Below are 230,686 nucleotides of genomic sequence, written 5' to 3'. Positions count from 1 at the left end.
ACCCTGGGCATCCGTCCGGATCTCGTCGGCCGCGAGATCACCACCTGGGCCGACATCATGGATCCGAAGTTCAAGGGCAAGACCTCGATTCTGAACATTCCCTCGATCGGCATCATGGATGCCGCGATGATCATGGAAGCCATGGGCAACATCAAATATGCCGACAAGGGCAACATGACCAAGGAAGAGATCGACAAGACGATAGAATTCCTGATCAAGGCAAAGAGCGAAGGCCAGTTCCGCGCCTTCTGGAAGAGCTTCGATGAGTCGGTCAACCTGATGGCGTCGGGCGAGGTCGTCATCCAGTCGATGTGGTCGCCGGCCGTTGCCGCTGTCCGTTCCAAGGGTATTGCCTGCAAATACCAGCCGCTCAAGGAAGGCTACCGCGCGTGGGGCGGCGGTCTCGGCCTTGCCTCGCACCTCAAGGGTGCTCAGCTCGACGCCGCCTACGAGTACATCAACTGGTACACATCCGGCTGGGTCGGCGGCTACCTCAACCGCCAGGGCTACTACTCTGCCTGCATGGAAACCGCCAAGGGCTTCATGTCGGCCGATGAATGGGGCTACTGGATCGAGGGCAAGCCGGCGCAGGGCGACATTCTCTCGCCGGAAGGCAAGGTCATGGAGAAGGCCGGCGCCGTGCGCGATGGCGGCTCCTTCGAGGCCCGCATGGGCGCTGTTGCCTGCTGGAACTCGGTCATGGATGAAGATCGCTACATGGTCCGCCGCTGGAACGAGTTCATCGCCGCATAAGGTGCTCGCCGCGTTCGTCTCCTCAATCCCCCGACAGGAGGAGGGACCGGAGAGGCCGCGGCAGACACTCCCTCCTTCTGCGGGAGGGCTGGGGAGGGGTCTTTCGGATCCCTTCCAGTTTGGTTTCCGCGAATGTCTAAGAGGATGGCAGATGGCAACGATCGCTTCCGCACAACCCGGTGAGAAGGCTGAGCGCGTTAAAAGTGGCGGTTTTCGCCTTCCGCTGGCTGCGATTTCCTATTTCCAGGCTCTGCCGCTCTTTCTGATCCTCGGTTTCTTCTTCCTGCTGCCGATCGCGATGATCGCTGTCGTGAGCTTCTGGGATTATGACTTTGCGGGGCTCTATCCCGCCTTCCTCACCATGAATTATACCGAGACGCTCGGTTCGTGGGTCACCTGGAAGATCTACCTCAACACGCTCAAGTTCACCGTCATCGTCTGGGCACTCACGCTCCTCATCGGTTTTTGGGTCGCCTATTTTCTGGCTTTCCATATCCGCAAGACCTCGACGCAGATGATCCTCTTCCTTGTCTGCACCGTGCCCTTCATGACGTCGAACATCATCCGCATGATCTCGTGGATCCCCGTGCTCGGCCGCAATGGGCTCGTCAATACGACGCTGATCGAGATGGGCCTCATCCCACAGCCGATCGAGTGGTTGCTCTACTCCGATTTCGCCGTCGTACTCGCCATGGTGCACCTTTATACGCTCTTCATGGTGACGCCGATCTTCAACACGCTGATGCGCATCGACCGCTCGCTCTTCGAGGCGGCGCGCGATGCCGGTGCCAGCGGCTGGCAGATCCTCTGGAACGTCGTCATCCCGCTTGCAAAACCGGGCATGGCGATCGGTACGATCTTCGTCGTGACCCTGGTGATGGCGGATTTTTCCACCGTGCAGGTCATGTCCGGCGGCCAGAGCGCTTCGGTGGCGCTGATGATGAAAAACCAGATGTCGCTGCTGCAGTATCCGGCCGCTGCCGCCAATGCTGTCGTGCTTCTGGTCGTCGTGCTCTTGATGGTCGCCGCCATTCTGCGCGTCGTCGACATCCGCAAGGAGCTTTGAGATGAACCATGAAAAGCGAACCGTCGAATTCTACGTGCTCGCGGTCTTTTTCGCCGTCTTCGTGGTCTTTCTCTACGGCCCGCTCTCGGCGATTGTGATCCTGTCGTTCCAGGGGCCGGACGGTGGCCTGACCTTCCCGCTGAACGGGGTTTCGGTTCACTGGTTCTTCAACCTTTTCGAAAAACAGGCCGTCGGCGATTTCGGCGCCTCCTTCAAACGATCCTTTTTGCTCGGCCTGATGGTGATGATCGTCACCGTCGCCGTCTCGCTGCTCGCAGGTCTGGCCTTCCGCCGGAAGTTCCGGGGCTCGACGGCACTGTTTTATGCGACCGTTGCGAGCCTCGTTGTTCCCTCGATCATCATTTCGCTCGGCATCGGCGTCGTCTTCCAGCAAGGCGGTCTGAAGCCTGCCTGGTATTCCTCGGCTTTCGGCGCCCACCTCACCTGGACGCTGCCGTTCGGCGTTCTGATCATGTTTGCCGTCTTCAACCGGTTCTCTCCGGCCTATGAGGAAGCGGCGCGCGATCTCGGCGCAAACTCATGGCAGACCTTCCGGCACGTCGTTTTGCCGATGATCCTGCCGAGCCTGATCGGCGTCGGCCTTTTCGGCTTCACGCTCTCCTATGACGAATTCGCCCGCACGCTGATGACGTCGGGTACCTACAACACGCTGCCGCTCGAAATCTACGGCATGACGACGAACGTCACGACGCCCGTGCTCTATGCGCTCGGAACCGTGACGACGCTCTTCTCCTTCACCATTATCCTCGTCGCGCTCGCCATCATGATGATGCTCAGCCGGCGGCAGGCAAAGTTCAAATGACATGCGCATATTGCTGGTAAACCCCAACACGACGGCCTCGATGACGGAAAAGGCTGCTATCGCCGCACGCGCCGTCGCCGCAACAGGAACGGACATCATCGCGGCCACGTCCCGTATGGGACCGGTTTCGATCGAGGGCCACTATGACGGGGCGCTGGCAATCCCGGGACTGCTGATGGAGCTGAAGGAGCGCCAGGGGGCCGGCTATGACGCGGCGGTCGTCGCCTGTTTCGACGACACCGGCCTTGATGCCGCGCGCGCCTTTGCCGATGTGCCGGTTCTCGGCCTTTGCGAATCTGCGGTGGCGACGGCCGGCTTTTTGGCGCAACGTTTCACGGTCGTTACCACGCTGGAACGCTCCCGCGTGCTCATCGACAATCTTGTCCGCCGCTACGGCATGGGCGGCCGGGCGAAGGTAAGGGCATCCGACATCCCAGTGCTCGAACTCGAAAACGGGGCCTCCGGTGCTATCGGGAAGCTTCGGGCTGAAATCGAAAGGGCACTTTCAGAAGATGGTGCAGAAGCAATCGTGCTCGGCTGTGCGGGCATGACAGATCTCGCGCGCGATTTGCAGGAGATCTATGGTGTTCCGGTCGTCGATGGCGTTGCCGCGGCGGTGAAGCAGGCCGAGGCGCTGGTGTCGCTCGGACTTTCGACCAGCAAGCGTGGCTCCTATGCCCCGCCGCTTCCCAAGGCCTTCACCGGCGCCATGAGCAGATTTGCCCCGATAGGGACAGCAAGCTGATTTGAGCATCTCCTTCGACTTTACGGCACTGAGCGAGCGCGAGCGCTACAAGCTATCCTCGGTGAAATCGTCTTTGCGCACTATCGTGACGGTGTTGTCGATCCGGAGCGCTTCCACGTTGATCCAGCAGCAGTCGATGCGATCGCCCGCCTTGGCGGCGATCTCTGCTCCACCGTCCGCGACCGGTTTGAGATGCTGACGCCGAAGCTTTAGAGCGACAGTCAATTTGCCGGAAGCAAGCCGTGCTCTTACCTGAAGTCTCCAGCGGCAACTTTCTGGAAGCGACCCGTTGGAAGATCGAAGCCGAGGACCGGCCCGGCCATTGCCGCTGACGGCGGGTTCGACGATGCCTCGAAGCGCGGCTCCTCTTTCGCCTTCGTCACGATCACCAGGCAAGCTCTTCGCTCATGAGCGCAACGCAGGCGCTGCGCCGATGAGGGCGCCAGTCAGATCGTCACCTGGATACCGAGTTCGACGACACGCCCGGTCGGGAGCCGGAAATACTCAGTCGCGTTGCTGGCATTGTGCGCGAGTGCGATGAACACCCGATCCTGCCACAACGGCATGCCGCCTTTATCGGACGGCAAGATCGTCCTGCGCGACAGGAAAAAGGTGGTCGACATGATGTCGAATTTCAGGCCGAGCTTGCGCGCCAGGATAAGGGCGCGGGGAATGTTGGGGGTCTCCATATAGCCAAAGGTGATGACGATGCGGCTGAACAGGGGATGCAGGCGCTCAAGGAGGATTTTCTCGTCATCGGCAACATAAGGTGACGGGGACGTCAGAACGCTGAGGATGATATTGTGCTCGTGCAGCACCTTGTAGTGCTTCATGCTATGCAAGAGAGCAGTAGGCGCACCTTCGACGTCGCTCGTCAGAAACACCGCAGTTCCCGGTACCGTCGACGGCTTTTTCCTTGTCAGATTATCGATGATCATCGTGAGCGGGACCTCGTCTGCCCTCGTTCGAATTGTCAGCAAGCGGCGCCCGGAAATCCAGGTTTGCATCAAGAACGCAAGGGTTAGGGCCACGGCGACGGGAACCCAGCCGCCTTGTGCGAATTTTGCGACGTTGGCGACGAAGAAGCTGGTGTCTATCAAGATCAGCGGTGCGATTACGAGCAGCGCAAGTGTCAGTCGCCATCTCCAGACGCGTCGCACGACGACGAAAAGCAAGATGGCGGTAATAAGCATCTCGCCGGTGACGGCGATCCCGTAGGCGGCCGACAGACCGCTCGAATTGCGAAAGGTGATCACCAATACGATGACGGCGACGAACAACAGGCCATTGATCTGGGGCATGTAGATCTGCCCGGCCTGAGTTTCCGACGTATGACGGATGCTGAAGCGCGGCAGAAGATTGAGATGCATCGCTTGGCGGATAAGGGAATATGCTCCGGATATGACTGCCTGGCTGGCAATGACGGTTGCAGCGGTGGCGAGGGCGACCACAGGAAATTGTGCCCATTCGGGCTGCATTGCAAAAAACGGATGTTCGATGTCCTCAGGATGGCTGAGGACATATGCGCCCTGTCCGAAATAGTTCAAAAGCAGGCTTGGAAACACCAGCGCGAACCAGGCAAAGACGATCGGCTTTCGCCCGAAATGCCCAAGATCGACATAAAGCGCCTCAGCGCCGGTTACCGCCAAAAACACTGCACCCAGAACCGGCACCGAAATTCCAGTATGGGTGCCGAGAAATTCAATGGCGTGGAGCGGATTGATGGCCGAGAGGATCAGGGGCTGTTGGAGGATATGAGCAAGGCCGGAGACGCCAAGTGTCAGGAACCATAATGCGGTGACCGGCCCGAATACCGATGCGACACCGCCTGTCCCGAAACGTTGCACGAGAAACAGGACCGTTATGATGACAACCGTGGTCGGAACGACCCAATGCGAAAGCTGCGGAGCGACGACCTCGAGGCCTTCGACGGCCGATAATACCGATATCGCAGGAGTGATGATGGCATCGCCCAGAAACAGCGAGGCGCCGGCAATGCCAAGAACAAGAACCCAGACCGGTCTGCCTTCAAGGCTCTCGCGGGCGAGCGACATCAGTGAAAGCGTGCCGCCTTCTCCTTTGTTGTCGGCTCTCAGAACGAAGCCTACGTATTTGACGGCGACGATGGAGGTCAATGCCCAGACGATCAGGGAAAGCAAACCCAGAATCTGCTTGCCGTCAACCATCCCTGACACCTGACCGGAGACCTTCAGGGCTTCGCGGAATGCATAAATCGGGCTCGTGCCGATATCGCCGTAGACGACGCCGAGAGCTGCGAGCACGAGGAGTGGAAAATTCGCCGTTCCCCGGTGATCGTCTTCGGCAGGGAGTCCGTTTCCGGGTGGCTTCGTCGAGGTCAAGGTCATTTCCTGTTGACGATCGTTGTTAAACGGAAGCCGGCAACGGCCGCCCCGCCGCCGAAGAAGTGACGAGGAAACGACCAGAACATGCAGGGCGTTCCCTGGCCTTGGATTGTCGTTGGTGACCGTTCTCGATCGGGTGCTCATAATCGCAGTTTCTGAGGCCAATGTCACGCCACAGCAGCATCCTCAATAGGGATTGGGGCGGTCGACGGCGAGCGGATGCAAAGCTGAAACGCGCAGACGTCCAGGAAACGCGAGGCAAAAATTCACAGCCTGAAACAGTGTTAAGACTCACGCATCCAACCGTGCCCCATCAACCCAGGCCGGTTATATGAAACTGATTTTTTGATATAAAACAAAATCCTTGAAATAAAAAATTTCCGAGTCTAGCTTGCGGAAAAATCAGATTCAATAACGAGGAACATCCATGCGGGCAAAAGCCACCCTAAACCGGGAATTCACGATTTCGGCCGTCGACAAGCGGGTCTATGGCTCCTTCCTCGAGCACATGGGCCGCGCAGTTTACACCGGCATCTACGAACCGGGCCATGCCAAGGCGGACAAGGACGGCTTTCGAACCGATGTTCTTGATATGGTACGCGACCTGGATATGCCGATCGTGCGTTATCCGGGCGGCAATTTCGTCTCGGCCTATCATTGGGAAGACGGTATCGGCCCGCGGGACCAGCGTCCGACCCGGCTTGATCTTGCGTGGCGCACACGTGAAACCAACCAGATGGGCATCAATGAATTCGCCGACTGGTCGAAGCTTGCCAACACCGAGATGATGCTTGCCATGAATCTCGGCTCGCGCGGGCTGAACGATGCCCGCAACTTCCTCGAATACTGCAATCATCCGGGCGGAACCTACTGGAGCGACCTTCGCGCCAGCCACGGCTACAAGGATCCGCACAATGTCCGCATCTGGTGCCTCGGAAACGAGATGGACGGCCCCTGGCAGGTCGGCCACAAGAGCGCTGCCGAATATGGCCACCTCGCCAACGAAGTCAGCAAGGCCTTCAAATACTTCGACAAGACCTTGGAAACGGTTGTCTGCGGCTCGTCCAACGACAAGATGAAGAGTTATCCCGAATGGGAGGCGACGGTTCTCGAAGCCAGCTATGACAGCGTCGACTACATCTCGTTGCACAAGTACTTCGGCAACGAAGAAAACGACACGCTGAACTATTATGCCAAGGCGATCGAGCTCGATCGCTATATCGTCACCATCGGCGGCGTCATCGACTACATCAAGGCGAAGAAGCGGTCGAAGCGCGACGTGAAGATCTGCTTCGATGAATGGAACGTCTGGTACCACGACCGCAAGGAAGACGGCGAGCGTATCGCGAGCTGGGACTGGCCGGAAGCGCCGCCGCTCCTCGAAGAGCTCTATAATCTCGAGGATGCGATCTTCGTCGCTTCGCTGATCAATGTCTTCATCCGCCGCTCCGACCGGGTCAAGATCGCCTGCATGGCGCAGCTCGTCAATGTGATTGCGCCCATCCTCACCAAGGCCGGCGGTCCGGCATGGCGCCAGTCGATCTATTATCCGCTGCAATTTGCCTCGAAATACGGTCGCGGCACGGCGCTGACGGTGTCGTCATTCGGCCCGACTTACGACTGCGAGGTCGCCCAGGACGTGCCCTATCTCGATCTGTCGGCGGTGCTGCACGACGACGGCAGGACGATAGCGCTCTTTGCAATCAACCGCAGCCTTGACGAGGCGTTGGACTTCAGCGTCGACCTGCAGGGCTTCAAGGGTCTCAAGATCATGCAGCATCACGTCATGACCGGCGAGGATCTGAAAGCCAGGAACTCGGTCGAGAACCAGGAGCGCATCGTCCCAAAGCCGGGCGCGGGTCTTTCCATCACCGACGAGGGTGCGCTCATCGGGGCCCTGCCGGCAAAATCCTATCATTTCATACTGCTGTCTGTCGCCTCGGCGTGAACTGATTGCCATTGGGGCGGCGGAGGAGCCGCCCCGTTGAAAACGACAATCGGGAGGGTGCATGTCTGGTATCAAGCTGACGAATGTCAGCAAGTCGTTCGGTTCGTTCAAGGTCATTCATGGCGTCGATATCGAGATCGAACAGGGCGAGTTCGCCGTCTTTGTCGGTCCCTCGGGCTGCGGAAAGTCGACGCTGCTCAGAATGATTGCGGGGCTGGAGGAGACGAGCGGCGGGCAAATCCGCATCGAGAACGACGACGTGACGCACAGGGAAGCCTCCAAGCGCGGCGTGGCGATGGTCTTCCAGTCCTATGCGCTTTATCCACATCTGTCCGTTTTCGAAAACATGGCGTTCAGCCTGTCGATCGCCCGTCGGCCGAAAGCGGAGATCCAGCAGAAGGTCAAGGCGGCCGCCGACATTCTGCGTCTGGGAGACTATCTGGACCACAAGCCAAGCCAGCTTTCCGGCGGCCAGCGCCAGCGCGTGGCGATCGGCCGGGCAATCGTGCGCGAGCCGCGCGTCTTCCTGTTTGATGAGCCGCTGTCGAACCTCGACGCCGAACTGCGCGTAAAGATGCGCATGGAGATCGCCCGGCTGCACCGGCAGATCGGCGCGACCATGGTTTATGTCACGCATGATCAGGTGGAGGCGATGACGCTTGCCGACAAGATCGTCGTGCTCAAAGGAGGCGTCGTCCAGCAGGTCGGTGCGCCGCTCAAGCTCTATCGCGATCCGCAAAACATGTTTGTCGCAGGCTTCATCGGCTCGCCGGGAATGAACTTTCTGAAGGCAAAAGTCGTAAATGCGGGGTCAGGTTCTTTGCGGGTCGAGCTTGAAGACGCGCCCGGCCAGCCATTCGATCTGCCGGTGCGAAGGGGTGCTGCTGCCGGCGCATCCGTCCATGTCGGTGTCCGTCCGGAGCATATCGGGCTTGGGGCAAGTGAAGGCACTGTGACGCTTCCGGCCGTGGCCGAGTTCACCGAGGAGCTCGGAGGCACCGGCTATCTGCACATTCTGACTGTAAGTGGCGCGGAAATGACGGTCGAGTGCCGCGACAGCCGCCCGCAGCCCAAGGAAAAGATCAATCTTTCTCTGAGGGTGCCTGAAATGCTGGCCTTCGACAGCGAAGGCAGGAGGCTCAGCTGATGCCTGGAGTTTGGGCGTCTAGCCCGGATTTCGGAAGTGAATGCAGGATGAGGATGCCGGCCCAGGAGGGGGCTTGCAGCCAGGACCGTTCCCGAGGGGATTGTCACAACCCATGAATTTATCGAGGAGGAACCGACGTGAAAAAGCTATTGAAACTGGCCGTTTCGGCGGCAATCGCATTGCTGCCCCCGGCCGCGGCATTCGCACAGACCGATATTACCTGGTGGGATTTCTTAAGCGGTGGTGACGGTATCCGCATGAAGGCGCTCATCAAGGAGTTCAACGATACCCACCCGGACATCAAGATCAACGCGACGACGCTCGAATGGGGCGTTCCCTTCTATACCAAGGTTCAGACATCGGCTGCCGTCGGCCAGCAGCCCGACATCATGACCTATCATATGTCGCGTTATCCGCTCGCCGTTCCGACCGGAATCTTGCGGCCGTTTTCCGATGAAGAGCTCGCTTCCGCCGGAATCAAGAAGGAAAATTACGTCGATGCGGCCTGGAAGCAGGCGACTTTTGACAACAAGGTCTATGGCATTCCCTTCGACGTTCATTCGATCGTCCTTTACTACAACAAGACGATTTTGAAAGAGGCCGGGCTTCTGGGCGACGACGGTCTGCCCAAGGGTCTCGACGGGCTCGACAATTTCAACGCCGCGCTCGAGAAGATCAAGGCGACCGGCAAGGTCGAGTATCCGTTGTCGCTGCACACTGACGAAGGCGGCTCGATGTGGCGCGTTTTTTATACTCTGCTTTCACAGCAGGGCGCCAAGTTCATCGATGCAGACGAGATCCTGCCCGGCGATGCCGGCGCCAAGGCGCTGCAGACCATGGCAAACTGGGTCACGACCGGCTATTCGCCCAAGCTGATTTCGTATGAAGCCTCGATTGCGCTTTTCACCTCCGGCAAGGCCGCCATGCATATCAACGGCGTCTGGGAAGTGCCGACCATGGTCGACCTGCAGAAGAACGGCAATCTCGGTTTCGAATGGGGTGCCATCGAAATCCCGAACCTGATGGGCAAACAGGCGACGTGGGCGGACTCGCACTCCTTCGCGATCCCCAATAGCGATGCCAAACCGATCGCTCCGGAGAAGGTGAAGATCGTCCTCGAGATCATCAACTGGATGAACGAGCACAGCATCTCCTGGGCGAGCGCCGGTCACATTCCGGCCTACAAGCCCGTGACCGACAGCAAGGAATTCACGGAAATGCAGCCGAATGCGACCTATGCGAAGCTCGCAGATACGGCAGTCTTCGATCCGGTCTCCAAACTCGCAGGCGTTGCAGGTCCCATCTACGAAGCGACGCAGAACTTCGTGGTTCCGGCCTTGAACGGGCAGCTCGAGCCGGAAGACGCGATCGAGCAGATGCGCGAAGAGCTGAAGAGCCAGATGTGAGAATTCGCCGGCCGGAGCGACCTTCGGCCGGCACCTCGCTTGAAGGAGATGCTTAGTGTTCAGCAGTGAAAGACGAGGCAAGACGCTGACGGCGATCATCATGATTGCGCCGTTTGTGACCGCCTATCTGGTCGTGTTTGCCTACCCGGTCTACAAGATGTTTGCCCTGAGCTTCACCGACGCGCCGCTGATCGGCGTGGGGCAATGGGTGGGTTTCGGCAACTATGTAAAGCTCTTCGGCCAGAAGCTCTTCTATACCTCGGTATGGAACACCGGCTATTTCGTCTTGTTGACCGTCATCCCGAACACGCTGATCGGCCTTGGTCTGGCGCTGATGGTCGTGCGGCTGAAGGGTTGGCTGCAGAGCCTGATACTCGTGCTTTTCTTCATCCCCTATATCCTGCCGGTGTCTGTCGTGACCCAGATATGGCAATGGGTACTCGACCAGCAGTTCGGCATTGCGCAATACATGATCGAATTCTTCACCGGCAAGCGCATCAGTGTTTTCCGTGATCCCGTCTGGGCCATGCCGATGGTGGCCCTCGTTACGGTCTGGTGGACGAACGGCTTCAACCTTTTGCTCTTCATCGCCGGGCTGCGCAATATTCCGCAGGATTATTATGAGGCTGCGATGCTCGACGGCGCGACGCGCCTCCAGTGCTTCCGCCGCATCACCTGGCCGCTGATCTGGCCGGTCACGGCGCTCGTTCTCACGCTCCAGCTCATCCTGCAGCTGAAGATTTTCGACCAGGTCTACCTGATGACCGAAGGCGGACCGTTCAACTCGACCTATGTGCTGCTGCAGCTCGTTTACCGCGAGGCCTTCCGCCTCAATCATGGTGGTGTCGGCTCGGCGGTCGCCGTCATGCTCTTCCTGATTATCGTCGTCGTTTCCGTGCTGCAATACCAGCTTCTGCGCGTAAGGGAGCGCTGACACATGCCCGGCAAGTCTATCGGCAACGTGCTTTTCCTCATCCTGACCCTCCTGATCGCCTGCATGTGGGCATTCCCGATTTATTGGGCGGTCGTCACATCGGTCAAACCGGAGCAGGAGGTGGTATCGAAAACGACCTTCATCCCGGACGTCTTCAACTTCTCGGCCTATTACTTTGCACTTTTCAATACCAATCTCGCCACCTGGTACATGAATTCGATCGTGACCTCGGTCACCGTGACGATCGTCGTGATCGTGATCAGCGTGATGTGCGCCTATGCGCTGTCGCAGATCATCTTTCCAGGCCGCAAACTGCTCTATGGCATCATCCTAGCGAGCTTCATGGTGCCGTCGCAGGCTCTTGTGGTATCGCAGTTCGTCCTCATGCACCGACTCGGCCTGATCAATACCTGGGGCGGCATCATCCTGCCGCAATTGATCGTTCCGGTGGTCGTCATAGTCTACAAGCAGTTCTTCGATTCCGTTCCAAAGGAACTGCGCGAAGCGGCAAAGCTCGACGGTTGCGGGGAATTCCAGATCCTCTTCAGGCTCTATCTGCCGCTGAACTGGGGAATTACCACGGCACTTGCGATCATCACCTACATCATGGCCTGGAATGCCTTCCTATGGCCCTTCCTTGTCACTAGTTCGGAGGACATGATGACGGTCACCGTCGGTATTACCCAGATCAGTGATGCCTTCGGGGTCAAATACGCACGTGACATGGCCGTCGCGATTCTCGCCGCCATGCCCGTCGCAGTTGCCTATCTGCTCTTCCAGAAACGCGTAACGCAGGCGCTGATGCTGTCTTCCGGCATCAAGGGGTAGGCAATGAAGAACACCTTTCGGGCCGAGGTGAGAAGGCCCAGCCGGTCCGCGACAGCTCCTCCCGACGCGCGGGCCGGCACTTATAGAAAAGGCGGCGACACCGGCAACGCCCGCATGTTATCAGCGAAGTAGAGCCGAGAAAGACTGGAGAACCGGTAGTAGAGCATGGAGACTAAGCTTCTAACCGTCGATCCGATGAAGGATGCCGAAGTCGTCCACGCCCTCGGTTCAGCGACGCGTATCGAGATCCTCAACCTGCTGCGCCAGAAGGGCCCCTTGAATGTGAACGACATCGCCGCACACATGGGCTTGCCGCAATCGACGGCGGCGACCAACTTGAAGGCGCTGGAACAGGCGGGGCTGATCCAGACGCAGACGATGAAGGCGACGAAGGGTAATCAGAAGGTCTGCTCCTGCATCTACGATGAAATTCTGATCCGCTTCGACGCCAGCGGCACAAAGTCTTCTGAAGATGTCGTTACCGTCAGCATGCCGATCGGGCTTTTCACAGAGTTCGAAGTGGAGGCGCCCTGCGGGCTCTGCTCGGTCAACAATGTCATCGGAATGCTCGACGTGCAGGAAGTCTTCCTTGACCCGCAACGCATGCAGGCCGCGCTTTTGTGGTTCACCCGCGGCTATGTGGAGTACAAATTTCCGAACAATGCCAAGGTCACGGGCCGAAAGATCCGCAAGGTCGAGTTTTCGGCGGAGCTCAGCTCCGAGACGCCGGCGACCAACGCCAACTGGCCATCCGACATCTCGATCTGGGTGAATGGCATCAAGGCCGGCCACTGGACGTCCCCGGGCGATTTCGGCGACCGGCGCGGCATGTACTCGCCCGCCTGGTGGAAACTCAGCGGCTCGCAGTACGGCAAGCTCAAGACGTGGACGATCGACGACAAGGGAACCTGGATTGATGGCGCGATGGTCTCGACACAGACGATCGGCTCGCTCGGCATTGCCGATCATCATTCCATTCGCTTTCGCATCGGCATTGACGAAAAGGCCGACAATCCGGGCGGCATGAACATTTTTGGCAAGGGCTTCGGGGATTTCGACCAGGACCTGGTGATGTCGATCTATTTCTAAGCAAACCGCGGAAACGGAAGGAGCTCGCCTCCTGTCATGTCGGCGAGCCCCATGAATGTCATCGACTTGGTCGAGTTCGGTGACAGTAAGAAAACGCTGCTTTCGACCAAAAGTTCCCGCCCGGCTCTGGAACCTGAGACAATCCAGCCGACGCTTATACTTTCGCTCCCGCCCGTGCGTGCGAGAAGTTGAAATACGGTGTCCCCAGTTTTCCTTGGGGCATAACTCAGGCGGTGGGGACAATGCGGATGAAGATTTCAACACGAAGTGATATTCAGCGAAAGCTGCGGCCTACCTGAAGTCGGCAATTGTTGGAGAACGGCCGGAATGGTTGGTTCCTTCTCTTTCTCTGTTGCGACGACAGCCTGTCCTGGTGTGAAGAGAATGGGCAAGGCGTAGAGACTGCATGAGCAGATGTCTGAGAAGATCGGCGATCGTACACGCACACCTCAAGCGACTGGAAAATCACGAGCCGGTCAGATTAATGCCATTTCCCTTCAGAAATTGCAGTGGCGCGCAGGTCAGTCGATGCGCTAAGGAAGTGATTCAACGGGAGTTTTTGCCCTTGATGAAATCGAGCCTCGATCATCTGCCGGAGAAGAAGCAGCGCGAACTGGCGCGTGTTGTCGAGATCATTCACGAAGAATTCGAGAACGCGTTGAAGGGTGCGGAGGCGGAGTTCAAGAAGAAGGGCCGTATCTGGAAGATCATCCTCTTTGGATCTTACGCCCGCGGAACCTGGGTTGATGAACCACACACTGCCAAGGGCTACCGCTCGGACTACGACATTCTGATCATCGTCAGCACGAAGAAGCTGGCCGATCCCGAATATTGGTATGCCGCCAAGGACCGGCTGATACGCGACCGCGGCATCAAGACACCCGTTACGCCGATCATCCATTCGCGACGTGAGGTAGGGGACGCTTTGCATCAGGGCCGTTACTTCTTCTCCGATATAAGGCGCGACGGCATTGTTCTTTATGAAGCAGATGGTAAAGACCTTCCCGCAGCCAAAGTCCCAAGCCGAGAATTGATTTACGAGGCTGCAAAGTCGTATTACGACCATCGGCTGGCCGACGCACGAGTTTTTCTGAAGACGTCCAAGTTTTGCCGTGCCGAAGGCGATTTTAGGCAGGCGGCATTTCTCCTTCACCAATCACTTGAGCAGGCATACTCCGGGCTTCTCTTGGTCTTTTCGAATTACAGTCCAGCCTCCCACAGTCTTGGTCTCCTTCGAAATCTTGCGGAACAGCAACGGCAGGATCTCGCCGAGGTGTGGCCACGAGACCGGCATCGCTATGTGGCTTGGTTCAATACCCTCAATGAGGCCTACGTGAAGGCGCGCTACTCGCCGTACTACATAATAAGCGAGGAGGCGCTGTCCTGGCTTATTGCTCGTTCTGAGAGGCTCATTGATGCTGTTGACGCCGCATGTACCGACTACATCTCCCAGCTGGCAATACCAATTGAGAGATCGAGCCGATCTTAGGTGCTGCGGCGAACCTCACCTTCCGATAGCGATACTTATCGCAGGTGAGGGAACCGCGCAAAAATCCGCAGTCGTGACAGAAGCAATGGGCGATATCGCTTTAGTTAATGCCGTGCTTACCATAATTTCAATATGTTACGATCTTGCGAAATTGCTCACCGAGAGCCTGTTGTGGGTAACCGGGGCAGATTTCGTGGCACTGCCGCTTGTAGACGAGACGGTCGAGCAGCGCATTCGTGAAAGCTTCAATCGACAGGGGTTGATGCGGCATCTTGGAGCAGAGTTGCACCAGATCCATCGGGGGGTTGTGGTCATCCGTATGCCGTTCGCTTCGCAACTGACCCAGCAGCACGGCTATTTTCATGCGGGTGGCCTGTCGGCGATCGCCGATTCCGCCGGAGGTTATGCTCGGTTCACCCTGTTCCCTGAAGATACGGAGGTTCTAACCGTCGAGTTCAAGCTGAACCTTCTGAATCCCGCTGAGGGCGAATTCGTCGATGCGGTCGGTCGTGTCGTCAAGAGTGGCCGGACACTGACGATCTGCCAGCTTGAGGTGTTCTCTTCATCGGGCGGAGAGCGCCTTCAGGTCGCCCTCGGGCAGCAGACATTCATCTGCCTGCGGGCAACAGTCGAAAATCTTGATCTGAATGCGCTCCAGACCGGGAGACGGCCCGAAGCTCGCCATTCGGCTGCCACAGCCATGCTTGCGTGCTTGCGCACTAAGCTGAACTTTTGCACCGCGGTTGTTCGGGCTTCAATCTCGGTTTGAAGTTGCCCCAACGTGACCACGTGTCGCCTATGAAGCTCGTGCAAAATGCTAACGCATGACCAGGGCAACTTATGTCCACAAACTTTCGGGCGTAAGGATATCAAACGGAACGATACGTTGTTCGATAGAATGCGCGTCGCGACGATCGATTAGGCGAAGCATGACGTCGACAAGCTCGGTCGGCATCTTGTCGAGAGGATGGCATAGCGACGCTGTAATTAACCCCTCACTCAGCCCCTTGCGAGTTTCAGGTCCAACGTCACTGCAGACAATGCGAATCTTTTTCTGCCGTTCCGGTGCCAGTTCACGCATGGCTCGCAGGACGCCCGATATACCTCCCCCGTTGACGAAAATTCCCTTTATATCTGGTTCCTGTTGGATCAGGCGTCGTACGATTTCATAGGCGTTTTCCGGCACCTCGTATGTGAGAAGCGTTTCGCTGATCTGAAAATCTGGGGCGTTTTCACGCATGTAAGACCGAAAGCTGGCATCGGCGATATCCTGGCATTGATAACGGTTGCTACCAACCAAAGGAAATACTCTTCCGGGCTCATCAGCCGTTTGGCTGATAAACCAGGCGGCGGTTCTTCCTCGCTTCCAGTTGTCAGTACCAACAAATCCGGCACGACTAGCGGCGGACAAGTCGGTTACGTACGCTACTACCGGAACGCCATTCCCACGCAATTCATCAATCGCTTGGCTGACCAATGGGTGATCTGCCGTAATCACTGCCACGGCATCTGCTGTTTTGCCTATTTCCAGCAGGTTCATAGAGACAGCTTCCGGCGACAAATCGTCTTCGAATATCACCTCCGGTTCGATCACCGCGTCGGTCCGCCTATGGGCCGCTGCCTTAAGCCCCTCAGCCCATAACTGGTAAAGTGGTCTGTGCGACTGCTGCATGAGGAAGCTGAACCGTCGTTGCGGCAGATTGTCTTGCTTGCGCTGGCGCAAGGCACCGAGCCCGTAAAATCCAATCTTATCCGCAGCCTGCAGGATTCGGTCGACCGTATCTGCCCGGACTGTGCCTGTCCCGTGCAGAAGCCGGTTGACCGTGGACAAGCTGACCCCAGCCGTATTCGCCAGATCAGATATCGTGGGCCTATTCATCAAACGTCCTCCCTATATCATTTGTGAATGAAACGTTTTGAAACGAAATATGCTTCAATGCGCCAGACCAATTTCATTTTGGCATTCTACGCGCTACAGATCAACACGCATTCAGTCCTTGTGGACGATGAAACGGGAGGAGAAGTTATGAAGGGAATTAAGCGTCTTTGCGCAGCTTTGCTTGCGACCACTATCGTTGCGTTCACTGTGCCTTCGGCGATGGCTGCCAATATCGCTGTGGTGGGTGGCAAGAATGACGACGCATTTTGGAATCTCATCAAAAAGGGCATCGATGATGCGCGGCTGGTCGTTGAGGCTAACGGCGGCAAGGTGAACTACCTACGCCTCCAGACCTATGACAATTTCGCGCCCGACGTCGTCCAACTCATACAGACGGCCATCAGCCAGAAGGTCGATGGCCTGGTCATTCCGAACTGGGTTCCCGAAGGTGAGGACCCTGCAATCAAGGAAGCAGTCGCTGCCGGCATCAAGGTCATCCTGATGAACGCCGGCGGAATTGATAAGGCCAGGGAGCTCGGTGCTATCAACTATGTCGGTTCCGACGAATATCTCGCGGGCGTCGCAGGTGGCGAGTACTTCTTCAAGAACGGCAAGAAGAATGTGCTTTGCGTGAATACCGTCCCGGGCGCCGCCAATCTGGAGGCGCGCTGCAAGGGCGTCATCGACGGAATTACAAAGGCAGGTGGTACGGCGAAGCAGTTGCCCTTGCCCGCAACCAGCTTCGGCGATGCCACCGCCGTTGCCGAGGCCATCAAAGCGACGCTCCTCCAGGACGCGACGATTGACGGCCTCATCACGATCTCTGCGGGGGATGCGGACTCGGCTGCAATTGGCATTCAGCAAGCCGGAAAGACCGAGACCACACTTCTCGGCACATTCGACCTCAACCAATCCGGCCTTGATCGCATCAACGCCGGAACGCAGGGTTTCGCTATCGACCAACAGCCATACCTGCAATCGCTGCTGGCGGTGACACTTCTCGCTTCCGCAATTGACTTCGGAACGGATCTTCCAACGTCTCCGGTGCTCACTGGCCCCGACATCGTCGACAAGTTAAATATCGAGGCAACCTTGACAGGTGTCTCGAAGGGCGCGCGCTGACCGCAAATCAATGTCTCGAGTCGATCTGCTGCGGTGGCGGCGGATCGACGGTGCATTAGCCTTGCGAACGCTGATTGGCGACAGACCAACTCGCCTGCGGCCAACTTTGGGAGGAACTACATGAAAAACCTGTCCCTGGGCGATCTTATCAGACGCCCTGAATCCGGCGCCATTCTTGGCCTCGCTTTCGTGCTCATCTTCTTCGTCGTGTTCGGAAGCATCGAGTTCCTCAAACCGGCAGGTGCGGCTAGCTGGCTCAACGTTGCTGCAAATCTTGGTATCATAGCAATTCCTGTCGGGTTGCTGATGATTTCCGGCGAACTCGACATTTCCATCGGCGCGATGATCCCGGCGGGCGCACTCACGGTCGCAATCATCACCGGTCACTATCACATGCCCATCTGGGTGGGCATTCTAGGCGCCCTGAGCCTGGGTCTGGTGGTCGGCTTGATCAACGGTTTTCTGGTCATCCGGACCGCAGTGCCGTCGCTCATAGTGACGTTGGGAACCTTATTCGCGGTGCAGGGGGTGATCCTGGGCTTTTCTGTTCTGCTCACCGGGACGACAAGCGTGGCGCTTAGTCCGGCTGAGTCCGGCGTTATCGCAAAGTCGCTGTTCGGTTCCTTTGTAGGCGGCAGCTTCCAGGTAACGATTTTCTGGTGGCTCGCGCTGACAGCGCTCTACATCTTCTATGTCCACTTTTCGCCTTTTGGAAACTGGATCTTCGCCATGGGCGGCGACCGTGTCAGCGCAAGAAACGCCGGTATTCCGACCGACAGGCTCACCGTGACACTGTTTGTGCTGTCGTCGGTAAGCGCAGCCTTCGTCGGCATGTGTCAGGCCATCCTCTTCAACGTCGCGCAGGTCTCCGCCGGAATGACCTTTATTTTCAACTCCATCATCGCGGTTGTGGTCGGCGGAGTTCTGCTGACGGGAGGCTTTGGCTCAATCGTCGGTATTTTTCTCGGGACGGTCACCTTCGCGATCGTCAACCAGGGGATCTACTTCACGACGTTTGATCGCAACTGGTCGAGTTTGATCATCGGCGCCATGCTGTTGCTGGCCGTGTTGATGAATAACACGTTCCGCATCATGGCCCTGACCTACTCGCCGAAGAAGAAGTGAGGCCAGCTATGATCACTCCAATTCTCGAACTTAGAAACGTCAACAAGTCTTTCGGACCGATCGACGTTCTCAATGACATCTCGCTCAAGGTTGATGCAGGCGAAGTCCTTTGCCTCCTTGGCGATAACGGCGCTGGAAAATCCACCCTCATCAAGACGCTGGCGGGCGTCTACAAGCCCAATACCGGCGAGGTGCTGATGGATGGAAAGCCTGTAGACTTCCAGGGACCGCGCGATGCACAACAGATGGGTATCTCGACTGTGCACCAGTTCGGCGGGACCTTTCCCTTGATGAGCATCGGTCGCTCGTTCTTCATCGGAGTAGAGCCGACGAAGGGTTTCTGGCCCTTCAAGGTCTATGATCGAAAGAAAGCCAATGAAATCGCGGTAAAGGCTGTTCAGGAATTCGGCATTACCCGGATCGATGACGGCGACCGGTTGATCGGTGGCCTTTCTGGAGGCGAACGTCAATCGCTGGCAATCGCTCGCGCGGTCCATTTCGGCGCCCGTGTGCTCATCCTTGACGAACCGACTGCGGCGCTCGGTGTCAAGCAGGCATCCCACGTCCTTCGCATCGTCCTTGAAGCAAAGAAGCGCGGCATAGCTGTCATCTTCATCACGCACCAGGTGACGCATGCAATGGCTGTTGGCGACCATTTCGCTGTCCTCATCCGCGGGGCAGTCGCTGCCAATTTCCGAAAGGGTGAAAAGACCCGCGAAGAAATCACCGATCTCATGGCAGGTGGCGAGGCGTTGGCGAACCTGGGCGCTGAAGTCGAAAGCTACATGGCGGCGCATGAGGGGCACCCGCCCCCAGTGACGCCCAACTGATTGAACAGGAAAATAGATTCATGAAAATCGCCATCGACCCGTTTATGCATCGCCATCTCAGCCTTGAGGCTCTTCCGGCCAAGATGAAGGAGCTAGGCTTTGACTGGATCGAGCTCTCGCCCCGCGCGGACTTCCTTGAATGGTTCAAAGCGCCACGCGTTTTTCCGGAGCGTATCAAGACCTTCAAGAAGGCGCTGAAGGACGCTGATGTCGGCATCGCCTCCATCCTGCCCATGTATCGTTGGGCCTCAAACGACGAGACCGAGCGCAAGGCGGCGGTCAAGCACTGGAAGCGCGCCATCGAAGTTGCGGTCGAGATGGAAGTCGACACGATGAACTCGGAATTCGGCCGAGGCCCGCATCCCGATAAGGGCTCGTGCTACTGCTGCCATACCGGTTCGATGATCGAGGCATGCGAAGATTCCTGGTGGCGCTCGATGGAAGAGCTGGTGCCGATCTTCGAACGGGAAGGTATTCAGCTCAATATCGAGCCGCATCCGGAAGACTGGTGCGAGACGCTGCAGCCAGCCCTCGACATCATCCGCACGGTCAATTCGAAGAACGTCAAGTTCCTCTACTGCGCCCCGCACACCTTCTATTTCGGGGACGACACCAAGGCTATGCTGCGCGAAGCCAAGGATGTTCTCGCGCATGTTCATGTTGGTGATACCTTCAATCACAAGGCAAGTTCGGGACTTCGCTATATTCTCAATCCGCCCGGTACCCAGGCGCGTGTGCACCAGCACCTCAATATCGGGCAGGGCGAGGTTCCGTGGGAGGATTTCTTCGGCACGCTGGCCGAAATCGGCTTCGACGGCATCGTGACTTCCTGCGTCTTCGCGTGGGAGGACAAGGCCGATGAATCCGGGCGGTTCATGTGCTCCGAAATCAGCAGATACATCGACAAGTATCAGAAGTGAGGCCCGTGATGCGGCCTCAATAGGCCGCCAAAGGGCGGGCTTCTCGAAATGAATGTTTGCGCAGCCGGCGGGCGTTGTCCGCCGATCGGCGGAGCTATGCCAAACACCAAAGCCGGCGCCATGCCGGGGGAGCAACTGAAATGATCAATGGTGAAAGACTTATCTCGCGCCCGCTTCGTTGGGGCATGGTCGGCGGCGGCCGGACCGGGCAAGTGGGCTACAAGCACCGCAGCGGCGCACTGCGTGACGGCACCTATCGTTTGGTGGCCGGCGCATTCGACCTCGACGCCGCTCGAGGCCGTGACTTTGGCGTCAATCTCGGCGTCGAGGCGGACCGTTGCTACGATGACTACAAGGAGCTGATTGCCAAGGAGACGGCGCGCGAAGACGGCGTCGAGGTCGTTTCGATCGCAACGCCGAATTTCACCCATTTCGAAATCACCAAGGCCTGCCTGGAAGCCGGTCTGCACGTGATCTGCGAAAAGCCTTTGTTCTTCACGGTTGCGGAATGCGACGAAGTGGCGAGGCTGGCCGATGAAAAGGGCCTCATCGTCGGGGTCACCTATGGTTTCACGGGTCATCCGCTAGTCCATCAGATGGCGGCGATGGTCAAGAAGGGCATGCTGGGCGACATTCGCATTGTCGATATGCAGTACACCCACGGCTTCAATTCCGGTGACGACGTGGGCGCCGGCGAAGCGCTGAAATGGCGCACCAATCCGAAGACAGCAGGCCCGACCTTCGTCCTCGGTGATATCGGCACGCACCTCTACTACCTCTCCGAAGTGGTGTTGCCCGATCTGAAAATCGAAAAATTGCTGTGCGACCGCAAGGCTTTCATTCCGACCCGCGCACCGCTCGAAGACCACGCGACCGTCCTCATGCATTATGACAATGGCGCTCGTGGCCGTCTGTGGGTGTCTTCCGTCAACGCCGGCAACATGGGCTCGCAGCGTTATCGCTTCGTCGGCTCGAAGGCGTCTATCGAATGGTCGGACGCCCATCCTGACCAGCTGGTCTATGAAGTCCAGGGCGAGCCGAACCGTATCCTCCATCATGGCATGCCCTATCTCGAAGACGAGAGCCTGGCCGTCGACCGGATGGGCGCATTGCATACTGAAGGGCTCGGCGACAGCTGGGCGAACATCTATCTTTGGATCGCCCAGGCCATCGACGCGAAGAGGCGGGGAGACGAAGCTTTCCTGAAAACCCATCACTATCCGGGCATCAAGGCGGGCACGGAAGGTGTGCGCTGGTTGGAGAACTGCGTCCGTTCCGCGGACGCTGGCTCCTCCTGGGTTGATTTCAAGTAGCCAACACAGGGGACGCGCTGGAAATCCTCTCTCCATCTCCCAAGCGCGCGTCCCCGAAACCTCTAACAGGAACGATTGACATGAAACTATCGATCTGCACCGACGTGATGGGCGACCTGTCCTTTACCGATATGCTCGACAAATGCGTCAAGCTCGGCGTCGAAGGCATTGAAATGACCGGTGGCGGCTGGTCGCGCGCGCCGCATTTCCGCGCTGACGAGCTTCTTGCCAACAAGGGGATCCTGAAAACCAAACTCAAGGAAATCGAAGCGCGCGGTCTGGAGATCGCGGCCCTCAATTGCTCGGCAAATCCGCTCGATCCGGGTGACATGGGCAAGCGCCATCGCAAGGAGATGGAACAAACGATTTGCCTCGCCGGTGAGATCGGCATCAAGACGATCGTCACGATGTCGGGGCTGCCGGAGGCGGCACCCGGCGATATGGTGCCGAACTGGCTCGTCTACACCAAGAGCTGGCCGGACGAGATGCCGGAGCGCGATCGCTACCAGTGGGAGGACCGCGTGTTTCCGCTTTGGTACGACCTCGTGAAGCTGGCCAAGGAAGTGGGCGTCGAAAAATACGCGCTTGAAAATTTCTCGGCGATGCTCGTCTGGAATCCCGAAACGCTGTTCCGTCTGCGAAACGAGGTCGGCCCGAGCGTCGGCATGAATCTTGACCCCAGCCATTTGTTCTGGAAGGGCGCCGATCCGATCGCCTCGGCGCGCGCACTTGGAAGCGCCATCCATCATTGCCATGGCAAGGACACCCGTATCGAGCGCGGGCTCGCGGACGTCAACGGCCTCCTGGAACTCAAAGATGTGACCGACGTCTCCAACCGCACGTGGAACTACGTCGCCGTCGGCGCTGGACATGACCTGCAATGGTGGAAGGAGTTCTTCTCCGTTGTCCGCATGGTCGGCTACAACGGCTGGGTCAGCCTCGAAATGGAAGACTTCACCATGTCGACCGACGCCGGCATCCAGTCATCCATCGATGCACTGCAGGCGACGATCAGCCGATGACCGAGCCGTACAAGTTCATCGTGACGATTGAGCTTGTACCCGGGACGCGGGACGAAATTCTCGCCCGCGCCCCGTAGGTGCCGTCAGCGACGAGGGCCGAGGATGGTTGCTTTTCGTTTGACTGCTTCACCTGCACAGACGATCCGAACCGGTTGGTTTTTATCGAGTGCTGGAGAGATGAGCAGGCCTATGCGGAACACCTCCTGCGAGACCATACGCAACGCTTTCTCGAGTTTTACGAACCACTCCACCGGTCCTTTACCTTAGAAACAATCACGGCAGACACCTGATGCGCAGTCCCATCACCATAACAACCGCGCCCTGCTGCTGGGGCGTCGATGATGTGAATAATCCGCACCTTCCTGCCTGGGAAAAAGTGCTCGATGAAGCACAGGCGGCCGGTTTCGGCGGGTTGGAACTTGGGCCTTATGGTTACCTCCCGCTGGATCTGGGGCTGGTTTCCAGAGCGCTCGACCAGCGTGATCTGAAGATCGTCGCCGGTACGATCTTCGACGACCTCGTTTCCCCAGCGAAGCGCGAGAGCCTTCTGCGTCAGACCGATGAAATCTGCGCGCTGATCACCCAACTACCGAAGCCCGAAACCCATCCCGGCCAACGCTATGCGGCGCCTTACCTGACCGTGATGGATTGGGGCCATGACGTGCGCGACTATGCAGCCGGCCATTCTGATCGTGCACCCCGTCTCGATGAAGGCGCGTGGCAAGGCATGATCGACAATATCCGCGCCATCGCGGCGCTGGCGCGCGACAAATATGGCGTGCGTGCAACCATCCATCCCCATGCGGGTGGATATATTGAATTCGCCGATGAGTTGCGGCGAGTCGTAGACGATATTCCTGCCGATCTCGCAGGGCTGTGCCTTGACACCGGCCATATGGCCTATTCCGGCATGGATCCTGTTGCCACGCTCAGGCAATACTGGGATCGCGTTGACTATATTCATTTCAAGGATATCGACGCCAAGGTCTACGGGCAGGTTATGGAAGCGCGCATTCGCTTCTTCGACGCTTGCGCCAAGGGCGTCATGTGCCCGATCGGTCGCGGGTCGATCGACTATCAGTCCGTCCGCGCGCTTCTGACCGAACTCGGCTACGGCGGCTACATCACCATCGAACAAGAGCGGGATCCGCGCAACACAGGCAGCATTCTCGAAGATCTGGCGGCCAGCCGGGCCTTCCTGGCGCGCGTCGGATTCTGAGTAAGGAGATCTGAAATGAAACCACTCGACGTCATTACCATCGGTCGGGCATCAGTCGACCTCTACGGTCTGCAGGTAGGTGGACGCCGGGTGCGTTGCAGATCCTCTGGCAGTCCGCCAAGGGTGGGTACCATATGGAGTATGGTTACTCCTGCATGGGCTACGAAGTGGCCGGTGCCATGGGTATAATATTGGCTGCTCCACACAAGGAGGTCGTCTGCTTCGTCGGTGATGGCTCGTACATGATGGCGAATTCGGAACTGGCGACGGCGGTCATGCGCCGGATCCCGTTTACAGTCGTTTTGACGGACAATCGCGGCTATGGCTGCATCAATCGCTTGCAAATCGAGTGCGGCGGCGCCGAGTTCAACAACATGTACAAGGACAGCAATATCGAGGAAATGCCCGAGCTGGACTTCGTCGGTCATGCCCGCTCGATGGGTGCCTATGCGGAAAAGGCAGCCCACATTGCTGAACTTGAGCGGAAGATCGTCGAAGGGCGTTCCCGTACTAAGCCGACGGTCATCGTGATCGACACCGATGCCGTTCCAGGCACAGGGGCGGGCGGTCACTGGTGGGATGTTGCCGTGCCCCAAGCCGGCGGCCCGGAACGGCTGGAACAGGCGCGTGAGCATTATAACCAGAATGCGCGCGACCAGCGCACTTTCAACTGAGGAGAATCGACATGGTTGATCTTCTCCGCAAACCGTTCGGAAGTCATGGCAAGGTCCATGAGATCACTCCCCAATCCGCCGGTTGGCGCTTTGTCGGCTTCTCACTCTATCGGCTGCGGCAAGGCGAGAAAGCCGGAGAGGCAACTGGCGACCGCGAAGTCATACTCGTAGTGGTCGAGGGCAAGGCCAAGGTTCAGGCCGCCGGGCAGGACTGGGGTCTTCTCGGCGACCGGATGAACGTTTTCGAGAAGACCGCGCCTCATCGCCTCTATGTGCCGAATGGCAGCAACTGGGAAATAATGGCGGAAACCGACTGCCTGGTTGCTGTTTGCTCGGCGCCTGGAAAGGGTGGACATGCGGCGCGGCGCATCGGCCCCGACGGCATCTCGCTGACATCGCGCGGCAAAGGCACGAATACGCGGCACATCAACAACATCGCAATGGAGAATGAGGACTATTGCGACAGTCTTCTTGTAACCGAGGTCTTCACCCCCGATCGTTAGGCGAGTGACGAAATTCGCCTGGGGAATCGCGCGCCCGATCTGGTCCGACACTTCCGCCGCAGCTTCGGCCGCTTCGCCAGCGGCTTTTATTTCGTCCTGGTTTGGCTGGATCGGCGTTTGGGGTCATTTCGGCGCTCGAATGGCCGAGCACGATTGCTTCTGCACCGACGTCGTTGACTTTGCCGCCCTGACGGACATCTCGTCAAATTGACGTATGTGCTACTGAGTAGCAAATTAGGTTCAAAGGAGTTAAACCGATGAGTGTCAAATCGTCGATCTCGCTGACCGACCAGCAGGATGCGTTTGCCCGTTCGCTGGTGGAGAGCGGCCGGTATTCCAGCATGAGTTCCGTTCTTCAGCAGGGCCTAGAACTGCTTCGCCAAAAGACGGAAACCGAGACCGTCGAAACGGCAGCGCTTCGCGAATTGGTTCAGCGGCGATTGAATGGACCTATGATTACTGCGACGGAAATGGAAAGCCGCGTCTCGGCAATGATTGAGCGGAAGCGACGGGTTGTTCGTGTGGACTGTTGAATATTCTGAGGATGCCGAACGCGATTTCGAGTTGATCTTCGATCATCTGTTCGACGCCTATGTCGAACTCGGGGACTCGTCTGACGAGGCGGTGGAGCGTACCGCTGAACGGATCCACAAACTGCGTGTCGAAATCGATCGTCTCGTCGATACGCCTTATATCGGGACTCTGCGGCCCGATATTCATCCCGGGATCCGGTTTCTTCGGCGGGACAAGGCAGCTATTTGGTTTCTACCGGTAGAGATAGCCGCAAAATCATTGTCGCGGCAATTTTCTACGGCGCGCAGGACCACATCAGAAATATGCTCGCACGTATGCTGGCGGGATAAGGTCCCTACAGCCCTGTAGCTTTTACTCCCCGATTTCAATTGAAGCGCTAAGCTGAACACCCAGCCCGCAATTTTGACCGCTTGGGGAGTAGGCCCTTAAAGCCCAGACACTTGGTGAGATTGCTGCGGAAGCGGCCGCGCCGCCGCTGACGTTTGCGCGTCAACTCAGCCGAAGCGTGCCCCTGCTGTGTTTGAACGTAGCGCTCCTCGACATCGGCCGACGAGGGCAAGGCCAGCGCGCCGCAAATGGCCGGTCAAGTTGCGTTTCCGTTCAGTCGGGCTTGAAGCCGATCACCATCGAGTCCGGCCCCAGCAACGGCTCAACGCGTGTGGAAACGAAACCGGCATCGCGCATCCAGGCCTGGCAATCGGCGCCGGTGTAGTCGAAACCTCCGCGAGTCTCGATCAGCATGTTCAGGCTCATCAGCAGGCCGAAGGCGTTGCTGCGGCGCTCGTCGTCGATGACGGCGTCGTAGACGATCAGCGCCCCGTCTTTCGGCAACGCGGCGAATGCTTTTTCCAGCAGCATCCTCTTCTCGGCAAGATCCCAGTCGTGCAGGATATGCCCATCACGATCACATCCGCATTCGGCATCGGGCCGTCGAAGAAGTTGCCGCTTTGGAAGCGGATGCGGTGAGCGAGGCCCTGCAGGGCGACGAACTCGTCGAATATCGGCTGCACGGCGGGCAGGTCGAAGCCGATGGCCTGGAGATGCGAATGGGCTCGCGCGATCACCACCGGCACCATGCCCTGCGCCGCGCCCACATCGGCGAAGGTCGTGTATTTCGACCAGTCGAACCTGGCGGCGATCGCCTGCGCCGCACCGGCGCTGATCCCGCTCATCGCCTCGAGGAACCCGCGCAGCCGTGCCGGCTCCGCATAGATCGCGGTGAAGAAGTCATCGCTGTGGTTGGCTTCGTTCTGGGGCTCTCCCGTGTGCAGGGCTTCGGTAAGCGAGCCCCAGAAACCGTAGAGCCGGGCATTGGCCATTTCGAGGATACCACCGATATAGGACGGCTTCGCCTTGTCGAGGAAGAGGTCCGTATCAGGGGCATTGCGATAGCGGCCGTCCTCGCGTTCGAGCAGCTTCAGGGCCACAAGGGTGTCAAGGAAGTCGCGGGCCGAGCGGGGATGCAGTTTCAGCCTGGCCTGCAGGTCAGGCAGGTCGGCCGGGCCGGCTGCGAGCTCGGTGAAGACGCCGAGCTCGACCGCGCTGAGCATGGCCTTGGAGGCCCAGAACCCCATGCCGAGCCGCATGATGTTGTCCGGCGTCGTTGCACCCATCGCTCGTCTCCTCATGGATCGTGTCGTCGAACGGCATCTGGGATTGGTGCGGAAACCGAAGCGGTCCGGCGGCGCTGCGAAGCTGAGGACGTCCCGTCTCGTCGAGGCACCCTGCAAGGGAAAATAGAGGGTTTTGCGATGGGTGCAATTAATCATGAATCACTAGGTAAGAGCCCAACCGAAAATTGAGTTGAAAGATTTCAGGTGACAGTTGGAATTGCCCGAGCAGTGTCGTGCTGACCTCGGTCCCCGCCTGGAAGCGGCTTGCGCCGGGTTTCGGTGGTGCGGGGCAGTAACGTCGTGATCGTCACCTCGACGCGATACCGGCTGAGCAGATTGTAAGCCTGGCGGGTGGACAGGCGCGCACCTCGGCCGCCGCTCGAGCAGCCGTTGAGGTCTGATTGTGCAATCGCTTTGGCAAAGTAGAAGTTTCACTGAAACCGTTAGCGGAAAATAAGACCGCATCTACCGGCTAAAGCTAACGGTCATATGACATTTCGCGGTTGAAACGGCAAACTAAAACTCACATCGAGCGATTCTGGGCGCGCACAGCGGACGCACAACGTCCAGACCTTTCATGCACGCATCAGACCAATCCGTTCTACGGTCTGGGCTCGTCTCTGCACTTTGATGATGAGCGGTTGAGATGTCACCCAAAACTGGTTATCTGCCGATCGGTCCAGTTCGCAACCAGTAAGGTCATGGCCGTATGGCTCCAAATTTCCTTGTTACGCATTCCGGCGGCTTTCATGCCGACGAAGTGTTGTCCAGCGTCATTCTCACGCGGCTTTTCCCTGACGCGCGGCTGGTTCGCAGCAGAGCGACGGAGTGGATTACACCCGGCGCCGATCGCATCGTCTACGATGTCGGCGGCGCCTATGATGCGGCCGCCGGGATTTTCGATCATCACCAGCGCGGCGCACCGCAGCGCGACGATAGTCAGCCCTTCAGCTCGTTCGGTTTGATCTGGAAACATTTCGGGCGCGACTACCTGACGGCCCTCTCTGTCCCGATGCCATTCACTGAGGCCGTGTATGCTGCTTTCGATGCCAGCTTCGTCTTGCCCATCGACCTGATCGACAATGGCGCGCTCAGCCCCGATAGGGCCGGCTCGCTCGCCGAATTAACGCTGCCGTCTTTGCTCGAAACATTGAAACCCGTCTTCGACGATGCGGATCCCGAGGCGACCGATCGGTCATTCCATGCTGCGATCGCAATCGCCCGCAATCTCGTCGAGGCCAAGATTGCTGGGATCCATGCGAAACTGCGCGCCGAAGGCTTGGTGCTGCAGGCGATCGCGTCAGCAGGGGAGGGCCAGGTTCTCGAACTGCCGATGGGCATGCCGTTTCGCCCGGCGATCGTCAAGGCGGGCGCCGATCATCTCCTGTTCGTGGTCCATCCGCGCGAGGCCGATTGGTGTGTGACCGGGATTCGCCGAGCGGAGGCGGGGTTCGAACTGCGTGCCGACCTTCCGGCCGCCTGGGCTGGGTTGAGCGGTCGCGAGCTGGAAGTGGCCGCTGGAATTGAGGGCGCGATTTTCTGTCACAACGGCCGCTTTATTGCGGCTGCGAGAACGCGAAAGGCCGCGCTCACTCTGGCCAGGTTGGCGGTGGAGGACGCGGAGAAAAGAGCCGGTTGAGTATCGGATCGAGGTCGAGCTTGTCCGCCGAAGCGGCGGGCAAGCTCGGCTGAAACACTGGAGACACCGGTAGGTGGGCGCGCAGCTCGGCCAATCGCCCGTTCCGGCCTATGCCGCGTCCCAGACCTGGTTCAGCATTTCAGCGGCCAGCGCCGCCTTGTCCTGTGGCAGGAACCGGCCATACCCGAAAGGAAGTGATCTGATGAATGCTCTAGGGCTCGGAGAATAGTGGCCGCGGCACCCTTGCGGCGACCCGCATGTGGACGACCGCAAGCTGCCATGACCGGAGCAACTGCTCGAATGGGCAGGTCGCCGGGACGGCATCATCCATGGCACCGGCCCCGAGCCGCGCCTCGGCACGAGGTCCATCCCCCAGGCCACGTGGGTCGAGCCTAAACTACCGCGATCACCGATGACCGAGGGTCGACCGGCCCGGTCCTGTAGGCCGAGTTCGTCGCCGGCCGCTCCGAGATGCTTCGGAACCATCGAGCGACGTTTGGGAACCGTGCGAGATCCTGACCTTGCTTCGCGTAGCGGTTCACCCACGGGAAGACCGCCATGTCGGCTATGGAGTAGCCGTCCGCCAGGAAACCCCTGCCATCCAGCCGGCGGTCCAGCACTCCGTAGAGCCGCGTGACTTCCGTCGTATACCGATCGACAGCGTATGGAATGAGTTCCGGGGCATAGTGCCGGAAATGGTGGGCTTGACCGGCCATAGGCCCGAGGCCGCCAACCTGCCAGAACAGCCACTGCATCACAACCGTTCTTTCGGATGTCTCTTCTGGCAGGAATCGACCGATTTTCTCGGCCAGGTAGACCAATATAGCCCCGCTTTCAAAGATGGGTATCGCGGTTACATCTTCCTCTAGATGATCGACGATGGCAGGTATGCGGCTGTTCGGGGAGATGGCCGAGAACTCGGATCGAAACTGCGCACCCTGGCCGATGTCTACGGCTATGATCCGATACGGGATCCCGGCCTCCTCCAGGAACAGCGTAACCTTGTAGCAGTTCGGGGTGGGCCAGAAGTACACGTCGATCATGTCCCCTCCCTCGGAAAATAGGTCAGGTCGAGGGACGGCGGGGCAACGTCCGTTTGCGAGAGAAGACAATGGACTTGACCGCGGTGATGAGCATGGTGCAGGAACAGGTGGGACAGCACGAGATCTACCCGCATGGTCTGGGGCCGGCCATCCATGCTGATGTAGTCGAGCATGGCGCTTGGCCGCCCCTCCTCGACGAGCCTCTGCACGACCCCTGTCAGTCGATCGTCCTCCTTCCCGCGTGCTAGGCGCAGGCTCGGAAAATCCGGGCAGACCTCGTAATCCAAGGAGGGGATGCTGTGCCCATCGCCGGACAGGCGGCCCAGCCAGATCCGATCTGTCGCGAGAAGATGGTTGAGGGTCAAATGTATCGAGGGAAAGGCGGACGATCTCCGCTTGTAGTACTCCTCCTGCGCCAGCCCGGCACAAGCGTCGTAGAGGCAACGATTGGCCCAGACCGTCCAACGAGCTAACACCAGAAACTTTGGTTCCATGAGACCTCCTTGAAGACGAGGTCAGTTTGTACCAAGATGCCGTTCGTCTGGATAACCAATTTCCTTTCTACCCCGATAAGGATAGCTGATGCCCGTCAGGCAAGACCCCCCGGGAACGCGTACGCTTGAGGCCTTCGTCCGGGCCGCAGAAGCGTCGAGCCTGAGCGTTGCCGCGAAGACATTGGGCCTGACGCAGAGCGCCGTCAGCCAGCGGATCGCCTCCCTTGAACGTCAATTGGGAGCCCGGCTCTTCCTACGCACACCAGCCGGCGTCATCCTGACCAGCGTCGGGGAAGCGTATCTCCCAGCCGTCAGGACAGCACTCGACGGCCTACGCCACGCGCAGGAGCGGATCGTGTCGCGCAAGACCGCGGTTCGCCTCAGCGTTGTTCCCTCGTTCGCACGCTGCTGGCTTCTGCCGCGCCTCGGGAAGCTCGCGACCGCGCATCCCGACGTGGACATCGTCCTGCACGTGTCCGACGAGAGGGTCGAGGTCGACGATGGCGGCTATGACCTCGCGGTCCGCCTCAGTCGGTCGGCGGCGGACAGCATTCGTCTTTTCGATGATGGGGAAGACGAACGAGTGGTCGTTGTGGCGCGCTCCACACGGATCGTCTCGGATGCCGACGATCCCTTCGCTGGCCTCACGCTCTACCATGACGATTGCTCCCGGCTGGGAGTGCCGGCGGAGCAAGGATGGACGCAATGGTACGAGGCGACCGAGCGCTCGCGTCCGGCGTGGGCCCCCGGGATCGTGGTCAACGATGCGAGCATGGCGGCCGGTGCCGCGATCGCCGGCCAGGGGGTGGCGCTCGTCCGACGTTTACTCGTTCGGGATCATCTGCTCGACGGCACCCTCGCGACCCTCGGACCGCCCCTCCCTCACGCTGGCCGCACGACCCTCATCACACGCCGGCGGACAACAAGGACCGCAAGTGCGGACCGCGTCGCCGACTGGTTGGTCGACGAGGCCAGTCGCGGTTGCGCCGAGAAGGCGGACCCCGCCCCCGACCACGCTCATCCGAATCCATAGCCCGAACGGCGTCCATGCTGATGTCGACGCAAGCTCGAAGGATCGCGCCTGGCCAACGCCATCGCGTCCGATCCATCCCTTTGCCCTGTCCCGCAGGTTCCGGTCGTTGAGGCGCTAACCGAGGATGAGGCTCTTGCGGCCTTCCGTAGGCACAGGCCGCGTCGCCTTTGGTATGGGATCGCAACAATATGCCTGAAATCTCGCTATCTCTCGGTCAATGCGACAAGAACGGCGCGGATTCTGTCCCATCTGGTCAATGCCGGCCCCTTTTCGGGAGTAGGTTCGCCTCCCATATCTAAAAATGAGATTAGGAAATCTTTCAAAGGGTTGATAAACATTCGCGGAGGTTCGTCGGTTCGAATCCGATCAACGCCTTTAGGAAAAATCCGCGTTTATGGATCATCTTGGAGTCTGCCCTAAGGAATACCGTCCTCAGTCCGCGGACAGAGGACAACGTGAAATTTATCGAATGTGCCCGTTTCTGCGGCGCGACGTTGACAGACCGATCATCGATATGAAAGTGTCCTTTGTCCGAGGACAAAGGACATAGGTAATTTCAATGATGAAGAGCCAGGATGTGGTCGTCCTGCTCAAGCTGGCAAGCTTGGAGGACGGCGAGCAAGAGAACGGTCAACAACCTGCACACCATGGAGTCGCAATGGGCGAGGATCCCTATTCTGTGCGGGGCCTCGAAACAGCCCTCGGGATCAGCAAGACCGAGGTCAGCGCCTCGATCAAACGCAGCCTCAGCTCCGGCATTGCAGTCAAGGACAGGAAGACCGGCCGGCCGAGGGTGAACCGGCGTCAGTTTCTCGAGTTCATCGTCCACGGACTAAGGTTTGTCTTCCCGGTAAAGCCGGGCGCCATGCAGCGTGGGCTGCCGACGGCATTTGCTGCGCCTATTCTTCGAGAATCCTTGCACAGTGCCGGCAGCCTCATCAGCGTCTGGCCCTATGCACGTGGCCGGGAGATGGGCCAAGCTATTGAGCCGCTCTTCAAAACCGTGCCGGAAGCTGCGGAAAAGGACGAGCGTCTCTATGCCTACCTCGCACTGGTAGATGCCATTCGCCTCGGCAATCCGCGCGAGGCCAATCTGGCTACCAGTCTGCTGACCGAGAGGCTGGCATGACCATTCAGGGCCAGTTGAAGGAAATGTTGAAAGCCGTCGCCTTGGCTCTCGGTGACGAGCTTCGAGCACGCCTCGTCTTTGTCGGCGGCTGCACGACCGCGCTCTACATCACCGACCCGATCACACTGGAAGGCGTCAGGGCGACCGACGATGTCGACCTGATTGTCGATCTCGCCGGTTTCGCCGAATGGGCGAACCTGATGGCTCGGCTGCGTGAGCGTGGCTTCGCCGAAGCGGCCGACGACAACGTCATCTGCCGCATGAAGCTCGGTGAGCTAAAGGTCGACTTCATGCCGGACGACAAAACGATCCTCGGCTTCAGCAATCGCTGGTACGCCAAAGGCATCGAGACGGCCGTCCCGGCGGCACTGGAGGAGGGGCTGGAGATCCGGTGCCTTACACCTCCTCTTTTTGTCGCGACCAAGCTCGAAGCGTACCTTGGACGTGGTAGGGACGACCTCATCGGTAGTCGTGATGCCGAGGACATTCTTCTGCTCGTCGATGGTCGGGAGGAGCTTGTGGAGGAGATCGCGGCGGCTGAGCCCGACATCCAGGCCTATATTGCCGAGCAGATAACCGCGGTACTGGAAGATCCGAACTTTGACCATTTCCTTGAAGGAAATGTTCGCGGCCCGGCAGGCCGCACCGACATTGTCTATGAGCGCCTGATTGCGATAAGCCAATTGAGCGGCCGCTGACATGGCCTTTGCGATTCAATGGTATTGTCAGCATGGAACGAGAACAGCCGACAATCGTGATCATGCCGGCGTCGGCATTCGCGGTGATTCAATCCTGGCAATCGTTCTCGACGGATCGACCTCAGGACCGGCGAGCGGGCTGTTTGCGCGAGAGATCGCGCAGCGCGTGGTCGATTGGTTCGTGACGACAACCGCCAACATCACGGCCGCGACCATCACGGAGAAGCTTCGCGACATTCATGCGGCCCTCGCTGGGGACTTTCGAAACGACTCAGCAAGCTACGCCCTGTTTTGTGCAGACGCTACACGGCAGGCCATCGCATTGCACGCAGGTGATTGCCTTCTCGCCCATCGCGACGGTAATGGGCAGATATCGTGGCTTATGCAGCCACATACGCTTGCAAACGCGCTATACGCCATCCCGCATGCCATTCTCGCCAAACTAGACGCAAGACATGCTCTCACGCGTAGCCTCCGATCGAGAAACTTCGTGGCTCCCGATCTGACATTGATCGACCTGCACGACCAGGAGCTGCTTATCGGGACGGACGGCTTCTGGGCGGATCTGGACCCTGCCGCGCAGAGTGCTTTTGCTGACGGGCGGTTTCCTGCCAACGAGGCCGAGCGCGATGATCGCGGCCTTCTTTCGCTCTCGCGAGCCGCGGGGGCGTCGACGGAAATTTCCGGCACCCACGCAACGGCGAGCATCTACGTCAGAAGGGCGTGACAGGCATCAGCTCACCTCCTTTCAACCGCGGCAGACGGCGAATGACGGGGGTCGTAGGTTCTGATCCCATCAAGGCGATCAATGTGCCAGTGTCCGAGATACCCGCGACGAAACCGCGCGACGGTTCCGACTCCAAACCTATCAATGAATCTTCAGCTTCACGTATTTCGGATCATGGTCGCTGGTCTGTTTCGATTCAGGCATAACGGAATTCACGTGTGCAGTGGTCAAAACGGCCGACTGGTTTGATCCAAGCAACACTAGGACCTGGTCGAGAGACTGGGAGTTGCCGTCGAAGACATAACTGATCCGCTCTTCTGGCGGCTCGACTAAAGCGAGATTTGACATCGCGGGATCGCCGCCTGTCAGGAGAAGCATCGGCTCCTCGTACCAAAGAGTGTTGAAGTCGCCCACAACAAGCACCGAGCGGTTCGCGTCAGCCGGTAGTGTTCGTATGAAAGCTCTCACTGCTCGAGCTTGTTCGGTTCTCGCAGCGAGCGTCGCATCCTTAGCAGGTTGGTTCTTGCCGTAGAGGGGATCGCTTCCGCTTTTCGATGAGAAGTGGACATTGATCACCATTACCTGCCTGCCAGTGAAAATGAATGGCACAGCGAGTGGGAGCCGCGTCCGTTCGAACGAAGCGTCTTCGATCCGACGCGCGTTGGCGAGGTCAGCTGCCACCCTTTCGGGGTTGTAGAGGAATGCGACGCGGATGTTGGCGCCGGGTTGGCCTCCTTCGGCATCGTCGATGGGGTCGAATGAGATGGTCTTGTAAATGGGCCCGCCTTCCACGACGATTGCATCTAAGAGCGCTTGGAGAGTTTTGCCCCCACCGACAGCGTCGCTGTACTCGCCTCCATCGTCGTCCTGGACCTCTTGCAACGCCACGACGTCCGGGGAGCCGAGAAGTCCGACGATATGCTTTGCTATAGCTGCGAACTTGCCGTCGCCCACATCGTCGTCGATATCATCCTTGGACGGGACCATCGTCACATCCTCCAAACGGGTATCGAGGTTCTCCACGTTGTAGCTGGCGATCGTGAGAACATCTGCTTCCGGCGGCGAGGCTACGGATGTCGACGTCCAGGCTTTAGCTGAGTAGCCCGATGGCTCGGAAAGCTGAATTCCGTAAGCGCCGCCGTCAGTCGTGACGGCTCCCTTGAGCGACGTGAAGGTATCGCCAAGGCTGACTTGAAAGTTCTCAGGCAGCAGCGGCTTATCGATTTTGACGCGGATACGCTCAGGGTTCGCGTCGCCCGGCGTCGCGGTGATGCCACCAAGGGAATTCATACCAGTTGCGTTCTTGCCCTGATCGGCGACCACGTAAAAGATATCCCCTTTCATAGGGCCGACGACGATCGGCGACTTGACCTCGATCATCATGCCTTCCAGTGTCTCGAAGAAGTCCGCTCCCGATCGGCTGGGATCGAATCCTCTGGCCGTCGAGACGACGGTTTCTGTCGGAGGCAAGTGCCCGCCACCGACAATCACCGGATTGGGTAGAACCCCTTGTCCGATCTTCTTGTAGACCAGGTCCTTGATGGTTGTCTGGGTGAATTCGATGAATTTGCCTTGCTGTTCTTCGACAACTCCCTCGATCCTCACCATGTCGCCGGTTGATAGCCCGGCAGGTTTGCGCCTGACGAGGATGCCGTCTGAGGTCATATCGTCGCCGTCGCCAACCGGATCCTGTACATAGAAGCTGCCGTCCCGTAGTTGCGTGACGACGCCCTCAAAGCGAACCATTCTGCCGTCAAGCGCCGATGAATGGCCCGCACTCTGGATTTCAGGAATCGTGGTCGATTGAGATGCCAATGCCGCAGATGGCAGGACAGCCAGCGCCCCTACCAGTAGCTCACGAATTCTCATGATGCCGCCCCTCCCTTAAACGATCGAAGGTTATCATGCTCACGCAATTCTCGCGAGTGTGATTAGTTATTGCACGTCGCCGGCACGTCTGAACCATGCCTCACGCGATAAAGGTGCAGACGCAGGATTTTCGACGACGCTGACAATCATGGGCACGCTCTCGCACGCGAGCATTAGTTCGATGATAAGGTTTTGTCCCGCTCGCGTGGTTAGACGGTTCGATAACGTGAGGATTTCTTTGATTCACGAAGCTGGGTTCATTTCCAAAACCGCTTTGCATCAATGACCTCGTCCAGTGCGATCTGGGCGGCATCGATCAGTCTCGACTTGTCCGCATGCGAAACCACCCCGTCCCGAGCCGGATGCTCGGAAAGACCGAGCTTTTCCAGAACGTCGGGGCCGGTCACCAGATCGTTCAGCGCACCGAGCTCATCCTGAAGGCTTGCCATCAGGGCGATAAACTTCTCATGGCGACGTTCACCGCGCTTGTCGTCGAACAAAGTGGCGAAGAATTCGGCGGCGTAGCGAAATTTCTTTGCATCCTTGCGTGCCTCATGACGATGCTCATCGTCGGTTTCGGCAAGCGCCTGCCCATGCTTCTTCAACTTCTTGCGCATTCGCTGTAATGCCGAGCGGGCAAAGTCTGCCGCCGGCTGTTCTCGGATCTTGGCGGTTTGATCGTGTGATAGGTACCCGCCGCACCGGAGCCACTCGTTGAAGTCGAGCATGAGAGCCCGCGCGCGGCTCGACGTGAGAGCTGCAATAGCGTCGTCGTAAGCCTTTTCCCTTGCGTCATCTAGGCGGGAGCGCACATCGGCATCGTTAGCCTTCGGCAGCAGGACATCGACGTTTCGGGCTTCACCAAGCACCTGCGCCAGCCATCGGAACTCATCCTTCAGCCGCTGTGGCTCGTCCCCGGGCAGCATCGGCTTGTAAATCGAGAAGGCGGAGCGAAGGCGCCGGATAGCGACACGAGCCTGGTGGAGGGCCTCCGGGTTGCGCTGTCGCAGCAGAATATCTTCGTTGAGGCGGAAATGCCGGAAACACGATTCGGCAATCGTTTGGAAGGAGGTGCTGGCACGCATACTCTTTTCGAGGTGAAGGCGTTCGGCTTTGTAAACCAATCGCTCGGCGTCGATCAGTGCAAATCCGCGTTCCGCCTTCGACCGCACGCCGAACCGGAAAGGCGCGGTGGCGTCAAGTTTTCGGGCAAAGATGAACAGGTCCGCGGGATCGCCGTCTTTGAGTTCGAGTTCGACCTCTCGGACGGACATTCGCCGCTCCCCGGAGACCACCTCGCCCTGATCGACTGCAACCTCGATCTTCGAATGCTGTTCGTCGAAATTCCAGATGCGACGCTCGATCTCAACGTCGAACTTCGGCACGAGAACGATGTCTATCCCGAACTCGTTTTCAATCGGGCTGGAATGATCGAGGACAGGCTGGCCTTGCTCCACCGGAGTCTCCCATTCCGACCGGGCAAACAACGACGCGCTTTCCCCGATGGCCTTTACTGTCTGGACGAGACTATTTCCGGTCTTCCGGATGCGGAGTGTGAAGCCGCGGTCGAATAGTTTTCGATCTGTCGTATCGAAATATGTCGAGGTTTGCTGAAGGATGCTCGTCGGTTCGCCAAGCAGCCCGGACCCAAGAGCGTCCTCGACAGCGCCGGGAGCGAGTTCCAGCTTAAGTTCGACCTCTTCAGCCAATATTCCCTCCTGCTCGTTCGCTTGATAATGCACCAGACATCTGGATGGTTCGTCTTTGTGTTGTTCCACTGAACCTAAGCTACAAGGACATTTTATCACATGAAAGGATCTGCATGACCACGGTGGCCCGTAACCAGCACGATACGGCTCTCGAAGTTCAGCAGGTGGGCGCAATCTGTTGTCGGCGCGACAAGAGGAAACGGCTAGAGGTCCTACTTGTCGGAAGCAAGCGCAACGGCCGATGGGGGGTCACGTCGATCCTGGCGAGACCACGGACGCAGCTGCAGCTCGTGAAGCGTTCGAGGAAGCCGGCGTATCCGGTTCGATAGAGCGAACTGTGTTCGGCTCGTTGGAATATAGGAAGGAGGGCGGTCCGAACACCTACCGTGTCACGGTGTACTTGCTTGAGGTCATCGAGCTTGCCGACACCTATCCCGAGAAGGCCGTTCAGCTTTCCAAGACCGACAAGATCGACGCCTTCGTTCTGACCGACTATGGACGGCGCATGGAAACACGCCTGCTTTGTCAGCCCAGCGTCGAGCAAGCCGAGCTGACCTATCTGTTGTCACGCTACAAGCAATTGTCGCACATGATCGTCCAGGAGAAGAAACCGCCGGGACCACCGACGGCAGCATGCCGCCCTTGCTAAAGCATTCACAAAGATGTTCGACTGACCGTCGGCCGTCACTTGAGGGTGAAGAGGCTGGCGGCCGGCGAGTGGCCTATCATATCGGTCTGCAGCTGCCCGTGGGCGGCGTTCACCGGATCGATGCCGTCAATGTAGGGGCCGACGGTCAGCCGGTTCGGCCGCGTGCCGAACCCCATCGCCGCCAGCCTGAGAACAGCGTCGGCCACCTCCTGCGGATCAAGGCTGGTGTCAGGCTCGAGCCCGGCGAGCATCGCCTTAATGTGCGGCGCATAGAGGTCGAGCATGGGCCGTTCTTCCGGGCCAAGGCTTGCGAGCAGTTCCTCCCAGTAGCGGAGGCCGTTGCTCTGAAACCGCGTCGGATAGGCGCCCGCCGGCTGAACCACGGCCACCTCAATATTGGAGGCGGCCAGTTTGTAGCCGAGGGCATCGCACGCGGCCTCGAGGACGAGCTTGGAGGCGCAGTAGCCACCGAGCATCGGGTCGATCGCCCGGCCGAGCGCACTCGACATCTGGATGATCGTGCCCTGGCCCGCCTGCCGCATATGCGGGACGACCGCCTTGATGACCCGCATGGCGCCGAAGGCATTGGTCTCGATATTGGATTGGAAATATGCGGGCGGCTGCAGCTCGACCGGACCCGGCACAACGATGCCGGCGTTGCTGACGAGGAGGTCGATGCGGCCGGCACGGGTGATGGCGCGCTCGACGGCCGCGGCGATAGATACATCGCTCAGTACGTCGAGTTCGAGTACCTCGATGGCAAGCTTCTCCTGCGCCGCCAGAGTGCGCAGCTCCTTGGCCGCAGGGGCGTTGCGACGTTCCATGTCGCGCATGGTGGCAAAAACCCGTGAGCCTCGGCGGGCGAAGCCCTCTGCCATCTTCCGACCGAAGCCGGAGCTAGTGCCGGTGATGAGGACGATCGGCGGCGGCGTCTCCTGGGCGCGCAGCGGACCCGCGGCAACGAGGAGGACGGCGGCGCCGGCTTGCAGAACCGTGCGCCGCCGGATGCGCATTCCGGCTGGAGTGTCGGTGATTTGGCTCATTTTGCTCTCCTTGGCTGATTGACTGCGGGAAGGTCCCCATCCTCGCCGAAGGGTCGCATGGTGGCGTATCGTGCCGCTAGAGCTAACAATCGAAACAGACTGCTACATATGAAACAACAAAAACTCGACCTCAATGGCATCGCCGTGTTTAACAAGGTCGCCGGGGCCGGCAGCTTTAGCGCCGCGGCGCGCGAGCTCGGCATGCCGCGCGCGACCGTCAGCCGGATCGTTGCGCGGCTCGAAGCAGCGCTGGGGGCGCAGCTGTTCTATCGCAACACACGCCGGGTGGAGTTGACCGAGCTCGGCCGCGCCTACCACGAGGCGGCGGCAGAGGGCCTGGGGCTCATCGGAGCGGCCGGCGAAGCGGTCATGGCGGCGCGCGCCGAGCCGTCGGGACTGCTGCGTGTTTCGGCGCCCATCAATTTTGGCACCATGTCGCTCATTCCTTGGATTTCAGAATTTCTCGACGCGCACAAACAAGTGCGCATCTCGTTGCGCCTGGTCGACGACAAGATTGATCCGCTGGCCGAAAGGCTGGACCTTGCCATCCTCACCGGCCCGCAGCCCGACTCCAGTTACCGCAGCCGCCGTCTCGCGGCTTCATCCCTGATCCTCGTTGCCAGCCCCGCCTATGTCGCACGACGGGGTGCGCCGGAGAGGCTGGACTCTCTTGTCGCTCACGATTTCGTGCTGTTCTCGTCCGATCTGGGGAAAGAGGCGTGGAGCCTCGATGGACCGGAGGGGCGGGTTGAAATCACTGTTTCAGGCCGCGTCAACGTCAAGGGGCCGCATGCCGAGCTCAGTGCCGCGCTCTGCGGACTCGGTATTGCGCTGCTGCCGGCGGTGGTAACCGCCCCATACATCGAGACAGGTGAGTTGGTGCAGGTGCTGCCGGGCTATGGCCGGCAGAGCGGGACGATAACGGCGGTCTTTCCCGCCAACCGGCACCAGCCGGCAGCGCTGCGCGCTCTCCTCGATTTTCTCGTCGCCAGGGTGGCCGAGCGCGAGCCGGCACGACCCTTTCTTGCAGGCCAGCTGCAGACCAGCCGCTCAGAATCGTGCTGCTGGCCCGGGCGTGCTAGTCGAGGGGAAACTTCAAAAATCTGCTTTCGAGATGAGCACGGAGATGGCTGAACGACCGAAATGAGGCTGAGCGGCCACCATAACTCCGTCCTTGGGACTCTGCATTGGGTCGAAGGGAGCGTCTTCACGCGTTCTTGTCTAACAAGATCGCCTAATGGATCGACGGGAACTCACGATCTACTCGTGGTGATCAGGTGCAAGGCAGAATTGCCCCTTGTAACCGCTGCTGCTGACAGCTTGCGATCGAATGTCGCCAGCTGGCCACCACGCGCCTTGGCTAGCGCAAGCAGGTAGGTGTCAGTGACCTGTCCCGACGTTAGAATTTTCGTGGGAGCGATATCATCCGACCCGACAAGGCTCACATCGTCCGGCCAAAAACTGTGACCGGGGAGCGACCGCAATTTGCGGACGATCTCCATCACGAGTGACGGTGAACCGGGAGAGTTGGGATATTTGGGGTTGCCGACAATCCGGATGACACCATTTTCGGTAATGGGGCAGGTAGCCCACGCGGTCTGACCCATCGCCACGAACCATTCGTGCGCATCATCATGGGCTACATGGCCCGGATCGATTAAGGCAATCATCACATTGACGTCGAGCAGGAAAGTCACGGCAGTTCGTCACGCAAGGCGTTCACGATTTCGAGCGTCACTGGCGGCGCATCCGGCCGAGCTGACAGGAGAGGAATACCGTTGCGCTCACCGCTGCTGGGCGGTCGGCGCAGAGAACGTCTCGCCAGCTCAGAAATGACCTCGCCGACGCTCCGGCGCTGCTGGGTTGCCATCGCTTTTGCGGCGATCAGGACATCGTCGTCAATTGCCAAGGTCGTTCTCATATCCGCCTCTTCGCGCATCAATCATCACGCATCATATAAAGCAAGTGGTCGGCCTTCTCAAGGTGGACACCGCTTACGGTTCACCGCCGGAATTTGCCACCCGAGTCATCGTGACGCACCTATTCGATTGCTGTCGGCGCTCTTGCCTCAACGGCACGAACCCGACGCCAGTCGAGCCCCGCAAACAGCGCCTCGAATTGGGCATGGCCCAAGGTCATCAAGCCGTCCCGAATATCCGGCCAGGATGCTCCTCCAGGCGCTTGTAGGCCATCACCAGACCGCTGCCATCCCAGTAGTGGAATACAAAGACCGCCCCGGTGAACGGGTTCTTGTGCAGCTCATTTTTGACCAGCGCCGCCAGTCCATCATGACCCTTGCGGAAGTGGACTGGCTTGGTCGCCACCATGATCCGAACGCGGTTCGATGGAAGGATCATGCCGAAACCGCGCAGGCACGTGCTACAGCGGCGATGCGGGCGGCAGATGCGCCTTCTTCCATCGGATAGTGACAGCACCGAACATGATCTCGGGGCGACTAGCTTTCTTGATCGGCGGCTCCAAAACAGGTGGATCGACGATCACCGCTGCGAACTCCACCGCATCCTCGGGTGCTGGCAGAACCAATTTGCCCTGACGCGCCATCGTCCGCCAGGTGGAAAGGTGGTTCGGCTTCAAGCCATGGCGCTCTGCGACCTCATTCACCATCGCGCCGGGCCGAGGCTCTCCGAAACGATCTGAGCCTTGACCTCGTCCGGCCACTGCCGGTGAACCTCACGTCCAGACTTCCTGGTCGTGAGAACCTCCAATGTATTCTCCATGGAGAAACTCCCGTTGCTCGTCCATGGAAAGGCGATCACAGATCAGGGCGGCGAGGACAATGTGGGATCGGAACACCGGTTACGAAAGGGCGCACCATTGCGCCGATCTGTTCACCGGCGAAAACTCTCCGGTTCGAACCTGCTCAAGGCGGGCAGTTCCGGTACGGGACGATCATGGTCGATCTCGAGCGCCATTCGGTCGTCGATGTTCTGGACGACCGTAGCGTCGAGAGCGCGAAATCATGGTTGCAAGAGCGTCCGGCGATGGAGGTCATTAGCCGAGATCGCTGTGGTATGTATGCTCAGGCAGCCCGAGAGGGCGCACCGCAGGCCCGCCAAGTAGCCGACCGTTTCCATCTGGTCCGAAATCTCAGGGAGGCAATCAAGGAACAGATGAGCGTTTACGGTCACGCCAATGTTAGACTCATTCTCTCCGAAGATGCTATCGCCAGCACCATGTCACAACAGCGCCGTGCCCGCTTGGGCACAGGCGATCTCGTCAAGAAATATTCGACACGCTTCAAGCGTTGCGGCGGCAGGGCCTCAACTACCTTGGAGCAACGGTCAAGCCGAAGGGCAGATCAACCGCCTCAAGATGCTGAAGCGAGCGGGAAGATCCGGGCGACGGGATAGGCTGCTGACGCACAGTGCGGTTCCTGCGGGTCGAGTTACGTCGCCTGCTTCAAAGCATCGCCCAAGATGGAAACGATTGTTCCGATTTGTATCTCATCGATGATTAACGGAGGAGAAAGCGCAATGATATCCCCGGTCACTCGGATTAGAAGACCTTTATGAAAGCAGTTGGTAAACACGTCATAGGCGCGCGCACCAGGAGCACCATCGCGTGCTGAAAGCTCGATTGCCCCAACGAGGCCGAGGTTTCGGATGTCGATGACGTTTGGTATCCCATTCAAGGAATGCAATGCATCTTCCCAAGTTTTGGCAAGATCGGAAGCGCGACTGAAAAGACCCTCCTCTTTATAGATTTCAAGCGCTGCAAGGCCTGCAGCACACGCGACCGGGTGTCCAGAATATGTATAGCCGTGGAATAGCTCGATGGCGTTTTCTGGTCCCGTCATCAATCCATCGTAGACTTTGCGACTGGCAAACACGGCACCCATAGGGATGGCACCGTTTGTCAATCCCTTTGCCGTTGTCACAAGGTCGGGAACGAGGATGGGAGACATGCCGAGGCCATACTCGTCCATCAGGCCCTCAAGCTTCAGCTTGCCGCCAGCCGGAAGTCGCCCTCCGATAATGTCTTCGCGAGTTCGAGTATGAATGGCGTCCGACATGGTAAAGCGGAAGTAGCAGCGACATCCGTAGGCTTCTGCACAATGACAAGCCGCCGGGTGTCAATGGGGGCGGCTCGGCACGACAAGCACATCACTAGGAACTTCATTCACAACCCGCGAGGCGACGCTGCCCAGAAGAATCTGCATCAAGCCCGTACGCCCGTGCGTTCCTGCCACTACGAGATTGAAATCAGCTTCGTTCGACAGGACCCGCAGCCAGGTAACAGGATCTCCGCACCGCACAATGATATCGAAATTCGCGTCCAGGTTCTCGCCGGCCACATCTTGGACAAAGCTCCGGCACTGCGCGATCGCTGACGCCTCGAACTGTCTGTCGAAGGGCGCCCTGTCATCGACCCAGCCGCGATAGGGAGGGTCGAACGCGTGAAAAAGCGTAAGATAACGCAGTGAAAACCATTGCAGGGCGAGCCTCAGGGCGGGCTTGGATGAATCCGAGAGATCGGTCGCCACCGCTATCCTAGCGTCAGTGTGAAGCACCTTCTTCTTGACGACCAGAAGGGGGACCGGAGACGTCCGCGCCAGCGCGGTGGCGTTGCTTCCGATCAGCACTTGAGCTAGGGGGCCTGTCCTTCCAATGCCAGCAACGATCAATTCGGCCCGCTCCTTGGCCACAGCAGCCAGGATCACGGCCTCCACCGGCCCCTCCTCCACTACCACCGAGGAGCGAAGCCCTTCGGTAGAGGCGAGTTCCTGGCGCAGGAGACCCGCGTTGCGCATCGCGGCTGTGCGGTATGCTTCACGTAACGACGGGGGGGTTGTGAGGCCAATATCGCTGAGGGCGTGAACGGCAGTCAGGGTGGCGTTCCACTCGATCGCTAGCTGGACCGCCCGGTCCTGTGCCCGGTCGCATCTTGCGCTGAAGTCGGTCGCGAGGATGATATGGTTGGGATTCAGTCGGTCCAGTGCAGGTTCTGCATTTCCGGATATCAACATGGTTCAATCGGCCTCCCTTATACTTCGGCGACACCCTGACTGCGATCCCAACGGATCCTTGGTGATAGCGTCGAGGTGGTCACCATTGGGGCGCCTGGAAGCGCAAGAGCCTGGAAATCAATTTTAATCACGTTGATCTTCTGTAAACCGCCCCCTTCTGTTTCGACGGCAATTGCCCGACCCGCTCTCAGGCCGAGCAGCCCCCAACCCCAAAAGCGACTCTACTGAGACAGTATAATTAGGAAAGTCCCGGCTCCCGTTGCGGACCAGATTGGCTGTTCTCGGCACGCCGGCATGAACGCAGAAGGTCACGCGAGTATTTATGGTCACGACGTCCTCGGGAACATTCCTGGAGGAGCAAATTTCAGCCTGCACCAGCTTTGTTCTGAGAAATCGGCGGTAGGCGCTGTCCCTCGTGGTTTGATCAAGAATCTCTCTAAGCACCGCATGGTCGTTTGGCGTTAGACTACACTGAAGCCGATTGCTCATGTCATAACTCCTCGCCGCAATTATGATTCGGCAAAACTAACTGTACTCGGTTCGATTTTCGTGGCCGCTGGTCTGATGGCGCCAACACTCACGGTCCTGAACGAAGCTACGCCTTCAGCCAGAAAACGACAGCCGTTGAGGTGCCAGGGCGAAATCAGTCGCCTTCAGCTAGCAGCGATAGACACCCTATGCACCGTCAGCGTTGTGTCCACTTCCCTCGGCTACGGATTGCCATCCGCAATGCAGGCTTTCTGAAGTGGCATCTTTACTCGACCAGGATTATTTCACGCGAAACAACTTGCTTGATTTTGCGTCATCACCTGTCCTCTCCGGTTCGCTCAAAGATAAGCCACGCCGTGCCCATTTGCGCGATCCGCGTCCTGCGGGCATCCTGAACCTGCTCCGCCTTGCGTTTGGTGAAAGGCCCCATCGGCCGGGACTTCTGTTCGCCGCAACGGACCTGGCAGTACCAATTGATGCCATCGCGAGAAATAATATCAACCGAGGTCGACGTGCCGCGCGGTTCGTGCTTGGCAATCTCATCGACGAAAATGATCGACCTCGAGTAGTGCTTGGCGGGCGTAGTCCTCTGCAAGCCAGGAGCCGGATTGCGGTCGGGCGACGTTGACATGGTAGGACCTCCTTTCTTCGCTGCGGCGGTGCAAGCCTGCATCTGCCTCGTCAGCAGACGACCATTTCATCCTCCATTGCCACCTCGATCATCAGATTTTCAATGTCACGGGATATCGAAGCGGCAGCCAGTACGCGTCCGTCGCGCTTGAAGCGCAGCAGACAGTCCGTGCCGGAAATGTCGCCTTCGACCATGATCTCGTCCCACTCCTCCGCGTGGCCGACATAATTGATTCTGACGTCGTAGTGCTGGCTCCAGAAGAACGGTACGGCATTAAACTTCTCGCTCCGGCCGATCATATTGAGCGCCGCGATTTGCCCTTGCCGTTCGGCCACCACCCAATGTTCGACGCGAATGTTCTCTCCGCTATGGGGGCCGGGCCAGCGCGCGATGTCACCCGCCGCGAAGATCCCATGTTCGCTGGTTTCCAGAAAACTATTCACGACGACGCCGCGGTCAGTTGCCAACCCTGCCGTTTCAGCGAGTTCCGTCCGTGGCCGCACACCGATGCCCACGATCAGGAAGTCAGCGACCAGCGTGCCGCCGCCGCGAAGTTTCACTTCGTTTCCATTGATGCTGCTAGCAGTCTCCTCGAGGTGAAAAACGACCCCGTTCTTCTCGTGCAGGGTTCGGATGAAGTCGCCCATTTGCGGACCCAGGACCCGCCCCATCGGGTGCTTGTCGGGAGCAACGACATGGACTTCGATGCCGCGAGCGCGCAGGGCCGCGGCGACTTCGAGGCCGATAAAGCTCGCTCCAAGCACGACCACCCGATGAGCCGTCGCGCTCCGCTCGATTATGGCCCGGCAGTCGGCGAGAGAGCGTAACTTGAGCACATGGGGCTGGTCGGCGCCTGGAATGGTCAAGCGAACGGGCTCTGCACCGGTCGCAAGCAGCAATTTTTCATAAGAGACGGAGCCTCCGTCCGCGAGGATGACCTCGCGGGTGCGCGGTTCGATGCTCATAGCTTGCGTCCCAAGACGGAGATCGATTTGGTTTCTTGAATAGTAGCTCTCCCCCCGTAGCGGGATCCAGCTCTCCGGCGCCTTGCCGGCAAGGTAGTCCTTTGAAAGGTTCGGCCGGTCGACAGGCGCCGCCTCGTCGTCGCTGAGCATGACGATGCTGCCGGCATATTGCTCTCGCCGCAGCTTCTCAGCGGCGGCAAAGCCTGCCGCCCCGCCACCAATGATGACGATCTTCTTCGGCATTGCCTCTACGGGAAACTCGCGCGTTGCCGCTTCCGTACGCTTGCGCTTGCCAACCACGAAGAGATGGCCGTCGCGCTGTTCCACCCACCAGCATGCCAGCGGCCTGAACGCGGGTGCGCGCAGAGCCTCCCCGGTCTTCAAGCTGAAACATGCGTGATGCCACGGGCAGCGGACGGTGTCGCCGGCCACCAGTCCGTCTGCGAGCGGACCGTTGTAGTGCGTACAATGCGCGTCGACGGCGAAAACCTCCTCCCCGCGGCGCACAAGCAGCACCTGCGCATCGCCGCAATGGCCGACCAGCTTGCTGCCGTCAGGAAGATCGGCAAGTCTGATGCCCCGCGCCAGGTCAGGCCCATTCATGCTTCTGTGCTCAGCAGCCATTCGTTTCTCCTTCGCTATCGAGATGGCGCCCGTTGCGGGGGCTGAAAGCGACTCTGCGGGTCGCGGCCTTTGATCTCGCCAGCCAGTTTGTGGCCGCTTCGTCTGTTAAGCAAACGAATATAATCGTCCATTGCGTGCAGTTTTTCTGCTGGATCGCTCAAGACAAGCGGCAACAGGACATCTAAAGAATAGCTTGCCCCGTCCTGCCCCAGTCGGCAAGGAAGGATACCAGTCCTTTCTCGGTGAGCGGGTGTTTGGCCAGGTTCCTAAGCACTGCTGGTGGCACCGTCGCGATATCGGCGCCCGCCATTGCAGCCTTCGTGACAGCCCGCGGCGTGCGAATTGAGGACGCCAGAATTTGCGTATTGAAGGATTTGTCGTTGTCGTAGATCGCCCGAATTTCCCGGACGACTTCCATGCCATCGAGGCCGATGTCGTCCAGCCTGCCGACGAAAGGGGAGATATAGGCGGCACCGGCTTTCGCCGCGAACAATGCCTGGTTGGCTGAAAAGCAGAGGGTAACATTGACCTCCAGCCCGCGTTCGCTGAGTGCCCGGCAAGCCCTGAACCCATCCCAGGTGGAGGGGACCTTGACGGCCACATTCGCAGCTATGCTGGCCAACTGCTCCCCCTCGGCGATCATGCCATCGAATTCAGTCGCGGTGACCTCCGCTGAGACCGGGCCCTCGATCGCTTCGCAGATCTCCTTGACAACCTCCCGGATCGGTCGGCCGGTCTTTGCGATCAAGGACGGGTTGGTGGTTACCCCGTCGACAACGCCTGCGGTGGCGAGCTCGCGGATTTCGGCAATATCGGCTGTGTCGACAAAGAACTTCATCGCTTTTTCTCCTGGCATAGTCGCGTGATGCGTTGGCGACCCGCTGTTCGAGGTGATTTGGTCGTGGCAGATGTGGACGCGCGCCCTATCTGCGTGAAGGCAGGCGTGGGAGCGACGTGCATGGCCACCAAAATCTCTGGGGAGGACGTCAAACTGAAGCGTGCTTATGAGAGTCCGACGGACAGTGACGGCAAGCGTGTCTTGGTTGACCGGCTGTGGCCGCGCGGAGTCAGGAAGACCGATGCGGCAATTGATTATTGGGCTAAGGAGCTGGCGCCAAGCACCGAGCTGCGGAAATGGTTCGCTCACGATCCCTCCCGTTGGGAGGAGTTCCGCCGGCGATATACCGCTGAGATCGAGGCGCATCGCGAGGAATTTGATCGATTGCGCGACCTGGCGCTTAAAGGTCCGATCACGCTCGTCTATGCGGCGCGTGACGAGACGCACAACGATGCCGTCGTTCTCAGGGAGCTCTTGCTGGCACATCGATAAAATGCCCCATCTTGATGTCGGGAACGACGACGCCGTAGGAGCGCGTCGCTGCGCGCATGCCGAGTGGGCCAAGCGCGCCGCGCCGAACAAGGATGGCACTCGCGTTCGATCCGCCTGTCTACGCAGCATGCAGCGCTAGCTGGATTCAACCCGAGCTTACGGCTCGGCTAGTAATTAGCAAACGAATTTGATTGACATTTAAGCGCAACTTTTATGCTATACTGAGATGGACATTGAACTCGCCCGTACTTTCTTGGAAATAGTTTCAACGGGAAGTTTTATTCGAGCCTCCGAGCGCTTGAATGTTGCTCAGACGACCGTTAGCGCGCGGATTCGTCACCTCGAACAACTGCTTGGCCGGCCACTGTTCATTCGGAACAAGGGCGGCGCGTCACTGACGCCGGCAGGCGAGCAGTTCCTGCGCCACGCGCCAACGTTCGTCCAGTTATGGCAGCGCACTCGTCAACAGGTCAAAGTACCGGCAGGGCGCCGAGCTGTGCTGACGGTCGGCAGCGAAGTCACTCTTGCGCAACCACTGCTGCTCAGCTGGGTGATATGGATTCGCCAGTTTCTTCCCGACATCGCGCTGCGCGTACATGTCGACGTGCCCCAGGATCTGATCAATCAGGTCGCCTCGGGAATGGTCGATGTGGCGATCATGTATGCTCCCCAGCATCGACCCGGCCTTAGAATCGACCTGCTGATGGAAGAAAAGCTCGTGCTCGTGACAACCGATCCGGAAGCGAAGCGCCTTGAGGAGACGAGTTACATCTACATGGATTGGGGGCCCGATTTCGGGCGGCAACATGACATGAATTTCCCAGATATCGCACCGGACCTCTCTTTCGATCTCGGTCCCCTGGCTCTCGGCTACGTTCTCGAAAGCGGCGGCTCGGGCTATTTCAGGATGAGCGCAGTGGAGCCGCATCTAGCTGCGGGTGAGATCTACCTCGTACCCGATATGCCGCAATATTCCTATCCGGTTTACTCGGTGAGGTCGGCAAATGCCGATGAGAGTGTCGTGGGACCTGCCCTTGCGGGTTTGCGCGCGATCTCCGAAGGCAACATTGAGGCCTAAGCGGCCGCGTCGGGCAATGGAAACAGCAGGTCGACTGTGGTTCCGGTGCCTCGTTCACTGGCAATGCTCAGATGGCCGCCGACCATCTGCATGAAAGTGCGCACCTGCGCTAACCCCATTCCGGTGCCGTTCTCGCCCTTGGTCGTGAAGAACGGGTCCAGCACCTTTTGCAGAACGTCCTGTGGCATGCCGCAGCCGTGGTCCTTAACGCGAAGCCGGGCGTAGGTTCCCGGCGCCGGCCCGCCTTTCGCACAATTCGTCGCGACGAGCCGCTCCGTTCCGATCCAAATCTCACCGCCGCCTGGCATGGCATCGCGAGCGTTAAGGACAAGATTGAGAACGGCGGCGTCGAACAACGCCGGATCGATCAGACAGCTTGGAATGTCGGAACCCAATGCGAGCCTGACGCGGATGCCAGGTCCCGCGCCATACCGGAGGAATGGCCCGGTAGAGCTGACGAGCTCATTCAGGTTGCGCACTTGCAGGTCGGGTTCTCTATGGTCTGCAAAAGCGAGCAACTGCGATATCAGTTCGACGCCCCGATCGACGCCTTCCCGCGCCGCCGCGATAAAGGCGCGCACGCTCTCCGGCTGGTCAGCTTTTCTTTCGGCGAGCCTCAGGCCCGATTCGACAATCGCCAGGATGTTCCTGAGATCATGGGCAATACCGCCGGTCATCTCGCCCAAGGAGGCAAGCCGGCGCATTGCGCGTTCGTGCTGTTCTACTGCCAGTGTCCCGCCGCTGCTCTCCGTCTGCGATTGCAGCAATGGGTCTGCCCGAATCGCCATATCTGTCATGATAGCCTCTCATGGTTTCCGATGCCGCTCGGAAACTACGGTCCCCGCGCCATCGCCTTCATCTATTCGCTCGTCGGCTCGACACCCGCCGAAACGCGCCACGCGATATCTAAACTCAGCGGATTGTCCGATTTGCCCTTATTTCTTCGACCGTCGGAAACGCCTTGAGGGCCTCATCCGGTAGGCCCCGGCTTGCGGCGACCGCCTCCATCCAGCCGCCATGCGCTTCCGGTTCGCCGACTATGATGCGGCCGACCATTCCAGCCTGCTCGTGGGGAACGCAATAATAGTCATAAACCCCTTGCTCGGTGAAGGTTACCGAAAAGCTCTCGCCAGGCAGGAGATAGTCTGAATCCCAGGATTTAGCCGATTCAGGCATGCGCAGCGGCCTCCCGAAGTTTGCTGGATGATAGGCGGTCGTCGTATGCGAATTGCCGGGGTTGAAGTTGGTCCAGCGGACCATCTGACCCGGCTTGATCAGAACACCGATCGGGTCGAACCAGACATGCGAGCCATCGGCGCGCCCCTGCATCCTAATCTCCACGACCTCTTCGGCCCACACGTCCCGCTGGGACAGGGAAAGGACGGCGACCAGCCCACCGCCCAAGCCCAGCACTTCACGCCGCGCGATCGTCATTTGGCGACGCTCGCTTCGCCCGCCGCTGCAACATGCCACAGCACCACATGGACATGCGGCTCTTCCACGCCTGGATGGCCGGCATTGTAGTAGACGTCGACATGGTCGACGTTGCCGCCCGGCGCTGCAAGGTTATCGAAAGACTTGTCCGGATTGAGATCCTTGGTCGGCAGCATATAGATCGTGCTGGCAAGCTTTCCGTCATGATCATAGGCGAGGAACGGACCGGCCGGCAATGTCGCCGGATCGACGAAGAGCTGGCCCATGCCGGGGAGGAAATCGGGTAACTTCACGAGCTTGCTGACCTGCTGATAAGGCGCGGCTGGCGGCGCTTTTGCGACTTCATCCGCCGCGATAGCACAAACCGAGCTGTCCAGTATCAGAACAGGTACGAGGAAGAGTTTTTTCATCGGGGAGATCCTTTTTTCCGTTCAAAGCCGAGATCGCGGAAATTCCGGCGGCCAATGGCTGTTCGTACGACCTGTCGCGTGCAGCCATTCAAGAACCAGGCGGCAATATTAGTCCAATGAAATAAACTGGCATTTCAGTGCAGTATTTCTGCATTCCTCCTAATTTTCGGCCTCACCGCCCTCTGATTGCCGGAAGTCTACTGGCCGCGAGATATCCACGAATTCAGAGCGATCCACGTTCCTAGCCGCGCGCTTGATTTCAAGAGTTCCGTCCCCATGTTTAAGTTACTATGAATACTTTCGCACCACAGAGAGAGCCACAGCGCCTCAAAGCAGGCCTCTAGCCCGGACGTGACCTCTACCGGCTTCGCGTCCGGGTCAGCCACATCTTCGATTCAATCAGAAAGCGCAGCAGACGGCGTGCCAAACGCACTTCGTTTGCGCTCGCGCGTATCGGCTTAGAGGCAATGATGATGACGTTCAGCAACCTGTCAGAAGATAATATTACTCTTGACCTTGCGACAAAGGGAAAGCACTCGGCGCTGTCCAGGATCGCTGTCAAACTTGCGCGAGGAACCGGGCTTGATGATCGAGCAATTCTTCGGGGCATTTGGAGGCGGGAGCGGGTCGGGTCAACCGCCATCGGTCGTGGCATCGCCGTCCCGCACGTATTGCTGCGCTCGATTTCGTCGCCTGTAGCGTCATTTACGCGACTGGCTCCTCCGATAGATTTCAACAGCCCCGACAGCGATCCCGTCGATCTCGTCTTTACCTTGCTTTGGCCGCGCTCTGAGGCTCGCACCTTCTTGCCTGCGCTGTCGCGACTATTCCGTACGGTGCGCGCGCCGCTGATCAGGGAGGGACTTCGGCTGGCCCAATCCCCCGAGGAGGTGATGGCGATTTTGATGAGCGAGGCAAGGCAGGTCGACGGTATCCCATGGCGGACCAATGCCACGCACTCGGTGGCACTAAGGTGAACACTGAGGAACGCGAAAATGAAGAAGCACATCCAGAACTCACAAAAGTCTTCGATCGTGATTGGCGAGACGGATCACCAGCGATTGAATAAACTTGCGCTTGCTGCGGCTGATCGCCTTCCCGAGGTTTCCGATGGTCTTTTGATTGAGCTCGAACGCGCACTCGTAGTTGCGGACACCTCGGTGCCTGGGAATGTCGTGCGAATGGGATCGATGGTAGAGTATGAAACTGACACCGGAGACGGGCGAACAGTGACGCTCGTGTTCCCGAAAGACGCAAATATTTCCGAAGGCAAGATATCCGTCCTAACCCCCATCGGAACTGCCCTTCTCGGCTTGTCCGCCGGTCAGACAATGGATTGGAGCGGACGGGATGATAGGCGGCACAAGCTGACGGTGTTGGCGGTTACTCAACATCAGGCGGAAAGCGAAGGCCTCCGTTCCTCTGAGACGTCAAGCCTTCTTGCATAAAGTAGAGAACGATTATCGCTGGCGTCCGGACCCTTTCCACCGATCAGCTCGAGCGTGGCAAATTCGACACCTTGCTGGCCGAATGGCCACGGTTGATCGCCCCGATGATGGGGCGGTCCTGTTTATAAAAAAGGACAATAACCATGATTACTGGCTCCCAATGTCGTGCGGCACGTGCACTTACCGACCTCTCGCCCGAGCGTCTCGCAATATCTGCCGGCGTGGGCGTGGAAACCGTGCTGCGATTTGAGCGCAAGCTCGACAAACCGGCTGATGATGAAGTGTTTGCCTTGCAATCAGCTCTGGAAAGAGCCGGCGCCGTCTTCATTCCTGACAATGGCGCCGGCATTGGTGTGCGCCTGAAATTTACTGGATCGGAAGCTAAACGCATCGACATTCTTGAGAATGAAGGCGGTATAGTTGCACCTGACCGGGTGCCTTAAGTGGAGTCTGGCAGTGGCAATTTGCCTGCCGGTTTCTTGAGCAACCAGGTATCGACATCGCGTTCCAAGTGGTGCGTCCGGGCTTGGAAAAACTTTGGTTTAGCGCCCGCTCGCTTCCCTCTGCGGTCATAGGGTCCCAGAGCTCCATCACTTGGCAAAATCTCTGATCTTTGCGGTCGCCCCAAGGTTCCTCGCAGATTCGAAATGAAGCAGGTCACGCTGAACGGCGGCTTTGTCCCGCGTCGCGTCCCTTCATGCTAGTCGCTGCGAGCGACTGCTCGTTCATTGTGCGCCGGTAGCGGATGGCTTGTAATCGCCAGCTCTTCCTTTCAGCGGATTGGCCAACAGTCATCCAGCTGTTCAAGTGTAAGGTTGACGGGACAACGCGTGGATCGTTTGCGACATGAATGTTTCCTTCCATACCGCTTGCGATTTTTCGATAAGGCGCTTCAGCGCCGACAGAAAAACGTACGGATTCGACACGCTTCAAGCGTTGCGGCGGCAGGGCCTCAACTACCTTGGAGCAACGGTCAAGCCGAAGGGCAGATCAACCGCCTCAAGATGCTGAAGCGAGCGGGAAGATCCGGGCGACGGGATAGGCTGCTGACGCACAGTGCGGTTCCTGCGGGTCGAGTTACGTCGCCTGCTTCAAAGCATCGCCCAAGATGGAAACGATTGTTCCGATTTGTATCTCATCGATGATTAACGGAGGAGAAAGCGCAATGATATCCCCGGTCACTCGGATTAGAAGACCTTTATGAAAGCAGTTGGTAAACACGTCATAGGCGCGCGCACCAGGAGCACCATCGCGTGCTGAAAGCTCGATTGCCCCAACGAGGCCGAGGTTTCGGATGTCGATGACGTTTGGTATCCCATTCAAGGAATGCAATGCATCTTCCCAAGTTTTGGCAAGATCGGAAGCGCGACTGAAAAGACCCTCCTCTTTATAGATTTCAAGCGCTGCAAGGCCTGCAGCACACGCGACCGGGTGTCCAGAATATGTATAGCCGTGGAATAGCTCGATGGCGTTTTCTGGTCCCGTCATCAATCCATCGTAGACTTTGCGACTGGCAAACACGGCACCCATAGGGATGGCACCGTTTGTCAATCCCTTTGCCGTTGTCACAAGGTCGGGAACGACGCCGAAATAGTCTGTTGCAAACGGCGTCCCGAGGCGGCCGAAACCGGTAATGACCTCGTCGAACATGAGAAGAATGCCATGCTTGTTGGCGATGTCTCGCAGCCTGTCAAGGTAACCTTTTGGAGGCAAGATGACGCCGGCAGAGCCGGACATAGGCTCAACAATAACCGCGGCTATGGTTTCGGCACCGTGGAGCTGGATGAGACGCTCAAGATCTTCGGCCAAGTCAATTCCATGTGCAGGAAGACCCCTCGAGAAACCGTTTCTATCGATATCCAGCGTGTGTCGCATATGGTCGGCCGGGATCTGCGGAAAAACTCGCCGATTGTTCACCAGACCACCGACCGAGATGCCGCCGAAGCCGACACCGTGATAGCCTTTTTCGCGTCCGATGATGCGAGTTCGGGTGCCTTGACCGATCGCGCGCTGATAAGCGATGGCGATCTTCAGAGCCGTGTCGACGGATTCCGATCCGGAGCCAGTAAAGAAGACCCGATCAAGCCCGGCGGACGGACCGCCTGGAGCAACGGCCGCAAGTTGCGCTGCGAAATTATGTAATGCTGCCAATCATAAATGGCTCCGATGTCTGTCAGACGCTGCGTGCCGGTGGGATATCCGCGCCTATCCTGATGCTGACCGCGCTTGGATCGGTGAACGACCGTATTTCGGGATTGCGAATGGGGGCCGACGATTATCTGGTCAAGCCGTTCTCGTTTGAGGAGTTGCTGGCACGAATAGAAGCGCTGATGCGCCGTCCGGTCAACCTACGCCCACTCGGGGCAAAAGCGCTGCTCGTGGGAATACTGAAACTTGACAGAGATTCAATGCGCGTAACGGTCGACGGCGTCGAGATATCGCTGACTGCCAAGGAGCTGGCTCTTTTGGAACTTTTCATGTCCGCCCCCGGGCGAGTACTCAGCCGGGAGCGGATTTTGGCGAACATCTGGGGAGCAGGCGAAGACCCACTGACCAATGTTGTCGACGTCTATGTCCGTCGTTTGCGCGCAAAGATCGATCGCCCCACGGGTGATCGCTCGTGCATCACGACTGTTCGGGGCATCGGCTATCGTCTCGAACAAGGTCAATGATCGCTGGCCGCTTCGGACAGACGTTTACTTGGCGGCGTAAGGCAGCGAAGAATGGTGTTGGACGATGCGGATCGTCCCGAAATCGTCCTTCTTGAAAGTCCATGATTTGTCGACCGTCGTAACTTTGCCGTCCTTGTTAATGAAGGACACCTTACCCAGAGTAGTGGCGTACTCGCCATAAAGAAGAATGGCTGCGTTCTCGACGTGGACCTCGCGCCAGCCCTTCAGCGCAAAGCCAGTATCGCTGGGATATTTCGGGTTATGGCCGACAAAATAGGATAGTGCACCCTCGCGGTCGGTCCGGAAGGTCTGGGGCTCCTGCGTCAGTGTCGGCTTGAAGAGAACCGGACCCAACTGGTAGCCATAGGCCGCATCTATCACCTTCTCAGCCATATCACGGGCTGGCTTCACACCTTTGTCCTCATATTCACGCGAGATGGCAATGAGAGCCTCGCCCCAGGCTTTCTGAGTCTTGAGGACTTCAGCTTCGCTGATCGACCCATTGTGAATTTCGACTGCGTTCACCCCGCCTGCGGTCATGAGCAGGATGGTTGCTGTTACGGCAGTTGCCTTCGCTAAAAAGCGCATGAGTTTCTCCTGTTAGATTGCTCGTTGAGAGCGACAACAGGAATATGGATTTCATCTCTGACGCAGACGTGGAGGCTTCATGAACAGTTGATGGACGCGAGATTACAGTAATAATTCCTCTTGGAGTCGCGATCGACGGCGACCCGGCCGTGCTTGCTATACGGGTCCGAGAACGGCAACGACTGGAAATTCATGTTGGTTCTCTGTCGAACCCCCGAACACTTCCGTGAGCATGGCGCTCGCTGCATCGAGTGCCCGGATTTTTTTCGAACTCGACGACCGGTTCGTGATGGTGATGGGTTTCGTCGGCTACACGAGCCGGCAACCGGACGCCAGAATTTCCTTAGGTCGGCAATTTCGAAGACGACCGCTTCACGCCGCTGTCAGCAGAGTTGCAGGAATTGGACTTCGGCACCGACTTCTATGCGATGCAGAGTTTCCGGGCGCGAGAGTGACAAATTATTTTTGCCAAGCCCGCTGGTTCTCACGATGATGCCGGAGGCGGGTTATCAGCGACTGCGGGCAGGTGCACTCCCGCAAAGCTCGCCCTTCCAGTTTGATCGCCAACCGAGTCAGGTTATCGAATTGTCGATGGGAGGCGATCTGGATGGAATCAGATCGTCGGGCAAGGACAGGGCCAATTTCCCAACTTTTTTGGCTGCTGCGATACAACATGATTTCCCTTATGGTGTCATTTCGCCCCTACCGGAACCCACCCCTGGCTCCATACCACGACCGGCAGATCGACATCCTCGATCGGAAGGCTTGAGCTGACTGGCTCGATCTAACGATTAGGCGAAACCGCTGATCAAGCCTCCTTCTAGCGGGAACGCGGACCGAGAGCACGGCGTTAACTGATCCCGTCTGCAAAATAGCTTGAAAGTGGCCAGCGGTCATGGCCGACCTTTTTGGCGGTTAGCGACATGGCTATATCCGATAGAACCGCGCAGCATTGTCGTGGAACAGCGCAATGCGTTCGTCTGGAGAATAGTTGGCGGTGATGATTTTGAACGCGTCCATGATCTCGTCGTAGCTGCCGAAGAGTTTGTCCACCGGGAAGTTCGAAGCGAACATACACCTCTCGACGCCAAATGCTGCAATCGCCTCCTCCACATACGGCCTGATGCTTGCGACGGACCAGGTCCAGTCTCCCATGCCCAGACCGGAGATCTTACATGCAACATTTGGCGCCTGCGCAAGCATGCGCATTCCATTTCGCCACCCCTCGAAATGGCTCGGGCCATCGACCTGCATGCCCGTATGGTTCAGTATGATCTGTACCCCGGGAAAATCGCGGGCAAGATCGAGAAATTCTTCCATCTGCCAATAGTAGAGCTGGAGGTCGAAGCTGAGACCCCTGCGAGCGAGTTCCTTGAACCCTCGCCGCCATTCCAGCGTCCGGCTAACTCCAGGCTCCGTCAGGTAGGTCTTGGCGGGATCGTCGTGGAAGTTCATCGATTGCCGGATGCCGCGGAAGTTCGCGTAGGACATGTGCTCATCGAGGAGGTCGCCGACGTCGGGCCTGCGGAAGTCAGCATATCCGACGATGCCGTGGGGGAACCCGTGCTTGTCGGCAACGCCCTGCAGCCATCGCGTCTCGCCGGTCGGATCCTTGGGGTCGTATCCGACATCGAGATGGACCGCCTTTACGAGGTTCTGATTCTTCGCGTCCGCCAGAAAGTCTTCGATGAGGTAAGTCTTGTTGATCGCGGTGTAGTCACCGAAGGCGGACGGTTTCACGCCGTCCGACAGCCACGGATAGTAGTTGTTGTCGAGATCCCACAGATGAAAATGAGGATCGATGATCGGGAGGTCTTTCATGCCTGCTGCCCTTCAAGAAATCGCCGAAAAGGACGCCGACCTGAACGGCCGGCGTCCCGCACCACTTAGTTGGCGGGTGGGAACACCCGGGCGATGACGGCTTTTGCTTCCGGCGAGTCGACCTTATCGGCCGTCACCAGTGGCATGATCAGAGCAAGGTCCTTCTTGACAGGGGCGCCGGAGAGCGCATTGAAGACCTGCTGCGTCCCGTCGATCCCCTGTCCAACCGCTTCCTGGAAGAAGATGCCCTGGATCGCGTTCGACTTCAGGAGAGCGATCGTGGTCGGGCTGCCGTCTGCAACCGCGATGCCGACCTTGCCCGTAACCCCGCGGGTCTGAAGCACTTTTGCGGCGCCCGTCCCGGCCTCGTCGTACATCCCGTAAATGGCCTTGATGTCAGGATGGGCGGTGAGCATGTCATTGGCCTGCGTGACCGCTTCATTGACCGTGAGCCCCCTGGTCTCCAGCATCTGCGCCAGGTCGCACCCGCTCGCCTTGAACGCCTCTTCAGCACCCTTCAGATACTTCTGGGCATTCTCGCGGTCCTGCGGCAATGAGAGCATGCCGACCTGGTTGCCGCCACGGTCCTTGGCAAGCTTGCAGACGAATTCGCCCTGCGCCTTGCCGGTCTCGTAGTTGTTTGCCGTTACCGACGACGTGTAGTCGGTCTGGCCGGGCTGCGGGCCGATGCCGGCGAAAGCGATCGGGATGTTCTGCGATTTCAAGTAGGCGAGAAGCGGCGGTGTGCTCGTCGAGCTGACAGGGCCGATCACGATGGCATCGACGCCCTTGGTCACTGCGGTCCGCGCGTTGTCCATCTGTTTTGCCGGCGAGTTTTCCGAAGTGTACTCGACGTAGTCCATGCCGAGTTCCTTGGCCTTTTGCTTCACGCCGTAGCCGACCCACTGCCAGTAGGATATGTCGAGCGACGGCGCGATATATGCCACCGTCTTCTTCTCCTCGGCCTGCGCGGCGGCCGCAAGTGAAAGGACCGCCAGTGCGACGCCGGCAACAAACCCAACTGCGCGTTTCGTTTTTGTCATTTCCATTCCTCCTCCAAAGACCGGCTTTGCCGGGTTGATGTCAAACGGCCCCCCGCCGCGACTTGCTGAAACGGTCGATAAGGACCGCGATGAGAATGGCGACGCCCGTGACCGACCCCTGCCAGAAGCTGTTGATGCCTATGAGATTGACGCCGTTCTGGATGACCGTGATCATCAAGGCTCCCAGCACCGCGCCGATCGCGGTTCCTGTGCCGCCGAGCAGACTTGCGCCGCCAATCACGACTGCCGCGATGGCCTGGAGCATCAGGCTCGACCCCGCCGTGGATTCCGCGTTCAGAATATAGGAGATAGTCAGAAGGCCGGAAAATGATGCGAGCAGCGACGACGCGACATAGGCCATGAATTTCGTGCGTTTGACAGGAACGCCGAGCAGATAGGCCGCCGTCGAACTGCTGCCGACAGCATAGAACCAGCGTCCGGCAATCAGCTTCTTCAGGAAGAACTCGATCGCGATCATGAGAACAACGCAGAAAAGGATGTAGTTGGGAATGCCAGGAATCAGGTTGCCGCTGTTGAGCAGCCAGAAGTCCGGATCGCCGATCGGCATCGAGCGTCCGTTCGTGACGATGAACGCCAGCGATCCTGCGACGGCGAAGGTAATCAAGGTTACGACGAACGGAGCAAGACCAGCTATCGTGACAAGGAAGCCATTGATCGATCCGAAGAGCAATCCGACGCAGAGGCCGATCAGGCTCGCAGACACGCCGCCAAGCCCGTGCGCCATCGCCTGCGCCGTGACCATGCCCGTCAGCGAGAAGACCGAGCCGATCGACAGGTCGATACCGCCAGTGACGACGACAAGAAGGACGCCCAGCGACATGATGATAAGAGGAGCGCCTGCCTGCGTGATATTGGCGAAGTTGCCCCAGGTGAGCGCCTGTGGAACCTGCGAGCCGACCGCCAGCACCAGCAGCACGATGGCCAGAGCGATCGCGATCTCGGTCCTGTAGGCGCTAAAGAGGCTTTCCCTCTGCCTGATTTGTGCGGTCGGCGCCTCTGTCGGCGCGATTTGTGCCTGGGTCATGCGGCCATTCCAGTCAGGGTAACGAGTTTCTCTTCATTGAAGTCGTCTCGCTCAAGGACGCCCGCACATCGACCTTCGGTGTCAAACGCAATGACCCGGTCGCAGACTTCCAGCAATTCGACGTTTTCTGTGGACCACCAGACGATCACTGTGCCGGATGCGGCCATCTGCCTGATGAGCTGATAGATTTCTCGCTTGGTTCCGATATCGACACCCCGTGTCGGCTCCTCCAGAACCAGCAGGCGGGATGGCACGCCAAGCCAGCGGGCAAGTAGGAGCTTTTGCTGCGTGCCACCGCTCAGCGTGCTCGGCAGATCCCAGACGGAAGCGGTCTTGACCTTCAGGGCCTTCAGCAAATCGAGGCATTCGGCCCCTTCAGAGCGGCCAGCGAGGAGCGAGCCCCTGGTCACGCGACGGGACGCCATGACGTTGTCGATGATCGGAAGGCTGTGAAGGAGTCCCTTGTGTGCCCGATCGCCGGTTACGAATCCTGCTCCCAGGCGGGCGGCTTTGCGTGGCGATCGCAGCTGGTCCGGCCATCCGGCACGCGCAACCGTCCACTGCTTCTTTCGGGCGGCGCCTGTCAGCGCTTCAATCAGTGCCGCCGGTCCAGCGGGTGCGCCTGCCACGCCGAGTACGGTGCCCGGCAGCAGTTCCAGCCTGAAACCTGCCTCCTTGATGGTGATGGTGTCCGTCGCAGCAGAAGCGTCGAGCTGATTCTCGGGTCGCGGCGCCCGTTCCGTTGGATGAGAGGCTGCCACATGCCCCATCTTTTCGATAATGCCGGCGTCCGTCAGCTCTTCCATCGGCTGGCGATCAACCACCGTCCGGCCGTCGCGGATGATCGTACAGACGTTGGCGATCTGCCTGATTTCCTTCATCCGGTGGGAGACGAACACGACCGACAGTCCGTTCTCCCGGGTGAGCCGCCGCAGGACCGCAAACAGCCTCTCCGTCTCCAGAGCGGTGAGATTGGCGGTCGGCTCGTCGAGAAGGATCAATTCGGCGCCAGACGAGAGCGCCCTGGCGATTTCGACCAACTGACCTTCGTGGAGGCTCAGGCTCCCCACGAGCCTATGCAATGATTTGGCAGCGAAGTCTTGATCGATCATCCGCAAGGCATCGAATGCCTGTTTTGCCGCGGCTGCACGCCGGAACAGCGCCGCGCCCTTCCTGTGATGCGGTAGGGCGATGTTCTCGGCAACGGTCAGATGCGGCAGGAGCGCCAGTTCCTGGTGCACGACGGCGACCTTCACCCTCCCTTCCGTTTCGCTCCGTTCCCTTCCTTCGCTGTCGAAAAAGCGGACATCTCCATCGTTCTTGGAAGCCGCGCCCGTGATGATCCTGATCATCGTCGACTTCCCGGCGCCGTTTCCGCCGAGCAGCGCATGAACCTCCCCACGCGCAACCGAGAAGTCGACGCCCTTGAGGACGGACGTCGCGCCGTAAGACTTCGTAAGTCCTCGGACGGTAATGACGTTTTTAGAAGTTTCGCTCATCGGTCACTCCTCAGTAGATCGTCAGAGCGGGCACGAAGCTGACCGCGAGCAGGAGAAACATGGCCATCCCGAAGTAGGGCCAAAGCTCGTTTGTAGTCGCCCCGAGCGGAGCTTTTGCGATGGACGATGAAATGAAGAGCGTCGTGCCGATCGGCGGCGTATAGAGCCCGATCCCGAGGTTGATCACCATCATGAGGCCAAGCTGTACACGGTCGAGGCCGATGGAGTCGGCCAGAGGAACGAAGATCGGCCCGAGCAGGAGGATCGCCGGTGGCATGTCGAGCGGCATGCCGACGACGAGCATGATCAGGTTCATCATGAGAATGATGACGATCGGGCTGGATATGTGTGCGGAAACCCATTCGGCCATGTGCTGGGGGGCCTGGTCGAACGTAAGGACCCAGCCGACCGCCGCGCTGCCCATGATCACCAGCATCACGACGCCTGTCGCCACGCCGGCCTCGACCATGTTCTCGCAGAAGCGCTTCCAGGTGAGATCGCGGTAGAACAGGATGCTGAGGAGCAGCGAATAGACGACGGACAGGACCGAAACTTCGGTCGGCGTCGCGAAACCGAACCGCAGGAGCACGATGATGAGGACCGGAAGCAGGATCGCGGGGAGGCTCTGGAGTGCCAGTCTGCCAAGCTCCCGCGTGCCTACCTTCACAGCCTGTGCCTCGTAACCGCGTCTGACCGAGATGAACCAGCAGACGAACACGAAGCTCGCAGCCATGATCAGACCCGGAACGATCCCCGATATGAACAGGTCGCCGACGCTGACGCCGCTGATCAGGGCATAGAGGATCATTGGTATCGAGGGCGGAATGAGGACGTCGATGACGGCCGACGTCGCGTTGTTGGCAGCGCAGAGCGCCGGGGGAAAGCCGTGCTTTTTCTGCCATGGGATGAGAACGGAGCCGAGCGCACTCGCATTCGCCACGGCCGAGCCGGACACGCCGCCGAAGACGACCGAGGATACGACCGTGGTCGAGAGCGGTCCGCCCCTCCACCTCTGCATCGCGCGAGATGCGAGTTCCAGGAGCTGACGCCCCAGTTCGCCGCCAAGCATCAGAGTACCTGCAAGCATGAAGAACGGAAGCGCCAGCATCGGGAAGGACTGGGTCTGGTCGTAGACCTGCTGGGCCACGACCGAGAGCGGGGCGTAACCGTTGAACAACACTCCAAGGCCCGCTGCGATGATGAGACCATACCCCACAGGAACGGCGAGTATCATGAGGATGCAGAAGGAAACGATCATGACGATTGTCATAGCGCGATCTCCTCGGGCCTGATTTCGAGGCGGTGATCCCAGCCCAGGCGGAGAACGCGCGTAGTCGCGGCGACGGTGACGATGGACACGAGAACCGCGCCAATCGAAAGCGAATAGTATCCGATGCTGTTCGGAAGCTGCAGGACGGGGCTGTGTTCGGCCCCCGCGATCTCGGCAACCACGGTCGCCTGATATGCCAGCACCAGAAACGCGGCGATACTGATAGCGTTTGCCACGATGAGGGCCGTCGTTCGCGCACGACCGTCGAGCTTGTCGTAGAGCCACTCGACCGCCATATGTCCGCCAGCATGCGCGGCAATCACGATCCCTGCGATGATGAACCATGGGAAGATCAGCATCGGCAGTTCCTGGGCGAATGACAGGCCTCCGCTGGCGGATGCATATCGGGCGACGACGTTGGCCGTGGTGACCACCGTCAGCGCGATACCACTGACGATGATGACAATGCGTGCGAATGCGACGATGATGCCGGCGACCTGATCGACGGCTGAGTAGAACCTGCTCATGAGGCCTCCGGATCGTAAGAGCGGCGTCAGCCCCTTGCTGCGGCTTCCACCTTGGCGACGAAATCGCCAAACGGCTTCTTCTTCCAGGTGTCGGCCACCGATGCCGTCACCTTGACGAAGGCCTCGTGGTCGACCTCGACAACCTCGACCGCAGAGTTCTGCTTGAACTTGCCTAGCACCTCGGCGGCCTTGTCATTCGAAAGCTTCCGCTGCAGTTCCCCGGCTTCCTTGGCAGCCGCTCGTACAGCCTCTAAATCCTTGCCCAGGCGAGCCTGAGCAATTTTCGACATCAGGAAAGGAGTGGATTCCCACTTATGGGCAGTGAGGCTGATGAATTTGTTCACCTCGTAAAGCTTGGAGCTTTCGATATTGGCGAGCGGATTCTCCTGACCGTCCACCACGCCCTGCTGCAGGGCAATGTACAGCTCACCAAACGCAATCTGCTCGGTACCCGCTCCCAGGGCCTTGAAGATGTCGATCGTCATCGGGTCGGCCGGCGTGCGGATCTTCATGCCGGCCAAATCTGCTGGCGACGTGACCTTTCGCTTGGAATTCGTGAGGTGCCGAATGCCGTTGTCCCACCAGTCCAGCGGCACGACCCCCACCGCCTCGAAGCGCTTGTTGAGCTCAGTTCCCACGGGGCCGTTCAGCACGGCCATTGCCTTATCCGTATTCTCGAACAGGAAAGGCAGTCCAAGCGCATTCAGTTCGGGAACGATGGCCGAGGTGGCGCCCTGGCTGTTGGCGGTAAAGTCCAGAGCGCCCGTCCGCAGGCTGGTCAGCATCGCGGAATCGCTTCCAAGCGTCTCGGCCCCTGCGACGTTGATCTGGATCCGGCCTTCCGTTTTCTGCTTGACGAGTTCCGCAAACTTGGCGGCGGCTATGGTTCTTGGATTGCCGGGCGCCGCTCCATGACCGAGCGTCAACGTCATAGTCGCAGCGCTGGCGGATCGGCTTGAGAGCACGATTGCCGGGGCCGCGAGCGCAGCAGTCGCGGTCGCCATGAAAAATCTTCTATTCATCTGCAAGCTCATATCATCCTCCATCACAAGCTCTTTTTTGGTCGGCCGGCATCTCCTCAACCGGCCAGTGTCGTCATGTCGAAAGCCAGGCCTTGACTGCCTCCGCTACCTTGATGGTCGAGAGACCATACTGGTCGTGGAGGGTCGGCAACGCGCCGGCCTCAAGGAACTCGTCCGGCAAGCCGATCTGCCGGAAGGCCGGAGGTGCGACCCCCGCACGCATTAGGGTTCCGGCGACCGCCTCTCCAAGGCCGCCGATGACCGTGTGGTTCTCCGCCACGACCACAAGCCGTCCGCCCTTGCGGCACTCGGCGACAATGGTCACCTCATCCAGCGGCTTGATCGTCGGTACGTGCAGCACTGCCACGTCGACACCGTCCTTCTGAAGCAGCTTTGCGGCCTCGAGCGCACGCATCGTCATCAATCCCGACGAGATGATCAGGGTATCCCGTCCGTCGCGGATCAGCTTGGCTTTGCCGAGCTCGAATTTATAGCCGTACTCATCGAGGACGACCGACACGTTGCCCCGCAGTAATCGCATGTAGACCGGGCCTTTGTGGGCTGCGATCGCAGGAACTGCCTGCTCGATTTCGCTTGCATCGCAGGGATCGATGATGGTGAGATTTGGCATACCGCGGAACATCGCCAAATCTTCCGTAGCCTGGTGGCTCGGCCCATATCCGGTCGTCAGGCCCGGAAGGGCGCAGACGATCTTCACGTCCAGCATTTCCTCTGCGATCGCCAGGCAGACAAAGTCATAGGCGCGCCGGGAAGCGAAGACCGCGTAGGTCGTGACCCACGGCTGGAAGCCTTCACGCGCCATTCCTGCGGCCGACATCATCAGAAGCTGTTCGGCCATCCCCATCTGGTAGAAACGGTCGGGATGGGCAGCGCGGAACAGATGAAGGTCGGTGTACTTCGCAAGGTCGGCGGACATGCCGACAATCCGGTCGTCCTTATGCGCCAAGGCGGCAAGTGCGTTGCCGAAAGGTGCGGATCTCGTCGGTTGATCGGGACCGGCGATCGATGCAATCATCGCCGACGTCGTCAGGCGGGGCTTGTCGCTGCCGCTTTCAAGATGCGTCGGCCGGATATACTTCGAACGCCTCATGCTTCCACTCCCGCATCGATTATCCTGAGGGCCTCCGCCCATTCGTGAGGTTCCACGCGAAGGAAATGGTTTCGATCGCGCGCCTCAAGGAAGGGCACGCCCTTTGCCATCTTGGTGTCGCAAATGATGATGCGGGGTTTCGCCTCAGTGTGGTGGCGAGCAGCGTCGAACGCCTTAACGAGAGCATCGATGTCGTTGCCCTCGACCCGCTGGACGAACCAGCCAAAGGCTTCGAACTTAGGTGCCAGCGGTTCAAAGTCGAGTACGCCAATCGACGGGCCGTCGGCCTGCATCTGGTTGACGTCGACAATACCGATCAGATTGTCGAGTTTGTAGGAGCCTGCCGACATAGCCGCTTCCCAGGTCGAACCTTCATCAAGTTCGCCGTCAGAAAACAGATTGTAGACGAAGGAAGAGGAGTTCTTCCGCTTGAGCGCCAAGGCCATGCCGACCGCGATGCCTAGTCCGTGTCCGAGCGACCCGCCGGTGATTTCCATTCCGGGCGTATAGGCGGCCATGCCGGACATGGGCAGCCTGCTATCATCCGTGCCGTAGGTCGCCAATTCATCCTCGGGAATAATCTTGGCCTCGATCAGAGCCGCGTAGAGAGCGATCGCATAGTGGCCGATCGACAATAGGAACCTGTCGCGGCCTTCCCATTCCGGATCGTCCGGCCGGTAGTTCGTGGCGTGAAAGTAGGACACGGCAAGGACGTCGGCGACGCCAAGCGCCTGCGCGATGTAACCCTGCCCCTGCACTTCGCCCATTCGCAGCGCGTGGCGCCGGATGCGGCGGGCGCGTTCCGTGAGACTGATGTTGTGGCCAATCTGGGTCATGTCGATGTTTCTCCTGATTGACCTCAGTGGATCAGCATGCCGCCGTTGACGTCTATTACAGCGCCCGTGACGTAGGCCGACAGGTCCGATGCGAGGAACAGGTAGATATTCGCGACGTCGGCCGCCTCGCCGAGCCGGCTCAGGGGGATGCCCTTGATGATGTCGTCACGCATCTGATCGGTCAGCTTACCGCCGGTGATGTCCGTCTGGATAAGACCAGGTGTGACGGAGTTGACCCGGATGCCGGCTGGACCGAATTCTCGCGCCATTGCCTTGGCGAGGCCGAGAACGCCGGCCTTGGCCGCGGAGTAGTGCGGGCCACCGAAGATGCCGCCGCCGCGCTGAGCCGACACTGAGGACATGCAGGCGATCGAGCCGCCGCCACTATCGCGCATGTATGGGATGAAGGCCTGGCTGAGGAAAAGCACCCCGGTCATGTTGACGGCAACGACCCGTTCCCAGTTGGCTTCCGTAATGTCGAGCGTTTTGACAGGCTGGGTGATGCCCGCATTGTTGATCAGCGTGTTCACGGAGCCGAAGGAGGCGATCACCTTGGATGCGGCGTCTTCACAGGAGCCTTTGTCCGCGACATCACAACGCAATCCTAAGTGAGCGCCGGCGGCCACGCGAGGCAGACTCGCCGCTGCTTCCACTGCTGCGTCTGCATCAATATCAAGAATGGCGACGCGCGCGCCATGTTCGGCAAAAAGCTGTGCGGTCGCACGGCCAATGCCGCGCTTGCTCGCCGCGCCCGAAATGGCCGCAGTCTTCCCATTCAATAGCATGTAATCTCCTCCCGATGCGTCCCGAGCATCTGGCAATTCGTCAACAAGTCAGTCGTCTTGTGGCCTTGAACCTGACCTACTTGATGAGCTCGGACAAACGCGAAGTTTACAACGGTAGGTGAATCTGCTTCACTAATCGGATGTTACAAATGGCTTCCCTTTCCGCTGTCCGCATCTTCGAAGCCGCTGCGCGACTGGCGTCCTTCCGGGCTGCCGCAGAAGAACTCCATCTTTCTCCGAGCGCGGTAAGCCACGCGATTTCAAAGCTCGAACGAGACCTTGGGACTTCGTTGTTCGAGCGGAGCACCCGAAAGGTGACATTGACACTGGCCGGGCAGACGTTGCTGGGCCACGCCTCGAACGCATTCGAAGAGCTACGTCGTGGTGTTGAGACAATCACATCCAACAAGGCTCATCTGCTTCGAGTCCACTGCGCTCCGAGCTACGCAGCCCAAGTTCTGTCAGCACGCCTCCCAGATTTTCTTGGGCAGAACGCAGGCGTGGAGGTCAGGGTTGCTGCTAGCACGACCTACGCTCGTTTCGTCGACGGCCTCTTTGACGTTGACATTGTGTATGGCGAGCCTTCGAACCGCGAAGACCTGATTGTTGTGCCGCTTGGGGAGGAGATCGTCTCTCCGCTCTGTTGCCCCGAAATGGCGGAACGCCTGAGATCTCCACGCGATCTGGCTCGGGTGCCATTGATCCGGAGCGACTTGAAACGAATTCAATGGATCGACTGGTTCGAATTGAACAACCTCGGTCCTGCCCCTCTTCCCGCCATGAGCTTTGACAGAAGTTTCCTCGCGGTCGACGCTGCGGCAAATGGCCTGGGGGTTGCGCTGGAATCCAACACTCTCGCGCATCGAGAATTGGGCAGTGGCCGGCTTGTACGCCCGTTCAGCAACAGCCGGGATAATCGTTACATTGGGCATTACTTGGCCTACCCGAAAGCTGGTAGCCAGCGCCGGCTCTCGAAGGTGTTCGCCGATTGGATCACATCGCAGGCGAACCTAATGCCCCCGCGCTCGTGATGTTTTGCCCAAAGGCTGGTTCGAAATCTGTATGCCGATCAGCCACTGCTGCTAATTCGCAAAGAAGCTCGGCCCGATCGCGGTAATTCACTACATCCCACTGCTTCCCTATTCGAGGCAATGGCGAACCATGGTGTAAGCGTCGGATTGGACAACATTGATGGGTTCGCTGCGGCTGCCCTGAGGTAGCGAGCATCCGATGGTGGTGCCACGATAGTCACGCTCGTAATAGAGAATTTTCCGCACGGCGACGTGCCGCGATCTAGCGAGCCTGATGAGCCCATGGCCGCGGTGCGACATGGGAAAGTAAGTCGTCCGGAATATAGGGCTATATTGCACCACCGCGGATCTGTTGGCGTAGGGCTCCGCTAACGGAACCCGTTGCCAAGATCGGTTTCGCGCACCCCCAAAACGTGCGATCTTGTCGAGGTCCTGACGTCGGCTGGGCGAGTGATCCGCTACTCGGCCCATGCTGCGATCCGTTCCGCGATCGCTTGGAGGCCCCGATGTGCAGGATGTTCATCGTCGTCAGATCGGCAACCCGTACTGCTTTCGCAGGCTCTTGTCGAACGCGGATTCGGGGACGAAACGGCGCAGGAGACTGACGCGTCGCGCCATTTTTCCCGCAGCGTAGCGTCTCTTTGGAACGACGGCGCTCGCCGCTTCGACAATCGTCCTCGCAACGACTTCCGGGGCCTCCCCGGTTTCTATCGCTTTCTTGTTGATCACATTCATGGTGGCGCGCGCGGCGTCATAGACGTCAAGCAATTGGTCTGGCTTGACGAGTTTTTCTTCAAATGCCGTCCTTGTATAGGCGGGCTCGACCAACACGACGCGAATGCCAAAGGTACGAAGCTCGTGGTCAAGCGATTCGGAATAGCCTTCGATGGCATGCTTGGTCGACGCATAAACGGTGGAATAGGGAGCCGGGATCAAGCCCAGCACCGAACTCACATTGATGATTCTGCCTTCTCTCTGCTGGCGCATGGCCGGCAGCACCGCCCTGGTCATGCGTAGAACGCCGAAGACATTAACGTCGAACAGCGCCTGCGCCTGGACCGTCGAGGACTCCTCTGCGGCGCCAAGCAGACCAATGCCGGCATTGTTGACAAGGAGATCGATGCGGCCGGCCGCGGCCAGGACCCGCTCGACCAGTTTCGCCACGGACATGTCGTCGGTAACGTCACAGACCAGCATAGTAATACCGTCAGATCTCTCAGCCACGTGGCGGCGGCTGGTTCCAAACACCCGAAAGCCGGCATTTTGCAAGGCCTTGGCAGTAGCAAGTCCGATGCCGGAGGATGCGCCGGTCACCACGGCGACGCCAGGATTAGTCGTATTCATAAGGGTCACTTCCTTTTTTAATCTTCAGAGGCATAGACGTTCCTTTAGTGCCGCCGTGCATCAGCCCGGTCACTTCCCGTCGTCGAGGAGCTTCGTTCAAGGATTTTCGTTAGGCGGAAAGGCCGTCACTTGGCCCATGCCGCAATCCGTTCCGCAATCGCCTCCGGGGCCTCGAGGTGCAAGAAGTGACCGACGTGGGGGACGACCTCCAACGCGCGCCGGGCGGCGAACCGATGTCGGTCATCGACCTGTTGGGGGAGGATGCAGCCGTCGTTGGCACCGTGAAGCTGCAACATGGGCACCGTGATCGGCCGAGACATGCGGCGCGTCGCCCCAAGCATGCCGGGTCGCAGCATCGCCCGGTAGTACTTTAGAGGCGCGGGCATGCTCGCCCGCAGGCGCTCGTGTAGCTCCGCCTTGAGAGCAGGATCGAGCGAGAAGCCGGGCGACCACTGACGCCAGAGGCGGTTGATGAAGGCGAGATCGCGGGCGGTGGCGATCCAGCCGCTTCCCGGCATTTGAAAGAGCCCCATGTACCAGCTCTTGCGCATTTGAGCGGGGTGCGTCAGCCGGCTTATGAACGTGAGCGGGTGGGGGAATGCGAGCGTGACCGCGCGTTCGATCCGCTCCGGCGCGGTGACGCAGGCATCGTATGTGATCGCGCCGCCCCAGTCGTGGCCAACCAACTCCACGGCTCGCCCGGGAGACCAGCGGTCGATCAGCGCGAGCACGTCGCTGGTGAGGGCTGCCATGTCGAACGGCCCTGCGGTCGGGGACGGCGCGTAACCGCGAAGCCAGGGTGCGACGACGTTACGTCCGCGGCGGCCGAGCTCGGCAAGGAAGGGCCTCGCGGTCGGCGGATGGTCCGGGAAGCCGTGCAGGACGAGCGTCGGTTGGCCATCGGGATCACCACCCTGCAACGCGTGAAACGTGCCGTGTGGCAGGTCGAAGGTGACGTGTTCGAACTCCATGTGTGTCAGCCTTTTCCAAGAACGGTCGGACGGGAAATGCTGACGCTGGCTTCGGTGTCTCTGGTTTTGGTCACGTGTGTCTCCTCAGGGGCCGGGCGAACTGCGGGGTTAGCCGGCCAGAAGCGCGCGCTGGTATATCGGAAGGCTTCGCCGGAGGGCCGCGGCGGAATAGTCAGAGCCAGCGGCGAACCCTGGCCTTGTAGCGGCGGTAGTCGTCGCCGAACTTCGCATCGAGATAGCGCTCCTCGCGGGCGATCACCTGCGTCTGGATCGCGATCAGCACCAACGGGAGCAAGGCGAAGGCGATCGGCCCGTCGAAGCCGATCGCAAGGCCAGCATAGATAAGCGTCATACCGAGATACATGGGATTGCGAGTCCACCGATAAGGACCGGTCGTTGCGATGAGGGTCGTTGGCCGCGACGGCGGAACGTTGGTGCCCAGTCGCCGGAACAGCCCTGCCGCCGCAAGCATCATCGCCGCGCCGGCAACGAACAGCAGCGCGCCCGTCGCGACCAGCAACCGCCAATCGATGCCGAAAGAGCGCAGGGTGACGAACCGCTCCGCCGCCAGCCCCAACAGCAGCGCTCCCAGATAGACGAAGGGCGGAGGGAAGCGCACACCCGCGCTGTCTGGTTCGACGGCCATTCTCATCCTCCAATCTGTGCTCTTAAACCAGCATCGACTGCTGGGCGAATATGCCCGCCATTCGCATTGCCATATTTCCGGGGTCAGGCCGTGCAGAATCCGGGGACGGCGACCTTCTGGAACAGGTGGGGACTGGCCACGACGGATGAAGGATATGCTGGAAGTTTCGCGAGGAACTCGTGATCAGTGAAGGCGGCGCGGACCGCCTCGGTGGATTCCCACACCACATAGTTCAGGTAAGTCGGGCTATCGCCGATCGCTCGATGTAGTTGCATGGAAATGAAGCCCGGTTGCTTCGTTATGATCTCGGCAGCCGCCTTGAAAGCGTCCAGGAAGCCCGCTTCGTCGGTGGGATCGACGACCATGAAGAGGTTAATGAGCACGAGAGGCGCGGCCGCGATACCGAGTTGGCGGTCAAACGGAAATTTCTCGTCTAGAGGTTTGAATGGTTTTATAGCGGCCATGGTGGCGCTCCTGTCTATTGTGAAATTGAAACTGGGTGGCCGATGCTGCCTGCTCTCAAGCCAGCATCGACTGCTGAGCCGAGATACCCGCCGTCGCGCCCTGCCATGATGCCGTAGTGACCGAGGGCATTCCGGGGGTGGCAAGATCGCCGGCGGCATAGATGCCAGGTATGTTGGTTTCGCGGCGCTCGTCGACCTTGAGGACGATGCCGAGAGGCGTATCGACCGTGGCGAGGCCTAGTGATTCATGCAGGCTTGCGGACGGCTTGGTGGGCGGATGCGCGAACAGAATGTCGACTGCGACATCGGGGCCGGTATCGAGCTTGACGGTGGCATTGTGGTGCCCGTGACGGGCGATCCCGGTGATCCGGCCATCAACGACAGGTATGTTGCGGCGGGCCAGATCGGCCCGGATATCGGGTGCAATGTCGTGACCATCGGCGAAGACCGTCAACCTGTCGGTCCAATGCTGATACAGCTTGACCTGAATGTGCGACTGCGGGCGGAACCAGACGAGGCCCCAATGCTGGCCGGCGACCTCAAAGCCATCGCAATAGGGGCAGGGCACGATGGATGTGCCCCAGCTTTCGGCAAAGCCCGGAACATCAGGCATCTGGTCGGCGACGCCATAGCTCAGGATCAGGCGTCGCGCCCCAAGGCTTTCACCATCGCCAGTGAGGACGGAGAAATCGTCGATGGTGCCGGAGATGCTGTCGGCCCGGGCATTGACCAGCCTGATCGTGGGATAGCGCGCCAGCTGCTGCCGCGCCTCGGCCAGGATTTCCAGCGGCGGCTTGTGATCGTGGCCGAGCAGACCATGCGAGTGGCCGGCGAAGCGATTGCGCGGCAGGCCGGTATCGAGAACGGTGACCTTGCGGCGGGCACGGCCGAGCTGCAGGGCGCCGGCGAGACCGGCAAAGCTGCCGCCGATGATGATGACGTCATCCATGGTGATAAGCTCCGTGTTGTGGATGGAGGGGGTTGGGCTGGGCCTGGCGTGGAATATCGTCCATCGATACGCGCTCGAGACGGTCAGCGAGCAGGGCTTCGGCATCGACGAGAATGTCGCCCATGACTGTGTTGACCGGCCGGACAATGCCGCATTCGATATCGCCGGGCGGCCCGGGGAACCTTGATTTGGAGGACAGGTCGAAATCCATCCGTTGGCTTGCACATTTCGGACACTACATGGTATCGTAATTCAAGAATTAGGATACTGTCAAGGACTATAATTGTCGTGAGCAAAAATAGCCAGAGCCGGCGCGGCCGGCCCGCCAACGAGGCGCTTGGCCAAACCATAGTCGACGCCGCGAGCGAACTCTTTGCGGAACTGGGTTTCCACGCGACGACATTGGACAAGGTCGCCCAGCGAGCGAAGATATCCAAGCTCAGCATCTACAAGCACTTCGAGAACAAGGAGGCGCTATTCGGGGCGGCCTTTACGGCCCGCTGCCATCAGTTTTTACCGCAGGCCCTTTTTGAAGGCGTCGACGGTTCGGTCGAAGATCAGCTCATGGCGGTGGGATCATCCCTGCTTCGCACGCTGTTGCGCCCAGACGTCAGCGGTGTCGAGGCCATGGTCATGGCCGACAAGACCAATCAAACGTCGTTAAGCAAGCTCCATTATGAAGCCGGCCCCGCCCATATCATCGCCCAAATCGAGGCCCTGTTGCGTCAGTTGCACGCGAAGGCGGTTCTGAACGTGCCAGATCCCCTCCAGTCCGCCCGCTTGTTTGCTGCGCTTTTCAAAGGATGCGATCTCCTGATTATCGCACGCTTCGATGAGGCGAGAGCAGAGGACGACAACGAAATCGAATCCTATTGCCGGTCGGCCGTCGCCATGTTCATCGCCGCGCACGGTGGCAACGACCACGCGGGCGGATAGCCTGGTTAAGAACGGATCAGAACAAGGATATGGCATGGCAGAGAAAGATGTTTATCAGGTAGCCGACTGGAAAGGCCAAAGCGGGGAGCGCTGGGTCGCCTACCAGGCCCGGCTCGATGCCATGATGGCGGTGTTCGGCCAGGCCGCGATCGAAGCCGCCGCGCCCGCCCCGGGCGAACGCGTGCTGGACGTCGGCTGCGGCGCGGGGGCGTCTAGTCTGGATCTGGCCGCCCGCGTCGGCGCGGGGGGCCATGTGCTAGGCGTGGACATATCCGAACCGCTGATCGGCAGAGCGCGCGCGCTAGCGCCGCAGGATACGCCGGCCCTGTTCCAGGTGGCCGACGCCAGCAGCATCGAATTGCCCGAGGGCGCGTTCGACATCCTGTTCTCGCGCTTCGGAGTGATGTTCTTTGACGATCCTACGGCGGCGTTCGCGCATATGCGCCGTGCGCTCAAGCCGGGCGCGCGGGTCGCTTTCGTCTGCTGGCGCGGCATGGCCGAGAACGATTGGGTGCGCTTGCCGATGGGCGCGATCAAGGGCATCCTCCCGCCGATGACGCCGCCCGATTCCGAAGCGCCCGGCCCGTTCTCGTTTGGCGACCAGGGGCGGGTGGCGCGTATTCTAACGGCGGCTGGCTTCACCGATGTCGCAATCGCGCCATTCGATGCCTCTATCCCGTTCGGCAAGGGGGACACGCGGGATGCAGCGCTCGACGACGCGGTGAAGATGACACTCGAGGTCGGCCCTCTGGCGCGCTCTCTCGCTGATCAGCCCGACGATATCCGCGCCCGCGCCTCGGCTGCGGTCCGTGCCGCCTTCGCGGGCTGCCCCGGTGAGCGGTCGGTGATGATCGACGGCGCGGCGTGGATCGTCACGGCGCGCAACCCGGCAAGCTGACACGGATTAACAGCGGTAGACGCCTAAATGACCCGGAAGCGTCTGGCGTCGGCCTGCTCTAGAATAGGATGACCTGTTTCGCTATCGAGCTTGCCCAGCGCGAAGTCGAGGAGGATCCGGAACGCCTGTCGTTCCCCGCCGGCGAGTGTTCACGAACTCGGCAATCAGTAGGTTAAGCCAAAAGGCGTAATAAAGGGAACAGAATGGCAAGAAAGGATGAACAGCTGTTTAGTCTACGCTACCTGACCTAATGTCTCACAACTGACCCGGCGGCAGATTGAGGCGAGTGAGGGGCATGCGTGGGACCATACTTTTCAAGCCATGGGAGGGATACGAGCAAACGGGGCAGTCATGGCAGATAGTCAATCTACTAGCATGGATGACGTCACTGTGCGGACGAGCTGGCTATCGGCGATAGCGTGGGCATGTTGGCAAAATTTTAGCAGCCAGAATGAGACCGTTGTGGGTAGCGTGTGTCTAGGTACCTCCAAGTCCGGACTGACAGCACCGATCTCAAACCATTGCGGATCGAAGGTCATGCTGATCACCATATGTCCTCAAAAGTCGGACCCATTCATCGCTTTCGTAACATGACTCATCGCGTGATCGCGGGACGGCCATTACCGACCTTTGCAGCCGTGACCTGTTCAGCAAAAGGTTGTAGCTTAATCTGATTGCGGCCATGTCCTTTCGCCTGGTACAAAGCCGCATCCGCTGCTGCCAAGAGCCTCTGCGCGTGGGAATGCAAGGCGTCTCCTCTGGCCGACGAAATCCCGATGCTGGCCGTCACCTTGCCGAATTCGCTGGTTGCATGGGGAAGGTTTTCATCGCTGAGCAGACGCCTGAAGTCTTCCGCGACGACCACGGCCCCACTTTCATCAGTGTTCGGAAGCAAGACTACGAACTCCTCACCACCGTAACGGGCGACAATATCGGTCGACCGTTTCACCGATTTGCCCAGACAGTTTCCTACTGCACGCAGGCATTCGTCGCCGGCAAGATGACCGTAGGTATCGTTGTACAGTTTGAACCTGTCGACATCGATCATCAGAACGCTCAAGGGGACCTGGGTATCGCGACACTTCTCCACCTCGCGCGCGAAGGCGGTGTCAAAGGCCCTACGATTCGCCAGGCTCGTTAACCCGTCCGTGTCGGCCAGCGATCTCAGTTGCTGTGCCGAAAGCTGGAGCGCCGCTTCAGCCTGCTTCATCACGGTAATGTCCGACACCACCACCATCGCTGTGCCGTCATGCGCAAGGCGTGTCTTGAGGCACGCCATTCACCGTTCTTGAGTTGGACCTCCTCGTCCTTGTTTACATGCAAATTTGCGGCCGTGGTCTCAATCCAATTTTCAGGCAGATCCTCGGGCAAGCCGGCTCGTTCGCCAGTTTCGATCACGCGCTCAAGTATTTTAGTGATGTGCGCACCGACCACCCGCGCGTCACGCGACAACGGGAAGGCATCCCGATACTGCTCATTGCAAAAGATAAGGAAGCCCTTCTTGTCGTACATCGCGAAGCCTTCGGACATGCCATTCATCGCAAGCGTCAGCAGGTTCCGTTTTTCGCGGAGTTCACGCTCGAGATCGACGCGTTCGGTAATGTCCCGTGTCACGCCCGCAAGGCCGATAATCTGCCCTTCGCTGTCCCGCAGCGGAACTTTGGAAGCCAGGAGGTGACGGTCTCCCATACGTTCGAGGAAGTCGACAAGCGGCGCGCCGGTACGAATGATCTCCTGCTCTCGATGGTACAAGTCTTCCGCATCCGGAGCAGTACGCAAACTGAAATCAGTAAGACCGAACATTTCTGCCGGCGAGGAATAGTGAAAAAGTTGCGCCATGTTGTTGTTGACGGCAATGAACCGGCTGTCCCGGTCCTTCACGTAGAGATAGTCGGGCGATTGCGAGAAGGCGGTTTCCAGCACCCGCCGTTCCAGCTTTACTCTTGCGGTCTTCAGCATGATGAGACCGCAGACGATCGTGGCCACGCAGTTCATGAGGACAAGCGGGACGCCAAACGCCGACGCCGCCCCCGATTTGGTGAGGCTGGGCAGGGTCACCAAGATGAGGGACAATCCGAACGCAAGCCCAGTGGTCAGAGCCGCGAGTTTGTGGAAGTCAGGCGTTCTCCGTCGAAAGGAGAAATGAGTTGCCACGCCTATGGCGGTGACGACAAGTATGGCAACGACACCATCGAAGGCACCGGCACCACCGACGACGCCACGGAACACGATTGCCGGAATCGCCGCAATCGCGGCCGATATCGCCCCGCCAAAGAGCCCCGCTAGTGCCAGGGGAGCGAAACGCAAATCGATGTAGATGCCTGACTCAAACTGGATCGCGAGCATCATGGAGCCGACGGACGTCGCGCCAGCGATCATCCCCCAAAGAGGTTTTCCAAGCCCGATCAGCGATTTCTGATACCAGACCGAAAAATGCGCCCACATGGCCACGGCAAGCGTCACAAACGCAAGATTGCCGGCGAACTGCTCCCAACTGCCTGACGTCATCTTTCTTCCTAAAACCTGGCTGAATTCAAGTTTGTATCACCAGACTGGTTTGCGATGAATTAACCGCTGCTTCAGAGGTGTGGCGCAAACACCCGATACCCGTGGGTAGGCAAGTCGCTGAAGGCGAAAACATCCTCAGCCGTTGGCGCGGCCGAGGATGGTTAAAGATGTCCGAGCATGAGAAACAGGCCGGCCCAGAGCATTGCCGACAATTCAGCCGCCACCAAGAAACCAATCGTCCGATCGCGCCGTCGTTTCTCCTCCAGTGGATTGACGGGCCGCCGCGTTATCCTTGGAAGAGCCTTCATCCCCTTTCCTGGGGGCGCGTATTTACTGGTGTTGCCAAGGGCGCGAAATCGTAAGGTCTCGCGGGGCCGGTCGGTAAGAAAAGAAGCCCGATGGGCCGTTCCAAGCCTTTTGGGGCGATATGTAAGACACCTGAGAAATCGACGGGCCGCGAGAATCCAGGCAGCGCTTGTAATTGGCGGCGGCGTTCTCTTGGCGGTCAGGCCGCGTCTGTTTGAGTCCCAGGCCATTCAGCCGGAACGGAGAGTGGCGGGGATTGGTTTCACTCCTATTCCGAATTATCCTATCGATTCAAGGCGTCTTCGGATTGTGGAATCACCGATCTCCACCCGACGCCGAACAGTGACCAGCATAATCTGGCAACGTTGTGCGAATACCGGCACTTTGCGATGGTGTTCTAAGATGTTTTCCCGATCCTGAAAGTTCTAAACTTACATTTGTTGTTCACAAAGCTTTAGCATTTTCCGCAACTACATGCCGTTAGCCAATGAAATTACTTTGCGATTTTCGAGTTCACTCTATCTTGTGACTATGGCGAGAGGCCGTAGCCACTCTGGATATTGCCTTTCATCAACAGGAGACGCGCGCTTCCAATTGTTTCGCTGCCGGACATCGGGTTCGGCACGAGATCAACTTTGGAGGTTGAAATGAGCTACTATACGTCGACCATCGCCGTCCTGGCCATCGGCTGCACGGCTCTGATCGCGCCGCTCGACGCAAACGCGTTGGACATCGGCGGCAAGAATGGCGTCAGCGTCAGCGGCAGCAGGGGTGGTGTGAACGCCTCTGTCGGCGGCGCCAAAGGAGTTAACGCCAGTGTCAGCCGCAGCTCGAGCGGCGGCGTCGGCGCGGACGCATCGCTTGGAGGCTCCGGCGGGATCAACAGCAGCACATCCCTGAGCGGCCGGAACTCCGCCCTCGACGTCAGCACTGCTGCCAGCATCGGCGGATCGAATGGTGTCAATGCTGATGTCGATGCGAGCCTCGGCGGATCGCGCCTGGCAACCGCCTCGGCAACACTTGGCGTTGCGGAAGATGCTCTTGTCGAATCCACTATCGGGCCGCCTTCGGAGGACGCCGTGGGCTCCAGTGGCGTGAGGGCGGCCGGCAGCATTCCTCGCAGCACTTTCATGGCCTTGAACGAAATGTCTGCGATCGACAAAGCCAAGGCAAAATTGCGCTGCAAGGACGTCTTGCGTTCGGGTGGGTTCGACGCGAGCCTTGTCAAGCTCTGCAAAATGGTCGTTGCGATGCGTTAGCCGATTGCGCGACGGTTCAAGATCGGGATACCAACCCTCCGGTGTTCCTGACTGCCCGGGAATTCCGCCGCTTGTCGGATGCGGCAAGCTGCGCCTTTCACATCAATAGGTGAGCGTGACAACCACGGTATCGGTGTAGGTGCCGGGGTTCGGCGTGTCCTGCGGGGGCACGCGGCCATAGACGGTCAAGACTTGATCCGCCCCTTTTCCGGTTCCCGGGACGGTGCTGCCTGGTGTGGTCGCATCCCCCCACGGCTGCGAGCGATCCACGTCCTTGTAAAGACCATAAGTGACGGTTTCTGATCCTCTCGACATCTTGCGCGCCGTCGGCGCTGAGTTCGTGGCGCCGCCGTTCAACGAGATTGTATAGGTCGTTCCAGGCGTGCAGGTCGCCGTCACCGAACCGGTGGAGTCGACATTGGCGTTCAGGACGCCCCTGGTGCCGAAGTCGATGTTCTGCACGGAGACGAGACAATTGGCAGCAACGCTTGCGTTGACGCTGAACGACGTCGTGGCCGAAGTTCCCGAGGCTGCATTGCAGTTGCTGTTGGTGGTGTAGCGATATCGAAAGGGGGCGTGGGTTCCGGAAAAGCTCGAGAGGTACGTTCCAGTTGCAGCCGCTGGCTGGCTGCCCAGCACCGCGCCATAGACGGTAATCGTGCCAGAGGCTGCTCCCAGGGCGCTCAGCGTCAGCGCATACGCGGGTGAGCGGGCGGCGTAGGCCCAGCTATAGGATCCCCAGATCACACTCCGGGCTGAATCCGCATAAAGCTGATAATTCAGGGAGTTGCCTCCATTCAGCATCTGCCGGGCAGTCGCCGAGGATGCGCCGCCGCTGCCGGCGGCGAGGTTGGGACAGAGCAGGATGCGTTGCAGCGGCGTTCCGGTACAATTGACGCTGATCGTCGCGGTCGAATTGACCTGATTGCCGGACAAGGTGTCGACCGCACTGAAGTTCATGTTGGAGGTGCTGAAGCTGCAACTTTGCGCAAAGGACAAAGAAGGCAACAGTAAGAAAAGCATGAGACCGATCGTGCGTAGCATCTACCGTTCCTTGGCTATAGGCATTTGACATCGTTGATCACCACCTGTTTTCCTGGCTGAGGCTTATAGGAAAACTCGGCATGACATTTGCTGCCGTCATCGAGAGTGACGTCGATCGCGTTCCGGGCGCCGAGGCCGCGGATGTAGGCTTGACCGTCATAACCGATGACAAACTCGTCGCTTGAACCTTGCAGATTGCCGCTGAGACCCGCTTGAAGGAGCGTTCCGTTCTGGTCCTTGATCGTGACGAGTGCGGCTTGCGGTGCGTCGGATACGCCGAACTTGACGACGACGCCGCTGCGATCTGCGGGAACGACAACTTCCTTGGTTGCCGGCACGTCGGCATCGACGGGCAGATTTTTCGGATCGATCGATACGGTGTTTGGCTCATACGAATTGAGATTCGGCACGAGGATCCGACCGCTGCGGTTGGTCTTGCCGACGGGCCTGTTTTGCTGCTGGACCTCGACCTCCGGCGTTCCGACATCGACGACAGCGAAAGCGTCGTCGATCCGATTGGTGGCAAAGACGTCGCCGCCGGCGATAGCGACGGCGCCGTCCATCTGAGCGGTGGCACGGAAATCGCTGTCGTACTGCTGTACGCCGCCTTCAAATCTCCCAAAGGGCGTGCGGTAACTGATCGCGGCTTCCCGGTTGGAGACTTTTCCTTCGGATGTGCGCGCCCGCCACCCGATGCTGCCGTTTTCCTGCTGCTCCGACTTGGAAATGTCGGCAACGACATTGAACCCGTCAGGCCCGCTTTCGACACCTGTGTTGGCGGAGACATTGTCTCCGAGCGGGATCGAAACTCCGGCAAAGATCCCGAAGCTGTCGCGGTCCTCGAGATCGGTGAAGGCCGAGGCGTAGAATGTCGCGCGTTTGAAGGTCTGGCTGTAGGAGAGGCCGGCAATCTGGCTCTTTTCCCCATCGGCGTTTTCCAGGCGGGTATAGGAAAAGTTGAGGCTCGAGAGGTCGAGCGGTGCCGGAACGCTTAACGTCACCTGATCGAGGGCGCGGGGAACGCCTGCACTGAACATCGGCAGATCCCCCGAATTGGTAGACGCCGGCTCCGCGGTGACCGAGGCGATATCGTCGTAATTGTCAAAGGCGCGCTGCATGCGAGCATAGATCGACCAGTCGCCGTTGCTCACTTCCAGTGATGCGTTAAAAAGCGCGCCCGAGCCGCGGTCGCTCGTGCTTCCGGCAGCGGCGACCGACGCCACACCCCAGGGGCCTAGTGGAAAGGCGGCGCCGATGCCACCGTTGAGGAGATCCTCGCCGCCCTCGAAATGGCTCTCCAGCGTCAGCCAATCGGTGAGCCCGTAGCGCGCCGTTGCAACCCCCATGATGCGATCGTCGTAGTCGTCCGATTCAATTCCGAAGTTGCGGCGCGGAACGCCGGCCTCCACCGAAAAGTCGATCAAGCCCTCGCGCAGCAGCAAGTTCGATGAGTAGAATGGCAGCGTCTGGGTCGTTTCGCGGCCGAGGCTGTCGCGCAGAACAACGCGGGCTTCGCCGGAGCCCGCAAAAGCGGGGAGGTTGGTAACCTGAAACGGTCCGGCCGGGACGTCGCCGGAATAGGTCCGGACGTTCTGGCTGTAGATCTCGAGCGTCGAGGGAACCGCAGCCGTTCCCTCGAATGCCGGAAGCGGCTCGGTCACCAGGTCGGAACGGAGGGAAAAGTTTCGCTGCGCCTGAATGCCGCCGAAATAAACCGGCCGGGTCCATGAGAGCCCTCCGGTCGTGAAGTCGCCCATCCGATACGTCATCAGGCTCTTCGGATCCGAATAGCTCCAGGTCGTATTGAGTCGGGTTATGCCGTCCAGCTCGCCATTGGAGTAGCCAGCGAGGAACGACTGGCTCAGCGTTCCATAGGGGCTGAAGAACCGTGCGTCGAACGATCCCGATACGCCTTGAAATACATTCACATGGTCATCGAACAGCGTGTTGGAGCTGGCAAACAGCGAGTAGTTGAGCACGCCGCCGTAGCTGGACTGTGCTTCCGGGACTTCGTTCTTTTGCTTTTGCTTGACGTCGATCATCCGCGGCGCGCGGCCCTCATTCGTCGTTGTCACGTAAAGCCGCTGGGCTTCCTCGTCCACCCTGTACGACAGATCAGCCAGATCGTTCAGGTCGACCAATGCGTCGTCGGAAGCGTCCGCCGACGGCTTGATCCCCACTTGGCGGAGTTCGTCGGCGGTCGCAGCGAGCGACCCGTCCGGCTGCTGCTTGAAACTGCCGATCATCTTCATCGACGCGTCGTTGATGAACACCTCAAGCAGGACATCGCGCGCGCCGGCAGGCGTTTCACCGATCTCGGTCGCCGCCGGCTCGTTTGGAACTTCTTGCGCGTTCAGCGCCGAGACAGAAAGAATGGTGCCCGCAACGACGATCCCGACGCTAGCGCTTCTTAACTGCGACGTTGGCATCGAACGGTCCCAGATCGCTCTGGCCCTGCAACGTCACGCTGCCGCTGGAGAGGGACTTTGCGCTGCCGACCGGCCACTGCATCGTTGCACCGCCAAGAACGTAGCCGACCAGGCCGTTGCGTCCGCCGACCTTCGTGGCCCCCTGCTTGAGGGTTACGTTCGAAAGACGGAAGCGACTGTCGCCGCTGTTCTTGCCGGTCAGGAACAGGCTGCCGCCGCGTCGGCTGAGATTCCACGAGACATCGGGAGCCTTGGCTTCGGGGTTCCGGAAAAAGACAGGAACCGAGTGACGCATGATCAGCGTGACGGTCCCGGCTTTCGCCCGGGAGGGATCCGGCAGCTCGTCGACGATGACGCGATAGGTCTCTTCCTTGCGGACAGGCGCTTTGCTCGTGCGCACCACCCGAACTACATATTCGGCGTTTGGACCCATTTTGGTCGCTGGCGGACTGGCAACCACGTCCGTGGTCGGTTCGAGCTGCTCGGCGCCGTCAGTCTGGCTCCATTTGAAGACGCGGACCTGGACATTGATCGGATGATCGCCATCGTTGGTCAGGTTGAGCACGGCCGCGCTGTCGGGCGCGACGAGATCGAGATTCGTGGGAGCCACCCTCAACGAGGCGGCGTTTGCAACAGGCACATTCAAAATCAAGAGCGCAGTCACGGCAATGCATGAAAGCATCCGTAGCATGGCGGGCCTCCAGAGCTGACGAGTTCTAGTAGGTGACGGTGATTGCTACCGTGTCGGTATAGACCCCCGATTCCGGTGTGACTTGTGGCGGAACCCGGCCATAGACGGTGACGTTCTGCACGTCGCCGTTGCCCGTTCCCGTAACGGTATCCGTACCGACTGTAACGCCCCAGACTTGGGTCCGCGCCGCATCGCGGTAGAGGGAATAATTGATGGTCGCTGCGCCCGGTCCTGTCATCTTGCGAACGGCTGTCGTTGCATCGGCGCCCGATCCGGCGCTCAAACCCACATTGTACGTTTGCCCCGACGTGCATTGAACGCCGATCGAGCTGGTCTGGTCGATGTTGGCGTCGATCACGCCCGCAGTGCCGAAGTCGAGATCGCTCACCGTTTGGATCTTGCACTCGGACTGGATTGTAATTCGGACGGTCATATTGCCAGTTGCGGTTGCAGCTATGGCGGGTCCCAGGGGTATTAATAATGCGAGGCCGGCCAGCGCGGCGCCGCGAAACGCTTTCAGCATCCGTGTTTCCTTTCTTCAAGTACGCAACGAAATTGCTCCAAACGCTACGAAATCAAGCATATAAGGGCGGTTGTGGCAAATAAGGAGACATTATGATCGAATGGAGGCGATATCGGGGCAATTCTACCAATGCGAGCATAAATATATGATCTGATGTTAGAAATATAACGCCAGTACAAGGCTGCAGAGAACCGAATGGTTACTTGAGAATCCGACTATCTCCTGGGCGGTAGGCAGGTTACTGAAAAATCGTGCATTGTTCGATTTTGTCCGCATGGAGCGCATTTTGTTTAAAGATCGAGCATGACTTTCGAGATGTGCAAGGCCATGGCCGACGGGAATAGTATTATTTAATAGTTGCTCAAGCCGCGCATGCTTTGAAATCCCGATCTCTTCAATCGTGGCGCCAGGGTGTCTTTCGCAATCTTTTGGACGTTGGCTTGCGACCACCCTGGTATTGTTTCGTGCCAGACAACACTGCGAGTGCGAGATAGAACTTAGGTTTCACGGGCGCTGACGACACTTCGTTCTGGTCCAATGCGGAAAATGGAAGCGCAGTCTGATCGAATCGCAGACGCATCGCCGTGCTGCGACTGCGCCAACACGACCGTTAGCGGACCCGTTTCGCCCATTACGCGTTGCCGAACCAGCCTTTTGTTTTCCGGTGGCGATGCCAGATGACGCCGGTCACATTATTGCTCGTGGTTGATGAGGCATCAGTGCAGCTGGTTTTCCAGCACGCGCTCACCGACGCGGGATTCGAGGTGGGACAGTACCGAACGGCGACTTTGCGAGGAGGTCCATCTCAATCTCGCATACCGATGGTTTTGCCGCCTTGGCCTGGACGGAAAGGTACCGGATCATTCCAGCTTCTCGAAGAACCGTCATGGCCGGTTCCGGCAAAGCGGCATCCTGCGGCACATGTTCGAGACGGTGGTGGAGCGCTGCCTTGCTCAAGGGCTTGTGGGCGCGGAAGGATTTGCCGTTGATGTCAGCTTGATCGCGGCGGACGCCAACAAGCAGCGCTCAGTGCCCGGCGCGGAATGGGAAGTCAAAGACGATGCGGGTCGCTCGGTGCAGGAACTGGCGGTCCTTCGATGACGCGGCCTTTGGTGCGGCGTCGCCGGTGACACCGAAGTTCATCTCACGGCCCGATCCGGCAGCTCAATGGACTGGTGCCCACAAAGGACATGCCTTCTTCGCCTACGCCACCAACTATCTGATCGATACTGATCACGGCGTCATTCTTGATGTGGAGGCGACGCTTGCCATCCGCCAGGCGGAGGTCGGAGCATCCCGCACGATGATCGACAGGACCGAGAACCGCTTCGGCTTAAAGCCAGACTATCTCGCCGCCGACAGCGCTTACGGTTCTGCTGACAATCTTGCCTGGCTGGTGACAAGAAGATCGCGCCGCGCATTCCTGTCTTCGACAAGTCGAACCGGACCGACGGGGCCTTCTCGCGTTCGGACTTCACTTGGGAGGCTGAGAATGATCGCTACATTTGCCCGGCAGGTAAGGAGCTGAAGCAGTTCCACCGAACCTATGCAACGCCCAGATCAGGGATCACGAGCGAAGGCACGCGGCTTTATCGCGCTCCGAAAGGGCGACTGTGATGCCTGTGAGCTGCGGCAACGGTGCTGCCCAAATACACCCGCTCGGAAGGTGCCGCGCGACCTGAACAAAGATGCCCGCAATGTGGCGAGAGCAATTGCCACCATACCCGACTACGAGCGTTCCCGGCATCGCCGCAAGAAGGTGGAAATGCTCTTTGCTCATCTCAAACGTATTCTCCGAATGGCGCGTTTGAGGCTGCGAGGTTCATGCGGTACGAGTGACGAATTCCTGCTTGCGGCAACCGCCCAAAACCTGAGGAGATTGGCAAAACTCAGACCGCCAAGGCCGTCGCTCGGCATCATCGCCGCGTCAGCCGCCGGCAGCGTCCAACAGCCAACTTAATCGATCTGCGCGCCTCCTGTCGCATTTGCCATGGTGGCTGTCATGCCCGCTGCCAAGTCGCTGGCCAAGAGTACTGCCGCGTCAGCTATTTGCGCGAGCGGCGTCACGCGCCGCAAGGGGGTGTCCTTGGCGAACTCTTTATGAATTTCATCGAGCGTCATGCCACGGTCACGCGCTGCCAAAGACCAAACCTCGTGAACGCCGGGAGAATCTGGAGAGCCCGGTGAACGAACCCAGTTGACCCTTACCCCAAAGGGCCCATTTTCTACTGCCAACTGTCGCAAAAAAATGCTCAACGGCAGCACAAGCAATGCCAAATCCGCCCACATTCGGGAACGCTTGGCGTCCCGCGTTCGCACTGATACCCACGATCGAACCACCTCCGTGGCGTACCATATGGTCCGCAACCACAGTTCCGGTGTAGAACCATGTCGTGAGACCAGTTTGGACAGGTCGAAGTACCTTCTCGAGTGACATGGTCCCGAGTGGTTCGCCCTGCGTGTCACCCCAATCGATCGCATTGAACATTATCTTTACCGGGCCCGCCTTCCCGGAAATCAGCGCGAGTTGCGCCTCAATGGCATGCTTGTCGGTCGCGTCGACGGGCAGCGGCTCTGCCATTCCACCCTGCAAGCGAATGTCGTCAGCAACGACATCGAGACGATCTCGTTGACGTGCCGCCAGGAAGACGCGAGCGCCTTCTCGGGCAAACGCTCTTGCCACGGCCGCTCCAACTGCGCCGCTCGCACCATAAACAACTGCATTTCGGTCTTTAAGCAACATGCACTTCTCCCTCTGCGCCGTTCACATAGGCTGGCCTTCTAAGACGATTAACAGTCTTCCCGTCCGACAAGCTTGGGGGAAAAATTAATTATTCAGAGATCTAATTGAGCGGTGCGCTCCGCGGCGATCGTCGGAGCCACGGCTGCTTCGCGCCTGCATGTTGGCCACAGAGGAGGTCTTTGCCTTCGCCCGGAAGTCGGCATTGCGGTGACCACCTAGAGTTCATAGTCGTGCCACAACCGGCCATTTCCGCAAGTTCTGTGTGCGTCACGCCCGACTCGCCCGAACGCTCAGCCACCGATCATGGGGCTTTCCGACGCACCGACGTACCTCGCTGACGATCCAGCCGGCGTCTGTGAGTGCGGACCGCAGGGCAGACTCGCGCCAGTACGTCTCGACGTAGCGCCGAGGCGCTGCAGCACTGCCGTGTGTGGACACATCCTCGCCTTCGCCCTCTCTTACGGAGGCGTGCAATCGGCCACCGGCCCGTGTCGCCTCGGCAAGCCGTCCAAGCACCGTGCCGAAATCCTCGCGCACGACATGAATCAGGCAGGCACAGGCCCAGACCCCGTCGTACGGCGTGCCGGGACGCTGCGGGTCGGCCAAGTCTTCGGTCAGCGGGTCCAATAGGTCGGCCTCGAACCCACTTTCGCGAAGCAGTTCGACGAAACCCTTTGAAATGTCGGTGCGCCGGACGCTAATTCCCCGCTTCTCAAGCTCAAGTGCATCTCGCCCGCCACCGCTTCCGATCTCCAGCACCCTGCCCGAGCCGCCCAGCTCGGTCACGAACGCATCGATCTCTGTCGCGACCCATTCGGGCATCGCCGCGGCCTCGGCAGCGTACTCCGCAGCGACCGTATCATAGGACCGCACGGTATCCAGGTCGGTGCTCATCCTAGCGCTCCTCCTTCAAGACAAGAGGCCTGGTGAGCGAGAGGCCCATCAGCCCGTTGCGCCCTTCACACTTCGGCAGTTGGTGCATCGCGGGCGATTTGCTTCCCAGCTTTAGCAGAAATGCGGTCAGAGACACCACCGACCGATTGCCAATGCTGCCGGGCGACAAAGCGCCTGCATTTCTGTCGTTCGCGCGGCCTTGCGAATACCGAAAGCAGCCCTTCTGCTTTGGTCGGTGCTACGACTGGGGTGGACAGCAGAAGTTCAAAGCGAAACCGCTGAAGAGCCGCTTTGCGCGCCCATAGGGGCCATATTTCACTGGTTGTGCGCTGTCAGGAACCTAGAGTACTCGTCAAAGAACTGTTCGAAGGCAGCCGTGTCCTCCATGAGCACATGATTGTTTCCAGGAAGCTCAACGAAGGTCGCGTTAGGAATAAGCGTAGCCATGAGACGCCCTTCCTCTATCGGCGCGACGCGATCGCCGATGCAATGCAGGACCAACGTCGGAACATTGACCTGCTTCGCCATCTCCGTCACATCGACCGTGCTGTTCATTTTCCAGATCCGCATCGCCGCTTCCGGACTCGTAGCAATGCGCTGAAGTTCGTCGAAATTCGCAGCCATCTCGGGCTGAGCGTCGGGCATGAAGGTTGTTGTAAAAAAGTGCCTGAAGACTGGATTGGTCGAGCCCCAGCCGTCGCGGATCATCATCGTCCCAACTTTATAAAGGTGCTTTTGGTCCGGTTGCGTCCGCTTGAGCCGACCCCGAAGAAATCCGCCCAAGAGGACGAGGCAGGTCACCTGCTCGGGATTCTCCACGGCGTAGCGGACACTGAATGAGCATCCTTGCGAAATGCCGAGAAGCGCGAACCGGCTCAGTCCAGCAGCGGCTGCGACGGTCGACATGTCGCCAGTCATTGCCCCCTCGGATACAGCTTCGACGCCCCAGTCCGATAGGCCATTTCCTCGCTGGTCGAATCGTACCAGCCGGCACATGCTCGCCAACCTGACCAGCCATGGGTGCCAGATTGGACTGCGCCATTCATACTCCAGATGGTTCAGCCAATTCGGTGCCTTCAGCACCGGCATCCCTTGGCCAATACTGGCCCACGCGATCTGCACTCCGTCTGGGGCAGTGGCGAACTGTACCTGTTGTTGCTGCGCAGCTTTGGGAAGCTCCGGGCTAGGAAGCGAAGCGTCGAGTGTCCACTGCCAAACCCGGATGGGGCGGGAGATATTCTTCACCCGCTGGTTGCCCATGTCGCGAAAAGGCACTTTCATCTTATCCGCGACCGCTTGATGTACAATGTCGGAGATGCAAATGCCGCCTGGCTTCGCCAGCCCCTCAAGGCGGGAAGCCACGTTGACGCCATCGCCGAAGATATCTCCATCCTCGAAGAGGACATCCCCGAGATTGATCCCGAGGCGGTAGAGAATGCGGCGTTCTTCCGGTGACGCTCCCTCGCGGTTCGCCATAGCCACCTGGATGTTGATGGCGCAGCGGACGGCATCCTGTGCCGAAGCGAATTCGACCAACATCCCGTCGCCCGTGGTCTTGACGATGCGGCCTCCACGACTTGCGATCTGCGGATCGAACAACTCCGTGCGGTGCACCTTCTGACGCGTAAGGATATCTTCCTCATTTTGCTCCATGAGGCGGCTATAGCCTGCCATGTCGACGGCCAGAATCGCGGTCAAGCGGCGTTCCACAGAGCGCGTCCCCAGAGTTTCAGCCAAATTTCACACTACCACATGTGGGCGATCGGAATAAGCCTTTGAGAAAATGCACATCGTAATGCGACGACCGGCTGAACGGCCGCATCGGGGTCGGAACTTACCGGTCAGCTTAGGGAAGGTCTTAAAAGGTGTCGGTACCGGCCGATCCGCAAAGCGCCTGCTTGTCGGTCATTCGGAAGCAGCCAACACGGGTACACAGCGGACCGTTAGCTTGCCCTTCGAGAACGAAGCATCGGAGTGGCAGTCAAGTAGCATCTCGATGGCGCTCATCTCCCCGCATCGCCTGCTGAGAGCCCGCCCCTTACATCGTATCGTCGCTGAGCCTCCTCGATATCGTCGAGGTGGTAGATTGCCCAGTCGTAGACTGCGCCAAAGGGAGTTTGGAGCGTGCGCCCTAGGTCGGTGATAGAATACTCGACGGCGTGCCGAGAAATTTCGCGCCTGGAGCGATTGCGGCGGCGAGATGGAGTGCGCGATCCCATCGACATCTTACTTGCCGACATTTCGATTTACTGGTTCTCCGGAAACATCGCGGCGTATTGCGCCTGTACAAGGAAATGCGCCTTCAGCCGCTGACCTTCGAGGCAGTGGCCGTCTTCCGCGTGAGCTGCCCATGCCGCCACGTTCCTGGTCGAGCGCGCGCTCAACGTTGTACGCTGGACCTATTTGCCCGCGGGCGGTCATTTCGCGGCAGTCGAGCAACCCGAGGCGCTGGCCGAGGAACTCCGACTTTTCTGGAGGCCTCTTCGGGCAAGGGGCGATCCTCAAGACTGAACGTTGATGCGCCGACGTTATAAGCTGAACTCAAGCGACCACTGCCAAATTGGGTGAAGCGCGCAATCGGGCTATGTCGCGCGCCGGCGGCTCTCCGAAATGGCGGCGGTATTCGCGGCTGAACTGCGTTGGGCTTTCGTAACCCACGTAGATGGCCGCAGTCGTTGCATCGATGTCCTGGACCAGCATCAGGCTCCGTGCCTCCTGCAGCCTGAGTTGCTTCTGAAACTGTAGCGGCGTCATCGCCGTCACAGACCGAAAATGCTCGTGCAGGCTCGACGGACTCATGCCCACTTCCGCGGCAAGCCGCTCGATGCTGAACCGTTCCCGGAAGTTCTGCTGAATCCAGGCGATGGCGCGGCCAACTTGGGCTACCCGACCTTGGCTGGAGGTGATGTGGCGCATCCTGGCGCCGGCCGGGCCGGCGAGCAGGCGATAGAGAATTTCCTGTTCGGCAAGCGGCCCGAGCACGGGCATTGCTGCCGGATCGTCGAGCAGGCGCAGCAACCGTATCGCCGCGTCGAGCAGGCCGGCATCGGCGTCAGACACGGTCTTGCCTATAGGCGCGAAGGGCGTTCCCGGTGGCGGCGGCACACGCAACGTCAACTCCCCCAGCATGACCGGATCGAAATCGAGGTACAGACAGAGATAGGGCTTGTCAGGCGTTGCCTCCACCACCTGACCTGTCGCCGGCAGGTCGTAGGTCACGATCCCATAGCGCCCTGGTTGATATCTGAAAACGCGGTCACCGAGTGTGACCTGCTTTTGCCCCTGCACGACAAGGCACAGCTGCGGTCGGTAGACATTCGGCATTGGCATCGTCACCGTGGAGGATCGAACAAGCCAAACGCGTTCAAGGGGGGTGGCTTGGAAGCCGTCCTTCGAAACGTTCCGAGCAATCACGGCAGCCATTTCGGTCAATATTTGCATGAACCGGACCATCGCATGCGCGTGGAAGGGCGGCAAGGCGAATCCGCGCGGCTTCTGGAGGATCGGACAGTAATCCCGGTGCATCAGGCTAACGGTCCGGCGCCGCTGCGCATCACAGTGTTGGCGGCGCCTGGGTCATAGCCGGGCCGCAAAACAAGTATGGAGCAAACATGACAATCGAAAATCTGCAGATCCCAACGGTCGCCCTGGGCACCTGGGCTTGGGGCGACAGCGGCGAGACTGGCGACGGCTATTTCGGCAGCACTCTGACCAAAGCGAGCCTGGAAGACGTCGCGGACAAGGCGCTTGCGGCCGGCTTCACATTGTGGGACACCGCCGTGGTGTATGGCATGGGGCGTTCCGAAACTGTTCTGGGGCAGGTATTGAAGCGCTTCGCCCGCAGCGACTACCAGCTCTCCACGAAGTTCACCCCGCAGGCTGCGGGGGCGAGCGAAAATCCGGCGGCGGACATGCTGGAGCAGAGCCTGGCCCGCCTTGGTACGGGCTATATCGACCTCTACTGGATTCACAATCCAGCCGATGTCACGCGGTGGACTCCGCACCTGATCCCGTTGCTGAAGAGCGGGAAGGTCAAACATGTCGGCGTCTCGAATCACAATCTGAGCGAAATCGCGTTGGCCAATCAGATCCTTGGCGAAGCCGGGTTTCGGGTCGAGGCCGTTCAGAACCACTATAGCCTCCTTTATCGCAGCTCCGAGGATGCCGGCATCCTCGACCACTGCCGCAACCATGGCATCCCTTTCTTCGCCTACATGGTGCTTGAACAGGGTGCGCTGAGCGGCAAGTACGGTCCAGAGAACCCGCTGCCGGAGGGCAGCCGCCGGGCGGAGACTTACAATGCAATGCTGCCTCAGCTGAAAACACTGACGGATAAGCTCGCATCGATCGGCGAGAAGCAGGGCGCAGCAGCTCCCGACGTCGCAACTGCTTGGGCCATCGCCAAGGGCACGACGCCGATTATCGGCATGACCAGGCCCGACTACATCAACGGTCTCGTCCGCGCGACCAGTATGACGCTCTCCAGCGACGAGGTTGCAGAGCTCGAAGCTCTCGCCGATGCCGCTAACGTGAATACCCGCGGCTGGTGGGAAAAGGAGATGCGGGCTTAAAGCTTCGCTGTCCTAGAGCCTCGGATCGCATTCCGAGCAATACGGCAGGCGATCATCTCGTTTTGCGGGGTGATCGCCTCCGGTCCGCCTGCAAATCCATGGTCCTGAGACTCATTGGCTCAGGCTGTCCCATTCCCTCTGCACCATCCGGAAGTGGTTGTTTACGGCCCGCAGTTTCTGTGGCTGCCGATGCCGCCTGGGATCGTCATAGCCGGATCGACCGCGATGGCGAGGTCACGGCTATTTTCGGAGAACTCCCAACGATAGGGGGGCCGTAGGCCCGCGGATTTGGGATGAATTTCGGTCATGACCGATAGCGCTGTTGCGAGCCCGAAGTGCCCACTCTCGCATCGCCGTGCTTATGCGCCTCGGCCGCTATGCCACGGGCCAAGAGCCGCCGCGACACCGCTGACCCAGGAACAGCGGAACGGCTGCTTTCCCGCCTGCGAAGCCCAATAACCGGCGTTCCGCTTGCGGCCCCTTGCGGTCATTCGCAGGATCGGGTCTAAGTTTGCACCAGGGCGATCGCGAAATCTGAAAACAGGCCCAATTCCACCTCCCAGCCCGAGGCAGCGTCATGCTGCGAGTCCGCCGTAAGCGGACAAATTGGCATGATAGCAAAGGCTTGCCCAGTCCATTGAATTTCCGATCCCACGGCCCGCTACGCGATTTCGATGCAGACCTCAGTAGCTGCCGTCGACCGGCACTAGCCAAACAGGCTGAGGAGGGCTTGCGGCGCGCTGTTGACGATCGACAGTGACTGGAGCGCGAGTTGCTGCTGGGTCTGAAGGGCGCCCAGCCGGGTCGACTCTTCTTCCATGTCCGCGTCGACCAGTCGTCCTACTCCGGAACTGATCGCGTCGATCATCGTCTCCGTGTGGGAAGCCTGGAGGTCGATTCGCTTCTTCAACGCGCCAAGCGCGGCGGTTCCGCTGGTGACCCGCGCAAGCATGATGTCGACGCTGTTCAGATACGAGTTCACGGCGCCGGGATATTTCTCGATGTCGATGTCCAGCACGCCCATTTCCGGAATTGGCTCGACGTTGACGGACATGTTGGTAAACCCGATGTCGGTTTTTCCGCCATTCAGTCGATCGTCGAGTGGATCAGACCTGACAAGAATGCTCGAACCGTTTGCCTCGATGATCGTGTTCGGACGGGTGATGAGCGCCTCCAAGATCGTGACCATGTCGTCCGCCGTGTTCACCCATCCGTCCGTCGTTCCCAGGATCGCATTGACCGTGTTTCGATCGATCGCGTGCGTTTCGGTGGGCTCGCCACTGACCCCGAATGTGAAATCGATAACGACGTCCTTGAACACCTTGAATGGCTCGAAAGTCAGAGGGATAAGCGATCCGAGAATCCCATAGCTATTTGCGTCGCCGAGACTTCCGACATTGATGGTCGAGGAGAAGTTCGAAATCTGGACCTGTGATCCGTCGAGGCCGGAGTTTTCGAGCGTCATGATCTCATAGTGAGCTGGATCGGGGTAGGGCGGGGCACCCGACGGATGAATCATCGGACGGGATGCACTCACCAGAGTATCAATCCCTTTTGCCTGGAAGGCGGCATTCAGTACCGCGACCATTTCCGTCGCATTGTCGATCGACGCACCTGCGACCGAATTGACGAGAGCATAGTCGATCGTAATGCCAGTCGTCGTGATGCCGGGATTGAGCGGGCCGGCCAAACCTTGCGACGGGTCGTCGCCATCGATCGTGATGTCGAAGGTTATTGTGTCGGTGTTCGAAAATACAATCGGCGTGGGAACATCGTCGTCGCCAACCACGGTGTAGGGGATGTATTGCAGGAGGGTCGCAGGCATACCCGCGATGGGATAGTTGGGCTGATAATCATTGCCGATATCCGGGGTCAACCAGTTCTCGTACGGCCGGATGCCACCTATCGTCCCGGGACTGCGCGGATCGCCCTGGAGGATCCCGTCTCCCTCGCTGTTGAACAGTGACGTGTTGATCAAGTCAAACATCGTCGCGCCCACGGAGACCGTGCCGTCAGCGCCGCGCACGAACGATGACGTTAATTTCGCCGATCTGTCGCTGGGGATAGCCTCATAGAGATCATGGACATTCGTTGTGAGCCAATTCACTCCGTTGAACGACGCGGCAGCGGCAATGCTGACGGTCGATTGGGCAAGCTGTGAAATTTCCTCCTGTATCTTCGACTTGTCGACGCTGGCATCGTTTGCAGTGACCAGCTTGGCCCGCATCTCGCTGAGGACATCTTTGACATGGTCCATTGCCTCATATGACATGTCGACGACGCTCGCGCCGATATCGAGCGCATTCCGGACTGCCGAAACTGCCGCCCTGTCCGAGCGCATGGTGGTTGCGATCGACCAGTAGGCAGCATTATCCGAAGCCGTTTCAACGCGCATGCCGGAGGAAACTACACCCTCTGTCGTCTGCAAACTCGAGTTGAGGAGACGCAGTGTCTGAAGCGCGGCAATCGATGCCACATTTGTCGTGATGGAAGACATCGACGATCCTGGAAATAAAACTGCAGGCTGATGTTCGGGATAGAATCAACGCGTCATGTATCTTGTGGGTGACCCAAACTGCTAGGACATGGTTAACAAAATCTAACCGGCAGCCACCAAGAAATGGCGAAGCCGATCCGGCAGCGACTTCGTCGCCATCGGCCGGCAGTAATGCGCTGGCGGAAAAGCGATCCGCGCCATGCTGCCTCGGTGATGCCTGGAAATTCCAGCGCCAGCAGCATGGCCTTTTGGCCCGCTCGATAGGTCGCGGCGTACCGAATTCTTGTCGTCGCCCTTGAACGCCAGCGCGCCCAAAATTGAACCCCTAATTTCTCTGAATTACTAGAATTAGAAATATACGTCAGGCTTTAGAAAGCGAAGTGCCGCCCTTGAAGACGAGGTGCTCGCCGAGTTTGGACGAAAAGAGGGCCTGCAGCGTCCAGACGACGCAGACATCCTTTTCGAGCAGATGAATGGCGACCATTTCGATTTCGTCCGCATGCCAGCCCGTAACCGCGTCATTGCTACGGGCTGTTAACCACAAAAATTGAGGAAGACCCAATTAACTGCAAAACGACAGCCAGGGGCTATAGGGCTTTTCATAAGTCCCATTCGGAAATAGGATTGCGCCTTTCCGGAAGGCAGTGGGAAGAAAGACCGGAGCGGCTTTGCGACTTCGGATTCGCTCGCGGCGGCTGCACCGAACACATGGGAGGGGAAACCGATGGAGGCCTCGATGTCTGTGGCAGTGCCCCTCACGGGCGGTTGCCAGTGCGGCAGGGTGCGCTATGAACTCGCAGGCCCGCCTCTCGTCCTGTATGTGTGCCACTGCCGCGAATGCCGGAAACAATCGGCCTCGGCGTTCGGGATATCGGCGTTCTTCCGAAGCGTCGACCTGCGCCTCCTGGACGGCGAGATCCGCAGCTGGTCTCGGTCGACGAAATCGGGATGGACCATCGTCTCCTTCTTCTGCCCGAACTGCGGAACGCGCCTCTGGGATGGCGACAAGGACCGGGAGGACGATGTCTGCATCAAGGGCGGCTCTCTTGACGAGCCGCTGGATCTGACCGACGCCGTCCACATCTGGGCTAGCCAGACGCTGCCCGGCGTGATCATCCCCGAGCACGCCCGGCGACACCCGAAGGATCCGGAATAGGCCCGGGCCGCCACATACATTGATTTCTCAATGGCAAGCGATCTGGCAGAGCTTCCTCTTGCCGTGGCTATGACGCGCCTAGATCACCACAAGATGGAGTTGCATTCGTTTTGCGCTAGCCTCACATGAGTATCTTGCGGTTGATAAATTTTCGGAAGTGCCAATGATTTGGAACCACCGCATCACCCGTATTCTGGTCGGCCTATCACTGCTGGCGCTTGTCATCGTTCTTATGCTGCCCAGCCTGACTGGCTTTACAAGCCTCCACGGTACAGTGAATGCACGATTTGCGATCGTGAACGCTCCCATCGACGGCGAGCTTCAAGAAGCACCCCCAAAAGTTGGTGCGCACGTGTTGGCAGGCGAACCGCTCGCCTTGATACACAATGCCCGCGTGAACCGCGCAATACTGACGTCGCTGCAGGCCGACCATATGACCGCCGTCGAACATGTTACGGCGCTAAAGCGGGAACGCGACGAGCTCGTCCGGCTTCGTGATCAGTTGGGTGCACGCATGGAAGTCTTTACGCGTACAACCATTGCCGACCTGGAGCGACAAGTCGAAATCCTGAACAAGCGGGTCAAGGTCTCAGAAGCGCAGGACAATGTCGCGCAGGTCGACTTTGACCGGCGGCTGGCGCTCGAGGCCAAGGGTATCCTCTCGAGGGCGCAGAGTTAGTTTCCGCTAAACAACGCCAAGGGAGATCGAATCGCGAACAGGAAGCCGCTAAACTTCGCAATTGGGGTGGAAAGCGGCCAACCGGAAAGTTTTTACTGACGTGTTGCAATCGCCGTTGCGGTCCCGCCCATACAGACCGCCGCGCCGCGGTTCATCAACTTCACCGCGCGCGGAGAGCTCAGCGCGTGCCGGGCCCGCGCACCGGCCAGCGCGAAGGGGTATTGCGCAATCGACAAGATTATTCCGGTGACAGCTGCAAGCAGCAAGGCGTCCGCCATGCTCACCCTCGAAACATCGATCACCGTAGGCAAAATGGACACATAAAATAGGACGGACTTGGGATTACCGAGCGTAATGAGAATGCCGGACATGAACGCGCTCCGACCGCTTTCGTGGGCAGCAGGGATGGAGCCGGCGGTGGGATCGGCGCGCCAGAACTGCACGGCAAGCCAGCTTAGGTAGGCGACACCGGCCCACTTGATAACGATCAATAGGGTCGTGAACGTTTCGGCGATGTAAGCGAGGCCAGCGAGCGCTGCTGCCAGATAGATGATGTCGCCTAGCACCATGCCGGCCGTCATCCACCCGGCCAGGCGATACCCGGATCGCAATGACTGTGCCACGATTGCCACGATCTGGGGACCGGGAATGATGGCGGCGATAGCCAGCGCGCTGCAATATGCAATGAGGCCTGAGAGGTCCATTGTTCCTCGGCACGTCAGACAGTCTTCGATTATGCACTTATTATAGACGGACACCGGCAGTGGCAAGGTCTGCAAGGGGCTCGAAAAGCGAAGTTGCAACTAATCGGGCGGATAATGCCTAACCGGCGCATTTCGCGGCAGACCGTGGAACGGTCGAGGCCAAGTTGCTGGCAGCTTCCGCCGGAGGTGTTTGCGCCTCGATTAGCTTCATAGCAGCCTCGACCTTCTTCAGGTCAAATCGGCCCATCCGTTGTGAGTATGTCGAACGTGACCGCTACGATCGTCGAGAAGTCAATCGCTGGCTCGTTGAAAGCGGCAATGGTTTAGATTGGGAGCGATACATTGCGCGCTCCCGGGGGAGTCGGCCTCTGGCACGGCGTGGGTCGCCTAAAACTTCTGCCGCGGCTCTCGCGAGCCGTTTCCCGCTCGATATCGAAATATTCCTCCAAGTCATCGCCTACCGCGGATGAAAATCACCGGCCGTCAACCTGAAGGATGCTCGCTTGCTCTCGGTCTCGAATACCAGGAGCTGTTCCCGCGCAAGCGGCAGCAACCGCTCGATCAGCCGGCGGACGCTGTTGCGGACGGATTGGTTCCCAGCGCGCCGCAATGATTCCTTCTTCCACCCAGGCCTGCGTCCGGCCTGGATGAGCAGGAAGAATTCTGGGGGATGTGGCTCGGCACGCGTCGCATCAGCAGAAGGCGCGCGATTTCGGTCTGCGAAGTCCAGGTTCAGACCCCGCGCTCGGCCTCAACGTCGAGGAACCGTTCTCCTATGAGCGCAGTCCCAAGCGGCCGAAAAAAGGCGGCCGGTCATGCCTGCCTGGGTGCCGGAGCAGGCCACTACACGAGGCCGATGCTTCAGGAATTCTCGAACCGTTTCTGCGCGTCGGCACTCATCCCAAAGCGCTTCATCGACCTCGTCAGGACATGGGTGGTCATTCATTGCAGAAACACCCTTGCGAAAGGTTTGAAACTTCCGAAACATCTGGAATGCGCGCTCGTTCGCGCTGATGAACAGCAAAGCGCCATCCATTCCCGCTGAGAGCAGAAGTCCTGAACGGGCAGGCGCCCCGCGTGCCAAAGGAAGCCGGAAATTCAAGCAAGGCCCAGAAAGACAGGATCGGCAAACAGGGGGACACGAAGGTCAATAAGAATCGTCAAGGGCACCAGCAAGATCGCTGAAGGAGTTACTGCCAGAGATCGCAGCATTTGATGCAGCAACTTTTGTGGCAGCGGACCAGAATCGCTATTGCTGCGATGTCACGAAACTGAGCAGCACCGGGCCAGCCACAATCGTTACAGAAGGCCGGAGAACACTTTCCGGAACATTCGCGGCGAGATGATGTTTGGGAGGGAAGCCAATCAACGCGACCGGCGTGACCGGCTGCGTTCGACGGTCGAACTTCCAATGTTCATCAGGAGGCTAAGATGGCTGGAAAACGGACACACGAGCAGGAGTTGCGAATTATCGAAAAGCGAGAAAACACGACCAATGCCGGCGACGACTTCGACCCCTCGGTGGATCTGAAGAAATCCCGCGCGGTGCGTGCCCGCGAGCGGGGGAGCCCGACACCGCAGAAGCCAGCCGAAATACAAGGCGAAGATCGCGCGATCCTGCGAGGTGTCAATCAGGAAAGCAAGCATCATAAACCTAAGGGCGGCCACTAGTGGAGTCGGCAGTTGAAAAAGTCGTACGCGGGCAAAGTTCAGCCGACACCGAAATCATAGGCAGAGATTGCATGGGGCCGAGAACCTCAGATTGCTCGAAATCGTACGCTAAAGGTCGAACGACCGCCCCCCATGCACGTTGATAGCCCCACAGGACGACGCCGATTCCAACCGCGAGCAAGCCCGTCGCGAAGGCGAGCACGATAGGACAGGCAGGCAGCGCTCGCGGCCGCCGCAACGCGTGCGGGCTACAATGACACGCCCACTATCGCAGCTTTTCGGATTGGGCGAAGGATAGAAGCTTCACGATCGTTCAGTGAATGTCCCCCGCCGCTTCTTGGTCTGTTTCGCGAAGGCTTTTTAATAAGTAGAGGCGCCGAAACCGACGCCTCTAAGTTGTTGTCGAAAGTGATCGGTTAGCCGATCAATGCGTTGTCGTCGCGCTTGATCGCGACGATGGTCGAGCGCGGCAACTTGCCTTCGCCGTCCGGAAAGGGGGCGTCGGGGTGCTGGATGCCGACGAACACCGTCCTCTTGTCTGCCGACCACGTCATACCGGTGACTTCTGCCCCCTTCGGGGCGGTCAGGAAGCGTTCGATCCGGCCGGTTACGGGGTCACCGGCGAGCATCTGGTTGTTGCCTTGACCAAGAAAGTCGCCTTCGTTGGTGTCTTCGCCGTCCGTTTGGATCCACAGCAGGCCAGTCGAGTCGAACATCATGCCGTCCGGGGAGTTGAACATGTTGCCCGAATTAATGTTGGACGAGCCGGCATAGGTGTCCTTGTGCACGTCCGGATTGCCGGCCATGACGAACAGGTCCCACGTGAACTTGCCGTCGGCATGGTCGTCATTTTCCGGATACCAGCGCACGATCTGGCCGTAGGCGTTTTTCTCGCGCGGGTTCGCCCCGCCGACCGGCATTTCGTCGCCTCCGGCATTGGTCTTCACGCCGCGATTGGTGTTGTTGGTGAGCGCGCAATAGGCTTCGATAGCGACCGGGTTGATTGCAACCCATTCCGGACGGTCCATGGTCGTGGCACCGACCTTGGACGCGGCTTGGCGGGTGAAAACGCAGATCTCGTCCATCTTCATGCTGGTGGTGTCTGGGGTGAGAGCCAGCCACTCACCTTTGCCGTCGTCGGAGAACTTGGCCACATAGAGTGTCCCCTCGTCGAGCAGACGGGAAGTGTCGCCGCCCGGAACATAGATGCCGCTCGAGACGAACTTGTAGAGGAACTCGCCACGTTCGTCATCGCCCATATAGACGACCACGCGACCGTCTCGTGCGATGACCACAGCGGCGTTTTCATGCTTGATGCGGCCGAGCGCGGTGCGCTTGACCGGGGTGGACGACGCGTCCGACGGATCGACTTCGACGACATACCCAGCGCGGCGCGGCTCGTTCGGGTTCTTTGAGACGTCGAAGCGCGGATCGAAAGCCTCGTAGCCATAGCGGGTCTCGGCCACGATGCCGTAGCGCTTGAAGTCTTCGGGCATGGCGAAGTTCGGGTCAGTGGAACCGAAATAGCCGTTAAAGTTCTCCTCGCATGTCAGGTAGGTGCCCCACGGCGTCTTGCCGGCGCCGCAATTGTTGAAGGTCCCGAGACAGTCGGTGCCGTTCGGATCGGCCTCGGTCTTGATGAGATCGGAGCCAGCGGCCGGACCGGAGAGCTTCATCGGCGTGTTGTGGTGGATACGACGGTTGAACGGGCTGTCGAGCACGATTTCCCAGCCCTTTTCGCCTTCGGCGACTTCCATGACGGTGACGCCCTGCAGGTTCTGCAGAATCTTCACGTCGTCGGCGCTCTTCGGCATGCCCTTTTCATTGTGCGGAAGATTGGTCTCGTTGTTCACATATTCATGGTTGAGGGCGATCACCTGATGATCGCCGATCACGAACAGTTCCATGCCGTCGGTGTTTTCACCGAAGACCTTATTCGAGTTTTCGACGCTGACGCCATTGATAGGATCGATATCCGGAACATTGGGGAATAGGGGCTGGCCCCACTTGGCGAGCGGTTTCCAGCTATAGCCGTCCGGAACATGGACAGTGTTGTCGGAGAATGCTTGGATCGGCTTGAAGGCAAAGCGGTTGGCGGCGTCCTGAGCCTGGACAGAAGTTGAGGACATTAGATTGCCGAGCGTGCCCATGGCAGCGGCGGCCGAACCGATGGCCAGAACACCGCCGAGGAAGCTGCGGCGCGAGATGGCCGATTCGACGACGCGATCAAAATCGGTTACAGCGGGAGGAGGGTTCTGTAGTTCATCCCATTCGTCCCAGGACAGCTTGTTTTTATCGATCTCGGTCATGACGCTTCTCCATCGTTGCTTTTGGAATAACCCGATGAGGGCGTATCGTTGGAAAATTACATCCTGATGACGATTGGTTGAGCTTTGAACTAAGGGCGAAACAGCCAGCGTGCAGTATTCCTAGCTCCCCTCGATAAGCTGGAGATCTTGAATTTTGCGCCAGCGCCACTCATGCATTGCTGTATTCGCCGGAGCGACATCGGATCGCCCCGTTTAAGGCTAGATGCCACTATTGTTGCCACGCGCCGTCACCAAAAGATATCACCGGTGCTGTAGTGCCCTTCGTGAAGCGAGGGCATGGCTGTTCTTTCGTTGAAACCGAAGTTGCTGATCCAACTGAATGCAGATCGGCCGGCGTCCACGCCGCCGACCATTTCATCGACCCGGTATCCCGTTGCGGGACGCGACAGCGGGAAGCCCCTCCAATTCCCCCGCGTGCGACGATGATGCCCGCCATTTGGAGCTCGGTGAAGATCTTCGCAGCGAAATCAGCAGAAAAAGTACGTCACCTTTCTCGATTTGGCGCCCCAAGCGCGGTTTATACCAAAGGGTGGGACCGCCAGTTAATCTAGTGGACAACGGCAGCGTCTGCCGGCAGGTCTCGTAGACAGCGTCACGGCCTCGATGGCCGCAGACCTTTCATGCTCTCGGGAACTTGGATAATACAGTCGCGATCGTCGACCACTTGCCGCCGTGATGATAGTTCGGTCAAAGCCAAGGAAATGCGATCCATGGACATCAATCAGGTCAGGTATTTTCTCAATCTGGCAGAAACTTTGAACTTCACGGAAGCTGCACGCCGCAGCGGTGTCTCGCAGCCCAGCCTCACCCGAGCGATTCAGCGTCTTGAGGAAGAACTGGGCAGTCCGCTTATCTATCGCGATGGCAAGGACAGCCGCCTGACCGCGCTCGGCCGCGACATCCAGGCCGAGTTCATGCGGATCGAACTCGCGCTTCGAAACGTGCGCGAGCATTCCGAGAGCACAACGCTCGGTCGGCGCCGTATTCTCGATATAGCTGTTGCCCCGACGATCGGGCCTGGTGCTTTCACCGCATTCTTTGACGACGTGCTGGGCCAGCTTCCTTCGTTGAAGATCAACATGCATCAGCTGGCGGCCGGCGAGGGTGTGAACGAGGTGCTTTCGGGCAAGTACCACGCCTGTATCCTGCCACGGGCGCCGCGGCCCAACCACAAGCTCAAGGTCGTGCCGCTTTTTCGCGAACGATTCCTCCTCGCCTGCGCGGAGAGCCATCCGCTGGCCCGCCACGATGTCGTCAGCACCGAGGTGCTTTCCGCCTATCCCTATGTCGACCGGCTGGCCTGCGAGTTCCACACCGAGATCACCGAGCACCTGATGGACCATGATGCGGTCATGCAGCCGCGCTTCAGTACCGAGCGCGAGGACTGGGTCCAGCGGATCGTCGCCGAAGGCCGCGCGATCTGCATCATCCCGGAGCGGTCCGCCGTCGCGCAGGGCATAGCCCTGCGGGAAGTCGAAGGGATATCCCTGGAGCGCGAAGTGGTGTTCGTAATGATCTCCGGGTCCGGCACACCGCTCGAGATCCGTAAGATCGCGCAGCTAGCTGATCGGCACGACTGGGGGCGAGGCAAAGTGCCGTGATTGCGGCTATTGAATCTATGCACAGGCTGTATTGGGAATCCTGACGGCCGTTCGCCATATTCGGGCAGCAAAATCCAACAACGGAGATAGGGCAATGACCTATACAAAGACCGACGAAGCGGTCAGCAGGCTCACACCCGAACAGTATCGGGTGACCCAGCAGAACGGCACCGAACGCCCCTTCACCGGGGAATATAATGACAACAAAAGGCCAGGCATCTATGTCGACATCGTCTCCGGCGAACCGCTGTTTGCCTCGGCCGACAAGTTCGATTCCGGCTGCGGCTGGCCGAGCTTCACCAAGCCGATCGTGGCGGCAAATGTCAACGAGTTGCGGGATGACTCGCATGGTATGATCCGCACCGAGGTGCGTTCGATACATGGCGACAGTCACCTCGGCCATGTGTTTCCCGACGGCCCTGAGGATCGCGGTGGCCTGCGTTACTGCATCAATTCCGCCGCCCTGCGCTTCATTGCGCGCGACGAAATGGAGGCGGCGGGCTATGGTGCATATCTCAACCAGGTGGAGGATATCTAAATGACCGAGAGAGCTGTTTTGGCTGGTGGTTGCTTCTGGGGCATGCAGGACTTGATCCGCAAGCTTCCCGGGGTCATTCAGACCCGCGTGGGCTATACCGGCGGCGATGTGGCGAACGCGACCTACCGAAATCACGGTACCCACGCCGAAGGCATCGAGATCATCTTCGATCCCGAGGCGATCAGCTACAGGCGGATTCTGGAGTTTTTCTTTCAGATCCATGATCCGACGACAAGAAACCGGCAGGGCAACGATGTCGGCGCCTCGTATCGGTCGGCGATCTACTACGCTGACGACGAGCAGAAGCGGATAGCCGAGGACACCATCGCAGACGTCGAGGCTTCCGGCCTGTGGCCGGGCAAGGTTGTCACCGAAGTGGAGCCTGTCGGAGACTTCTGGCAGGCGGAGCCGGAGCACCAGGATTACCTGCAGCACTATCCAAACGGCTACACCTGCCATTTCCCGCGTCCTAACTGGGTGCTGCCGGTGCGCGCGGCGGCCGAATAGGCGGCCAGCGCTAATCTCTGGTCAGCGTGCAGCCAGGGAAGCGCGTTCAGACTGAACGCATTTCTCTCCGCAGAGGGCAGCATATCAATCACCCTTATGCTGGATTGCCGCGGCGGCGACGCCGCGGCGTGCGCGCCGCCAGCCATTCTTTTACCCGGCCCGCATGATCCTTGGGTGCCTTCGCCGCTGCGCGTCCGGCGATGCTTGCCAGCGTGTGACCGGCCAGCACTTCTCTTGTCCGCTTCTCAGCCTCGATCATGACTGCGTGAATGGAGCAGACGCCGTCCACCGCCCAGGCGGGCGTGCGGCCTCCGAAAAGTGCACACTGAGCACGGATCTCCTTGCATTCGAACAGCGCTTTACGCCCATCGACGGCTTCGATGACGTCGAGTGCGGTGATGTCCGTCGCAGGACGCGCGAGCGCAAAGCCACCGCCGATTCCCTCACGGGCGACCACGATGCCCGCTTTCTGGAGTTTGGTGAAAAGCTTTGCAACAAATTCGACAGGGACCCTTTGTAACTCGGCAAGATCGCGCGCGCTTGCCGGCTGGCCCAAATCCTCCGCGTCGATGAGGTAAAGGAGACAGTGAAGGGCGTATTCAACGCCTGCGCTTACATGCGCCATGGAACCACCGCTAAAACGACGACAAATATAGTCGTAGATACTACTGGTGATCCCTTACTGCAATGCCTCTCCCGTCTCTCTCGTATTGACAATGCGTCTCCAGAATCGGCCGCAATCATCGTTGCGCATTAACTACGATTAGATTAGTCGTAGTTAACCCGGCGCCATGAAGATCGGCGCGGAACAAGCGAAGCCTTGTCTGAGAGGAAACAGAAATGAGCGAACGAATTCTGATCATTGGCGGGGCCGGAAGCCAAGAAGCTCAAAACAACGATCAACACCGTGTGGATCTGTCCGCCGAGTGCTGATCGCGCAGCGGCTCTCGAGGCTGAAGACCCTCTCCGGATCGTCGTCGCTTGATCGAATACGGAAAGGGCCGCCATTCGCAAGTGCCCATACGGCAGCATTGCGGCGGAAGGTCCCTACCGGAACGAAAAACGCCATAAAGGAGAAATGCCATCATGAATTCACGATCCATCATCCACACGGCCTGTGCCGCCCTCGCAATTGCTATCGCGATGCCGGCCGCTGCGCATGGCCCCATCGAAACGGTCACGCCCCACTTCCAGCAGGCCATACCCAACATTCCGGGCAAGACGCTGACGGCCGTGATTGTTGACTATCCGCCAAATGGAACCTCGGCCCCCCACCGGCATGCAAGGTCAGGCTTCATCTTCGCCTACGTCCTCTCCGGAGAAATCGAGTCAAAGGTGAATGACGGCCCAACACATACTTATGGCGCCGGCGAGAGCTGGCACGAACCGCCGGCGTCCAAGCATCTCGTAAGCCGTAATGCGAGCAAGACCGAGCCTGCAAGGCTGCTCGCGGTGTTCGTCGTCGATAGCGACGAACAGACTCTGACCACCCCCATCGAGTAAACCGACCTTCAAGGAACAGAACACATGAGCAAGCGTCTCGACTACAACCAGATCGCGCCGGCCGGCGTCAAAGCCTTGGGCGGCGTCTACGGCTACATTATGCAGAGCGACCTTCCTTCTGAGCTGGTCGAACTGGTCTATCTTCGTATCTCGCAGATCAACAACTGCGCCTACTGCCTCGACATGCACACCCGCGACCTGCTGAAGAAAGGGCAACAGATCGAGAAGCTCGCGCTGGTGCAGGCGTGGAGGGAAGCCGGCAATCTCTTCGACGAGCGCGAGCGGGCCGCTCTTGCCTGGGCCGAAACCGTGACGCGCGTGGCTGAGACCGGCGTTCCCGATGGAGCCTATGAGGCAGCGCGCGCCGTCTTCGACGAGCGCGAACTCGTCGATCTGACGATCGCGATCGGCCTAATGAACGCCTACAACCGCATGGCAATCAGTTTCCGAAATACGCCACAGGCTGCACTTGAAAAATAAAATGGCAGCGACCCTTTGCGGACGCGCGGTCGTCGCGCGTCCGCAGCCTCGCCAGCAGCCGCCGAAATCGCAGCCACGGCCATCAGTGATGAATGCTTGAATGTGTCTGAAACTGGATCGGTGCGCGAGGCCGTTTTGCCGAATGAGCGAATTTCTCATTGACATAGCCGGCATGGGACCTGTCGCCGTCAGCCTGGGGATCTGGGCGAGTGTGGCTTTGGCCGCAGCGCTGGGATTTTCTCGGTTTCGCGATGAACCGGGGATTGATCTGCACCGTCATCGCCACGAGGGAGCTGGTATCGGAGAGGAGGCCTGCACGTTTCATCGCTTTGATCGAGTGCGCTGTCTGGGCGGCCCTCGTCTACGCAATCCTCGAAACGGAACCGATGATGCAGGAGGGTTGGTCGCCCTCGGCTACCTGGTTCCTGCGGCCGTTTTGCTTGGGGTCGGCACCTATGTGAACGGCGCTTGTATGTTTGGGTCTGTTTGGGCATATCGGAAATGGCGAAATCGGATTTCGCATTCACGTTTCTCGGCATCTATGCGGTCCAATACATCGAACCCCTGTTTGATCTGCTTTCACATCAGCCACCGACAAGTGCTCCCGTCGCTAGAGGCGGCGCTGATCGCACTTGCATTGTTGGCCATCGTAGCTCTGAGACTCGGGGTCTCACGCAGGCCGAGTCAAATTTCCGGCAGTTGACGCTGGTGATAGCCAGTTGGCCCGAATCTGCGATTTTGGCCAACTCGAAGAACGTTGTGGCAACATCGCTTGTGGGATTGACCAGGTAAACGCCGGTTCGTGACATTGCGCTCCAAATTGAGGAGCGTTTAGTTCGCATCTAGCCGGAGCTTTGCCTCTTCGGGCCTTTCTAACAGAGGTCGAAAACCGTCTATTCGGGCCGAGCGACTCACTGATTGAGCTTTCGCGAACAGCCTCTGGAAGGGGCGTATTATGGTCGCGTTCGGTGCCCTGATGCGTGACAGAAACCCGGACGAGCTGCTCGCCGCCCGTGCGATTCTTGCAGGTGGCCTCAATCAGCCACCGCTGAAAGCAATTGTCGCGGAACGGTTTCGCGGTTACGGATATTTGTAAGCGATTCTACTTTTGATCCGAGCAATGGTCCCATCCTCCGCTCGTTCCCAAGTTATCTTGGCATTCATCGGATATGGGCAACCTTCTTGATGAAACTGAGCTTGACGCACTTCTGGAGCACGCTCACCGCAAGGCGAAGAAATCTGGAATCCCTCCGCCAGCAAATATCGCTCCATAGCCGTCGCATCACTCCCTGGCGGAAACCGCGCTCGCATTCGTCCAGAAAGCTCCGGCGAATCCGCTTCCTTCGAGGGTTCCCGGGGGAAGTCTTCGGAAGGGGGGCACCCCTGGCTCCACCAGCCTCCCGTAGCGTGTAGATCGCGCAGCAGCGCAGGCATCGGAGGATCACACTCCAGTTGCCAGCATCCCGGAAGGAAACCGCAGACGACGATCAACACCGAGCGCATGGTCAGTTGGATGACATTCATGGCATCAAATTATCCGCAAAGGTTGTCCAATTTCCATTCCGCCATCTGGCGTAGGTTTTCACCTTGCGGCCGTAGGGGGCGGGTGAGAGGTGCTGCACGGCCACGACTCCATCGACCCACGCGGCGCTCATCCGCAGAATTTTTCTCCGACCCAAAATCGTCGAGATAGAGGTTTTCCCGCCGGTTTATGAAAAAACAGAAACGCACCCATAGGCGACCGCCACATTACACTACGGGTATGACCGACGTGGCGCAGCTTCACGTCCACAGGCAAGAGCAGGGCAGGTGCCACGCCAATAAATATGCCGAGCAATGGCATCGAGGACGCGATCGCGATCGATTCTCATCTTGAGGGTGCCGAACACATCAATGGCGATGGCCTGCGACGAATGAGTTTTGTGCTCCTGAATTCTGTTGGATCGGTCACGATGCCATGGGAATGCAACCAGTTGCTGATCGCGCCATGACTGGCCGGAAGGAGGTTCTCCATAACTGCAGCGACATCCAAGGTCATGTCATAGGCAACCGGCCATTCAGACATCAATCAAGCTATCAATGCGGATTTATAGCCTGGCTTAATCGGAGAGGAGGTGGCGCGCGAATTGAACGTCTCGATCTCGTACGCCAGACTTGCATCCGCTTCTTTGACTCGGGTTTCGGCAATTCATGTGTGACGACGGTGACGCCGATAGAGCGGGGCCTTGGCTATCAGCAGCGAATCCGCACTGTCGAGGACTCTTACTACGCCGGTTCGGTGAAGTGGGCTGTCGCCACATGCTGGACGATCTCCGCAAAATTGCCTTGTGTATCGACGTCGTCGACGCCAGGTACCAAGCAGCATCCTTCCGGTCCGTCGCCGAATTCGCCAGTTCGTCCTTGCCGCGCGTCATCTCCTCGCGAACGTTGACGATTGATCCCACGTCCTTCTCCCAGACCGTGTCCGTACATTCCCAGAACCCTGAGCAGAAATCGAAGGCCTAATATCGGTTCTTCGCCGCTTCCTCTGTAAACCGGCCCTTAACTATTCTGTAGTCGCGTGAAACATGGAGCAAAGTCATGTATAGTGTTTCCCGCACAAATTCATGTTGGGAGCCAAGGTCATGGAGCGCCGATTGTCTGCAATCCTGGCCGCCGACGTGGTCGGCTACTCCAGACTGATGGAACGAGACGAAGCCGGTACCTTTGATCGTCTTCGAACGCGGCGCACTGAGCTTTTTGAGCCCGAGATTGCGAGCCATCATGGGCGGGTCTTCAAGTTGATGGGTGACGGCCTGCTTGCGGAGTTCGGCAGCGTGGTCGACGCTGTAGAATGTGCGGTGTCTCTCCAGCGCGGAATGGCAGAGCGCAACGCTGCTGTAGCGGAGGAAGAGAGGTTCAACGTCCGAATCGGTATCAACATCGGCGAAGTGATCGTGGATGGCGACGACCGTTATGGAGAAGGCGTGAACGTCGCGGCCAGGCTGGAGCAACTCGCGCTTCCTGGCGGAATCTGTATTTCAGGTAAGGTGGCGAAGGAGGTCGAAAAAAAGCTCGCGTTTCGTTTCGATTCCGCGGGGCGGCAGAAGGTTAAGAACATCGAGGAGCCTATCGACGTCTACCACGTGCGCATCGACGCCTCGTCCCCCCGACGCATTCTGCACAAGCGCGGGATCAGCCGACTGTGGTGGGCACTTGGAGTCCCGGCAGCCATCGTAGCCTTACTGGCCGCCTGGATGGCGCTATACTATCCGGGGGCGGAGACATCTCCTGTAGTCTCCAATACGATCCCATCTGTCGCCGTGCTTCCCTTCAAGGATCTGAGTGTCGACAAGAGCTTGGGGTACTTGGGAGAAGGGGTGGCGAACGACGTCATCGCCATTCTCTCTCGCTTTTCTGACATCGCCGTGGTCTCGCGAACCTCGTCGTTTGCGTATCAGGACAAGGAAGGCGACATCCGCCAGATCGGCAAGGAGCTGGGCGTTGGCTATGTCGTCGAGGGCAGTGTGCGCAAGGAAGGTGACAGGGTGCGTATCGTTGCGCAGCTTGTCAATGCTAAGACGGGGGACCATGTCTGGGCGGACCGGTTCGACAAGTCCGGAACCGACCCCTGGGCGCTCCAGGATGAATTGACCGGCAAGATCGTGGGGGCGATGACGGGTGAATTCGGAGCCATTCGCAAAGCGGATTACAGTCAGGCTTGGGGGAAGGACAGCACCAACCTCGCGGAGTACGACTACTACCTGCGCGCCGAAAGCCAGTTGAACCTTTACACGAAGGAAGGTCTCGAGCGATCAGGTGAAATTTCACGACAGGGGCTCCAGGTGTTCCCACGCTCTCCCTTGCTGACCGTGGAACTGGGGTGGTCTCACTGGTTGAAAGTTGCGTTGCTGCACAGTTCTGACCCGCAGGTAGACCTCCAGGAGGCGGAGCGGCTAGTCAACCAAGTCCTCGCAGACAAGAACCTGAGCCCGCAGGTAACACGACTGGCAAACTGGCTCAACGCTTGGCTGCTGACGCTCAAGCGGGATCATGATGGGGCTGTTGTGGCAATGAATAAGGCCATCGCGGCGGCACCATATAACGCTTTCACGCTCACGGATGCCGCAAGTATTTTCTTGCAGGCCGGTCAGACGGAAAAGGCGCTGGAGCTGACCGACGTGGCCGGCGCACGGGACCCGGCATTATCCTGGTTCGTCAACTACGTGCGAGGTTTCATCTTTATCGTGCTCGGCAAAAACGAAGACGCTGTTGAGGTGCTGAAGACCACGGAATTTGCCGACGCTCCATTGCAACTAGCCATCGCTTATATGCGTATCGGACGCCAAGCGGACGCCCGAGCTGCCGTCGAGAAGATGCTCAAGTTAGCGCCGGGGGCGACGATCCAGTCGTGGCGCCAGACCTGGAACTTCCGCGACCCTTCCATTCTCGATCAAGCCGCCGTAGACCTTGCGCACGCCGGCCTTCCAGGCAGTCCAACTCAATAGCCTTGACAGAGTGATGTTTAGACGCGTTATACGCGACGAGTTTGTCGATCCGCTCCCGGCTTCTGTCGACCGCGCGTACCCGACGCCCCTGCGTGCCTGTAAAAGCTAAGCATCCGCAAAGGTTCTGCGCGCGCAATGGCGACGCCCTGAGGAGGCTTGAAATGGATTACAACGATTACCCACGGCATTCCAGCCTTGGCTGGCTGACACTTCCGAGTTCGCTCAGACCATCAACCCGCGACGCGGTGCGGTGCTGCGCAGCCAAAATGGCTCCGCACAAGTCGCCGCTACCGCCGCAAATGCAGCAACCAGAAACCGTCGGAGCCAACTCAAAACTGGATAAAACCTAGGGGCAAGGTCACCCTCAGCAGGAAGAACGCTCTCGCAGAGAATTGGGCGACCATCGCCTCTCTCATCGAGACTTGCAAGCTCGATGCCGTCGATCCGTTTGCGTGTCTTACCGGCGCGCTCACCGCCATCGTGAACGGTCACAAGCAGAGCAGTATCGACGAGTTGCTGCCGTGGAACCCGCGGAAACGCTAAGGATTTTAGCACTCATTAGTGCATGCCCTGTGAGCTTCCTTGCGCTGGTCGTGGTTTCGGAATTTGCTTCCGGGCCCGCGATTCTTCCCGCTATCTCTCAAGCCAGTTCTCCAGATTGAGGCCGCGAATGCGCTGGAACTCGCGCGTATTGTCCGTGACAAGTGTCAGGTCTAGCACACAGGCATGCGCGGCGATCAGTAGATCGTTAAGGCCAATGGTCTGCCCCACCGCTTCCAACTCCGCTCGGATGCCGCCGTACTTGATATCGGCGGGGATATCCATGGGCAGTATGGGAAGCGTTTCGAGCACGCTTTCGACCTTGGCCAGTAGCCTGGCTGATCCCTTTTTTGCGCAACCGTATCGCAACTCAGCTGCGACGATGATACTGGTGCAAATCTCTTTGGGATCGATCTCCTCGATGCGGCGAGCCGCCGGTCCGAAGGGATTGCGTATGATGTCGCTGATGATGTTCGTATCAAGCAAGTACCCGTTCAAAAGATGTTCTCCGGCTTTGCAATCATATCCTCAATATCCGGGAACTGGTCTTCAGGCCCGAGCGGAGGCTCCCTCTTCCACTCGGCAATAAGCTCCGCGAAATTGGACGGCCCGGTTACAGGCTCGATGATGAGCTTATCCCCCTCGCGGTGGATCATCACGCGATCCCCTGGCAATTCAAATTCCGCAGGGATGCGCACCGCCTGGCTGCGGTTGTTGCGGAACAGCTTCACTTCTTTCGGTCTTGATGACGGCAATGAAATAGGCATACGGCAGCCTCCTTTGTATATGCCATAATGTATATGCCGTGTTGTGCCGATTCAAGTCCCACGGCTTGTTCATTCCGGCGCAGGGTCGGGGCATGATGTCGCTCGGCCCAGCCCCTAATCCTGGCAGCTCTTATGACTTGGACCGATAATATCGCAGATGCAGGATACGTCTAAAAAGCCGGTCACAGCGGTAGCTGGAACGGCAGAGGGGTTGGATCGAGCGGATCTGGCATGTCCTCCATTTCGAGGGAGTATTTACCGAAGCGGCGGATTCTCTTTGGCGCGTAGGGCTCAGAGATCCAGCCAGGTTAGCCGCGCCGTCGCCCGCCTGCGTCAAAGCGCTCGGAATCTCCCGACGACGTGCTGAAGCACGTGTCGCCGCTGAGTTGGGAATATACTAATCTCACAAGCATTTATGGGACACTGCGCCGGCTCTACTGGAAGACTTCCGACCGTCCCAAGAGCGTCAATCTGGCCGAAGATTTGGCGTCCTCCGAAGGAATGGTCACCTGCTTGCCGTCGAAAATCATTTCGATATCAGCAAACCCGCCAATGCGGGTCGCGTGCACTTTATTCGGACGACTCACGACAACCTGACCTGAGCTCGCGAATTGAATCTTTTGCAGATGGGGTGTCAGAGACTGTCCGATAGACTCGCCTAGTGAAGTCGCGGGTCAATGGGATCGGCGAGCCGTATGAGACGACCAACATCCACCCCGAGCAGGCGTTCGGTTGCGACCTAGTGGGAGGCTTGAGTAAGCGCATTCCCGGGAATGCAGCGTAAATCGGCTGCGGCTTGGGCTTTTGCGTTAGTTGTCGTGGTTGACAAAGTTGCATAGATCCCCATATTAAGGGCAAAGGAGATGAGCCATGACCGACAAGGCACATTCGAGGACATCGAGGAGTTCCGCGAAAGCCCGCAGCAAGACCCCGTTGGGCATCGTGACGATGTTCACCATGAAGGGCGATCCGATTAAGGCACTTTCAGGCTTCAAGCTGCCTGCGGGCGCTGAGGTTGCGATCGTGTCGTCGAGGCCGGAGTCCGTCCGAGAAATCAGGAAAACTGTCCGCGGTCGTGTCGCCCGTGTCACGGAAGTGATCGAAAAAGAGCCCGGTCAAGTTCACGTCGATGCGAAGCCGCTTTTGGATAGGTCGGCTTTTGAACCCGATGCACGCAGCCGGGCCATGCTCGAAGGCATCCGCATTGCACAGGAGGATCTGCGAGACGCTGGCGGAGCCTATGATCTTGATCAGGTCCGCACCTTGATGCGCGGCGTGTCCAGACAGGCGGTCGACAAGCGCGTGCAGGAAGGGTCCTTGCTGGCCGTTCCCGGTCCGAGCAATCGTCGTAGCTATCCGACGCTCCAGTTCAACCGCGACGGTACGGTCGTACCCGGTCTAAAAGCTGTGCGTGAAGCCTTGCAAACCCGCAATCCATGGTCAGTGCTCAACTTCCTTTCCCATGCGGATGTGAGATTGAACAACCGCAAACCCATCGATCTGCTCAAGTCCGGTAAGCTTGACGTCGTGCTTGAAGCTGCTCGGCGGCATGGTGAGCAGGGGGCGTGAGCGGCCCGCTCCCTCCCGCGGACGTCAGGCGGCGTCAGCCGGAAGTGGTGGAGCTTTCGGCAGGGGAGATCCTTCATCGCTTCTACACCGCCAAGCGAGAACCGATCTTCTTCGACACCTCTACGATGGGGCGCTTCAATGCTCCTGATGGTTCCTACGGCGTCCTCTATGCTGCCAAGGAGATCGCCGGCGCTTTCGCGGAAACATTTCTGCGGACGCCGGGGCGCACGCTGATCGATGCCGATCTGCTCCAACGGAAAGCATATCTCCGCTTCAGCACCAACAGAAACTTGAAGCTGATCCGCTTCGCCGGTCCGGGCCTCGCGCGAATCGGCGCCACAGCCGAAGTCTCGCATAGCGGCTTGCCCTACGATGTTCCGCAGGTTTGGTCGGAAGCACTGTATAAACATCCCGTCGAGTCCGACGGCATTGCCTACCATTCCCGTCATGACGATGCGGAGCTCTGCTACGCACTTTTCGATCGGGCGGCCGACGCAGTTGTCGAAACAGAACGCCGGACCGACCTTGACCAGGATTGGTTCTGGCAGATCGCCGAATCCTATGGAGTGGGATTTGCGCCGTGAGCCGGTGATCCCACGGCAGGCGCATTGACGTGCCTCTCTGGGAAATGGATGAGACGAAGATTTTACGAGAGATCGTGTTTTCGGTTTGCAATTTAAATTCGAGAATTGTGTAGCCCTGTAGGAAATCGTCGACACGCGTTCATATAAGGCAGGGACACCCGTCCTTCAAAAGACGGCTAGACACCCCGTCGTTCGGGCCAGGCCGCTCCTGCACATGTCGACGACGCCGTCACAGATTTCCTGCCGTTGCTCCCCTCGGCGCCAGCAGTTTGACAGAAGCTGTTTATGACAGTTCCATGACGGAGCAGAGGAGATTGAGAAAGAAGGAATGATGAGCAGCGAGAAGCTGGCGTTTATCTGTGCGGTGGCCGCCTGTGCGATCCTGCTTTTCACCATCGGCCTTTCCAGGCCGGATTGATTGGTCGAAGACGGCCTCCTGGAAAAGCCTGGGGCGCTGCGGGTTTTGCGGCGGCCTCGCTGCTCGCGTTTGGTGCGGCTTTTCGAAATGGTGCCTTCGTGACCTCACTAGAGAGGAGCGTCCTCGTCGGCACGAGCGGGCTATCTTTGATACTCCTTCTCGGTGAAATCAGCTTCCGAGCCCGCATCTTTGATCTTCAAATGCCGCAGATGAGCGGCGGCGGAGAATTTGACGGCGGCCATGACATCGTCATTCTCCTCGTTCGCCTACTAAGCGACGCAGGACGTACCGGCCTGCTCGTGGCGGTGACAGGGGTAGCGCTTCTCGTGGCCGCCGCGATACCTGTTTGGACAAAGGGCTCAGGCGAGCGTCAGGTCTATACTTTCAAGGGCTTTCGAATTCCGTCTGGCTGTGGCTGTGTGCATGCTCACAAGCGCCGTGACCCTCGATCTCATAACGTCGTATAAAGCAGCGATCCTTGAGGAAGTCCTGGAATTCTCCGCAAGCGGCGTGTTGGTCCTGGCCGTGTCTGCGCTGCTTCGGCAAAAGGGCGCCTTTCGACGAGATCATGACCCATACAGGCCGTTCGGTGGCGTCTTCGCAGTTGCAGTTAATCTGAGAATCCCGCCCCTCGGATTCTCATCTTCCATACGATGATCGGCGGCTTCCATCTGGCCCCATATAAGCCGGACTATTTGCGCCAGGCCGTCGTCGCCCTGAGGGAGATCGATCCGACCTACGTCGTTCCTCTCCACTGCTCCGGCGAACATTCACCGATCTCGCGAAGGCCGAGCTTCCGATGAAGCTGCTGCGGGCTTACACGGGGACGCGTTTGGTTTTCAACAGTTAAAGTTCCAAAAGCTAAGCAGCGAGGTCAATCGCCGCTCATGAGGCGATACGCGCTGGTCGCGGTCGACGGGACCTAACGGCTCGGCCTGAATCTGGACCAAATCTCACGAATTTGTATGACAGGGCTGTTACGGCGGCGTATCGTGCCCTAGCGCCAGCGCCCCAGCGTCAGCATCAATGGCCGTTTCGGCAGCGCGACAGCCGAGACGCCTTCGTAATGAGCTTGCAGTGCCATCAGTGACGAGGGAACGCAACACCGGGGTATGACAGGGATGCTCCCTGGCCCGACGCGACCCCATTGTTGGTGCGACGTCCTCACCCTCGCCACGGTGTCGCCGATGCCGCCATGTGCTATCGGATCAAGGAAGGCTCGCAGCTGCCGTGGGTTGGGCGAGGGCAGCCGCACATCCGCCGGTTCTCAAAGCCGAGTGAGCTGGGCACCAAACGAGAGGATCGGACGGCACTCCCAGGCCCGTCAGCAGGACTATCGGCAAAGGAAGCGACCTATGGACAGCCTCAATCTTAAGACCTTGGAGTCCGGTATCAAGATCGTCGATGCCGCTGCGGTCGACGCGTTGGCTAGCGGGTTGCGCGGCAGGGTGCTCGAGCAAGGCACATCCGCTTACGAGGAAGCGAGAACCATCTGGAACGCGATGGTTGATCGGCATCCGGGCCTTATCGTGCGTTGTGCCGGAGCGGCGGACGTAATCAGCGCCGTTCGATTTGCTCGTACTCATGAATTGCTGGTAGCCGTGCGCGGCGGCGGACACAATATTGCCGGCAACGCAGTCTGCGACGGTGGCCTTTTGATCGACCTCTCGCAGATGAAGTCGGTGCGGGTCGATCTGGCAACGCAGCGTGCCTGGGTCGACCCCGGCGTGACCTTGGCGGAGCTGGACAAAGAGACGCAGGCTTTTGGGCTCGCTGTTCCGACCGGCATCAATTCGACTACCGGCGTTGCCGGAATGACGCTGGGCGGCGGCTTCGGCTGGATCACCCGCAAATTCGGCCTGACCGTCGACAATCTCACCGCGGCCGACGTGGTGACCGCTGATGGCAATCTGATGCGGGCGAGTGCCGCGGAGAACCAGGACCTGTTTTGGGCACTGCGCGGTGGCGGAGGCAATTTCGGGGTCGTTACTGCGTTTGAGTTCCAGCTTCACGCGCTCGGGCCGCAGGTGCTGGCCGGACTGGTCATACATCCCTTCGATGATGCCGCCAAGCTCCTCAAAGATTATCGCCGTATCGTTGAAACGACGGCGGATGAACTGACATGCTGGGTGGTCATGCGCCAGGCGCCACCACTGCCATTCCTACCGAGCGAATGGCACGGCCGCGAAATTCTCGTCCTTGCGATGTGCTACAGCGGTAACATCGAGGCGGGCGAGCGTGCCACGGCCGAGTTGCGCTCACTCGGTAGTCCTATCGTCGATGTTGTGGAGCCTCGCGCGTTCGCGAGCTGGCAGGCGATGTTTGATCCCCTGCTCACGCCCGGCGCGCGTAATTACTGGAAGACGCATGACTTCACCGAGCTATCCGATGGCGCAATCAGCGTCCTGACCCAGGCAATCCGGGAACTCCCTGGGCCCGAATGCGAGATCTTCATCGGTCATGTCGGCGGCGTCGCTGGGCGCGTCCCGGTCGAGGCGACCGCATTTCCGCAGCGTAACGCGCATTTTGTCATGAATGTGCATGCCCGGTGGCGTGAGCCCTCGATGGACCAGGCTTGCATAACCTGGCCAGGAGACTCTTCGACGCTGCCGCGCCGCACGCCGCCGGCACTGCCTACGTCAACTTCATGCCCGCCGATGAGACTGACCGCGTCGCGACGGCCTATGGCGCAAACTATCGTCGATTGGCGGAGATCAAGCGCCGCTATGATCCGACCAACTTGTTCCGCATGAACCAGAACGTCCGACCAGCGTGAGCTTGCCGTGGATGCCAGGCTTGGATCAGGGCCGCGACTTGCCGCCGGAGTGCCGCGTTCAGACCGTGAGCGGGACCGTTAGGGTTAGGGCCAGACAAGCGCTCTTGCCTATTGCGACCCTCGCTCCGGCAATTGGTGGAGGAAGGATTTGGACATTGGGACTTGGCTGCGCAACTTGCAGCTCTCGCGCTACGAGCAGATGTTCCGCGACAACGATATAAGCGCCGACGTTCTGCCCGAGCTGACGGCGGAAGACCTGATCGGCCTCGGCGTCACCTCGATCGGTCACCGCCGCAAGCTGTTGTCGGCAATCACGGCCTTGCGCGGCGAAGGGATGGCAGGTGGCGTCACAGCAGGGCCGCAGCCGGCGACCCTGCTGTCTGCGGAACCGGCGCGAGCCGGGGCCGAGCGGCGGCAGCTTACGGTCGTGTTCGTCGACCTAGTCGACTCGACGGCACTGTCGGTCCGGCTCGATCCCGAGGACATGAGCAAGCTTCTCCGCGCCTACCAGAATGCGGTGACAGGTGGATTCGCTCGCTTCGAAGGTCATGTCGCCAAGTTAATGGGCGACGGAGTGCTCGCCTATTTCGGGTGGCCGAGGGCGCACGAGGACGAGGCCGAGCGCGCCGTGCGGGCCAGTCTCGCGGCCGTCGAGGCGGTCGGGCGCCTGGCGAGCCCGACCGGCGAGCCGCTCGCAGCCCGGGTCGGCATCGCCACAGGCGTGGTCGTCGTGGGCGACCTTATCGGCGAGGGGGCGGCCCAAGAGGAGGCGGTCGTCGGCGAAACGCCGAATCTAGCCGCCCGCCTGCAGACGCTCGCGCGGCCCAATGAGGTGGTGATCGGTGAGGGTACACGAGAGCTTCTAGGCGCGTTGTTCGAGGTCGAGGATCTCGGAGTCCAGCCGCTCAAGGGACTAACGGTGCCGGCCCGAGCGTTCCGTGTGCTCGGACCCGGTCGCGCAGCGAGCCGCTTCGAGGCACTCCATCTGAGGGAGCTGGCGCCGATCGTCGGGCGTGACGCGGAGCTGGCGCTGCTTCTCGAGCGCTGGCGACGGGCCAAGGCCGGGGAGGGCCAAGTGGTGCTGCTTTCCGGCGAGCCCGGAATCGGTAAATCGCGGATTGTTCTGGCGCTGCGCGAGGCGCTCGCCAAGGAACCGGTTACCGTACTGAACCATTTCTGCTCGCCCTACCACATGGACAGCGCGCTCTTTCCAGTGATCGGGCAGCTCGAGAGAGCAGCCGGGTTTGCTCGCGACGATGGGCCTGAGGAGAAGCTCTGCAAGCTCGAAACACTCCTCAGTTCGAATTCGGCGTGCTTCGATGAAGACGCGACGGCGCTCATGGCCGCCATGTTATCACTGCCGGTCGAGAGCCGCCACGCGGCCCTGGATCTGACGCCCGAGCGCCAGAAGCAGCTCACCTTCGAGGTCCTGCTCCGGCAGTTCGAAGCCGTGTGCGGCCAGCAGCCGGTCTTGGCCGTCTATGAGGATGTGCACTGGATCGACCCTTCGACGATGGAGCTCCTGGATCTTCTGGTCGAACGCGTGCAGGGCCTGAGAGTGCTCACGGTGATCACCTTCCGGCCCGAGTTCACCCCTCCCTGGACGGGCCACGCTCACGTCACCTCCTTTTCGCTCTCCCGGCTCGTTCGTGGCGACGTGGCGATGATCGTCGGCCGCGTCGTCGGCGGGAAGGCGTTGCCGCCGGATGTTCTGGCCCAGATCACTAGCAAGACGGACGGTATCCCGTTGTTTGTCGAGGAACTGACCCGGACGGTTCTCGAATCCGGCCTGTTGCGAGACCGGGGTGACCACCTTGAGCTTATCGGCGTGGCGGCGGCGCTCGCCATTCCCTCGACCTTGCAGGACTCGCTTATGGCCCGGCTGGATCGGCTGGCGCCGGCCAAGGAGTTGGCGCAGATCGGCGCCTGCATCGGCCGCGAGTTCGATCACGATCTCCTGGCCGCGGTGTCGCCGCTTCAAGAGCCGACGCTCAGTGAAGCGCTCAGTAGGCTCGTCGGCTCCGATTTGGTCTTCCGGCGCGGCCAGCCGCCCAACGCGACCTACACCTTCAAGCACGCGCTGATCCAGGATGTCGCCTACGCGACCCTCCTCAGAAGCCGGCGAGTCGAGCTTCATGCGCGTATCGCCGCCGCGCTTGAAGCGCAGTTCCCCGCCGTCGTCGAGCGCCAGCCCGAACTCCTGGCCCGCCATCTCACGGAGGCCGGGATTCACGACCGGGCCGCAGATTGGTGGCTGCGCGCCGGCCAATTGGCACGGCAGCGCTCGGCCAACAAGGAAGCGATCGGTCACCTGACGAAAGCGCTCGCCATACTCAGGGACGCACCGCCGAGCGAGGCGCGCGAGCGCCAGGAGCTTGAGATCCAGGTGGCTCTGGGACCGCCGTTGATCGCAACCGAGGGCTTCGGTGCACCCCAGGTCGAGACGGCCTACGCCAGAGCCGAGGAGCTCGCCCGCCAGCAAGGGCACGAGAGCCATCGCGCGCGAGCGCTACGAGGATTGTGCCACGTCCATCACGTACGCGGTCACTTGACCCGAACAGGCGAGCTCGGCGTCGAACTGCTCGAGCTGGTTGAACGGGGCGACGACCTCGTGCGCCAGGCTGACGCCCATCATGCACTGGGCTTCAACCTGTTCCATCTGGGCAATCATTCCCTGGCCATGACCCACTTGGAGGCGGCGCGCAGCAAGATCGAACGTGCCGGTGATCCCGCCCACGCGTTCGCGGCTGGCGTCAATATCCACGTCCACGGCCGCGCCTATGCTTCTCATGTCGACTGGCATCTCGGATTCGCGGATCGTGCACTCCTGACCATCGGCGAAGCGATTGAGGTGGCCCGACGCCTCGATCACCCGTTCAGCCTCGTCGTCGCGTTCGCCTATGCCGCGATGCTGCACCAGTTCCGCCGTGAACCGGCGATGGTGCGCGTGCATGCTGATGCCGCTTACGCGGTCTGTGCCGAGTATGGTTTCAGCTATTATCTTGCCTGGGCCACGATAATGGACGGCTGGGCATCCGCCGAGGAGGGCGACCTCGATGGGGGTATCGTACGCCTGCGCGATGGTCTGCGAGATCTGCGCGCGACAGGCGCCGGACTTAGGCTGCCGCATTATCTTGCGATCCTCGCCGAGCTCTACATCAAAACGCAGCGGCTGGAGGAGGCGGGCGCCACCCTCGCTGAGGCCGACGCCGTCGCTGAGCGCCACGGAGAATCGTGGGCCAACGCGCGGCTCCGTCTCCTCGAGGGCGAGCTATCGCTCGCCCCATTCCGGCCGGCGGCGGACTGCTTTCGGCGTGCCGTGGAGATAGCAACGGCACAAGGGGCTTTATCCCTCACGCTCAGGGCAGCCATCCGGCTCGCGCGGCATCTGCGTGCAGACGGTAAAACCGCGGAGGCGTACGACACCCTCGCATCTCCTTACGCCTCGATCAGCGAGGGCTTCGATACACCCGATCTTCTGGAGGGGCGAGCACTGCTCGACGAACTGCGATCAGAATGCCCATCTGGCCATCAATGATGCCGGGGAAGGCCGATCGAACAGCCGGTTGGCGTAGTGTAGGTCAGGCTGGATCAAGTGATCCCGGTTCGCGGACCGTCCGCACCCGAGATGCCAATTCGGGCAGGACCTGAATGATCCGTATGTCGGTGCCGTCTTATAGGTGGATGGCGAAGCTGTGGCGCAGCGTGTGCGGCCCGACCCGCTTGGCGATGTCGGCGGCGTGGGCGCTTTCGACGACGATGCGATAGAGCTGTCGCAGCAAACCTGAGGTCAAGTTTGGAGTTTCTCGGATTTATAAACCGAAGGGTTACACTTTTAGAACTCGTTAAACCAGATATTGTGGCATGTGGAGCATGGGCCTGCTTTGGTGGTGGGCTCAGCCCTCCTCTTTGCGCAGGGATCGTCACCCGCATTCGCTGAGACGCTTCGCGGCTAACGGGCGGCGGGATGTCTCCGGCAGGAGTTCCAAGCGTTGTTCGAAAGCAGCGCGCCCCGTAGGATTCGAACTTTCTCTGACTATTAAGCTAACGGAATGACGTGCGTCTGCTTTCCGCAACTCTTGGTTCGAACTTGAACGACTGAAATATGGGCGCAAAGCGGCCGGTATCCGCGGCCAGCGTTTTGCACCGGGATATTGATGCCGTCAAAAATGCAATCGAACTCCCCTTGAGCAACGTCAAGCCAAAGGGCGGATCAACCGCCTCAAGATGGTGAAGCGAGCAATGTACGGCCGCGCCGGCCCAGAACTGAAGAGGGCGAGAATGCTGCCGCTGAATCACAGAAATTGCGGATGAACCTAATAAACTCCACAGCGACACTTGCGACCCTGGCAATGTTCGTTCCTTAGCTCCAATGGGGCCGTTTTTCCCATGCCGCCTGTTGGCTCTCGAATAGCGAGATTAACGAGAGGAACCCTTCGAGCACGAAGACGTTCCTTTCGTTAGTTAAGTGAGTCTATCGCACAGTCTCTTGGAGGAAAACATGTCCATGCGTCTAGCAGCAACCACAGCGTTTGCGCTTCTGCTGTCCGGGCCGGCATTCGCGGATTGCAAGGAGGAACTCAAGAATCTGGACCAAGCGGCGGTATCTGCGCAAACCGGAGCAGGCAGCGATCCCGGCGCTCCTATGACCCAGCACCAGAAAGAGGTATTGGGTGGCAAGCAGCAGGCTAGCGACCCCGAAACGACGGGATCGACATCAGGTAGTGTGAAGTCCATCACCCCGCACCAGGAAGAGGTGACGAAGCAAAGCGCCGGCGCTGAGGCCGACCAGGTTAGCCGGATGATGATGGACGCCCGTAAAATGGCCGATGCCGGAGACGAAAAAGGCTGCATGAATAAAGTCACGGACCTCAAAAAGATGATGGGAAGCAAGTAGGCGGAGAGCCGGTCATTTCTGATGCCTATCTTTGCCGAACATTGGCCCGCCGATCTTTGGGAATGAACTCGGACGCGCTATAAACGCCTGCAGAGCGAGCTCGGGGCAGTCGCGACAAGGCGGAATCAAGTGCAATCTCGCGGGCGGCCGTCGTCGGGTCGCCCCATGACGAGCTGCGGCCGTCCCAGTCGATCCCGATCGCGATCAGCACCGCTTGGCTCCTGGCCACGCCAGCCTCGCGCACCTTCTGAGGATGCGGTAAGGGAAAGGCTCGGGAAGCCGTCGCTTGCCTAAAGCCTTGACGCTCTCATTGAACGCCGAAAGCGGAGAAGGCATGCCTACACAGTTCTTCCGTGATCGCCTTCACCTTCCGTGTCGGCAACCTGGACGTATATCTCCGCCAAGGTCGAAAACGAGGGCCTGTTCAGAACGCTGATAGTGCTCGAACAGCTCGGTGGAAAGCGGCCCGAAGGATCCTGCGGCACGCGCAGTTCCAGCTTGCCGACGCGGGTGATCAGCGTGCGGCCATAGTAGCCCGAACGGTAGCCCAGCCGCTCCGAGGTGCGTTCGCTCTTCGAAGCGCCCAAAGCCTGCTCCATCTGGGTTAGACCACCCGCCCTCTTGACACGACGAATGGAACCTGATAGATGAGTTATGACTCACTCAATTATGATTGTTGTATAGATGGCGCGCCCCCTTAGCGAAGAAAAACGGCAAGCCTTGCTCGAGGCGGCATGCGATTTTGTAGCCCGTTTGGGAACAGAGGCGTCGACAGCAAAGATTGCGAAGGCTGCGGGTGTGTCCGAGGGAACGCTATTCACTTATTTTCCAAGCAAGGACGATCTTCTCAATCAACTCTTTATGACGATTGAGATCGACCTGATGGAGCGAATGCTTGCACCATATCCGGATGGGGACGCACCTCGTGAAAGACTAAGACGCGTGTGGGACCGTCTGGTGGATTGGGGATTGACCAATTCGACAGCTCGAAAGGCTGTCAGACAACTCAAGGTTTCGGATCGAGTAACCGCGCAGAGCAGACAGAAAAGCAAAGCCATGGTCCACGACGCACGGGCGATCGTCGCAGCGTGTCTTGCCGGCCATGCCGATCCTGAAAGGATTGACTTCTATATCGATACGATCGTGTTCGGCCTCGCCGAAATCACGATCAATGCCATAGCCGCCAACCCGAAACAGGACAAGAACATCCGCCAAGCTGGTTTCGACCTGTTGTGGAAAGGCACTGCTGCATAATATTTGGCTCATCATTGAGTGCCTAAATACTCATTTAAAGGAAAGCAGCATGTCTCATTCTACTGGTTTCACTGAAGCGAATGTCCCCGACCAGTCGGGAAAGACCTTCATCGTCACAGGTGCCAATGCAGGTATTGGCTTTGAAATCTCACGGGTATTAGCCGCACGAGGCGCTCGTGTCCTGCTGGCATGCCGGGAGCGCACCAGGGCCGATCAGGCAATAGCGCGAATCAGGCTTATCACGCCAAGGGCTGATCTGGCCTGGTTGCCGCTTGATCTGGGCGATCTCGCCAACGTTCGCGTTCCCGCTGAAATTGCCGCGAGAGAGCCGCGCATTGACGCGTTGATCAACAATGCAGGCATCATGAACCCACCCTTGACACGCACCATGCAAGGCTTCGAGTCTCAGTTCGGCGTCAATCATCTCGGCGTTTTTGCGCTGACAACATTGCTCTTGCCAAAGCTGGCTGAAACGCCGGGATCGCGTGTCGTCGTGACTTCCAGCATCGCGCACCTGAAGGGGAAGATCGACTGGGACGACCTCGACGCCGAGAAATCTTACAACAAGAGCAAGCGCTACGGCGGCAGCAAGCTGGCAAACGCCCTGTTTTTTTTCGAGTTGGATCGGCGCCTGCGGGCTGCAGATTCTCCAGTCATGGCTGCCGGGTGCCATCCAGGCGTGGCGAGCACCAGACTTGGACGGCACATGGGGATCGCACAGCTCGCCGGTCCGATCGTCGGCCTGCTCCTCAACAGCGCGGACAAGGGCGCCTGGCCTGCGCTGCAGGCGGCGACAGGCAAGGTGGAGCCTGGTGGCTACTACGGGCCGACCGGGTTTGGTGGAATCCGGGGTCCGTCCGGTGAGGCGAAACGTGCCCCCGACGCCCAGGACCCAGCTCTGGCAAAGCGTCTCTGGGACGTCTCGATCGCGATGACCGGGATCGATCCGGGCTTGTGCCCCGCCTGATAGAACACAAAGCCCGAAGCCGAGGCTTCAAGCAGAAGCAAAGGGATAGATCATGTCTTCACTTTACGGAGTGACATCGACGACCAACGAAGTTTTCGCCGGCTGGACCGCTGGCCCTGGTGAAGGTGGAACAAGAGAGGGTGGAACAAGAGCAGTTCGAAATCGTCTGACCCATCGGCTGGGGCCTTATTGAGCCGGCTCACAAGCGCTTCTCAATGACGACCCAACGATACGTTCCCTTGACGATCTTCGATAGGGCCGCTCAAGCGAACTTCGCCGCAGGTTTCGCGAGGAGACGGCGGGCGGCCGCATTGTGCCGTGGCGGATCGGTCCGGATACCATCCCTGTGGAGCGCCGACCAGCTCAACGACTGTGCAGGGCAGGCTTGCTGCATGGTGGGCCGAAGTGAACCGTGTTTTGTGGTTTGCGGCACCAGTGGCTCTACGCTGTTCGTCTGATTATCACGCCAGCATGTATTAATCAGTCGGCATTTTGTTGATATACCAAGGAAAAGAGCAGCACTAGCTCGGCGGCGTCGGTTCTGTAAGTAATCTTGCGCTTCAGCCCAGAGTTTACAGTTGCTTGTTTCTTGAATGGCCAAAAGGCGCGTTGGTTCGAATCTGTTCGAGGCGAAGCTGTCACAATCCAGGGTTCTAGCCAAAAGAGAACTCGAGAGCGGGCTTCTCCGAACTACTGGCGCAAGGCCTCCGCCACGTGCTCCCAAGTGTGTTGTCTAGCCTGCGACAGTCGTGATGGCGCGCTCTGCCGCTGCAATAAAGAGATCAACGTGCTCGGCTCCGCAGACCAGCGGAGGTCGCACCTTAAGTGCGTCCTCGTTGGCTCCTGTCGTGCTGACGAGCACACCGTCATCCCGCATTGCGTTGACGATATCCAAAGCCATTGCACGTCGGGCTGCCGCAGACGTATCCTCGGACCCAATGTCGACGCCAAAAAATAGACCGGCGTTTCGGATTGCACGAACTTCCCTATGCTTCATTGCCATTTCTTCTAGACCAGCGCGGAGCCGCTGGCCCATGGCAAGCGCATTTTGACGAATTTGGTCACGTTCCAGGATCGTCAGCACGGCATCCGCAGTCGCAATTCCTACCGTGTTTCCGGCAAAAGTATTCGAGTAGCGCGCGGTAGCACCAAACCGCTCCATTGGCGCTTGACGACCAACGACCGCGCCAATCGGAAACCCGTTACCCATGGGCTTGCCCAGAGTTACAAGATCCGGCACGATTCCGTGCCGCTCAAAGCCCCACATGTGAGTGCCAGTTCGTCCGAAGCCCGGTTGAACCTCGTCGGCGATGACGAGGCCGCCTGCCTCGCGCACCGCTGCCACTCCACCAGCAATGAAGCCGGGAGGATCTACCCAAACGCCATCGCTGGAAAAGATACTGTCAATGAGCAGGGCCGCAACGCCCATGCCACGACGGTTGAGGTCAAGAATGGCCGAACGAATCTGCGCCTCGAAAAAGTCGCCGGCTTGCGATTCTGGTATGCCTGCCGGGCCGGGCAAAGAAACCATGCGAACGAATGGACTGAGCTTGACCGCGTCGCCCAAATTCGGCGAAACCGCTGCCACAGCCCCGCTCGTGCCGTGATAAGCGTATGAGGAGACAATCACACCCTCGCCGCCGCTCGCAAACCGGGCGATACGCAGGGCCAGATCGTTGGATTCACTGCCCGTGCAAGTGAAGACCACGCGGTCAAGCTCCTCTGGGAATGTACCAACCAATCGTTCGGCATAGTCTACAAGTCTAGGTTCGAGATAGCGCGTGTTGGCGCTAATTCGGGCGGCCTGTTTGGCCATTGCCGCGTTCACCTCGGGGTGGCAATGACCGAGGGAAGGAACGTTATTGTAGAAGTCGAGATAGGCCCGACCGTCGGGATCATAGAGCCACATGCCTTCGCCGCGAACGAAATGCACCGGACGTCGATACTGCAGTCGATAAGATGCTCCAAGAACTGCATCACGGCGGGCAATCAGCGCCGCTTCGCGCTCTGGGAGGTCAGACTCACCTGGTCTGTAGCGGTTGGGCATAAGATCTGTGGACATGTTTGCTGCCTGTCTATGAGTTACGGCTAAGGCTGTGACACTGCCGCGAGGACTGCCGCCTCGCCTGATGCAGCTGAAAGAGGCGCCAAGATTGTCAGCCCGCGCTCAGCACGAGCAACATTCTTTTTGATGTATTGCGCGTCGGCCGGAAAGAGGTGGGAGCGCCAGTAGTTGACCAGTATCAGTGCACTTTGCCGTGCGCGCATGAGTATGACCAGCAGCCTTGCCTCCAAGGCGGATAGTGGGACGATTGCGGCATAGCCGGCAATGAGATGTTCGGCTCCGCCCAAAGGAAGCGTCGGATCTGCCACGACATGACTGGCCGCAATGGCCAAATCCTGAATCCTTGGACTCCAGCAGCCATCGCCGAAATCGATGAAACCCAAGCCCTGGCCGGTAACGATTGTGTTGAACGGGCTAGGATCGTTATGCGTGACCTGCCACTCCAAGTTCTGGATCTGCGGCTCGACGAAGCGCATATACTCCGCCATTGCGGTCCGAACGCTTTCGGCGACGCTGCCAGACGGTAGGTGTTCCTCCAGTTCCATCAACCGCGACCAGCAGCCGATATGCCAGAGAATGGGCCGGTGTGCTGCGGGTGCGTTGATCTGCGCAAGGGCTAGGTCCAGCCGGCCGAGGGCGCTACCAGTACGAAAGAGGAGATCAGGCGCCGGCGTCACCTTGTGCAGAGACACGCCTTCCACTCGGGTCTGTAGGTAACCACTTATGCCCTCTTCCTCAAACATCAACGCGCCGCCGCTAGTGCGGATCACTGTAGGTGCAGCAAATCCCGCGCTGTCTTGCAGTGCCGCCAAAGCTGCGCTTTGGAAACGGAAGCTGTCGATCGCCTCTCTCCGCGCCGACGTCTTCAGGATCAATTGTCGGCCGTCCGACAGGGAGACCTCAGCAGTGCGCTCGACCTCGGAAGATAAGACCGCGATCGATCCCTCCAGCCCGTAGTACCGCTTAAGTAGTGTCGCCGACATGTCCGGTTGCAAGCCATCTGGCGGCGTGGAGAGAATCGCGGCTGCAGCGCGAAAATAGGCTTCAGTCGACGATGCAGCCCACGGCAAGTGACGTGAGCTCGCAGCCGCAGAGCTGTTGTGCCGGCCCCGTTGTTGATCGGCAACAAGATCATCATGATCGCTCAATTTGAAGATCCTCGCCCGTTCATGTTGCTTTCGTGCTGCGAAGTCGGATGCTCTGATCTAGTTCTGACTAGATCAGAGCAGGCACTCCACACTGCTTACCAAGTCACGCAGTTTATCGATTCCTGAACCGCTGTTGCCTTGATCATGTCAGAGTCCGAAAACGCTGGGCAACTGCGAAATATCGCGGATCTCGGTGTATTCATAATAGGGGTTGGCCGGCTCATGGCCACGATTGACCCACACCTTACTCTTGATACCCAGATCATAGGCGGACATCAGGTCATGACGGAAAGACGACGAAACGTGCGTTATGTCCTCTGGTCCACATCCTAGCATGTCGAACATATATTCAAACGCCTTGAGATGCGGCTTGTAGGCCCGCGCCTCTTCAGCAGTGTAGACGGCATGAAAAGGCGCGCCGAGCTTTGCCACGTTCGACGGGATCTGCGCCACCATGGAATTTGTCAAGATGACAAGGGGGATTTCCTTGGCGAGCTTGGCGAGGCCCTCGGGAACGTCTGGATGCGGTCCCCATGTCGGCACGCGGTTGTAGATGGTTTCGGCGTCTTCGGGCCGGAATGCAACCTTGTTGCGGCGGCACGTGCGCTCCAATGCGTTGTGGACAACGTCGGCATACGGCTTCCAGTCCTGCATTACCTCATCGATGCGGTAAGCCTGAAAGTTCTTGATGAACTCGTTCATGCGCGGTCCATCCAGAAGATGACCGAACAGATCCCGAGCGGCGTCCGCCATCTGAAAGTTGATCAACGTACCATGGCAGTCGAATGTTACGTACTTTGGCTTGAATCGATCCATGTTCCTGACCCCTTTGATCTCAAGTTCGACTAAGCATAGTCACATCTTCCTGGCAGAATGTGCTGCAATGCGTGGTCATTCAGCAAAGCAGCGTCTTGTCTGCGATGAATTCAGCACAAGGTTGCGCAACAAGCCACGTGCCGCCGCGTTGAGGCGATTGGTACGCAGCGTGCCGTCGCTCATTCAAAGCCGAGCCCTAAGCAAGCGACGCATATTCGGCCATGTGTCCATAGACGTAGGGGGCACGTCGCACGGCATGGGTGACCTCCCGGGCAGTGGCGGACTAGGCTGCGTCAGGACGAGGACAGGCTCTGGTGGGTCCGGAGAGGAAGCATTGGAGATGGTGATTGCTGCGCGTCTACCGGTGGCACGACACCCTCAATGCTGCTTGGCGGGTATCCGTCGGACCTGACAGGTTCTCAGGGGAGCGTTGATCAGCGTTGATCTAGCAATTTGATCTGGAGATCTTCCCAGTGCTCCTTAAACGCTTCCCGTGCCGTATCGTAGTGGCGGCTCCTCAAGCTGTTGATGAGCCGCTCGTGTTCTTCCGCCATTTCTTCGGCAGTGCCGTAGAAATCCTGCCGCTGTGCGAGGAGAAGCTCGATCTCGCCCTCGAGGTCTGAATAGGTTCGCTTTAGCCGAGCGCTGCCGCTAGCGGCGACGATCGCTCGGTGGAAGTCACGGTCGGCAGCTACCAACAGGGATCTGTCGGAGGATAACGTCGACCTGTGCATAACCTCGACTGCCTCTAATGCCTGAGATGGGATGACACCCGTCAGCACGATCAGACGAATGGCCTCGCCCTCGATGGTCCCGCGCACGCGTGTGATATCGACAATATCGTCGGGCCCGAATTCGGGTACTACAAAGCCTCGGTTCGGTATCTGACGAAGCAAGCCCTGCGTGACGAGCACCTGGGCTGCAGTACGGAATGTGTGCCGCGAGGTCGAATGCTCCTCGCACATTTTCACATCGCGGAGGAACTCGCCGGGTCGAAAATCACCTGACAGTATGCGCCTTCGCAAAGCGTGGGTCAGGATTTCCACCGCGCTGGCGGGCGAGGGCTCGACATTCATCCTACTATCTTCGGTTTGGTTCTTGGTGTGCAGCGGCGGCATGGCTCTGGCATTGCTCGTTGAATTCGTCCTTGTACCTACGCCACATGCGGCGGCGCAGGGCAAGAGAGATGATATTTGCGTCGCGCAGCTGGCATAGCGGCGGATCCTAGATCTGCACTGACCGAAGCGCCTCGTCGACGCCCTCGATCAGACGCGCCGCGTTTGAGGATGTGAAGATGAGCGGAGGCCTGATCTTCAGGATATGCGCGTCCGCCCCGGTCGCTGAAATGAGGATGCGCCGATCGCGCAAGGCGTTGACGACCCCTAGCGCACGATCCATGTCCGGCGTTTTGCGGTCTCTATCCTTGACGAGTTCGACAGCGAAATAAAGGCCGGCCCCGCGAACATCTCCGACGAATTCATATTTCGTTTGTAGGTCCCGGAGCCCTGCGAGGATTTCGCCCCCGATCTTGGTGGCGTTGTCCAATAGGCCCTCTTCGAGGATTGTGTCGAGCACGGCGCTTGCAGCCGCGATAGCGACGGAGTTGCCGCCAAACGTGTTGAAATAGCGCATGCTGGATCCGAATTCTGCGACGAGTTCGGGCCGCAGGACGATGCCGGCAACGGGATAGCCGTTACCCATGGGCTTGCCCATGGTGACGATGTCCGGATCGACTTTGTGACGCTGGTGGCCCCAAAAATGGGTGCCGGTCCGTCCGAATCCCGATTGCACCTCGTCGGCGATGAACAGGCCGCCCGCCTTGCGCACCACTTCCGCGACGGGCGCCAATACGTCCGTCGGATCGACGTAGAGACCATCGGAGGAGAAGACTGAGTCCGCTATGAAGGCGGCCAGGCCGCTTCCATGCCGCTCCAGATCAGCGATCTGCCGCGAGACATCCTCCGCCATCCGCCGGCCAATTTCCTCGACGGGGAGGCGGTAGGAATCAGGCGCTGCAACTGTGCGAAGATAGGGATCGAGGGCCGACTTCTTCCCGAGCGACGGCGAGATTGCCGCCACCGCTCCGCTGTTGCCGTGATAGGCTTCGGCCGTGACGATGACGCTGGTCTTGCGTGTGTGGTAACGCGCGATCCGCAAGGCGAGATCGTTGGCTTCCGACCCGGTGCAGGTGAACATCGCGCATCCGCTTCGGCCGAGCTCGCCACCGAACGTACTGATCAGAGCTTCGGCATAATCCAGCAGGGGTTCCTGCATGTATCGCGTGTGAGTACAGAGTAACTCGAGCTGCTTCTGGATCGCCTCGACGACACGCGGGTGAGAGTGACCCAGCGAAACCACGTTGTTGTAAGCGTCGAGATATTCGTTGCCGTGCTTGTCATAGAGGAAGACACCCTTTCCACGGGAGATCTCAACGGGCGACTTGTAGAAGAGGCGGTAAGCGGGCCCGAGCAGCCTTTGCCGCCGGGTGACATGGTCCAGTTCTTCTCTTGTGAGATGAGACGTATCCATAGGGTTGAAGCCATTTGGCATATCGCCGCGGAAGCCCTTGGGCAGGGTAGTCGCTTGCTTGGACATTCGGGTTCCTATCGTTTCAGAAGATCGGATATTTGGGCTGTCGAAATCGAGTGGAACCATTCGAGGTGGGCCCAGCCGGCTTCGGTATTGCGCATGATATAGCGGCTATTCTCGGGGAAGATTTGGGCGCGCCAGCACGTCAGCAGCGCCCGAACCGCAAGACGGCCCATCGACAAGAAAGGGATGAGGCGGAGCTCCTCGTCCGTCAATTCGGCGTTGCGGAGATAGCCGCGCAGAACGTCGCGCGGTTCGTCAAACAGGTCACGCCGGTTTGCATGGTCGAAAGTTTTTGGCATCTGGTTCATCAATGCCGTGGAGACATCAACGGCAATGGCGGTACGGACGGCGTCGCCAAAATCGATGACGCCGGTCAGAAACTGCGGGCGGGCCTGATCGACAACCAGGTTAGACGTATTGAAGTCGTTGTGGAGCACCTGCCGCCGGCATAAGTCGAGGCTCGGTTTGATATCGGCAAACCGCTCGAGCGCGCGGAGGGTCCAGGCTCGTTTGCCGCCCACCGGGATGAAGCTTAAGAGATCGGTGAGATCAAGAAGATGGGTGACGTCCCATGCCACAGTCCGGCCGTCTGCGGGATGCGAGAAGTCGGCCATCGCATAACGCAGCTTCGCCAGGATTTCGCCGATCCGTTCGCGCTGTGGGGCCGTGGCAGATGTCCGGTCGAGCGGAGTACCGGGGAGGAAGGTGATGAGCCGCACCACGCGCCGCTCGCCGGCCCTAGTGGTGACGATAGGCAATTCCGAGCCGGCAAGGTCGCGAATTGCACGGGGGACGGGAAGGTCAGGTGCCCGTTGCTCAAGATGACGCATCAGTGCGACCTGGAAACCGAGCTCATCCACCCGCTCGGAAGGATGAGCGATCTTTAGCACAAACTTCCCCCGGTCCGCGCAGTCGAGGAGGAACGTGTCGTCTTTCTCGGTTTCAAAGCGCTTGGCCGATCCACGCGCGCCGTAGAGCCGCTCGGCGATATCTTCGGCTTCCGCAGCCCCCACGGGATGGCAGGCCTCGGAAAACTCCGGGCCACGGGCTGGCATAGGCTGATGCTTGTGATCCATCTTCAACTCATTCAGATCCCGCCCCGAGAATGGGCAGCTCGATGGCGTCAGTATCCCACATTCTATTTTTTGTACAACAATTTCTTCTATTACTGGAAATGTTTTGCTGCTTTGGACACTTTTTCCTGCTGGGCGATGCGTGGGCGTCGTGAAGAATGGCTTGATGCCGTGACCAATAAAACTGAAGAAATACAATCATATAATAAGGTACTCATCGTTTGTTTGACCGCGACGTGTGCAAGCCGTCGGAAAATGCCAAGGCGATGGACTTCTCAATAATTGTTGGACAATATGTTGCCAGCGCCTCAAAATTATGCCAGTGTGTTTCCACTGGGCGGAATGCAGCAAGCGATTTGGCGTGCTCCACCTGGTTGGGCTGGCCCGATATCGAAAGAGGCAGAGGAAATGAAACTGATCAGAGACCGACTCGCACAGGTATTTGTGTCGATGCCGCATTGCGGTCTATCGGCACCACGACCTCTTTAGGCAGGCGGCATGCTCACTACGATGACCCTCGATCGGCACGCTGTGCCCTCAAATTGGAAGGAATACACGCCATGACTCAATTTCGACCGAAATACGTCACCTTCGACTGTTACGGCACGCTCACCAATTTCGACATGGCCGGTGCTGCGCGACGCGTCTACGGCGAGCGCCTCTCTCCAGAAGCGATGGCCGCGTTCATCGAGGCTTTTAGAGGGTATCGCCTTGATGAGGTGCTAGGGCCATGGAAACCTTTCCTCGAAGTGGTGCACAATTCCATCGAACGCAGCTGCAAACGCATCGGTATCGCGTTCAAACCGGAAGATGCGCAACGCATCTATAACGAAGTGCCAACCTGGGGTCCGCACCCGGACGTCCCGGCCGGCCTGTCCAGGGTGGCCAAAGAAATTCCGCTGGTCATCCTGTCGAACTCCATGAACAGCCTGATTATGTCGAACGTCGAAAAGCTGGGCGCGCCGATCCATATGGTGATCACGGCTGAAGAAGTGGGGGCATACAAACCTCTGATGAAGGGCTTCGAATACATGCTCGACAAGCTCGGCTGCGGGCCCGAAGACATCACTCATGTGTCCTCATCCTTCCGCTACGACCTGATGACCGCGTATGATCTGGGTATCAAGAGCAAGGTCTGGGTCAACCGCGGCCATGAGCCGGCCAATCCCTTCTACGAATACACTGAGATCAAGGATATCAGCGGGCTATCTGCCGCTGTTGGACTGTAGCCAGCTCTCAAGCGCGCTTAATCTAGCGCTCAGGTGCTGTTGCGACTTACGAAACCGGGGCGATTTATTCGCCCCGCTTTTTGCCGTTCGAAGGGAAGCACGCATGTCCTTCAGGACCCCCTCCGCACGAGTGCTCTACCGGCGTTCGAGGAATGCCGGGTCATTCAGCAAAGGAGTTCCGTGTCTACACTGAATTCAGCACAAGCTGGCGCATTTCCCGCTTCTTTGCCGGTGGCACCGGCGTATGCCGGTGAGCATCGCTGAGCCCGAGGGCGCCTCGGCCGCAAAAGCCGGCGCGGCAACCTTCGTCCCCCATCTAACGACTGGACATGTGGCTCGCCGTCTATGACGGCCACCGCAATCAACTCGCAATGGACATTATCAGCGGACAGGTATCCGTGTCTCTTTCCGCGATTGGGAACCACCTGCCAGCGGTCATATGCATCCAGCCTGAACTATTCAATGTTCGACACGCGAGATGCCTATGCGGCCGGCCTCATGCAACACTGATCGTTGTTAAGCGGCATGAACGAATTATATTCCTACCACGCCAGCCGCTTACATCATTTCGGGACGTCGGATCGCCGAACCATCTGTGAAGCGGCTTAGCCGGTAGGGCGAGATATCTGTGATCGGCGTTTCGTTCATCACGATCTCGCTGACCAGGCGGCCAGCGCCTGGCCCGATTGCGAACCCGTGACCACTGAATCCCGCGGCTATCACGTAACCGGGCAGCTGCTCCACTGTCGAAATGACCGGGACGAGATCCGGTGAGGTATCGATGAGTCCTCCCCATGCGCGATCGACCCTAATACCTTTCAAGGCAGGGTACTCGCTTTCAAGGTTCTTTACGGCGCGTTCGACGAGTTCGGCGTCAGGCGTTGGGTCAAGAATGCGGTTCCTTTCAAATGGCGAGATCTCATCGTTCTCCCATCCTCCGAACGCGTCGGGTCCGCTCCAGAAGCTGCTGTTTAGGCGGTATTTGAGCTTCTTGCCGATCTTGCTGCGATACATCTGGTAGAATTTGAATGCGTATCGCATCCCGCGCGGCGTGATGTCGAGCGTACCGTGCCCCGGGACGGCCAGCGCATAGCAGCCATCAATCCGACGCCGCAACACGAAGTTCGAAGCCGAAAGGCATCCGGCTTTGATCACTTCTGGGGCCGGAGTAGTCTTAACTGCGGTTCCAGCAATGTTGGCGACTGGAAGTTCGATCCCATAGCGGTTGGAAAAGCGGGATGCCCACGCCCCACCGGCGCAAACAACAGTGCTCGCTTTCACAAGTCCCCGTTCTGTCCACACCCCAGCTACCCGGCCGTTAGAAATTTCGAGCCCGCGAATGGCGCAGTTCTGATGAAGCGACACGCCATTTTCTTTCGCCGCCTCCGCGATGGCGGGTACGGCGAGGCTGGGCTCAGCCCGCCCATCGCTCGGAGACCAGACTCCGCCGAGCCAAGAGGACGTGCCGCCTGAAGCCCGCTCGTTTGCCTCGGATGCGCTGAGTATCTGACTGTGGAAGCCCTGAAGGCGTGCGGTCTCGCCCCACTTTGCCCATCGAGCGACGTCTGCTTCATTCTTCGTGCAGTAAAGAATCCCGCTCCGACGAAACCCGAGATCGCGGCCGATCTCGGAACCTAGTTCCTCCCAGCGCCGTAAACTGTACATTGCAAGAGCCAGTTCATGGATGTCGCGGTTTTGCTGGCGGACCCATCCCCAGTTACGACTTGATTGCTCGCCAGCGACGATGCCCTTTTCGAGAAGGGCGACCGACACTCCCTTACGGGCGAGTTCATAGGCGGTGCAGGTGCCGACGATCCCAGCCCCAATCACGACGACATCGACCTGAGAGGGGAAAGAGGCGCTGTCAGCTACTTTCTGAACGTCGACGGGCATGGTTATTCCTTTGCATTTTCGAGCTTTCGCGCGTCTCCGGAGCGCCGTGTACCGAGCTGGACTTTTCGCTCATAGGCGCAGCCCGGGCGCAATTCCAGATCGCGTCTCGAGACAGGGTAGATCAGCTCGAACTCAAGTGAGAACGTCTTAAACGGGTCAGGCTATGAGAACGTCTTGTGTGTCTTGAGGATCTTCGGCGACCTATCCAAGTGCATGACCAGCCAAACCATAGATCCAAGGCTGGCCGGAGATCCGGTTAAGCAGGACCCGCCCCTTCGACATTGTCGTAACTCTTTCCGCCACTCGCAGGTCGCATGTCTGAAGAAAGTCGGCGACCGGCCCTGTCTCCCGCGTGTCGACACGCGCGAACTGTCCCTTTAGATCTTCAAGGTGGATGGCGGTGAGATGGAGCGCATCCTCGTCATTGCTGGCAACCACGGGGCCAATTACGTGGCCGCGCCCGAATTCCCTGCACATCGAGTACCCAACGATCCGCCCGCCGCGATTCAGAGCGCGGATCGTCGAAATTGGTTCGAGCGCCTTGATCAACTCCTCACGTCTGGATCCAAATGCTTGCGTGTCCAGCTCGATAAGCTCCTCGAGAGTTTCCGCCGGAGGTTCGATCAGTTCACCTTTAAGCGCTGGCAAATTGGGAAGCGAGTCCGCGACCAGCCCCTGATACATGCAGACAGTGGCTTCGTTCCTGAAGCCGAGGGAGACATAGAGGTTATGGGAAGCTCGGGTAGAGTTGAGACCCAGATCGCGGCCGCGGCATTGCTCGAAGACCTGCTCCATGAGCCAGCGGCCGTTGCCTTGAGCCTGCGCGCGCGGTGTGGTTATTACCAACCCTATCGTGGCAAAGTCTTCGCCATAAGGAAACCACATAGCGCTTCCGAAAACACGGCCGATGCCATCCACTACCGCGTAGCCGCGACCCAACTTCCTCAACCAATCCCAGTCTTTGGGCCGATGAGGCCAGCCAACCGCAACTGTCAAAGCATGGAGCGATTCGACATCTACGTCAGCGATGTCTCGGGCAACCAATTCGAATGACTTGAGCCGCACTGACTTTGGCATTGGATCTCTTTTGCTCCGTTCGCCGGACCAGCAAAGGCGCGGCCAACATATTGGTCGCCCGCTTCGCATCACGGGTTCATACTGGCATACGAAGATCGGCATCTTTGACTGATTAGCGGTGCCAATTCGAAATCTTCCGCCGAAATTGAAGGTACGGCAGCACGGAACCCTCGGTTACACCGTTCCGATAGCACCCTAAGGGGAACGACACAACGTTGCAGGGGACAAAGGCAGCCGGTGGGACGCTCAGGAGGCACGTTTGAGATGAAAAATTGGCCCTCCCACCATTGCGTTAGGGAAGGGAGAAGCCCAAAGCTGCCTTGCGAGCGTGTCTGTTGGGGTGCGTTTTCCGCCCCTTCATTCCAGAGCAGCAATCCGACAATCTTCGAAAACCGCGGAATCGCCGAATTATCACGTGTTTGCAGTTGGACACCCGCACGCCACAGGGCACGCGTGGAACTCCGTGCTGCACAGAAAGCTGGCGAATTTGGCCCCAGAATGTGCTGAAGGCGCCGACCATTTTGGAATTTCATGCTGTTGCGGCCGCGTAATTCGGTGACTCCTTCGGCAGCAGAAGTTGATACTACTCTCATCAGTCCGTGGCATGCCATGTGATCGCAGAGCAGCTCGCCAAGCGGCGACAACTTTGCAAGACACGGCAACACGGCAATCAAAGATGTCGATCAAAAGATGTCGATCAACGGCTTCACGCCTGGAGGAGACACGGAACTGCCGCTCCACCTGAAGCATCCCGGATGCTTCGGTAAGAAAATCGACAGTCTGAGTCAGTGCGTGGATAATTAGAGCTTATGCTGTTCCCCACAAGGGGCGCTGCCGCAGCGTCTGCGGTGAATTGGAGGATAACTCGATGACCGCCAGCATCCAGACTTTGGGCGCGAACGAGGTGGCGCTCTCCGTGCGCGGCCTGAGTATCAGCCTTCCGAAAGGGATGGAGCGGGCATTCGCTGTCGAGAATATCTCGTTCAATCTAAAGCGCGGAGAGATCTTGTGCATCATCGGCGAGTCCGGTTCGGGCAAATCGGTGACCGCCAACACGATCATGGGCTTGCTGCCGAAGGTGATACCGGTGTCGGCAGGCGCGATTCATCTCGACGGCACGGCCATCGTGGGGGCTTCTCCCGAACAGCTCAGGGATTTACGCGGTCGTGTCGTTTCGATGATCTTCCAGGATCCGCTATCGGCTTTGAACCCGCTGATGACGGTCGGTGAGCAGGTCACCGAAGTCATGGCAGCGCACAATGTTGGAACGTCGGCATCGCGCCGGAGCCGTGCTCTTGAACTGTTGACTGAAGTGGGATTGCCGGACCCGGAATTGATGTACCACCAGTATCCGTTCCGGCTATCGGGTGGGCAGCGCCAGCGCGTTATGATCGCGATGGCCTTGGCACTCGAGCCTAAGATCCTGATTGCGGACGAGCCGACGACGGCCCTGGATGTAACCACTCAAGCCCAGATCCTGAAACTGATCCGCGACATCCAGCGACGCAAGGGCATGAGTGTGATGTTCATCACCCACGATTTCGGGGTTGTCGCAGAGATCGCCGACAGCGTGGTCGTAATGGAAAAGGGCCATATCGTCGAACAAGGAAGTGCGGAGCAGGTGCTGAAGGCGCCCCGTCATCCCTATACACAGCGCCTCGTTGCAGCTGTCCCCCATCTCAGCGGCAGGGATCGCGCACATGAGGACGCCGCTCCCGCCAAGCCGGTCATTAGGGTCGAAGGTCTGGTCAAGACCTATCGAAGCAGCGGTGTGTTTTTCGGCAAGAAGCGGATCGTTACCGCCGTGAACGATGTTTCCTTCGACCTGGCGCCCGGCCGCACATTGGGGATCGTCGGTGAGAGCGGCTCGGGCAAGTCTTCGCTCGGGCGGCTGTTGATCAAGCTGATGGACGGTGACGGTGGGCGGATACTGTTTGACGGCCACGATATCGCCAAGCTTTCCGAAGGGGCTTTCCGCCCCTTGCGGCCGCGGATCCAGATGATCTTCCAGGATCCGTTTGCGTCCTTGAATCCGCGTTCGACGATCGGGCAGATTCTCACTGTCGGCCCCGTCGCCCACGGGACGCCGTATGCCCAGGCTCGGGAGGAGGCGAGGGCGCTGCTGTCCCATGTGGGACTCGATGCAGGTGCCTTCGGTCGATATCCCCACGAATTTTCCGGTGGGCAGCGCCAGCGCATCGGTATAGCGCGGGCCTTGATGTTCAAGCCGAAGCTTCTCATCGCCGACGAGGCCGTATCCGCCCTCGATGTGTCAATCCAGGCCCAGATCCTGAAACTTCTGGACCAAATCCAGCGAGAAACCGGCGTGGCCATGATCTTCATCACTCACGATCTGCGGGTGGCAAGTCAGATTTCTGATGAGATCGCAGTAATGCAGAAGGGACGGATCGTCGAGCGCGGCCCGCCCTCGCAGATATTTCTGGATCCGCAGTCCGCCTACACGCGCGAGTTGGTCGCAGCCATTCCCGGAGAGCGGGTGAATACCGCCCCGGCTACCGCGTCCAATTCTTGAATCTCAACGTCCACTAGGGAGGAGACATCATGACCAAGGTTGAAACGACTAAACAGACCTATTCTCGACGCGAGACCCTGCGCCTGATGGCAGCTGGGGGGCTCGCGGGCCTCGTCGCACCAAACCTTTTGGGGTCACCGGCCTTTGGCCAGACCGCCCCTGCCAAGCCGACCGGGCGCGTGGTCGTCGGGCTTTCGCAAGAGCCTACTGTCTTCAATCCGCTGATGGCGCATACCGAGGTTGACGACGCCGTGCATTTCTCGGTGTTTGATGCGCTGTTTCGAATGGACCCCCAAGGCGTCCTCCAGCCCAATCTCGCGGCCGAAGTACCAAGCCAGAAGAATGGCGGCATCTCGCAGGACGGCCTGCTGTGGCACATTCGTCTGCGCGACGACGTCCGCTGGCACGATGGTGCGCCCTTTACGGCGGAAGATGTGAAGTTCACTCTCGAACTCATCACCAACCCCAAATTCCGAGCATGGCGCACGAGCGGCCATTCATTAGTGCGTGATATCAAGGTGATCTCACCCACGGAGATCACCTGGCGGATGGAGTCCGTTTTCGCGCCCTACTTGTCGTTTCTCGCCGAGACCTTCATGGTGCCGAAGCACCTTCTCGAGAAGGAGGCAGATCCGAACGCCGCCGGCTTCAATCAAGCGCCTATTGGCACTGGAGCATTCAAGTGGGCGCAACGCATCGCTGGCGATCATATCGAACTCGTCGCGAACGCGGAATATTTCGGGGAAGGTCCTTATCTCGAGCGGCTCGTCTTCAAATACATTCCGGACATGACGGTGCTCTACACCCAGTTCAAGAGCGGCGATATCGACCTTGTCGACCAAGCTTACATTACCGCCGACCACTACGCGGAAGCCAGTAAATTGTCGGATCGCGTAGTGACCCTGGAACCGGGGGCGTCGGTCGAGTCGATTTATCTCAACCTTGAGAAACCGCAATTCAAGGATCCGGCGGTTCGCCAGGCTCTCTATGCCGCTATGGACAGAAAAGCGATTATCGATGCGATCTATTATGGCGTAGGTAACCTCACCGAGACCTTCATGCCGCAGCAATCCTACTACTACAATCCGAACCTCCCGGCACAGGAGTACAACCTGGACCGGGCGCGCCAAATCCTCGATGAGGCGGGCTGGGTGCCCGGATCGGATGGAGTGCGCGCCAAGGATGGCGTTCGCTTGTCGTTTTCCAATGCAACAACGGCAGGCAACAATCTGCGTGAACAAGTGCAGCAATTCCTGCAGCAGACCTTTGCCGAAATCGGGGTGGAGATGACCATATCAAACCTGCCTGGAGCAGTGATGTGGGGCGATTTCTGGCTCAAATCGCAGTTCGACTCGGCAATCTCAGGTGTGACCTATGTCATCGCGGCGGACCCCGACGTGACGAACCGCCTGCACACCCGCGCGATTGTCGCGAAAGGCGGAAAAGGATCAAATACCGGCCAATACTCCAACCCGGAGGTAGACGCGCTGCTCGAAAAGGGTGCCCGTACGTTTGACCCCGAAGAGCGAAGGGCAATTTACTTCCGCGTGCAGGAAATCGTCCGTCAGGACCTGCCGTTCCTGCCGCTGTTTGCGTACACCAACGTGTTCGGCCGTAAGGAAGGACTAGAGGGCTTCAAGGCGAACGCCAACACCCGCGTGGCATCCTGGCATGCCGCCGGATGGCATTGGAAGAGCTGATCTCCGGAGCCGCCGTCGCGAGTTGCGGCGGCGGCCCATCCATTGGCGATGTCATGAGGAGAGTTGAATGCGCGGCTTCCTACTTAACCGGCTTTACCAGAGCCTCATCCTACTGGTGATAGTTTCGATCATCGGATTCACCATCCTGAATCTGATACCGGGCGGCCCGTTGGCGCAGTACGGCCTCGACCCCGGAATGACCCAGGAAGATCTCGACCGCCTCAAGGAACAGCTTGGGCTGAACCGCCCTCTTTGGATGCAGTACCTGGACTGGGCTTGGCGCCTGCTGCAGGGCGATTGGGGGCACTCGTTCCGGGATGGGGCAACGGTGTTGAGTGTCATCGGCCGTCACCTTTCCGCGACCCTGCTGTTGATGGGTTCTTCCACGGTGATAGCGATCGCAATCGGCACCTGGATTGGCATCCGTGGCGCCACGCACCGCTATTCGGCGTTTGACTATCTGGCCACTGTGGGGGCCATGGTGGCACTATCGATTCCGACCTTCTGGTTCGGATTGGTCGGTATCTATGTTTTTTCTCTGCAACTGGGTTGGCTGCCTGCCGGCAACATGTACACGGTTGGCGATGGCTCCCTTCTGAACTATCTGCACCATTTGATCCTGCCGAGCGTCGTGCTCGCTCTGGTCCATGTGGCGATTTGGAGCCGTTATATGCGGACGGCGACGCTTGATGTCATCAGCCAGGAATTTGTGAAGACTGCCCGTGCCAAGGGCTTGAGTGAACGCAGGATCCTGATGAAGCACGTCGTCGGCAATGCCCTGCTGCCCATGATCACGCTCGCGGGCATGCAACTTCCCAGCATCCTTACGGGGGCGCTTGTTACCGAAACGGTATTTACTTGGCCGGGAATGGGCCGGCTGTTTCTCGATAGTCTCGGATATAGCGATTATCCGGTGGTGATGGGATTGCTGATGTTCTCCGCAATACTTGTCATCCTGGGCAATCTGATCGCGGACATCGCCGTGGCGATCGTCGATCCCCGCATTCGGATGAGTTAAGCGCATTTCGCCCAACAGGAGACACTCGTCATGACCGCTATTGCTGCAAATCCCGGGTCGGACCGTTGGTGGAACAGCCGCGCTGCACACCGCTTCATGAGCCATCATCTCGCACTGCTGGGGATGGCGATGATTTTGGCTCTGACGCTTGCATGCGTCCTTGGACCGTACATTCTTCCCTATGACTCTCTTTATATTGACCTGCGTGCGCGCTTCGCTGGTCCGTTCACCGGTCATCATTATCTCGGTACTGACCCTCTCGGGCGGGATATCGCGGCGCGGCTATTCATGGCCGGCCGGATCTCGCTGCTCGTCGGCTTTTCCGCAATGCTCCTGTCCACTCTCGTCGGGACGATCGTCGGTGTGATCGCGGGATATCGCGGCGGCTGGATCGGGGCGGCGCTGATGCGCACAGTGGACGGTTTCCTCGCCTTCCCTTCGATCTTCCTCGTGCTTGCGCTTGCCGCCGCACTCAAACCAAGCGCGATCATGATCACCGTTGTTATCGCCGCCAGCAGCTGGATGGAGGTGGCGCGCATCGTCGAGACAGAGGTTCGCTCGCTCCGTGAAAGGGAATTCGTTCAGGCTGGGCGGATGCTGGGTCTGAGCCGAACGCATATCATGTTCCGCGAGATCCTGCCCAACGCAATCGGTCCGATCATTGTTGCTTCGACGTTGACTATCGCGCGAGCCATCCTGATGGAGGCGTATATCAGCTTCCTCGGTTATGGTATTCAGCCGCCTCTTCCAAGCTGGGGCAACATGTTGAATGGAGCACAGCAGTATCTCGGGACCGCCCCCTGGCTCGCGATCATTCCGGGTGCGGCAATCACGATTGCCGTCACCAGCTTCAATTTTATCGGAGATGGGCTGCGTGACGCGCTTGATGTGCGGGGCGACCACGGCTGACAACGTTGTTCTTCCCGGACTGGGTCGAAACTAGTAAGAGAGCAGAGCTCATGAAAGAATATAAGATCGCCGAAAACGACACTCCATATTGGTGGGAGGCGGCGCCTGTAAGACCTTTGCCGAAGCAGCCTCTAACAAAGAACCTGGATATCGTGATCGTCGGTGCCGGTTATGCCGGCTTGTCGGCGGGCCTGGTTCTCGCGCGCGAAGGTCGGTCAGTAGCTGCGTTTGACGCGATGAATCCGGGCGAGGGAGCGTCGTCCCGCAACGGCGGGATTACGAGCGGAAGCATTCGTCCGGATTACGCGACCATCACGCGGCGGTTCGGCGAGGAAAAGGCGATCGCGATCGAGGCCGAGGGCAAGATCGCACGTGAATTCGTCTACAACCTGATCAAAACTGAAGGGCTAGATTGCGATTTCCGGCTTACGGGTCAATTCAAAGGCGTTGTGGGATTCGAAGATTATGAGAAGACTGCGCGCAGCGCTGGACTTTTGGCAAAAAAGCTCGGCATTGAAGCATATGGTGTACCTTACCGCGAACAAGGGAAGTATATCGGCACCGACTTCTATCGCGGCGGCATGGTGCGAATGGATATTGGGGGACTGCACCCGGCAAAATTCCATGCCGAATTGTTGCGCGTAGCACTTGCCTCCGGATTGGTGATCCATTCTGGAACTCGTGTGAATTCGATCGAAAAGGAGGGGTCAGCCTTCGTGGTGTCGACCTCCGCGGGGGCTGTACGGGCCCGTCAAGTTCTCGTGTGCACAGATGGGTACACAGACGGCGCAGTACCTTATCTGCGTCGCCGGCTGGTGCCGGTCCGAAGCCGTATCATCGTTACGGAAGAGCTTGCACCAGATGTCATGGCGCGCTTGATGCCGAAGCAGATGATGATGACGGAAGGCCGTCAGCTTGGATTCTATTACCGGCCCACGCCGGACGGAAAGCGCATTCTGCTCGGCGGCCGCGACAGCTCACGAAGGGGCGATCCCATTGAGCCCAAGCTCTATCTGCGCAACGGGCTTGTCAACCTGTTTCCGGAGCTGGAAAACGTCAAACTGTCCCACACTTGGTTTGGCAACGTTGCCATGCATCGCGACATGCTGCCCAGGATCTTCGAGCGGGAAGGAGTGGTCTATGCAACTGGCTTCTGCGGTTCAGGCGTGGTCTGGGCGCCGTGGGTGGGAACGCGCGCTGCTCACAAACTTCTGGGCCACACAGAGCAGGCCCGTTCGGCGTTTGATTTTCGGCCGCCCGCGTCAATTCCTCTCTACAGTGGCAATCCTTGGTTCATGCCTGCAATTATCCGAGGTTACCGGATCCAGGATCAGATAGCGTTCTATCGAGCACGCCGTTGACGCCCTCGGTGCTCTTCAGATTGCGCGTCCGCTCCCGTTAGAGTGCTCTCCGAATAAAAGACTGTTAAGCAGTCAACCACATCATTTTGTTTCGTCAAGGTAGCCGACTGCGACGCATTCTGCTTCCCGTTCATCGCTAGGATCATGTCGAAACAGGACGATGGCTCTATCAAATCGCGACCTCCGACCGCTGCAGCTGCCGTCAGTTCATCTCGGCGGTCGGCCGGGCTGACGTCCCTCGGGTTGGGACGGTAAAGCATGGCATTTAAAGTAATGACCGAACGCCACGGAGAAACAACATGCATCAGTTGAAAGACAAGGATCTATTTCGGCAAGTCGGCCTGATCGACGGCACCTGGGTGAAAGCCAGCTCCTCAAAGACGATTGACGTCATCGACCCCGCCAGCCAGACGACTATAGGTACCGTCCCAGATATGGGACAGGCTGAGACACGTGCTGCGATCGACGCGGCGGCAAAGGCATTCAAGAGTTGGAAGAAGAAGACCCACGCCGAACGCGCCGCCTTGCTTGAGCGCTGGCATGCGCTGATGATCGAGAATCTCGAGGATCTTGCCCTGCTCCTCACCCTCGAGCAAGGCAAGCCGCTCGATGAAGCACGCGTCGAGATCCGTTACGGTGCTTCTTTCGTCAAATGGTTTGCTGAAGAAGCCCGTCGCATCGGTGGTCACACTATTCCGTCGCCTACAGCAGATCGCCGGATCGTCGTACTAAAGGAGGCGGTCGGCGTTTGCGCGATCGTCACACCTTGGAACTTCCCCAACGCGATGATTACCCGCAAGGTGGCTCCCGCCTTGGCCGCGGGATGCACCGTTGTCATTAAGCCATCGGAGTTCACTCCGCTCTCGGCGCTCGCCCTCGGTGTCCTTGCGGAGCGGGCCGGCATTCCCCGTGGTGTCATCAACATCGTCACCGGCATGCCGGCCGAAATCGGCAATGAAATGATGGCGAATGAAACGGTGCGGAAAATCTCCTTCACCGGCTCCACACGCGTCGGTTCGCTCCTGATGCGCGGCGCCGCAGACAGCGTGAAGCGGTTGAGTCTCGAGCTCGGCGGAAACGCACCCTTCATCGTCTTCGATGATGCCGATCTCGATCTTGCCGTCGAAGGCGCCATCGCCTCGAAGTTCCGCAATGGCGGTCAGACCTGCGTCTGCGCCAACCGCATACTGGTACAGGCCGGCGTCTACGACGCCTTTGCCGAGAAGCTGGGCGCCCGGGTCAATGCAATGAGAGTCGGTCCAGGCGTCGAGGCCGGCATCGACATCGGTCCGATGATCAACGCGGCGGCCATAGAAAAAATCGATCGTCACGTGGAAGATGCGGTTGCAAAGGGCGCCACTATTTCGGCCCGCGGTCGCTCGTTGGATGGTAAGCAATATGCAACGCCGATCGTTCTCACCGGCGCAACCACCGACATGCTGCTGGCCACCGAAGAGACCTTCGGCCCTGTTGCCCCGTTGTTCCGGTTCGAAACGGAAGAGGAGGCGATCGAGATCGCCAACGGGACACCATTTGGACTCGCGGCCTATTTCTACACTGAGAGCCTGAAACGCTCCTGGCGCGTGGGCGAGGCGCTGGAATTCGGCATGGTCGGCCTCAACACTGGTGCGATTTCGACCGAAGTGGCTCCCTTCGGCGGCGTCAAGCAATCTGGTCTTGGACGCGAAGGCGCTCAGGCAGGCATTGAGGAATACCTGGAAATGAAGAGCTTCCACATCGGCGGACTGGTTTAAGGTTTCAGGCTCCGATTAAAGATTTAGGCTTCGGACCAATAATGGGAGAAAGTATGTGAAAACCCTGCTTCTCAAGAAAGAAGAAGTCAGCACACTGATCGCTATGAAGGACGTTATCGCTGCCGTCGAGGAGGCGTACAAAGCCTTCAATAGCGAGCAGGTCGAGCAGCCCGATTATATAGGAATGCATCTCCCGTCGCCCGGCAGCGAGATTGATTTTAAGCTCGGTTACTACAAAGCCAATGACCTTATCTCGATGAAGACGTCTTCGGGAGGATTTGTCGATAATCCGACCGCATTCGGCGTACCGAACGGGATGGGGACCATTCTGTTGTTCGACGCCAGAAACGGCGCGCTGATCTGCGTTATGGACGGCAGCCTGATCACCGGCTTAAGAACCGGCGCCGCCGGCGCCGTTTCCGTAAAGGTCCTGGCGCGGAAAGGTGCTCGCAGGATAACGTCGATCGGGACCGGAAACCAAGCTAGAATGCAAATCCGAGCGATCCGGGAGGTCATGAAAATCGAAGAGATCCATGCGTGGGACAATAGCGGGGATACGCTTTCCCGGTTTAAAGCCGATATCGAAAAGGAGTTCGGCATTCCGGTCGTCGTTGCGCGCTCCAAGAAGGATGCGGTCGAGCAGGCCGACATCCTGGTTACGACGACGCGCGGGAAAGGCTCGCTCGTGGAAGCCGATTGGATAAGACCCGGCACGCACATCGTCGCGATTGGCACGGATCAACGCGGCAAACAGGAACTGGATCCTGAGATATTCAGAAATGCAAAAGTCGTCGTCGACTCGATCGCGCAATGCAGCGAGAAGGGCGAAACCTGGCATCCGCTCGAGAGGCATATCATCACCAAGAACGGCATCCATGGCGAAATCGGAGAGATATTGCTGGGCAGCAAACCAGGGAGAGAGCGCGACGATGAGGTGACGATTTTCGATTCCACTGGCATGGCCATCCAGGACAATACGACAGCGTCGAAGATCTACAGCAATGCGATTGAACGAGGCGTCGGGACCTTCTTTGAATTCTTCGAGTCCTGACCTCGGATAGGATCTGTCGGCATAGCGACCGGAAGGCTCCCAGAAGGGCCGGCCACCTCATTATCTTGCGATCCGCCGCCAGAAGACAAATCAATCTTCGATCAGGCCGATCCTTTGCGTCAAGAAAACGCGAATTCTAACACACCAAGAGCGAGCAGCATCATGCTAGAATATCCAACTATTCAGGACATCTGGGAAGCCCGCGATCGATTGGCGCCCCATATCAGACACACGCCGTTGCTGCGTGCGGACAAGATCGAAAAGGCTGCAGGTTGTCAGCTCTATCTCAAGCCCGAAACGCTGCAGATTACCGGCGCATTCAAAATTCGCGGCGCTCTCAACAAGATGCTTTCGCTACCGAGAGAAGTCATCGCAAACGGCGTCATCGCCAGTTCGTCGGGCAATCACGCCCAAGGGCTCTCATACGCTGCTCGGATGCTCGGTGTGAAGGTTGTCATAGTTGTTCCGGTCACCACGCCCAAGATCAAGATTGCGAATACGGAAGCACTCGGCGCTGAGGTCGTTGTTTTTGATGGCGACACCGCTGCGAGGTGGAAGCGGGCCTACGAAATCGCCGAAGAAAACAACTATGCAACCGTCCACGGCTTTGAAGACCCGCTGGTCATGGCGGGTCAGGGAACGATCGGCTGTGAAATTCTGGACGATTTGGAGGACGTGGAAACGGTCATTGTTCCCCTGGGCGGCGGCGGCCTCATCTCGGGAATTGCGACCGCCATCAAGGAAACCAAACCGTCTGTTCGAGTCATCGGTGCTGAGCCTGCCTTGACACCGAAATACTATCAGAGTCGGATTAACGGGCAGCGTACCTCGTTGCCTCTGAAGAACACGATTGCCGACGGCCTGAGAATTAGTGTTCCGGGTCAGAACCCGTATCCAATCATTGAAAAATACGTCGATGAAATCATTCTTGTCGATGACGAGCACATTATCGCAGGCATGCGTGCGCTTGCGAAGGACACCAAGCTGATCGCCGAACCGGCGGCTTCGATAGGCGTCGGAGCTCTGCTGGCGGGCTCCATAAAAGTCAGAACGGATGAAAAAGTCTGCACGGTCCTGACCGGTGGCAATTGGAACCTGCAGGATCTTGCCGACATATACAGGGCCGGCTCGGAATGACCTGCCTGTGATCCTCGTGGATCCCCATAGGCCCCTGAAAATTCGCACAGCAACGTCGCGACACAGCTCGCGCAGTCGCGACCATCATGCGCGCCCGCTCTTAAAAACAGTGTGCGGCGGCGCACGAAACATCCTGCTTCGGAGTGTCAAGATTTGATAGATTTTGCTGATCCGCACGGAGCATTCCGCAGGAAATGGTCCCGCAAGACGATATTGTGGAGAACAGAGCGCCGGCTGGAAGTTTACGTCAAGGAGACCTGTGATGAACGCCCTGGAAATACTCGATCGGCTGGTCGGTTTTCCTTCCGTCGTCGGCACGCCGAATGATGGCATCGTTGCATGGATCAAGGATTATGCCGAGGGCTGCGGCGCAACCGTAACCGTTCTGCCGGCGCCGGAAGGCGATCGTGCCAACCTTTTCGCAACGGTCGGTCCCACTCATGTGCCCGGCTATATTCTTTCCGGCCATATGGACGTGGTTCCCGCCCTCGAAACGACCTGGACCTCCGATCCCTTTTGCCTTCGCGCGGAGGGCGATTTGCTCTTCGGTCGAGGCACGAGCGACATGAAGGGCTTTCTCGCGGCGGCGCTCGCCGCACTGCCAGCGGTCGCGAACATGCCGCTCGCACGCCCCCTCCATCTTGCATTTTCTTATGATGAGGAGGCCGGCTGCCGCGGTGTTCCCCATCTCATCCACCGGTTGCCCGAACTGTGTGCCAAGCCGATGGGCGCGATCATCGGCGAACCCAGCGGCCTTCGTGCGATCCGCGCCCATAAGGGTAAGGCCGCTGCACAAGTTGAAATCCGTGGCCGCTCCGGGCACTCGTCGCGGCCCGATCAAGGACTAAACGCGATCCATGCCTTCGCCGGTGTCCTGCTTGCCGCCGTTCGTGCCGGAGAGGCATTGCAGAGCAGCAGATTGGACCCGAGCTTTGAGCCACCCTATTCCTCGCTCCAGGTGGGAACTGTGTCTGGTGGACAGGCGGTCAACATCATTCCGGATTCCCTGACGGCGGAGATAGAGGCGCGCGCGATCACGGGAGTGAGCCCCGCCGATCTCCTCGAGCCGGTAAGGCTTGCCGCGGTTGCGCTTGAGCAGCGCGGTTATCAAACACAATGGGCTCTTCTAAGCAGCTATCCCGCGCTGTCGCTCGCAGCCGATGCCCCGCTCGCCCAACTGATGGAGGAGCTAACAGGTGCCGAAACGCTTGCTGCCGTGAGCTACGGCACCGAAGCCGGGCTTTATCAGGCGGCCGGCATCGACGCGATCATTTGCGGCCCTGGTGACATCGCCAGAGCCCATCGGGCCAATGAGTTTATCCGCGTCGATGAACTCGCGGCATGTCATACGATGATCGAGCGGCTTGCTGAAACACTTCGAGATTGAGGAATTTCCATGGCGTTCTGGTTCAATTCCGATCAGGAGAGAGGGCAGGTCTTTGCTGACGCGTTCGCCCGCGATCTGCCTGGTCTCCCCTTCGTCATGGATGTAACGCAGGTGAATCCGGATAACATCCGCTATCTCCTGACATGGACCGCGCCGCCTGATCTCGACCGTTTCAAAAATCTCGAAATCATCTTCTCCATCGGTGCCGGTGTCGACCAGTTCCCGATCGAGGACCTTCCGCCCGGGGTAAAGCTCGTTCGGATGGTCGAAGACGGCATCGTGCGCATGATGCAGGAATACGTCACGCTGGCGGTGCTGGCGCTTCACCGCAATCTCAAGGCTTATCTTGCCCAGCAATCCGTGGGAAAATGGCAAGCGCTGCCTGCCCGACGGGCCGCAGACTGCCGCATCGGTGTGCTTGGTCTCGGGATGCTCGGGCAAGCGGTCATCGAGCGATTGATGCCATTCGGCTTTCCGCTGTCCGGCTGGAGCCGCTCTTCGCGCCAGATCGAAGGCGTGCGCTGTTATCACGGCACCGAGGCTCTATACTCATTCCTTCGAGAGACCGATACTCTTGTCTGCCTTCTGCCGCTCACCAACGACACGCGCGGCATTCTCGATGCGAGGCTATTCTCGGCCCTTCCGACGGGCGCATCACTCATTCACGTCGGACGCGGCGCCCAGCTCGACCATCAAGCCCTCATCGATGCGCTCGACGCAAACCACTTGTCGGGCGCGGTGATCGACGTTACCGAACCGGAACCACTGCCGCCCGAGCACCCGTTCTGGCGGCATCCCAAGATCATGCTCACGCCCCATATCGCGAGCGTAACACAGCCCGAAACCGCGGCCCGCTCGGTCATCGAAAACATCAAGCGCCATCGCGACGGTCTCGACCTGATCGGACTGGTCGATCGCATCCGCGGCTACTGAATCACGGCAGGACAGCAAGGAGAAATCATGTCCCTTCTCAAGACGATAGACCCGAATAGCATCGAGGCGCCGCGCGAATCCAAACCGCTCCCCGAGCGGCTGATCTCCGGCGATCCCTCATTCAAGACCTGGGCCCAGGATGTGGCACGAGACGGGCTTGTCCATACCGGTATCTGGGAAGCGACGCCGGGTCTCACCCGCTCAATCAAGGGCGAGACCTTCGAGTTCTGCCATATCCTTCAAGGTGTTGTTGAGCTCACGCCGGATGGTGGCGAGCCAATTACCTACAAAGCAGGCGACAGCTTCGTCATGAAGCCTGGCTATACCGGTACATGGCGCACCATCGAAACCGTCAGGAAGATCTATGTGACGGTGATGTAACCGCACCATTGCCCACAATCTACGAGGACTGCACGAGCCTGTTGAGAGGAATAGTCTTCGCAAAGGCGTCGTGTGGCCCCGTCCACATTATCCGCGAGGACACGGCCATGCCTCTGAGTTTCGACCCCGACACAATCCGCATGCCGAAAGGCCATTTCATTGGCGGGCGCTACGTTGATGGCAAGGATGGGCTACCCATGCGACGCCCATCTGATGCGCTCGCCTTTGCGAACTGCCCCATCGCCGATGCTGACCTTGTCGATGAGGCCGTGTCGGTTGCGAAGAGGGCGCTCCGCGAAAGCGGCTGGTCCACCCGCCGCCCGCGCGAGCGCACCAACGCGATGCATCGCTGGGCAGACCTTATCGAAGCGGAGGGTGAGACCCTTGCCCGCCTCGAAGCCGTCTCATCGACGCGCCCGATCAGCCAGCTCATCCAGGGCGACGTCGCCGTCACGGCCGAGCAGATCCGCTTTTTCGCCGAATTCGCCGACAAGGAAGGCAGCGATCTCGTGCCGACCGGCGACGACAGCCTCGGCATGATCATGACTGAACCCTATGGCGTCGTCGGCGCGATCACGCCTTGGAACTTCCCGCTCTCGATGGCCGGCTGGAAGCTCGGCCCCGCGCTCGCCGCCGGCAATGCTATCGTGCTGAAGCCGTCCGAAATGACGCCTTTTTCGACGCTCTATGTCGCCGAACTTGCAGTGCGGGCCGGCATTCCCGCAGGCCTCATCAACATCGTGCTCGGAGACGGTCAGACCACCGGCAATGCCATGACCGGCCATCCCGATATCGCTAAGATCAGCTTCACCGGCTCGACAGCCGCAGGCTCCACCATCATGGCCAATATCGCAAGGACGGGCGTCAAACCGATGACCTTGGAACTTGGCGGCAAGAGTCCACAAATCGTCTTTGCCGATGCCGATCTGACGCTTACCGCCAATGCGATTGCCAACAGCATTCTCATCAATGCCGGCCAGGCCTGCGTCGCGGGCTCACGCGTCATCGTCGAGGAATCCGTGATGGAGCCCTTGGTCACGTCCCTCCTCGCCCGCATGGCCGCGATCACACCAGGCCCGACATGGGACGAGACCAGCGACTATTCGCCTGTTATTTCCGAACGCCAGATCGGCCGGATCGATGCGATCGTCCGCGCGGCACGCGGCGCCGGCGCCGAATGCCTCGCCGGCGGAAAATACCTCGACCGGAAGGGTTATTTCTACGCGCCGACGCTACTGTCGAATGTGGGCCCAGACTCCCCCGCAGTGGTGGAAGAGATCTTCGGACCGGTGCTGACCCTGCAAACATTCACGGATGAGGAAGAGGCGCTCGCGCTGGCCGACCATCCCATCTATGGGCTGGCAGCCGGGCTTTTCACCCGCGATCTTTCACGCGCCATCCGCCTCACCCGCCGGCTGCAGGCGGGTACCGTCTGGGTCAATCGCTACAGTCGCTCCCGCGACCATATCCTGCCGACCGGTGGCTACAAGCAGTCCGGCATCGGCAAGGATCTCGGCTGCGAAGCCTATCAAGCCAACCGCAAGAGCAAGAGCGTACTCATCAACATCTAGGACCTGATCATGAAAACCTATTCCATTGCGCTGCTGCCGGGAGACGGCGTCGGCAAACCAGTCACCGAAGCGGCCTGGGATGTGCTGCAGGCCGTAGCGAAGGCGTCGGACTTTGCCCTTGAAGGAACCACCTTTCCTTGGTCCTGCGAATTCTACAAGCAAACCGGCGCCATGATGCCAGCCGACGGCATCGAAACGCTCAGGCGCTTCGACGCAATCCTGCTCGGCGCGGTCGGCTGGCCGGCGGAGGTGCCGGATTCCGTCTCGTTGCACGGACTCCTGCTGCCGATCCGCAAGGCCTTTGCCCAATATGCCAATATACGTCCGCACCGGCTCCTGACCGGTGTTTCCGGTCCGCTGAAGAGCGACGATTTCGACGTTCTCTGCATTCGCGAGAACACCGAGGGCGAATATTCCGGCGCTGGCGGCCGCGTCCACCAGGGGACAGCAGATGAAGTGGCTATCGAAACCTCGATTTTCACCCGTAAAGGCGTCGAACGCATCCTGCGCTTCGGTTTTGAGCAGGCGCGCGTGCGGCGCGGTAAGCTGGCCTCGGTGACGAAATCCAACGCCCAGAAACATACCATGGTGTTCTGGGATGAGATTACTCGAGAATTGGCGGCCGAATATCCCGATGTGGAGGTAGCGAGCTATCATATCGATGCGATGGCGGCGCGCATGGTCATGGCGCCGGAGACGCTCGACGTCGTCGTCGCCTCCAACCTGTTCGGCGACATCCTCACCGATCTCGGTGCCGCCATCCAGGGAGGCCTCGGTTTCGCGGCCTCGGCCAATATCAATCCCGATCGCAGCGCACCGTCCATGTTCGAACCGGTCCATGGCTCGGCGCCCGATATCGCCCACCTCGGGATCGCCAACCCCATCGCCGCCATCTGGTCCGGCGCGATGATGCTCGCTCATCTCGGTGAAAGCGATGCAGCGGCTCGGATCATGGTGGCGATCGAAGCGACGACGAAGGCCGGGATCGGCGCCATTCCTGGAAGGGATAAAACCGAGACGATTGCGAAGGCAGTACTCGAACGTCTTCTCTGAGGGGCTGCTCGAGTTCTTTCCTTGGCATCCGTGCCTATCCCACTGAATCCGGCCTCGGGAGCAAGCGCGCCCCACTTGGCGTTGAGCAATATCTTTGTTTGAAGTGCTCCATTCATTCCATCGCTGAAAGAGAGGGCGCGGATCGAGAGATCCGCGCCCTATAATTGGCGGCAGGGGAGGTGGGACCGCCTATTTAATTCTGTCGAGGGCTTTGTAGTAGAGCCCGACGAGCGGAAGGAACCAGGGCTTGCCGAAATGGCCGGGCACGGCAGGCCATTCGAGGCCGCGAAGCGGGTTCGGCGCGGCCTTGCCCAGAATTTCGTCGGCGATGATCATGCCAAGATGTGTCGACAGCTGTGCGCCATGGCCGGAATAGCCCATCGCATACCAGACGCCGTCGACATATCCCGCGCGCGGATAGCGATCCTTGGTCATGTCGACCAGGCCGCCCCAACAGTAGTCTATCTCCACGCTGGCAAGATGCGGGAAGATCCGGGCAAGGCTGGCGCGCAATATGGCGCCGCTCTTTGCGTCCGAGCGCTGATCCGACGTCGCGGCGAAGCGGGCACGGCCGCCGAAGATCAGCCGGTTGTCCGGCGACAGCCGGAAATAGTTGCCGATATTCATCGAGGTGGTGCAGGTCCGATTGCCCGGCATGGTGGCCGCGACTTCCGCCGCTGTCAAAGGCCGGGTCGCGATCAGGAAACTGCCAACCGGGATGATGCGGCGCTGGAAGTAGCCGAAGGAGGTTCCGGACGTATAGGCGCCGGTCGCGACCAGGACATGGTCGGCACTGAGCTTGCCGCGGGGTGTCTCCAGCCGATGCTTCGGACCCGATATGGTGTGGCGCGTCACCTGGGCGTCTTCGAATATCGTCGCGCCATGACGGGCGGCCGCCTCGGCCAATCCCGCGACGTATCGGCCCATATGCATCATGGCGCTCTTCTTCGAGAGCATTGCGCCATAAAAGGGCGAGCCAACTTCCGCCTTGACATCATCCGCCGTCAGTAGCGCGGTATCCGGGTCGACCTCGCGATGCACCGCTTCGAAATTGCGGGCGATCGTGCCGAAATGCTGTGGCTTTGAAGCGAGCTTCAGCTTCCCCGCGCGCCGGAAATCGCAGTCGATCTGTTCTTCATCGACGATCCTTTCGATGGTGTCGATCGAGTCATCGAGCGCACGGTAGAGCGCCACCGCGCGTTCGACCCCAAGTTCTGCCTTGGCGGCGATGAAGCTATGGGCAAGCCCATTGTTGAGATGCCCACCGTTGCGACCGGATGCACCCCAGCCAATATGGTTCGCTTCCAGGACCGCGACGCGCGCACCGGACCTCGCGAGCTGCCGCGCCGCGGCGAGGCCGGTAAAGCCGCCGCCGATCACAGCAACATCATAGTGGCCTTCTATGTCGCGGTCGGACGCGCCTCTGAATTTCGGTGCTGTGTCGTGCCAGTAGGATTCGAATTTCATAGCCGTGCTCCGCTAGAGGCCAGCAACGCCGGCTGGGGCTCTAATGTCCTTGATCTCGACATAGCCGCCATCTGAACTGGCCGGCTCGCGTCTACGATTAACTTTGTCCTGGATGCCGAGATGGCGACGACGTGAACTAGGAAGGATGACGCAGTTATCTAGGCTAGTGCATATCGGCCGGTATTGGGTCATCGAGTTAGGTCCTTGTTCATGCCGAGGCGCGTTCGTCACTTGATCCTAGGACGGGTTATGCAGCGCAACAGGCCGAACTTGTCACGGTGTGAAGCATAATCTTTCGTATTCTCTCGATATTTGGCAGGGACTTGCGCCCCCGGTCCGTCGAGGCGCGACCCGATTGAGGATTTGCTGTTAGCATAAGATGCGGTGAGCGCTCATCAAGACGGCTTAAGATATCGCCCGTCTGCCTTTGTCAGGACGATCTTCTCTTCAACCGACGTTATCCTTCGCTGTAAAGAAGCAAGGATCCAGGTGATGCAAACGACCCAACTCGACATCGTTCCGTTCGGTACCCAACATCTCGAAGGTGCGCTGGCGCTTTCGCGTCAGGCCGGCTGGCCACACAGGCTGGGGGATTGGGAAATGGCACTTGCATTGAGCACAGGCTTCGTCGTCCTGGAGAACAACAAGGTCGTGGGCACTACACTCACGACACACTTCGGAGGCTGCGCCACGATAAATATGGTCATCGTTGCTGAAGCCATGCGCGGACTGGGCCTCGGCCGCCGGCTGATGGATGCCGGCCTTAATGCTGCTCGCGGAGAGCCGTGCAGACTGGTCGCGACCGAGGAAGGCCTGCCGCTCTATGAAAAGGTGGGCTTTCGTCAAGTCGGAGACATTCTGCAATGTCAGGGCGTCTGCGCAGCCGTGCAGGCACCCATCGATGTCGAGTGGATGCAATCTGGCGATCTCGCGGAAATAGCGGCGCTGGACAAAGCCGCGTTCGGCGCTGATCGCAGTAAGCTGATTTCCTATATGAAGGATATCGGCCGGTTTGCCGTGATCCGGCGCGGTGGACATGTCGCAGGCTTCGGGGCAACGCGTGCGTTCGGGCGCGGCGAGGTCATCGGTCCCGTAGTGGCGGAGAATGCCGAGGATGCCCGCAAGCTCATCTTGTTCCAAATAGCGGCTCGACGCGACAGATTTCTTCGCATCGACACACCCAAGGACTTTGGTTTGTCGCAATGGCTGGCCGAACGTGGACTTATCCATGTCGGCGGAGCGACGGCGATGCAGCGCGGCGGCCAAGCCAATCTCTCTCCCCGCGTCAAAACCTTTGCCCTGGCCAATCAGGCTTTCGGCTGAATCGGAGACAAAGATGCTCAGCAATTCTCTCATAGAACTCGATCGCAATCATCTCGTTCATCCGGTGGCCTCCTACCGCGCCCACGAAAAATTAGGCGTGCGCGTTCTATCCTCGGCCTCGGGCGCAACCGTGACCGACACGACCGGCCACCAGCTCATCGATGGCTTTGCGGGCCTCTGGTGCGTGAATGCAGGCTATGGTCATGACAGCATCATCGAAGCGGCCGCGCGGCAGATGCGGGAATTGCCCTATGCCACGGCTTACTTCGGCCTCGGCTCGGAACCAGCGATCCGGCTTGCAGCCGAGCTTGCTGAGCGGTCTCCCGGCGATCTGAATCATGTCTATTTCACCCTTGGCGGGTCGGACGCCATCGACAGCACCGTTCGTTTCATCCGCTATTATTATCATGCCAAGGGGGCGCCGCAGAAAGACCAATTCATTTCGCTCGAACAAGGCTATCACGGCTCCTCGACCGTGGGCGCAGGGTTGACCGCGCTTCCGGCCTTTCATGCCGGCTTCGGCATTCCCTTCGAGTGGCAGCATAAGATCCCCTCGCACTACGCCTATCGTAATCCGGTCGGGACCGACCCGCAGGCGATCATCGCCGCGTCGAAGCAGGCCCTGCGGCGCAAGGTAGAGGAAATCGGCGCCGAGCGCGTAGCAGCATTTTACGCCGAACCGATCCAGGGCTCGGGTGGAGTATTGGTGCCGCCGACGGGCTGGATGAAGGCTATGCGCGAGCTTTGCCGCGAACTGGACATCCTGTTCATCGCCGACGAAGTGATTACGGGCTTCGGGCGCACCGGGCCGCTCTTCGCCTGCAGCGAAGATGACATCGTTCCGGACTTCCTCACGGTCGCCAAGGGCCTGACCTCGGGCTATGTGCCAATGGGCGCTGTCTTCATGACCGAGCACGTTTATAATACAATTGCAAACGGCGCAGGTGCCTCCCTAGTGGGGCATGGCTATACCTATTCTGCCCATCCCGTAAGCGCGGCGGTCGCGCTCGAGGTTTTGCGCCTCTACGAGGGCGGGCTCCTGGAAAATGGCCGCAGGGCCGGTAAACGATTAATGGAGGGGCTGCAGAGCCTTGCCGACCATCCCCTCGTCGGCGACATCAGAGGCCGAGGCATGCTGGCGGCTATCGAGCTTGTTACGGATAAGACGAAGAAGACGCCGCTTCCGATCGCGGCCGACCCTTCCCGCCGGATTTTCGACCGGGCATGGGACAACGGCCTCATCATTCGCGCCTTCGGCAATGGTGTGCTTGGCTATGCGCCGCCGCTTTGCTGCACTGACGGCGATATCGACGCCATTGTCGATCGGACGCGGAAGTCGCTCGACCAGACCCTCGAGGACAGGGATGTCAGGGTCCTCATGACTTGACGCGCGAGAGAGACTTGGTCACTTCCGGCAGCTCGGAATGGCCCCGCTTAGTAGTAGCCTCTCGAAATTTGCTGGCCTTTGCCAGCTCACAAGGGAAAGAGGCTGGTCAGCGGCAGGTGCGATTTGACGATCGGCGATTTCAGCACGACATAGCTGAAATATCGGTCGATGCCGATATCCATGTCGATGACACGCTCCATGATCTCCTGGTATTCCGCGATGCCGCTGGTGACGAACTTGATCAGGTAATCGTAGCCGCCGGAAATCAGGTGGCATTCTATGACGGAGTCGATCTTTTCGACGGTTGATAGGAAGCGCGCGAAATCGATCTGCCGGTGGTTCTTCAAGGTGATTTCGGTGAACACCGTCATGGTCTGACCGAGCTTGGCGGTGTTGATTAGCGCGGAATAGCCGTCGATATAGCCTTCGGACTGCAGCTTTTTCACCCGCATCAGGCATGGGCTTGGCGACAAGTGAACCAATTCGGCGAGTTCCACATTGGTGATCCGACCGTTCTTCTGCAGTTCGTAGAGAATCTTGATGTCGATACGGTCGAGCTTCATGCGGCCTCCCCCGGGGCCATTTGAGCCCCGCCTATCAGTAGATTATGCCAAAGAGCATAACACAGCTTCCCACGTTTTCCATTTTTGCAGGAAAACGTCCAGCCGGCATAAATGGTTGTACTTGCCGTCAATTGCAGAACATTATTTCGTTCGCGCCTGAATTCAGCGCGCCACTTAGGCGGAGCCCGCAATAGGATGGATTTGCCTCAACGGAGATGATCCATGCCCGCGCCACTCGTTCGTGTAGAAACAATGGCTTCTCAGCCAGAAGCAGCAGACGTGGTCGTCATCGGTGGCGGGATTGTCGGTGTCTTCGCGGCCTATTACCTGGTCCGCCGCGGCCTCAAGGTGGTGCTTGTCGAAAAGGGCCTGATCGGTGCTGAGCAATCGAGCCGCAATTGGGGCTGGTGCCGTCAACAGAACCGTGACGCCCGCGAACTGCCGATCGCCACCAAGAGTCTCGATCTTTGGGACCGGTTCGCCGCCGAAGCGGGAGAAGACACGGGTTTCCGCCGCTGCGGACTTCTATATCTTTCCAACAGGGACAAGGAACTGGAGGGCTGGGCGCGATGGCGGGACTTCGCCCGCACCGTCGGGGTGACCACTTTCATGCTGTCCTCCCTTGAGGCGACCGAGCGCGGGAAAGCCACCGGCAAGCCGTGGAAAGGCGGTGTCTTCTCGCCATCTGACGGCACCGCCGATCCGTCCAAGGCAGCGCCAGCCGTTGCGCGCGCGATCGTCAATGCGGGCGGCATCGTCCTCCAGAATTGCGCCGCCCGTGGCATTGAAACAACTGGTGGTCAGCTCTCGGCCGTCATCACCGAAAAGGGCACCATCCGGACCAAAATCGCCGTACTTGCCGGCGGCGCGTGGGCTTCGTCGTTCTGCAACAACTTGGATGTGCGTTTTCCTCAAGCTTCAGTCCGTTCTTCGATCTTATCCGTAAAACCCGGTGTCGAGGGTCTGCCGGATGCGCTCCACACCACGGAGGTCTCGACGACGCGGCGTGCGGATGGCGGCTACACGCTGGCGATCAGCGGCCGAGCCAGAGTCGACGTTACGGCGCAGCAGATCCGGTTTGCCCGATATTTCGTGCCGATGTTCGCCCGCCGCTGGCGGAACCTTGCACCCGGCGGGCTTGAAGGGTGGCGCTCGGGACATGAATCGCTCACGCGCTGGCGGCTCGACGAACGCACACCCATGGAGCGGATGCGCATTCTGGATCCGGCTGCGGATGAGAGCACTATCGCCGAAATACTCCGCCGGGCCCGGCATTTGCTGCCGGCTCTCGCAAAGGCCAGGATCGCGTCGAAATGGGCGGGCTATATCGACAGCACTCCCGATGGTGTACCCGCGGTGGGCGAAATTCCCAGCATTCCTGGCTTCATTCTCGCCGCCGGCTTTAGCGGGCACGGCTTTGGTATCGGCCCCGGTGCGGGCCATCTGATCGCAGATATCGTCACCGGACGCTCGCCCCTTGTCGACCCTGTTCCCTACAGGCCAGAGCGTCTCACCGCCTCCGCCTGGGGCAAAGTGGCTGAGTTTTAGCGCTTTCTGGGCGGTTGCAGGTTCGCTGCAACTGAAGTTCGTTCAGCGATGCAAGGTGGCCGCCGCGTGCTTCCTGAAAGGAGGCATCGCCCGCGACCGCGACTGCAAGTCTCAGTTGCGCCGAAACCGGAAGATGGAACTGCTCCGCAACAAGTCCGATTTACTTGGTCAGCAGACCTCTGGTCCGCTAGAGTCCCAATTTCCACCTGGCCGCAGACCGAAAAACCGGAAACGTTTATCTCTAGTAAGCTGATGCATCTGGAGCGCCTATGATGAAGCCGAGCGGATCAACCGAGGCAGTGAGAATAGAGGACCTTGACGACGCGGGGCTGGTTGAACACGCGCGACAGCGTGACGCCGCCGCATTCTGGCTAATCATCAAGCGCCACAATCAGCGGCTTCACCGGGTCGCCCGCGCCGTCCTGAATGACGACGCCGAAGCGGAGGACGTACTTCAGGACACCTATATCCACGCCTTCACACATCTGGCCGAATTCCGCGCGGAGGCGCGGCTGTCGACTTGGCTCACCCGGATCGCGCTGAACGAGGCGCTGGGACGAATCCGCAAGAGGCGACCCACCGTAGACGCGAAGGCCATCGAAGGCATGGTCGCTCCGTTCAGCGCACACAAGCCTGATCCCGAAGAGGCGGCCGCTCTCGCTGAAATCCGCGGCCTCCTGGAGCGAGCCGTCGGTGACTTGCCAGAGCCCTTTCGCATCGTCTTTGTCATGCGCGACGTCGAGGAAATGAGCATTGAGGAAACGGCTTTTCTTTTGGCATTGCGACCTCAGACAGTGAGCACCCGTCTTTATCGCGCACGCCGGCTGCTCCGCGAGGCGCTGCAGGACAAGCTCGCCACCGTGTTCACGGATACGTTTCTCTTCGCTGGCGCTCGTTGTGACCGCCTCGCGCAATCAGTCCTCGATCAGCTCGCAGTCCGGCTGGTTCGAAAGGATACTCATCTGTTGAACGCAACGACTGAGCGCACGTAGACGCCGTCCACGCCGAGATTACGCCGGCTCTTTTCGCAGCGCCTTTGTCGCGGGACACGGGAATATTTTGGCGGCCCGGACCATCTAATGGTCAGGCAAATGCATTCGGTGCCGCGGTGCTGACAGCGGTGTTGAATCAACAAACAAGGAGACCGCCATGCAAGGCGCACTTCACCTATCCCGGCGTCAGTCGCTTCAGGGACTTATCGTACTCGGTGCCGGAGCGGCACTCAGCGGAATCGCGCGGCCTTCTCCGGTATTGGCACAGGACATATCGGACGAGGACATTTTCCGCTTTGCGCTCAACCTCGAATATATGGAGGCTGAATATTACCTCCGCGGCACCACCGGAAAAGGCATCGACGCAGCCGATGCCGGTTCGAAACCCGGTGACGTCGTTGGTGGAAAGCAAGTTTCTTTCGAAACGCCCGCCATCGGCGAATTCATGCAGGAAGTCGCGGAAAACGAACTGGCGCACGTCCGCTTCTACCGCAAGACGCTTGGAACCGACGCGGTTGACCGGCCGGCCATCGATTTCGGTGCGGGCTTCAAAGCCGTCGCGGAAGCAGCGGGCCTCGGGCCGGACTTCGACCCCTTCGGCAACGAGACGAACTTCGTTCTCGGCGGGATGTTGTTCGAGGATGTCGGCGTCACCGCCTATGCCGGTGCGACGACAGTTCTGAAGAACAAGGACTTCCTCGCCGCAGCCGCAGGCATCCTGGCGGTCGAGGCCTATCACATGGGAATGGCGCGATCTACGCTATACCGAAAGGGGGAGGAAGCCTGGAAGGCGGCCAACGCTGTCTCCGATGCCCGAGACAAAATCGACGGATCAGACGATAAGGACCAGGGGATCCAGGGGGACGGAAAAGCCAACATCGTTCCCTCGACGCCCGATGCGATCGCGTTCACCAGAACGCCGCAGGAGGTGCTCCGGATCGTCTACCTCACCGACAAGGACGGAGTGAGCAAGGGCGGCTTCTATCCGGAAGGGATGAACGGTACGCTCAAGACCACCTGAGCCAGTTGCGACGAGTGACGATTGGCCACCGGAAACTGAGCGGATTGGTCTCCGCTGCTCTCGGAAAGGACCATGATAAGGATCATGATGTGAACCACGGATCGGCAGCTTAAGGCCGAGTGCTGTCTCGCCGCAAGTTGAGACCGGTGCGGCGATTGCCAGCGCCGGCGAGCCTCAGCTTGTGTGTCTCGACCGATGGCAGCCGGAAAGACAACCAAGCGCTGGCGCTTTACCAGGACACCCCAAGTCGCGGGGGAACGCTGCGCTGGGTTTACCCATCTCCTAGAGCCGAACGGCTGTGAGATCGTTGGCGGTGCAAACAGCGCAAATGGCTGGTGTCGTTTCACGAGCCGCTGCCGGCCTGATACATAAGTTGCAGTCTCCCGCCTTATGTCTCGAGCCGGGAGCAACGCGACGTCAGCTTCCACGTCCGTCGTGGAAGATGAGGGAGGTTGCGATCAGTCCGGAATCCTGAACGTGAACGTCTCGGGGATGACGCTGGCGGGTTCCAGGCCGCGCTTGCCGGTGTCGCGGCGATCTCCTCAGCCGTGCGCGAAAGCCCGAATACGTCGAAGTTCTCCGCAATCCTCAATGGTCTATTTTAACGGGGCACGTCATCATGGGGCTGCTACCGAATGCCGGCCGCTGGACGGCGCCTGGGGTTTGCCGCTAAAGATCGGACCGCGCGGCGGCTATGCCTGTCTTGTTCGAGGACCGCCTGGTACGAATCTTGCGCCCGGGCGCCACCAACGATGGTGGTGCATCGGCGAGTGCCTCGCGGGCAGCCGAGGTCAAGGTGGTGGCAACGAAATCCGCCTCCCGAAGCGTGGGCGGTTGCCTTTTCTCCTGGTTTTCCACCCAAAGGACCGCGCCGACGCGTATGGCTGGGTATGTGCGCTTGAACCGACGAACAAGTATGCTGGCGTGCCTTGCCGAGTCCTCGTTGAGGAAGCAAACCACAATGGCGTTCGATTGTTTCGGAACGAGGCTCATGGCGCGGCGATTGGGGATGTCAGAATGCCTCGCTGCGACCACCTCGGCTCCCTGTACCTGAAGAACCTGGGCGAGCATCGCAGCCGACGCGTCGTCGAGCGGCCCCCTGCCTCCGATGCAGAAGACGGTCTTGCCACGTCCGTCAGGTAGTTCGCTTTCATCTCCATTGCCTTCCTTAGGGGGGGTGCTGGGCCGAGCTGCCGATTCCTTCTCCTTCTGTTCTTCTTCTCCCTCCTCTTCCTCTTCTTCCTGCGCGATTTCCGCAAGGTTCGAGACCAGTGTGATGGCGGTCCCGAACACCTGTTCCATCTGCTCCGCGGTCAAGACGCCTCGACGCCTATCCTTTTCCGCGAGTAGAAGAGCGGGAATGGCAACTTTGCCGTAGTAATCCTCCAGATAATCCTCCTCAAGGAATTCCTCAGCGTAATCGGTCGCCTCGTCGGGATCGCCGGCAAGAAGCCGCTGGTAAAGCCGCTCCTTGGGATCGAGCACCGGGTCACTACCAAAAACGACCTCAAGGAACTCGAACTGCGGGACATACCGCCCCAACACTGCCAGACACACGGTCAGCGGCGTGGACAGTACGAGACCGACTGGTCCCCATAGCCATGCCCAAAAAATCGCCGCGACGATGATTGCCAGCGGGGAGAGTCCGGTACGAGAACCATAGAGCCAGGGCTCGACGACGTTGTTGCTGGTCAATTCCAGCACGAGGAAGATGGCCCCAACCCAGAGAACAAGGCTCCAGCCAGGGTCAACTGCAAAGGCCAGGAACAGCGGCAGAATCGTCGCGATTACAGGCCCGATATAAGGGACAAATCGAAGGACGATGGCTAGCATGCCCCACAGCGCTGGATTTGGAATGCCAACCGCCCACAGGCCGATCGCCAAGGGGACGCCGTAAGCGCAATTCACCACCAGCTGCATAAGAAGATACCGCGCGACCCGGCTACCCGCCTCCTGGATAGCTTCTGTTGTGCGATGCAGATCTCCATAGCCTACGAGCCGTATAAAGCGATCGCGAAGCTCTTCCCGCTCTAAAAGCATGAATATTACGACGACGATGATCAAGCCCAATGAGGCGATGGGGCCGAGCAGAGGACCAATCAGGCTAGTAAGCGTTTCGATTGGTCTGCTAGGCGCGAATATTTCGACGAGCAGGGGCTCCCTTGGTCTTGATCCGGTACCTGGAGCAATTGGGCGCTCCTCGGCGTTGCTGAGCTCTCGACCGACGCTCTCAACGACGGACGTCAGGCGCCGCACAATACCGCTATCGGTTCCACTTTCCTGGAGAGACCGAATTTTTGCTATGATGTTGCCCTGGTAGGCCGGAAGGTTCTGGGCAACTTCGGCAACGTGTCCCGCTACGACAAGCCCGAACAGGACGAGGACAAGAAAAGCGATCACGACAGTGACTATTACCGCCGGAATACGGGGCAGGCCAAGCTTTCGAAGACGAGAGGAGATGGGAGCCAACGCGAACGTCAACAGGACTGCGATTGCTAGAGGAAGAAGAACGTCCTTGCCGAAATACAAAATGGCGATAACCGCGAGTACACTCGCGAAGGCAGGCATGCGTGAAGGGGAGGATGGCGAGGTCGAATAGACGCGACGGGGGCCGAGCTCATTTTCCAATTCCGCCTCCGTGATCTTGGCGTCGCTCGAAGACATCGATGTGTCGGCCGTTCTCACCAAGTCTTTTGCAATTAGGGCGCAGATCGGCCTCGGCAATGGTTGTGGCGTACCACCTTGACGGCCTTAGGGCATCGTGTGCGGGACGTGATCGCACGGGCAAAGGGACCCGCAGCAAAAGCTCCCAACAAATGGCCAGGTGGGCGAAATGTGCGCGAGCGAGCTGCCGATCGAGGTTGGCATGGAGGCAGCCAGTATCTCCCATCACTTTCCCAGCAAGCCTGAGGATTGTGGCACTGTATTGGAATTGGATCGTCCCCAAGGGGCGCCTGACGGAGTAGCGGCACTCCTCCTCCGAGCCGCTGTTCAAATCTCTCGAAAAGCCTGCCGCACCTCCTCCCGCGGCAGGCTTTTTCGGATCAGTTCTTCGAGATCGAAAGGCTTGCCCCACCTTTCCAAGGATGACCAAGCCGTCAATCCTTCCGGATCGGGTGGGGTAACACCTCGCATACTGACGCCCTCACGCACCAACTCACGGATGAAACGGCCTATATCTTCATTACCAACCCGCGTGATCACCGCGAGACAATGTGGCGCTGCGGCCCGCATCAGCTCGTGATGCTGGCTGACAACTCAATGATATGATCGGGGAGGCGGCCGCCCCTCCTTAAATTGCCTGCGGCTGGTAGTCTGCTGGCGCGCTGGGCATGACACCCTGAAGAAGGGCGACTGATTTTTCCAAGCCTTCCAGCGAGTTCAAAAGCACGTCCTCGTGTTCGATCGACAGCCAGCCATCATATCCTGCCATCTTCAGGCGATAGCAAAACTGGCGCCACCATTCCTCCCCATGTCCGAAACCGAGCGTGATGTACGACCAGCTACGGGCGGGAATGTCCATCAGGCTGCCATTCTCCAAAAGGCCGGTTACGGCCTGCTTGGGGGCGTTGAGGATGGTATCCTTCGCATGGACGTGATAGATCGCGTCCCCTAGCGCCTCTGCTGCGATCAGGGGATCCGCGCCCATCCAGAACAAATGGGAAGGATCCAGATTTGCGCCCACCATAGGCCCCACAGCCTGGCGCAGCTTCAAGAGGGAGGGAACATTGTAGACGCACTGGTTGCCATGGAGCTCAAGCGCAATTCGCTCGACGCCATTTTCCTTCGCAAGTGCGACGATTTCGTTCCAGAAGGGAAGGAGCCTTTCCTCCCATTGATAACGCAGAATAGCCTGTGTTTCCGGTGGCCAGGACGAGACAACCCAGTTCGGCATCGTGTCGTTCGGGCTGCCAGCAGGCAGTCCAGACATGGTGCATACGGTCTTTACACCCATTTCGCCCGCAATACGTATCGTATCCTTTAGACCTTCACCCTGCATCGTGTCTGTGGGATGTAACGGGTTGCCATTTGCATTGAGGCTGATCACCTCGAGGCCCCGTTCAGAAAACTTTTCCAGGAAGGATTTTTGGGCCGTCTTATTCCCGAGCAAGGCCTTCAGATTGAAGTGAGGAGCGGTCGACCAGCCGCATGTATTGACCTCGACGCCCGACACGCCCATACGCTTTGCGTGTTCGAGCATTTCAGTCAGTGGCAAGCCGCCGAGGCTGTCGGATACAAAACCCAATTTCATGCGTAAAACTCCGGCTTATTGATCATCTCGACGGCGACTTTGCGCCCTGTGATTAATGCTTTGACGCCAGCCTCCGCGGCAATGGCAGCGCAGTATCCATCCCAGCAGCTGGAGGCGAGTTCGGGAAAGTTTCCGGATTCGACAAAACGAAGGAATGCACGATTCTGCCGCCGATAGGCGTCAAAATACCGGCCACGCCAGTCGGCGTCGTATCCGGTATGCTGCCCGAGCGCTTGGTCGAGGCGCGTGAACGCAACCTGGTTCATCGAAATGGCTGCTTTCTCACCGACGAGCTCGGCGCGGACATCGTAACCATAGGCGGCGTTATTGTTGATCTCGATGTTTACAAGCTGGCCATCTGCTGTCTCCAGCACCATGACCACGGGAGCGACGAGGGCATCGGATCGTCTCGGCTGAAACGCGGAGATGGACACAAACTCGGTTCCCAACACATGGCGAACGACGTCGAACTCGTGCGGCGCCGAATTGGTAATCGCCATGGCACCTGTAAAGTCCGACGCGGGCGTTTCCACGTTTCGATGGAAGTTGTGCATCATCAGAGCGCGGCCGGTCGCGCCACTTTTGAGAGCCCGTTGCATCTCGACATAGGATTGATCATAACGGCGCATAAAGCCGATCTGCACGAATTTGGCGCCGGCAGCCATTTCGGCCTTTATCACCTTCAGGCACTCGTCAGAAGATTGCGACAGGGGCTTCTCGCAAAGAATTTTTTTTCGTGCTGCAATACAGGCGAGGGACAGCGGCGCATGCGTGAAGTCGGGGCTTGCCACAATTACGGCATCAACATCATCGCGGTTGATTGCGGCTTGGGGGTCGCTGACAACGTCAACGGCGCCGTACAGGTTAGCTACGTCGCGAGCTCGGGCTTCATCCATGTCGCAGACGAGCTGAAGTGTCGCGCCCTGCATCTCTTCCGCAACGATCTTTGCGTGATCCGCGCCCATCAGGCCTGCGCCGATAACTGCGATTCTAACTGTCATGGTTTTTCCTGTGTTTCGGAAGGGCTGATGGCAATTTAACAAGATTTGCGTGCCGGGAACGAATTCCCGACACGCCTCGGGAGGCATTACTTCTTGGTGAATTGGTCGACATTGTCCTTGGTGATCGACGCGAAGGGGACGAGTTTCTCAGCCGGCGGCTGTTCGCCCTTTTTGACGCCTTTGACAACCTCAAAGGCGGCCTTTGCCTGGCCAGCAGCATCCTGAAAGATCGTCTGGGACATTTCTCCTGCCTTAATGGCCGTCAGTGCATCCGGTACGCCGTCCACGCCTGAAATCAGGACGCCCTTGAGACGGCCGGCACCTTTGAGAGCTTCGAGAGCACCGAGCGCCATCTGGTCGTTGGCGGCGATGATACCGTCAAACTCCGGGAAACTCTGGATCCAATCTTCCGTAACCTTCATGCCTTCGGCTCGGTCATAGTTCGCCGACAGGCTGGCGAGAGTCGTCACATCGGAACGACCAAGGGCCTCTTCGAAACCCTTCTTACGTTCCTGCGTATGCGACAGGCCCGGCGTGCCTTCGAGATAGAGAATCTTCCCGTCCTTCGGCAGGTACGCCTTCATGTATTCGCCCTGAAGACGGCCCGCGTCGATATTCTTGGAACCGACGAAGGTGTACTTCCCGCCAGCCGACTGGATGCCGAGCGCAATAACCGGGATTCCAGCCGCGTTGGCCTTCTCGACGCCTGGGACAATACCCTGATAATCGACTGGAACAACAACGATGGCATCCACCTTCTGAGCGATGAAATTGTCGATCTGGTCGAGCTGCTTGCTGGCGTCGTTGTTGGCATCGGAGAAGTTGACTTCGACGGCCGGATCGGACTTGGCAGCTTCGATGAAGGCGTTCTTGCGGGCCATTACGAAGACGTCGGTGTCGGCCATATTAGCGTAGCCGACGACGAACTTGTCAGCGGCAAAGGTTGCACCAGCAGACAGAGCGGAAACCGAGACTGCGCAGGCAAGCGCGAGTTTAGCGATGAGTTTCATAGGGTCCTCCCAATTGAAATGAGTTCACGTCCACGCGCCAATTGGCGCACACAGAGATGGTCCTGGCCGCGTTTGCGGTGCGGCCTGAACAGCGTCAGGTCTTCTTCTTACTGCGGGCCGACTTTGTCCAAACATCAAGGATGACCGCGATCGCAATGATCAGTCCCTTGATGATCTGCTGCCAGTAAGAACTGACATTTAGGAGATTAAGGATGTTGTTGATGACACCGATGATCATCGCACCAATAATCGTTCCGGTGATCGTTCCGGTACCGCCCATGAGGCTGGTGCCACCGACGACGACGGCCGTAATCGCATCGAACTCGTAACCGACACCACCGGCCGGCTGTCCAGAATTGATGCGTGACATGAGGACGATGCCAGCGACCGCGCAAAGGATTCCGTTGAAGATGAATGCCCTGACGACGATGCTGTCGGGATTGATGCCAGAGGCACGGGCCGCCCTTTCGTTGCCGCCGACCGCATAGACGTATCGCCCGAACTTTGTCTTGTTGAGCAAGACCCACGAGGCGATCACAAAGACGACCAGAATGAGGACCGAGATCGGGATCGGTCCAAATGACCCTTGGCCGATGATTTTGAAGTCACCAAGACCCGTGATCGGTGAGCCGCCCGTGTAGAGCAGGACCCCACCGCGAGCGACTGTCGTCATCGCAAGCGTCATAATAAAGGACGGGATGCGAAAGAAGGTGATGACGAAGCCATTGATAAGGCCTGTAAAGATGCCGACGGCGATGCCGGCAGCAACGGCCAGGATGACGCTTCCCGTCATAGCCATGACACTTGTCGCAATTACCCCGCAAAGTGCGAGGACGGATCCAAGCGACACGTCGATATGCCCAAGGATAATAATGAAGGTGACACCGCAGGCGAGCAGACTGACGACCACGACCTGGCGAAGCACGTTCGTCAAGTTGGCTTCAGTCAAAAATGTGGGGCTCAGGAGCGACGCAAGGATACAGATGCCGATAAAGATCAGCATCGTCCCGTACCTGCGGTAAATTTGCGCAAAGTTCAGGCTGGTCGCTGAGGATGAAGCTTTTGCGCCATCCTTCTCGATTTTGGTTGCCGTTTCCATCGACATCAGTGTCCTCCGGTTGCGAGGCGCATGATATTTTCCTGCGTCGCCTCGCTTCTTGTCAGTTCGCCCGCCACCCGGCCCTCGCTCATGACTACGACGCGATCGCTCATCCCGAGAACCTCAGGCAGTTCCGACGAAATCATGATGATCGCCAGGCCTTGGCGAGCGAACTCTGTCATCAGTTTGTGGATTTCCGACTTGGAGCCAACGTCGATCCCACGCGTCGGTTCGTCCAGGATCAGAAGCTTGAGATCGCCCAACAGCCATTTTGCCAGCACGATCTTTTGCTGATTGCCGCCGCTCAAGTTCTCGACGATCATCTCCGTGTTCGGCGTCTTGATCTTGAGCATCTCGATCATACGCTGAGCAGCACTTTCCTCTTGGCGCTCACTGATAAACAAGCCGGAGGCAAACTTCTTCAGATTGGCCAAAGAAATATTCTCCCCGACTGACCGGCAGAGCACGAGCCCCTCGGCCTTCCGGTCCTCCGAAACCATGGCGATGCCGTGCCGAATTGCATCGGTCGGAGAGCAGATCTTGATCGGCGTGCAATTGAGTCGAATAGTCCCGGCGTCGCACTTGTCGAGCCCGAAAATCACGCGGGCGACTTCCGTTCGTCCGGCACCGATCAATCCTGCCAATCCAACAATCTCGCCCGCGCGCACCGTCAGATTGACATCTTCGAAGACACCGGCGCGGCTGACATTCTCAAGGGACAGAACGACGTCGCCAATCGGCACATCATCTTTCGGGAAGATACTTGAAATGGTCCGGCCAACCATTTGAGAGATCAGCTTGGCTTCGGTGTAGTCGGTGGACGGCCCGGTCGCGATGAACTCACCATCCCGCATGACGGTGATATCGTCGGCAATCTGGAAAATTTCATCCATTTTATGGGTGATATAGATGATCGCGACGCCGTTCGACTTCAGGTCCGCGATCTGCTGGAATAGCATTGCCACTTCCGTGTCGCTGATCGCAGACGTCGGCTCATCCATGATGACCAGTGACGCGTCCCGCGAGATCGCTTTCACGATTTCGATCAGTTGCATGGCAGCGATTGAAAGATCTCGCATTCTGGCGTGGGCGGAATATTTGAGCCCCAACCGATCGAGAAGTTTCTGGGTATCGGAATTCATTTGGTTGAAGTCGACGAATGAGGCGAAGACGCCCGTTTTACCGACCGTCGGTTCACGGCCGAGGAAAATGTTCTCGGCGATCGTCATGTCGAGGACAGGGCTGAGTTCCTGGTGGATCATCGAGATGCCGCGATCCAAAGCGGCCGCAGCATTTTGGTGATCAAGCTTTTCACCTTGAAAGAAAATCTCACCTTCATCGATGGTGTAGATGCCGCTCAGGATCTTCATCAGGGTGGACTTGCCGGCACCGTTTTCGCCGACTAGAACGTGCACGCTGCCTGGTCGAACTCTCAAGTTCATACCATCGAGTGCACGAACGCCCGGGAAAGACTTGGTAATTCCTCGCATTTCAAGGACATACTCGCTCTTGGCTGCAGCCGGGGTAGTCGCCGGCGATCCTCCAGCAAATGTCATTTGGATAGTCCTCCAGACCTCAGGCTCTCCCAAGCCCGGCGCCAGCTGGCGTCTTTTCAATGTCGCTTTCATGTCTTTTTCTTCATTTTCTGTCAATTTCGGTCTAGGAGTTTCTTTCAAAATCGTTCAGAGTGCCTTTCATGAAATGGGAGAATGTGGCATGGCGCGGCCGACGATTGCCGATCTGGCGAAAGAAGCAAATGTGGGGATCTCTACTGTTGATCGGGTCATTAACGGACGCCATCCAGTGCGGCCAAAAACGGCTGAAATGGTCCTTGAAGCAGCCGAGCGCATCGGGTTTCACGGCCTGACGGCGATCAAACGACGCATCGAGGCGGACAAACCGGTGATCAAATTTGGCTTTCTGCTCAAGCAGCAGCACCGAAAGCTCTACCAGATGTGGAGCGAGCTATTGACGAAGTCTGTTGAAGCCTTTCCTCACGCCCATGGGAGAGCAATTGTGCGCTTTATGGACGACCTCAGTCCAGACAAGGCAGCCGCCGCAATTCACGACCTCAGCCGGGAAGCTGATGTGATTGGGATGATTACGTCGGATCACCCCCAGGTCAATCATGCGGTTGCCGACCTTGCCGCTGACGGCATCCCCGTCGTGACGATGATCTCTGACTTATCGGCGCCGGAGAGAGCGGGTTTCGTAGGGAATGATTGCGCGAAGAAGGGGAGGACCGCAGCTTGGTTCATTGCTCACCTCAACGCAAGGCCTGGTGAGGTAGCTGTCTTCGTAGGCAGCCATCGATATCTAGCGCAGGAGCTATGCGAGATGGGCTTCAGGTCGTATTTCCGCGAAACCGCGCCCAAGTTCCAAATGCTTGAGACATTGGCGACGATGGAGGAGCCTGAGACTGCGTATCAATTCACCAAGCAACTCTTAGCGTCCCAAGAGCGCTGGGTAGGCCTTTATGTTGCGGGAGGCGGCGTGACAGGTGTCATGCGAGCCTTACAGGAGGACCGTGGTCCCGCAGCTCAGAGGTTGGTTGTAGTGGCCCATGAACTGACGAACGAAACGCGTGCGGGCTTAGCGGAAGGACTGCTGAAGGTTGTCCTTTCGCATCCTGCACGGCAACTGACAGAGACATTAGTGCGCGCTATGGGAGATGCCGCCATGAACAAAGGAGAGCCGAGTGGAATGACGCAAAATGTGCTTCCCTTTGACATTTACACGGCTGCAAATATTTGAGGAGAGAGGTTCCGATTATCTCGATGACCAACGGACTGTCCGTGAAAGCGGTGTCCACAGACAAGTCGTACCGACTGCAAGGCTGTGTTCCATAAATACACTTACGCCGCGAACGGTGATCTCAGGATTTCCCGGACCTCTTTCACAGCCGACAGCAGTGTGCGCACCTTGACCCACCCTTCGCCTGATAATCACCAGCACCTGCGCCAATGACGATCCTGTTTTCTATCTCCAAGTCGTCACAAGCCACAAAGAAGCCGCGCTCAGCTTGTGGAGCGCTGGCACGCTTGACCTCGATTGCCACCTTAGGCTTTCCAGCGTGTTCAATAACAAGGTCGATCTCGGCACCATCGGCAGTCCCGCAGAAGAATGGCGCCACGTCTGGACCGGCTGCGAGGATAAGCGTCTCTAGCACAAAACCTTCTCGGTCCAACGACGGGATGACCTAACATCTATGTGCGCGACAGTGGGCTCGTACATGCTCTCCTGGAAATCGGAACGCTTAACCAATTGGACGCTTGCCAAAATTACCGCTCCATGGCTGAAGTCGGCGAACCAGCATGAGATCAACAAGGAGATCTATGTAGCGGCCAATCATAGGCGCAGAGACACCCAGACCTTGGGCAAGCCGCGCGCTGCATTTCCTTGGCCGTTGGCGAGCATCGTCCAAACCGTCCGATTGTCGCGACTGGCATACGGGGCGCAAATATCGGAACATCGCGTTCAAGGTAGCTGCGAACAAATGCCTGTCGCTAGAGATAACTATCCTCATCCGTCGCCGCCGTCAGGCTATCGGGGAAGCCGCCGCGCAGCCACAACTCGTCGATGTCGATAGAAGCCCGCCCCGGCCTCTTCCAAACCGATTGGCGGCATTTCGAAATAGATTATGCGCCCTGCCAGCGTCTCGGATAGCTGTTGGATTAGGTCCAAGGACGAAGTGGGACAGGTTGGCCGGTACGCAAAGTGCAGCGCCCGCATTTTCGGCCGCTGCCTGCAGGCGCTTATCTCTCGTCTATAACGCCGCTCGCTGGTCAAGAAGGACCGATGCCAGCAAGTGCGCATCGGTGTAGCCAACGCCCATACTAAAATGCGGTGGCGATCGATACCCTGCGGCCCGCCGCCTAAGGTTTGAGATCGAGCAGAGCGCGACCGCTTCCATCCATGGCGAACGGCACGGATGCATGTTGGTGGGACACCATCCAGCGGCCATCGCGCTTCACCAGGCCAAGGGTTTGACGAAACCAAAGATCGACCTCGGTGCCGTCAGTTTTAGTTCCCGTCATGCGCGTCAGACCACTCCAGAAAGCAACGTCTCCGCCGACCGTTAGCTTGGCATCGCAAACATCGCCACCGATCGGACCTTCCCAGGTATTGAACCACGCCTGCAGGCCCGACTCGTCCTTGCCGTGATAGACGAGTGGCGGGGCTAGCGAAAACTCCACCGAATCCTCGGTTTCGTAGGAAAGTGCGCCCTTGGCATCTTTTTCGCCGAGCGCGGAAGCGCGCATCGTTAGCATGGCGATAATAGCCTCTTCTTCGATATTGACTTTGGTTTCGTTGCTCATCGGCCGTTCTCCTGTGCTGTTCAAAGCAGAGGACGAACGAGAGAACGACAATCCGACACCGACCCACGAAGCTAGTGGGAATTTTTCCGCCTTCACCTTTAAGTTGTCGATAAGATGTCCCGCGGCTAAATCACAGGCTTCGGCTTGTCGCAGGGATCCGGACCGCCGCCATGGGCGAACTCGTCGCCGCGTCCGGTGGGCAGCTTGAAGTCGATGGTCAGGACTTGCAAGACGTTAAGTCAGTCGCAGGGGGCGACGCTGCGAGCAACCGCCGACGGGCGACGGTCATAACCGGCCATTCATGTCCCCGGCCGTGAAAAAGTCGAACCATTTTCTTCTAGATTGCGGGCAACTTGGGCCGCGAACGCGTAGCTTCCTTTACCCAACTCGCTGGTGATGCAAAGTTTCGGCTCTTCGAGCGCATCGCCACTCGACTTTCCTGCGAGAAGGACTGCGATACCTGCCGATGTCGCCCCGACGCACATCTATCTGACGGAGAGCGAGTTCACGACTGGCCAGACCATCAACATCGACGGCGGCCAGAGATTGTTTTAGGAGCGACTGTTCGCTTGAAGGACAGACGCTGTTTGGCCTGGCTGACACAGCGACTCCCTTTGAGACCGGCAGAAGGCATGGGCAGGAGTGACCGTTATCCGCGAGCGCACTCGGCTTCTTCGCGCCACGAGCGGCCGTGGCCGATTTAGGTGTACCGGCAAATCAACCTATTCTGCACGCTTAGATCGACGCGCGGATGCGAGAATTCAGTGCTTCGCAGGTCTGAAGGTCCGTCCTGGTGGGGCGGGGCGGAAGATGCCGAGATGCTGGAAGGGAATGGCCACCGCAAGCCAATGGGACGCAACCTCGTTCAGGTCAACGCATGGTGCAACCGAAGCAAGTTGCAAGGCGGTACGCAGCCAGGTCGCGTCTCTATCCCATGAGTATCGGGCGGACCAGCGAATTGTGATTGCTGACGAACTCAAAGAACGCTCGAACTCGCGGCGTTTTGCGGATGTCGGGATGGGCCAGAAGATACCAGCCCCGGTTCAATTCCTCGACCGGCGGAAGCACCTGCACGAGATCATCATGCATATCGGCGATTGTCGTCGGCAGCGGCGCAACGCCCAAGCCGGATTTGACCGCATGAAGCACCCCCAGAACGCTGTTGTTGCGCGCACCGACGCGCGCATCGGGCGCCACGGAAGCAAACCATTTCGCCGCCCGATGGTTGGCAAGCGCTCCATCGAAACCGACGATAGCATGCTCGCCAATGTCGGCTGCAGTTTTCAACGACCCGTGATGCTGGACATAGCTCCTGCTCGCATAGACTGCCCAGATGGAATCGGCGATCTTCTTGCCCACAAGATTTTCATCCGAGGGCTCACCGGAGCGCAAGGCGATATCGGCCTCTCCTTTGGAGAGATCGAGATAACCATCGCTCATCACAAATTCGATGCGAATCTCGGGGTAATTCAAACGGAATTGCTCAAGCAACTGCGATCCATTGATGCGGGAGACCAAAGGCTCGGGGCAGGTCAGTCGAACAACGCCGCTCAGCTCGCTAATATTGAGTCGCGCCTGCCTTTCGATGGCGAGTGCCGCCTCCTCGAGCTCTTCGACCTTTGGCAGAAGCGATAGTCCGAATTCGGTGAGCTGATAGCCGCTTGCGTGCCTGTGAATGAGGGGCTGACCTATCCGGCGCTCCAACTCGACCATCCGACGCTGAACCGTGGACTGGTTAACCCCGGTGGCCTTGGCGGCAGCCGTTGTGCTGCCGTGCCGGGCGACAGCCAGAAAGTATTTAAGGTCGTTCCAATCGAACATGTTTCGTTATGCGCTTTTGCGGGGAGCCTTTGCAAGTCTGCGGCTCCCCTATGTCTGGGATCAGGCGTAGGCTTGCCACACAATGGAGACAGGTCATGCACAAGGTTATGGACGTTCACAAGGCAATTGCTGGAACACAGGTGGGGGTGACCACCTCCGCCGGGAGCACGGGCGTGGCGAAACTCACGGTCTTGTACAAGGAGTTGACGGACGCACTACCGAACGGGAGCATGCAGGAAATCCGGGTGATCATCGCCAAGCTCGAACCGGGTGACAGCACTCCCTACCACTCCCATCGTTTTCCGGTCACTGTCTATATGCTCGAGGGCATTTTTACCCTCGAGCTGGACGGCCGCAACCCGATCGCCATCAGCGCTGGTGAGGTTTTCGTCGAACCGTCGGGCGTGAGAATGACGGGTCGGAATCTCAGTTCTGACAGTCCGGCGGTGATGGTCCTGTTCTACGTCAGCGATCCCGAAACGCCGTTCGCCGATCCGGTCTGACGCAGGCACAGCTCTCTGACGTCCGCAATCGCCCGATCCCAGCCATTTGGCGCCGCTGGCGCTGGCGGTCCAGTTCAATCGTTGCCGAAACGGCCTTCGGCCTCGCCTTCGGCTTCATGTTCGATGGCCGGTTTCCGTCTCCCGCCGAGGCGATTGGAGCGACTATGCGGTTCGTCGGCGTCTGTTCCGCCGTCGCAGTTTCAGCAAGCCGGGTGCGCTATCCGATTTGTCGCAAGAGTCAGCTGCAGAAGTCTGACTTTTGCACCTATTATTTGCGACTAAACTTCCCTGAATTTTCAGTGTCGCCGATTCTGTCGCGAGTCGGTGACGCGGCTTTCGCACGTCGACAGCCTCCTTCCGGCCCCTAAGTGCCGCCAGCAGCCGGCAGCGGAGATTATTCCCGCTTCGCGCCCTCATCTTAGCCAATCCAATCACCGGCATGCGCCCACAGTTCCTGCCCTCCGTTCCTCTGAACGAGCCAGCCCGATGCAAATGCCAGAGACGCAGCTGGAGAGCGCAAGGACGGATCAGCCGGCAAATGCGGCATCGATTTGTTTCCGCATCTGGCGGATGTCGCGGACGGGCGGCGCGCCGAATTGCCGGAGGTACTCGCGGCTGAACTGGGATGCACTCTCATAGCCGACCGCGAAGGCGACAAATGATGCACTATACTCGCCCCCCAGAAGCAGCCGGCGTGCCTCCTGCAGGCGAAGTTGCTTCTGGTACTGGAGCGGGCTGAAGCCCGTGATCGCCGAAAAGTGCCGGTGCAGGCTCGCTCGGCTCATGCCGCTCGCCTCGCACAGGGCATCAATCCGCAATTGCTGGTCGTGATTGTCCCTGATCCATGCAATGGCACGGCGGATGCGGACCAGCGGCCCCTCAGGCTGCGCAATCTGGCGGAGAAGGCGCCCGTCCGGACCTTGCAGGAGACGATAGAGCAATTCGCGCTCAACCATGGGCGCGAGAACAGGAATGTCGTCGGGCTTGTCGAGCAGCGAAAGCAACCGAAGCAGCCCATCACGAAGCTGGACCGTCATCGGATTGATCGACAGCCCGATCTGCTCGCCATCGGTTTCCCGCTTGGGCGGCATGGCAGCCGCCAGTTCTGCCAGCAAAGCGGGATCGAGTGTCAGAGAAACGGCGACATAAGGGCGATGCTGGTCGGCATCTAACACTTGGCCGATCAGCGGCAGATCGAGGGCGCTGATCAGATACTGCGAACTGTCGTAGCTCAGGACGCTGTTGTTGATGGCGACCCGTTTGGAGCCCTGAAGAATGAAGCAAACCATCGACCGATAAAGGCACGGCGTTTCGCCAGTCGGGCGATGTCCGACCAGCAGCTCGACGCGCGGGATCGGCGTGAGCACGGTATCGGGCTTGGCATGGCGCAAGGCGATTTCAAGGTGCACTTCGAAGGCATCGGTCATTGCGGAATTATGTCAGTACCTCCAGGACCGGGCAAGTCAGTTGAGACAATTGGGCAAGATGTTGATCCGATCAGGCGGGTTTAGGTGAAGGCTTGTCGCTATCATGCAGAGGCAGGCAGCGCTCATCGCGAGCGATTTGCCGCTCGCCAATAATCTCTCTCAAAGGCAGAACATGACTGACAGAATCGCGCTCATCACCGGCGCCAGCCGCGGTCTAGGCCGCGCCATGGCGCTTCACCTCGCCGACCGTGGCGTCGGCATTATCGGCACCTACCTCACCGGCGCCGCCGAAGCCGACGCCTTGAAGCACGAAATCGAAGCGAAAGGCGGCAAGGCCGCTATGATCTCGCTCGACGTAACTGAAACGTCGGGCTTCCCACTATTTACCAGAGCTTTGGCCACGGCGCTGGACGACACCTTTGGCCGCCAGCAGTTCGACTATCTCGTCAATAATGCCGGCATCGGCGTGTTCGCCAATTTCGCGGAGACGACGGAAGAACAGTTCGACGCTCTGGTGGCGACACATCTGCGTGGTCCGATGTTCCTCACCCAAAAGCTTTTACCGCTGATCGAGGACGGTGGCCGTATCCTCAATATCTCCTCTGGTTTCGTACGCTTCACTCTGCCCGGCTATAGCGTTTACGCGGCAATGAAAGCGGCAACCGAGGTGCTGACGCGCTTCATGGCCGTCGAACTGGGCAAGCGCAGGATTCGGGTGAATGCCATCGCCCCCGGCGCGATCGCGACTGATTTTGGAGGCGGCGCGGTACGCGATAACAAGGCCGTTAACACCTTCGTCGCGCAGGGTATCGCGCTGGGTCGCGTCGGGTTGCCGGACGATATCGGCAGCGCGGTCGCTGCAATTCTCTCCGACGACATGGGCTGGGCGAACGGCACCTGCTTCGATGTTTCAGGCGGACAAATGCTGTAACGGCTGCCACGGCTGCGCAAGGGAGGCGTGGAGTGTTCATCGCGTGCCAAGGCATATTGGCTCGGCTATGTTTTTGTACGAGAGGACCTCCACGCCCGATCATGACAGAAGCAGAAGTTCACGAAGCGATCGCATAACGATCGAATTTGGTCGCGAGCCGCCTGAGGCATATACTTCGGCGAAAGGCAGCTTTCCTGCCGGCGCCTCTCCAAACCCTACATTTCGGAATCGGCCCCGAAACGGTCATTCCTCATCGGCCGGGGCGACGTCAGCTACTCGAGCATTTGAGATAAGGGCTTCTGTTAACACCAAGGTCGTTGACCTGCGCCTCTCGCGGCGGCTCATCACCCGTTGCTACGCTCCGCCGACGTTTTGGCCGCTGGTGCGCTGCGAGAGAAGCGGGATGTCTTCGATCTTCGCCAGCATGCCATTCTTCTTGAGAAAACGTTCAAAGTTGTCGCGAACGGCGTTCAGTGGGAACCGAGCCGCCACCGCTTCCCGACATGCCCTCAAAATCGTCTCGTAGGCAATATCCTGCTTTTCCTCTGGCCACTCCTCAAGGAAATCGAAAATGTCCTCCAGACATCCAATTTCCTGAATGAAGTGCGTTCTCTTCACAAAGAGAGGTCGGTCAAACAGATTACCCGTCATTGTGTCCTCCGATGCGATCCAGTTATTACAGCCATGATTTAGGGGGACGATATTGAGCCTTCAAGACGTTCGAAAACGCTTCCGCGAGAACAAAAAGCAACGGTGTCAGGCGTCAAGGGACGGTGCGCGGTATTCTCGCATCCTTGCGTTCAAGGTGATGATCATCTTTCGCATGACGGCGACAACAGCGAGCTTGGCGGGTTTGCCCCTGTTTCGGAGATTTGCATGCGATATCGTCGCCGATCTCCTGCGCCCGAAGATCCGAGCGCCGACCCGAGAAGCAGGCGCCAGACCATCGACCGTTTGGTGCAGGCGCTGCTTGCCGAGGCCGACGGTGAAACGTTTTCGGCGATCGTCATGGAGGCTGCAGATGTTGATCTGCCTCCAGCGGCGAGGGGCCGATTCGGCCAGATTTACGGTGCATTGGCCCCGCTCATAGCTTGCCCTTCCAGGGCACGAGGAAGGTCTCGAGAAAGCGGATGCCGGCCGAGAAGGTGAAGGCGCAGATCGCGATGATGGCGATACCGACGAAAACGACGTCGGTCGCCAGGAACTGCGACGCCGACATGATCATGAAACCGATCCCGCGCGTGGAGGCGATCAATTCGGCTGCAACCAGGGTGCTCCAGCCGACGCCGAGTGCGATCCGGATTCCAGTGAGGATTTCTGGCAGGGCCGACGGCAGGACGATGTCGAGGAAAAGCTGCAGCCGGCCGCCACCCAGCGAACGGGCGGCGTTGACGCGCTCGATCGGCAGCGAACGAACCCCGGCCTGGGCCGAAAGGCAGATCGGCGCGATCATCGCAAGCACCAGAAGCGTGATCTTCGACGTCTCGCCGATGCCGAGCCAGATGATCATCAGTGGTAGGTAGGAGAGCGGCGGAAGGGGCCAGTAAAATTCAATCGGCGCGTCGAGCACTCCTTTTGCCCAGCGGTTCAGGCCCATGAGCAATCCGAGCGGAATGCCGGCGGAAATGGCGATCAGGGCTGCGACGACGATGCGGAACAGACTTGCAGAGACATGCTCGGAAAGCGATGCGCCGGCATAGCCGTCGCGATAGATAACGCCCATCTGCGTCAGCACCTCATCGGGACGTGGCAGGAACAGGTGCGGGACGAAGCCGAGTGCTGAAATGAGCCACCACAGCAGCAATATGGCGAGCGCGGTGGCAAGGCTGATGGCGACCGTCGATTTCTCGCCGGCGCCAAAGCCGGCCATTTTCACCAGCTTGATCTGACGGTCCTCAACATCGGTCGCAACCGTCGGAGCCTGTGTTATATCGCTCATGCGGCGCTCCTGAAGTCTTCGCTGCCGTGGAGAATGGCGCGGATCTCCTCGCGAAGCTCGGCAAATCGCGGCGAGGCCTTGATCGCGCGGGCATCGCCGGTTTCGGCGAAACGCCTGACGAAATCGAGATCGAGGCGTGCGACGACGCGCCCCGGCCGCGGCGACATGACGAGCACCTGCGTACCCAGAAACAGGGCCTCTTCGATCGAATGCGTGATGAAGAACACTTTCTTTGCCGTTTTATTCCAGACGGAGACCAGCAGTTCCTGCATCTGCTCACGGGTCAGACTGTCTAGCGCGCCGAACGGTTCGTCCATGAGCAGGATGTCGGGGTTGGTCGCCAGAGCCCGGGCGATGCCGACCCGCTGGCGCATGCCGCCCGAGAGCTCGTAGGGATAGGCGGCGGAAAACTCGTCGAGGCCGACCAGCCGGAGCAGTTCCAAGGCGCGTGCCTGCCGCTCCTTCCGATTCATGCCCGCGAATTTCAGACCGAGCGCGACATTGTCGACCACGGACTTCCAAGGCAGCAGAGAATCCTTCTGAAAGACGACGCCGCGATTGGCGCCCGGCCGTTCGACGGCGCGGCCATCGAGCGTAATGCGACCATCGGAAAGCGGAAGAAAACCGGCGATTGCGTTGAGAAGGGTTGATTTGCCGCAGCCCGAGGCACCGAGCGCAACGACGAAACCGCGGTCGGGAATATCGAAAGACACGCGGTCGAGCGCGTGAACGGTCCGCCCGTCGCGGGCTGCAAAGAAGACGCTGGCGTGATCGACTTTCAGCATATATCGGAACTCACAAGTTCGACATCGGCGCGACTGTCGCGCCGATGTCAGGAGGATCAGTTGCTGACGCCGGCAAGCGCGTCGGCGGTGACGAAGGCTCCGTAATTGTCCAGTACGCCGGACACCTTGCCCTGTTCCTTCAGGAAGGACGCCGTGTCCTTGAGGATCTTGCCGGCGCCTGCCTTTTCTCCGCCGCCGAGCCAGGCGTCCGATGCCTGGATTTCGGGAGTGAGCAGCGTCAGGTTCTTCAAGGCCGATGCCTGCTGCTGGGGCGTTCCGCCGAGAAGTTTGGCGAGCGACTTGACGTTGTCGCTTTCGGGACCCCAGGCGGAGTTGTCGGCGGCGAAGGACGTGTAGTATCTGGTGACGACCGAGGCGAAACCCTTGAGGAATTCCGGATTGTCGGCGGCAAACTTCGAGGCCGCAACCCAGGCCGAGAAGGTCGGCGCACCCTTGTCAGCCACATCCTTGGAGGTCACGAGGACCTTGCCGTTCTTCTTCAGTTCGGTCAGCGCCGGATCCCAGACGAAGCCGCCGTCGATATCGCCGCGGTTATAGCTTGCGACGATCTCGGGCTGGGGGATTGCGTAGACCTGGACGTCCTTTTCGGTCAGACCCAGCGATTTGATCAGCGCCAGCAGCTGATAGTGGTCCGTCGACACGGGCGCGGCGGCAAGCTTCTTGCCCTTCAAATCGTTCACGCTTTCAATGCCGGAGCCGTTACGAACGACGAGAGCCTCGTCGATGCCCGAAATAGAGGCCAGGTAGAAGGCCTTGACCTCCAGCCCGCGTGATACCGCAGCCGCAAAGGGGCTGGATCCGACATAGCCGACCTGGACATCGCCCGAGGCGATGGCTGCGAAGATCTCGGCCCCGGAATTGAACCTGCGAAAGTCGATCTCATAGCCAGTGGTCTTGGCAAACTCGCCATTGGCGATCGCGACCGAAGACGGCAGGGCGTCGGTCTGATAGCCGACAACGACCTTCTTGTCCGCCGCCTCGGCGACGATCGCCGTTGCAAGAGTTCCGACGCCGACAGCGACCGCGACAATCAAATTTCTGAAATTCATCTTGAGCCCCTTTGTACAGGGCCACATCCGGCCCTTGATCTCACCCTTAAAAGCGTAATGGTTGGGAACGGGCTAGCGGGAGAAATAACAAACTATATTTATAGACTATAGAGATAATTGTTTTCATGATTCTGACGCTTGCGCGATCGAAGGGACGAGCGAGCGACAGAAGCGAAGGTTCCCGAATTTTCAGGGAGAAATACGGTGATATACGATGTGATCGTGGTCGGTTCCGGTTTTTCGGCAATAGCCGTGACCTGCAATCTCATCGAGCAACTTCCCGCTTCGGCGAAAGTTGCCGTCATAGGCGACGATCCGGGTTTCGGCCGCGGGACGGCGTACCGAACGGAACTCTATCTCCACCGCCTCAACGTTCCCGCGGGCCGCATGAGCTTGTTGCCACATCGGCCGGATGATTTCGTCGACTGGCTGAAGGCTCGCGGACGGAGGCTGCAGGCAGGCGATTTCGCCTCCCGCAGCGATTACGGTCTGTATGTCCGCGATACGTTGGCGCGGCTGCTTCGAAAGCGGGACAATCGCTGCCGGGTTGATTTGATCAAGGCCAAGGCGGCGGGATGTGTGGAGCGCTACAACAGCACGCTTGCCTTCCAACTCGGCAATGGCGACGAGATTGCCGGGAGGAACGTCGTGCTCTGCCTTGGCGTCGGCAACGCCAGCCTGCCGGTCGATCCGGCCAGTGTCCCGCCATTTCTGCGATCGCGGATCGTCGAGAATCCCTGGCGGCTCTCCTGGCTCAGGCGCGTCGCCCCGTCCGATACAGTCTGCATCCTCGGCTCCGGCCTGACGATGATCGATCAGGTTCTCGCGCTTCGCGCCCACGGCCACCGCGGCAGGATCGACGTGCTTTCGCGCCGAGGTTTGGCACCCCTCGGACATGCGAGGACGCCGCCGGCGCCTCTGCCGATCGATGTTCAGGCGCTTCCCGGGACAATCAGCGACATTTTGAAGAGCTTGCGGGCGAAGAGCAGGGAGGCCGCTGACTGGCGAGCCGTGATGGACGGCCTGAGGCCGGTGACAGGGGCACTCTGGCAGCGGCTTTCAAGCGAGGAGCGGGCACGTTTCCTGCGCCATGCGCTTCCCTGGTGGAACATCCACCGCCACCGGGTCGCGCCTGACGTGTTCGACAGGTTCGAGAAACTCGTTTCGGAAGCAACCGTCCGCTTCCATGCAGGGTTCCTAAAATCGCTTGCGGCCGAGGAGGACAGGCTTCTCGCCAAATACAGGGTCAGAGCGACAAGGGAGTTCGCCGGGATTAGAGCGGATTGGCTGGTCAATTGCACGGGAATGGAACGCGCCGGGATCAGCCATTCCCCGCTTTTGAAGGAAATGAGCCGCATTCAGCTGATCGCCCCCGATTCCCTCGGCATCGGGATCCAGGTGGATGCCGCTTCCGAAGTGGTGGTGCCATCCCGCATCTCACCCGCCCGGCTGTTTGCAGTCGGCGCCTTGACGGCGGGGCAATTCTGGGAAATTACCGCCGTCCCCGACATTCGGGTGCAGGCAAAGGCCGTCGTTGAAGAGATCGTCTCGACGCTGCCAGCGCCCGAGGCATAGATTGGCAATTCCAAGGTCAATGTGCTTGCTCAATTGCCGGCCGCCGACAGTTACAGTATCGGGTGCGCCACGATGCGATTCGAATTTGGACTGCCGCTACGGGACGCCGCATCCAGAGATCAAGCCGGCTACAGCATTCTTTCTGAAAAACCGATTTCGTTTCCGCGATGTTGCGCTATGCCAGAAGCGGAAGCAGCTGGTCACCTTGCCGCTTCATTTCCGCAAGGTATGGCGTGTCGGAGAGCACAAAATGGGTGATTCCAAGTTCTTCGTATTTGCGCAGAGAATGCGCGACATCCTCGGCTGACCCGACCAGCCAGGTCGTTGCTGCTCCACCTCCTCCGAATTTGCCCGGCGCTGTATAGAGATTGTCATCCAGCACGTCGCCTTGCCGGACAAGGTCCAGGAGACGTCGCTGACAAACGGCAGTGCCGTGGCGATGATCCTGCCAGTTTCCGGCCGTTCCCTCGACCATTTTGGCAACCTTCGCTTCTGCATCCGCCCACGCTTGATCCGTCGTGTCCCGAACGAGTGTCGTGATCCTTAGGCCGAATTCCAGTGGCGCCAGATCGCGATCAAGTGCCTTGCTGAGCGCCTTCAACCGGTCGATCCGGTCCCGCACGCCATCAAGCGGTTCTCCCCAGAAGAGCTGCACATCGGCTTCGGTTGCGGCGACGCGCTCGGCAGCCTCCGAGGCTCCTCCGAAATAGAGTTTGGGATGGCGGCGATCACCGATCGGCGTCAGCCGCGGCGCTACGGTGGATCTGGCGACCTGGAAATACTCGCCAGTGAAGCTAACCTCTTCTTCCGTCCAGAGTTTGCGGGTCAGCCGCATGAACTCCTTCGTGCGGGCATACCGCTGCACCTGGTCGCCCTCTTTGTCGCCATAGGCTGCAAGCTCGTCCGGCCCGGAAACGACGTTGACGCGAACGCGCCCGCCACTCAGGTGATCGAGCGTTGCTGCGGAGGAGGCAAAGTTCGCCGGTTTCCAATAGCCCGGCCGGACCGCGATCAACGGCTCGAAAGTCGTCGTGCGGGCAACGAGCGCCGCTGCAATGGTGAATGTATCGGGCCGGCCCCAGCCCGTGCCGATCAAGGCGCCTTTCCAGCCGTGCTCTTCCAGAGCTCTTGCCTGTGTCGTCAGCGTGTCCAGGCTATTGTGATCCTGGCTGGCCACATCGCCACGGTGACCGGCTTTGACATCGTTTGGAATGTACCACAGAAATTCGCAATGACTGCTCATGATCTGTCCGTGACCCGATTTCGAAGCTTGCCCTCGTCGAGGAGAATCCTGACCGTCTTTGCCGCATTGCGTCGCATCTCGATGGCTGCATGATCGGAATAGAAGGCATTGTGCGGGGTGATCACCAACCGCCCTGCGAGCCAATCCTCGCGGTTGCGCCACGCGGTCAACAGCGAATGGTCGCCAGGCGGTTCCCTGACCAGCGTGTCGATCGCGGCGGCGCTTAGATGGCCGCTGCGAAGCGCGACCTCAAGTGCATCGAGATCTTCGATCAACTCGCCGCGCGCGGTGTTGACGACAATGGCGCCCGGCTTCAGCCGTGCAAGACCCCCGGCGTCCAGAATACCACGGGTCTCTGCGTCCGCCGGACAATGAAGCGTAACGATATCGGAGCGGCCCAAAAGCTCCACCAACCGGTCCGCCCGTTCATAGCCGATTGCCTTCTCATGCCCAGGCGGCTGGCCGGGATCATAGCCAAGGATGTGGAAGCCGAAAGGTTTCAGTCGGTTGACCACCGCCGTGCCGATCCGTCCGACGCCGACGACACCCACCGTCGCCTTGTTCGAGCGGGGAAGCGGCTTGAGGCTATGAACCTGCCATCCAGACGTATAGCCGCGGGCGCGAGCATCATGTTCCCAAAGCCGCCGATGCAAGGACAGGATCATCGCCAGCGCATGATCAGCGACTTCTTCGGTGCCGTAATCGGGATTGTTGGCGAAGGGGATGCCGGCACTGTCGAGTGCCGTGAGATCGATCTTTTCGTAGCCTACGCCATAGCGCACCACGCCCCTGCAGCGGGTCATGTGTGAAATGATTTTCGGCCCTAGCCTTGCGCCCCAAACCATCAGCGCGTCGAGCCTTGCAAGACGATCAGGAGCGAACGATGCCTCGTCGGTACTGGCGAAAAAGTCGATCTCGACATCATCACCAAGGACCTCGGCCTCGAGATCAGGCGAACCGATCATGTGGTCGGTAATTCCGACCACATATTTTTTCCCTGCCGTCATTCTTCCATGTCCTCGCCGCGTTAGCGCGCCATTCCCCATTTCGCCACAGTCCTGCACTCCAGCTGGCGGAAGAGGACGTTCTCGACCAGAAGGCCGAAGAGGATGACCGTGATCAGCCCAGCAAAGACCCGGTCGGTGTAGAGCTCGTTTCGGTTCTGGAAGATGTACCAGCCAAGCCCGCCCTTGCCGGAGGAGGCTCCGAAGACCAGTTCGGCCGCAATCAGTGTGCGCCAGGCGAAGGCCCACCCGATCTTAAGGCCCGCAATGATTGACGGCAGGGCTGCAGGCACGAGGATGAAAAGCACGTAGCGGACTCCTCGCAGCCCGTAATTGCGGCCGGCCATCCGCAAGGTTTCCGGCACGCCCGTAAAACCGGTATACATGTTGAGCGCCAGCGGCCAGAGTACCGAATGGATCAGCACGAAGACGAGACTTCCCTGTCCCAGCCCGAACCAAAGCAGCGCCAGCGGTAGAAGCGCGATCGGGGGCAGGGGATTGAGCATGGAGGTCAGCGTCGACAAAAGGTCTCGGCCGAGCTGGGTGGAGACGGCCAGCGAGGTGAGCACGAAGGCAAGAACGACGCCTGCCGCATAGCCCTTGATAAGGACATCCAGCGAGTTCAGGGCGCGGACTGGAATGACGCCACTGATGGTGTCCTCTACCAGAGCCCTGATCGCAGCCGAAAACGGTGGCAGCAGCAGCTCGTTTGCCTGAAGTCTCGCGATGATTTCCCATAGCAAGGCGAGACAGAGCAGGATCAGGCTTTTGCGCGGCCAGGCGCGCTGCCAGAGTCTTCGATAGACCGGAAGAACCTCTTCGCTCGTCGTGTCTGCAAGTGGCTCGAGCGGCCGCTCGTATTCGGGGCGGAGCGGCGGCATGGGTCGCGGAGCGGTTTTCGCATCGGCGCTCAGAACATCAGTCATGGTTTTCTTCCTCGACCTCGGCACTTTCGAACAGAAGGTCGTGAATGCGGTTTGCGGCCGCCTGGAACTGTGGGCTTCCGCCACTAGCCAGATCCCATTCATGGCTGTTGATCTCGGCCCGCATCCGTCCGGGATGCGGCGACAGGAGCGCGATTCGGTTGCCGACCACCAGTGCTTCTTCAATGGAGTGGGTGACGAACAGCAGGGTGAAGCGCACCTCTTCCCACAGCGCCAGAAGCTCTTCCTGCATCTTGCGCCGGGTCAACGCATCCAGAGCGGCGAATGGTTCGTCCATCAGCAGGATACGTGGTTCCATGGCGAGTGCACGGGCAATGGCGACGCGTTGCTTCATGCCGCCGGATAGGGTGTTCGGATAGGCATCGGCAAAACGGGTCAAACCGACCTTCTCGATATAGTGTTCCGCTCGTTCAAGAGCCTCCTTGCGATTGAGGCGGCCGGAAGCCCGTACCGGAAAGGCGACGTTCTCGCGAACGGTCTTCCACGGCGGCAACTGGTCGAACTCCTGAAAAACGACGACACGGTCCGGTCCGGGATCGTGCACCGGGCGACCGTCGAGCAGTATCCGGCCGGTGCGCGGCACGAGGAAGCCGCCGACTGCCTTCAAGAGGGTGGACTTGCCGCAGCCTGAAGCACCGAGCAGGATGAAACGGTCGGCTTCCCAGACAGCGAAGCTGACATTCTGCGTGGCGCGAACCACGCGACCAGGCACCTGATATTCCAGCGTGACGCCCTCGACTGAAAGAAGGGGCGATGAAGGTGGTGCGCCGTTTGCCCAACTGGGCTGCCTGGTAGGTACAGTCATAGCGTCCATTGTCATTTCCATCGGATTTACCGATCTGGAGGCGACTTGCCTCGCAAGCTGCCTCCAGATCCTGCTGAAGGGTGTGAGGATGACGTTAGCCGCCGTTCCCGCCATGAGCCTCAGGGAAGAAATAATCCTTCCAGGACTGGGCTTCGCTCTTCAGCACGCCGAGCTTGTGAAGCTCCGTCGCGTAAACGAATGTATTCTGAGGGACGATGGTGAAATCGTTCTCGGGATCGTTGATGATTCCGAGGACGAGCTGCGGCGAGAGCTTCGAATTCTGCTGGCGTATGAACGTCTCCGCCGCTTTCTCCTTGTTTGCATTGATCCAGTCTGCAGCTTCACGCAGCGCAGAGTAGAAGGCGGCATAGGTCTTCGGATTTTCGTCGTGGAAAGCCGCGGTGGTATAAAGCACGTTGAAGGTCGCCGGCCCACCGAGGATGTCATAGGAACTGATGACCTTATGCACCGCCTTGTTTGCCTGCAGGGCCTGGTAATAGAAGGGTGCAGAGGAAAAGTGCGAATTCACTTCTGTGCCACCAGAGATCAGCGCCGCGGTCGCGTCCGGGTGAGGGAGGCTGACGGAAATCTGATCGAGCTTCTGGAAATTATCCGGCCCGAAGAGTTTGGCGGCCTCGATCTGCAGCGTTCGCGACTGGAAGCCGACGCCGGCGGCAGGAACAGCGATCCGGTCTTTGTCACTGAAATCCTTGAGTGTGTGCACATCAGGACTGGTCGTCAGCAGGTAGTTCGGTAATGAACCGAGCGCAGCCACCAGCTTTACGTCGCCCTTGGAACGGTCCCACATTGTCAATGCCGGCGGCACGCCTGCCGAAACGATGTCGAGATTGTTGGCGAGAAGCGCCTCGTTCATCGCAGTCGCACCAGAGATGCTCGCCCACTCGACTTCGATATCGACGCCGGCTTGCTTACCATGCTTTTCGATGAGTTTTTGGTCGCGAACGACATCCAGGATCAGATAGGAAATTCCGAACTGCTGCGCGATCCTGATCTTGCCCTCGGCGGCGGCCTGTCCTGCCAACAGTGTGGCGACGATACCGAATGCAGCGCCCAGAGCTTTGTGGCGATTGAATTTCACGAATGTCGAAAGGCTGAGTGCCTTCATAGATACCCCCATCGGGCGAAATGATTTCAGAAAACGCGGTGCGGCGTGATTCTCCGCGAGGAATTTCAGAAAGGTTTCACTAAAGCCGGGAACCAGCCTAAGCCGACAGGCTAAGTATTTCGACAAAATCTATCAACATAATGGTGTTCTATTCTGAAGCGTAAAATGAGAGCAAATCGCTCCGCGCAGTCGAAACGTCGAAAAAATCTGCTTGTCGCCGGTCTCCGGATTTCATTGCGGTGTACTTGCGATAAATGCAGACCGCCCCAATCGAAGCAGATGCCAGCAGCGGCCTATTCTGCCGCTATTGCCGCCAATCTCGAGCGTGCGTTCAAAAGCAGGGAAGCCTCGCCAAGCGCCTGGTTCACGCGACCGAGTATCGCAGGCGAGGGGGCGCCGTCGATGAAATCACGGCCCGAGGCGTAGATCGCGGTCGGCGTCACGAAGGCCTCGAAAAACGCAAAGAGTGGTCGCAACTGGTGCTCGACGACAAGCGAATGCCGGTCTCCGCCTCCTGTCGCCGTCAGCACGATCGGCTTGCCGCGCAGATCGGCGGGATCGAGCAGATCGATCACGTGCTTGAAGAGGCCGGTATAGCTTCCCTTATAGGTCGGCGATCCGATGACGAGCGCATCGGCGTCGATGATCGTGCGGACGACCTTGCGCGCGGCGGGATCGAGATCGGTCACCGACCGTGCTGCCGTCAGAGACGATCCGAGATCTTCAACATCGAAAACCGCATGACTCAGGCCGGCTTGCTTCGCGAGCGCCTCCGTCACATTTTCCACGAAACGCTTCGTGCTGGAGGGCCGCGAGATATTGCCCGAGAAGCCGACGATCAGATTGTTGTTCATTCCATTTCCCTTCGAGAGTTCGTTTTGAGATATGGAGAGACGACGTCCCTGCTCTCCCATCAGGCCGTCTTGAGAATGGAGATACTCTCGGGGCAGCCCGGCCGGTCGGCTTCGGCCCGGTGCCATCGGTCGAAGGCGGCACGGCCCAGGATCGAGACGGACGTATCTTCCTGCGGCGCATGGACGAGTACCGACTGGATATCCCGGAAATGCCGTTCAAGCCCGAGATCCGCATTAAGGCCCGGATTGCCGATGCCGCGGACTGCGATCTGCACCGCCTCACGGATCTGTCGGCCGGCCAAAAGTCTCGCCCTGATCAGGTTATCCGCATCGCCCTGGCTGTTTTCCAATGCGCCGAAGATGATCTGGCGGGCACCGGAGACAAGCAGGTCGATTTCGCCCGAGAGCGTCATGAAACGCTCGGTGCGGGCAATGGGATGGCCGAGATTGGCCGGCACGCGCTCATGGGCGAAACGGATGAAGGCCGCCTGTGCGGCTTCGGCCGCCCCGAGATAGATTGCAGTCAGCGCCAGGGTGATCGCCGCATGGGCGCGGTTGTCCTGTTGGGCCACGGAAGGATCGACGAGTTCCAGCACGTTTTCCGCCGGGATCTCGACATCCTTGTATTCGACGTCATGCGATCCTGTGGCGCGCATGCCAAGGCTTTTCCAGTTCTCGACAACCTGGATGCCGGGAAGACCGTTCGGCACGACGAAGGTTCCAACCCGCCCTGGCAATTCGTCCGTATGTGCCCAGACGAGAAAATGCGTGAGCCCGCAGGCGCCCGTCACGAAACGCTTACGACCCGTGATCGACCAGCCGGTCGCCGTGCGGCGGGCGATCGTCCCAGGCAGGCCGCCGCGTGCTGGCGACCCCAGTTCCGGCTCCACGCGCGCGGCGTTGAGCAGCAGCGGACGCTGCTTCGCTTCCGCCAGCAGGCGCCGATAGAGATTGTCCGGCCAATAGTCCTTTGTCGCCTGCGCCAGATGGGTGAAGATCGTCATAGCGGTGATCAGAGCGACTGAAGGGTCACCCCGGCCCAGAGCTGCGAGGATATGAGCCGCATCGGCAAGCGTCCCACCTTGACCGCCATAGCGGGTCGCAACGGTGCTTTCGAGGAGGCCAGCCTCATAAACGGCTCGAATACCGATCCAGGGAAACTGGCCGGCCTGGTCCGCTTCCGGTGCGGCCTCTGCGAGAATGCGCGCCGTAGCGTCGAGGATGATTGGATCATAGGACATGCGGGGTGTGGCCTTCTGGCTGTCGAGGGACATCATCCGTCACCACCGGACGAAAGGATCGCTCTGCACCGAGATAAGAAAGAAGATCGGATCCTGGGAATGGGCCCAGACCGAATGCATCACGCGGCGTTCTTTTTCTTCGCCTCTTCCCGTTCGCGAATACCTTCGCGCACGAGCGGCAGGATGTAGCGGCCGTAATCCACCGCATCGTTGAAGTTGTCGTAGCCGCGGATCGAGATCAGATCGGCGCCAAGATCGATGTAGTCGAGAATGGAATCGGCAATCGTGCGCGGCGAACCGACAAGTGCCGTGGTCGCGCCGCTGGCATTGGTGGCCGTGACCGTCGGATACCAGAGGGCTCGGTCATGAACATCGCCGCGCTTGGCGATATCCAGGAGGCGCTGCGAACCGACATTGGCTGGCGGCGCGGCGTTGATGGGCGCGCGCGCCAGACCCCTCTGGCGGTTCTCGTTCAGGCGATCCAGGACTTTATGCGCCTTTTGCCACGCAAGCTCGTCCGTTTCGGCCACAATCGGCCGGAACGTCACCCAGATACGCGGGCGGTCCGTCCGGCCTGCCTTTGCGGCTTGCGCGTAGATACGATCAATTTGCTGTTTCGTTTCCTTGAGCGGCTCGCCCCAAAGTCCGAAGATATCGCAGAGCGAACCGCCGATGCGATAGGCTGCATCCGATGAGCCGCCAAGCGAAATCGGAATGAGCCCGTTGATCGGGCGTACAGCGCTGCGGAATTGTTTGAACTGATAATATTTACCGTCGAAATCAAAAGGCTCCTTCGACATCCAGGCAAGCCGCAGGATATGAATGTACTCTTCCTGCCGCTCATAGCGCTCTTCCTTGTTGAGGAAATCGCCTTCACGCGACTGCTCTTCGTCGCTGCCGCCGGCAATGAAGTGGACGACGACGCGGCCGCCGCTCAGTTGATCGAGCGTTGCCAGCGATCTGGCTGCGACCGTCGGATAGACGGTGTTCGGCCGCAGCGCGACGATGATCTTGATGTTCTTCGTGTGCGCGAGAACCGTGGCGCCGATCGTGAAGGGGTCGAAGGACGAGGAGGAGTATGGGATCAGCGTGTAGTTGAAACCGTAGTCGTCGAGGGCGCGGGCATAGCGCTCGAGAAAGCGAGGATCCACCGGCGCGTCGGGAATTGGGTTCAGGTCGTTTGACGCGTTGGGAAAGCTGACACTTATGAATTCCGCGGCCATGTGCGCTCCTTGATGTTTTCCGAAGAGTGAGACGAGGTTAAGTCGCAGGGGAGAGGGCAGGAAGACAGGTCTTTCTAATTCTATAGATTGTATAGAAAATATTCGCGTGGTACGGGCAAGATGGGCTGGGCTACCCAAATCCGCCGCAGAAACACTCACGGTCCGAGGGTGGGTGACCATCCGAGCTCTGGAGCAACCGTCTCGGCAAGATCGGTCAAAAGCCGTAGGTTTTCGGCAAGTCCAAAGGCAGGGAGGAAGAGCACGACCTCATCGGCGGCGGCAAGCCCAGGGTCATTGAGGACAGCATCGATCACTTGATCCGGCGTTCCCTGGAAGACAGGCGAAATCTGGGCGCCCGCCGGCTGGCCGGCAGGGGCAAGCGCGCCTATGGGACGTGACGCGGCAATGCCCTTGGTGCGGCGCTCCAGATCATAGGCCGCATATTTCTCGCGCAGCTCTGCGGTGGTGCCGACGAGGATGGAGGCGGCGACGGCCACGGGCGGCGGCTCCGTCGCCCACCTCTTGTGCCAGGTGACACGAAAAGTCCCGATGATGCGGGCCTGATACTGCCCGAATGTCTCTCCTTCGGCCTGGTCGTGCAGGACAGTCCCGGAGATGAGCCCGATGCCGAGCTCGGCTGCCTGCACGGCAGACTCGATGCTGGCCGAACCTTGGCGAATGCGGGCCCTGAGCGTCGGGCTATACGGCGTCACACGCAGTTCAGCACCCTGTGGCGCACCGGGACCTTGCTCGACAACCCTATGGAGGACGTCCCCTGCAATCGCGGAGAGAAAGCGTGCCTGGCGGCGTTTGGCCTCTGTGCGCGCGTCGGTGTCGACGGCGCCGAACACGGCATCAAAGCTTGCGTTGGTGCCGGTCGAGATTGCGAGTTCCAACCGGCCGTCGATCAACAGGTCGGTCGTGCCGGCGGCTTCCGCGAGCAGGATTGGATCCTGATAGCGCATCGGAATGACCGCCGATCCAAACGTGATATGCCTGGCATGCTGGCCGGCCGCGGCGAAGAACGGGAGCGGCGACGAAAGGTAGTGGTCGAAGTGCCGCTGATAGGCCCAACCAGACTGGTAACCGAGCCGCTCGGCCTGTTTGAACAGTTCAATCCCATCGCGCAGGCCTTGGGCAGGTCCGGCATCATCATTGAACGACACCCGGGTGTTGAAACCCAGCCGCTGCTTGGGACGGAACGATGCGGGCAGGGTGGTGGATTGCATGGCGATAGTCATGCGATCTGCTCCTCTCGGAATGCTTGCAGGGATCGCGGTTGCTGCCCGCGAGCAGGACCGGCGAAGCCGGAAGGGATCGATTGCAGCAGCGATGCCGTGTAGGGATGCCGAGGATTATCAAAAATGTCCTTGATGGTTCCATGCTCTACGATGCTGCCCCGCTGCATGACCGAGACGGTGTGAGCAAGCTGGCGCACCAGTGCCAGGTCATGGGACACGAAGACATAGGTGAGGCCGAGCTTCGCCTGCAGGGAGAGCAGCACTTCGACAATGTCGGCCTGGACGCCGACATCGAGAGCGGAAGTCGGCTCGTCCAGGACGATGACGTCGGGCTTGAGGATCAATGACCGAGCGATTGCCACACGCTGGCGCTGACCGCCGGACAAGGCTCCAGGCTTGCGCGTCAGCAGATGTTCGCCAAGACCGACATTGGCGAGCGCCTCGCGGACCTCTTCGGCCCGCTCCCTGGGCGTGCCGACCTTGAAGCGGTCGAGAGGCTCGCGCACCAGATGCTCGACACTCCAGGTCGGGTCGAGCGAGGTAAACGGGTTCTGGTAGACGAACTGAAGATGCCGCCAGACTGTGCGCAGCGACGCGTGCGAGAGCCCGGTTAGGCGCTCGCCTGCCACCGAAATCTCGCCCGCATCCGGTTCTTCAAGCCCCAGCAGCAGCCGGATCGTCGTCGTCTTGCCGGATCCCGATTCGCCGACCAGCGCATGGGTCGTTCCCGCCGGGACGCTGAAGGAAACGTCATCGACGGCGGTCAGGTGTTTGCCATCGATCGTGAACCTCTTGGTGACGGCGCTCACTTCGATCTTCGGCGCCTGGTTGGTGGCATCGAGGAGACCAAAGCCGGGATCGCGAAGCCTCGCATAACGATCAGGATTGAGGGCCGGGACGTCGGCATGCATTTTCCTGGCATAGTTCGATGCGGGCGATGAGAAGACAGCCGATGTCCCTCCTGCCTCCTGAACGGTGCCGTCCTTGAGGACCACCAACGAGTCGGCCCGCTCCGCCGCGATTGCCAAATCGTGGGTAATGAGGAGCAGACTGATATCCAACTCGTGCTGCAGACGCGAGAGCAGATCGAGGATCCGTTTCTGGATCGTAACGTCGAGGGCGGAGGTCGGCTCGTCTGCAACGAGGAGCGCGGGACGCGGCAGGACGGCAAGACCGATCAGCACGCGTTGCAGCATGCCGCCGGAGAGTTGATGTGGATAGGAGTCGTATACTCGATGCGCATTGTCGAGTCCGATCTGGGCAAAGGTCTCGAGGACAAGCGCTCTTCGGATAACGGCACTTGGCTCGTCGGTCAGGGCTGCCGCTTCCATCGCCTGCGCACCGATCGTTCGCACCGGGTTGAGGGCGTTGCCGGGATCCTGCGGGACAAATCCGATCGCCCGTCCACGCAAGGGCCGGAACCGGCGTTCGGGCAGGGCCAGCAGTTCCTGACCATCGAACCGGACATGCCCGCCTGTCCGCGCGCCGCCGGGCAGAAGCCGCAGCAGCGCGCGGGCGATGGTGGATTTTCCGGAGCCGGATTCGCCAATAATGGCGAGGCTTTTGCCATGTCCCAGTTCGAAGCCGACGTCTTGAACGACCTCCTGCTTTCCATAGGCGACGGAAAGTCCCTCGACCAGAAGGAGAGGTGCCGCGGGTTGCGGCGCGGGTGCGGGCGTCTGTCTTCGAAGGAATGGCGCAGTCAGTCTGTTTTGCGAAGCCATCGGCTGATCCTATTGACGGAGAGGACGGTCAAGATGGTAACGAAGGCGGGCGCGTATACGAGCCACGGCCATTTGAGGTAATCCTTGCCGATCGAGATCAGCAGGCCCCAGTCCGAAGCGGGCGGCGGGTCGCCGTAGCCGAGGAAGGCAAGGCTGGCGATTACCAGGATCGACTCGCCGAACTGCAGGACGCCGAGCGGCAACACGGAACGCGAGGCGTTCGGCAGGACGTGGCGCAAAAGGATGTACCTGCGCGAACCGCCGAGCAGGAACGACGCCTCGACAAAGGTCGCTTGTCTGGTCTTTATGACCTCCGAGCGTGTCACGCGGGCAAAGAAGGCCACCGCCGACACGCCGGTGGCGACAGCGGCGTTGATGGTCTCGAAGCCGATCGCGCTGACGACGATGACGGCGAGCAGAAATTTGGGAATGGCGAGCAACACATCGACGAGGCGGGCGAAAACGACATCGACCCAGCCGCCGAGAAAACCGGCCAGAAGCCCAATGAACCCTCCGGCGACAACCCCGATCAGGACCGCCACGAGCGCGCTCGAGACAGAGGAGGCCGTGCCGTAGACCACACGAGTATAGACGTCGCGTCCGAGATGATCGGTGCCGAACCAGTGACTCATGCTAGGGCCCAGCAATTTTTCCGCCGGGACGCCGGCGACGGGGCCGTGAATGGTGAACAGGCTCGGTGCGAGCGACCAGGCAACCACCACCGCGACGACCGCGAACGAAAGCGCCACCGTCGGCGGCATCCGCAGGGCTGTCGACCAACCGCCGAGGCGGGTACGTGACGGAGATGAGTTCGAAACGAATGTCATGACGTCACCGCCTTGGTGTCTAAGGACGGGTCGTCCGCGGCAGTGGGGCGTCGCTTCGGCCTTCCAAGAAGCTTCACGCGCGGGTCTAGCAGCGGGTAGAGAAGATCGGCAATGAGATTGACGAGCACGAAGACCACCGCACCAAGCGAGACGACCGCCTGCAGAACGGGCAGGTCCTGCGTGCTGACCGAGCGCTGAACAAGGCTCCCGACACCGGTGCGCCCGAAGACCGTCTCGGTGATCAGAGATCCACCGAGAAGCTCCCCTATGGTGAGCGCAATGACCGTGACGACGGGCAGTGAGGCCGGCTTGAGCAGGTGTTTCGCGAACAGTCGCGCCTGGCCAATACCGCGACTGCTGGCAACCGTGGCGTATTCCTGCTCCGCCTCCTTGTCGAGATTTGCAATAAGGACCTCGGCGATCTGCGCCGAAACAGGAATGCCGAGTGCGATCGCTGCAAACAGGGTCGCCCAGAAGCTGTCGGGATTGATGACGCGGAAGAGACCGAGCTGGAAGCCAAAGACGTGGATCAGTACCAGGCCGATGACGAAGTTCGGCACCGACAGGAACAGCGACGGGAAGCCGCGCAACAATCCCTGGCCGTAGCGCCTGGGAATGAAGCGGCTTCCATAAGCAACCGCCGTTGCGAGGACCAAAGCGACGGCCAGACCAGCGGAGGCTAGAATGAGCGTCGAAGGGAGTACCTCGGCAATCAAGCTTGAAACGGGCCGGTTGGACCGCATCGACATGCCCAGGTCACCGGTCAGGAAAGCCGACAGGGCATTCCACAGCTGCACCAGAACGGGTTTGTCCAGACCTTGAGCCGCAATGATCTCGGCAATCTCTTCTTCGGTGAACCCGTTCTGAGGATTCCGCAGGACACTGGTGATCGGGTCCCCGGGGAGGATGCTGACGACCACGAACGTGAAGACATAAGCCAGCAGGATGACGACGAGCGCCTGGCTGAGCCGTTTTGCAGCGTAGGTTAGGTAGGTATTGCTCATGCCGGTGCCTCGCATTTTCCGGTTACGGTGCGCCTCAATCGCTGACGAAAGCCGTGTAGTAGCTGGCATAAGCAACGCCGTTGTAGACCTCGCCCTTGAGCAACGGAGACTGTACGTAGATGCGCTGCACGATCTGCGTGCGTGGGATAAAATAGCCCTGCTCAAGGACATATTCCTGCAGCTCATCGAGAACCGGCTTGCGCACGTCGATGGACGCGGCGCCGGCGATCCTGTCGCGCAAGTCGTTGAGCTTGGCATCGCGGTCATCGAGGGCGAACCAATTCTCGCCGTTGTTGGCATTGGTCAGGATGCCGGCGACGGTGCCGGCATCGATGAAGCTGCGGGTCACTTCGTAGGCCGGGACGGCCGGGCCGCCATACTTGACCTTCTCGCCGAAGGTCACGACGTCGTAGGCGCGAATGTCAACCTTCCAGCCGATCTTGCCGAGCTGCTGGGCGATGAGCTCGTCGATGGATTTCGACGTTGCGAGATAGGGGTTGGAGTGGAGCGCTATCGTAAGTGGCTTTCCGTTCTTGGCGCGGATGCCGTCGGCGCCCTTCAGCCAGCCCGCCTCGTCGAGGAGCTTCTCTGCCTTGCCGGGGTCATATGCCAACAACGCGCTGTGATCGGTCGCGCCCGGCACGTTGCTTTGGATGAACGATTTCGCCAGTTGCCAATCGGATGTGTAGACTGTGTCGATGATCTCCTGGCGATTGATGCCGGCCTGAAGGGCCTGACGCACCTTCAGGTCATCGAAAGGTGCAAGCTTGGTGTTGATCGCCCAGCCGTTGACGAAACCGAGGTAGCGTGGCGTGGCAATCGTAAATCCCTCCTCTTTGAGGGATTTCAGCTCCTGGGGGGAGGCATTGTAGGCGACATCGGCTTGTCCGGACTGGACCGAGGCGACCCTGAGCGACGGTTCGGACACCAGCTTATAGGTGATCGAATCAAGAAAGGCCGGACCGGTATGGCCGACGGCGGCCGGACCCCAGTTATAGTCCTTGCGCTTGACCAGCTTGACGAAATCGCCTTCCTTCCAGGAGTCGACCACATAAGGGCCGCTGCCGGAAGTCTTGCTCAGATCGGCCTGCTCAGAAGCGGGCTGCGCAATGGACTTCGGGGAAATCAGGATCGAGCCGTGATAGCCGAGCGTCGGAATAAAGCCGAGCGTGGGCTTCTTGAAGAAGACCCTGACCGTGGTGGCATTGACGGCCTTTGCGTGGTCGTAGGTTTTTGGGAAGAGACCGATGGGGTTGATGCCTTCGTTCTTGCGCCCGCCGTACCAGATGTCGAGGTTGGCGACGACGGCCGCCGCATCGAGCGTTGAGCCATCGGAGAACGTCACGCCGCTTTTAATATGAAGCGTGAACTCGGTGGCGGCATCGTTCTGTTCCCAGCGCTCGGCCAGCCAGGGGCTGACCTTGCCCTCAGCATCGACATAGAAAAGCTTGTCGGTCACATGGCCCCAGATGTGGCCCTGGAAGCTGGAGATCGCGCTGTTGTTCGGAATCCATGTATCGCCGAGCGAGTCGATCAGGAAGGTGATGTCGCCGCCTTCGCGCGGACTGTCGGCAGCCCGGGCCGGAGTGAAACCCTTCGGTGCAAGCAGAGCGGCGGCGGCCGCGGATGTCGAGATCAGTAGACGACGTCTCGAAAGGGAGAGCAAGGTGGTGCGTTCGGTCATGAAGGTTCCTGATGGTTCGAGTTGTTGTCTTTGTGATCGTCGAGCGAACTGCGCGCGTCGAGGCGCGCGCGCTGCGACGGCCCGCCGAGCGGACGAAACGCTTGGCCGGAAGCCGAATAGATCTGGGCCTGCTTACGTCAGTGGAACGCAAGCTGCGGTGCTGACGCTACTGCTCAGCGATCGATTGTGATTAAGCCGGATCCCATGCGTGCTGATCGTTTTCGGGTCATGAACGGTCCCCTGTTTTTGACGAGAAGATCATGACGACAGCCTAGCAGGGTGGCTCAACCGAGAAAGACCAGTTGTTCTTTTTCTACTAAAATTATGGATTATTTTGCCGTAGTTATTGACGGTGACAGGATCAGCTTTTCAGAAGAGTTTCGATCGGGCTATTGATCGGCCGACACGCAGAACTTCATACCGTCGAATATCCGCACCGGCGGCGATTCATCGGCAAAGTGCTCCACCTCTACCGTGGTGATCTGCCAGTTGAGCCCTGTGCCAATCGACGAGGTGGGGCGGAAGGCGGCTGTCGATCCACTACTTCATGGCTTGGGTAGAACACCGTCGACGACAGTGCCCGCCGGACTGTCGCCTTCTATCCGCCCCGGCGTGATGAGCTGCTTTTCCACCTCCAGCATGAACTGCCGGATGAGGAGATCGCGGTGCAGTCGCCGAAGGCGGACGGTTTCACGCCGTCCGACAGCCACGGATAGTAGTTGTTGTCGAGATCCCACAGATGAAAATGCGGATCGATGATCGGGAGGTCCTTCATACATGCTACCCTTCAAGAGATCGCCGAAAATGGGGCGCCGACTAGAGCAGCCGGCGTCCGTACCACTTAGTTGGCGGGCGGGAATACCCGTGCGATGACGGCCTTCGCTTCGGGCGTGTCGACCTTATCCGCCGCCACGAGAGGCATGATGAGAGCGAGGTCTTTCTTGACCGGCGCACCGGTGATTGCATTGACGACCTCCTGCGTCTCGTCGAATCTCTGTCCAACGGCCTCCTGGAAGAAGAAGCCCTGGATCGCGTTCGACTTCAGCAGAGAGATCGTCGTCATCCACGACTGCGATACCGACCTTGTCTGTGCCCGCGTGTCTGAAGAACCTTTGCGGCGCCGGTCTCGGCCTCATCGTACATCCCGTAAAGGGCCTTGATGTCAGGATGGGCCGTGAGCATGTCGATCGTCGGCTTAACGGCAACCGCCTCCATCGCTGCGGACTATCCTCAAGCCCTGTTGACTCCAAGACGAGCAACCATTAACAGATTGGGTAATCGATAACCCAAAGCGAACCCAGTGACTGCATCGCTCAATGACATAGCCGCCCGCGCAGGCGTTTCCGTCAAGACCGTCTCAGGCGCCTTGCATGGCGGCTCGGCGCGCATGTCGGAGGAAACCCGGCAGCGGATCAAGGAGATCGCCGAGGAGATCGGTTATGTCACCAACTTCGCCGCTCGCAGCATGCGGCAGGGCTGGATGCCGCTCGTCGGCCTTGTCGCCGACGATCTGATCACGTCGCCTTTCGCGACCGAGATCATCAGAGGGCTCGACGGCGCAGTACGCGCCGCCGACATGGCCGTCTTCGCCATGACGCTCGGCGGCCACCGGAGCATAGCATCGATACTCGACGAGATGCGGCGCTTTCGCCCGCGGGCGATCGCCTATGCCGCCATGTATCACAAGAACGTCGACCTGCCGCCCGAATTTTCCGATGCGGTCGGCGTCATGATCAATTGCCGGGATGCCAACGATCGCGTGACCTCTCTGGTGCCCGACGAAACGGGGGCGGCGCTCGAGATTACCAACTACCTCATCGATGCCGGCCGGCACAATATCGCCTTCATCAATCTGCCGGGGCTGCTCGCAGGCGAACTCCGGGAACTCGGTTTCCGGCAGGCGCTCGATCATGCGGGCATCGACGGAGCCAACGCCATCGTCTTGCCCGCCGTCAGCAAGGCGATCTACAGCGACCGGGCGCACAGCCTCGTGGCCACGCATGTGCATGAGCTCATGAGCGGCCCCCGGCGCCCAGATGCCATCCTGTGCGGCAATGACCGCGTGGCCATGGAGGTCTATGCCGCGCTACGCCGGACTGGCGCAGCCATTCCCGACGACGTCGCCGTTGCGAGTTTCGACAACCAGGTCGAGATTGCCTCGCGTCTCGACCCGCCGCTGACCACCATGGCGCTTCCCCATCGCGCCATGGGCCGCCAGGCCGCGCAAATCCTGCTTGCCGAAGACCGGCTCCCGCTCGGAGTGCAGAAACTTCCGTTCCAGCTGGTGGAGCGGGCATCCGTATAAATTGAAACAGGCCCATTCAATTGAGGAGGAATTCTTATGGGTAAACGTTTACTTTGGTCTCTGGTCCTGTCCTCGGCGCTAACCGCTACATGGGTGCAGGCAGCCGAGAAAACCGCAATCCAGGTCATGCATCAGGGCGATCCCGGTTTTGTCGCCGCCTATGGCAAGGTTGCAGAGCGGTTCGAAGCCGCCACTCCCGATGTCGACGTGCAGTTCATCTATGCGCCGCACGATGCCTATAACGAGAAGTTCAGCGCCGCCGTCATGGCCAAGCAGCTGCCTGACGTCATGGAGCTCGATGCGCCGTTCCTCGCCAATTACGTCTGGTCGGGCTATCTTCAGCCCATCAAACCGCTGATCGACAAGGACCTCCTCGACGACATGACGGAGTCCAACATCGCCCAGGGCACATACCCGATCGACAAGGACCTCTATGCGATCGGCCTGACCGACTCGTCGGTCGTTCTTTACGGCAACAAGAAATATCTCGAAGCGATCGGCGCCCGCATCCCGAAATCCGTCGACGATGCCTGGACCCGGGAGGAGTTCGAAACCTATCTCGAGAAGCTTTCCAAGCTCGACGGCGTGAAGTGGCCGATCGACACCTTCCGCGGCTATGGCATCAAGACCGAATGGATCACCTATGCCTATGGACCGATCCTGCAATCGGCCGGCTGCGACCTCATCGACCGCAAGGCCTGGAAATCCGAAGGGACGCTGGATAGCGACGCCTGCGCCGATGCGCTGGCGATGATGCAGAAGTGGGTCAAGAATGGCTGGGTCGTGCCGCAGTCGGCCGGAACCAACCAGTTCTTCGCCGAAGGCAATCCGGCGGCGCTGGCGCTCGGCGGGCACTGGGTCTATGCGGAAGCCGCCGCGACCATGAAGGACAACATTGTCGTGCTGCCGCTTCCAAAGTTCGGCGCCAAGGGTGCGAGCCCTGATGGCACCTGGATCTGGGCAATCACCAAGACATCGGCGCATCCCGATATCGCTGGCAAGTTCATCAGCTTCCTGCTGAAGGACAAGGAGTTTCGGACCTTCGTCGCAAGTCAGTCGGGTTACCCCGGACTAAAGAGCTTCGCTGCCGAATCTCCGCTCTATGCTCCAGGCGGCCCGATGGCGATCGCCTTCGAACAGGCATCGAAGACGGCCGTCGCGCGCCCGCCGCATCCAGCCTATCCGACCATCACCTCCGCCTTCATGCAGGCCGTCGACGAGGTGTTCAATGGCGGCGATCCCAAGGAGGCGCTGACATCGGCCGCCAACAAGATCGATCAGGATATCGAGGACAATGACGGCTATCCGCCGTTCGGCGAAGAGCAGTAAGCGTGGTCGCCGCCGACAGGTCGAAGCCCTGCGATGTCTCCGCCGGACATCGCAGGGCGGGACCGGCATCCAGGTTTGGAAAGGAGGAGCTGCATGGTCATGCAACAATCGACATCTTCGACATCCGTCCGAAAAGCTCCGGTACGCCGGCATGACAAGGGACGGGCGATGCAGGAAGCGGCCATGCTTGCGCCGGCCGTCGTCCTATTGACCCTCTTTCTGATCCTGCCGTTCCTCTTGTCCTTCTGGACGGCGATGACCAACCAGCCTCTGGTGCCACGGCCGACGCCGATCCGGTTCGTCTGGTTCAACAATTTCATCCGTATGTTCCAGGACGATCTTTTCTGGACGGCGCTCTGGAACGTGTCGCGCTTCACCTTCTGGATCATTCCGGCGCAGTGCGGCCTCGCCTTCGCGACAGCGCTCCTGCTTCATCAGAAGCTGCCGTTCCGCAATCTTTTGCGCGGCATGTTCTTCCTGCCGGCGATCACCTCGATGGTCGTGGTCTGCGTCATCTGGGGCACTCTGTTCCAATATCCGACGGGCCCGTTCAACCAGATCCTCGTCTTCCTTTCCGGCGGAGCGATCCAGCCGATCGATTGGCTCGGCGATCCGCAATGGGCAATGTTCTCGCTCGTCCTGCTCTCGGCCTGGCAGGCCTATGGCTTCCAGATGATCGTCTACCTCGCCGGCCTTCAGGGCATTCCGGACGAACTCTACGACGCCGCCAAGATCGACGGCGCGAACGCTTTCCGCCGCTTCTGGCATGTGACCATGCCCGGCCTGCGTCCGACCCATGTCTTCGTGCTCGTGATCACGACCATCCAGGCCTTCAAGCTCTATACCCAGGTCGCCATTCTCACGCAGGGCGGACCGAAGAGCAGCACCGAAACGGTGGTGCACTACATGGTCCGCGCCGGCTTCGAAGAGCAGAAAATGGGCTATGCCTCCGCCGTCTCGGTCATCCTGTTCGTGATCGTTCTCGTCATCGCGCTGATCCAGCGCCAGCTCCTGAGGCGCTTCGATGTCTGATATCGTTCTCTCGATCCCGCAGGCCCGCAGCGCGCGGCCTCGTTCCGCCGCCAGGGTTCTCCGAAGCGTCCAAACGGCCTCCATCTTCATCATCGCATTGGTGATCGTCTCTCCGTTGCTGCTCCTGGTCGTGGCGAGCCTCAAGGACGACAGGTTCCAGATCCTTGCCGACATGGGCAGCTTCCGGGCCTTCTGGGTGTCGAACCCGACGTTGTCCAACTATGCGGAAGTCGGCCACCTCTCCGGCGAACTCGCCTTCGGACGATACCTCATCAACTCGCTGATCATCCTGGTCACCACGGTTTGCTCCGGCCTGATCGTGAATTCGATGGCTGGCTTCGTTCTGGCCTGGGGATCGCTCAAGGGCCGCGCCATCATCTTGTCCATCGTGATCGCGCTCTATGTGATCCCGCAGGAAAGCATCATCATGCCGCTCGTGATCATGGTCTCGCGTGCGGGAATGTCCGACACCTTCGCGGTGCAGATCGTGCCCTGGGTCGCAAGCCCCCTCTACATCTTCCTGTTCTACCAGTTCTTCGCGCAGCTGCCGAAGGAATTGCTGGAAGCGGCCGAGATCGACGGCGCATCCTTTTTCCGGGCCTATCGCTCCATCTTCCTGCCGCTTAGCCTGCCCGCACTCGCCACCGTGTCGATCCTGATGGGTATCGAGACCTGGAACCAGTATCTCTGGCCAATCCTCGTCACGCAGACCGACTATGCCCGGCCGATCGCCGTCGCCATCGCGACCTTCTTCGGACAGGACAGCATCTACTGGGATCGAGCGATGGCCGCCTCCGTTTTGATGATGATCCCGATCCTGGGGCTCTACCTCGCATTCCAGCGCTGGTTCGTGAGTTCGTTTATCGGCTCTGCCGTGAAAGGTTGAATTGATGACAAGCCAAGCGATTTCTGCCTCCGATGAAGTGGAGCTGGAGACGATCAGCGCCGTCCTGCCCGCGGGGTCCACGGTCCATGCCTGGATCAAGGCATCCCATGGCGTAGCCCCGGGAAGGCTGACGGCACATGTCGACGGGAACACGGCCGGCGTTGTCGAAACATCAAATCCGCATGAGTTCGAGTTTCGGCTGCTGACGCTGGAAAGAGGCGGAGACACCGTCTTCTCCTACGATCCTGCTACAACCGAGGTCTCGGTGCTCTATGCCTTCCTTCAGCCCCGGGTTCTCGAGGAGGGCATCCGGCTGCTGCATGTGCGCCCTGCCAATGCCGCCCCCGCAGTCCCGGGGGGCTATCATTTCCGCCCGCCCTTCGGCTGGATGAACGATCCGAACGGGTTTGGAAGGTTCGGCGGCAGGCTGCACCTCTTCTACCAGCACTATCCCCACAGTCTTCGGTGGAACAACATGCATTGGGGCCATGCGGTCTCGCAGGATTATCTTCGCTGGACGCATCTCCCGATCTTTCTTCCGCCTTCGGATGAACTCGCCGCGCGGGCCGACGGGCGGGGCGGCGCATTTTCCGGCTCGGCGATCGCTCTTCCCGGCGACGAAGCCGGTCTTCGCATTTTCTTCACCGAGCATATGAAGGATCGGGAACCGGAGGAACAGGTTCAGTTCACGACCACCAGCCGCGATCTTGTCAATGTCGACCCGGCAGACCTGATCCTGCCGACGCGTCCTGCCGGGCTTGGCCTGACGAGGGACTTCCGCGACCCTTACGTCTTCTCGGGCCCCGACGGCAAATGGAAGATGCTGCTTGGCACGCGAGACCGCGAGGGCGGCGTCATCCTGCTCTATGAAACCGATGATCCGGCCGCGGCATCGGGATGGACTTTCCTTGGCACGCTTCACCGCGAGAACCGCTTCGGGATGACAGCGGCGGAGTGCCCCTGCATGGTGCCCCTCGACGGTCCCGCAAGCGACCCTTCGACGCGCTGGGCCCTGATCTTTGGTCTCCTGACGAGCCGCGACCCGGTAACAGGCCGGCGCAACATGACGCTTGCGACCATCGGCCGGTTCGATGGCCAACGGTTCTTGATTGAATTCGAACAAGAACTGGATTTCGGCACCGACGCCTACGCGTTCCAGGCCTTCGTCGACGAGGGGGGGCCGGTCGGCATTGCTTGGCTTGCCAACTGGACGGATATCTCAAGAGAGATCGACATGCCGACGGCGATGACCCTGCCGCGCCGGCTGGCACTGCAAAGCGGCGCGCTGATCACGCCGCCGGTATCAGGCATCGAAAGCCTGCGGCAGCACCAGCTGGATGCCGGAGGTTTTCTGGATGGCCGGACTGTCGATCTCGTCAACGGCTCCGTCGAGATCCTGCTAACCCTGGGGCAAGCCGGCAACGCTTTCCGCCTCGATCTCGAACATCCCGGGGCGACGGTCGCGGTCCAGCTGAACAAGGACGGGCTGAGCATTCCTTTTTCGGTGGCGAATACCAAGGCAGCTCCCCGCTATATCGCCGCCGGCGCCCGCCCGTCGACCATCCGGATCTTTCTCGATGCAGGCTCGATCGAGGTCTTCGCCGACGATGGCCGCTGGACGGGAACCAAGCGGCTGCCCGGTTTCAACGGGGTGAGCGCAGTGCGCCTTACGGCACCTGAGAGAAACATTGTCGCCGCCGAAATCTGGCAGCTCGGTCTTTGATCTCTGGAGGAAAAAACGACGTGGCATCCGTTACGATCGATAGCCCGCAAGCATTATGGCTGTTCCAGTGATCACGAGGCGTCTCCGTCGATATCCGTTGCGCTCGTCGGCCCCTTGGGCTGCGACAACTCAAGCGCCCGGCACATCGACGTCACGTTCGCGCGCGACCTCGAGCTCAATCCGCCCGAGGAATGGTTGCGGGACATCGACCAGACGCTGTTTCCCGGCGGATATTTCAAGGAGTTCATCTTCCAGGACGTCGAAGACGCTCGTTCTCACGGACCCGATCATCAACATCGAATTCGACAAAATGGCCGAGCCTTGGGAACGGCTATAAGATTCAGCGGAATGGACCACCCCCGCGGGCCAGATATTCTTCGGCATGCGGCTGCCGCTGTTACTGCAGCGCGAAAGGCGACTGCAATGTTCGCGAAAATCCACTCCTGGCGTCCGGATTGCATTTTACTGAGCCATGGCCGGTGTTTCGAGTCCCATGGCGACGACGTCATCAGGCGAATATTCGGCCCGCCGCCATCCTGAAGTGGAGATCAGGCGAAGCCTATCAGCGCCGCCGACCGGGACGACCACCACGATCCACGGAGGGGAGGCCACGCCATGAGAAGCAAAGCAGGTCAGCGCAAGCGCAAACTCGTGCGGACCAAAGATCGCGCTGGTTCAGACGGGCTGGTAGAGCGCGGCTCCGAGTACACCCACCACCGTGGCGTTGGCACCGCGCATCACGCGACCGAAAGTTCCTTATCTCTTGGGTAATAGGGTTGGGCGAAGAGCATGGCGGAGCAGCGACCGCGTGGTACGCATGCAGTCTTAGCGCCAGGCTTTTTCACTGCGTTGTTCGTAATGGGCGAAGGCCGTTTTCAAACCCTCGAGAACTTCCGCGGCTGTCTCGAACATGGCTTTGAACTGTGGCTCGTCGACTTTCTCAACGTCCTCCCGCAGATGGCCGATCATCTCGTCGAGGCGGGTTTTCATCTTTTGCGTATGATGAAGTGGGTTGCGGTCGTCTTCACTGACCATTGGAACACTCCTCATTTTATTTGCCGACAGATCCGCCAGTTGCGACGGCGCGAGACCGGGTACAACGTCGGAGCCTGTCGTGGGGTTCCCGGACACTCGAAAGCGAGGCCATCACGTTTCCTGCGAAAGGTTTGCTAGCTGCCGCGAGGTCACTTTTTCGAAAAGGCGAACGCCCTGGCGGAGAAGGTGAAGAAACGTCAGTGGCGCCTCTCGGCTTCAGAGCACCACGCCGAGGGACGGCAGCGGGTGGAATCTTGCTGTCTGAGCCGACCATCGGATGGGGCTTCCGACGCCCCACTTGGCCGGTCCACGGAAACTCGATCCCATAGCGGCCCGCGAGTTCCGCCACTTCGGTTACCTGGTCAGGAATGCGCAACTCGCGTGCGGCCCCTCAACGAAGAATTCCTCCAGCCCTCCGGGTGTCAGGATCGTAAGGTTGCGCCCTAGCCCGGCGCTGCAAAATCGCCAACGCATCAGGACACGGCCCCCAGCGAGCAAACGGCACGCTCGTGCCGCCCGGCAAAGTTGGGAGCGAGGTGTCGCCCGAGCAGGCCTACGAGGCCGCGAGGCTATCGACGCCGGCGATCCTTGGGAGTCTTCAGCGGGCTTTGGGTGATCTGGACCGCATCGCTGGCTGGCTTTCCATTGCAGAACATGTCGCCGTCGCACCAGGCTTTAACCGGACGACGCAGGTAATCAACGGCTGCTCGGACCTTCTGCTGAGCACGACATTCATGCGACCACCTGAGGGTTCCACCGCTTGACAACTCTGGGCCAAGCGAGGAAAACATCGCGCATGGGGCTGCGATCACCCCACGAGGCGACAGCCGAAGCATCGCGTCCATTCAACCGCTAGACGGAGGACGCGTTATGCCGTCACTTCTTGAAATTTCCCCCGAAAAGCTTGCCTCACAACTGGCCCTCGCCGAAGAAAGGGGTCTAAGATGACCGAGATAGTCAGAAAGGCCGCCGCTGACACAGTGCGGCGGCAGCAATACGCTCATGGCATTCCTTTTGGTGAAGCATTGCGAGTGTGGCTGAGGATCGCGGCCTTAAGCTTCGGCGGACCCGCCGGCCAGATCGCAGTCATGCATCGCATTCTCGTCGATGAAAAGCGCTGGATCGGCGAGCACCGGTTCCTGCACGCGCTCAACTACTGCATGCTGCTGCCCGGTCCGGAAGCACAGCAGCTTGCCGTCTACATTGGCTGGCTCATGCACAGGACAGCCGGCGGCCTCGTCGCCGGCACGCTGTTCGTGCTGCCCGGCTTCCTTGCTATCCTGGGCTTAAGCTACATCTACGCCGCCTTCGGCAATGTCAGCGTCATCGAAGGGCTGTTCTTCGGCCTCAAGGCGGCGGTGCTTGCCGTCGTCGTCCAGGCAGTGTTCCGGATCGGCGGCAGGGCGCTGAAGAACTGGCTGATGATCGCCATCGCTGCGGCAGCCTTCATTGCGATCTTCTTCTTTCAGGTTTCCTTCCCGCTGATCATCCTGGCGGCGGGTATTGTCGGTTATATCGGCGGCCGCTTCGGTTCCCCGCTCTTCCGGATCGGTGGCGGCCACAAAGCGGGCAGCGGCCCAATTCTCAAGGACGAGGACTCTGTCCTTGGCGAGGAGGTGCCGGTCCATGCTCGCCCGAATCTCGCCTGGTCCCTTCGGGTATCGGCGGTGTTCCTTTCGCTGTGGTTGGTGCCACTGGCGCTCCTCGTCGTCTTCCTCGGACCGGACAGCGTCTTCACCCAGATCGGACTGTTCTTCAGCAAGATGGCGGTCGTGACCTTCGGCGGAGCCTATGCCGTGCTCGCTTATGTCGCGCAGGAAGCGGTCCAGCATTATGGCTGGCTGAGACCTGGTGAGATGCTCGATGGCCTCGGCATGGCGGAGACGACGCCGGGTCCGCTGATCATGGTGGTCCAGTTCGTCGGCTTCATGGGAGCCTATCGCGATCCGGGTTCGCTGAACCCGATGATGGCGGCGACGCTCGCGGCAATCCTGACGACTTGGGTGACCTTTGTTCCCTGCTTCCTCTGGATCTTCCTCGGCGCGCCTTTCATTGAACGGCTGCGAGGCAATATCGCCTTGACGGGTGCGATGTCGGCGATCACCGCCGCCGTCGTCGGGGTGATCCTCAACCTTGCCGTCTGGTTCGGCCTGCACACGCTGTTTGCGGAGGTGGTGGCCTGGGACATCGGACGGTTCTCGCTCGAAGTGCCTGTCCTGAGCTCGCTGGTTCTGCCGTCGCTCGTGCTGACCCTGGCAGCAGGGGTTGCAATCTTCCGGTTCCGCGCGTCAGTCATCGCGACGCTGCTGGCCTGCGCCGTCGCCGGTATGATCTGGACGCTCATGATCTCGTAAACGCTAGTGAAAGGAACACAGGAGCGCGCGGGGCGAAAGGAAACAGTGAGATTAGTTCGAAGCACCCACCCTGCGACATATCTTTTCGGAGCGCGCGCCTTGCGTGACTTCGGCGACGGCTTCGTCGCTATCCTGTTGCCGGTCTATCTGCTCGCTCTCGGATTTTCTCCGCTGCAGGTCGGCATCATTGCGACGGCATCGCTCTTTGGCTCTGCGCTCTTGACGATTGCGATCGGCTTCCTCGGAGCGCGCTACGACCTTCGCTGGATGCTCCTGGCCGCCGCGAGTCTGACGACCGCCACGGGCGTCGCGATGTCCCTGGCGCACGATTACTTGCTGCTGCTGGTAATTGCATTTGCCGGCACGATCAATCCGTCGGCCGGCAGCGTGAGTGTCTTCATTCCGCTGGAGCACGCGGCGCTCACCCGCGAAGTGACCGATGCGGAGCGGACGGGGGTGTTTGCCCGTTACAGCCTCATCGGGGCACTCGCCAGCGCCGCCGGCGCGCTCGCGGCCGCCCTGCCGGATTTCTCAACCGTCATCGGGCTCGAACGACTGACCGCCATCAAGCTGATGTTCGTGCTCTATTCGCTCGTGGGCATTGCCGGCGGCCTTCTTTATGCCCGCCTACCGAAGCGAATGGTCAGTCACGAATCCGCCAAAGCCGCGCTCGGACCCTCGCGCGCCATCGTTCTGAAGCTCGCAGCTCTGTTCAGCCTCGACGCCTTCGCAGGCGGCTTCGTCGTTCAGTCGCTGCTGGCCTTGTGGCTGTTCGAGCGTTTCGATCTGTCGCTCTCCGAGGCTGGGGTATTCTTCTTCTGGACGGGCGTGCTATCGGCGTTCTCGTTTCCTGTGGCCGCATGGCTGTCGCGGCGCATCGGGCTGATCAACACCATGGTGTTCACCCATATCCCGTCAAGCATTGCCCTGCTGTTGGCGGCGTTCGCGCCCACCTTGCCCATGGCGCTAGCCCTGCTGTTGGTCCGGGCGGCGCTCTCGCAGATGGATGTGCCGACGCGCTCTTCCTATGTGATGGCGGTTGTGACGGAGGCGGAGCGGGCCGCGGCCGCGAGCTTCACATCCGCGCCGCGCAGTCTGGCCGCAGCGGCCAGTCCCGCCCTTGCAGGTGCTCTCTTTGCTGCAACCTATCGATCTTCGCCCCTCGTCATCTGTGCCGTGCTGAAGATTGTTTACGACCTTCTATTGTTGCTGCAGTTTCGCCAACTCAAACCGCCTGAGGAACGGTAACCGTTCATAATCAGTATGCTTTGACGCGGGAATAGCGTTGGTGAAGTGCCAAAGGCTACAGACGCCACCTGCCGAAAGCAGGGCTGGAAGTTCGACATCATGTTGGCATCCTTTTTCCTGTCGCGGAACAGCATCCCGCCATCGAATTTCTTAGCGGTCGATGACGACGGCATCCGCGTCAATGCAGTCGCACCCGGCACGATCGACACCGAACTCCTTCGAACGAGCCGAGGGATTGCGCAAGCATCCGAGGGCTTCCGCCAAAGGACGAGAGCGTAGGCAAAATGCCGATCACGGATCCGGCTGCTGAAACAACCCAGCCACGCTGCTCGTCACGTCGGTGCTGGAAGGTCCAGGCACGGAGAGCGGCACCGGCGCCGGACGGCCTCGAATAGGCCGTCAGTAGTGGATATCAGGACTTAATAGCCAAGGGGACCGGCGAGCTTCGCCGGCCCCCCTTTATTGTTTCGTGGACGGGAGCGGATCCGGGCTCAGGCCAACTGGAAATCAGCGAGCATGCTGTAGGACGGCCCTGTTGGCGAAGAGGCCGCGGCGGAGGATGACTCGGTCCGAGTGCGGGCGGGCGATGACCTGGTCGAGGCTCCAGGCAATTTTGAGGGACACGTTGACGAAGTCCTAGCGAGTGCGCTAACGTTAGCAAAAATGGAGATCGAGATGAAGATTGTGCGCTACCGGGCGGCGGGCGGAATTTACTACGGGGTCGAAAGTGAGGGCAGGATCGAACGGATCGCCGGCGATCCGTTTTCAACTATCGAGCGGACGGGAAAAGTGGACCACCTTTCCGATGTCCGTCTGCTGTGCCCGGTCGAGCGGCCCCGGATATTTGGGGTCGCCTACAATTACCGGCAGCACACCGACGAGTCCGGAAAAGAGCAGCCGACGCTTCCGGTGCTGTTCATGAAGCCAAGCACGGCAGCGAGCGGCAACGGCGATGCCATTGAATATCCGAGTGATGGCGAGATCGTCCATTATGAGGCCGAACTGGTCGCCATCATCGGCAGGGGCGGACGCCATATCAGCAAGAAAGACGCCTTGCAGCACGTCCTCGGCTACACATGCGGCAATGATATCAGCGACCGCATCATACAGCGACAGGAAAGCAAGTTCGGCTGCCTGCTGGCCGGCAAGGGTTACGATACGTTCGCGCCGATGGGGCCGGGCATCATCACGGATCTCGATCCGACGAACCTTGACGTCATCCTTCGTCAGAACGGTTCTGTGAAACAGTCGGGGAACACGCAAGACCTCGTCTATCCGGTTGCCGACATCGTTGCTTACTTGAGTCGGTTCATGACGCTGCTGCCGGGCGATGTGATCATGACCGGTACGCCCGCGGGCGTTGGGCCGATCGTTCCCGGCGACGAACTCGAGGTGGAGATTCCAGGTATCGGTGTTTTGAAGAATCCGGTGGTCGCGGCGCCGCACTAGTGGGATTCTTGCCGGTTTCCGCTGCGGCATGAAAATTCTGATTGACCCCAGAATCTCCAGCGCTATTAATGCTAACGTTAGCACCTGTTGTGCAGGCTGGTTCCGCGTCCGGACAACCTCGAACAGGAGATTTGCGAAGACAACGCTGAGGGTGGACAAATGGCACGAGTAAAATACGTCTCGAATACCGAACTGGCCGAGACGCAACCCGCGCTCAACGAGCGCCTGCTGAAGGAGAGGAAGGTTCCGACCGGAGATATCTTCCTGGCGCTCGCCAACGCTCCCGCGATTCTTGACGACTTTCTCACTTACGCCAATGCGGTGCGGGCTGCTGACCTCAGCCCGAAGCTGCGGGAAATGGCGATCCTAACGGTCGGATACTGCACAAGATCCGAGTACGAGGTGAAGCATCATCATTCTCATGGGCTCAAGGCCGGCCTGACGGAGGAGCAGTTCCATGCAATTGCGGACTTTGAGACCTCGGATCTCTTTAATGAGCGGGAAAAGGCGGTGATGGCCTTCGCCAAGGAGTCCACGCTGAACGTCGATGTTTCCGATGAAGTGTGGAACGGGGTCGCAAAGTTCCTGTCGGAGAAGCAGCTTGTCGAGCTCTCGGTTAATGTCGCCTGGTACAATTCCGGTGTTCGCCTCATGGGCGCGCTGAAGATCGAACTTGAGGAGGGATACCGCTGAGCAGGCAGGCGGCGCACAAGCTGCGCTGCCTCGGCTTGCCGCATAGTTTGGCGGCGCTCATCAAGATGTCCAGAGCCTTCAGCGTCCGGCCTTGATACGGGATGGATCGCCGCCGATCGAAGAGAGGTGCGTGTCGCGGGACGGGCGCCTCTCTCTGATCCCGCTTGCTGCGGAAGATCTACCGCTGCCCGCGTTTCATGGAGCGCCCGTGCTGCCGCGGATAACCAGTTGGGGCGGAGAAATGAAGCTGTAGGGCTTGCTGAGATCACCCTTGTTCTGAAGGTGGTGAAGGAACCAAAGCCCGCAGGCGGTTGCCAACTCCGAAACGGGTAATTGGACCGTCGTCAGTCCCGGGCCCCACCACCGATACCCAAGCTCATCACCAAATCCGACGACCGAAATCTCTCGGGGAACGCTCAAGGCCTTTTCCTGGATTTCGTCAATGACTCCGGAGGTGTTTTGAACTGCGCCGATCACAAGCGCCGTCGGTCGATCCTTTAGGGAAAGAAGGCGACGCACTGCCTCCCGTCCGAATTCAGGCGAGGAGGGCGCGCCAAGCTCTTCATGGACAGTGATCGCTTGACCGGAGCTTTTTACTGCATCCCGGAAACCCTGGACGCGAGCCGCCCCGGTGGGTAATTCTTCGGTGCCGCCGATATAAGCGATCCGCTTGTGACCTGCATTGATGATGTGTTCAGTGCTCTCGTAAAGCGCCCGTCTGTCATCAATCCCAAACCATTGGTCGCCGAGCAGCGGTGCCCTTCGCAGCAACTGGATGTGAGGGGTCATCTTCAGGATTCGAGCGGAATCGGGATGTGGTTTTGCGCTTGGAACCAGAATAATCCCGGCGACGTTGACGCTCGTTAGTTCCTTGATGTGGCGAAGCTCGTGCATTCTGTCGTCATCGGTTTCGCACAGGGTCAGCTGGTAGTTCGCCGATAGAAGGCACTGCGAGAGAGCGTGGGCAATCGTCGAATAAAAGCTGTTCCGGATATCTGGAACGATCAGCCCGACGAGATTACTCTGCACCCCGCGCATCATGCGAGCAGCACGATTGGCAACGTACCCCGCGTGAGCCGCGGCTTCGTTCACCTTTCGCTTCATCTCGGCGCTGATGCGGCGATCGTCGGCAAGAGCACGGCCCACGGTCGAGGGGGAAACTTGAAGTGTCGCCGCTATGTCTTTAATTGTTACCATTGTGCTTGGCTCGGAATGATCATTTTGGCCAACGATAGCATTGACGCCGCAGTTGTCAAACCTCTCATATCGTTTAAGTAGAAATCATTTCGTTTTTCGCCCTGACGCAGGGGCACGGCGACTGTTTGGCATGTAAACTAAAAACCTTTCATATACTTAATCTTGTCGAGCGGGATCGACACGCCGATGGTGCTGCGCTCGTGGAACCGCTTGGGAATCAATTAACCTCTTCAAAGCCGTTGACATGAGGGCTGCGCTGTGGAACGAATGTTTGTGCAAACGTTAGCGCAATCGGGAGGAGGCATAACGTATGGATCTTCTGGTGTTCCTGGCGTCGATCATCATGTCCGCAGAGGGGCGTAGATTGTGATGACGGTCGCTCTTTTCCTGCAATCTGCTGTTGGCGGCGTCTTGTTGGGCGGGATCTATGGCCTGCTGGCGATGGGTCTCAGCCTGAGCTGGGGCCTGTTGAAGCTTGTGAACCTCAGCCACTTCGCGCTGGCATTCCTTGGCGCCTACCTGACCTACCAGTTCGGGACCGTCTATGGTCTTCCGGCATATTTGAGCGCTCTTCTGATTGCCCCGCTGTTCTTCGCGCTCGGCATTGCCCTGCACAGCGTGTTCGTGCGCTTCAAGGTGAAGGAATTCGCCTCTCTCCTGGTGACGTTCGGCGTCACGATCTTAATCGAGTCGCTGATCCAATGGATCTGGTCTGCCGACTTCCTTCGCTACGAAACGCCCTATGCGCAGACCACCCTCCGGCTCGGACCAATCTTCGTGCCGGTACTGGATCTTTCCGCGTTCGTCTGCGCCGGCGTGCTTGCCGGAGCGGCCTGGTACGCGTTGAACAAGACCATGCTCGGCAAGGCACTGCGTGCCGCCGCCCATGATGCCCCCGTGGCGTCGGCTTTCGGAATCAATTCCACCCGCGTGTCATACATTCTGGCCGGCCTTTGCTCGGCGACAGCAGGGATCGCGGGTGTTTTCATTGCCCTGATCGGAACTTTGGCTCCATCTCAAATCGAGGCCTGGATCGGGGTCGTATTTGCCGTCGCCATCATTGGAGGATTGGGCAGCCCCATCGGCGCGCTGGGTGCCGGAATGCTGATCGGCGTCGCCGAGAGCCTTACCATGTCCGTCGTGAACCCCGCTTGGGCGCCGCTCGTGGCATTCAGCGTGCTCATCGTCATCCTCCTGCGCAAACCGGTGATATGACCATGAAAAAGCTCCTAATCACAGCGCCTGTCGTGGCGATCCTGGCCTCGCTGCCTTACCTGGGAATGGCGGATTACTACCTTTCCTACCTGTACATCATCTTCTTCTGGGTCGTACTGGCAACGAGCTGGGGCATCCTGAGCGGTTACACGGGCTACTGGAGTTTTGGTCACGCCGCATTTTTCGGGATCGGGGTCTACACAACGGCCACGCTGGCGACGCAGCTGTCGTGGCCCTTCGTCGCGACGATACCTGCAGCGGCACTGCTTGCGGCCGCGGTCGCCGTTCTGATTGGCTTGGTTGTCTTTCGCTCGGGAGCTCTGCGCGGCGAGTTCTTCGCGCTGCTGACGCTGTCGGTGACGTTTGTCGTCGCGGCCATTGTGTCGAACACGGCGCTGGACTCGGGCACAGGTGTATTTCTCTCGGGCATCGAAATCCCGATGATCGGTGCAACGGCGTCCGGCTCCCTCTACATGTTCGGGCTTATCGCGGCTCTTGCTGCGCTGGCCACCTCATACTTCATCTTTCACAGCAAATTCGGTCAAGGCTTGCTCGCAATCCACGACGACGAAGACGTCGCAGAGGTGAAAGGTGTTCCGACGTTCCGCTATAAGCTGATCTCGTTTGCGGTCTCGTCAGCGCTTGCCGGCGCAATGGGCGCGATCCACGCCGTATATGTAGGCTACGTCACCGTTGGCGAGACGTTTGCGGTGACCGTTCCACTCTATGTCGTGCTCATGAGCATTCTTGGCGGAGCCCGTCATTGGGCAGGACCTGCGATCGGCGCGGTCATCATCACCGTGATGCAGAGCGCTATCGTCAGCGGCGCTCATGCAGAATTCGGCCGTGCGGGCGTAGCTCTTGCACTGATCGTCGTCATCCTGGTGCTGCCGTCCGGCATCGTTCCCAGTCTCATTCGCAGGTTTGCCGACAGGCGCCGCACAACTGGCGCACCGGCGGGGCTTGCTCAGGCCGTTACTCAGTTCGCGCCTTCAGCTGCGGCAGGCTCCGGTCCGGTGCTTCTCAAATGCGACGATGTCACAAAGTCCTTTGGGGGTATCCGCGCCTTGACCGGCGTGACCCTGGATGTCTGGCGAGGTGAAATCCTGGCTCTGGTTGGGCCAAATGGCTCCGGCAAGTCCACGCTGATCAACATGATCAGCGGCCACTACGCCATGACCTCCGGTAAGATCACACTGGAAGGCGAGGAGATTTCCGGTCGATCGCCGCATCTGATCGCGCAGCAGGGCGTGGCGCGCACCTACCAGATCCCGCGCCTGTTCGACAATCTGACGGTCCTCGAAAACGTTCGGCTCTGCGCGAGATTCGGCAGCGCAGACGGCATGGTCGGGGCTGCGGTCGATGCAGTCATCAGCGAGGCGCTCGCCTTCACCGGCCTGGCCGACAAGGCCGACGTACTTCCGGAGGCCTTGAACCTGCATGACCGGAAGTTTGTCGAATTCGCAAGAGCGCTGGCCGCAAAACCACGTCTGCTCCTGCTCGATGAGGTGCTTTGCGGCCTGAATCCGGCCGAGGTCGACCACGCGGTCGAAATGATCAAGCGGATCAAGGCCGGCGGTACAACGATCATCTTCGTCGAACACCTCATGCGTGCGGTTGTCGCGCTGGCGGACCGGGTCGCGGTGCTGGATCAGGGCAAGGTTCTGGCGCTTGGGCATCCAGGCGAAACGATGCGAGATCCGGCAGTGGTCAGGGTATATCTGGGAGGCAGTCATGCTGCTTGAGGTCGATAAGATCGAGGTCGGCTACGGAGACGCGATCGCTCTGTGGGACCTGTCTATCAGTGTAAGGCCAGGCGATATCGTTTCGGTCGTCGGCCCCAACGGAGCGGGAAAGAGCACGTTGGTAAACGCCATCGCCGGCATTCTTCGGCCGCACAAAGGAAAGATCGTTATCGAAGGCAACGACGTTTCCAAAGTGCCCAGCCACCGGGTCTGCGATTACGGCATAGCGGTGGTCCCGGAAGGGCGGCGTCTCTTCACGGCGATGACTGTCCTGGACAACCTGTTGCTCGGTGCATACCGCCCGCTCGCTCGTGCGGAGCGCGATTCCACGCTCGCTGAGGTGTTTCAGCTTTTCCCTGTTCTGAAAGAGCGCCAAGATTCGTTGGCGGGCTCCTTGTCGGGTGGGCAGCAGCAAATGGTTGCGATCGGCCGTGGCCTGATGGCCAAGCCGCGCGTGCTGCTCATGGACGAACCGTCGCTCGGGCTGTCGCCTTTGATCGTCGGGGAAATGTTCAAAATCATCCAGATGATCAATGAGCGGGGCGTAGCCGTGCTGCTCGTCGAGCAGAATGTGAACAAGGCGCTCGAAATTGCCCATCAGGCCTACGTGATCGAGCAAGGCCGCGTGACGGCCTGCGGAGCGCCTGAGGCTCTCATCAACGATCCAAGCATCAGGGAGGCGTATCTTGGCATCTGAAAATTCGAGCGGGAGAGTTCCCGTGCATGTTCGACGCGTCGTGACGGAGCACGCCAGTCAAGGTGTAGCCAGGTTCGCCGAGGACGGCGCCGTTCCGCGCACCGACATATTCAGGACGGTCCCTGGATTGGTGTCGCGGATGGTCTGGGCGACTTCGGCCTCCACGGCCGTTCCATTCAACGGAACCGATCCAACTTACTCGGTGACGAGCTTCGTTCCCGGGCCGGGCGAAACGCGTTTCCTAGTGCTAACGTTCCCACCAGATGCCGTTTATATGTCTCCCAGTTTCGATGGTCCGGCAGCTATGGCGGAAAACCTTGCAGTCAGCCCGGGCCTTGCCGAACGCTTCGAGCCGGATGGCAAACATCAAACGCCCACCGTCGACTATGGCATCGTTCTCGACGGCGAGATCTGGATGGAGCTCGACAATGGCAATGAGACCCGCTTGGTCCAGTTCGACACTTTCGTGCAGAACGGCACGCGCCACGCCTGGCGAAACAAGAGCGACAGACCGGCAACCATCGCCGTGGTGCTGGTTGGCGCACGGACCCCCGATACGACGGATTATGATGACGGCCTGTGAGCCTCGATGATCCAAATCTCAATCTGACCTTGTGGACCAACCGAACATGACCAACACCGAAATACGAAAAGTGCAGGGCCGTCGCGTCTGGGATTCCCGTGGCAGGCCCACCGTTGAGGTAGAGATCGAGCTGACCTCTGGCGTGACCGGCCGGGCGATCGCGCCGGCGGGAGCATCAACCGGCACCGGCGAAGCTCTCGATCTTCGTGACGGCGGGAGCGCCCTTGCCGGCTTGGGGATCAACAAGGCCCTCGCTGCCGTCAACGGCGAGATCGCCAAATTGCTGGTTGGCCGCGATGCCAGGGATCAAGCCGGGCTGGACGGCGCCATCATCGAGCTGGATGGCACCCCGAACCGGAGCAGACTGGGTGGAAATGCATCGGTGGCAACGTCGATGGCGCTGCTTCACGCGGCAGCGGCTGCGGCCGATCAACCGATCTGGCGGTATCTCGCGGGCTCCGGCAAAGCGATTACCATGCCACTGCCGGAGATCCAGATTTTCGGAGGCGGAGCGCATGCAGCGCGCCGGGTAGACGTCCAGGATTTCATGATCATGTGCCCTGCCGCTTCGACTTTCTCGGAAGCTTTGGAATGGACTGCCGAGGTCTACCGCGCGGCGGGCGACATCATGAAGCGTGCCGGCAAGCTCCAGGGCGTGGCGGACGAGGGAGGTTACTGGCCGGCCTTCACCAGCAATGAAGAGGCTCTCGATGCCCTGGTGCGTTCGATTGAGGCCGCCGGTCTGAAGCCGGGCAGCGAAGTCGCGATATCGCTCGACATTGCGGCTTCCGAGTTCGGCCGACAGGGCAGGTATTCGCTGGCACTGGAAGATCGGCAGCTCGACACGGCCAAGATGATCGACATGCTCGGCGGCTGGTTGAAGGCCTATCCGATCGTCTCTATCGAGGATCCGCTCGCCGAGGATGACCCGGACGGATTCAAGGAATTCACAGCCCGCTACGGCTCCCGATGCCAGATCATCGGCGACGACTTCTTCGTGACGAACGCGGCGCGGGTAACCGAAGCGATCAAGGATAAGAGCGCCAATGCAGTTCTGATCAAGCCGAACCAGGCCGGCACGATTACCGAGACCTTCGAGGCGCTCTCCGTTGCCAAGAAGGCGGGCTTTCGGACGATCGTTTCGGCGAGATCCGGCGAGACGGAAGATGTAACGATCGCGCATCTCGCTGTCGGCTGGAATGCCAAGCAACTCAAGGTCGGATCGTTCTCCCGCTCCGAGAGGATGGCCAAGTGGAACGAGGTTCTCCGGATCGAGGAGGCGCTTGGAAAAGAGGCTTCGTTCGCTGGATGGTCGGCGCTAGACCTGGTTGAAAGGCCAGCCGCGGTTGCCGCTGTAGGCTAGGATTTGCATGGGTGGGTTGCGAGTCTCGCTCAAAATCAGGCGTTGACAAAACACCCGGCGGTTTTATGCTAACGTTAGCAAAAATAAACGAGGATGACATGCTTCCGGCTGTTAATTTGAAACCTCCCTTCAACATCACGCGCTTCAGCCACGTGGTGCTTGAAGTCAACGATGTGGGATGCAGTCGAGATTTCTATGTCAATGTCGGCGGCCTGGTCGAAACAGAATTCGCCGACGGTGTCTCCTACCTTCGCGGACTATCCGAGGCCTGTCACCACAGTCTCGTGCTCGCGCCGGCAGGCGACAAGCCGGCGTGCAGGCGGATCGGTTACCGGGTGTTTCTGGAGGAAGATCTCGACACGGCCAAGATCTTCTTCGAGGAGAAGGGCCTTCCGGCGGAATGGATCGACGTTCGAAACCAAGGACGGACCCTGCTCGTCAGCGATCCGTCGGGCGCTCGCATCGAGCTTTGCTCCAGTATGAGCGTCCATCCCCGCATGTTTCTGCAGGTGCATGAACATCGTGGCGCCCGAGCCCAGGGCCTCGACCATTGCCAGATCATGGTTGCCGATCCGGTGGGTCTGAGCGCGTTCTATGGCGAACTCGGTTTCCGGACTTCGGAATATATAGCGGCGGGCGACACTCTCATTGCGAACTTCATGTATCGCAAAGGTGTCTGCCTCGATCTGGCCTTGGTGCCCGGCATCGGCCCACAGCTGCACCATTTTGCCTATACGGTTTCCGAAAGCAGCGACATCATCGCCGTGTGCGACTTTGCCAGCCGTTATGGATATGGAGACAGCGTTGAGCGCGGGCCCGGCCGCCATGGGCCTTCGGGAGTCCTGTTCGTCTACCTGCGCGATCCCGATGGGCACCGGGTGGAGTTCTTCAACAACCACTACACCACGATAGATGCGGAATTGGAGCCCATTCGCTGGGACGCAGCATCCCTTAGCACCAATGTCCATTGGGGGATGCCAGCCGTCTCGAAGTGGTTCTTCGAGGCCAGCGAATTTACGGGAGTACCGCTGGAGCGCCCCGAGAAAATGCCGAATCCGATGACGCTGGAACGCTACGCAGAAGGGCTCGCGAAGAGCTGAGACCTGCCGGCGGGCAGGAGACTGACGCGCCGCGAGATCCGTGAGCGCGATGACATGCCTAAAGCATTTGGGAGGATGAGATGAGTGCGAATTCCATTAAACTGAATAGACGTGCATTTCTCGGGTCTGCAGCCGCCGCGGCAGCTTTCGGCTCGATGCCGAGGGTTTTCGCCCAGGAGGGGCCGATGCGCGTCGGCGGAACGCTGCCGTTGACAGGTCCGCTTGCCGGCGTCGGCGCAATCCATAAGCTCGCGGCAGAGGTGTTCGTCGAGCAGATCAACGCCAAAGGCGGTATACTCGGGCGAAAGGTGGAGTTCGTCCTTCTCGACGACCAATCGCTTCCCGCCAATGCGCGAACCCTTTACGAGCGCCTGGTGACGGCTGATAAGGTCGATCTCCTGATGGGACCCTATGGCACGTCCTCGATTATTGCGGCAATGGGCGTTGCCGCTCGGTTCAAGAAGATGCTCGTCCAGAGCAGCCTTGGCGACCCCAGCCTCGCACCGTATCCGCTGCAGTTCCCGACACTTCCGATCGGGGCCGAGCCGCAGTTGACAAATACCGAGGTCGTTCTCGACGCCTATGCGAGCCTGCCAACTCCTCCCAAGACGATCGCCTTCGTCACCAGCAAATTCCCGTCGGCCCTGACGATCGCCAAGGGTGGCCAGCAGGTCGCCGAGAAGCGTGGCATCAACAGCGTGCTGGACCTGGAATACGAATTCGGTACGAAGGACTTCGGCGCAATCGCGAACCGCATCAAAGCGGCTGATCCGGATCTGCTGTGGTCCGGTGCGATCGGCATGGAGGCCGTGCAGCTTCTCGATGCGATGAGCCGGATCGATTACCAGCCAAGGAACCAGTTCTACCTGTTCCCGGCACCTGGCCCAACGGCGGCTCACCCGAAGGCGAATGGCTTGACCTCGCTGACTTGGTTCGAAGAGCACGAGCCGTTCCTCAAATATCATGGCGCCCAGGAGTTCGTCAGCGCTTATGACAGTAAGGCGAAGGCGGCAGGCTTCCCCTATCCGCGCACCGAGTATCAGGCCGCCGTCGAATATGCTGCATGGCAAATTCTTGCAGCGGCAGTTGAGGGGGCGGGGAAGCTGGACGATGCAGCGATGGCTGCGTGGTTGCGCGCAAATGCCGTCGAGACGGTCGTTGGACCAAGAACTTTCGACGGCAAATTCAATGCCGGCAAGCCTTCGACAAAGCTCAAGCAAGTTCAAGGAAAGGATTGGGTGACTGTCTGGCCTGTGGAGTTCCGACCGGCTGGGAAGGAGTTCCTGGCCCTCTGACGAATGCCGTTCGGCACTGCCGCGCACCGGTCTTAAACTGAAAAAATCCATTCGGTCGGGCGCGGTTCGACCGACGTCCCTATGGAGGAGTTAATGGTTAAAACTATGATTGCCGCGAGGCTGCATGCTCTGCATCAGCCGATGTCGCTGGATGAGATTCCGGTTCCCACGCCCCGGCCCAACGACGTCCTGGTGCAGGTCAGGGCTTGCGGTATCGTGCCCAACATGGCCAACGTCATCAATAACTGGCCAACCTGGTTTCCCCACCAGCCGCTGCCGAAGTTTCCGGCAGTGTTCGGCTTAGATCCGGCCGGGGTCGTCGCCGAAGTGGGCGAGGCGGTTACCAATGTCAAAGTTGGCGATCGTGTCTATGTCAGCCCTCTCAGATCCTGTGGTTCCTGCAAGGCGTGCCGGTCAGGCAACCGCAGCCAATGCCGTTACTACACCTTGAACGGGTACTTCAGCACCAGCCGCGATGGTCAAAGAATCTTCGATCTTTATCCTTACGGCGGTTTCAGCCAATACATGACTGCTCCGGAATACGCACTCGTCTGCCTGCCTGACAATCTCAGCTTCGAACAGGCCGGCCGCTTCGGCTACCTCGGTACATCATACGGCGCGCTGAAGAATGCACAGGCCGGCCCCGGCCAGGTTTGCCTCATCGACGGGATTACCGGCACGCTTGGCGTCGCGGCCACCAAACTCGCTCTTGCAATGGGCCTCTCCAAAATTCTGGGCACCGGCAGAAACAAGGAGTTGATGGACCGTATAAAGGCCATGGCTCCCGACCGCATCGACACGATTATGCTCGGCGAAGGCTCGACTGGAGAATGGGCGAAGGTCCAAACCGGCGGCGAGGGAGTGGATTTCGTTATCAGCGCACTGGGCGCGAGAGCCCCCGCTGCGACCGTGGTCGACTCCATGCGCGGCGTTCGTCGAGGCGGCCGGGTGGTTGTCGTTGGCGGCGTCGCGGAAGACGTTCCGGTCGACGTGAAGTGGCTGATGGATGAGCAGGTTCAGCTCATCGGCTCCAACTGGTTCAGCGCTGCCCAGGGGCAGGAAATGGCCGACATGGTCCGCACCGGCGCGCTCGACCTCTCGTATCTCGAGCACAAGATCTATCCGCTCGAGCGGGTGAATGAAGCCATCTCCGGCATCGGCGAACGCGATGGCGGCTTCAGCAACTACGTGGTCGTTCCTCCGGTGCCTGCCGCCTATCAATAACAATCACCGGCGCCGGCTGCGGCCGGCGCCTCCCCACGCGAGAAGAGAGAACATGTCCAAGAAAGATATCGCGGTCCTGGTCGGAAGCCTTCGTCAGGCTTCGATCAACCTGAAGCTTGCCCGTGCAATGCAGAAAGTGGCGCCCGATGGGCTGAACCTGGAAATCGTACCAATCGGCGATCTTCCGCTCTATAACCAGGACCTGGAGACCGAGACGCCGCCGGCGGAATGGACTTCCTTCCGCGAGCGAATCAGGGCATGCGATGGCGCAATCTTCGTGACGCCGGAATACAATAGATCCGTACCCGCGGCGTTGAAGAATGCGATCGAAGTCGGGTCTCGGCCGTTCGGGAAAAGCGTGTGGGATCACAAGCCTGGTGCGGTGACCGGAGCTTCGCCCGGTCTCATTGGCGGCGCCGCAGCAGCGCTTCAGCTCAGGGTTATCCTGACCAACATCAACGTGCCGACCATGCCCCAGCCTGAGGTTTACCTCGGCACGGCCGACAAATTGGTGGGCGACCACGGGATATTCCTCAACGAAGGAACCCAAAAGTTCATCGAGAGCTTCCTGGCTGCGTTCGAAAGCTGGGTCGCCCGGTTCTGAGCCGAAGCAGATGCAAGACTTTATCAGCCGTCGCGAACAACACCGCGATGGCTTTCCTTTTTTCATTCAAAGCGCGTCGCGCAAAGGCGCAGCGGCTTTGTGCCAAATCTGAAAGAATGCGGGCGTTCTGGCGAGAGGCGTCGGGCTCACCGACCATCTCACAGGACCGAGCGGTCAGCGGCGCAGCGGCAAAGAAGAATGCGCTGCCCGACAAGCAAGCAAGCGTTATGGAAACCAGGCCTGCGCCACCGCAGCCAGCTTTTGCGGAGGCGACGCGATCAATGGAATAGCGGCTTTGCGGACCGCTTCGCGCTGACAGTCGTCGGTTATGTATTCGACCGGCGATTTGCCGTCGACCCGGGCGAGGAAGAGGGCGGGCAACAGGCTCGCGGCCCGAGTCTCGAGAGCGTCCCGATCCTCCCAGTCAACCTGATCCATGTAGGCTGCCGTCAAGGCCGCGAATGACGATGCGAGCTCGGATGCCGCCATTTCGGCAACGATCTTCTTCAGCAACAGATGGTTCAGGCAGAAGGCCAGGTCGAAAGCCGGATCGCCGAACCAGGCGCACTCGGCATCCAGGAACACGGGACCGTTCCTGCCCAACAGGATGTTCTTCGGGCTGACATCGCCGTGGACCAGCGCCAGCTTTGTTTCGGCCGTTCGCTGAACCAGATCGGCGAGGCGATCGCTGACGAATGGATGTTTGGCGGCAGTCGCCACGAGGTAGGGCTCTAGCCGAAGAGCATAGAAATTCGGTCCGGAGTCGAATTTTTCCGGCAACCCCGATGTGCGGGCACTGATGGAATGGATCTGTCCAATTCGCTGGCCCGTTACCTCTGCCGCCTTTCGGTCGACGCTGCCGTGGAGCAGGCTGGTTTTCCAGAGCGAATACTCGTCGCTCGCAAGAAACTCCATTGCGAAAATACCAGACGGCGCGTCGTGCGCGAGAGGCTTCGGAACGGCAGACGGGAAATGCTTCGCCACGAAGGAAATCCAGTTCCATTCGTATACATTTCTCGACACCGGTGCTTGCCAATCGGCAGATACTTTAAGCCTGGGAAGTGCACGTTTCACGCAGATAAGCCGGCCGGGAAGCTCCACGCAATAGATATCTGAAGAAACACCACCCGTCAGGGGCTTGTAGATCGCTTCCTCCGAAGCGCTCTTCAGGCCGCTCTTCAGCAGGAAATCGTCGAAAATCGTCGTCTCGGCTACAGACATGAATCCAGTGTCCTTGCGGCATTAGCGGCGGGGGCTGTTGCGGAGTTGTTCAGGCATCTTTCCGGAGAGAACCCTGACGACCTCCTCCGCTGCCCGGCGACGCAGTTCGATCAGGGAAGCATCCGAGGAGAAGGCGACATGCGGCGTGATCATCGCCCCGGGGTGAGCGATGAGCTCCGCCGGAACGTGTGGTTCATCCTCGAGCACGTCCAGACCGACACCGCTCAGAATGCCGCAGGCCAAGCCCTCGATCACGGCGCCAGTATCCACGACGCCGCCCCGGCTGACGTTGATCAGCAGGCTTCCACGACGCATCTTCGAGATGGCGTCCTTGTTGATCAGATGACGCGTCGCAGGCGAAAGCGGCGCATGGACAATGACGATATCGCTCTTGGCCAGAAGCGCATCGAAGTCGGTAAGCTCCACATCGGCAGGGACATTCGAGGCATAGGGATCGTGTGCCGCCACGCGGCACCCGAGCGCCAGCATTTTTGCTGCCGTCGCGCGGCCGATGCGACCGAAGCCGATGATGCCGCAGGTCAGTTCCGAAAGCCTGCGAAGATTTGCCGAAGCGGGATCCCAGCGGCCATCGCGAACTTCGCGATCGAAGTGGATCAGGCCGCGGGCCCAGGCAATTGCAAAACCGACGGCGTGGTCGGACACTTCTGCGACGCAATAGTCGGGAACGTTCGTGACCCATATCCCCCGCTCCGTTGCCGCATCGACTGCAATATTGTCCAGGCCTACTCCTAGCCGAGCGACGATCTTGAGATTGGGAGATGCAGCGATCGCCCTCTCGCTGACCTGAGCCCAGCAGGTGAGGATCGCGTCCGGCCGATGTTCTGCAGCCAAAGCGTCGATTTCGGCAGAGGAAGACGGCTCGGCAGGGCCGCTGACGAGCATGAATCCGGCTCGCTCGATCACCTCCCGCTCCACCTTGTCATCCGGCCAGGCGTAGTCCGTCAACAGCACGGTCCGTGTCATGATATCCTCCCGGTTTGTGCAAACGTTAGCGCAATATTTCCGCCAAGGTCAAGGAAAATAGGCTTGCGCATCCGCATCGGCGGCGCGCTACCCGCTGTTTCTCAGCCCGGCGGCAATGCCGTTGATGGTCAGATGCAGCGCCTCCTCCGTGTCCTGACCTCGTTCTCCGGCGCGGTGGCGGCGAAGAAGGTCAATCTGCATGTGGTTCAGCGGATCAAGGCACGGATAGCGACGATGGATCGATTGCCTCAGCGCAGGATTATTCTCCAGGAGCGAGACCTGATCCGTTATGTCGAATAGCGCAGCCGTTGTCGCTTCCCATTCGTCTTTTATGCGTGCAAAGATTTTCTCATGAGCGGATGCGTCAGGGGCGAGATCCACGTATCGCTGCGCGATCGCCATGTTGGTTTTGGCCAGCACCATCTCCATGTTCGCGATCAGCGTCTGGAAGAAAGGCCAGCCCCGATGCATCCTTTGAAGAGTCTGCAACCCGTCGGGGTGTCTGGCCAACCACTGTCTGACGGCCGAGCCAAATCCAAACCAGCCCGGCAACATGATGCGGCTCTGAGACCAGCCGAACACCCAGGGTATCGCACGGAGGTCTACGATGCGACGAGACGAGCTGCGTGAGGCGGGGCGGCTGCCAATGTTCAGTTTTGCGATTTCGCCAATGATCGTGGTTTCCCAGAAAAACCGTTCAAATCCCTCGGTCTCGTAAACCAAGCAGCGATAGACACCAAACGCCAGGTCGGACAGCTCCTCCATGGCGCCGAGATAGCCGGGATCCGGCTCTTGTGGGTCGCAAGGCAGCAAGGACGCTTCCAGCGTCGCGGCGATAAGCAGTTCGAGATTGCGGCGGCCGAGTGCCGGAGTGGAATATTTCGCGGCAATGACTTCACCTTGCTCCGTCAGACGGATCGATCCGGCAACCGCGCCGGGGGGCAGGGCGGTGATGGCCTCATAGCTCGGACCACCACCGCGGCCCACGGAGCCGCCGCGGCCGTGAAACAAGCCGAGGCGAATGCCTTCACGCTCAAAAAGCCGAATGAAGGCCATCTCTGCCTTATAGAGCTCCCATCCCGACGTTAGATAACCGCCATCCTTGTTGCTGTCGGAATAGCCGAGCATGATTTCCTGTTTGCCGCCGAGTGCGCCCAGGTAGGTCCGATAGGATTCGATGGCCAAGATTGTCTGCATCACGTCATGTGAGCTTCGAAGATCCGAGATCGTCTCGAAAAGCGGTATGATGTTGACCGCCGAGGCTTCGGGCTCATCGGGCCGGAACAGTCCCGCCTCCCGGAACAGGACCATGACCTCCAGAAGGTCGGAAGGACTTCCGGCCTTCGAGATGATGTAATTCGGGATGCTGGCGCGGCCATAGTGCTTATGGGCTTCGGCGGCTTCACGCAGAACGGAAAGCTCCGACATCGTCTCGGCCGAATAGGTCTTGAGTGGTGTAAATAGCAGCTGGGACGACCGAAGTTCCTCGGTGAGCAGGCGGATCTTGTCGCTCTCGGCGAGCGCCTCATAGCCTGTAGCGGGGCGCACGTTTTCGAAAAGCTCATGAACAACCCGCTGATGAACCTCCGAATTTTGTCTCAAATCGAGGCTGACAAGATGAAAGCCGAAGACGTCTATGGCGCGTTGGAGGCTGCGCAGTTTTCCGGCCGCGATCTTTTCTGAGCCATTGGCTATCAGCGATTTGCTGATTGTCGCCAGGTCTTCGGTGAATTCGGCAGGGTACCTGTAGGAGGGGGCGGCTGCTACAGGCTCGCGAACCAATTTCGTGCTGCCGAATTTTCGGGCCGTGGCCGCCAGGCGAGCGTAGATGCCCGAGATAGCCAGGCGATATGGCTCGTGCCGGCGCTGCTTTGATCCATCGGGAGAGTCAGTCGCGAGACGCTGAAGGTCCCGCGAGACCTTCACATACCGATCATCCAATGAAAGTTCGGCGCCAAGGCTGTGCAGTTGGCCGAGATAGAACGAGAAGACTCTCTCGCTTTGCAGCCGGAGCGCCTCCCTCAGAGTCTTGCCGTTGACATAGGGGTTGCCATCCCGGTCGCCGCCGATCCAGGAACCCATGCGCAGGAATGGCGGCAGCGCGTCTTGAGCAAAGCTCCAGTGTGATTCTCGAAGTTGATTTTCAAGATTCTCATAAACTTCCGGGATAACTTGAAAAATGGTGCTGTCGTAATAGGACAGGCCGTTGAGGATTTCATCCACGACCTCCAGTCGCCGCCCTCGCAAGCTATTTGTCTGCCAAAGCGTCGTCGTCGCTCTTTCCAAATCCTCCCGATATCGATCCACCTCCTGCCCAGTCAGTCCGGCCTGGTCGAGTCGGCTCAAGCATCGTGCAAGCTCCTGCTCGATGTCGATAACGCTCTTGCGCCGAACCTCGGTCGGATGCGCCGTGAAAACAGGCGAGACGACCGCTTCAAACAACAGCTTGCGGATATCTTCCGTCTTTACTCCGGCGGCAGCCAGAACGGAAAGCGATCTGGCAATTGTCCCCGGCTTGCCAGGTTCGCCGTCGACGAAGCTGAAGCGCTGCACTCTGGCTTGATGGGCGTCTTCTGCGATGTTTACGAGCTGGGAAAACTGACTGAATGCGCGGATGACGCGCTTCAGGGTGCGGGGAGGCATGTCTGCGCAGAAGGGGGCGAGCTGGTCGCTCAGGTGCGGACTGGCCTTTCTGTGGCCGGTCATCGAAAGAGTGCGGACCTGTTCCACAATCTCGCGGACCTTCCTGCCGTCGCTTGCTTCAATGGCTTCGCACAACAGGCGGCCGAGGAGCCGAACGTCATTCACCAGGGCTCTGGCCGCAAGGCGTCTTGCCTGCATGCCTGCTTTCCTCAATTGAAGATGCAAAACCGCATTCCCTATGCTAACGTTAGCACAAGCTTGCAGGATTTGACTGAAGAGTCAAGAACGCTTGCATCGAACATGAGCGAAGGGTCGAATGGGCCCTGCACCGGCTGCTATTGCAGCCGAGTTCCTCCATCAGCCGGCAGCGATTGCTGGTAACGTGCGATCTCTTCGAGAAGCCATGCTCGAAACGCCACGACGGGACGTAAATTCTTCCTGCTGAGCGGCGCGACCGCATAATAGGCGCTGGGGCTTTTGACCTGATGCGGAAGGGCTTGAACGAGCTGGCCATTCGCAAGCTCGGAGTCGATGAGGAAAAGCGGCATCAACGCGAGCCCCAGCCCGGCAATGCAGGCTTGGGCAACATTGCTGAACTGCTCGAACCGCATCGCCTGCGATGGGGTGCCGCTGATCTCGAGGCTCTCGAAAAAATGGCTCCAGGCGCCAGGACGGGATGCCATCTGCAGCAGCGGCAGGCGAAGCAGATCCTCAGCCTCCAAGATGGGATGCGAAATCAGAAAAGACGGGGACGCGACCGGCGCTACCATCTCCTCCATCAGAAATGTGCTTTCCACACCCGGCCAGTCAGGCTGGCCGATATGGATTGCCATGTCGATGTCGTCGCGGTCGAAATCGAATATCCCTATGCGCGTCGCGAAGTTCAACGTGATCTGCGGGTGTCTGGCGACAAATCGCGGAATGCGTGGCATCAGCCAGCGGGTTCCGAATGTTGGCAAGATGGCAAGATTGAGTTGATCGTTATGCTGTTTGGTCATGACCTGCAATGAAGCGGAACGAATTTCCGCCAGAGCGCTGGCAATGGCTCGCGCATAATCGGTGCCGGCCTCTGTGAGGTTGACACCACGGCTCGTGCGCTCGAACAGCAAAACGCCCAGTTGTTGTTCAAGCGCGGCAATCTGCCGGCTGATAGCGCCCTGCGTCAGGGAAAGCTCCTCAGCTGCCGCAGAGAAGGTGCCTAGCCGCGCGACGGAATCGAAAGCCGCGAGAGCGGAGGTCGAGGGGAGGAGTCTTCGTGACAGGTTTGCCATCAGCTATTACTATAACTCATAGGCTGATGAGTAAACCTCGCTTTCTCAATGCCGGAAAAGCGGTTCTAATTCCATCAAATCGAACCGCCGAAAACCTCAACGGGAGGATGACGATCTTGGCCTTTTCTTGGAATGACCCCTTTCTGCTCGATGATCAGCTCACCGAAGATGAACGGATGATCCGCGAGTCCGCCGCGGCTTTCGCAAAATCCGAACTCCTGCCGCGCGTCCAGGAGGCCTATCTCGACGAAACGACCGACCCGGAGCTGTTCAGGTTAATGGGGCAGACCGGCCTTCTCGGTGTGACGCTGCCGGAAGAGTACGGAGCCGCGAACGCATCCTACGTCGCCTACGGCCTGATCGCTCGCGAGGTCGAGCGCATCGACTCCGGATATCGATCGATGATGAGCGTGCAGTCCTCGCTGGTCATTTACCCGATCTTCGCCTACGGCTCTGACGAGCAGAAGAAGAAGTATCTGCCGGGCCTCGTCACGGGTGAGCTGATCGGCTGTTTCGGCCTGACCGAGCCCGACGCGGGCTCCGATCCCGGCGGCATGAAAACCCGCGCCGAGAAAATTGAAGGCGGCTATCGATTGCGGGGCTCCAAGATGTGGATCTCGAACTCGCCGATTGCCGATGTTTTCGTCGTCTGGGCAAAGTCTGAGGCTCATAACAACGAAATACGCGGCTTCGTTCTCGAAAAGGGCATGAGGGGCCTTTCGGCGCCGAAGATCGGCGGTAAGCTTTCGCTGCGTGCCTCGATCACAGGCGAAATCGTAATGGATGGTGTCGAAGTCACCGAGGATGCGCTTCTGCCCGGCGTTTCCGGTCTGAAGGGGCCGTTCGGCTGCCTCAACCGTGCCCGCTACGGAATCTCCTGGGGCGTCATGGGAGCTGCCGAGGACTGCTGGTTCCGCGCCCGTCAATATGGTCTGGACCGCAAGCAGTTCGGCAAACCGCTTGCGGGGATGCAGCTTTATCAAAAGAAGCTCGCCGATATGATGACCGAGATCGCGCTTGGACTGCAGGGCTCGCTTCGCGTCGGCCGCCTGATGGATGAGCACAAGATGGCCCCGGAAATGATCTCGATCGTCAAACGCAACAACTGCGGAAAGGCGCTTGAAATAGCGCGGCAAGCCCGGGATATGCATGGCGGCAACGGCATTCAGATCGAATACCATGTCATGCGCCACGCGCAGAACTTGGAGACGGTCAACACATACGAGGGCACCCACGACGTCCATGCCCTGATCCTCGGGCGTGCGCAGACGGGCCTCCAGGCATTCTTCTAATTCCCCATCGTCTGTTCGGCGCAGATCGTCCTTCAACTTACGAATCACCGAGAGGCAGCATGCCTATTGCGAATGAGATTTCTACCGTCGCCGTCATTGGCGCCGGCCAGATGGGGACTGGCATCGCGGAAGTCGTGGCGAAACATGGGTATGAGGCCTTTGTTTACGATCTCGATAAAGCTCGAATCCGGGCGAGCATCGAAACGAGTGCCGGATATTTCAGGCGGCAGGTCGAAACCGGCAAAATGCAGGGCGAGGCGGCTGAGCAGGCGATCTCCCGAATAAAGGCAGCGTTCTCTCTCTCGGATCTGGCGAGCGCCGATCTGGTCGTCGAAGCGGTAAGCGAGAATGAAGGCATCAAAAGGAAAGTCTTTACCGACGTGTGCACGGTTCTGAAGCCCGATGCGATCCTGGCGACGAACACATCGTCGCTCTCCATAACGCGGCTCGCCGCGTCAACCGACCGACCCAATCGTTTTATAGGGATACACTTCATGAACCCAGTACCGGTTATGAAGCTGGTCGAGCTGGTCCGCGGCATCGGAACGGATCAAGAGACCTTCGCCACAGCCAGAAATTTCGCCGAATCCATCGGCAAGACCGTCTGCGTCTCCGAGGATTTTCCGGCTTTCATCGTAAATCGCGTTCTCATCCCTATGATCAACGAAGCGATCTACACACTATATGAGGGTGTTGGAAACGTGGAAGCCATAGACACCGGCATGAAGCTTGGCGCCAATCATCCGATGGGGCCGCTCGAACTGGCCGATTTCATCGGTTTGGACACATGCCTTTCGATCATGCAGGTCCTTCATGAGGGGCTGGCTGACAGCAAATACCGCCCATGCCCGCTGCTGGTCAAATATGTCGAAGCCGGCTGGCTCGGTCGCAAGGCACAACGCGGGTTCTACGACTACAGCTACGTTCCGGCTCGGCCAACTCGCTAATCCCATCGCATTCCAACATTGAGATTGTCAGGCATTTATCATGACGGAAGAACACGCAGGCGAGGCTCGCGAGAGCATGGAATTCGACGTTGTGATCGTCGGCGCGGGTCCGGCCGGTCTTTCGGCGGCCATCCGTCTGAAGCAGGTCAATCCGGAGCTTTCGGTCGTCGTGCTCGAAAAGGGTGCGGAAGTCGGCGCGCATATCCTGTCGGGCGCCGTCGTCGATCCGATCGGCATCGACCGCTTGCTTCCTGATTGGCGCGATGAGGCCGATCATCCGTTCAAGACCGAAGTGACCGACGATCATTTCCTGGTGCTCGGTCCGGCCGGTTCCGTCCGCCTGCCGAATGCCTTGATGCCGCCGTTGATGAACAACCACGGCAACTACATCGTCTCGCTTGGGCTTGTCTGTCGCTGGCTCGCCACGAAGGCCGAGGCACTCGGCGTCGAGATCTACCCGGGCTTTGCGGCAACCGAGGTGCTCTACAACGA

General features: G+C 59.3%; 196 protein-coding genes and 26 pseudogenes (1 of these 222 cut by a window edge). 114 read left to right on the top strand and 108 right to left on the bottom strand.

Going from position 1 to position 230,686, the window contains the following annotated elements; translation table 11 throughout:
* The 5 genes and pseudogenes from EV130_RS01135 to EV130_RS01115 form a co-directional block, all read left to right on the top strand.
* Positions 1 to 753, top strand: the 3' portion of a protein-coding gene (locus EV130_RS01135; RefSeq protein ID WP_074065501.1) for an ABC transporter substrate-binding protein. Its footprint begins 546 nt before the window's first position; only the last 753 of its 1,299 coding nucleotides appear in the window; its start codon lies beyond the left edge, outside the window; the stop codon is at positions 751 to 753.
* Between the two features lie 151 nt (positions 754 to 904).
* Positions 905 to 1,819: an ABC transporter permease gene (locus EV130_RS01130; RefSeq protein ID WP_074065500.1), complete on the top strand. Its 915-nt coding sequence runs from the start codon at positions 905 to 907 to the stop codon at positions 1,817 to 1,819.
* Position 1,820: 1 nt separating this feature from the next.
* The gene (locus EV130_RS01125) at positions 1,821 to 2,642 is read left to right on the top strand and encodes an ABC transporter permease (RefSeq protein ID WP_074065499.1); all 822 of its coding nucleotides are present in this window, start codon (positions 1,821 to 1,823) and stop codon (positions 2,640 to 2,642) included.
* Position 2,643: 1 nt separating this feature from the next.
* Positions 2,644 to 3,387: an aspartate/glutamate racemase family protein gene (locus EV130_RS01120; protein WP_074065498.1), complete on the top strand. Its 744-nt coding sequence runs from the start codon at positions 2,644 to 2,646 to the stop codon at positions 3,385 to 3,387.
* Between the two features lie 54 nt (positions 3,388 to 3,441).
* Positions 3,442 to 3,600: pseudogene (locus EV130_RS01115) on the top strand (flavin reductase family protein); the annotation flags it as partial.
* Positions 3,601 to 3,833: 233 nt separating this feature from the next.
* Here the strand turns inward: EV130_RS01115 and EV130_RS01110 are convergent.
* The gene (locus EV130_RS01110) at positions 3,834 to 5,753 is read right to left on the bottom strand and encodes a potassium transporter Kup (RefSeq protein ID WP_074065497.1); all 1,920 of its coding nucleotides are present in this window, start codon (positions 5,751 to 5,753) and stop codon (positions 3,834 to 3,836) included.
* Between the two features lie 424 nt (positions 5,754 to 6,177).
* On the opposite strand from EV130_RS01110, the gene arfA reads away from it, so the two are divergent.
* The 8 genes from arfA (at position 6,178) to EV130_RS01070 (ending at position 15,360) form a co-directional block, all read left to right on the top strand.
* Positions 6,178 to 7,698 (top strand): arabinosylfuranosidase ArfA, encoded by a 1,521-nt coding sequence (gene arfA, locus EV130_RS01105; protein ID WP_074065496.1) that lies wholly within the window; start codon positions 6,178 to 6,180, stop codon positions 7,696 to 7,698.
* Positions 7,699 to 7,759: 61 nt separating this feature from the next.
* Positions 7,760 to 8,845 (top strand): ABC transporter ATP-binding protein, encoded by a 1,086-nt coding sequence (locus EV130_RS01100; protein WP_074065495.1) that lies wholly within the window; start codon positions 7,760 to 7,762, stop codon positions 8,843 to 8,845.
* 137 nt (positions 8,846 to 8,982) lie between these two features.
* Positions 8,983 to 10,251 carry an ABC transporter substrate-binding protein gene (locus EV130_RS01095; protein ID WP_074065494.1) on the top strand — a complete coding sequence of 423 codons (1,269 nt, stop codon included), beginning with the start codon at positions 8,983 to 8,985 and terminating at the stop codon, positions 10,249 to 10,251.
* A gap of 100 nt (positions 10,252 to 10,351) precedes the next feature.
* Positions 10,352 to 11,185 carry a carbohydrate ABC transporter permease gene (locus tag EV130_RS01090; protein ID WP_074065763.1) on the top strand — a complete coding sequence of 278 codons (834 nt, stop codon included), beginning with the start codon at positions 10,352 to 10,354 and terminating at the stop codon, positions 11,183 to 11,185.
* A gap of 3 nt (positions 11,186 to 11,188) precedes the next feature.
* Positions 11,189 to 12,013 (top strand): carbohydrate ABC transporter permease, encoded by an 825-nt coding sequence (locus EV130_RS01085; RefSeq protein ID WP_074065493.1) that lies wholly within the window; start codon positions 11,189 to 11,191, stop codon positions 12,011 to 12,013.
* 165 nt (positions 12,014 to 12,178) lie between these two features.
* Positions 12,179 to 13,102, top strand: coding sequence for an ArsR/SmtB family transcription factor (locus EV130_RS01080; RefSeq protein WP_074065492.1), 924 nt, complete (start codon positions 12,179 to 12,181; stop codon positions 13,100 to 13,102).
* A gap of 568 nt (positions 13,103 to 13,670) precedes the next feature.
* A complete protein-coding gene (locus EV130_RS01075) occupies positions 13,671 to 14,591 on the top strand; it encodes a nucleotidyltransferase and HEPN domain-containing protein (RefSeq protein ID WP_074065491.1) in 921 nt (306 codons plus the stop codon).
* A gap of 85 nt (positions 14,592 to 14,676) precedes the next feature.
* Positions 14,677 to 15,360, top strand: a complete 684-nt coding sequence (locus EV130_RS01070) for a PaaI family thioesterase (protein ID WP_207900842.1) — start codon at positions 14,677 to 14,679, stop codon at positions 15,358 to 15,360.
* Positions 15,361 to 15,429: 69 nt separating this feature from the next.
* Here the strand turns inward: EV130_RS01070 and EV130_RS01065 are convergent, their stop codons facing one another.
* A complete protein-coding gene (locus EV130_RS01065; RefSeq protein ID WP_074065490.1) occupies positions 15,430 to 16,470 on the bottom strand; it encodes a LacI family DNA-binding transcriptional regulator in 1,041 nt (346 codons plus the stop codon).
* A gap of 147 nt (positions 16,471 to 16,617) precedes the next feature.
* Here EV130_RS01065 and EV130_RS01060 point away from each other — a divergent pair, with 147 nt between their 5' ends.
* The 10 genes and pseudogenes from EV130_RS01060 to EV130_RS01015 all read left to right on the top strand — a co-directional run.
* On the top strand, positions 16,618 to 17,592 hold the full coding sequence (locus tag EV130_RS01060; RefSeq protein ID WP_074065762.1) for a substrate-binding domain-containing protein: 975 nt from the start codon (positions 16,618 to 16,620) through the stop codon (positions 17,590 to 17,592).
* A gap of 120 nt (positions 17,593 to 17,712) precedes the next feature.
* Positions 17,713 to 18,717 carry an ABC transporter permease gene (locus tag EV130_RS01055; protein WP_074065489.1) on the top strand — a complete coding sequence of 335 codons (1,005 nt, stop codon included), beginning with the start codon at positions 17,713 to 17,715 and terminating at the stop codon, positions 18,715 to 18,717.
* Between the two features lie 8 nt (positions 18,718 to 18,725).
* Positions 18,726 to 19,547, top strand: coding sequence for an ATP-binding cassette domain-containing protein (locus tag EV130_RS01050; RefSeq protein WP_132658972.1), 822 nt, complete (start codon positions 18,726 to 18,728; stop codon positions 19,545 to 19,547).
* Positions 19,548 to 19,567: 20 nt separating this feature from the next.
* Positions 19,568 to 20,467, top strand: a complete 900-nt coding sequence (locus EV130_RS01045; RefSeq protein WP_074065487.1) for a sugar phosphate isomerase/epimerase family protein — start codon at positions 19,568 to 19,570, stop codon at positions 20,465 to 20,467.
* Between the two features lie 140 nt (positions 20,468 to 20,607).
* The gene (locus tag EV130_RS01040; RefSeq protein WP_074065486.1) at positions 20,608 to 21,780 is read left to right on the top strand and encodes a Gfo/Idh/MocA family protein; all 1,173 of its coding nucleotides are present in this window, start codon (positions 20,608 to 20,610) and stop codon (positions 21,778 to 21,780) included.
* Positions 21,781 to 21,860: 80 nt separating this feature from the next.
* Entirely contained in the window at positions 21,861 to 22,802 is a 942-nt protein-coding gene (locus EV130_RS01035; RefSeq protein ID WP_132658970.1) for a sugar phosphate isomerase/epimerase family protein, read from the top strand.
* 77 nt (positions 22,803 to 22,879) lie between these two features.
* On the top strand, positions 22,880 to 23,092 hold the full coding sequence (locus EV130_RS34170) for a putative quinol monooxygenase (RefSeq protein ID WP_074065484.1): 213 nt from the start codon (positions 22,880 to 22,882) through the stop codon (positions 23,090 to 23,092).
* Positions 23,092 to 24,021 carry a sugar phosphate isomerase/epimerase family protein gene (locus EV130_RS01025; protein ID WP_074065483.1) on the top strand — a complete coding sequence of 310 codons (930 nt, stop codon included), beginning with the start codon at positions 23,092 to 23,094 and terminating at the stop codon, positions 24,019 to 24,021. The genes EV130_RS34170 and EV130_RS01025 overlap by 1 nt, the downstream gene beginning before the upstream one ends.
* An 86-nt stretch (positions 24,022 to 24,107) precedes the next feature.
* Positions 24,108 to 24,695, top strand: a pseudogene (locus EV130_RS01020) (thiamine pyrophosphate-dependent enzyme); the annotation flags it as partial.
* 11 nt (positions 24,696 to 24,706) lie between these two features.
* Positions 24,707 to 25,189: pseudogene (locus tag EV130_RS01015) on the top strand (5-deoxy-glucuronate isomerase); the annotation flags it as partial.
* Here the strand turns inward: EV130_RS01015 and EV130_RS33065 are convergent.
* A pseudogene (locus EV130_RS33065) lies at positions 25,190 to 25,315 on the bottom strand (ParA family protein); the annotation flags it as partial. It abuts the pseudogene before it with no gap.
* 140 nt (positions 25,316 to 25,455) lie between these two features.
* Between EV130_RS33065 and EV130_RS01005 the strand changes: the two are divergent.
* Positions 25,456 to 25,731, top strand: coding sequence for a type II toxin-antitoxin system ParD family antitoxin (locus EV130_RS01005; protein WP_074065482.1), 276 nt, complete (start codon positions 25,456 to 25,458; stop codon positions 25,729 to 25,731).
* A pseudogene (locus EV130_RS01000) lies at positions 25,712 to 26,061 on the top strand (type II toxin-antitoxin system RelE/ParE family toxin). The gene EV130_RS01005 and the pseudogene EV130_RS01000 overlap by 20 nt, the downstream one beginning before the upstream one ends.
* Positions 26,062 to 26,108: 47 nt before the next feature.
* On the opposite strand, the pseudogene EV130_RS33060 reads toward EV130_RS01000, so the two are convergent.
* The 3 genes and pseudogenes from EV130_RS33060 to EV130_RS00990 form a co-directional block, all read right to left on the bottom strand.
* Positions 26,109 to 26,313, bottom strand: a pseudogene (locus EV130_RS33060) (hypothetical protein); the annotation flags it as partial.
* A gap of 19 nt (positions 26,314 to 26,332) precedes the next feature.
* The gene (locus EV130_RS33950; RefSeq protein WP_342635769.1) at positions 26,333 to 26,590 is read right to left on the bottom strand and encodes a methyltransferase; all 258 of its coding nucleotides are present in this window, start codon (positions 26,588 to 26,590) and stop codon (positions 26,333 to 26,335) included.
* Positions 26,542 to 27,345, bottom strand: coding sequence for a methyltransferase (locus EV130_RS00990; protein ID WP_342635768.1), 804 nt, complete (start codon positions 27,343 to 27,345; stop codon positions 26,542 to 26,544). Before EV130_RS00990 ends, EV130_RS33950 begins: the two co-directional genes overlap by 49 nt.
* Positions 27,346 to 28,054: 709 nt before the next feature.
* Here EV130_RS00990 and EV130_RS00985 point away from each other — a divergent pair.
* Positions 28,055 to 28,984, top strand: a complete 930-nt coding sequence (locus EV130_RS00985; protein WP_132658968.1) for an MYG1 family protein — start codon at positions 28,055 to 28,057, stop codon at positions 28,982 to 28,984.
* 392 nt (positions 28,985 to 29,376) lie between these two features.
* On the opposite strand, the gene EV130_RS00980 is transcribed toward EV130_RS00985, so the two are convergent.
* Complete coding sequence (locus EV130_RS00980; RefSeq protein WP_074065479.1) at positions 29,377 to 30,027, bottom strand: glutathione S-transferase C-terminal domain-containing protein; 651 nt, start codon at positions 30,025 to 30,027, stop codon at positions 29,377 to 29,379.
* Complete coding sequence (locus EV130_RS00975) at positions 30,024 to 30,521, bottom strand: DinB family protein (RefSeq protein WP_132549718.1); 498 nt, start codon at positions 30,519 to 30,521, stop codon at positions 30,024 to 30,026. Before EV130_RS00975 ends, EV130_RS00980 begins: the two co-directional genes overlap by 4 nt.
* 88 nt (positions 30,522 to 30,609) lie before the next feature.
* Between EV130_RS00975 and EV130_RS00970 the strand changes: the two genes are divergently transcribed.
* The 4 genes from EV130_RS00970 (at position 30,610) to EV130_RS00955 (ending at position 34,108) form a co-directional block, all read left to right on the top strand.
* A complete protein-coding gene (locus tag EV130_RS00970; protein ID WP_074065477.1) occupies positions 30,610 to 31,554 on the top strand; it encodes a LysR family transcriptional regulator in 945 nt (314 codons plus the stop codon).
* A 559-nt stretch (positions 31,555 to 32,113) separates the two neighbouring features.
* Positions 32,114 to 32,683, top strand: a complete 570-nt coding sequence (locus tag EV130_RS00965) for a hypothetical protein (RefSeq protein WP_342635767.1) — start codon at positions 32,114 to 32,116, stop codon at positions 32,681 to 32,683.
* The gene (locus EV130_RS00960) at positions 32,680 to 33,381 is read left to right on the top strand and encodes a hypothetical protein (protein ID WP_132658966.1); all 702 of its coding nucleotides are present in this window, start codon (positions 32,680 to 32,682) and stop codon (positions 33,379 to 33,381) included. Before EV130_RS00965 ends, EV130_RS00960 begins: the two co-directional genes overlap by 4 nt.
* A gap of 1 nt (position 33,382) precedes the next feature.
* Positions 33,383 to 34,108 (top strand): protein phosphatase 2C domain-containing protein, encoded by a 726-nt coding sequence (locus EV130_RS00955; RefSeq protein ID WP_074065475.1) that lies wholly within the window; start codon positions 33,383 to 33,385, stop codon positions 34,106 to 34,108.
* 141 nt (positions 34,109 to 34,249) lie between these two features.
* Here EV130_RS00955 and EV130_RS00950 read toward each other — a convergent pair whose 3' ends face one another.
* Positions 34,250 to 35,977: an endonuclease/exonuclease/phosphatase family protein gene (locus EV130_RS00950; RefSeq protein WP_132658964.1), complete on the bottom strand. Its 1,728-nt coding sequence runs from the start codon at positions 35,975 to 35,977 to the stop codon at positions 34,250 to 34,252.
* 257 nt (positions 35,978 to 36,234) lie between these two features.
* Positions 36,235 to 37,686, bottom strand: a complete 1,452-nt coding sequence (locus EV130_RS00945) for a CYTH and CHAD domain-containing protein (protein ID WP_074065473.1) — start codon at positions 37,684 to 37,686, stop codon at positions 36,235 to 36,237.
* A gap of 178 nt (positions 37,687 to 37,864) precedes the next feature.
* Between EV130_RS00945 and EV130_RS34165 the strand changes: the two are divergent.
* Positions 37,865 to 38,026, top strand: a pseudogene (locus EV130_RS34165) (NUDIX domain-containing protein); the annotation flags it as partial.
* A gap of 108 nt (positions 38,027 to 38,134) precedes the next feature.
* A pseudogene (locus EV130_RS34160) lies at positions 38,135 to 38,293 on the top strand (IS110 family transposase); the annotation flags it as partial.
* A 77-nt stretch (positions 38,294 to 38,370) separates the two neighbouring features.
* Here the strand turns inward: EV130_RS34160 and EV130_RS00935 are convergent.
* Positions 38,371 to 39,378 (bottom strand): SDR family oxidoreductase, encoded by a 1,008-nt coding sequence (locus EV130_RS00935; protein ID WP_132658960.1) that lies wholly within the window; start codon positions 39,376 to 39,378, stop codon positions 38,371 to 38,373.
* Positions 39,379 to 39,486: 108 nt separating this feature from the next.
* On the opposite strand from EV130_RS00935, the gene EV130_RS00930 reads away from it, so the two are divergent.
* Positions 39,487 to 40,512 (top strand): LysR family transcriptional regulator, encoded by a 1,026-nt coding sequence (locus tag EV130_RS00930; RefSeq protein ID WP_165918469.1) that lies wholly within the window; start codon positions 39,487 to 39,489, stop codon positions 40,510 to 40,512.
* Between the two features lie 119 nt (positions 40,513 to 40,631).
* On the opposite strand, the gene EV130_RS00925 is transcribed toward EV130_RS00930, so the two are convergent.
* The 4 genes from EV130_RS00925 to EV130_RS00910 form a co-directional block, all read right to left on the bottom strand.
* On the bottom strand, positions 40,632 to 41,075 hold the full coding sequence (locus tag EV130_RS00925) for a TA system VapC family ribonuclease toxin (protein ID WP_074065470.1): 444 nt from the start codon (positions 41,073 to 41,075) through the stop codon (positions 40,632 to 40,634).
* Positions 41,072 to 41,299, bottom strand: a complete 228-nt coding sequence (locus EV130_RS00920; RefSeq protein ID WP_132549736.1) for a CopG family transcriptional regulator — start codon at positions 41,297 to 41,299, stop codon at positions 41,072 to 41,074. The genes EV130_RS00925 and EV130_RS00920 overlap by 4 nt, the downstream gene beginning before the upstream one ends.
* Positions 41,300 to 41,516: 217 nt before the next feature.
* Positions 41,517 to 41,735, bottom strand: coding sequence for an IS66 family insertion sequence element accessory protein TnpB (gene tnpB / locus EV130_RS00915; RefSeq protein ID WP_425375502.1), 219 nt, complete (start codon positions 41,733 to 41,735; stop codon positions 41,517 to 41,519).
* 22 nt (positions 41,736 to 41,757) lie between these two features.
* Positions 41,758 to 42,003, bottom strand: a complete 246-nt coding sequence (locus tag EV130_RS00910; protein ID WP_207900841.1) for a transposase — start codon at positions 42,001 to 42,003, stop codon at positions 41,758 to 41,760.
* A 275-nt stretch (positions 42,004 to 42,278) separates the two neighbouring features.
* Between EV130_RS00910 and EV130_RS00905 the strand changes: the two are divergent.
* Positions 42,279 to 42,667: pseudogene (locus EV130_RS00905) on the top strand (transposase); the annotation flags it as partial.
* A 117-nt stretch (positions 42,668 to 42,784) separates the two neighbouring features.
* On the opposite strand, the pseudogene EV130_RS00900 reads toward EV130_RS00905, so the two are convergent.
* From EV130_RS00900 to fsa, 5 genes and pseudogenes are all read right to left on the bottom strand, one after another.
* Positions 42,785 to 43,291, bottom strand: a pseudogene (locus EV130_RS00900) (aminotransferase class III-fold pyridoxal phosphate-dependent enzyme); the annotation flags it as partial.
* Positions 43,292 to 43,471: 180 nt separating this feature from the next.
* Positions 43,472 to 44,365 carry a universal stress protein gene (locus EV130_RS00895; protein ID WP_132549739.1) on the bottom strand — a complete coding sequence of 298 codons (894 nt, stop codon included), beginning with the start codon at positions 44,363 to 44,365 and terminating at the stop codon, positions 43,472 to 43,474.
* Between the two features lie 805 nt (positions 44,366 to 45,170).
* Positions 45,171 to 45,485 (bottom strand): hypothetical protein, encoded by a 315-nt coding sequence (locus tag EV130_RS00890; protein ID WP_074065468.1) that lies wholly within the window; start codon positions 45,483 to 45,485, stop codon positions 45,171 to 45,173.
* 50 nt (positions 45,486 to 45,535) lie between these two features.
* On the bottom strand, positions 45,536 to 47,074 hold the full coding sequence (locus EV130_RS00885) for an FAD-dependent oxidoreductase (protein WP_074065467.1): 1,539 nt from the start codon (positions 47,072 to 47,074) through the stop codon (positions 45,536 to 45,538).
* A gap of 181 nt (positions 47,075 to 47,255) precedes the next feature.
* Positions 47,256 to 47,912 carry a fructose-6-phosphate aldolase gene (gene fsa / locus EV130_RS00880; RefSeq protein WP_074065466.1) on the bottom strand — a complete coding sequence of 219 codons (657 nt, stop codon included), beginning with the start codon at positions 47,910 to 47,912 and terminating at the stop codon, positions 47,256 to 47,258.
* A gap of 120 nt (positions 47,913 to 48,032) precedes the next feature.
* On the opposite strand from fsa, the gene EV130_RS00875 reads away from it, so the two are divergent.
* Entirely contained in the window at positions 48,033 to 48,404 is a 372-nt protein-coding gene (locus tag EV130_RS00875; RefSeq protein ID WP_074065465.1) for a DUF488 domain-containing protein, read from the top strand.
* Positions 48,405 to 48,630: 226 nt separating this feature from the next.
* The gene (locus EV130_RS00870; RefSeq protein ID WP_074065464.1) at positions 48,631 to 49,482 is read left to right on the top strand and encodes a LysR family transcriptional regulator; all 852 of its coding nucleotides are present in this window, start codon (positions 48,631 to 48,633) and stop codon (positions 49,480 to 49,482) included.
* Here the strand turns inward: EV130_RS00870 and EV130_RS00865 are convergent.
* The 3 genes from EV130_RS00865 to EV130_RS00855 all read right to left on the bottom strand — a co-directional run bounded on the left by EV130_RS00865 (position 49,479) and on the right by EV130_RS00855 (position 51,326).
* A complete protein-coding gene (locus EV130_RS00865; protein ID WP_081377286.1) occupies positions 49,479 to 50,279 on the bottom strand; it encodes a two-component system sensor histidine kinase NtrB in 801 nt (266 codons plus the stop codon). The genes EV130_RS00870 and EV130_RS00865 overlap by 4 nt on opposite strands.
* 115 nt (positions 50,280 to 50,394) lie before the next feature.
* On the bottom strand, positions 50,395 to 50,916 hold the full coding sequence (locus EV130_RS00860) for a plastocyanin/azurin family copper-binding protein (RefSeq protein ID WP_074065463.1): 522 nt from the start codon (positions 50,914 to 50,916) through the stop codon (positions 50,395 to 50,397).
* Complete coding sequence (locus tag EV130_RS00855) at positions 50,913 to 51,326, bottom strand: DUF5602 domain-containing protein (RefSeq protein ID WP_074065462.1); 414 nt, start codon at positions 51,324 to 51,326, stop codon at positions 50,913 to 50,915. Before EV130_RS00855 ends, EV130_RS00860 begins: the two co-directional genes overlap by 4 nt.
* 467 nt (positions 51,327 to 51,793) lie before the next feature.
* Here EV130_RS00855 and EV130_RS00850 point away from each other — a divergent pair, with 467 nt between their 5' ends.
* The 4 genes and pseudogenes from EV130_RS00850 to EV130_RS33055 all read left to right on the top strand — a co-directional run.
* Positions 51,794 to 52,303, top strand: a complete 510-nt coding sequence (locus EV130_RS00850; RefSeq protein ID WP_245519990.1) for a PTS sugar transporter subunit IIA — start codon at positions 51,794 to 51,796, stop codon at positions 52,301 to 52,303.
* An 18-nt stretch (positions 52,304 to 52,321) separates the two neighbouring features.
* The gene (gene rnk, locus EV130_RS00845; protein ID WP_074065460.1) at positions 52,322 to 52,774 is read left to right on the top strand and encodes a nucleoside diphosphate kinase regulator; all 453 of its coding nucleotides are present in this window, start codon (positions 52,322 to 52,324) and stop codon (positions 52,772 to 52,774) included.
* Between the two features lie 143 nt (positions 52,775 to 52,917).
* Positions 52,918 to 53,217, top strand: a complete 300-nt coding sequence (locus EV130_RS00840; protein ID WP_074065459.1) for a helix-turn-helix domain-containing protein — start codon at positions 52,918 to 52,920, stop codon at positions 53,215 to 53,217.
* A 510-nt stretch (positions 53,218 to 53,727) separates the two neighbouring features.
* Positions 53,728 to 53,919 (top strand): annotated as a pseudogene (locus EV130_RS33055) (hypothetical protein); the annotation flags it as partial.
* Here EV130_RS33055 and aptA read toward each other — a convergent pair.
* A pseudogene (aptA, locus tag EV130_RS00830) lies at positions 53,852 to 54,910 on the bottom strand (omega-aminotransferase AptA); the annotation flags it as partial. The pseudogenes EV130_RS33055 and aptA overlap by 68 nt on opposite strands.
* A 5-nt stretch (positions 54,911 to 54,915) precedes the next feature.
* Here aptA and EV130_RS00825 point away from each other — a divergent pair.
* On the top strand, positions 54,916 to 55,446 hold the full coding sequence (locus EV130_RS00825; protein WP_074065457.1) for a response regulator transcription factor: 531 nt from the start codon (positions 54,916 to 54,918) through the stop codon (positions 55,444 to 55,446).
* 24 nt (positions 55,447 to 55,470) lie between these two features.
* Here the strand turns inward: EV130_RS00825 and EV130_RS00820 are convergent, their stop codons facing one another.
* From EV130_RS00820 to EV130_RS00765, 11 genes are all read right to left on the bottom strand, one after another.
* Positions 55,471 to 56,034 carry a hypothetical protein gene (locus tag EV130_RS00820; RefSeq protein ID WP_132549754.1) on the bottom strand — a complete coding sequence of 188 codons (564 nt, stop codon included), beginning with the start codon at positions 56,032 to 56,034 and terminating at the stop codon, positions 55,471 to 55,473.
* Positions 56,035 to 56,961: 927 nt separating this feature from the next.
* On the bottom strand, positions 56,962 to 57,855 hold the full coding sequence (locus EV130_RS00810; protein ID WP_074065456.1) for an amidohydrolase family protein: 894 nt from the start codon (positions 57,853 to 57,855) through the stop codon (positions 56,962 to 56,964).
* A 65-nt stretch (positions 57,856 to 57,920) separates the two neighbouring features.
* Entirely contained in the window at positions 57,921 to 58,898 is a 978-nt protein-coding gene (locus EV130_RS00805; protein ID WP_074065757.1) for a substrate-binding domain-containing protein, read from the bottom strand.
* A gap of 40 nt (positions 58,899 to 58,938) precedes the next feature.
* Positions 58,939 to 59,943, bottom strand: coding sequence for an ABC transporter permease (locus EV130_RS00800; RefSeq protein WP_074065455.1), 1,005 nt, complete (start codon positions 59,941 to 59,943; stop codon positions 58,939 to 58,941).
* Complete coding sequence (locus tag EV130_RS00795) at positions 59,940 to 61,442, bottom strand: ATP-binding cassette domain-containing protein (RefSeq protein WP_132658956.1); 1,503 nt, start codon at positions 61,440 to 61,442, stop codon at positions 59,940 to 59,942. The genes EV130_RS00800 and EV130_RS00795 overlap by 4 nt, the downstream gene beginning before the upstream one ends.
* A gap of 10 nt (positions 61,443 to 61,452) precedes the next feature.
* Positions 61,453 to 62,712: a TRAP transporter large permease subunit gene (locus tag EV130_RS00790; RefSeq protein ID WP_074065453.1), complete on the bottom strand. Its 1,260-nt coding sequence runs from the start codon at positions 62,710 to 62,712 to the stop codon at positions 61,453 to 61,455.
* Positions 62,709 to 63,239 (bottom strand): TRAP transporter small permease, encoded by a 531-nt coding sequence (locus tag EV130_RS00785; protein WP_132658954.1) that lies wholly within the window; start codon positions 63,237 to 63,239, stop codon positions 62,709 to 62,711. Before EV130_RS00785 ends, EV130_RS00790 begins: the two co-directional genes overlap by 4 nt.
* 26 nt (positions 63,240 to 63,265) lie before the next feature.
* Positions 63,266 to 64,273 carry a TRAP transporter substrate-binding protein gene (locus EV130_RS00780; protein ID WP_132549766.1) on the bottom strand — a complete coding sequence of 336 codons (1,008 nt, stop codon included), beginning with the start codon at positions 64,271 to 64,273 and terminating at the stop codon, positions 63,266 to 63,268.
* Between the two features lie 61 nt (positions 64,274 to 64,334).
* Positions 64,335 to 65,372, bottom strand: a complete 1,038-nt coding sequence (locus EV130_RS00775; protein ID WP_132549769.1) for a transketolase family protein — start codon at positions 65,370 to 65,372, stop codon at positions 64,335 to 64,337.
* Entirely contained in the window at positions 65,369 to 66,208 is an 840-nt protein-coding gene (locus tag EV130_RS00770; RefSeq protein WP_132658952.1) for a transketolase, read from the bottom strand. Before EV130_RS00770 ends, EV130_RS00775 begins: the two co-directional genes overlap by 4 nt.
* 23 nt (positions 66,209 to 66,231) lie before the next feature.
* Positions 66,232 to 66,993 carry an SDR family NAD(P)-dependent oxidoreductase gene (locus EV130_RS00765; protein ID WP_074065449.1) on the bottom strand — a complete coding sequence of 254 codons (762 nt, stop codon included), beginning with the start codon at positions 66,991 to 66,993 and terminating at the stop codon, positions 66,232 to 66,234.
* A gap of 140 nt (positions 66,994 to 67,133) precedes the next feature.
* On the opposite strand from EV130_RS00765, the gene EV130_RS00760 reads away from it, so the two are divergent.
* Positions 67,134 to 68,024, top strand: a complete 891-nt coding sequence (locus EV130_RS00760) for a LysR substrate-binding domain-containing protein (RefSeq protein ID WP_074065448.1) — start codon at positions 67,134 to 67,136, stop codon at positions 68,022 to 68,024.
* 528 nt (positions 68,025 to 68,552) lie between these two features.
* Here EV130_RS00760 and EV130_RS00755 read toward each other — a convergent pair.
* From EV130_RS00755 to EV130_RS00735, 5 genes are all read right to left on the bottom strand, one after another.
* A complete protein-coding gene (locus tag EV130_RS00755; RefSeq protein WP_132549775.1) occupies positions 68,553 to 69,368 on the bottom strand; it encodes an oxidoreductase in 816 nt (271 codons plus the stop codon).
* Between the two features lie 125 nt (positions 69,369 to 69,493).
* Positions 69,494 to 70,339: an alpha/beta fold hydrolase gene (locus EV130_RS00750; RefSeq protein WP_132658950.1), complete on the bottom strand. Its 846-nt coding sequence runs from the start codon at positions 70,337 to 70,339 to the stop codon at positions 69,494 to 69,496.
* Positions 70,340 to 70,511: 172 nt separating this feature from the next.
* On the bottom strand, positions 70,512 to 70,985 hold the full coding sequence (locus EV130_RS00745) for a methyltransferase family protein (RefSeq protein WP_132549781.1): 474 nt from the start codon (positions 70,983 to 70,985) through the stop codon (positions 70,512 to 70,514).
* Positions 70,986 to 71,068: 83 nt separating this feature from the next.
* Complete coding sequence (locus EV130_RS00740) at positions 71,069 to 71,449, bottom strand: antibiotic biosynthesis monooxygenase family protein (protein WP_074065444.1); 381 nt, start codon at positions 71,447 to 71,449, stop codon at positions 71,069 to 71,071.
* Positions 71,450 to 71,504: 55 nt separating this feature from the next.
* The gene (locus tag EV130_RS00735) at positions 71,505 to 72,398 is read right to left on the bottom strand and encodes an NAD(P)/FAD-dependent oxidoreductase (protein ID WP_074065443.1); all 894 of its coding nucleotides are present in this window, start codon (positions 72,396 to 72,398) and stop codon (positions 71,505 to 71,507) included.
* On the opposite strand from EV130_RS00735, the gene EV130_RS32425 reads away from it, so the two are divergent.
* From EV130_RS32425 to EV130_RS00720, 3 genes are all read left to right on the top strand, one after another.
* Entirely contained in the window at positions 72,397 to 72,585 is a 189-nt protein-coding gene (locus EV130_RS32425) for a hypothetical protein (protein ID WP_074065442.1), read from the top strand. The two genes, EV130_RS00735 and EV130_RS32425, sit on opposite strands and share 2 nt — an antisense overlap.
* Positions 72,586 to 72,686: 101 nt before the next feature.
* Complete coding sequence (locus tag EV130_RS00725; RefSeq protein WP_074065441.1) at positions 72,687 to 73,334, top strand: TetR/AcrR family transcriptional regulator; 648 nt, start codon at positions 72,687 to 72,689, stop codon at positions 73,332 to 73,334.
* A gap of 34 nt (positions 73,335 to 73,368) precedes the next feature.
* Positions 73,369 to 74,232 (top strand): class I SAM-dependent methyltransferase, encoded by an 864-nt coding sequence (locus tag EV130_RS00720; RefSeq protein ID WP_132658948.1) that lies wholly within the window; start codon positions 73,369 to 73,371, stop codon positions 74,230 to 74,232.
* A gap of 595 nt (positions 74,233 to 74,827) precedes the next feature.
* Here EV130_RS00720 and EV130_RS00715 read toward each other — a convergent pair.
* Positions 74,828 to 76,740: pseudogene (locus EV130_RS00715) on the bottom strand (diguanylate cyclase).
* A gap of 953 nt (positions 76,741 to 77,693) precedes the next feature.
* On the opposite strand from EV130_RS00715, the gene EV130_RS00710 reads away from it, so the two are divergent.
* Positions 77,694 to 78,305 carry a hypothetical protein gene (locus EV130_RS00710; RefSeq protein WP_132658946.1) on the top strand — a complete coding sequence of 204 codons (612 nt, stop codon included), beginning with the start codon at positions 77,694 to 77,696 and terminating at the stop codon, positions 78,303 to 78,305.
* Between the two features lie 102 nt (positions 78,306 to 78,407).
* Here EV130_RS00710 and EV130_RS00705 read toward each other — a convergent pair whose 3' ends face one another.
* From EV130_RS00705 to EV130_RS00690, 4 genes are read right to left on the bottom strand one after another with little or no spacing between them, the layout of a single operon-like run.
* Complete coding sequence (locus EV130_RS00705) at positions 78,408 to 79,349, bottom strand: Csu type fimbrial protein (RefSeq protein WP_132658944.1); 942 nt, start codon at positions 79,347 to 79,349, stop codon at positions 78,408 to 78,410.
* Between the two features lie 14 nt (positions 79,350 to 79,363).
* The gene (locus EV130_RS00700; RefSeq protein ID WP_132658942.1) at positions 79,364 to 81,778 is read right to left on the bottom strand and encodes a fimbria/pilus outer membrane usher protein; all 2,415 of its coding nucleotides are present in this window, start codon (positions 81,776 to 81,778) and stop codon (positions 79,364 to 79,366) included.
* Positions 81,750 to 82,469 carry a fimbrial biogenesis chaperone gene (locus tag EV130_RS00695; protein WP_074065755.1) on the bottom strand — a complete coding sequence of 240 codons (720 nt, stop codon included), beginning with the start codon at positions 82,467 to 82,469 and terminating at the stop codon, positions 81,750 to 81,752. Before EV130_RS00695 ends, EV130_RS00700 begins: the two co-directional genes overlap by 29 nt.
* Positions 82,470 to 82,494: 25 nt before the next feature.
* Entirely contained in the window at positions 82,495 to 82,992 is a 498-nt protein-coding gene (locus tag EV130_RS00690; protein WP_132549791.1) for a Csu type fimbrial protein, read from the bottom strand.
* A gap of 774 nt (positions 82,993 to 83,766) precedes the next feature.
* Between EV130_RS00690 and EV130_RS00685 the strand changes: the two are divergent.
* A pseudogene (locus EV130_RS00685) lies at positions 83,767 to 84,952 on the top strand (transposase); the annotation flags it as partial.
* Here EV130_RS00685 and EV130_RS33795 read toward each other — a convergent pair.
* From EV130_RS33795 to EV130_RS00660, 5 genes are all read right to left on the bottom strand, one after another.
* Complete coding sequence (locus EV130_RS33795; RefSeq protein ID WP_281031613.1) at positions 84,949 to 85,227, bottom strand: SDR family oxidoreductase; 279 nt, start codon at positions 85,225 to 85,227, stop codon at positions 84,949 to 84,951. The pseudogene EV130_RS00685 and the gene EV130_RS33795 overlap by 4 nt on opposite strands.
* Entirely contained in the window at positions 85,121 to 85,735 is a 615-nt protein-coding gene (locus EV130_RS00680; protein WP_281031612.1) for an SDR family oxidoreductase, read from the bottom strand. The genes EV130_RS33795 and EV130_RS00680 overlap by 107 nt, the downstream gene beginning before the upstream one ends.
* Positions 85,736 to 86,002: 267 nt before the next feature.
* Positions 86,003 to 86,629 carry a class I SAM-dependent methyltransferase gene (locus EV130_RS00675; RefSeq protein WP_074065434.1) on the bottom strand — a complete coding sequence of 209 codons (627 nt, stop codon included), beginning with the start codon at positions 86,627 to 86,629 and terminating at the stop codon, positions 86,003 to 86,005.
* 315 nt (positions 86,630 to 86,944) lie between these two features.
* On the bottom strand, positions 86,945 to 88,327 hold the full coding sequence (locus tag EV130_RS00670) for an alpha/beta fold hydrolase (protein ID WP_207900840.1): 1,383 nt from the start codon (positions 88,325 to 88,327) through the stop codon (positions 86,945 to 86,947).
* Positions 88,328 to 89,170: 843 nt separating this feature from the next.
* The gene (locus EV130_RS00660) at positions 89,171 to 90,052 is read right to left on the bottom strand and encodes an AraC family transcriptional regulator (protein WP_281029242.1); all 882 of its coding nucleotides are present in this window, start codon (positions 90,050 to 90,052) and stop codon (positions 89,171 to 89,173) included.
* A 188-nt stretch (positions 90,053 to 90,240) separates the two neighbouring features.
* Here EV130_RS00660 and EV130_RS00655 point away from each other — a divergent pair, with 188 nt between their 5' ends.
* A complete protein-coding gene (locus EV130_RS00655) occupies positions 90,241 to 91,200 on the top strand; it encodes an aldo/keto reductase (protein WP_132658940.1) in 960 nt (319 codons plus the stop codon).
* A gap of 706 nt (positions 91,201 to 91,906) precedes the next feature.
* Here the strand turns inward: EV130_RS00655 and EV130_RS00650 are convergent.
* Complete coding sequence (locus EV130_RS00650) at positions 91,907 to 93,697, bottom strand: flagellin N-terminal helical domain-containing protein (protein ID WP_132658938.1); 1,791 nt, start codon at positions 93,695 to 93,697, stop codon at positions 91,907 to 91,909.
* A gap of 364 nt (positions 93,698 to 94,061) precedes the next feature.
* A pseudogene (locus EV130_RS32850) lies at positions 94,062 to 94,203 on the bottom strand (nucleotidyl transferase AbiEii/AbiGii toxin family protein); the annotation flags it as partial.
* Between the two features lie 230 nt (positions 94,204 to 94,433).
* Between EV130_RS32850 and EV130_RS00640 the strand changes: the two are divergent.
* Both EV130_RS00640 and EV130_RS00635 read left to right on the top strand, forming a co-directional pair.
* Positions 94,434 to 94,853 carry a GFA family protein gene (locus tag EV130_RS00640; RefSeq protein ID WP_074065753.1) on the top strand — a complete coding sequence of 140 codons (420 nt, stop codon included), beginning with the start codon at positions 94,434 to 94,436 and terminating at the stop codon, positions 94,851 to 94,853.
* A gap of 163 nt (positions 94,854 to 95,016) precedes the next feature.
* Positions 95,017 to 95,520 (top strand): annotated as a pseudogene (locus tag EV130_RS00635) (HlyD family secretion protein); the annotation flags it as partial.
* 104 nt (positions 95,521 to 95,624) lie between these two features.
* Here EV130_RS00635 and EV130_RS00630 read toward each other — a convergent pair.
* On the bottom strand, positions 95,625 to 96,236 hold the full coding sequence (locus EV130_RS00630) for a LysE family translocator (RefSeq protein ID WP_074065429.1): 612 nt from the start codon (positions 96,234 to 96,236) through the stop codon (positions 95,625 to 95,627).
* 775 nt (positions 96,237 to 97,011) lie between these two features.
* On the opposite strand from EV130_RS00630, the gene EV130_RS32420 reads away from it, so the two are divergent.
* Together EV130_RS32420 and EV130_RS00610 are read left to right on the top strand one after the other, a co-directional pair.
* Positions 97,012 to 97,281, top strand: coding sequence for a hypothetical protein (locus EV130_RS32420; protein ID WP_165918465.1), 270 nt, complete (start codon positions 97,012 to 97,014; stop codon positions 97,279 to 97,281).
* Positions 97,282 to 97,667: 386 nt separating this feature from the next.
* Entirely contained in the window at positions 97,668 to 97,907 is a 240-nt protein-coding gene (locus EV130_RS00610) for a hypothetical protein (protein WP_074065427.1), read from the top strand.
* Between the two features lie 416 nt (positions 97,908 to 98,323).
* Here the strand turns inward: EV130_RS00610 and EV130_RS00605 are convergent, their stop codons facing one another.
* Complete coding sequence (locus tag EV130_RS00605; protein ID WP_074065426.1) at positions 98,324 to 100,216, bottom strand: PhoX family protein; 1,893 nt, start codon at positions 100,214 to 100,216, stop codon at positions 98,324 to 98,326.
* Positions 100,217 to 100,947: 731 nt separating this feature from the next.
* On the opposite strand from EV130_RS00605, the gene EV130_RS00600 reads away from it, so the two are divergent.
* From EV130_RS00600 to msrA, 3 genes are all read left to right on the top strand, one after another.
* Complete coding sequence (locus EV130_RS00600; RefSeq protein ID WP_132658936.1) at positions 100,948 to 101,838, top strand: LysR family transcriptional regulator; 891 nt, start codon at positions 100,948 to 100,950, stop codon at positions 101,836 to 101,838.
* Between the two features lie 94 nt (positions 101,839 to 101,932).
* Complete coding sequence (gene msrB / locus EV130_RS00595) at positions 101,933 to 102,376, top strand: peptide-methionine (R)-S-oxide reductase MsrB (protein WP_132658934.1); 444 nt, start codon at positions 101,933 to 101,935, stop codon at positions 102,374 to 102,376.
* Positions 102,377 to 102,883 (top strand): peptide-methionine (S)-S-oxide reductase MsrA, encoded by a 507-nt coding sequence (gene msrA, locus EV130_RS00590; RefSeq protein ID WP_074065423.1) that lies wholly within the window; start codon positions 102,377 to 102,379, stop codon positions 102,881 to 102,883. It abuts the gene before it with no gap.
* Positions 102,884 to 102,977: 94 nt separating this feature from the next.
* Here msrA and EV130_RS00585 read toward each other — a convergent pair whose 3' ends face one another.
* The gene (locus EV130_RS00585) at positions 102,978 to 103,508 is read right to left on the bottom strand and encodes an RrF2 family transcriptional regulator (protein ID WP_132658932.1); all 531 of its coding nucleotides are present in this window, start codon (positions 103,506 to 103,508) and stop codon (positions 102,978 to 102,980) included.
* Between the two features lie 461 nt (positions 103,509 to 103,969).
* Between EV130_RS00585 and EV130_RS00580 the strand changes: the two genes are divergently transcribed.
* The 6 genes and pseudogenes from EV130_RS00580 to EV130_RS00545 all read left to right on the top strand — a co-directional run.
* Positions 103,970 to 104,386: a cupin domain-containing protein gene (locus EV130_RS00580; protein ID WP_132658930.1), complete on the top strand. Its 417-nt coding sequence runs from the start codon at positions 103,970 to 103,972 to the stop codon at positions 104,384 to 104,386.
* Between the two features lie 24 nt (positions 104,387 to 104,410).
* The gene (locus EV130_RS00575) at positions 104,411 to 104,866 is read left to right on the top strand and encodes a carboxymuconolactone decarboxylase family protein (protein WP_132658928.1); all 456 of its coding nucleotides are present in this window, start codon (positions 104,411 to 104,413) and stop codon (positions 104,864 to 104,866) included.
* Positions 104,867 to 105,821: 955 nt separating this feature from the next.
* Positions 105,822 to 105,962 (top strand): hypothetical protein, encoded by a 141-nt coding sequence (locus EV130_RS32415; RefSeq protein ID WP_165918468.1) that lies wholly within the window; start codon positions 105,822 to 105,824, stop codon positions 105,960 to 105,962.
* Between the two features lie 1,528 nt (positions 105,963 to 107,490).
* Positions 107,491 to 109,353 (top strand): adenylate/guanylate cyclase domain-containing protein, encoded by a 1,863-nt coding sequence (locus EV130_RS00555; RefSeq protein WP_132658926.1) that lies wholly within the window; start codon positions 107,491 to 107,493, stop codon positions 109,351 to 109,353.
* A gap of 161 nt (positions 109,354 to 109,514) precedes the next feature.
* Positions 109,515 to 109,696 (top strand): annotated as a pseudogene (locus EV130_RS00550) (IS3 family transposase); the annotation flags it as partial.
* A gap of 14 nt (positions 109,697 to 109,710) precedes the next feature.
* Positions 109,711 to 109,896: pseudogene (locus tag EV130_RS00545) on the top strand (transposase domain-containing protein); the annotation flags it as partial.
* A 90-nt stretch (positions 109,897 to 109,986) separates the two neighbouring features.
* On the opposite strand, the gene EV130_RS00540 reads toward EV130_RS00545, so the two are convergent.
* The 3 genes from EV130_RS00540 to EV130_RS34155 form a co-directional block, all read right to left on the bottom strand.
* Positions 109,987 to 110,391: a type II toxin-antitoxin system VapC family toxin gene (locus EV130_RS00540; RefSeq protein WP_132658924.1), complete on the bottom strand. Its 405-nt coding sequence runs from the start codon at positions 110,389 to 110,391 to the stop codon at positions 109,987 to 109,989.
* On the bottom strand, positions 110,388 to 110,660 hold the full coding sequence (locus tag EV130_RS00535) for an AbrB/MazE/SpoVT family DNA-binding domain-containing protein (protein ID WP_074065418.1): 273 nt from the start codon (positions 110,658 to 110,660) through the stop codon (positions 110,388 to 110,390). Before EV130_RS00535 ends, EV130_RS00540 begins: the two co-directional genes overlap by 4 nt.
* A 434-nt stretch (positions 110,661 to 111,094) precedes the next feature.
* Positions 111,095 to 111,298: a DUF2092 domain-containing protein gene (locus EV130_RS34155; RefSeq protein WP_425375560.1), complete on the bottom strand. Its 204-nt coding sequence runs from the start codon at positions 111,296 to 111,298 to the stop codon at positions 111,095 to 111,097.
* Positions 111,299 to 111,530: 232 nt separating this feature from the next.
* Here EV130_RS34155 and EV130_RS00525 point away from each other — a divergent pair, with 232 nt between their 5' ends.
* From EV130_RS00525 to EV130_RS00505, 4 genes and pseudogenes are all read left to right on the top strand, one after another.
* The gene (locus EV130_RS00525) at positions 111,531 to 112,229 is read left to right on the top strand and encodes a hypothetical protein (protein ID WP_237358628.1); all 699 of its coding nucleotides are present in this window, start codon (positions 111,531 to 111,533) and stop codon (positions 112,227 to 112,229) included.
* Complete coding sequence (locus EV130_RS00520; protein ID WP_132658922.1) at positions 112,226 to 112,813, top strand: RES family NAD+ phosphorylase; 588 nt, start codon at positions 112,226 to 112,228, stop codon at positions 112,811 to 112,813. Before EV130_RS00525 ends, EV130_RS00520 begins: the two co-directional genes overlap by 4 nt.
* A 1,773-nt stretch (positions 112,814 to 114,586) precedes the next feature.
* Positions 114,587 to 116,007: pseudogene (locus EV130_RS00510) on the top strand (FAD-binding oxidoreductase).
* Between the two features lie 148 nt (positions 116,008 to 116,155).
* Entirely contained in the window at positions 116,156 to 119,545 is a 3,390-nt protein-coding gene (locus EV130_RS00505; RefSeq protein WP_245519987.1) for an AAA family ATPase, read from the top strand.
* 139 nt (positions 119,546 to 119,684) lie between these two features.
* Here EV130_RS00505 and EV130_RS00500 read toward each other — a convergent pair.
* Positions 119,685 to 119,783, bottom strand: a pseudogene (locus EV130_RS00500) (integrase); the annotation flags it as partial.
* 356 nt (positions 119,784 to 120,139) lie between these two features.
* Here EV130_RS00500 and EV130_RS00495 point away from each other — a divergent pair.
* Positions 120,140 to 120,321 (top strand): annotated as a pseudogene (locus EV130_RS00495) (ISL3 family transposase); the annotation flags it as partial.
* 187 nt (positions 120,322 to 120,508) lie between these two features.
* Entirely contained in the window at positions 120,509 to 120,904 is a 396-nt protein-coding gene (locus EV130_RS00490; protein ID WP_074065412.1) for a hypothetical protein, read from the top strand.
* A gap of 338 nt (positions 120,905 to 121,242) precedes the next feature.
* On the opposite strand, the gene EV130_RS32410 is transcribed toward EV130_RS00490, so the two are convergent.
* Positions 121,243 to 121,503 (bottom strand): transposase, encoded by a 261-nt coding sequence (locus EV130_RS32410; protein WP_165918467.1) that lies wholly within the window; start codon positions 121,501 to 121,503, stop codon positions 121,243 to 121,245.
* A gap of 85 nt (positions 121,504 to 121,588) precedes the next feature.
* Here EV130_RS32410 and EV130_RS00480 point away from each other — a divergent pair, with 85 nt between their 5' ends.
* Together EV130_RS00480 and EV130_RS00475 are read left to right on the top strand one after the other, a co-directional pair.
* Positions 121,589 to 122,158 carry a TetR/AcrR family transcriptional regulator gene (locus EV130_RS00480; RefSeq protein WP_132658920.1) on the top strand — a complete coding sequence of 190 codons (570 nt, stop codon included), beginning with the start codon at positions 121,589 to 121,591 and terminating at the stop codon, positions 122,156 to 122,158.
* Positions 122,159 to 122,207: 49 nt separating this feature from the next.
* Complete coding sequence (locus EV130_RS00475; RefSeq protein ID WP_132658918.1) at positions 122,208 to 123,125, top strand: oxidoreductase; 918 nt, start codon at positions 122,208 to 122,210, stop codon at positions 123,123 to 123,125.
* A 733-nt stretch (positions 123,126 to 123,858) separates the two neighbouring features.
* Here the strand turns inward: EV130_RS00475 and EV130_RS00470 are convergent.
* From EV130_RS00470 to EV130_RS00445, 6 genes are all read right to left on the bottom strand, one after another.
* On the bottom strand, positions 123,859 to 125,187 hold the full coding sequence (locus EV130_RS00470; RefSeq protein WP_132658916.1) for an aspartate aminotransferase family protein: 1,329 nt from the start codon (positions 125,185 to 125,187) through the stop codon (positions 123,859 to 123,861).
* Between the two features lie 26 nt (positions 125,188 to 125,213).
* On the bottom strand, positions 125,214 to 126,185 hold the full coding sequence (locus EV130_RS00465; protein WP_245519986.1) for a phosphotransferase enzyme family protein: 972 nt from the start codon (positions 126,183 to 126,185) through the stop codon (positions 125,214 to 125,216).
* A 300-nt stretch (positions 126,186 to 126,485) separates the two neighbouring features.
* Positions 126,486 to 127,154: a haloacid dehalogenase type II gene (locus tag EV130_RS00460; RefSeq protein WP_132658914.1), complete on the bottom strand. Its 669-nt coding sequence runs from the start codon at positions 127,152 to 127,154 to the stop codon at positions 126,486 to 126,488.
* A gap of 434 nt (positions 127,155 to 127,588) precedes the next feature.
* On the bottom strand, positions 127,589 to 128,272 hold the full coding sequence (locus EV130_RS00455) for a GntR family transcriptional regulator (RefSeq protein ID WP_074065405.1): 684 nt from the start codon (positions 128,270 to 128,272) through the stop codon (positions 127,589 to 127,591).
* Between the two features lie 106 nt (positions 128,273 to 128,378).
* Positions 128,379 to 129,749, bottom strand: a complete 1,371-nt coding sequence (locus EV130_RS00450; protein WP_132549833.1) for an aspartate aminotransferase family protein — start codon at positions 129,747 to 129,749, stop codon at positions 128,379 to 128,381.
* An 8-nt stretch (positions 129,750 to 129,757) separates the two neighbouring features.
* On the bottom strand, positions 129,758 to 130,801 hold the full coding sequence (locus tag EV130_RS00445) for a phosphotransferase (RefSeq protein ID WP_074065403.1): 1,044 nt from the start codon (positions 130,799 to 130,801) through the stop codon (positions 129,758 to 129,760).
* 578 nt (positions 130,802 to 131,379) lie between these two features.
* On the opposite strand from EV130_RS00445, the gene EV130_RS00440 reads away from it, so the two are divergent.
* Positions 131,380 to 132,048 (top strand): haloacid dehalogenase type II, encoded by a 669-nt coding sequence (locus EV130_RS00440; protein WP_132550070.1) that lies wholly within the window; start codon positions 131,380 to 131,382, stop codon positions 132,046 to 132,048.
* Positions 132,049 to 132,606: 558 nt separating this feature from the next.
* Here EV130_RS00440 and EV130_RS00435 read toward each other — a convergent pair.
* Together EV130_RS00435 and EV130_RS00430 are read right to left on the bottom strand one after the other, a co-directional pair.
* Positions 132,607 to 133,941: an NAD(P)/FAD-dependent oxidoreductase gene (locus EV130_RS00435; RefSeq protein WP_132658912.1), complete on the bottom strand. Its 1,335-nt coding sequence runs from the start codon at positions 133,939 to 133,941 to the stop codon at positions 132,607 to 132,609.
* Between the two features lie 201 nt (positions 133,942 to 134,142).
* Positions 134,143 to 135,018, bottom strand: a complete 876-nt coding sequence (locus EV130_RS00430; protein WP_132549836.1) for a GNAT family N-acetyltransferase — start codon at positions 135,016 to 135,018, stop codon at positions 134,143 to 134,145.
* A gap of 868 nt (positions 135,019 to 135,886) precedes the next feature.
* Between EV130_RS00430 and EV130_RS00425 the strand changes: the two genes are divergently transcribed.
* The 13 genes from EV130_RS00425 to EV130_RS00365 all read left to right on the top strand — a co-directional run bounded on the left by EV130_RS00425 (position 135,887) and on the right by EV130_RS00365 (position 151,806).
* Positions 135,887 to 137,551, top strand: coding sequence for an ABC transporter ATP-binding protein (locus EV130_RS00425; RefSeq protein WP_074065399.1), 1,665 nt, complete (start codon positions 135,887 to 135,889; stop codon positions 137,549 to 137,551).
* Positions 137,552 to 137,580: 29 nt separating this feature from the next.
* Positions 137,581 to 139,251, top strand: a complete 1,671-nt coding sequence (locus EV130_RS00420) for a peptide ABC transporter substrate-binding protein (RefSeq protein WP_074065398.1) — start codon at positions 137,581 to 137,583, stop codon at positions 139,249 to 139,251.
* Between the two features lie 67 nt (positions 139,252 to 139,318).
* Positions 139,319 to 140,269 (top strand): ABC transporter permease, encoded by a 951-nt coding sequence (locus EV130_RS00415; protein WP_132658910.1) that lies wholly within the window; start codon positions 139,319 to 139,321, stop codon positions 140,267 to 140,269.
* A 30-nt stretch (positions 140,270 to 140,299) separates the two neighbouring features.
* Positions 140,300 to 141,178 carry an ABC transporter permease gene (locus tag EV130_RS00410; protein WP_074065396.1) on the top strand — a complete coding sequence of 293 codons (879 nt, stop codon included), beginning with the start codon at positions 140,300 to 140,302 and terminating at the stop codon, positions 141,176 to 141,178.
* A 50-nt stretch (positions 141,179 to 141,228) separates the two neighbouring features.
* Positions 141,229 to 142,539 (top strand): NAD(P)/FAD-dependent oxidoreductase, encoded by a 1,311-nt coding sequence (locus EV130_RS00405; RefSeq protein WP_132658908.1) that lies wholly within the window; start codon positions 141,229 to 141,231, stop codon positions 142,537 to 142,539.
* Between the two features lie 299 nt (positions 142,540 to 142,838).
* Positions 142,839 to 144,293 (top strand): NAD-dependent succinate-semialdehyde dehydrogenase, encoded by a 1,455-nt coding sequence (locus EV130_RS00400; RefSeq protein WP_132658906.1) that lies wholly within the window; start codon positions 142,839 to 142,841, stop codon positions 144,291 to 144,293.
* A gap of 55 nt (positions 144,294 to 144,348) precedes the next feature.
* A complete protein-coding gene (locus EV130_RS00395) occupies positions 144,349 to 145,344 on the top strand; it encodes an ornithine cyclodeaminase family protein (RefSeq protein WP_132658904.1) in 996 nt (331 codons plus the stop codon).
* Between the two features lie 162 nt (positions 145,345 to 145,506).
* On the top strand, positions 145,507 to 146,481 hold the full coding sequence (locus tag EV130_RS00390) for a threonine/serine dehydratase family protein (RefSeq protein ID WP_132659376.1): 975 nt from the start codon (positions 145,507 to 145,509) through the stop codon (positions 146,479 to 146,481).
* A 262-nt stretch (positions 146,482 to 146,743) separates the two neighbouring features.
* Positions 146,744 to 147,868, top strand: coding sequence for an acetylornithine deacetylase (gene argE, locus EV130_RS00385; RefSeq protein ID WP_132658902.1), 1,125 nt, complete (start codon positions 146,744 to 146,746; stop codon positions 147,866 to 147,868).
* 9 nt (positions 147,869 to 147,877) lie between these two features.
* Positions 147,878 to 148,801, top strand: coding sequence for a 2-hydroxyacid dehydrogenase (locus EV130_RS00380; RefSeq protein ID WP_132658900.1), 924 nt, complete (start codon positions 147,878 to 147,880; stop codon positions 148,799 to 148,801).
* Between the two features lie 27 nt (positions 148,802 to 148,828).
* The gene (locus EV130_RS00375) at positions 148,829 to 149,182 is read left to right on the top strand and encodes a cupin domain-containing protein (protein WP_132658898.1); all 354 of its coding nucleotides are present in this window, start codon (positions 148,829 to 148,831) and stop codon (positions 149,180 to 149,182) included.
* A 107-nt stretch (positions 149,183 to 149,289) separates the two neighbouring features.
* Entirely contained in the window at positions 149,290 to 150,753 is a 1,464-nt protein-coding gene (locus EV130_RS00370) for an aldehyde dehydrogenase family protein (RefSeq protein WP_132549845.1), read from the top strand.
* Positions 150,754 to 150,762: 9 nt separating this feature from the next.
* Complete coding sequence (locus EV130_RS00365) at positions 150,763 to 151,806, top strand: tartrate dehydrogenase (RefSeq protein ID WP_074065387.1); 1,044 nt, start codon at positions 150,763 to 150,765, stop codon at positions 151,804 to 151,806.
* Positions 151,807 to 151,995: 189 nt separating this feature from the next.
* Here EV130_RS00365 and EV130_RS00360 read toward each other — a convergent pair whose 3' ends face one another.
* Positions 151,996 to 153,273 (bottom strand): NAD(P)/FAD-dependent oxidoreductase, encoded by a 1,278-nt coding sequence (locus EV130_RS00360; protein WP_132658896.1) that lies wholly within the window; start codon positions 153,271 to 153,273, stop codon positions 151,996 to 151,998.
* 492 nt (positions 153,274 to 153,765) lie between these two features.
* On the opposite strand from EV130_RS00360, the gene EV130_RS00355 reads away from it, so the two are divergent.
* Positions 153,766 to 154,596 (top strand): GNAT family N-acetyltransferase, encoded by an 831-nt coding sequence (locus EV130_RS00355; protein WP_132658894.1) that lies wholly within the window; start codon positions 153,766 to 153,768, stop codon positions 154,594 to 154,596.
* A gap of 13 nt (positions 154,597 to 154,609) precedes the next feature.
* On the top strand, positions 154,610 to 155,983 hold the full coding sequence (locus EV130_RS00350) for an aspartate aminotransferase family protein (protein WP_074065384.1): 1,374 nt from the start codon (positions 154,610 to 154,612) through the stop codon (positions 155,981 to 155,983).
* 86 nt (positions 155,984 to 156,069) lie between these two features.
* Here the strand turns inward: EV130_RS00350 and EV130_RS00345 are convergent, their stop codons facing one another.
* Complete coding sequence (locus EV130_RS00345; RefSeq protein WP_074065383.1) at positions 156,070 to 156,546, bottom strand: Lrp/AsnC family transcriptional regulator; 477 nt, start codon at positions 156,544 to 156,546, stop codon at positions 156,070 to 156,072.
* A gap of 222 nt (positions 156,547 to 156,768) precedes the next feature.
* Here EV130_RS00345 and EV130_RS00340 point away from each other — a divergent pair, with 222 nt between their 5' ends.
* From EV130_RS00340 to EV130_RS00330, 3 genes are all read left to right on the top strand, one after another.
* Positions 156,769 to 158,094: an NAD(P)/FAD-dependent oxidoreductase gene (locus tag EV130_RS00340; RefSeq protein WP_132658892.1), complete on the top strand. Its 1,326-nt coding sequence runs from the start codon at positions 156,769 to 156,771 to the stop codon at positions 158,092 to 158,094.
* Positions 158,095 to 158,363: 269 nt separating this feature from the next.
* Complete coding sequence (locus EV130_RS00335) at positions 158,364 to 159,086, top strand: RNA polymerase sigma factor (protein ID WP_132549855.1); 723 nt, start codon at positions 158,364 to 158,366, stop codon at positions 159,084 to 159,086.
* Between the two features lie 157 nt (positions 159,087 to 159,243).
* On the top strand, positions 159,244 to 160,107 hold the full coding sequence (locus EV130_RS00330) for a ferritin-like domain-containing protein (RefSeq protein ID WP_132549858.1): 864 nt from the start codon (positions 159,244 to 159,246) through the stop codon (positions 160,105 to 160,107).
* 669 nt (positions 160,108 to 160,776) lie between these two features.
* Here the strand turns inward: EV130_RS00330 and EV130_RS00325 are convergent.
* The 6 genes from EV130_RS00325 to EV130_RS00295 all read right to left on the bottom strand — a co-directional run bounded on the left by EV130_RS00325 (position 160,777) and on the right by EV130_RS00295 (position 169,025).
* The gene (locus EV130_RS00325) at positions 160,777 to 162,771 is read right to left on the bottom strand and encodes an AI-2E family transporter (protein WP_207900839.1); all 1,995 of its coding nucleotides are present in this window, start codon (positions 162,769 to 162,771) and stop codon (positions 160,777 to 160,779) included.
* A gap of 628 nt (positions 162,772 to 163,399) precedes the next feature.
* Positions 163,400 to 164,359, bottom strand: a complete 960-nt coding sequence (locus EV130_RS00315) for a sugar phosphate isomerase/epimerase family protein (RefSeq protein WP_074065376.1) — start codon at positions 164,357 to 164,359, stop codon at positions 163,400 to 163,402.
* Complete coding sequence (locus EV130_RS00310; protein ID WP_132550076.1) at positions 164,356 to 165,360, bottom strand: Gfo/Idh/MocA family oxidoreductase; 1,005 nt, start codon at positions 165,358 to 165,360, stop codon at positions 164,356 to 164,358. The genes EV130_RS00315 and EV130_RS00310 overlap by 4 nt, the downstream gene beginning before the upstream one ends.
* Positions 165,361 to 165,446: 86 nt before the next feature.
* Positions 165,447 to 166,370, bottom strand: a complete 924-nt coding sequence (locus EV130_RS00305; protein WP_132658886.1) for a sugar ABC transporter substrate-binding protein — start codon at positions 166,368 to 166,370, stop codon at positions 165,447 to 165,449.
* Between the two features lie 94 nt (positions 166,371 to 166,464).
* Positions 166,465 to 167,373 carry an ABC transporter permease gene (locus EV130_RS00300; RefSeq protein WP_425375559.1) on the bottom strand — a complete coding sequence of 303 codons (909 nt, stop codon included), beginning with the start codon at positions 167,371 to 167,373 and terminating at the stop codon, positions 166,465 to 166,467.
* 101 nt (positions 167,374 to 167,474) lie between these two features.
* Positions 167,475 to 169,025 (bottom strand): sugar ABC transporter ATP-binding protein, encoded by a 1,551-nt coding sequence (locus tag EV130_RS00295; RefSeq protein WP_425375503.1) that lies wholly within the window; start codon positions 169,023 to 169,025, stop codon positions 167,475 to 167,477.
* Positions 169,026 to 169,095: 70 nt separating this feature from the next.
* On the opposite strand from EV130_RS00295, the gene EV130_RS00290 reads away from it, so the two are divergent.
* Complete coding sequence (locus tag EV130_RS00290) at positions 169,096 to 170,223, top strand: LacI family DNA-binding transcriptional regulator (protein ID WP_237358624.1); 1,128 nt, start codon at positions 169,096 to 169,098, stop codon at positions 170,221 to 170,223.
* Positions 170,224 to 170,365: 142 nt separating this feature from the next.
* Here EV130_RS00290 and EV130_RS34365 read toward each other — a convergent pair whose 3' ends face one another.
* The 4 genes and pseudogenes from EV130_RS34365 to EV130_RS00275 form a co-directional block, all read right to left on the bottom strand.
* Positions 170,366 to 170,602: a hypothetical protein gene (locus EV130_RS34365; protein ID WP_483475592.1), complete on the bottom strand. Its 237-nt coding sequence runs from the start codon at positions 170,600 to 170,602 to the stop codon at positions 170,366 to 170,368.
* 567 nt (positions 170,603 to 171,169) lie between these two features.
* Positions 171,170 to 171,310 (bottom strand): annotated as a pseudogene (locus EV130_RS33040) (type II toxin-antitoxin system VapC family toxin); the annotation flags it as partial.
* Between the two features lie 34 nt (positions 171,311 to 171,344).
* Positions 171,345 to 171,788, bottom strand: coding sequence for a YybH family protein (locus tag EV130_RS00280; protein WP_132658884.1), 444 nt, complete (start codon positions 171,786 to 171,788; stop codon positions 171,345 to 171,347).
* A gap of 927 nt (positions 171,789 to 172,715) precedes the next feature.
* On the bottom strand, positions 172,716 to 173,609 hold the full coding sequence (locus EV130_RS00275; RefSeq protein WP_132658882.1) for a LysR family transcriptional regulator: 894 nt from the start codon (positions 173,607 to 173,609) through the stop codon (positions 172,716 to 172,718).
* A 95-nt stretch (positions 173,610 to 173,704) separates the two neighbouring features.
* Between EV130_RS00275 and EV130_RS00270 the strand changes: the two genes are divergently transcribed.
* Positions 173,705 to 174,112 carry a cupin domain-containing protein gene (locus EV130_RS00270; protein ID WP_074065368.1) on the top strand — a complete coding sequence of 136 codons (408 nt, stop codon included), beginning with the start codon at positions 173,705 to 173,707 and terminating at the stop codon, positions 174,110 to 174,112.
* A gap of 527 nt (positions 174,113 to 174,639) precedes the next feature.
* Here the strand turns inward: EV130_RS00270 and EV130_RS00260 are convergent.
* On the bottom strand, positions 174,640 to 175,539 hold the full coding sequence (locus tag EV130_RS00260; protein WP_074065367.1) for an AraC family transcriptional regulator: 900 nt from the start codon (positions 175,537 to 175,539) through the stop codon (positions 174,640 to 174,642).
* 172 nt (positions 175,540 to 175,711) lie between these two features.
* Here EV130_RS00260 and EV130_RS00255 point away from each other — a divergent pair, with 172 nt between their 5' ends.
* Positions 175,712 to 176,470 (top strand): SDR family NAD(P)-dependent oxidoreductase, encoded by a 759-nt coding sequence (locus EV130_RS00255; protein WP_074065750.1) that lies wholly within the window; start codon positions 175,712 to 175,714, stop codon positions 176,468 to 176,470.
* A 354-nt stretch (positions 176,471 to 176,824) separates the two neighbouring features.
* Here the strand turns inward: EV130_RS00255 and EV130_RS00250 are convergent, their stop codons facing one another.
* The 5 genes and pseudogenes from EV130_RS00250 to tauA all read right to left on the bottom strand — a co-directional run bounded on the left by EV130_RS00250 (position 176,825) and on the right by tauA (position 180,264).
* Complete coding sequence (locus EV130_RS00250; RefSeq protein ID WP_074065366.1) at positions 176,825 to 177,121, bottom strand: DUF982 domain-containing protein; 297 nt, start codon at positions 177,119 to 177,121, stop codon at positions 176,825 to 176,827.
* A 105-nt stretch (positions 177,122 to 177,226) separates the two neighbouring features.
* Positions 177,227 to 177,349, bottom strand: a pseudogene (locus EV130_RS34150) (IS110 family transposase); the annotation flags it as partial.
* Positions 177,350 to 177,554: 205 nt separating this feature from the next.
* Positions 177,555 to 178,409 carry an ABC transporter permease subunit gene (locus EV130_RS00240; RefSeq protein ID WP_132549876.1) on the bottom strand — a complete coding sequence of 285 codons (855 nt, stop codon included), beginning with the start codon at positions 178,407 to 178,409 and terminating at the stop codon, positions 177,555 to 177,557.
* A complete protein-coding gene (locus EV130_RS00235; protein WP_074065365.1) occupies positions 178,406 to 179,194 on the bottom strand; it encodes a taurine ABC transporter ATP-binding protein in 789 nt (262 codons plus the stop codon). The genes EV130_RS00240 and EV130_RS00235 overlap by 4 nt, the downstream gene beginning before the upstream one ends.
* Positions 179,195 to 179,250: 56 nt before the next feature.
* A complete protein-coding gene (tauA, locus tag EV130_RS00230) occupies positions 179,251 to 180,264 on the bottom strand; it encodes a taurine ABC transporter substrate-binding protein (protein WP_132658880.1) in 1,014 nt (337 codons plus the stop codon).
* 204 nt (positions 180,265 to 180,468) lie between these two features.
* On the opposite strand from tauA, the gene EV130_RS00225 reads away from it, so the two are divergent.
* Positions 180,469 to 181,839, top strand: a complete 1,371-nt coding sequence (locus EV130_RS00225; RefSeq protein ID WP_132549882.1) for an FAD/NAD(P)-binding protein — start codon at positions 180,469 to 180,471, stop codon at positions 181,837 to 181,839.
* Positions 181,840 to 182,014: 175 nt separating this feature from the next.
* On the opposite strand, the gene EV130_RS00220 is transcribed toward EV130_RS00225, so the two are convergent.
* The 15 genes and pseudogenes from EV130_RS00220 to EV130_RS00155 form a co-directional block, all read right to left on the bottom strand.
* Positions 182,015 to 183,082: an LLM class flavin-dependent oxidoreductase gene (locus EV130_RS00220; RefSeq protein ID WP_132658878.1), complete on the bottom strand. Its 1,068-nt coding sequence runs from the start codon at positions 183,080 to 183,082 to the stop codon at positions 182,015 to 182,017.
* Positions 183,079 to 184,089, bottom strand: a complete 1,011-nt coding sequence (locus tag EV130_RS00215) for a C-terminal binding protein (RefSeq protein WP_132658876.1) — start codon at positions 184,087 to 184,089, stop codon at positions 183,079 to 183,081. The genes EV130_RS00220 and EV130_RS00215 overlap by 4 nt, the downstream gene beginning before the upstream one ends.
* A 20-nt stretch (positions 184,090 to 184,109) precedes the next feature.
* The gene (locus EV130_RS00210; protein WP_207900838.1) at positions 184,110 to 185,012 is read right to left on the bottom strand and encodes an ABC transporter permease; all 903 of its coding nucleotides are present in this window, start codon (positions 185,010 to 185,012) and stop codon (positions 184,110 to 184,112) included.
* Complete coding sequence (locus tag EV130_RS00205) at positions 185,005 to 185,835, bottom strand: ABC transporter ATP-binding protein (protein ID WP_207900851.1); 831 nt, start codon at positions 185,833 to 185,835, stop codon at positions 185,005 to 185,007. The genes EV130_RS00210 and EV130_RS00205 overlap by 8 nt, the downstream gene beginning before the upstream one ends.
* A 94-nt stretch (positions 185,836 to 185,929) precedes the next feature.
* Entirely contained in the window at positions 185,930 to 186,961 is a 1,032-nt protein-coding gene (locus EV130_RS00200; protein ID WP_132549894.1) for an ABC transporter substrate-binding protein, read from the bottom strand.
* Positions 186,962 to 187,254: 293 nt separating this feature from the next.
* Positions 187,255 to 187,815, bottom strand: a complete 561-nt coding sequence (gene msuE, locus EV130_RS00195; RefSeq protein WP_074065359.1) for an FMN reductase — start codon at positions 187,813 to 187,815, stop codon at positions 187,255 to 187,257.
* A gap of 59 nt (positions 187,816 to 187,874) precedes the next feature.
* Positions 187,875 to 189,056, bottom strand: coding sequence for an acyl-CoA dehydrogenase family protein (locus EV130_RS00190; RefSeq protein WP_132659372.1), 1,182 nt, complete (start codon positions 189,054 to 189,056; stop codon positions 187,875 to 187,877).
* A 119-nt stretch (positions 189,057 to 189,175) separates the two neighbouring features.
* On the bottom strand, positions 189,176 to 190,279 hold the full coding sequence (locus tag EV130_RS00185; protein WP_132658874.1) for an LLM class flavin-dependent oxidoreductase: 1,104 nt from the start codon (positions 190,277 to 190,279) through the stop codon (positions 189,176 to 189,178).
* Between the two features lie 155 nt (positions 190,280 to 190,434).
* Positions 190,435 to 191,520 carry an LLM class flavin-dependent oxidoreductase gene (locus tag EV130_RS00180; RefSeq protein ID WP_132658872.1) on the bottom strand — a complete coding sequence of 362 codons (1,086 nt, stop codon included), beginning with the start codon at positions 191,518 to 191,520 and terminating at the stop codon, positions 190,435 to 190,437.
* Positions 191,517 to 193,244 carry an ABC transporter ATP-binding protein gene (locus EV130_RS00175; protein WP_132658870.1) on the bottom strand — a complete coding sequence of 576 codons (1,728 nt, stop codon included), beginning with the start codon at positions 193,242 to 193,244 and terminating at the stop codon, positions 191,517 to 191,519. Before EV130_RS00175 ends, EV130_RS00180 begins: the two co-directional genes overlap by 4 nt.
* Positions 193,223 to 194,071, bottom strand: a complete 849-nt coding sequence (locus EV130_RS00170; RefSeq protein ID WP_132658868.1) for an ABC transporter permease — start codon at positions 194,069 to 194,071, stop codon at positions 193,223 to 193,225. Before EV130_RS00170 ends, EV130_RS00175 begins: the two co-directional genes overlap by 22 nt.
* Entirely contained in the window at positions 194,068 to 195,075 is a 1,008-nt protein-coding gene (locus tag EV130_RS00165) for an ABC transporter permease (RefSeq protein ID WP_132658866.1), read from the bottom strand. Before EV130_RS00165 ends, EV130_RS00170 begins: the two co-directional genes overlap by 4 nt.
* Before the next feature lie 34 nt (positions 195,076 to 195,109).
* Positions 195,110 to 196,759, bottom strand: a complete 1,650-nt coding sequence (locus tag EV130_RS00160) for an ABC transporter substrate-binding protein (protein WP_132658864.1) — start codon at positions 196,757 to 196,759, stop codon at positions 195,110 to 195,112.
* A gap of 649 nt (positions 196,760 to 197,408) precedes the next feature.
* A pseudogene (locus EV130_RS34145) lies at positions 197,409 to 197,534 on the bottom strand (amidohydrolase family protein); the annotation flags it as partial.
* A gap of 66 nt (positions 197,535 to 197,600) precedes the next feature.
* Positions 197,601 to 197,962 (bottom strand): annotated as a pseudogene (locus EV130_RS00155) (type 1 periplasmic-binding domain-containing protein); the annotation flags it as partial.
* Positions 197,963 to 198,059: 97 nt separating this feature from the next.
* Between EV130_RS00155 and EV130_RS00150 the strand changes: the two are divergent.
* The 5 genes from EV130_RS00150 to EV130_RS00130 all read left to right on the top strand — a co-directional run bounded on the left by EV130_RS00150 (position 198,060) and on the right by EV130_RS00130 (position 204,034).
* The gene (locus EV130_RS00150) at positions 198,060 to 199,064 is read left to right on the top strand and encodes a LacI family DNA-binding transcriptional regulator (RefSeq protein WP_132658862.1); all 1,005 of its coding nucleotides are present in this window, start codon (positions 198,060 to 198,062) and stop codon (positions 199,062 to 199,064) included.
* A 36-nt stretch (positions 199,065 to 199,100) separates the two neighbouring features.
* Positions 199,101 to 200,393 (top strand): ABC transporter substrate-binding protein, encoded by a 1,293-nt coding sequence (locus EV130_RS00145; protein WP_132658860.1) that lies wholly within the window; start codon positions 199,101 to 199,103, stop codon positions 200,391 to 200,393.
* Between the two features lie 93 nt (positions 200,394 to 200,486).
* Positions 200,487 to 201,425, top strand: coding sequence for a carbohydrate ABC transporter permease (locus EV130_RS00140; protein WP_132658858.1), 939 nt, complete (start codon positions 200,487 to 200,489; stop codon positions 201,423 to 201,425).
* Entirely contained in the window at positions 201,418 to 202,311 is an 894-nt protein-coding gene (locus EV130_RS00135; RefSeq protein ID WP_132549909.1) for a carbohydrate ABC transporter permease, read from the top strand. Before EV130_RS00140 ends, EV130_RS00135 begins: the two co-directional genes overlap by 8 nt.
* 4 nt (positions 202,312 to 202,315) lie before the next feature.
* Entirely contained in the window at positions 202,316 to 204,034 is a 1,719-nt protein-coding gene (locus EV130_RS00130) for a GH32 C-terminal domain-containing protein (RefSeq protein WP_132658856.1), read from the top strand.
* A gap of 129 nt (positions 204,035 to 204,163) precedes the next feature.
* On the opposite strand, the gene EV130_RS32405 is transcribed toward EV130_RS00130, so the two are convergent.
* Both EV130_RS32405 and EV130_RS00120 read right to left on the bottom strand, forming a co-directional pair.
* Positions 204,164 to 204,475 (bottom strand): hypothetical protein, encoded by a 312-nt coding sequence (locus EV130_RS32405; RefSeq protein ID WP_165918466.1) that lies wholly within the window; start codon positions 204,473 to 204,475, stop codon positions 204,164 to 204,166.
* 384 nt (positions 204,476 to 204,859) lie between these two features.
* Positions 204,860 to 205,069: a hypothetical protein gene (locus EV130_RS00120; RefSeq protein ID WP_132549915.1), complete on the bottom strand. Its 210-nt coding sequence runs from the start codon at positions 205,067 to 205,069 to the stop codon at positions 204,860 to 204,862.
* A 944-nt stretch (positions 205,070 to 206,013) separates the two neighbouring features.
* Here EV130_RS00120 and chrA point away from each other — a divergent pair.
* The 5 genes and pseudogenes from chrA (at position 206,014) to EV130_RS00090 (ending at position 210,813) form a co-directional block, all read left to right on the top strand.
* Positions 206,014 to 207,423 (top strand): chromate efflux transporter, encoded by a 1,410-nt coding sequence (gene chrA / locus EV130_RS00110; RefSeq protein ID WP_132658854.1) that lies wholly within the window; start codon positions 206,014 to 206,016, stop codon positions 207,421 to 207,423.
* 45 nt (positions 207,424 to 207,468) lie between these two features.
* Entirely contained in the window at positions 207,469 to 208,671 is a 1,203-nt protein-coding gene (locus EV130_RS00105; RefSeq protein WP_074065344.1) for an MFS transporter, read from the top strand.
* Between the two features lie 153 nt (positions 208,672 to 208,824).
* Positions 208,825 to 208,941 (top strand): annotated as a pseudogene (locus tag EV130_RS33940) (3-ketoacyl-ACP reductase); the annotation flags it as partial.
* Between the two features lie 405 nt (positions 208,942 to 209,346).
* The gene (locus tag EV130_RS00095; protein ID WP_132549921.1) at positions 209,347 to 210,120 is read left to right on the top strand and encodes a fumarylacetoacetate hydrolase family protein; all 774 of its coding nucleotides are present in this window, start codon (positions 209,347 to 209,349) and stop codon (positions 210,118 to 210,120) included.
* A gap of 159 nt (positions 210,121 to 210,279) precedes the next feature.
* Positions 210,280 to 210,813: a carboxymuconolactone decarboxylase family protein gene (locus tag EV130_RS00090; protein WP_132658852.1), complete on the top strand. Its 534-nt coding sequence runs from the start codon at positions 210,280 to 210,282 to the stop codon at positions 210,811 to 210,813.
* 195 nt (positions 210,814 to 211,008) lie between these two features.
* On the opposite strand, the gene EV130_RS00085 is transcribed toward EV130_RS00090, so the two are convergent.
* Positions 211,009 to 212,010 carry a LacI family DNA-binding transcriptional regulator gene (locus EV130_RS00085; protein ID WP_132549927.1) on the bottom strand — a complete coding sequence of 334 codons (1,002 nt, stop codon included), beginning with the start codon at positions 212,008 to 212,010 and terminating at the stop codon, positions 211,009 to 211,011.
* Between the two features lie 369 nt (positions 212,011 to 212,379).
* Between EV130_RS00085 and EV130_RS00080 the strand changes: the two genes are divergently transcribed.
* From EV130_RS00080 to EV130_RS00040, 9 genes are all read left to right on the top strand, one after another.
* Positions 212,380 to 213,225 (top strand): branched-chain amino acid ABC transporter permease, encoded by an 846-nt coding sequence (locus EV130_RS00080; RefSeq protein WP_245519982.1) that lies wholly within the window; start codon positions 212,380 to 212,382, stop codon positions 213,223 to 213,225.
* 2 nt (positions 213,226 to 213,227) lie between these two features.
* On the top strand, positions 213,228 to 214,970 hold the full coding sequence (locus EV130_RS00075; protein WP_207900837.1) for a branched-chain amino acid ABC transporter ATP-binding protein/permease: 1,743 nt from the start codon (positions 213,228 to 213,230) through the stop codon (positions 214,968 to 214,970).
* Positions 214,960 to 215,667, top strand: coding sequence for an ABC transporter ATP-binding protein (locus EV130_RS00070; RefSeq protein WP_132549935.1), 708 nt, complete (start codon positions 214,960 to 214,962; stop codon positions 215,665 to 215,667). The genes EV130_RS00075 and EV130_RS00070 overlap by 11 nt, the downstream gene beginning before the upstream one ends.
* Before the next feature lie 22 nt (positions 215,668 to 215,689).
* Positions 215,690 to 216,250 (top strand): cupin domain-containing protein, encoded by a 561-nt coding sequence (locus EV130_RS00065; protein ID WP_245519981.1) that lies wholly within the window; start codon positions 215,690 to 215,692, stop codon positions 216,248 to 216,250.
* A gap of 46 nt (positions 216,251 to 216,296) precedes the next feature.
* The gene (gene eno / locus EV130_RS00060; protein ID WP_132549941.1) at positions 216,297 to 217,613 is read left to right on the top strand and encodes a phosphopyruvate hydratase; all 1,317 of its coding nucleotides are present in this window, start codon (positions 216,297 to 216,299) and stop codon (positions 217,611 to 217,613) included.
* Positions 217,614 to 217,711: 98 nt separating this feature from the next.
* Positions 217,712 to 218,713 (top strand): VOC family protein, encoded by a 1,002-nt coding sequence (locus tag EV130_RS00055; RefSeq protein ID WP_132549944.1) that lies wholly within the window; start codon positions 217,712 to 217,714, stop codon positions 218,711 to 218,713.
* Positions 218,714 to 218,793: 80 nt separating this feature from the next.
* Positions 218,794 to 220,008: an amino acid ABC transporter substrate-binding protein gene (locus tag EV130_RS00050; RefSeq protein WP_207900836.1), complete on the top strand. Its 1,215-nt coding sequence runs from the start codon at positions 218,794 to 218,796 to the stop codon at positions 220,006 to 220,008.
* Between the two features lie 105 nt (positions 220,009 to 220,113).
* Positions 220,114 to 221,232 (top strand): alcohol dehydrogenase catalytic domain-containing protein, encoded by a 1,119-nt coding sequence (locus tag EV130_RS00045; protein WP_207900850.1) that lies wholly within the window; start codon positions 220,114 to 220,116, stop codon positions 221,230 to 221,232.
* 52 nt (positions 221,233 to 221,284) lie between these two features.
* On the top strand, positions 221,285 to 221,836 hold the full coding sequence (locus tag EV130_RS00040) for an NADPH-dependent FMN reductase (protein ID WP_132658844.1): 552 nt from the start codon (positions 221,285 to 221,287) through the stop codon (positions 221,834 to 221,836).
* Positions 221,837 to 222,061: 225 nt separating this feature from the next.
* On the opposite strand, the gene EV130_RS00035 is transcribed toward EV130_RS00040, so the two are convergent.
* From EV130_RS00035 to EV130_RS00020, 4 genes are all read right to left on the bottom strand, one after another.
* A complete protein-coding gene (locus EV130_RS00035; RefSeq protein WP_132658842.1) occupies positions 222,062 to 223,057 on the bottom strand; it encodes a phosphotransferase family protein in 996 nt (331 codons plus the stop codon).
* Between the two features lie 21 nt (positions 223,058 to 223,078).
* Complete coding sequence (locus EV130_RS00030; RefSeq protein ID WP_132658840.1) at positions 223,079 to 224,041, bottom strand: C-terminal binding protein; 963 nt, start codon at positions 224,039 to 224,041, stop codon at positions 223,079 to 223,081.
* Between the two features lie 87 nt (positions 224,042 to 224,128).
* On the bottom strand, positions 224,129 to 226,882 hold the full coding sequence (gene ppc / locus EV130_RS00025) for a phosphoenolpyruvate carboxylase (protein WP_132658838.1): 2,754 nt from the start codon (positions 226,880 to 226,882) through the stop codon (positions 224,129 to 224,131).
* Between the two features lie 137 nt (positions 226,883 to 227,019).
* Complete coding sequence (locus EV130_RS00020) at positions 227,020 to 227,955, bottom strand: LysR family transcriptional regulator (protein WP_132658836.1); 936 nt, start codon at positions 227,953 to 227,955, stop codon at positions 227,020 to 227,022.
* A gap of 107 nt (positions 227,956 to 228,062) precedes the next feature.
* Here EV130_RS00020 and EV130_RS00015 point away from each other — a divergent pair, with 107 nt between their 5' ends.
* From EV130_RS00015 to EV130_RS00005, 3 genes are all read left to right on the top strand, one after another.
* A complete protein-coding gene (locus EV130_RS00015) occupies positions 228,063 to 229,247 on the top strand; it encodes an acyl-CoA dehydrogenase (protein ID WP_132549968.1) in 1,185 nt (394 codons plus the stop codon).
* Positions 229,248 to 229,306: 59 nt separating this feature from the next.
* Positions 229,307 to 230,194, top strand: coding sequence for a 3-hydroxybutyryl-CoA dehydrogenase (locus EV130_RS00010; protein WP_132658834.1), 888 nt, complete (start codon positions 229,307 to 229,309; stop codon positions 230,192 to 230,194).
* A 40-nt stretch (positions 230,195 to 230,234) separates the two neighbouring features.
* The coding region (locus EV130_RS00005) for an NAD(P)/FAD-dependent oxidoreductase (RefSeq protein ID WP_132658832.1) at positions 230,235 to 230,686 on the top strand (452 nt) is incomplete at its 3' end.

Source organism: Rhizobium azibense, assembly GCF_004342325.1.
Lineage (GTDB): Bacteria > Pseudomonadota > Alphaproteobacteria > Rhizobiales > Rhizobiaceae > Rhizobium > Rhizobium etli_B.
This window is presented reverse-complemented; position numbering and strand designations above follow the sequence as displayed.

Coding starts and splice junctions, on each gene's coding strand:
- msrA (WP_074065423.1), top strand. CDS start 102,377: ATGACCGAGAGAGCTGTTTTGGCTGGTGGTTGCTTCTGGGGCATGCAG.
- EV130_RS00135 (WP_132549909.1), top strand. CDS start 201,418: ATGTCTGATATCGTTCTCTCGATCCCGCAGGCCCGCAGCGCGCGGCCT.
- EV130_RS00315 (WP_074065376.1), bottom strand. CDS start 164,359: ATGAAATTGGGTTTTGTATCCGACAGCCTCGGCGGCTTGCCACTGACT.
- EV130_RS00535 (WP_074065418.1), bottom strand. CDS start 110,660: ATGCCTATTTCATTGCCGTCATCAAGACCGAAAGAAGTGAAGCTGTTC.
- EV130_RS00850 (WP_245519990.1), top strand. CDS start 51,794: ATGATGATGACGTTCAGCAACCTGTCAGAAGATAATATTACTCTTGAC.
- EV130_RS00440 (WP_132550070.1), top strand. CDS start 131,380: ATGACTCAATTTCGACCGAAATACGTCACCTTCGACTGTTACGGCACG.
- EV130_RS00085 (WP_132549927.1), bottom strand. CDS start 212,010: ATGGTAACAATTAAAGACATAGCGGCGACACTTCAAGTTTCCCCCTCG.
- EV130_RS01025 (WP_074065483.1), top strand. CDS start 23,092: ATGCGCAGTCCCATCACCATAACAACCGCGCCCTGCTGCTGGGGCGTC.
- EV130_RS00605 (WP_074065426.1), bottom strand. CDS start 100,216: ATGACCGAGATCGATAAAAACAAGCTGTCCTGGGACGAATGGGATGAA.
- EV130_RS00305 (WP_132658886.1), bottom strand. CDS start 166,370: ATGAAACTCATCGCTAAACTCGCGCTTGCCTGCGCAGTCTCGGTTTCC.
- EV130_RS00380 (WP_132658900.1), top strand. CDS start 147,878: ATGGCGTTCTGGTTCAATTCCGATCAGGAGAGAGGGCAGGTCTTTGCT.
- EV130_RS00080 (WP_245519982.1), top strand. CDS start 212,380: ATGACGGTCGCTCTTTTCCTGCAATCTGCTGTTGGCGGCGTCTTGTTG.
- EV130_RS00165 (WP_132658866.1), bottom strand. CDS start 195,075: ATGAGCAATACCTACCTAACCTACGCTGCAAAACGGCTCAGCCAGGCG.
- EV130_RS00770 (WP_132658952.1), bottom strand. CDS start 66,208: ATGACCCAGATTGGCCACAACATCAGTCTCACGGAACGCGCCCGCCGC.
- EV130_RS32410 (WP_165918467.1), bottom strand. CDS start 121,503: ATGGAGCAGGCTTTGGGCGCTTCGAAGAGCGAACGCACCTCGGAGCGG.
- EV130_RS00820 (WP_132549754.1), bottom strand. CDS start 56,034: ATGCGCTTTTTAGCGAAGGCAACTGCCGTAACAGCAACCATCCTGCTC.
- EV130_RS00885 (WP_074065467.1), bottom strand. CDS start 47,074: ATGGCTGCTGAGCACAGAAGCATGAATGGGCCTGACCTGGCGCGGGGC.
- EV130_RS00680 (WP_281031612.1), bottom strand. CDS start 85,735: ATGTTGCTTAAAGACCGAAATGCAGTTGTTTATGGTGCGAGCGGCGCA.
- EV130_RS00490 (WP_074065412.1), top strand. CDS start 120,509: ATGTCCATGCGTCTAGCAGCAACCACAGCGTTTGCGCTTCTGCTGTCC.
- EV130_RS00300 (WP_425375559.1), bottom strand. CDS start 167,373: ATGCTGATCTTTATCGGCATCTGTATCCTTGCGTCGCTCCTGAGCCCC.
- EV130_RS00760 (WP_074065448.1), top strand. CDS start 67,134: ATGTTACAAATGGCTTCCCTTTCCGCTGTCCGCATCTTCGAAGCCGCT.
- EV130_RS00990 (WP_342635768.1), bottom strand. CDS start 27,345: ATGGGTGCAACGACGCCGGACAACATCATGCGGCTCGGCATGGGGTTC.
- EV130_RS00930 (WP_165918469.1), top strand. CDS start 39,487: ATGAAACAACAAAAACTCGACCTCAATGGCATCGCCGTGTTTAACAAG.
- EV130_RS00710 (WP_132658946.1), top strand. CDS start 77,694: ATGAGCTACTATACGTCGACCATCGCCGTCCTGGCCATCGGCTGCACG.
- EV130_RS00425 (WP_074065399.1), top strand. CDS start 135,887: ATGACCGCCAGCATCCAGACTTTGGGCGCGAACGAGGTGGCGCTCTCC.
- EV130_RS00955 (WP_074065475.1), top strand. CDS start 33,383: ATGGCCTTTGCGATTCAATGGTATTGTCAGCATGGAACGAGAACAGCC.
- EV130_RS00965 (WP_342635767.1), top strand. CDS start 32,114: ATGATGAAGAGCCAGGATGTGGTCGTCCTGCTCAAGCTGGCAAGCTTG.
- EV130_RS00210 (WP_207900838.1), bottom strand. CDS start 185,012: ATGACTGATGTTCTGAGCGCCGATGCGAAAACCGCTCCGCGACCCATG.
- EV130_RS00055 (WP_132549944.1), top strand. CDS start 217,712: ATGCTTCCGGCTGTTAATTTGAAACCTCCCTTCAACATCACGCGCTTC.
- EV130_RS00170 (WP_132658868.1), bottom strand. CDS start 194,071: ATGACATTCGTTTCGAACTCATCTCCGTCACGTACCCGCCTCGGCGGT.
- EV130_RS00335 (WP_132549855.1), top strand. CDS start 158,364: ATGATGAAGCCGAGCGGATCAACCGAGGCAGTGAGAATAGAGGACCTT.
- EV130_RS00035 (WP_132658842.1), bottom strand. CDS start 223,057: ATGTCTGTAGCCGAGACGACGATTTTCGACGATTTCCTGCTGAAGAGC.
- EV130_RS00185 (WP_132658874.1), bottom strand. CDS start 190,279: ATGGCCGCGGAATTCATAAGTGTCAGCTTTCCCAACGCGTCAAACGAC.
- EV130_RS01090 (WP_074065763.1), top strand. CDS start 10,352: ATGATTGCGCCGTTTGTGACCGCCTATCTGGTCGTGTTTGCCTACCCG.
- EV130_RS00295 (WP_425375503.1), bottom strand. CDS start 169,025: ATGACATTTGCTGGAGGATCGCCGGCGACTACCCCGGCTGCAGCCAAG.
- tauA (WP_132658880.1), bottom strand. CDS start 180,264: ATGAATTTCAGAAATTTGATTGTCGCGGTCGCTGTCGGCGTCGGAACT.
- EV130_RS00675 (WP_074065434.1), bottom strand. CDS start 86,629: ATGAGCACCGACCTGGATACCGTGCGGTCCTATGATACGGTCGCTGCG.
- EV130_RS00600 (WP_132658936.1), top strand. CDS start 100,948: ATGGACATCAATCAGGTCAGGTATTTTCTCAATCTGGCAGAAACTTTG.
- EV130_RS00855 (WP_074065462.1), bottom strand. CDS start 51,326: ATGAAAAAACTCTTCCTCGTACCTGTTCTGATACTGGACAGCTCGGTT.
- EV130_RS00130 (WP_132658856.1), top strand. CDS start 202,316: ATGACAAGCCAAGCGATTTCTGCCTCCGATGAAGTGGAGCTGGAGACG.
- EV130_RS01100 (WP_074065495.1), top strand. CDS start 7,760: ATGTCTGGTATCAAGCTGACGAATGTCAGCAAGTCGTTCGGTTCGTTC.
- EV130_RS00430 (WP_132549836.1), bottom strand. CDS start 135,018: ATGCCAAAGTCAGTGCGGCTCAAGTCATTCGAATTGGTTGCCCGAGAC.
- EV130_RS00765 (WP_074065449.1), bottom strand. CDS start 66,993: ATGCTATTGAATGGGAAGACTGCGGCCATTTCGGGCGCGGCGAGCAAG.
- EV130_RS00950 (WP_132658964.1), bottom strand. CDS start 35,977: ATGAGAATTCGTGAGCTACTGGTAGGGGCGCTGGCTGTCCTGCCATCT.
- EV130_RS00735 (WP_074065443.1), bottom strand. CDS start 72,398: ATGGATGACGTCATCATCATCGGCGGCAGCTTTGCCGGTCTCGCCGGC.
- EV130_RS00070 (WP_132549935.1), top strand. CDS start 214,960: ATGCTGCTTGAGGTCGATAAGATCGAGGTCGGCTACGGAGACGCGATC.
- EV130_RS00255 (WP_074065750.1), top strand. CDS start 175,712: ATGACTGACAGAATCGCGCTCATCACCGGCGCCAGCCGCGGTCTAGGC.
- EV130_RS00470 (WP_132658916.1), bottom strand. CDS start 125,187: ATGTCCACAGATCTTATGCCCAACCGCTACAGACCAGGTGAGTCTGAC.
- EV130_RS00435 (WP_132658912.1), bottom strand. CDS start 133,941: ATGCCCGTCGACGTTCAGAAAGTAGCTGACAGCGCCTCTTTCCCCTCT.
- fsa (WP_074065466.1), bottom strand. CDS start 47,912: ATGAAGTTCTTTGTCGACACAGCCGATATTGCCGAAATCCGCGAGCTC.
- EV130_RS00700 (WP_132658942.1), bottom strand. CDS start 81,778: ATGCCAACGTCGCAGTTAAGAAGCGCTAGCGTCGGGATCGTCGTTGCG.
- EV130_RS00340 (WP_132658892.1), top strand. CDS start 156,769: ATGCCCGCGCCACTCGTTCGTGTAGAAACAATGGCTTCTCAGCCAGAA.
- EV130_RS33950 (WP_342635769.1), bottom strand. CDS start 26,590: ATGCTGCTGGAAAAAGCATTCGCCGCGTTGCCGAAAGACGGGGCGCTG.
- EV130_RS00180 (WP_132658872.1), bottom strand. CDS start 191,520: ATGACTATCGCCATGCAATCCACCACCCTGCCCGCATCGTTCCGTCCC.
- chrA (WP_132658854.1), top strand. CDS start 206,014: ATGACCGAGATAGTCAGAAAGGCCGCCGCTGACACAGTGCGGCGGCAG.
- EV130_RS01065 (WP_074065490.1), bottom strand. CDS start 16,470: ATGAATAGGCCCACGATATCTGATCTGGCGAATACGGCTGGGGTCAGC.
- EV130_RS00650 (WP_132658938.1), bottom strand. CDS start 93,697: ATGTCTTCCATCACGACAAATGTGGCATCGATTGCCGCGCTTCAGACA.
- EV130_RS00585 (WP_132658932.1), bottom strand. CDS start 103,508: ATGGCGCATGTAAGCGCAGGCGTTGAATACGCCCTTCACTGTCTCCTT.
- EV130_RS01085 (WP_074065493.1), top strand. CDS start 11,189: ATGCCCGGCAAGTCTATCGGCAACGTGCTTTTCCTCATCCTGACCCTC.
- EV130_RS00755 (WP_132549775.1), bottom strand. CDS start 69,368: ATGAATACGACTAATCCTGGCGTCGCCGTGGTGACCGGCGCATCCTCC.
- EV130_RS00095 (WP_132549921.1), top strand. CDS start 209,347: ATGAAGATTGTGCGCTACCGGGCGGCGGGCGGAATTTACTACGGGGTC.
- EV130_RS00870 (WP_074065464.1), top strand. CDS start 48,631: ATGGACATTGAACTCGCCCGTACTTTCTTGGAAATAGTTTCAACGGGA.
- EV130_RS00935 (WP_132658960.1), bottom strand. CDS start 39,378: ATGAGCCAAATCACCGACACTCCAGCCGGAATGCGCATCCGGCGGCGC.
- EV130_RS00875 (WP_074065465.1), top strand. CDS start 48,033: ATGGCCACCAAAATCTCTGGGGAGGACGTCAAACTGAAGCGTGCTTAT.
- EV130_RS00175 (WP_132658870.1), bottom strand. CDS start 193,244: ATGGCTTCGCAAAACAGACTGACTGCGCCATTCCTTCGAAGACAGACG.
- EV130_RS00040 (WP_132658844.1), top strand. CDS start 221,285: ATGTCCAAGAAAGATATCGCGGTCCTGGTCGGAAGCCTTCGTCAGGCT.
- EV130_RS00790 (WP_074065453.1), bottom strand. CDS start 62,712: ATGACAATCGTCATGATCGTTTCCTTCTGCATCCTCATGATACTCGCC.
- EV130_RS00020 (WP_132658836.1), bottom strand. CDS start 227,955: ATGGCAAACCTGTCACGAAGACTCCTCCCCTCGACCTCCGCTCTCGCG.
- EV130_RS00980 (WP_074065479.1), bottom strand. CDS start 30,027: ATGATCGACGTGTACTTCTGGCCCACCCCGAACTGCTACAAGGTTACG.
- EV130_RS00860 (WP_074065463.1), bottom strand. CDS start 50,916: ATGACGATCGCGCGGCGTGAAGTGCTGGGCTTGGGCGGTGGGCTGGTC.
- EV130_RS01035 (WP_132658970.1), top strand. CDS start 21,861: ATGAAACTATCGATCTGCACCGACGTGATGGGCGACCTGTCCTTTACC.
- EV130_RS00390 (WP_132659376.1), top strand. CDS start 145,507: ATGCTAGAATATCCAACTATTCAGGACATCTGGGAAGCCCGCGATCGA.
- EV130_RS00970 (WP_074065477.1), top strand. CDS start 30,610: ATGCCCGTCAGGCAAGACCCCCCGGGAACGCGTACGCTTGAGGCCTTC.
- EV130_RS01130 (WP_074065500.1), top strand. CDS start 905: ATGGCAACGATCGCTTCCGCACAACCCGGTGAGAAGGCTGAGCGCGTT.
- EV130_RS01110 (WP_074065497.1), bottom strand. CDS start 5,753: ATGACCTTGACCTCGACGAAGCCACCCGGAAACGGACTCCCTGCCGAA.
- EV130_RS32425 (WP_074065442.1), top strand. CDS start 72,397: ATGGTGATAAGCTCCGTGTTGTGGATGGAGGGGGTTGGGCTGGGCCTG.
- EV130_RS00475 (WP_132658918.1), top strand. CDS start 122,208: ATGTCTCATTCTACTGGTTTCACTGAAGCGAATGTCCCCGACCAGTCG.
- EV130_RS00290 (WP_237358624.1), top strand. CDS start 169,096: ATGTCTTTTTCTTCATTTTCTGTCAATTTCGGTCTAGGAGTTTCTTTC.
- EV130_RS00200 (WP_132549894.1), bottom strand. CDS start 186,961: ATGAAGGCACTCAGCCTTTCGACATTCGTGAAATTCAATCGCCACAAA.
- EV130_RS00205 (WP_207900851.1), bottom strand. CDS start 185,835: ATGACTGTACCTACCAGGCAGCCCAGTTGGGCAAACGGCGCACCACCT.
- EV130_RS00910 (WP_207900841.1), bottom strand. CDS start 42,003: ATGGTGAATGAGGTCGCAGAGCGCCATGGCTTGAAGCCGAACCACCTT.
- EV130_RS00420 (WP_074065398.1), top strand. CDS start 137,581: ATGACCAAGGTTGAAACGACTAAACAGACCTATTCTCGACGCGAGACC.
- EV130_RS00825 (WP_074065457.1), top strand. CDS start 54,916: ATGCTGCCAATCATAAATGGCTCCGATGTCTGTCAGACGCTGCGTGCC.
- EV130_RS00610 (WP_074065427.1), top strand. CDS start 97,668: ATGGCTGGAAAACGGACACACGAGCAGGAGTTGCGAATTATCGAAAAG.
- EV130_RS00750 (WP_132658950.1), bottom strand. CDS start 70,339: ATGGAGTTCGAACACGTCACCTTCGACCTGCCACACGGCACGTTTCAC.
- EV130_RS00575 (WP_132658928.1), top strand. CDS start 104,411: ATGAGCAAGCGTCTCGACTACAACCAGATCGCGCCGGCCGGCGTCAAA.
- EV130_RS00480 (WP_132658920.1), top strand. CDS start 121,589: ATGGCGCGCCCCCTTAGCGAAGAAAAACGGCAAGCCTTGCTCGAGGCG.
- EV130_RS00220 (WP_132658878.1), bottom strand. CDS start 183,082: ATGAGCAGTCATTGCGAATTTCTGTGGTACATTCCAAACGATGTCAAA.
- EV130_RS00985 (WP_132658968.1), top strand. CDS start 28,055: ATGGCTCCAAATTTCCTTGTTACGCATTCCGGCGGCTTTCATGCCGAC.
- EV130_RS00010 (WP_132658834.1), top strand. CDS start 229,307: ATGCCTATTGCGAATGAGATTTCTACCGTCGCCGTCATTGGCGCCGGC.
- EV130_RS00120 (WP_132549915.1), bottom strand. CDS start 205,069: ATGGTCAGTGAAGACGACCGCAACCCACTTCATCATACGCAAAAGATG.
- EV130_RS00450 (WP_132549833.1), bottom strand. CDS start 129,749: ATGTCCAAGCAAGCGACTACCCTGCCCAAGGGCTTCCGCGGCGATATG.
- EV130_RS01070 (WP_207900842.1), top strand. CDS start 14,677: ATGGGCGATATCGCTTTAGTTAATGCCGTGCTTACCATAATTTCAATA.
- EV130_RS00455 (WP_074065405.1), bottom strand. CDS start 128,272: ATGCCGCCGCTGCACACCAAGAACCAAACCGAAGATAGTAGGATGAAT.
- EV130_RS00145 (WP_132658860.1), top strand. CDS start 199,101: ATGGGTAAACGTTTACTTTGGTCTCTGGTCCTGTCCTCGGCGCTAACC.
- EV130_RS00660 (WP_281029242.1), bottom strand. CDS start 90,052: ATGGCTGCCGTGATTGCTCGGAACGTTTCGAAGGACGGCTTCCAAGCC.
- rnk (WP_074065460.1), top strand. CDS start 52,322: ATGAAGAAGCACATCCAGAACTCACAAAAGTCTTCGATCGTGATTGGC.
- EV130_RS00310 (WP_132550076.1), bottom strand. CDS start 165,360: ATGACAGTTAGAATCGCAGTTATCGGCGCAGGCCTGATGGGCGCGGAT.
- EV130_RS00785 (WP_132658954.1), bottom strand. CDS start 63,239: ATGAGCAGGTTCTACTCAGCCGTCGATCAGGTCGCCGGCATCATCGTC.
- EV130_RS01055 (WP_074065489.1), top strand. CDS start 17,713: ATGAAAAACCTGTCCCTGGGCGATCTTATCAGACGCCCTGAATCCGGC.
- EV130_RS00250 (WP_074065366.1), bottom strand. CDS start 177,121: ATGACGGGTAATCTGTTTGACCGACCTCTCTTTGTGAAGAGAACGCAC.
- EV130_RS00375 (WP_132658898.1), top strand. CDS start 148,829: ATGTCCCTTCTCAAGACGATAGACCCGAATAGCATCGAGGCGCCGCGC.
- EV130_RS00460 (WP_132658914.1), bottom strand. CDS start 127,154: ATGGATCGATTCAAGCCAAAGTACGTAACATTCGACTGCCATGGTACG.
- EV130_RS00015 (WP_132549968.1), top strand. CDS start 228,063: ATGACGATCTTGGCCTTTTCTTGGAATGACCCCTTTCTGCTCGATGAT.
- EV130_RS00840 (WP_074065459.1), top strand. CDS start 52,918: ATGATTACTGGCTCCCAATGTCGTGCGGCACGTGCACTTACCGACCTC.
- EV130_RS00740 (WP_074065444.1), bottom strand. CDS start 71,449: ATGGCCGCTATAAAACCATTCAAACCTCTAGACGAGAAATTTCCGTTT.
- EV130_RS00630 (WP_074065429.1), bottom strand. CDS start 96,236: ATGGACCTCTCAGGCCTCATTGCATATTGCAGCGCGCTGGCTATCGCC.
- arfA (WP_074065496.1), top strand. CDS start 6,178: ATGCGGGCAAAAGCCACCCTAAACCGGGAATTCACGATTTCGGCCGTC.
- EV130_RS00280 (WP_132658884.1), bottom strand. CDS start 171,788: ATGAGCAACGAAACCAAAGTCAATATCGAAGAAGAGGCTATTATCGCC.
- EV130_RS01060 (WP_074065762.1), top strand. CDS start 16,618: ATGAAGGGAATTAAGCGTCTTTGCGCAGCTTTGCTTGCGACCACTATC.
- EV130_RS00275 (WP_132658882.1), bottom strand. CDS start 173,609: ATGTTCGATTGGAACGACCTTAAATACTTTCTGGCTGTCGCCCGGCAC.
- EV130_RS00355 (WP_132658894.1), top strand. CDS start 153,766: ATGCAAACGACCCAACTCGACATCGTTCCGTTCGGTACCCAACATCTC.
- EV130_RS01075 (WP_074065491.1), top strand. CDS start 13,671: ATGAAATCGAGCCTCGATCATCTGCCGGAGAAGAAGCAGCGCGAACTG.
- EV130_RS00370 (WP_132549845.1), top strand. CDS start 149,290: ATGCCTCTGAGTTTCGACCCCGACACAATCCGCATGCCGAAAGGCCAT.
- EV130_RS00140 (WP_132658858.1), top strand. CDS start 200,487: ATGGTCATGCAACAATCGACATCTTCGACATCCGTCCGAAAAGCTCCG.
- EV130_RS32415 (WP_165918468.1), top strand. CDS start 105,822: ATGGTCGCGTTCGGTGCCCTGATGCGTGACAGAAACCCGGACGAGCTG.
- EV130_RS01120 (WP_074065498.1), top strand. CDS start 2,644: ATGCGCATATTGCTGGTAAACCCCAACACGACGGCCTCGATGACGGAA.
- EV130_RS00260 (WP_074065367.1), bottom strand. CDS start 175,539: ATGACCGATGCCTTCGAAGTGCACCTTGAAATCGCCTTGCGCCATGCC.
- EV130_RS01080 (WP_074065492.1), top strand. CDS start 12,179: ATGGAGACTAAGCTTCTAACCGTCGATCCGATGAAGGATGCCGAAGTC.
- EV130_RS00960 (WP_132658966.1), top strand. CDS start 32,680: ATGACCATTCAGGGCCAGTTGAAGGAAATGTTGAAAGCCGTCGCCTTG.
- EV130_RS00445 (WP_074065403.1), bottom strand. CDS start 130,801: ATGCCAGCCCGTGGCCCGGAGTTTTCCGAGGCCTGCCATCCCGTGGGG.
- EV130_RS01125 (WP_074065499.1), top strand. CDS start 1,821: ATGAACCATGAAAAGCGAACCGTCGAATTCTACGTGCTCGCGGTCTTT.
- EV130_RS00865 (WP_081377286.1), bottom strand. CDS start 50,279: ATGACAGATATGGCGATTCGGGCAGACCCATTGCTGCAATCGCAGACG.
- argE (WP_132658902.1), top strand. CDS start 146,744: ATGAACGCCCTGGAAATACTCGATCGGCTGGTCGGTTTTCCTTCCGTC.
- eno (WP_132549941.1), top strand. CDS start 216,297: ATGACCAACACCGAAATACGAAAAGTGCAGGGCCGTCGCGTCTGGGAT.
- EV130_RS00655 (WP_132658940.1), top strand. CDS start 90,241: ATGACAATCGAAAATCTGCAGATCCCAACGGTCGCCCTGGGCACCTGG.
- EV130_RS00720 (WP_132658948.1), top strand. CDS start 73,369: ATGGCAGAGAAAGATGTTTATCAGGTAGCCGACTGGAAAGGCCAAAGC.
- EV130_RS00240 (WP_132549876.1), bottom strand. CDS start 178,409: ATGAGCGATATAACACAGGCTCCGACGGTTGCGACCGATGTTGAGGAC.
- EV130_RS00810 (WP_074065456.1), bottom strand. CDS start 57,855: ATGAAAGACCTCCCGATCATCGATCCTCATTTTCATCTGTGGGATCTC.
- EV130_RS00775 (WP_132549769.1), bottom strand. CDS start 65,372: ATGAGGCGTTCGAAGTATATCCGGCCGACGCATCTTGAAAGCGGCAGC.
- EV130_RS00695 (WP_074065755.1), bottom strand. CDS start 82,469: ATGCTACGGATGCTTTCATGCATTGCCGTGACTGCGCTCTTGATTTTG.
- EV130_RS00215 (WP_132658876.1), bottom strand. CDS start 184,089: ATGACGGCAGGGAAAAAATATGTGGTCGGAATTACCGACCACATGATC.
- ppc (WP_132658838.1), bottom strand. CDS start 226,882: ATGCAGGCAAGACGCCTTGCGGCCAGAGCCCTGGTGAATGACGTTCGG.
- EV130_RS00190 (WP_132659372.1), bottom strand. CDS start 189,056: ATGTCCTATGATCCAATCATCCTCGACGCTACGGCGCGCATTCTCGCA.
- EV130_RS00405 (WP_132658908.1), top strand. CDS start 141,229: ATGAAAGAATATAAGATCGCCGAAAACGACACTCCATATTGGTGGGAG.
- EV130_RS01045 (WP_074065487.1), top strand. CDS start 19,568: ATGAAAATCGCCATCGACCCGTTTATGCATCGCCATCTCAGCCTTGAG.
- EV130_RS01005 (WP_074065482.1), top strand. CDS start 25,456: ATGAGTGTCAAATCGTCGATCTCGCTGACCGACCAGCAGGATGCGTTT.
- EV130_RS00360 (WP_132658896.1), bottom strand. CDS start 153,273: ATGAAATTCGAATCCTACTGGCACGACACAGCACCGAAATTCAGAGGC.
- EV130_RS00890 (WP_074065468.1), bottom strand. CDS start 45,485: ATGTCAACGTCGCCCGACCGCAATCCGGCTCCTGGCTTGCAGAGGACT.
- EV130_RS32420 (WP_165918465.1), top strand. CDS start 97,012: ATGAGCGCAGTCCCAAGCGGCCGAAAAAAGGCGGCCGGTCATGCCTGC.
- EV130_RS00805 (WP_074065757.1), bottom strand. CDS start 58,898: ATGACAAAAACGAAACGCGCAGTTGGGTTTGTTGCCGGCGTCGCACTG.
- EV130_RS00780 (WP_132549766.1), bottom strand. CDS start 64,273: ATGAGCTTGCAGATGAATAGAAGATTTTTCATGGCGACCGCGACTGCT.
- EV130_RS00975 (WP_132549718.1), bottom strand. CDS start 30,521: ATGGAACCAAAGTTTCTGGTGTTAGCTCGTTGGACGGTCTGGGCCAAT.
- EV130_RS00795 (WP_132658956.1), bottom strand. CDS start 61,442: ATGAGCGAAACTTCTAAAAACGTCATTACCGTCCGAGGACTTACGAAG.
- EV130_RS00525 (WP_237358628.1), top strand. CDS start 111,531: ATGACCGACAAGGCACATTCGAGGACATCGAGGAGTTCCGCGAAAGCC.
- EV130_RS00090 (WP_132658852.1), top strand. CDS start 210,280: ATGGCACGAGTAAAATACGTCTCGAATACCGAACTGGCCGAGACGCAA.
- EV130_RS00555 (WP_132658926.1), top strand. CDS start 107,491: ATGGAGCGCCGATTGTCTGCAATCCTGGCCGCCGACGTGGTCGGCTAC.
- EV130_RS00235 (WP_074065365.1), bottom strand. CDS start 179,194: ATGCTGAAAGTCGATCACGCCAGCGTCTTCTTTGCAGCCCGCGACGGG.
- EV130_RS00160 (WP_132658864.1), bottom strand. CDS start 196,759: ATGACCGAACGCACCACCTTGCTCTCCCTTTCGAGACGTCGTCTACTG.
- EV130_RS00075 (WP_207900837.1), top strand. CDS start 213,228: ATGAAAAAGCTCCTAATCACAGCGCCTGTCGTGGCGATCCTGGCCTCG.
- EV130_RS00410 (WP_074065396.1), top strand. CDS start 140,300: ATGACCGCTATTGCTGCAAATCCCGGGTCGGACCGTTGGTGGAACAGC.
- EV130_RS00030 (WP_132658840.1), bottom strand. CDS start 224,041: ATGACACGGACCGTGCTGTTGACGGACTACGCCTGGCCGGATGACAAG.
- EV130_RS00745 (WP_132549781.1), bottom strand. CDS start 70,985: ATGGCCGTCGAACCAGACAGCGCGGGTGTGCGCTTCCCTCCGCCCTTC.
- EV130_RS00365 (WP_074065387.1), top strand. CDS start 150,763: ATGAAAACCTATTCCATTGCGCTGCTGCCGGGAGACGGCGTCGGCAAA.
- EV130_RS00350 (WP_074065384.1), top strand. CDS start 154,610: ATGCTCAGCAATTCTCTCATAGAACTCGATCGCAATCATCTCGTTCAT.
- EV130_RS00050 (WP_207900836.1), top strand. CDS start 218,794: ATGAGTGCGAATTCCATTAAACTGAATAGACGTGCATTTCTCGGGTCT.
- EV130_RS00640 (WP_074065753.1), top strand. CDS start 94,434: ATGTCTGTGGCAGTGCCCCTCACGGGCGGTTGCCAGTGCGGCAGGGTG.
- msrB (WP_132658934.1), top strand. CDS start 101,933: ATGACCTATACAAAGACCGACGAAGCGGTCAGCAGGCTCACACCCGAA.
- EV130_RS00920 (WP_132549736.1), bottom strand. CDS start 41,299: ATGAGAACGACCTTGGCAATTGACGACGATGTCCTGATCGCCGCAAAA.
- EV130_RS00330 (WP_132549858.1), top strand. CDS start 159,244: ATGCAAGGCGCACTTCACCTATCCCGGCGTCAGTCGCTTCAGGGACTT.
- EV130_RS01050 (WP_132658972.1), top strand. CDS start 18,726: ATGATCACTCCAATTCTCGAACTTAGAAACGTCAACAAGTCTTTCGGA.
- EV130_RS00705 (WP_132658944.1), bottom strand. CDS start 79,349: ATGCTACGCACGATCGGTCTCATGCTTTTCTTACTGTTGCCTTCTTTG.
- EV130_RS00325 (WP_207900839.1), bottom strand. CDS start 162,771: ATGTCTTCGAGCGACGCCAAGATCACGGAGGCGGAATTGGAAAATGAG.
- EV130_RS00270 (WP_074065368.1), top strand. CDS start 173,705: ATGCACAAGGTTATGGACGTTCACAAGGCAATTGCTGGAACACAGGTG.
- EV130_RS01040 (WP_074065486.1), top strand. CDS start 20,608: ATGATCAATGGTGAAAGACTTATCTCGCGCCCGCTTCGTTGGGGCATG.
- msuE (WP_074065359.1), bottom strand. CDS start 187,815: ATGAACAACAATCTGATCGTCGGCTTCTCGGGCAATATCTCGCGGCCC.
- EV130_RS00800 (WP_074065455.1), bottom strand. CDS start 59,943: ATGACCCAGGCACAAATCGCGCCGACAGAGGCGCCGACCGCACAAATC.
- EV130_RS00580 (WP_132658930.1), top strand. CDS start 103,970: ATGAATTCACGATCCATCATCCACACGGCCTGTGCCGCCCTCGCAATT.
- EV130_RS00895 (WP_132549739.1), bottom strand. CDS start 44,365: ATGTTGATATCCGGAAATGCAGAACCTGCACTGGACCGACTGAATCCC.
- EV130_RS00415 (WP_132658910.1), top strand. CDS start 139,319: ATGCGCGGCTTCCTACTTAACCGGCTTTACCAGAGCCTCATCCTACTG.
- tnpB (WP_425375502.1), bottom strand. CDS start 41,735: ATGATCCTTCCATCGAACCGCGTTCGGATCATGGTGGCGACCAAGCCA.
- EV130_RS00400 (WP_132658906.1), top strand. CDS start 142,839: ATGCATCAGTTGAAAGACAAGGATCTATTTCGGCAAGTCGGCCTGATC.
- EV130_RS00045 (WP_207900850.1), top strand. CDS start 220,114: ATGATTGCCGCGAGGCTGCATGCTCTGCATCAGCCGATGTCGCTGGAT.
- EV130_RS00345 (WP_074065383.1), bottom strand. CDS start 156,546: ATGAAGCTCGACCGTATCGACATCAAGATTCTCTACGAACTGCAGAAG.
- EV130_RS00690 (WP_132549791.1), bottom strand. CDS start 82,992: ATGCTGAAAGCGTTTCGCGGCGCCGCGCTGGCCGGCCTCGCATTATTA.